This is a genomic window from Caulobacter sp. DWR1-3-2b1 (genome assembly GCF_049895765.1).
Lineage (GTDB): Bacteria > Pseudomonadota > Alphaproteobacteria > Caulobacterales > Caulobacteraceae > Caulobacter.
In genome coordinates this window covers 1-221644 of the sequence record NZ_JAFCSZ010000001.1, presented here as the reverse complement: position 1 = coordinate 221644, position 221644 = coordinate 1, and the positions used below count along the sequence as shown (strand labels likewise).

Genomic DNA, 221644 nt, shown 5'->3' with positions numbered 1-221644 from the left:
TATTGGAACGAAGAGGGCTACAAGGCTGGCGGCGTCATCCGTGAGGTCGACTACGCCGCCGCGTCGCGCGGCCTCGATCCCGCCCTCGCGGGCATCAAGATCGTCGATACCGACACCCACATCACCGAAGCGCCGGACCTGTTCACCTCGCGCGCGCCGGGCAAGTTCAAGGGCAAGGTGCCCGAGGTTCGCCGCGTGGACGGCGTCGATCGCTGGTTTGTCGGCGACCGTAACTTCGGCTCGCTGGGCGGCAATGTGATCCGCGCCGACAACAACAAGGTCCTCGGCCGCCTGGCTTTCCAAACGATCGAGGAAGGTCACCTCGGCGCCTACGAGACCAAGTCCCGCCTGCAGGCCATGGATGACATGGGCGTCTACGCCCAGATCTGCTTCCAGAACTCGGGCGTCACCCAGGCCGGATCGCTGATGTCGCTGGGCGACAACGAACTCGCCGTCACCATCATCAAGCTCTACAATGACGCCGCCATGGAGCGGCAGGAAGAGTCCAGTCAGCGGCTCTTCACCATGGCGCACCTGCCGCTGTGGGACAAGGCGGAGATGGAAGCCGAAGCGCGCCGCGTGCTGGACGGTGGCCTGAAGGGCTTCGTGCTGCCCGACACCCCCGAGCGACTGGGCCTGCCGTCGTTCCTGGACGACTATTGGACCCCGTTCCTTGAGATGTGCGAGGACTACGGCGCGCCGATCAACTTCCACCTCAATGCCGCCATCGATCCCAACACCTTGGTCTGGAAGGGTTTCGAGTTCGAGCAGTCGCTGGCCGTCGTCGCGACCATGTTCTCGATCGGCAATGCCGCGACCATGGGCAACTGGATGGTCAGCGGTCGCCTGGACCGGCACCCCAAGCTGAAGATCGGCCTGATCGAAAGCGGCATGGGCTGGGTGCCCTTCGCGCTGGAAGCCTATGAGCACCAGTTCCGGGAAATGATGCCCAACAAGTCCAACGTTCTGCAGAAGCGGCCGCATGAGTATTTCCGTGACAACTTCTGGGTGACCTACTGGTTCGAAACGGTCGGCCCGCAGAAGCTGCTGGAGACCATCGGCATCAACAAGGTGATGTTCGAGACCGACTTCCCGCACCCGACGTCGCTGTATCCCGGCGTGCAGGATCACATCCTGACTTCGCTGGCCGGTTACGACTACGAGACGCGCCGCCTGGTTCTGGAACGCAACGCGGTCGAGCTCTACAAGCTGCCCTTCTAGAGCCGTCACAGACCTCGCGCGATCAGACGCGCCGTTCGATGTTCCTGCGGGGACCCCGGGCGGCGCGTTTTTCGTCTTGGCGCGAGCGGTGTCAGTCGGTTGTCGGCAGGTCTGCGACCCGGACAATCAGTTCAGGGAATGCCAACGGTGCGATTTCGCCGTCGCGGTCGATCTGACGGATGTCAGCATACCCGTCCGGCGAGGGTTGGCGATGCACGAAGACGCGTCGGCCATAGGCGTCGACAACCCAGTAGTCAGTTACGCCGTGTCGCGCATAGAGCGAGGCCTTGAGTTTCAGGTCGCGGAGCAGCGAGCTATCTGCGACCTCGATCAGCAGAAGAACCTCAGGGCCGCGCACCTCATCTACGCGCTTTTCCAGCGAATGAAGGAAGATGTCCGGGATAGGGCTGACACCCCGCGCAAGCGACAGCGTGCCCTCAACATGGATAGCGATGTCGTCGGACAGATGGCGATGCAACAGCTTTAGCAGTACGCGTTTAGCTTCCATGTGCGGAGCGTTCTGCGGCGACATGTCGAGCAGTTCTCCGTCGATCAGCTCCACTCGCTCATCGGGATCGAGCGCGCCAAGCTCAACCATAAGAAACACTTCTTCAAGTGTGAAGCGGACCTGCTCGTTGGTTATTCGATCAACGAAACGCCCGTCGATCATCGCTAGATTGTCATTGGACGGCAGCAGGCCCGCTGCCTGCATGATGATGATTTCATCATGGGTAAAGCGGTGAAGGGACGTCGACTGCGGGAAGCGGACGGGCGCGTTCATGGTCTGAAGATATCACGAGTGATGGCGTGCGCTAAGCTCACAGAAGAAGCGGTCGGGCTGGCTTCACCGGCGCGGTGGGCTCGGGCAGACGCGACTGGCGCCCATAAGCGATGATCCAGACGCAAAGGCCTGTGACGAGGCCCAGGCCAATACAAAGGGGGTAGGCGATCGGAGCGTCCGAGAATTTGCCGTCTCGGAAGTTGAAAGCCGCCACCGCGCCCCCGGCCATCAGGCCCGTCGCTGCAGCAGTCCAAGGGTAGTGTCGGTTCGTCTGATCCAGAAGCGCCCAGGCTACAGCTGAAACGAGAACATAGGGCCATCCGAAGAACGCGCCGATGACCAGTATTGGTGCGGTGCTGAGGAGCGCATCCGCCAGGGCGGTCGGCGTCGAAGCGCTTTTGTCGAGCCAGTTGTAAGTCTGCCCCAGCACGAGCGAGGGCAGGACAAAGGCGACGACCAAGGCCAAGAAAACGCGCAAACGGGTTGTTTTTTTGGAAGCCAGACGCACCGAAATCCCCAAAAATACTCTACCTTATGATTATCAAAATCCAGAATGCGCGCAATGCGGCCCTTAAGCCGCTGCGCCCTGGGTGTAGCCCAACTGGACGTTGAGCTTCTCCAGCACCTCGATAGCCGCTTCGGCGATCACGGTGCCGGGCGGGAAGATGCTGGCCGCGCCGGCGTCGAGCAGGGCCTGGAAGTCCTGGGGCGGGATCACGCCGCCGACCACCACGACGATGTCTGAGCGATCGCGCTTGGCCAGTTCGGCCTTGAGTTCCGGCACCAGCGTCAGGTGGCCCGCCGCCAGCGACGAGGCGCCGACCACGTGAACGCCGGCCTTGATGGCCTCGTCGGCCGCCTCGGCGGGGGTCTGGAACAGGGGACCGATCTCGACCTTGAAACCGAGGTCGGAGAAGGCGCTGGCGATCACCTTCTGGCCGCGGTCGTGGCCGTCCTGGCCCATCTTGGCGACCATGATGCGGGGCGGCCCGCCGTCGGCTTCCCTGAAGGCCGCGACCATGGCCTTGGCGCGGGCGGCCTTGGGATCGGCGCCGGCTTCCTTGCCATAGACGCCCTTGATCGACTGGATCACGGCGCGGTGGCGACCGAAAACGTTCTCCATGGCAAGGCTGATCTCGCCAACCGTGGCCTTGGCCCGCGCGGCGTCGACCGCCAGGGCCAGCAGATTGCCGTCGCCGCTTGCGCCATCCTCCAGCGCCTGCAACGCCGCCGCCGTGGCGGCCGGATCGCGTTCGGCCTTCAGGCGGGCCAGTTTTTCCAGTTGCTGAGTACGGACCGACGAATTGTCCACCTTCAGCATCGGGATGACATCCTCGACGTCGGGCTTGTAGCGATTGACGCCAACCACGCTCTGCCGATTGGCGTCGATGCGGGCCTGGGTCTTGGCCGCAGCCTCCTCGATGCGCAGCTTGGGAATGCCGCGCTCGATGGCCTTGGCCATGCCGCCGGCCGCCTCGACCTCCTCGATATGAGCCAGGGCTTTGCGGGCCAGATCGTAGGTCAGGCGCTCGACATAGTAACTGCCGCCCCAGGGGTCGGCGACGCGGGTCGTGCCGCTTTCCATCTGAAGGAACAGCTGGGTGTTGCGGGCGATACGGGCCGAGAAGTCGGTCGGCAGGGCCAGGGCTTCGTCCAGCGCGTTGGTGTGCAGGCTCTGGGTCTGGCCGTTTACCGCCGCCATGGCCTCGACGCAGGTGCGCGACACATTGTTGAACACGTCCTGCGCCGCCAGCGACCAGCCGGAGGTCTGGCTGTGGGTGCGAAGGCTCAGCGAGCGGTCGTCCTTGGGATCGAACTCGCGCTTCATCAGGCGGGCCCATAGCAGGCGGGCCGCGCGCATCTTCGCGACTTCCATGAAGTAGTTCATGCCGATGGCCCAGAAGAAGCTCAGGCGCGGGGCGAAGACGTCGATGTTCATGCCGGCCGCGACGCCGGCCCGGGCGTATTCGACGCCGTCGGCCAGGGTGTAGGCCAGCTCCAGGTCGGCCGTCGCTCCGGCCTCCTGCATGTGATAGCCGCTGATCGAGATCGAGTTGAACTTCGGCATGTTGGCCGAAGTGTATGAAAAGATGTCGGAAATGATCCGCATCGAGGGCGCGGGCGGATAGATGTAGGTGTTGCGCACCATGAATTCTTTGAGGATGTCGTTCTGGATCGTGCCCGACAGCTTGTCGGGGCTCACGCCCTGTTCCTCGGCTGCCACGATATAGAGCGCCAGGATCGGCAACACGGCGCCGTTCATGGTCATCGACACGCTCATCTTGTCGAGCGGGATGCCCGAGAAGAGGGTGCGCATGTCCAGGATCGAGTCGATGGCGACGCCCGCCATGCCGACATCGCCCTTCACCCGCTCGTGGTCGGAATCGTAGCCGCGGTGAGTGGCCAGGTCGAAGGCCACCGACAGGCCCATTTGGCCAGCCGCGAGGTTGCGGCGGTAAAAGGCATTGGAGTCTTCGGCCGTCGAGAAGCCGGCGTACTGCCGCACCGTCCACGGGTTGGTGACGTACATGGTCGGGTAGGGGCCGCGCACGAACGGCGCGACGCCGGGATAGCCGTCGGTGAAGTCCAGGCCCTCGACATCGGTGGCCGTGAAGGCCGGGGCGACATCGACGCCTTCAGGCGTGCGCCAGACGGCGCCGTCCGGCGCGGGGAGGGTCTCGCTGGTCTCGAAACCGACAGTAGTGAAGTCGGGGAACTTGGTCATGGCTCAGGCTCCCTCAAAGGCGGCGGCGAAGCGGATGGGTGTCAGGGCGGGGCAGGCGCTGTCAGGTCCCGGGAGGCGCGGGTCTGGACCCTCCACGGCGAAGGCCGATGGATCGACAACCTCCACCTCAGCGGCCTTGTCGTCGGCGTTGGGGAAGACGGTGACGCCCAGGATCTTGCGGCTCTTGTCGGCGAAGGCGGCTTCCTGCGAGGCGCGGGTGGTGGCCACGGCGTCGGCGATCAGGGCGGTCTCCAGCGCCTTGACGATCCCGCCGGCGCCTTCGATGGCCTGGAAGCCGCTCCAGGCGGCGCGGGCCAGCTGGTCGGTCAGGCTGTCCAGATACCAGGACCCGCCGGCCGGATCGGCGACGCGGCCAAGATGGCTTTCTTCCATCAGGACGAGCTGGGTGTTGCGCGCCTGACGACGGGCGAAGGTGGTGGGCAGGCCAATGGCGTCGGTGAAGGCGCCCAGCACGACCACGTCGGCTCCGCCCACCGCGCCGGCGAATCCGGCCGAGGTCAGGCGCAGCAGGTTGGTCCAGGCGTCCATGCGCGTCAGCATCCGGCCCGAGGACCGCGCCTCGATGATGGCCGGAACGCTGACGCCGCAGGCCTGGGTCAGTCGCGCCCAGATCGCGCGCGCGGCGCGGACCTTGGCGACGCCCGTGAAGTATTCGGCGTCCAGGCTGACGCCCAAGGTGATGCGTCCGAACGCCTCTTCCATCGACAGACCAGAGCGGACCAGGGCCTTGGCATAGGCGAGGGCGCTGGCGGTCATCATGGCCAGCTCTTCGGTATTGGACCCGCCGGCCTCGTGGACGGCGCGGCCGGTGGCCAGGAACAGGCTGGCCTTGGCATAGGTCGTCGCCAGACGCGCGCCGACCGTGGCGGCGTTGAAGATGTGGCTCTCGATGGGGCCGGGGCTGGCGCCCGATTCCGCGAAAGCGGTCAGCGGGTCCATGTGGAAAGCCATCGGCGCGTTGGGCGCGGCCTTGGCCACGGCGCCCAGCCAGTCGGCGGCCTTGGGACCCAGATAGCCGGCGTCCAGCGCCACGGGAGCCAGATCGATCAGCACCTTGTCCAGCGCCTTGGCCATGTCGTCGGCCGAGCCGATGGCAACGCCTTCTGCGCCGGTCGGATCGACGGCCAGCAGCACCGAGGCCGCGCCGTTTTGCAGGTCGATCAGGATGTCCTTGCCCGCCCGCTCGGGATCGGCGTGCGCCATCTGCATGCGCAGGTCCCACGGCCGGTCAGCGTCGCGCGCGCGCAGGTCGCGGGCGACCATAGCGCCGTCCTTGGCGGTATAGAGAGGCTGGATGGTCAGGCCGTCGGGCGTGCGGACGGTCAGGGCCTCGTCGAAGCTTTGGCCCTTCAGGGTCTTTTCGACCAGCGCCGTCCAGCGGGCGCGAACCGTCGCGTCGTCCGGGGCGGCGAAATCGTCGGCCAGAGGCGTCATGGCCTGGGTCAAAGCGTCTCTCTCCTGCGGTGCAGCATTGGCTTTTTTGACGGTGATGCGCCCCTGTCGTAACGGCCGTCAAGCCTTGCGCCGGATGCGAACGGGCGTTTAAGCTAACGGCGTTTACATGCGCGGCGCCCAACGCCGCCTTCAGGGAGCCGACTTTCATGGCCTTGCCGCCCGTTTTGCGCGACCGTCTTCGGCTGCCAGTCATCGCCTCGCCGTTATTCATCATCAGCAATCCCGATTTGGTGATCGCCCAGTGCAAGGCCGGCATCGTCGGCTCGTTCCCGTCGCTGAACGCCCGCCCGATCTCGCAGCTGGACGAGTGGCTGCACCGCATCACCGAGGAGCTGGCCGCCCACGACCGCGCTCACCCCGAAGCGCCCTCGGCCCCGTTCGCGGTCAACCAGATCGTCCACCGGACCAACAACCGGCTCGAGGAGGACATCGAGCTGTGCGTGAAATACAAGGCGCCGCTGGTGATCACCTCGCTGGGCGCGCGCGAGGATCTGAACGCCGCGATCCACTCGTATGGCGGCGTCACCATGCATGACGTGATCAATGACAGGCACGCCCACAAGGCCATCGAGAAAGGCGCCGACGGCCTGATCCCGGTGGCGGCCGGCGCGGGCGGTCACGCCGGCACCCTGTCGCCCTTCGCCCTGATCCAGGAAATTCGCCAATGGTTCGACGGACCGGTGGCCCTGTCGGGCTCCATCGCTTCGGGCCGCTCGATCCTGGCCGCCCAGGCCATGGGCGCGGACCTGGCCTATATCGGCTCGGCCTTCATCGCGACCAAGGAAGCCAATGCCGCGCAGGGCTACAAGGACATGATCGTCGAGAGCAAGGCCGACGACATCCTCTATTCCAACCTGTTCACCGGCGTACACGGCAACTATCTGCGCCCTTCGGTGGTCAAGGCGGGAATGGACCCCGAAAACCTGCCGGTCAGCGATCCGTCGGCCATGAACTTCGGTTCGGGCGGCAACCAGGAAGCCAAGGCCTGGCGCGACATCTGGGGCTGCGGCCAGGGCATCGGGGCCATCGATTCCGTGCTGAGCGCCGGCGAACTCATCGCCAAACTCTCTGATGAGTACGAGCAGGCAAAGGCCGAACTGGCCGCCAAGACGGCGCTGACATCGGGCAATCACCTGGCTTTCGCCGCAGAGTAGCGACCCGCTGGAGCGGGGACCGGGACGGGGATCGACCACGGTCGGTCCCCGGCTCCATCAGCGGGGTGATCCTTGAGGCGAGTTCAACGCCTTTCAAAGGATCTTCCGATGTTCGACGAAACCACCCCGCGCCTGGGCCTGCCCTATGTGGTCGCCGCCCAGGCCCAGAAGCACATCTCCATCAATGAATGCCTCGCCCGGCTGGATGGTCTGGTTCAGCTCGCGGTCGAGAGCCGCGTGGTGGCAGCCCAGCCGGCCAGCCCCGTCGCGGGCGGGGTGTGGATCCTGCCGGCCGGCGCGACGGGCGCGACTTGGGCCGGTCAGGCGGCCGGGACCCTGATGCGTTCCGAGGCCGGCGCCTGGGAAGCCGTTCCTTTGACCGAGGGCGTGCTGGCCTGGGTCAAGGACGAGAACCAGATGGTCGCCTTCGACGGCGCGGTGTGGGCGCCGCTGTCGGCCAGCTTCAAGAGCCTGACCGCGTCCGCCTCGCCGGGCCTGGCCAACACCCGGTTGGAGATCCGCGAGGAGGAGACCACAGTCGCGGGGGCGACGACCTCGACGGCCATCGTCATCCCGGCGCGGGCCATCGTGCTGGCGGTCTCGACCCGGACCACGGTGGCCGTGACCGGGGCGGCTTCATACAGCTGCGGCGTGTCCGGCGACGCCGGCAAGTTCGGTTCGTCCCTGGGCGCGGCCAAGAACGCCAGCAATGTCGGGGTGATCGGTCCGACGGCCTACTATTCCGATACGCCGGTGCTGCTGACCTCGGCCGGCGGCAATTTCACCGGCGGCAAGGTGCGTGTGGCGATCCATCTGCTGCGTTTCGACGCGCCGGCGGCTGTCGCCTAGTCGACGATTGACGTGATCGACATGCGTCGCTAAACGCACCCCACCTTTGGGGAGTAGCCGCCCGCATCCATCAGCGGGCCCCGCGCCAACACACTTGGACCCATCTCTGCTTCAGGGGGCGGGGCCATGGCGCGGGGAGGGAAGCGAATGATCCGCTTCCATGGCGAGACCAATGGCGCCGACTTCCTCCCGGGCTGGGTGGGACGTCGACGCTGTTGGCGTGCGCCCGGCCCAAAAGGTTATCTAACTCTATGGAATACCTACTCGTTTCGGCCCTGGTCGTCGCCATCGCCGAGATCGGCGACAAGACCCAACTGCTGGCTATGATCCTGGCCACGCGGTTCAAGAAGCCCCTGCCGATCATCCTGGGCATATTGGTCGCCACCCTGGCCAACCATGCCTTGGCCGCAACCGCCGGCTACTGGGTCGCCGATCTGCTGAGCGGGGTGTGGTTCAAGTGGGTTATCGCCGCGTCGTTCATCGCCATGGCGGCCTGGGCCCTGATCCCCGACAAGGTCGACGACGAGGATGGCGCGAACACCGGTCGTTACGGCGTGTTCCTGACCACCACCATCGCCTTCTTCTTGGTCGAGATGGGCGACAAGACCCAGATCGCCACCGTGGCTCTGGGCGCCAAGTTCCACTCGATCTTCTGGGTCGCCCTGGGCACCACCCTGGGCATGATGATCGCCAACATTCCGGCGGTGTACCTGGGCGAGGCGGCCACCAAGGTCGTGCCGCTCAAATATGTGCGGATCGGCGCGGCGCTGATCTTCCTGGCGCTGGGCTTGTGGGCGGCGGTCGAGGCTTCAGGGCTCTTCCGCTAGATCATCCGCTCTCCCCGGCGAACGCCGGGGCCCAGATCGAACGCTGAGCATCGCGAGTGTGATCGAGGTGGATGGCGCGCCCATCCCGAACGCTCTGGATGAATCTGGGTCCGGCCTTCGCCGGGAAGATCGGAAGAGGTATGGACGGGGGAATGGACTCGGAGCCCCGCCGCCTCATGACTGACGATCAGAACCTGCGCGGCTGGGAGTTCTGGATCGACCGCGGCGGCACCTTCACCGACATCGTGGCGCGACAGCCGGACGGTTCTCTGCTCACGCACAAGCTGCTGTCGGAAAACCCCGAGCAATATGCCGACGCCGCCGTGGCCGGTGTCCGCGCCCTGTTGCCAGCCGGCGCGACCATCGACGCGGTCAAGATGGGCACTACCGTGGCCACCAACGCCCTGCTCGAGCGCAAGGGCGAGCCGACCATTTTGGCGATCACGGCGGGTCATGCCGACGCCCTGCGGATCGGCTACCAGGCCCGGCCCAGGCTGTTCGACCGCCATATCGTCAAACCCGAGGCCCTCTATGACCGCGTCGTCGAGATCGACGAGCGGATCAGCGTCGAGGGCGCGGTCCTCAAGCTGCTGGACGAAGCGTCCGCACGCCAAGGTCTGCAAGTCGCCTTCGACGCCGGCTTTATGGCCGTGGCCATCGTGCTGATGCACGGCTTTCGGTTTACCGACCACGAGGCCCGCGTCGCAGCCATCGCTCGTGAAATCGGCTTCACCCAGGTGTCGGTCAGCCATGAGGTCAGCCCGCTGATGAAGCTGGTCGGACGGGGCGACACCACGGTAGTCGACGCCTACCTCTCGCCGATCCTGCGCCGCTATGTCGATCGCGTGGCCGGCGAACTGGGCGCGGATACGCGGCTGCTGTTCATGCAGTCGAACGGCGGCCTGACTGACGCGCGGGCTTTCCGGGGCAAGGACGCCATCCTGTCGGGTCCCGCCGGCGGCGTGGTCGGCATGGCGCGCACAGCGGCCCAGGCGGGTTTCGATCGCGTGATCGGCTTCGACATGGGCGGCACCTCGACCGACGTCTGCCACTATGCCGGCGAGTACGAGCGCGCCTTCGAGACCGTAGTGGCCGGGGTGCGGATGCGCGCGCCGATGATGAACATCCACACCGTCGCGGCCGGGGGCGGCTCGATCTGTTCGTTCGACGGCGCGCGCTTGCGGGTGGGACCGGCCTCCGCCGGCGCCGTGCCGGGTCCGGCCGCCTATCGGCGTGGCGGGCCGCTGACGGTCACCGACTGCAACGTCATGCTGGGCAAGCTTAGGCCGGAGTTCTTTCCGGCGGTGTTTGGTCCGAACGCCAACCAGCCTCTTGATGCGCAGGCGGTGGCGAAGGGCTTCGACCTCCTGGCCGCCGACATTCTGGCCGCCACCGGCGAGGCCATGAGCACCGAGGCCATCGCCGAAGGCTTCCTGACCATAGCCGTTGAAAACATGGCCAAGGCCGTGCGGCAGATCTCGATCCAGCGCGGCTATGACGTGACGCGCTATGTGTTGGCCTGTTTCGGCGGCGCCGGCGGTCAACACGCCTGCTTGGTGGCCGACGCCTTGGGCATGACCACGGTGATGATCCACCCGTTTGCCGGGGTGCTGAGCGCCTATGGCATGGGCTTGGCCGACCTGCGCCTGATCCGCGAGGCGACCGTCGAGCGGCCGCTGGCGGATGCGGCAGCCGATCTCGCGGAGCAGGCGAGGGTGCTGTCCATTGAGGCCGAGGCCGCGCTGCGCGCCCAGGCCGTGCCGATGGCCTCGGTCGAGACCCTGGCCACTCTGCGCGTAAAATATGCCGGAACCGACACGCCGCTGGTCGTTCCGTTCGCTGGCGAGGTCGGTGTCCGCGCCGCGTTCGAGGACGCGCACCAGCGGCGGTTCGGCTTTACTTCGCCAGCTACGGCCCTGGTTGTCGAGACCTTGTCGGTGGAAGCCATCGGTCATTCGGACGCCGGTTTGGAACCGGATTTTGAGTCCAGCGCGTCTTGGGGTGAGCCGGAGGCGCTGGCTGCCGTCGAGGTCCGGATGGCCGGGCGGTCGAGGGCGACTCCGGTGTTCGACCGCGAGGCGCTGGCCGTCGGCGCCGAGGTCAAAGGTCCCGCCATCATCCGCGAGGCCACCGGCACCACGGTGGTCGAGCCCGGCTGGCGCGCGGCCGTCGATCCGTATCGCAACCTGATCCTCGACCGCATCGAGGCCCTGCCGACCCGCCGCGCCATTGGGACCAAGGCCGATCCGGTGATGCTGGAGGTGTTCAACAACCTGTTCATGGCCGTGGCCGAGGAGATGGGCTTCGCCCTGCAGAACACCGCCTATTCGGTCAATATCAAGGAGCGGCTGGACTTCTCCTGCGCCCTGTTCGACCGCGACGGAAACCTGATCGCCAACGCCCCGCACATGCCGGTGCACCTGGGCTCGATGGGCGACAGCGTGCGGGCCATCCGCGAGGCGCGCGACGGCGACGCCCTTGAAGGAAATGGGCGCGGCATGAAGCCCGGCGACGTCTATATGCTGAACGCCCCCTACAAGGGCGGCACCCATCTGCCGGACGTGACCGTGGTCATGCCCGTGTTCGACGCGGCCGGAGCCCTGTTGTTCTACGTCGCCGCGCGGGGGCATCAGGGCGACATCGGCGGGATCACGCCGGGCTCGATGCCGCCAAACAGCCGCACGGTCGAGGAGGAGGGGGTTCTGATCGAGAACTTCCTGCTGGTCGAGGGCGGCCGGTTTCTGGAAGCCGAAACCCGCGCCCTGCTGGCCTCTGGCAGGTGGCCGGCCCGCAATCCCGACCAGAACATCGGCGACCTCAAGGCCCAGATCGCCGCCTGCGCGCGGGGGGCCGAGAGCCTGACCGGCCTCGTCGCCGAGTTCGGTCAGGAGGTGGTCGAGGCCTATATGGCCCACGTGCAGGACAATGCCGAGGAGGCGGTGCGACGCGTGCTGGCCACCCTGAACGACGGCGCGTTTGCCTATGAACTGGACGACGGCTCGGTGGTGAAGGTGGCGATCACGGTGGACCAGCAGGCGCGCACCGCCACGGTCGATTTCGCAGGCACCAGCGACCAGGTCCCGACCAACTTCAACGCCCCGGCCTCGATCTGCCGGGCGGCGGCGCTCTATGTGTTTCGCACTCTGGTGGACGACGAGATCCCTATGAACGACGGCTGCCTGCGGCCGGTCGAGCTGGTGATCCCGGAAGGCTCGATGCTGCGGCCGCGCTATCCAGCGGCGGTGGTGGCCGGCAATGTGGAGACCAGCCAGGTGGTCGTGGACGCCCTCTACGGCGCGCTGGGCGTGATGGCCGGGGCGCAGGGGACGATGAACAACTTCACCTTCGGCGACGAGCGGCGTCAGTACTACGAGACCATCTGCGGCGGCTCGGGCGCGGGGCCTGACTTCGACGGAACCGACGCCGTCCAGACCCACATGACCAACAGCCGCCTAACCGATCCCGAAGTGCTGGAGACCCGCTATCCGGTGCTGGTCGAAGCGTTCTCGATCCGGCGCGGTTCAGGCGGGGCGGGGCTGCGTCATGGGGGTGACGGGGTGGTGCGCAGGATCGGCTTCCGCGAGCCCATGACCGCGACCTTGCTGTCCAATCGCCGCCGTGTGCCGCCGTTCGGGCTCGAAGGCGGGGCGGCTGGAGCGCTGGGAACGGCCCGGGTCGAGCGAGCCGATGGGACGGTTCAGGCCATGACCGCCACCGATCTGGTCGAGGTCGAGGTCGGCGACTCCATTGTCATCGAGACACCCGGCGGCGGCGGCTGGGGCGCGGCATGACTCGCTATTCGGTGCTGTTCGTCTGCCTTGGCAATATCTGCCGCTCGCCCCTGGCCGAAGGGGCGTTTCGGGCCGAGGCAGAGCGGCTGGGTCTCGATGTGATCGCGGACTCAGCCGGTACCGGCGGCTGGCACAAGGGCGATCCGCCGGATCGTCGGGCCATCGCCGCCGCCCGTCGGCAGGGTGTCGATATTGGCGGGCTTCGGGCTCGGCAAGTAACGGCTGAAGACTTCCGCCGCTTTACCCACATCCTGGCGCTCGACCACGACAATCTGAAGACCCTGCGGGCGTTGCGGCCATCGGATGGGACGGCGAAGCTGGGCCTGTTGCTGGATCACGCCGAGGGCTTCGAGGGGCTGGCGGTAGCGGATCCTTGCTATGGCGACGACGCGGGGTTCGACGTGACCTGGAACCAGGTAGCGGCAACGGCGAAGGGATTGGCGCTGACTCTCAAATCCAATCCATAAACCCGCTCTTCCCGGCGAAGGCCGGGACCCAGATTGATCCAGCGCCTCTGGGGATGACGCGCCTACGGCAGAACCAGATAAGCCCACGCCCCCGGGTTCGATCTGGGCCCCGGCGTTCGCCGGGGAGAGCGGGATCAAGAAGTCCTCGTCGCCCGCCGCTCCATCAGCAGCAGCGTCAGCGTCACCAGGAATCCAAACGCCAGCAGCAGTCCCGCCAACCGGTGCGCCTCGCTCCAGCGCAGTTGCTCGACCAACTGGAAGATCTCGACCGACAGCACCTGGGTCTCGCCCGGAATGCCGCCGCCCAGCATCATCACCACGCCGAACTCTCCGACCGTGTGGGCGAAAGACAGGATGGCGGCGACCGCGTAGCCGGGCAGGGCCAGCGGCAGAGCCACGCGCAGGAAGCTCTCCCACCATGACGCGCCCAAGGTGGCGGCGGCCTCCATCGGCTCGTCGCCCAGGGCGATGAAGGCGTTGCGCAGAGGCTGAACCGCGAAGGGCAGGGAATAGATCAGCGAACCGATCACCAGGCCTTCGAAGGTGAAGGCCAGGGTGCGAACGCCCAGCACCTGAAGGGGCGCCATCAGCACACTGTGCGGACCCAAGGCGATCAGCAGATAGAAGCCCAGCACCGTCGGCGGCAGGACGATTGGCAGGGCGACCACGGCGCCGACCACGGGTTTCCAGCGCGAGGTTCCCCGCGCCAGCCACCAGGCCAGGGGCGTGGCCAGGATCAGCAGCAGAATGGTCGTGATCCCCGCCAGCTTGACCGTCAGCCACAGCACCGAAAGCATGGATCAGCGAACCTCGTAGCCGTAACGCTTGATGATGGCCTTGGCTTCCCGGCCCTTCAAGAAGGCCAGGAACGCCTTTGCTGCGTCGTTGTTGGCGCCGGTCTTCAGCAGCACGGCCTGCTGGTCGATAGGGGTGTGGTAGCTCGAGGGCACGATCCAGCGCGACCCGCCCTTCTCGGCGATCACCTGAGAAAGCGCCACGAAGCCCAGTTCGGCCGCGCCGGTCTGCACATACTGGAAGGCCTGGGTGATCGACGAGCCGATGACGATCCTCGGCTTCAGGGCGTCTTGAAGCTTCATCCTGGTGAGGGTCTCGACGGCGGCCTGGCCGTAGGGCGCGGACTTGGGTTCGGCGATGGCCAGCCTCTCGAACTTACCCTTGGCCAGCACAGCGCCCTTGCCATCGACGAGGCCCAGGGTTTTGCTCCACAGCACCAGCCGTCCGGTCGCGTAGGTGAACCGCGTGCCGGCCACCGCCAAGCCCTCGGTCTCAGCCTTGGTCGGGCGCTCAGCGTCGGCCGACAGAAAGACTTCGAACGGCGCGCCATTGGCGATCTGGGTGTAGAACTGGCCGGACGAGCCAAAGCTCAAGGTCGCCTTGTGGCCGGTCCGGGCCTCGAACTTCGCGGCGATCTCCTTGGCCGGCTCGGTGAAGTTGGCGGCGACGGCGACCTTGGTCTCGGCGGCTAGGGCCGACGCTCCCGCCAGCAACGAGAGCGCGCTGGCGAAGGCCACGGCGAGGAACGGGCGGCGAGCGATCATGCGGGACCTCGTCAGGCTTGGAGTCGACAACGAACCAGCGTTATGTAGCAAGACTACATAACGCTGTCCCGCATGATCAGGAGCGACCATGTCCATCGACGGCGAACTCAGCGCCTCGCTCGTCCTGCGTCGGGGCGCCTTGGCCCGGGTCGGGCTGGAGCGCATCGCCCTGATCGAGGCAGTCGGCGAACTAGGCTCGATCACCGCCGCCGCCAAGCGGCTGGGTTTGAGCTACAAGGCTGCGTGGGACGCGGTCCAGGCCCTGAACAACCTGTTCGACGCGCCCTTGATCGCCGCCAGCGCCGGCGGCAAGTCGGGTGGGGCGGCGACCATCACTCCGCGTGGTCATGCCGTGATCGGGGCCTTCCGCGAGGTCGAGCGCGAGATCGGCGCGGCCCTGGTGCGCCTCGAAGCAGGCCTCGCCTCTGCGCCCGAGCAGGGTCTGGGCGATCTCTTCTGGAGCCTGGGTCTGCGGACCAGCGCCCGCAACGCCTTGCGCGGGACGGTCGCCCGGATTGGCGACGGCGCGGTGACTGTCGAGGTGGCGCTGTCGCTGGGCGACGGCGTCGAGATCGTCTCGGTGATCACCCGGCGCAGCGCGGACGAACTGGGCCTGGCGGTCGGCAAACCGGCCATCGCCCTGATCAAGTCCAGCTTCGTGACCGTGGCGCGCGACGCCTCGCCCGGGCGGAACCTGTTGGTCGCCATGGTAGCCGACCGCGAGGACAGCGAAACCGCCAGCGAGATCCGCCTGACCCTCAGTGCCGGCAAGACCCTGGTGGCGACCGTGCCTCGCCAGCACGCCGACGCGATGGCGCTATCGGTCGGTCAGCGGGCGGTCGCGATCATCGAACCGTCGAACGTCATCCTCGCCATCGAATAGGCGACAGACTGTCGCGCTCACCCGGTCGGACGTCTCTTCGCTTGATTGTGGGGAGTAGGTCGGTCCCAAACCCCTTGGGGATCTGGGACCGATGGTGCCACGACAGGGACTCGAACCCTGGACCTCAGCCTTACCAAGGATGCGCTCTACCACTGAGCTACCGCGGCGAAGAGGAGGGGCGTATAGCGAGCCAAATCGCGAATGCAAAGCCCAAATGCGACTTGACCCACAGACTTCGTCGCCGCACCCCTCGCGCATGCCGATCCCCGACGACAAATCCCTCCGCGAAGCCAGGCTCGCCGAGGCGCTCAGGACCAACCTGCGCAGGCGAAAGGCCGCCGCGCGCCCTTCTAGCGGGGGCGAGGATAGGGCGGTCGCCGCCGCCGAAGCCGCGCCGCAACCTTACAGCGTCGCGCGTCGCCTGGATGGCGTGGGGCACCGCGATGGTGAGCAAGTCGTCCTGACCCTGGAAATTTCCGCCACCTATCCCGCGCCCGGGTCGAACGAGGTCTGTTGCGCGGTGAGGCTGGTCGGCGACGGCGGACAGTTCGACAGCGATCATGGCAAGGCGGCGTTCGGCCTGGACGGCTTGCAGGCGCTGAAGCGGGCCATCGAGCTGGCCCAGGTGGCGCTTGATCTGGCCAGCACGACCCACGAACTGCGCTGGCCGGACGGCCGACCCTATGACCTTTCCGCGCCCATTTGAGCCACGCCCCTTGCATGCCCTCTTGCAACGGATAGAACCCGCCCCTCACATGTGACCCGCGCGACGATCCGTCCCCGTCGCGCGCTCGAGGGACGACATTGGATCGCATCGCCATCATCGGCGGCGCGCGACTGAACGGGGAAATCCCGGTCAGCGGCGCCAAGAACTCGGCCATCAAGCTGATGGCCGCCAGCCTGCTCACCGACGAGCCGCTGCGCCTGACCAATATGCCGCGCCTGGCCGACACCCGGTTCTTGGGCAAGCTGCTGATGCGCCTTGGCGTCAGCGTCACCGAGAGCGACGGCGCCGACGGCCAGCAGACCCTGCTGCATGCGCCGGAGATCACCAGCGGCTTTGCGCCCTATGAGCTGGTCAGCCAGATGCGCGCCTCGTTCAACGTGCTGGGCCCGCTGATCGCCCGCACCGGCCAGGCCAAGGTTTCCTTGCCCGGCGGCTGCACCATCGGCGCTCGTCCGGTCGACCTGCACCTTCAGGCCCTGGAGGCCCTGGGCGCCAAGATCGACCTGCACGAGGGCTATGTCTACGCCCAGGCCCCGCGCGGGCTGCAGGGCGCCGAGATCACCTTCCCGATCGTGTCGGTGGGCGCGACCGAGCACGCCATGCTGGCCGCCGTGCTGGCCCAAGGGACCACGGTGCTGCACAACGCCGCCTGCGAGCCCGAGCTGATCGACCTGCAGGAATGCCTGAACGCCATGGGCGCCAAGGTGGAAGGGGCAGGGACCTCGACTGTGACCATCACCGGCGTCGCCCGTCTGCACGGCGCGACCCATTCGGTGATCCCCGACCGGATCGAGATGGGCACCTATGCCGTCGCCGCCGCCATGGCCGGCGGCGAAGTGCGCCTGACCAAGGCGCGTCCAGGCCTGATCGACAGCCTGTTGGACAAGCTGGAAGAGGCCGGTTGCGGCGTCGAGCGCACGGCCGATGGCGTCATCATCCGCCGCAATGTCGAGCGCCTGAAGGCGGTCGACATCGAGACTGCGGCCTTTCCGGGCTTCGCCACCGACCTGCAGGCCCAGTTCATGGCCCTGATGACCGTGGCCGACGGCGAAAGCCGCATCCGCGAGACCATCTTCGAGAACCGTTTCATGCACGCGCCCGAGCTGATGCGCCTGGGCGCCGACATCTCGGTATCCGGCGGCGAGGCCCGCGTGCGCGGCGTCTCCCAGCTGGAAGGCGCCGAGGTGATGGCCACCGATCTGCGGGCGTCCGTCAGTCTGGTGATCGCCGGTCTGGTCGCGCGCGGCGAGACCACCGTGTCGCGGATTTATCACCTGGATCGCGGCTTCGAGCGGCTGGAAGAAAAACTCACCGCCTGCGGGGCTCAGGTGCGCCGCATCCAGGGCGACGGCGAGCCGGAACTCTGATCATGAGCAAGACCGTGCCCGCCCTTCGACTGCTAGCCCAGGACGCCGACGATCTGGCGGTGCTGTCGGCCGCCCTGCAGGACGCCGTCGCCAAGATCGGCGACATCCGGTGGGACGCTCAGGCCCGCACCCTGACCCTGGCCTGCAATCGCTTTCGCTGGGAAGTCGCGGGCAAGAAGGTCAAGAGCGGCGTGGAGGGCGAGCGCGTGCGCTCGGCCCTACAGCTAGGCGACGTCACGGGCGTCCAGGCGCGCAACCTCAAGCGCGACGCCAAGGGCGCCGTCGTCGAGCTGCTGTCGATCAGCTTCGAGCCCGGCGAGGCTCCGGGTGGAACGGTGCTGCTGACCTTCGCCGGCGGCGGAGATCTGCGGGTCGTCGTTGACTGCCTGGACGTCGTGCTGGCCGACGTCTCCGAGCCTTGGGCTACGCCCCGCCAGCCTGGGCACGCAGACTAGGCGCCCTGCGCGATTTGTGGGCATGCCCTTAAGGTGACTTCCAAACGAGCAGTCGCGGCGCCGAGGATTCGTCCCACGCGCTAGTGATCACGCGCGAACTCGCCTCTGGCGGTAATGGTGCTAGGTTAACGCCACGCGCCCGTTAGGGGCGCGAGCATCGTTAGGAGGCCGCCATGGCCAGGAAGTCCTATGCGACCGGGGAAACCCAGTCGGTGTTTTTCCGTGCGTGCGACATCACCAAACCCGCTCCACCCGTGCTTCGGCACGGCGGTCCCTGTTTCGACTGGGGGCGCCTCGTTCTTGTGAGCCTGTTCCTCGTACTTGGCGCGGGCGCGGCGACCTTGGCCTATGCGGGGCTGACCTAACCTATCCGACATCGAGCGGAACGGCCGGCCGCCGTTCCGCCGATTGCCAGTTCCCCCCGACGCCCCCTAAGCTCGGCTATCGCGTCCGAGGCGGGGGCCGGCGCGACCTGACGCCATATGCCCGCGGGAAGCCGACGCATGAGCGCCCCCGACAGCGACCTCTGGAACGAAGATCTGGCTCCAACCGGTGAGGTGCAACGCACCTGGCGCTGGTGGCACTTCGCCGCCCTGTGGCTGGGGATGGTCATCTGCGTACCCGCCTACATGCTGGCCTCGGGCCTGATCGAGCAGGGGATGTCGGCCGGACAAGCCGTGGCCACCGTGCTGCTGGGCAATCTTATCGTGCTCGTGCCAATGCTGCTGATCGGCCATGCCGGGGCCAAGCACGGCGTGCCCTATGCGGTGCTGGCGCGAGCCTCGTTCGGCTGGAAGGGCGCGCGCATTCCCGCCGTCGCCCGGGCAGTGGTCGCCTGCGGCTGGTACGGCATCCAGACCTGGATCGGCGGCGGCGCGCTGTTGACCCTTCTGGGCGTGATTCTGGGCCGCAGCCTCGTGGGCGCGCCGATCCCCTTGCTGGGCATTGGCGTCGGACAGCTGCTGTCGTTCCTTGCCTTCTGGGGCATCCAGCTGCTGTTCGTGACCAAGGGCCTGACCGCCGTGCGCCGGCTGGAGACCTGGACGGCCCCGATCAAACTGATCATCTGCGCCCTGATGGTTTGGTGGGCGATGGACAAGGCCGGAGGCTTGGGTCCGATCTTCCATCAGCCCTCGGCCTTTGCGGCCGGCGGCGCCAAGGCCGGCCAGTTCTGGAGCGTCTTCGTACCGGCCTTGACGGCGATGGTCGGCTTCTGGGCGACTTTGGCCCTGAACATTCCGGACTTCACGCGGTTCGCAAAGAAGCAGACCGACCAGATCCTGGGTCAGGCTCTCGGCCTGCCGATCCCGATGGGACTGCTGGCGCTGGTCAGCGTGATCACTACCTCGGCCACGGTCATCGTCTTCGGCAAGGCTGTGTGGGACCCGGTGCAACTGGCCGGCGACATCGGCGGGATCGCCGTGGTCATCGGCCTGCTGATCATCAGCCTCGACACGGTGTGCTGCAACATCGCCGCCAATCTGGTCGGGCCGGCCTATGACTTTTCGGCCCTGTGGCCCAGCAAGATCACCTATCGCATCGGCGGCTGGATTACGGCGGGGATCGGCGTGCTGATCATGCCGTGGAAGCTGCTGGAGACCACCCAGGGCTACATCTTCGTGTGGTTGGTCGGCTACGGGGCGCTGCTGGGGCCGATCGCCGGCATACTGATCGTGGACTACTGGTTTCTCCGGAAAACCGAGCTGGCGGTGGGCGATCTCTACGAGAAGGGCGGGGCCTACGCCTATCGCGGCGGCTGGAATCCGGCCGCGCTGGCGGCGCTGGCGGTGGGCGTTGCGCCAAACCTGCCGGGGTTCCTGGCCTCGGCAGCGCCGCACATGTTCGGCGGCGTGGGGGCGTTCTGGACGGGGCTCTATGCCTATGCGTGGTTCATCGGGCTGGCGCTGGCGGGCGCGGTCTATTGGGGGATGATGCGGGGCTGGGTACGGGTTAGGGCAAGCGACTAATCCTCCCCCTAGCGGGGAAGGTGTCGGCGAAGCCGACGGTGGGGGAAGTGACTGCTGGCTCATTGCAGTCTTCCCCCACCGGCCTCCGGCCGCATCCCCCTTCAGGGGGAGGATTTGCCGAAACCCCCTTGTCTCCTCGTCAAAAAACCGCATCTACACGCCCATGCGCCGCTTCGACTTCTCCGCCCCCGATTTCGCCGCCACCTTCAAGGCCTTCCTCGAGGAGGATCGGGGTTCGCCGGCTGATGTCGAGGCGTCCGTCGTCCAGGTGCTTGAGGTCGTCAAGACCGGCGGCCTCCAGGCCGTGCTGGACCTGACCCGCAAGTTCGACCGCGTTGACCTGACCGAGCAAACCGTCCGCGTCACCGCCGAAGAGATCGAGGCCGGCGCTGCGCAGACCTCCGCCGACGTGCGCGAGGCCATAGCCTTCGCCGCTGCTCGCATTCGCGCCTATCACGCTCGCCAGCGTCCGGCCGACCAGGCCTGGACCGATGAGGCCGGTGTCGAGCTCGGCTGGCGCTGGACGCCCATCGAGGCCGTGGGCGTCTATGTGCCCGGCGGCCGCGCTGCCTATCCCTCGACCGTGCTGATGAACGCGGTGCCTGCTCAGGTGGCCGGCGTGGACCGCATCGCCATGGTCACCCCGCCCGGCAAGCTGCAGCCGGCCGTGCTGGCCGCCGCCAAGGAAGCCGGCGTCACCGAGATCTGGCGCATCGGCGGGGCGCAGGCCGTGGCGGCCCTGGCCTATGGCGCCGGACCGATCCAGTCCGTCGACAAGATCGTCGGCCCGGGCAACGCCTATGTCACCGCCGCCAAGCGTCGGCTGTATGGCGTGGTCGGCATCGACGCCCTGGCTGGACCGTCCGAGATCGTCGTCGTGGCCGACAACAGGAACAATCCCGACTGGATCGCCGCCGACCTGCTCAGCCAGGCCGAGCACGACCCCGCCGCCCAGTCGATCCTGATCACCGACGATCCGGCCTTCGCCGCCGCCGTCGAGGCCGCCGTCATCGCGCGCCTGAAAACCCTGGCCACAGGCGAGGACGCCGCCGCCTCATGGCGCGACCACGGCGCGGTGATCATCGCGCCGCTGGACGAGAGCCCGGCCCTGATCGACGCCATCGCTCCGGAGCACGTCGAGTTCGCCCTGGATAATCCCGAGCGTCTGTCGGACCGCGTGCGCCACGCCGGCGCGATCTTCCTGGGTCGCCTGACGCCGGAGGCCATCGGCGACTATGTGGCCGGCTCCAACCATGTGCTGCCCACCAGCCGCGCCGCGCGCTTCCAGTCGGGGCTGTCGATCTACGACTTCCTCAAGCGCACCTCGATCGTGAAGTGCGACGCGGCTTCGTTCGCGATCCTCGGGCCGCACACGGCCGCCCTGGCCAGGGCCGAGGGACTGCCGGCGCACGCGCTTTCGGCATCCATTCGCCTCCTTGGGCGGTTGCCTTCCCAGGGCTGACGCGTAAATCTCGCGCGACACATGACCGACGCCAAAGCCACTCAGTATCTGAAGTCCATCGTCATCGACGATGGCAGCCTCGCGGCCGCCTCGCGCGACCAGGAGCAGGAGCGGCAGGTCGCCATCTTCGACCTGCTGGACTCCAACTATTTCGAGCCGGCCGAGGCGAGCGTTGGCCCCTACGATCTGAAGCTGTCGCTGATCGAGAACCGCCTGGCCTTCGACATCGGCGGTCCCGGCCCGCAAGACGAGAGATGGGAGCGTCGGCACCTGCTGTCCCTGTCGCCCTTCAAGGGGGTGATCAAGGACTACTTCATGATCTGCGACAGCTATTATTCGGCGATCCGCAATTCGACGCCGCAGCAGATCGAGGCCTTGGATATGGGCCGGCGCGGTCTGCACAACGAAGGCTCCTCGCTGCTGCGCGAGCGGCTTGAGGGCAAGGTCAAGACCGACCTGGACACCGCGCGGCGCCTGTTCACCCTGATCTGCGCGCTGCACTGGCGAGGCTAGGGACGGTGCCCGCAGATCTGCCGGACGCCGTACTCTTCACCTGCAACTACAACCGGGTGCGATCGCCGATGGCCGAGGGGCTGTTCAAGCGCTTTTACGGCGCCCGGGCCTTCGTTGATTCGTGCGGACTGCGCGGCGACCCCACTGACGAGGGTATCGATCCGTTCGTGGTCGCCGTGATGGACGAGCTGGGACTGGATGTTTCCGAGCATAAACCCAAGACCTTCGCCCAGCTGGAAGACGACAGTTTCGACGTCGTCGTTTCGCTGACGCCCGAGGCCCAGCACCGCGCCGTCGAGCTGGCGCGGGACCGGGCGACCGATATCGAGTACTGGCCGACCCACGATCCCACCCTCGTCGACGGCTCGCGCGAGGCGCGGCTGGAGGCCTATCGCGAGGTCCGCGACGGCTTGGCTGAAGCCATCAAGAGACGTTTCGGCGCGCCATCGACGTTCGGGGGGTGAATGCGCTATAGAGGCGCCTCGCCGCGCTGGCCCACGTCCCGACCACCCGGTCGGGGCGTCCTCGCGGCTATCTGTTTGCTCCAATTGAGAGGCCTGATGGCTAAGGAAGAACTTCTCGAGTTTCCCGGTACGGTCAGCGAACTGCTGCCCAACGCGACCTTTCGCGTGACGCTGGAAAATGCCCACGAGATCATCGCCCACACCGCCGGCAAGATGCGCAAGAACCGTATCCGCGTGCTGGCCGGCGACAAGGTGTTGGTCGAGATGACCCCCTACGACCTGACCAAGGGCCGTATCACCTACCGCTTCAAGTAGGGGCGATGGCTTCCGCTACGGCCGCCCAGCCGGCGCTGGTTCTGGCCAGCGCAAGCCCCCGGCGCCTGGACCTGCTGGCGCAGGTCGGCGTCACGCCCGACCGGGTCGATCCCGCCGACATTGATGAAACGCCCCTGCGCGACGAGACACCGCGGCTCCACGCCCTGCGCCTCGCACGCGAAAAGGTGCGCGCCGTCGCGGGACGAGCGCCGGGCGACTTTGTCCTGGCTGCCGACACGGTGGTCGCAGTCGGACGTCGCATCCTGCCCAAGGCCGAGACCGAGGACCAGGCGGCCAAATGCCTGGCCCTGCTGTCGGGCCGCAATCACAAGGTGCTGACCGCCGTCGCCCTCGTCGCGCCTGATGGCCGCGAGGCCTCGCGACTGGTCGAGACCCGGGTTCAGCTCAAGCAGTTGTCCGACATTGAGAAGGCCGACTATCTGGCCGGCGGCGAATGGCGCGGCAAGGCGGGCGGCTACGCCGTTCAGGGCGTGGCCGGCGGTTTCATCATCGACCTGCACGGCTCCTATACCGGCGTCGTCGGCTTGCCGCTGTACGAGACGTTGAACCTGCTGCACGGCCTGGGCTGGAAAGCACGATGAGCGCCACGTCATGAGCGAGAGACGCGCCTATCTCTATAGAGGTGTCGGCGAGACCGTCGGCGTCGTCACCTTGGATGGTCGCCCCGAGCGGCTGATCGCCACTTGGGACGGCGACGATCCGCTCGACGTCGAAGGCGTTCGCGGCGTGGCCCGCATTCGCAAGATCGAAAAGGCCTTCGCTTCGGCCTTCGTCCAGCTGCCTGGCGGCCAGGACGTCTTGCTGCCTCTGCGGCCCGACATGCCCAAGCTGGTCGAGGGTGGTCTGGTCGAGATCGAGATCCGCACCCCCTCGCGCCGCGACAAGTCGGCGGTGGCCCGCTTGATCGGAGAAGGGGAGGGGGAGCCGCGCGTGCTCGAGCCCGCCTTCACCGTCGACCAACAACTGCGCCTGCTGGTGAAATCCGGATCGCCGACCGGCGGTGAGGCTGCTCTGCAGGCCGTGGAGGCAGCCGAGGCCGAGGCGCTGGAGACGATCTTCGCCCTGCCGGGCGGCGGCGATATCAGTATAGAGCCGACCCGCGCGCTGGTGGCGGTGGATGTCGATCTGGGCGCGCGCGAAGGCCTCGACGCCAAGCGCGCCGCCCGCCAGGCCAATATGGCGGCCCTGGGCGTGGCCGCGCGCGTTCTGCGACTGAAGGGGCTGGGCGGGATCGTCGTTTTCGACCTCGTCGGGCGCGGCCATGATGGTCAGGCCCTGTCGACGGCGGCCCGTAACGCCTTCTCGGTCGACAATCCTGGCGTGGCCATCGGGGCGATCAGTCGCTTCGGGACGCTGGAGATGACGATTCCCCGGCGCGGCCGGTCGATTCTCGACCGACTGCTGGATGCGAGGGGCGAGGCCAATCCCGCCGCCGTGGCGCGCCGGGTTGCGCGCGCGCTGGAGCGCGAGGGCAGGGCGGACCCCGGCGGTCGGCTCGTCGCGCGATGCGCTCCCGCTGTCGCCGAATCTTTCACGACGCTGGATGCCGGCGTGGCCGATCGTCTGGGTCGGAGATTCGTCGTCGAAGCCGTCGCGGGCTGGCCGGTCGAACGCATCGAGGTGTCCGCAACATGAGCAGTGGCTGCCCCATTTGCGGCAAGCCGGTTGATCCGGCCTTCCGTCCCTTCTGTTCCAAGCGCTGCTCGGATGTCGATCTGCAGCGATGGCTGTCGGGTCGCTACGTGGTCCCGGCGACGGACGACGAGGACGAGAATCCATCCTCCGAAGACATCTACAGGAATGACGATTAGGGCGCTGGACAACCAAATCGGCCTCGCCTATAGACGCGGCTCCCCGCTGCAAGGCGGGCGCTGAAGCGGTTTCCGAACCGCTAGGCCAAGGGCCTGGATAGCTCAGTTGGTAGAGCAGCGGATTGAAAATCCGCGTGTCGCTGGTTCGAATCCGGCTCCAGGCACCACCACCTTTTCAATGATTTAGATCAGTTGGCCCCTCGCTTCGCGGCAGCGGCTTCGCATCGTTTCTCCCCGGTCTCGATGATCCTGAAGCTTTGAGCGTCGCCGGACCGGGCTCGGGATATCGATTTACGACGCCGGAATCCCGGCTGGGCCGATCGGTTCGATAGCGGTCAACCGGCCGCGCCGGGCGCCTGTCTTTCACCAACCGCTGTTTTGTTGTTGCGCTGCAGTGCAGCGTGAATATTCCCGCTGGCAGGGAAAAACCGCCCCAAAATCCTGATTTCTCTTTTGTGCGCCGCAGCAAGGGAGGCCCAAGCGTCGCCGGGGCGATAATTTTGTGCCCAGAAGAACCCCTTGACGGTACGAAAAGGGGTTGCCAAAGGACCCCTGCCGCAATTCTAACATTGCGGTAAGGTCAAAGCCTCTCCGGGGGCTTTGGCCATTCGCGCTTCGAAACGATCCTTCTGGAGGGCCTGGTCCTCGCGAGGGGCGTAACGGGTCGAGCGCAGCGAAGCGGGTCCGCCGGATCGACAGAGAAATCTGCCGCCTGGGGGACTATTCAGAGTTAGGGTAGAAACGCTCTCGCGCGACGACCCTCGGTCCAAACGTGCTAGACCAATCAGGAACTGGCGACAGATGCTCGACATTAAACGGAAGACCCCCCTCATCGCTCTCGTTGGCGCTCTCGCGCTGATGGCTAGCGCCCCGGCTTTCGCTCAGGACGCCGCGGCTCCCGCCCCGGCCGCCGCCGAAAGCGCCGCAGTCCCGGCTACTGACGCCGCTGCTGCTCCTGCTCCGGTCGCGGCTGAGGAGCCTGCCGCCGCCGAACCCGCCAAGGAAAGCCACTCGCTGACCCCGGTCGGCATGTTCGTGCAAGCCGGCATTGTCGTTAAGGTCGTGATGATCGGCCTGATCCTCGCCTCGATCTTCTCCTGGGTTCTGCTGATCACGAAGCTTCTCGAGTTCGGCGCGCTGAACAAGCAGTCGGACAAGTTCCTCGAAGCTTTCCGCGGTGCTCGCTCGATCGCCGACATCGCCCGCATCGGGTCGTCGGAAGAATTCGAAGGCAACCCGATGGCCGACATGGCCGCCGCGGCTGCTCAAGAAGTCGAACTGTCGCGTCAAGCTGGTCTGGCTGTCGGCGGCGAACACCGCGACTCCACCATCGCTCGCGCCACCTACGCCATCAACGCGGTGCAAGCCTCGCTGGTTAAGCGTCTGTCGGGCGGCATGGTGTTCCTGGCCTCGGTCGGCTCGGGCGGTCCGTTCATCGGTCTGTTCGGTACGGTTTACGGGATCATGACCTCGTTCATCGGCATCGCGAACACCAACACGACCAACCTGGCCGTCGTCGCTCCCGGCATCGCCGAAGCGCTGCTCGCCACCGGTATCGGTCTGTTCGCCGCTATTCCCGCGGTTATCTTCTACAACTACTTCCAGACCCGCATCTCGGCCTACGGCACGCGGTCGGAAGGCTTTGTTGCTGAACTGATGAACGCCATCTCGCGCCAACTCGACAAAGGGGCGTAACTCCGATGGCCGCCAAACTCTCAGGCGGTGGGGGCGACAGGTTTAACGTCGAACAGAACAGCGAGATCAACGTTACGCCCTTTGTGGACGTTATGCTGGTTCTCCTGATCATCTTCATGGTGGCGGCTCCGCTCGCCTCCGTGACGGTCGAAGTAAACCTGCCGCCGGCGGTTGCGAAACAGTCGGATGCCCCGCCGAAGCCGGTCTACATATCGATCCAGCAGTCGGGCAAAGTTTACATCGGTGACTTTGAAACGAGCGTTGATACGATGGGTCAAGACCTCGCGAAGAACATCGGCAGACGCGATCCGACGAAGGAGCGTATCTACATCCGGGCTGACGAGAAGACTCGCTACGGAGCTTTCATGGAGGTGATGAACACCCTCCAGGATAACGGCTTCTACAGCGTGGCGCTCATCGGCCGGGAAGATAACTAGGGGTGAATGCATGGCTGAACAACAGACGCCCGAGCATCGCCACTACGATCCGCTCACCTCGGATGGCCCCCGCCGTAAAAAGGGTCTAGGCGCTTTCGGCGTCGCGACTCTGCTTGTGGTCGGTTTGCACGCTGCTTTGTTTGCCTATCTGGCAAAGCAGAAGTTCGAGTCCGTAATGAAGGAGTATTCGGACGACGCCGTGGATGTGGAGCTCCCGCCCCCACCGCCGCCGCCGCCGCCGCCTCCTCCGCCGCCTCCGCCGACCAATGAGCCTCCGCCCCCGCCGGCGGTGGTTCAGCCCAGGCCTCCGATCGCGCCGCCGCCGGACATCACGCCCCCGCCGGCGCTGCAGATTCCTCCCGTTGCAAAACGGGTGGAACAAACGGCTCCGCCGGTGATATCGGCCGCTCCGCCAGTGGCTGCAAATCCGCCGGCTCGCGCTTCGGTTATCACGCGTCCTGACTGGGCTCGTAAGCCCGGCGGGGACGACATGGCCCGGTACTACCCGGACCGTGCGCAACGAATGGAAGTCAACGGCCGCGCGACGATCTCGTGCACCGTGACGGCCAAGGGTACTTTGGAAGGCTGCTCTGTGGTCTCCGAGAACCCTGCGGACTACGGTTTTGGCGATGCAGCCTTGAAGCTGTCGCGCCTCTTCCGGATGAAGCCAAAAACCCTCGACGGCGCTCCCGTCGATGGCGGCGCCATCACCGTTCCGATCGTCTTCCAGGTCCCGAGCTAGGACCCGGCCAGACCGGAAAAGACAGGAACGCCCCGGAGTCTCGGCTCCGGGGCGTTTTCCATTGAGCGGGCTGTTTCGACGCTTGATCCGGCCCGCGCCTCCGACTAAAGACACTCCCTCGCGATGCGCTGCCTTAGCTCAGTTGGTTAGAGCGCCGGTTTGTGGAACCGGAGGTCCTCAGTTCAAGCCTGAGAGGCAGTACCATCGTGACTGACTGAAAAAGGCCTCGGCGAAAGTCGGGGCCTTTTCGTTTGTCGTCGTCCTGTCGAGAACTGTCAGACGCGCTGATGTCAGGCCGGCTTGGCGGTCGCCATGCGAGGCCAAGCCGCTGGCGACAGACGAGCGGCGCCCCGCGACGACTCAGCCCCATTTTGTCACCCTGCGAGAACGTCTCTCATCTAGCTCCGCTTCAGGAACCAGCGAGCCCTCTTTCCGCTTGGGAGGAGAACATTCACTTCAAGAGGGACAGATACCATGGCCGCCTCTGCCAAGACCGCGACTAAAGCTGCGACCAAAACCAAGTCCGCCAAGCCGCGCCGCACGCGCCGCACCAGCCGGCGCGACCCGCTAGCCATCACGTTGCTCAAGAAGGACCACCGCGAGGTCGAAGATTGGTTCGACGAGTACGAACAACTCGAGTCCGACGCCGAGAAGCTTGCCTTGTTCAACAAGATCGCCCTGGCCCTGAAGGTCAACACCCAGATTGAAGAGGAAATCCTCTATCCGGAATCGCGCGGCGAGGTCGAAGACGACATGCTCGACGAAGCCTATGTCGAACACGACGGCGCCAAGAAGCTGATCGCCGAGATCGAGGCGATGAAGCCCAGCGAGGAGTACTATGACGCGAAGGTCAAGGTGCTGGGCGAATACATCAAGCACCACGTGAAGGAAGAAGAGCAGCCCGGCGGCATCTTCGCCCAGGCCAAGAAGGGCGACGAAGAGCTGGAAACCATGGGCGAGCGCATGGCGGCCCGCAAGGAAGAGCTGATGGCTGAATTCGGCAGCAAGCCGAACTGACCCGACAACAGACCGCCGTGACCGAACCTTCTCTGGTTCGGTCACGCGCTGGATCGTGTCGCCGCCGCGCACGTTAGGTGAAAGTCCTGTTGGAGGCGACCATGGCGACGGCGAAACTCTCCCGCTACCAACAGATGCGAGACTTCGGGCAGACGGCCGAGCCGTCCGGCAAGGGCTCGAAGGTCGCTAGGTCCAACCGCCTCCGGTTCGTTATTCAGAAACACGCCGCCACGCGGCTGCATTTCGACCTGCGGCTCGAGCACGACGGCGTTTTCAAGTCGTGGGCGGTGACGCGCGGGCCGTCCCTCGATCCGGCCGACAAGCGTCTGGCTGTCGAGGTCGAGGATCATCCCCTCGACTATGGCGACTTCGAAGGAACCATTCCCAAGGGCCAGTACGGCGGCGGCGTCGTGCAACTGTGGGATCGCGGCTTCTGGGCGCCCGAAGCCGAGACCGGCGACATCGACAAGGCCCTGGAGAAGGGCGAGCTGAAATTCGTCATGGACGGCGAACGCCTGCACGGCTCGTGGGTGCTGGTGCGCCTGCGGTCCGATGGCAAGTCCAAGCGCGAGAACTGGCTGCTCATCAAGCATCGGGACGAGGCTGCGGTGAACGGCGAGGGTGGCGCGTTAGCGGCCGAGGATCGGTCGATCGCCTCCGGACGGACCATGGTCCAGATCGAAGCGGGGGAGGGCAAGGCGCCCACCGCTTTCATGACCTCGACCAAGACTGCGGCCGGGGCGGTCTGGAACAGCCGCGAGAACGCCGGATCGACGGTGGCCGCCGCGCCCAGCGCCGCCAAGCCGGCCGCCCGGCCCGCTGCCAAGGCTCCGACGGTCGATAGCCTGCCGCATTTCGTTGAGCCCCAGCTGTGCAGGACCCTGGAAAAGCCGCCAAGCGGGGTCGGTTGGGCCCATGAGATCAAGTTCGACGGTTATCGCATGCAGTTGCGCACGGAAGGCGGTCGCGCGACCTTGCTGACCCGCAAGGGACTGGACTGGTCGGAGAAGTTTCGAGCGATCGTCAAGTCGGGCGATAAGCTCAAGGACGGGATCGTCGACGGCGAGGTCGTGGCTCTGGACCACACTGGCGCGCCGGACTTCGCGGCCCTGCAGGCGGCGATTTCCGAGGGCAAGACCGACGACCTGATCTTCTTCGTCTTCGACTGCCTGTTCGCGGGGATGGAGGACACACGTCCGCTGCCTCTGGAAGCCCGCAAGGCGCGGCTGAAGACGGCGGTCGCCAAGGCCCCGGCCAATATCCGCTATGTCGATCACTTCGTGACGTCCGGGGACGCCGTCCTGCGGTCTGCCTGCCGCATGGACCTGGAAGGCGTGATCTCCAAGAAGCTGGACGCGCCTTATGTGTCCGGGCGCAGCGATAGTTGGGCCAAGTCGAAGTGTCGGCAGGGCCATGAGGTGGTGATCGGCGGCTGGACCACGACGGGCGCCGCATTCCGCTCGCTGATTGCAGGGGTCTATCGCGACGGTCATCTGGCCCATGTGGGCCGGATCGGCACGGGCTTTGGCCGCGAGAAGGTGGCCAAGCTGTTGCCGCAGCTAGAAGCCCTGGAGACCGACAAGAGCCCCTTTTCAGGCAAGGGCGCGCCGAAGAAAGCCGCTGGCGTTCACTGGGCCCGGCCCGAGCTGGTGGCCGAGATCGAATATGCGGGCTTCACGGGCGATGGCTCGATCCGCCAAGCCGTGTTCAAGGGCTTGCGAGCCGACAAGCCGGCCAGTGAGGTTGAGGCCGAGACCCCCGAGCCCGTCGAAGAGGCCAAGCTGGCCCAGCCCGTCACGCCCATCACGACGACCGTCGCGCCACGCGGTTCAGCCGTGGTTATGGGCGTGACGATCTCCAGCGCCGCGAAGATCCTCTGGCCCGACGCCAACGACGGCAAGCCGGTCACCAAGGTCGAGCTGGCGCAGTACTACGAGGCTGTCGGCGATTGGCTGATCGAGCATATCCGGGGGCGGCCGTGCTCGCTGATCCGCATGCCAGAGGGCGTGGGCGGCGAGACCTTCTTTCAACGCCACCTGTCGCGTGGGTCGTCGTCGCTGTTCACTGAGGTCGAGGTCGGGGGCGACAAGAAGCCCTACCAGCAGATCGATCGCATCGAGGCCCTCGTCGCCGCCGCTCAGGTGGGGGCGCTGGAACTGCATCCGTGGAACTGCCAACCGTTCAAGCCGGAAGTTCCTGGGCGGCTGGTGTTCGACCTCGATCCTGCGCCCGATATCGACTTCAAAGCCGTGATCGAAGCTGCGCGGGAAGTACGGGATCGATTGCAGGATTTGGGTCTGGTCAGTTTCTGCAAGACCACCGGCGGCAAGGGCCTGCACGTGGTCACGCCGCTAAAGGCCGAGACCATCGACTGGCCGACCGCCAAGACCTTCGCCCGGGACGTTTGCAAGGCGATGGCGGCGGACGCGCCAGACCGGTTCCTGATCACCATGGCCAAGAAGGATCGCGGCGGCCGGATCTTCCTCGACTACCTGCGCAACGACCGCACCGCGACGGCGGTCGCCCCTCTTTCGCCGCGCGGCCGGCCCGGCGCGCCGGTCTCCATGCCCCTGACCTGGGGTCAGGTGAAGACGGGGCTGGATCCGGCCAAGTACACGATCCGCACGACGCCAGCCCTGGTGAAGAGGCTGAAGGCCTGGGAGGACTATTGCGACGCCGAGCGCTCGGTGCTGGCCGCGATCAAGCGGCTGGGAACGGTCTAGTAGGCCAGGCGACCGGGCCATATCCCTGCCGTCGAGCCCTGCCGATTGACCCGACCGCGGGTCTTGTCGCCCGAGCGGCTGAAGCGGATGTCGACGACCTTGTCGCCCATGACAATGCTGTCGATGTCCAGGCGATCCACGCCTATCGGCAAGCGCGGGTCGTTCAGGGTGACCTTGCCCTTCCAGCCGTCCACGGTGACGCCCAGGCAGGCCTGAAGCATCATGAACACCGACCCGGCTGCCCAGGCCTGGGGCAGGCAGGCGACGGGATAGGCCACGGGCGGTTCGCCGGCGGAGCGCGAGAAGCCGCAGAACAACTCAGGTAGGCGCATCTCGAAATGGGCGGCGGTCTCGAACAGCCCGGCCAGCATCCGCACCACGCCCTGACGCTCGCCATAACGGGCCATGCCCAACACGCAAAGCGCCGTGTCGTGCGGCCAGATCGAGCCGTTGTGATAGGACATCGGATTGAAGCGCGGCTGGCCAGAGGCAAGCGTCCGCAGCCCCCAGCCGGCGTGGAAGGCCGAGCCCAGCAAGGTCTCGGTGACCCGCTTGGCCCGTTCGGGGCTGGGCAGGCCGGAAAACAGCAGGTGGCCGGGGTTGGAGCCTTTCACGCGGCAGGGCTTTCCCGCGCCGTCGATGGCCATGGCGTAGAAGCCCTGGTCTTCCATCCAGAAGCGGTCTTCCACGGTCTGGCGCAGAGTTTCGGCGCGCTCGGCCCAGCGGTGGCCGTTGGCGGCGTCGCCTCGACGCTCGGCAAGGTCCGCCATGCCCTTGAAGGCGGCATAGGCGTAGCCCTGCACTTCGACCACCGCGATGGGACCGGTGGGGAACTTGCCATCGGCGTGGAAGACGCTGTCCTCGCTGTCCTTCCAGTTCTGGTTGGACAGGCCGCTGGCCGCGCCGCGCGCATAGTCGATCAAGCCGTCGCCGTTGCTGTCGCCGAACTGTTCGATCCAGCCGACGGCCTTGAGCAGAGTTGGCCACAGGCTCTCGATGAAGCTCATGTCGCCCGTGCGTTCGGCATAGGCGCAGGCCAGGCCGACGAACAGGGGCGTGGTGTCGACCCCGCCGTAATAGCGGCCAAAGGGAAGTTCGCCCAGGGCGGTCATCTCGCCACGCCGGGTCTCGTGCATGATCTTGCCAGGTGCGCTGTCCTGGAAGGCAGAGATCTCGACCGCCTGGTGCTTGCCCAGATAGGCCAGCACGCCACGCGCCAGTTCGGGCTGGATCCACAGCACCTGCCAGGCGGTGATGATGGCGTCCCGGCCGAACGGCGTCGAGAACCAGGGAATGCCGGCATAGGGGTAGGGACCGGTGTCCAACTCGGTGGTCAGCAGGGCCAGATCGGCGCGGGACTTGTCCAGCCACTCGTTGAACAACCTGCCCGAGCTGTGCAGGCGGGCGCCGCGCCGCGTGCGCTGGCGCATGCTTAGCCGGGCTCTCGCGGCGGCTTCGCGCCAGCGATGCCGGGTTGGCGGCTGCGACAGGGTCGGTCCGATCTCGACATAGAGCTCGAAGCGGTCGTCGGCTGATAGCATGAACAGAAAGTCGGCCCGCGAGGACGACAGACGGCCCGGCGGTTCGGAAAAGCTGATCACGCTACCGCGCTCGACCTCGTCCAGACCGGTATAGGCAAAGTGGACCGAGCGCCCCTCCGCCACCGGCGTCATCCGCTCCCCGCGCGCACCGCGCTTGGAGCCGCGCACTTCGAACATGTCGTTGAAGTCGGCCCCGAATTCGAGGCTGACCGGCAGCATGACCAGGTCGCGGCTATAGTTGGCGAAGGTCAGCCGTTCGTAGCAGCGCTGATCCCACAGGAAACGCTTGCGCTCCAGGTGGATGGTTCCGTGCGGCGCCGCAGCCGCGCCGAGCAGCGGCAGGTTCTGATTGGTGGCGTGGCAGTGGAAGAAGACGTTGTCTTGCGACATCGACGAGCTGAGATGCGAAGGCGCCTCGCCGCCCAGCGTCAGCCGGTACTTCGACAGCACCCGGGTGTCGTTGTGGAACAGCCCGTCGCCGACCCCGCCGATGTCGCCGAACGAGTCGGCCACCAGGAAAGTGTCGTGATCCTTCAGCGCAAAGAGCGGGAAGGGCGGGCGTGGCTCGCCCGTCCGTTCCTGATCTGCCATTTGAGACGGAGTATGAGTAGCGTCGTCCATTGATCGCCCTCTTGCGTCAGGCGCGTCGAGCCAGGCTGCCTAGACCCGCAACGCCTGTCTCGATCATCTGTTCGTAGAGGTTCTGATATCGCCGGGCCATGGCTGTGGCCGAGAAGCGCAGGTCGAAGCGGTCGCGAATGGCGCGGCGGCTGAGTTCCCCCAGACGACCCACGGCGGCGGCGGCTTCGGCCTCGCTGTCCACGATGAAGCCGGTAAGGCCGTCCTCGATCACCTCACGGACCGAGCCGCGGTCGTAAGCGATCACAGGTGTGCCCGCGGCCATGGCCTCGATCATCACCAGGCCAAAGGGCTCTGGCCAGTCGATGGGAAACAGCAGCGCATCAGCGCCGCCCAGGAACCTGCTCTTTTGCTGGTCGCCGATCTCGCCGATGAATTCGACCAACGGGTCGGCGAGCAGCGGCTCGACCACCTGATGGAAATAGCCGACATCGGCCTGATCGATCTTGGCGGCGATCTTCAGCTTGCGGCCGACGCTCTTGGCTATGGCGATGGCGCTCTGGGGGCCCTTCTCGGGAGAGATGCGCCCCAGGAAGGCCAGGTAGCCATCTGTGTTCGCACGATAGGTGTCGGTGTCGGAATGCAGCCCGTGCAACACTGTGCCCACCCAATTGGCCTCGGGCAGAGGGGCCCGCTGGGAGTCGGAGATCGAAACCAGGCCAAATTGCGGAAAGCGCCGATAGAGGTTGGGCAGGTCCTTCAGGTCAAGCCGGCCGTGCAGGGTGGTCAAGGTTTTGCTCGCCATGTCGGCGAACAGGCCAAACTGCAGCATGTCGGTGTGGAAGTGGATGACATCGAACTCTGCGGCGCGATCGCGGACTTCCAGCAGCATGGCCAGATGGGCGGCCAGATCGGACTTGAGCGGGGCGGGGTCCAGCCGGATCGCCTGATCGCGCACGACCACCAGTTTCGCCTTGGTCTGGGCCTCGGCGCTGGCGAACAGGGTGACGTCGTGGCCAAGCTCGACAAGGGCGTCGGTCAGATGCGCCACGACACGCTCGGTACCCCCGTAGAGGCGAGGGGGGACAGCTTCGTAAAGCGGTGGGACCTGGGCGATGCGCATGGAAGAATCCCCTGCTCGGCCTTCAGAGGAGTCCCTGGCTGGCCATCAATTGACGCACCCTGAAACCGCTACGGCATCGCCAAGGTTCCGCTGGAACCTGGCTGTCCGCCAAATTCTCTAGCCTGCCGCGCGTTTCCTCGACTTTGCCTTGGTCGGAGCGGCCTTGGCGCCCTTTTCGGGCTTGGAGGCGGCCGGGGCCTTGGCCGGCTTCTCGCCCTTGCCCTCCAGGCTGGCGCGCAGAGCCGCCATCAGGTCGATGACATTGGTGTCCTCCGGCTCGGCGGCGGCGACGGTCTTGTGGCCCTTCTGCTTGTCGGCGATCAGCGCCTTGAGGGCCTCTTCGTAGCGATCGACGAAGGCGTCGGGATCAAACGGACCTTCCTGCTGCTCGATGATCTTGCGGGCGATGGCGATCATCGAGGCGTCTGGCTTGGCGTCGCTGATGCCGCCGAACACGTCCTCGGCCTTGCGCACGTCGTCGCGGCTACGCAGTGAGTAGGCCAGTATGCCCTTGCCGCGCGGCTCCAGCGCCATCACGCGTTCGCGCGTCGACAGGACCACCCGGCCCAGGGCGATCTGGCCCGACTGTTCCAGGGCCGTGCGGATGACGCCGAAGGCCTCCTGGGCCAGCTTGCCGTCCGGGGCCAGGTAGTAGGGATTGTCCCAATAGATGCGGTCGATCTCTTCGGCGGGCACGAACCGTTCGATATCGATGGTCTTGGTGCTCTCCAGCTTCACCGACTTGATCTCGTCGTCGCTGAGGAGGATGTAGTTGCCCTTGCTGACCTCGTAACCCTTGACCAGTTCCGACCGCTCGATCGGACCGGTGTCAGGGTCGGTGGTGATCATCTTGATGCGGTTGTTGGTCTTGGGATTGATCAGGTTGAAGTGGACGTCGCCGCCGGAGTCGATGGCCGTGTAGAGCGCGACGGGGCACGTCACGAGGGACAGTTTGAGATGTCCTTGCCAGGTCGGGCGGGGAGCCATGTCGCTTCTCCAGACGGGGTGAGCCCGCGAGACTCGACTCAACGACTTGGCGGGCTGTTGGTTCTGTCAGTCGCAGGGGGCGGTTTCGCCAGTGTCGAGATCAATCCAGAAACAGTGCTCATGGCCGCTCTCGATATCGCGGACGATGACGCCGACCGTGTCGCCATCGTCGGTGACGGGATGGACGTCCTCGATATACGCGATGGCGGCCGCCTCGAAGCTGGCCTCGTTAACCAGTCGGGCATGGTGGCCATCGGCGTGGCGGCCGCGGACCCGGAAGGCTCGGACTGGGCTAGCCATCAAGCGGCCTCTCGCTGGGACGCGGGGTCAGCGCGTTTGCCGGCCGTGCGTCCACGCAGGAACGCCAGAACTGCGGCTTCCTCGGCGGCCAGCGATGGCGTGTCGGATTGGGCCCGGCTCTTGCGGGGTCGAAGCTTCAGCTCGCCCTCGAGATAGGCCGTGATGATCTCCGGGTGGACGTAGCACTGGCGGCAGACGGTGGGCGTATTGCCCAGCCGCGCCGCCACCGCCTTGATCACCTGGGCGACGGTCCTCTTGGCGGCGGTCGCGCTGGTGGCCGGACCGGCCTCGACCAGCGCCCAGGCGGTCAGGACCGCGCCGGCCCAGGTGCGGAAGTCCTTGGCGGTGATGCCGGCGCCGCTGGCCTCCTTGAGGTAGGCGTTGACGTCGGCCGAGCTGACGGTCTGCCGCTGGCCGTCCTCGTCGAGATATTGGAACAGGCGCTGGCCGGGCAGCTCCTGACAGCTCTTGACGATGCGTGCGACGCGCCGGTCCTCGACGCCCAGTCGCCAGATCTTGCCGCTCTTGCCCTTGAAGTGGAACTTCAGCTGCGCACCCTCGACCTGGACGTGAGGCGTCAGCAGGGTCGTCAGGCCATAGCTCTTGTTGTCGCGCGCATAGGCGGCATTGCCGATCCGGACCATGGTGGTTTCCAGCAGGCGGACGACCGTGGCGACCACCTTGCGCCGCCCCAAACCGCGCGTCGCCATGTCCCTGTCGACCTGCTGGCGCAGGCGGGGCAGGGTCTTGGCGAAGGCGATCATGTGATCGAACTTCTGGCTGTCGCGGGCCTCGCGGAATGTCGGGTGGTAGAGATATTGCCGACGGCCCTTGGCGTCCTGACCCAGCGCCTGGATGTGTCCGTTCGGATCAGGACAGATCCACACCTGCGTCCAGGCTGGCGGAATGACCAGCAGCTTGATCCGGGCCAGGGCCGCGGCGTCCTTCAGCGGCCACCCATCGGGATCGCGATAGGAAAAGCCCTTGCCGGCGCCGCGCCGGGAAAGGCCCGGCGAGCCGAGGGGCGAATAGATCAAACCCACGCATCCGGCGGCGTCTGAACAGTCGAGAGCTGAAGGATCCTGAATCGCCATGGCGCGCCTCCCAGGCTCAGACAACGAGCGTGGTACTTAGGGCGTTCCTCGTCTCGAGTGGAGCGCACGCCGATGACCTTGCCGGATCTCCGGGAACCTCTGCCTTGAAGCCGCGTATCGGCCTGTAGCCGATGGGGTGGCCTATTGCATAAAAAGTGGTCGATATGACGGGGGTTACAGGGCTGGGCGGATCGCTGCTGTTGGCGATCACCCTGGCGGGCGCCGCGAGCGCTCAAGTGCAGACGCCGAGCCAGACCGAGGCCGGCGAGTACCGCCTCGCCTCGTCCGCGCCCGAACAGCTTGGCGATCTCTCGCTCGAAGAACTCTCTCAACTGGAAGTGACCACGGTCTCCAAGCGGCCGGAGGCTCTGAGAGCCGCAGCGGCGTCGGTCTATGTCATTCAGCGCGCCGACATCCTGCGCACGGGCGTTCAGATCTTGCCCGAGGCGCTGCGACCGGCGCCCAACCTGTCGGTCGGTAGGGTCGATGCGCTGGACCACGCGATCAGCGCGCGCGGCATGAGCGGGTTCCAGAGCTCCAACAAACTGCTGGTGATGATCGACGGGCGCAGCGTCTACAGTCCCTTTTCCGCCGGGGTCGAGTGGAGCCAGCAGATCGTCCAACTGGCCGACCTGGACCGTATCGAAGTGGTCAGCGGTCCCGGCGGCGCGCTCTGGGGCGCCAACGCGGTCAATGGCGTCATCAACATCCTGAGCCGTTCGGCCGCCGATACGCAGGGCGTTCTGCTCAACGCGGCGGCCAGAGCGGGGTCGAGGTCATCGCGCCAGTGGTGCCTGAGGGCGCTGTGATTGGCCGGGTCGATCTGGCCACGGCGGGCGAACCGCTGGCCAATGGTGCTGGGACGGCATGGCGGTCTTGGCCTGTTGTTGACCATGGCCGTGCTGATGCTGAGCGTGTTTGGCGTCTCGCAGCGGTCGCTCGGTCGCGCCAGTCGTGAAAGCAGCGCCCGAGCCGCCGAACTGGCCGAGGCCAACGCCCAGCCTCGCGAGCAGGAAGTCCGCCGCGAACAGGCCGAGGACCGTTGCGGCAGAGCCAGAAGATGGAGGCGATAGGACAGTTTACCGGCGGCATAGCCCACGACTTCAACAATTTGCTGCAGGCCGTTCACGGTAATCTGCAGATGATCAGTCGCCACGCCGATGACGGTCGTATGCGCCGCTGGGCCGACAGCGCCGCCGAGGCGGCCGAGCGTGGCGCGCGCCTGACCGCTCAGCTCCTGGCGTTCTCCCGCGAACAGAAACTGCAGCTGCGTCCGGTCGGGGTGAGCGAGGTGGCGCCGCGGCTGCGCGACCTGCTGTCCACCACCTTGGGGCCGACCATCCATCTGTCGTTCGAGTTCGCCGACGAGAGCCTTTGGGTGATCGCCGATCCGACGCAGCTGGAACTGGCCATTCTGAACTTGGCGATCAACGCCCGCGACGGCCATGCCGGACGGCGGCTGCCTGATTGTCATCGGTGAACCTGTCAGCGTTCAGGACGATCCCGAACTGGCCGCCGGCGACTATGTGGCCCTGTCGGTGGTCGATGACGGACCAGGCATGCCCGAGACGGTCAAGACGCGGGCCTTCGATCCCTTCTTCACGACCAAAGGTGTCGGCAAGGGCACAGGCCTGGGTCTGGCCCAAGTCTATGGCATCGCCAAGCAGGCGGAGGGCGTCGCGCGGATCAAAAGTGTGCTCGGGGGAGGAACGACCGTCACCCTGCTGCTGCCAAGGGTCGAGGGCGAAGCCGTTCGGGAGCAACCCGCCGCCAGACCCGCCCCGCGCGCTGAACAGTCGGGCATAACGATTCTGGTTGTCGACGACGATCGCGGCGTCCGGGAATTCGTCTGCGAGGCCTTGCGCAACCTTGGCTACGACGTCACGGCCGCCAGCGATGGCGAGGAAGGCCTGGCCTTCCTCGAGGAACGGAAGCCGGACCTGGCGATCATCGATTTCGCCATGCCGGGCCTCAACGGCGCCGAGGTCGCGAGCCGCGCCCTGGCTCTGCATCCCGATCTGCGCATCCTGTTCGCCAGCGGTTATTCCGACCCAGACGCGCTGAACACCTCGGGCTGCGCGTCGGCCAGGGTTCTGCTCAAGCCGTTCCATGTCGATGCCCTGGCCGAGACTGTGGCGGGCGTGCTGCGAGCGAAAACACCGCAATAGGCCTTTCTGGAAACACGTCGGCGATGCAGGTTGAGAACCTCGAAGATCAGCAGATTCGGCCGGGTCTTCGGCGCCGGACGCCAGAGACCCTTCAGATGAGACATGATTCCCTTGCCCGTTGATCTGCCGCCTCCTGTCGTCGCGCCCGTGGTGGTGACGGCCGCCCGTCTGCCGCCGTTGCGGGGGGAGGCGGCGTTCTCGGTCGTGCGGATCGACGAGAAGGATCTGGCCGGAGCGGTCCGGGTTGACGAGGCGCTGAGCCAGACGCCGGGCGTGTCGCTGTTTCGACGAACCTCCAGCCTTTCGGCCAATCCGACGACCCAGGGGATCAGCCTGCGGGCCATCGCGCCTTCAGGGGCGGGGCGGACGCTGGTCCTGCTGGATGGCGCGCCGCTGAACGATCCGTTCGGCGGTTGGGTGATCTGGTCTCAGCTCGCGCCGGAAGCCTTGGCCGGAGCCGATATCGTGCGCGGCGCCGGGGCGGGTCCCTATGGCGCGGGCGCTTTGACCGGCGTGATCTCCCTGCGTGAACGCGACGCCGGCGCGCTTGCCGATCTCTCGACCGGGACGTTCGAAACGACGCGCGCCTCGGCGGCCGGGGCGGGCCGGATCGGAGGCGTTCAACTGTTCGCCAGCGGCGCCTACAGCCATGGCGACGGATATACGCCGGTGCGCGGCCCGGCCCGGGGCGCGGCGGACACGCCCGTCGATCTTGACGCTCGCAGCGCCGCCTTGCGGCTCGACGCTCCGCTGGGCGAGGCCGAATTGTCCGTGCGCCTGGGTGGCTACAGTGAAGATCGCGGGGCGGGTCTGGCCGGCGCCCGGGCCAAGGCCACGGGCTCCTCACTCAGCGCCACGCTTGCCCGGGCGCCGGTGGAAACCGGCTGGGGCTGGCGGCTGCAGGCCTGGCGGCGTGAAAGCGACCTGGCCAACAGCTCCGTCGCTGTCGCCGCCAACCGCGCGACCACCACTCCGGCCAACGACCAGTACGCGACGCCGGCGACCGGCCGGGGCGTCAACGCCGCCTTGCGCTGGAACTCGCCCCGGTTCGAAGGCGAGGTCGGCCTGGACGCGCGGTTCGCCGAAGGCGAGGTGCGCGAGCGCTTCCGCTACATGGCCGGCGCCTTCACCCGGGATCGCCGGGCTGGCGGCGAGACCTCGGTGGCGGGCGCCTATGTCGAGGGCGCCTGGACGCGGGACCAATGGCTGCTGGCCGGCGGCCTGCGCCTGGATCGCTGGACGTCCAGCAACGGCCTGCGGATCGAGCGCGACGCGGCCACCGGCGCGGTGCTGCTCGCCGACCGGCCCGTGGATCGCGACGGTCAGGTCGCCACGGCTCGCCTTGGTGCGCGCCGCGATCTGGGGCTGGGGCGGGCGCTGCGGCTGGCGGCCTATAGCGGCTTTCGCCCGCCGACCCTCAACGAGCTGCACAGGCCTTTCCGAGTGGGCAACGACATCACCGAGGCCAATGCCGCTCTGCGGCCCGAGCGGTTGCTCGGCATCGAGGCCGGGGTGTCCAGCCAGGGCGAAAGTCATCTGATCGAGGCGACGGCGTTCTGGAACCGGATCGAGGACCCCATCGCCAATGTCACCCTCGGCGCCGGACCGGCGACCTTCCCGCGCGCCGGCTTCGTGCCGGCCGGCGGCGTGCTGCGCGAGCGGCGCAACACCGGCGAGATCTCCGCCATCGGACTTGAGGCGCGCGTCACCCGCAAGCTGGGCGCGGCGGTCGATGTTCAGGCGGCTCTGTCCGTCACCGACGCCCGGGTGGATGGCGGCGGGGTCGCGCCTCAGCTGACGGGCAAGCGGCCCGCCCAGGCGCCGATCTGGAGCGCCACCACCGGCGTGCAGTGGCGTGTCTCCGACCGCCTGAAACTCGACGCCGACCTGACCTGGGAAGGCAAACGCTTCGACGACGATCTCAACAGCCGGGTCCTGGGCGCCGGCCTCCGGATCGACGCCCGCGCCGACTGGCGGCTGGCCAAGGGCGTCACGGCCTATCTGGCCGCCGACAATCTGCTGAACGAAGAGATCGAGGTCTCGCGCACCGCTGACGGCGTCGCCGGCTACGCCAATCCCCGCATGGCCCGGATCGGCCTGCGGGTGGCGTTCGACTAGCGGCTAGAGCCCTTTCTGACCTGATGGCTTCATCAGGGTTGGGCGAAAAGGGCTCTAAATCAAAAGTTTAGAGCATTTTTTCGATCCGATAACCGTTTCACACTTATCGGAAAATGCTCTAGGCAAGCGCCTCGATCACGGCGCGGGCTGTCCGCGCGGCCTGCACGCGGATGTCCGGGACAGCCGTGATCTCCCAGATCGCCCCGCGCGTCACGGGACCGACAGCGAACAGGCGTGGACGCGGCGCGCCATCGCCGCCGATCAGCCTGCCGTCGATGTCGACATCCAGGCCAAGGCCCTGCGGGTCCGGCCGCACCTGGCCATCCGAGCGCAGGGTTTCCAGCAGGCGATCGTGATGGCCACCCACCGGCCCGCCGGGGCCGGTGCAGTTGATGGCGCGGCCCACGTCCAGGGTCAGAGCCTCGTTCTCACCCCTGGGCAGCCAGCGCAACTGAAGGCCCCGGGGACCTGTCGTCAGCGTCTGGATGCGTCCAGTGAGCTGGACGAGGATTCCACTGTCGATCAAGGCCTGGATGCGAGCCGCCACCTGCGGCGCGAGGCGATGGCGGTGGACGTCCCAATAGGGCCGGGCATGGCGCAGGAAGCGGGCGCGCTGGACCCTGTTCCAGCCTCGCCAGATCGCTTGAGTGTAGGGGCGCAAGGCGTCGATGGCCTCGCGCCAGCCCTGGCGGCGCGCTTCGGACTTCATCCAGACCAGCAGGGCCGTTGGCGAGGCGTCGGCAGGCGGTGTCCAAGCGTCAAGCGGCGATGTCGGCGCGTGGGGCAAGGGGGCGAGCCCACGGCGCGACAGGGCGATCATCGGTCGGCCGGGCGCCGACCGGGCCAGGCTCAGCGCCACGTCGACCATGGTCAGGCCCGAGCCAATCAGCAGTGTCGGCAGCTCGGCGGCGCCGACGGTCTTGGGCGGAAGGCGCCAGGGATCGGCGTGATAGAGGGTCCCGCCGGTGACCTCGGGGCCTATGCCAGCGGGCGTGGCGGGCGGAGGATTGCCGAGGGCCAGGACGACCGCATCGACGGGCTCGGAACTCCCGCTGGCGTAATCCAACCGCCAGCCATCCCGGTGCGGGACCAGTCCGGCCGCTTCGTCAGCGACCAGCGAAAGGCGCGTCTGGCCGTCGGCGGTGGCCAGCAGGTCCTGCAGATAAAGGCCATACTCTCCCCGGCTTGCGAAAGCGTCGGCGCCTGGTCGGCGCTCGGCGAGCCAGCGGGCGAAATGGCCGGGCTCGTCCGGCCAGGCGCTCATATTGCCGGCCCGGACATTGAGCAGATGATCGGGGTTGGCCGTGCAATAGGCCGCGCCTTGGGCGAAGTTGGCGCTCTTCTCGATCAGCCGCACGCGGACCGTTCCCGCCCGGACCAGATGCAGGGCCGTCATCAGGCCGCTGAAGCCGCCACCGATGACCGCGACGAGGGGAAGAGGAGGCATGATAAATTCTATCTAAATGGTAGAGTATTAGCCCCTTGTCTAGGATTCCGGGTCGCGATGCAAGCGATCGAAAGCCGCGCCGCGTCCTTCAACGCCCGACCGGATCGTTCGATCACATGTGGAAGCGGACCGACATGGCCCGCCCTCGGGGTCAGCTGGGGTCGTCTTCGACCATGGCCCGGACCAGATCGACGACACGCCGGCGCAGGCGCCGATCATCAAGTCTGGGGAAAAGGGCGGCCAGTTCCAGGCCTTCCGGCGTGGAGACGAATTCGGTCATGCGCTGGGCGAAGCCATCGTCGTTGCCGTCGCCGGTCTCGTCGAGACCCTCGAAGAAATAGGACACCGGAGCCTGCAGAAGGCGGGCCGCGTCATAGAGCTTGGACGCGCTGATGCGGTTGGAACCACGCTCGTACTTCTGGATCTGCTGGAAGGTGATACCCAGGGCGTCCGCCACTTGCGTCTGGCTGAGACCCATGAGCTTGCGCCGTATTCTCAGGCGGGCGCCGACATACAGGTCGACGGGGTGAGCCAGGTCGGCGGCGGGCTTATCGTTCATGCCAATCCATTCCCTCCAGCGGCGCGAACTAAAGCCTCCCGAGGGGGAGCGGCGCACTGGAGAGCGCAAGATAACCTTAGCTGACCGCCATAGTCACGTCCGCGCAACGCCCCTGCGTCAATGCGCGCGATGGTGGAGCATGCCGATCAGGTTGTGCGAAACTTCTGACCTTCAAGGGCTTGACCTTTGGCGCCTCGGGAGGTGTTTGCGCCGCATGGAAACTGTGTCAGGCGCGCGTATCGCGGTGGCCGGCGCCGGCGTCTTCGGCTTGGCGACGGCCCTGGCCCTGACGCGCGCCGGATTGCCCGTGACGGTCTTCGACCCGGCCGCGCCGGGCGACAACGCCTCCGGCGTCGCGGCGGGAATGCTGGCGCCGGCCAGCGAGGCCGTGTTCGATGAGGCCTCGGCGCCGCATCTGGCCCTTTTACGTCGGGCTCGAGACCTGTGGCCGGCCTTTGTCGAAGAGCTGGATGTCGAGATCCTGCAGGACGGTGTCCGTATCGAGGGAGAGGCCGGCTGGCTCTGCGGGATCGGAGCGCGGCGACAGGCTTTGGGCCTGCCGGACGATCGCGAGGCCGACGGATCCCTGATCCTTGCCGAGGACTGGCGGCTGGACGCGCTTAAGGCGCTGGCGACGTTCCGAACGGCGGCCAGCAGGCTGGGGACCCGTTTCGAGGCCGTCTCCATCACCAGTTTCGAGAACGGCGCCCTGACACTGTCGGACGGACGGGTGGAGCGCTTCGACGCCTTGGTGCTGGCCACGGGCGCCGCCGCGCGCGATGGCGCCTTGGCGCCGGAGACCGCAGTCCTGGCGCCGATCAAGGGGCAGATCCTTCGCCTGGATCGCGGTCCAGCCACGGGCTTGGTTGTGCGCGGTGCGGGCGTCTATCTGTGTCCCGGCGCGCCCATGGTGGTGGGGGCCACGATGGAGTTTGGCCAAGACGATCGGTCTCCCGAACCCGCCAAGACCGCTCCGCTGCTGCGGGCGGCGGAGGCGCTGCGGCCCGATCTGGAGACGGCGACCGCGACAATCCAGGTCGGCGTGCGCGCCTCGACCGCCGATGGCCTGCCGCTGGTCGGCTGGAGCGTGCGGCCCGGTGTCATGCTGGCGGTTGGCGCGCGACGCAACGGCTGGCTGCTGGCTCCGCTTGTAGCGGGTCTGGTCGCGGCGTATCTGACGAACAAGGACCCGGGTCCGGACGCGGCGCGCCTCAATGCTCGCCGTTTCGACAAAGAGCCCGAGGCGTAGGCGAGCAGGGGAAGAGATGACCGGATTCTGGCTGACCGAAGAGCAGGAAGCGATCCGCGAGGGCGTGGCCAAGCTGTGCGCCGGTTTCGACGACGACTACTGGCGCCGCACGGATGAGACCGGCAACTTCCCTGAGGAATTCGTCGCCGCCATCGCGCAGGGCGGCTGGCTGGGCGTGGCCATGCCGGAGAGCGTCGGCGGGGCGGGCCTGGGCCTGACCGAAGCGGCGGTGATGATGCAGGCGGTGGCCCAGTCGGGCGCGGGCTTTTCTGGCGCCTCGGCCATCCACCTGAACATCTTCGGCCCCATGCCGATCGTGAAGTTCGGCACCGACGAACAGCGCGCCCGGCACCTGCCTCGCCTGATCTCGGGCGAGGACAAGATGTGCTTTGCGGTCACCGAGCCCAATTCCGGCCTGGACACATCCAGCCTCGAAACACGGGCCGAGAAGGTCGATGGCGGCTATCGGCTCAATGGCCGGAAGATCTGGACCACCGGCGCCCAGCGCGCCAACAAGATCCTGATCATCGCCCGCACCACGCCCAAGGACCAGTGCGCCAAGCCGACCCAGGGCCTGTCGCTGTTCTATACCGACAGCGAGAAGATCGAGGCCAAGCCGATCCCGAAGATGGGTCGCAAGGCAGTCGAATGTAACATGCTCTTCATCGAGGACCTGTTCGTGCCCCAGGACGACCTGGTGGGCGAGGAGGGCAAGGGCTTTGCCTATCTGCTGCACGGCCTGAACCCCGAGCGGGTGCTGTTCGCCGTCGAGGCCATTGGCCTGGGGCGCGCGGCCCTCGCCAAGGCCACGACCTACGCCAAGGAACGCGTCGTGTTTGGTCGGCCGATCGGTCAGAATCAGGGCGTCGCCCATCCCTTGGCCCGGTCGTGGGCCGAGCTTGAGTCGGCCAATCTGTTGGCCTTCAAGGCGGCGGCGCTCTACGACCTGGGCAAGGATTGCGGGGCCGAGGCCAACGCCTCCAAATATCTGGGCGCCGAGGCGGGCTTCACCGCCTGCGAGAACGCGGTCTTGGCCCATGGCGGCATGGGCTACGCCAAGGAATATGACGTCGAGCGCTATTTCCGGGAGGCAATGATCGCCCGCATCGCGCCGATCAGCCGCGAGATGATCCTCAACTTCATCGCCGAGCGCGTGCTGGGTCTGCCGAAGAGCTACTGACCGCAGGAAAAATGGCCGGGTCCCGCGAGGAGGCCCGGCCAGCGCTTCAAGTCGAACGGGAAGCCGACAGGGTCGGACTACAGGCTGAAGCGGATGGGGATGCGCACGGTCGCGCCATCGACGGCCTGGCCGTCCTCGGTTTGCGGGCTCATACGGAAGAACCGCGACAGCTTGAGGGCCGCATCGCCGAAGCCTTCTCCGACGGGCGTCTCCGACACGATCATGCAGTTGCGCACCGAGCCGTTGGCGGCCACCGCGCAGTTGAGCGTCGCGCTGCCCGAGACCTCGCGGCGGGCTGCGCCATCCGGATAGTAGCGCGCAAGGTCCCCTGCCGAGGGTTTTCGCAGCCAGTTGACGCCCGTAATCACCTTGGGCCTGGCCGGGACCGGCGGGGCCACGACGGGCGGATCGGACGTCAGGGTCTGCGGACCCGCGAGGCCGGGCTGCGTGACGATGTCTTGCGGCGCGATGGGAAGAGTGACGGGCGGGGTGAAGGGCGTAATTGGCGGCGAGTGCAAGCGAATCGGGTTCGAGGGCAGCCGCTGGGTCGAGGGCGGGGGCGGAGGAGGAGGCTCGATCCAGGGGGGCTCTAGCCTGATGATCTGCTCGTCACCGGCCATCGGCAGGGGCGTCACGTACTTCTGATAGGCAAGAAAGGCGATCAGCCCGATGTGGACCGCAGCGGACGCGCCGAGCGCCACGACCAGAACTCGTGAGGGTTTGCGCGGACCTCGATCCAGGCCTGGAATGCCGGAGCCTTGGGGATTGAGCGCGATGGCCATGATGATCTCCCTTTCGAACATTACGCTTGTAAAGTTTAGATCATCACGGGTGGTTGACGCTGTAAATGACAATCGTAATCTATCATCGATAATTTGTACGGCTGTGATTTTCTATATGCGGAGGGGTGCGGCATGTTGCGGCAGACGCCCGCCAAACCGGCGTGGTTAAGAGGCGATTAACCATGATCGTTCAGGCATGAGCCTATGGCCGTCCAATCCATCCGCAGTGTCGTAGAATCGGCGATCCAACGCGCTTCCAGCGCGACCGGGGTCGATTTCACGTTCCTGATGGGCACTGCCAAGCGCGAGAGCGGCTATAACCCCGCCGCCAAGGCGCGGACGTCGTCGGCCTCGGGCCTGTTCCAGTTCGTCGATCAGACCTGGCTGGGCACGCTTAAGAAGCATGGCGCGAAATACGGCTATGCCCGCTATGCCGACCTGATCTCGCAAGGCTCGGACGGTCGCTTCAGGGTAGCCGGAGACGAGGCCCGCAAGGCCGTGCTGGCCCTTAAGATGGACCCACACGCAGCATCCCTGATGGCCGGCGAGCTGGCCTCGGATCACGCCTCCTATCTGCGCGGCCGGGTGGGGCGCACCCCGACCGCGGGCGAGCTCTACGCTGCTCACTTTCTGGGTCCGCAAGGCTCGGCGCGTCTGATCGAGGCCGCCAACAAGACCCCCGGCGCCAGCGCGGCCTCGCTGTTTCCGGAAGCTGCCCAGGCCAATCGCTCGATCTTCTATCGGGACGGGCGCGCGGCCACGGTCGGCGAGGTCTATGCCAATCTGACCAAGACCGGCGGCGGCGGCAGCGCGGTCGATCCCTCCAGGGACACGGGCGCCGACCAGGGCTTTGTGCAATATGCCAGCAGCCGGCGGCTGGAACGTCTGCACCAGCAAGAGGCGGTGGTCGAGCTGATCCTGCGAGGCTCCCAGGACGCAGACACCACCTTCGGCAGCCTGGGCTCAGGCGCCGGCTCGGGCCAGCGCCTGGCTAGTTCTATGTTCTCCAGCGAGATGCTGCGCGTTCTGGCCGAGGCCAAGGATAGCAAGATCAACCGCTAGGACCGGTCAGGACCGCGATGCGGTCTTCGGACCATCCCAATTGCCTGAACACCGCCGCCGTATCCGCACCGAGCTTTGGCGCGGGGCCACGCGGGCCATCCTGCGCGCCCGGGAAGCGGGCCGGAGCCGCAGGGGCTCGGAAGGTTCCGCCTGCGCCATCGGGCGTGTCTACGAAGCATCCGGCGGCCTCGGCCTGGGGATCTGCCACCAGCTCACGCGGCGTCTGGTACGGCGCCCAGGTCACGTCACCGGCGTCGAGGGCGACGGCGGCTTCTTCGTAATCCATGGCCCCGAAAGCTGCGTCGAGCAGATCGACCAGCTGGCCCGTGTTCTCACGCCGCGACCGGGACGAGACGAAACGCGAATCCTCGATGAGGTCGGGCCTTCCGGCCGCTGTGGCGATCTGGGCCCAGTCAGGCGATCCCTGGCGCGACAACAGGCAGATCCAGCGCCCGTCGCGAGTCTTGAAAAAGTTGGCCAGTGGCTGGATCGCTTCGCGTCGGCCACGTGTGGAGGCCAGTTTTCCGAACCGCAGCTGGATCGCCATGTCCGAGCCGATGGCATAGACGCCGGTCCGCATCAGCGAGGTCTCGACCAGGCGGCCGACGCCGGTGCTCTGGCGCTCGAACACCGCCGCCAGGATCGCCGAAACCGTGGCCAGCGAGGTCACGTGGTCGCCCATGCCCGTGCGGATCGGGAAGGGCTCTGACCCCTTCGGCGCGGTGATCGAGCCCACGCCAGCCCGCGACCAGAAGGCGGCGACGTCCATGCCGGCCTTGTCGGCGTCGGGGCCTTCGAGGCCATAGCCGGTGACGCTGCAATAGATCAGACGCGGATTGGCCGCCCTCAGCATCACATGGTCCAGGCCCGCCCGCGTCAGGGCGCCGGGACGGACATTGGTCAGGAAGACGTCGGCGGTGGCGACCAGGGCCCTCATCGCCTCGCGCCCTGCGTCGGAGCGGATGTCCAGCACCACGGCCCGCTTGCCCCGGTTATCGAGCTCGAAGATCGGATTGGCGTCCTGCTGGGAGCCGATGCTGTCGAAGAAACCCCGCATCGGATCGCCCTGCGGCGACTCGACCTTGATCACGTCGGCGCCCCAGTCGGCCATGATCCCGGCCGCGCCGGGCGCGGCGATATAGGTGGCCAGTTCGACGACCCGGAGTCCTTCCAGCATCGCATCCTCCCGCGTTTCTTCTCGTTGCGGCGAGTGTGCGGGACGGAAGGTGCGGTTGGAAGGCTTACCCGGCGGCAGCCAAAGCGAAAGGGCGCGCTAGGCGGCTGCCCTGGCGGCTACGGACAGACGTTGCAAAGCCGAGGCGTCGGCCACCGCACGGGCCACGCCGGCCACGGAAACCGGCTTGCGCAGGACGATGTCGGCGCCGGCCTCGGTGCAGTTGCGCGCCTCGTCGGCGTCGCCGTCAGTGACCGCGATAATGGGCAGGTATCGGTTCTTGCCGTCGAGGGCGCGCACCGCAGCGGCCGCGCCGGGACCGTCGAGCACAGGCATGCGGCCGGCGAGCATCAGCAGGTCGAAATCGGCGATCCGCGCCAGGTCGGCGGCGCGGCGACCGTTCTGGGCGTGGACCACCTGATGGCCCAACTGCTCAAGGATGGCGCGCAGCATCGCCGCGTTGAGGGCGTCGTCCTCGGCGATCAGCACGCGCAGGCTGCGCGGCGCGCCCGGCGCTTCGGCGGACTGGGCCGCCTCTTCTTCGGTTTCCGCCACGCAGTTGAGGGTTTCGTCGAAGGGCAGGGTCACGGTGAAGCAGCTGCCCACCCCCACGGCGCTGCTGGCCTCCAGAGCGCCGCCCATCAGGCGGGCCAGCTGCCGTGACAGAGACAGGCCAAGGCCGGCGCCATTGACGCCCGCGCCGGTGCGCTCCACCCGGCGGAAAGGCTCGAAAGCGTGTTCCAGTTCCTCGGCCGACAGGCCAGGACCGGTGTCGGCCACCTCGATGGCCACGACGTCGCCGCGACGTTCGATGCGAACCTCGATCCGGCCACGCACGGTATATTTGATCGCATTGCCCAGCAGGTTGGCGATGATCTGGCGGGTGCGCATGGCGTCGGCCAGCACGGCGCCAAGGACGCGGCGCTCCAGCAGCGGATCGACGTGGACCGCCAGCTCCAGGCCCTTGGCCATGGCGTGGGGGCGTTCCAGCAGGGCCAGGTCGCGCAGCAGGCGGACGGGGTCGAAGGGCAGGGCGTCGACGGCCAGGCGGCCGGACTCGGCGGTCTCGCTGTCGAGCGTGGCGTTCAGCACCGCGATCAGGTCATGGGCGGCGTCGAGGGCGGCGTTCAGCTGTTCGCGGGACGGGGCGGCGCGGCCGCCCTTTCCGGCGGCGGCGGCCAGCACGTGCGTGACGCCGGTCAGGCCGTTGCGGATCTCATGGCTGAGCGTGGCGACGATGTCGGACTTCGAACGCGCCGTGCGCTCAGCGGCGTCGAGCACGGCGAGGCGCTCCTCGATCAGGTGGTCGTGCGCTTCGACCATGGCGTGCTGGCGGCGGATCATCCGGTTGAGCACCAGGGCCAAGGCCAGGGTCAGGGCGATGGCCCCCCAGGCCATGACGCCGGCATGTCGGCTCTCCGGGCGAGAGAACAGGGCGACCAACGGACCGGCAGCGGCGACGGGCGCCGTCAGGAGCAGGGCGGGAAGCGAGGTCGCCGAGAAGAAAATGCACATCACCGCCGCCGCCGTGGCGAGCAGCAGCAGGGTTTCCCGGACGGGGCCGGCGGCGGCGGCGAAGGCCGACAGCTGGGCGACGGTGACAGCCCAGAGCATGCCGCCCAGAAGCTGGACCCGGGCGCGACGTTTAAGATCTTGCGACGCTTCGCCGCGCAACCAGCTGACGGCGCCGTAGAAGGCGCCCCAGTTGATGGCAAAAACAACGAAGCTGGCGACGATCCAGAAGGCGTTGGCGGCGAACGATCCGACCCACACGAAGATGGGCAGGCTGACCGCGAAAACCCCAAGCGCGTAAGGCAATAGGGCAGTCTGCCCGTCAAGCGCCATGGCAAGGTTCGCGCCGCGCGTCGGGGACTCAAAAGGGCGGCGCTCGGCGAACAAGGGTCGCATTCCTCGGATGTTGAGCGCCGACATTAGGCCATCACGGTTTGCGCCGAGTTACGGGGTATCGTTAATCCACAGGTTTCGGTTCAAACAATCATTAAGCCTAACAGGCCATGGTAGAGGTAACTTGCATCCCTCTGGTTCGGCGAACCTTCCATGGCCACCACCCGCGCGGCATTGACCGACAACGATATCCGGATGCTCGTCAAGGGCGCGACGGCCGACGAGCGCGCCCTGGCGGCGCACAAGCTCTGCCGCACCATCGACCGCGCCGACATGCCCGATGACGAGCGCCAGATCGCTCATGACATCCTGCGCGTAATGGCCACCGACGCCGCCGAGCTGGTGCGTCGCGCCATGGCCGTGACGCTGAGAAACTCGCCCAGCCTGCCGCCGGACGTCGCCAACCGCCTCGCGCGAGACGTCGAGAGCATCTCTCTGCCGATCATCACCTGCTCGCCGGTGTTCAGCGACAACGACCTGGCCGAGATCGTCCGCATGGGCGGCGCGGCGCGCCAGATGGCCGTGGCCAAGCGGCCCAAGCTGTCGACCCGGGTCACCACGGTTCTCGTGGAGTCGGGGACCGAAGAGGCCGTTGCGGTCATCTGCGCCAACGACAACGCCCGTTTCTCCGACGCCGCTCTGCAAAAGGCGCTGGACCGGTTCTCCAAGTCCGAGCAGGTGCTGCAGGCCGTAGCCTATCGCTCGGCCCTGCCGCTGGCCGTCAGCGAACGTCTGATCGACATGGTCGGCGACAGTCTGCGCGACTACATCCTCACCAACCACGCCCTGTCGCCAGAGCGGGTGCTGGAACTGGTGGTCGGCGCCAAGGAACGGGCGACCATCGACCTGGTCGATCAGGCCGGCCGCACGGCCGATCCCAAGGCCTTTGTCCAGCACCTGAACCGCGTGGAGCGGCTGACGCCGTCGCTGCTGCTGCGCGCCCTGGCTCACGGCCACATGACTTTCTTCGAATGGGCCGTCGCCGAGTTGGCGGGGGTTCCGCATCACCGCACCTGGCTGATGATCCACGACGCCGGCCAGTTGGGCCTGAAGGCGATCTGCGAGCGAGCCGGCCTGCCGTCGCGCCTCTATGCAGCCTTCCGGGCCGGGGTCGATGCTTTCCACGCCATGGAATTCGACGGCAAGACCCAGGATCGCGAGCGCTTTCAGGAGCACATGATCCAGCGCTTCCTGACCTCGCCGCAGTCGATCTCTCGCGATGATTCCGACTACCTGCTAGAACGGATGGACCGTCTGGCGCGCCAGAGCCACGCCGCCACCGGCTGACCCCGAATACCCTCAAAGCGAACATCTGTTCGATCCTGGCTGGGCAAGCCGTCGGAACCGCGCCAATCTTGCGCGATGTCAGAGTCTCTGCACGGTTTGATCCGCCCGGCCGCTACCATACTACTGCTTCGAGACACGCCAGCCTTCGAAGTGCTGATGGTCAAGCGCCACCATCAGATCGACTTCGCCGGCGGGGCTCTCGTGTTTCCCGGCGGCAAGAGTCATGCGGGCGACGAGGATCCGCGCTGGCGCGACCTGGCCACCGGCTGGGACGCGGTCGGAGAGGATGGCCCCGCCCTGCGTATCGCAGCCATCCGCGAAGCCTATGAGGAAGCCGGGGTCCTGTTGGCCCGTGACGTCCAAGGCGCCTTCTACCAGGGAGAGGCGGCGGTCGAGGTTCGGGCCGCAGTGGCCGAGGACCGCATGCCGTTCATCGATGTGGTGGAAGACCTGGGGCTGAAGCTGGATCTGGCCGCCCTGACCATCTTCGCCCGGTGGATCACGCCTGAGCTGATGCCGAAGCGGTTCGACACCTGGTTCTACGCCGCGCATGCGCCGGGCGCCCAGCAGGCGATCTGCGATGGCCACGAGGCCGTCGACGCTGAATGGATCGGGCCAGGCCAAGCGCTGGACATGGCCGCCGCCGGAACGCGGAAGGTGATCTTTCCCACCCGCATGAACCTGCAGCTTCTCGCCGAAAGCGCCAGCCCCGCCGACGCTATCGCTCGGTCGCTCGCTCGGCCGCTGGTCGCGGTCCAGCCTTGGGTCGAGGGACAGGGCCTGCGGATCCAGCCCGACGCCGGTTATGGCGACGTGATCGAGCCGCTCTCCGCCCTCTAGAGCCCTTTCCGACCTGATGGCTTCATCAGGGTCTGGCGAAAAGGGCTCTAAATCAGAGGGTTAGAGCATTTTTCGATCCGATAACCGTTTCACACTTATCGGAAAATGCTCTAGGTTATTTGGCGATGCCCGCGCCCGACGCGCTGACCCAGCCGGTGACATCGGTCAGCACCTTGGCTGTAGCGCTGTCATAGGCCTCGACGATGGAGCCGACGTTGTTAGTGGAAGCCTTCACGCGCGCTTCGAAGACCCGGTCGCCAACCAGAGCCCGGTCGCTGTTGCGGTTGATCACGCCGCGCACCTGCACCAGCACTTCCGGCGCGGTCTTGGCGCCATCGACATAGACCGCCTCGAACGAACGCACTTCCAGACGCAGCACTAGGTCAGCCTTGGCCACCTCGCCGCGACCGATCAGGCGGGCGCGACCTGGATCGGCCTCGAAGGCGCGGGCGACGGCTTCGTCGAACAGCACGCTGGCCGGCGACACCCATCGCGCGCTGGCGATATAGGCCGCCTCGCCATTGGTGATGGTCAACAGGCGATCGCCGCCCGACGCCCTGGTGAAGACCGTCGGTGTTTTAATAACGCCAAACAGAGCACCTGCGGGACCCTTTGCAGCCGGGACCGGCTCGACGCCGAAGCGATAAAGCCCCACCGGGTCAGCCTTGGGGAAGAGGCTGATACAGCCGGTCAGGGCCACGGCGGCCACCGCGACGGCGAGCGCCCGCGGGATAAGGCGGATCGGGTTCACGGCTTGACCTCCAGTTCCTTGGCGGGCGACTTGCCGACCAGGCCACGCGGGTTTTGTTCGACGTCGCCGACCAGCCGATCGAGGGACTCGGCCGCCGATTGCAGGGTGACGATGGCGGACGACAGCTGCGGCAAGCCCGTGGCGGCGAAGTCGCTGGTCGGACCCTCCAGCTTCGAGATCATGCTGCGGGCGTCCGTTGCGGCGCCTTTCAGTTCGGTCGCCGCGTCCGCCAGTTGGCTGAGCGAGCGCTTGGCGTCGCCATTCACGATGCTCTCGGTCGACTTGGACAGGTCCGTAATCGACTGGGCCGTAGCGTCGATGCTCTGCAGCGCCTTCTGGGCGTCGGCGATGATCGCCTTGCGCTCGCGCGCCTCGGCCGTGACGGCCTGAATGTCGTCAATGGCTGCGCTGAAGGTCTTGATGTTGTCGTCGGCCAGCACGCGGTTGACGCGGTCCAGGGCTTCGATGGTGCGGGTCAGCACCGTGCCGCCGCCTTCCAGCAGGTCGGAAAGGGCGCTGCGCTGGCTGCGGATCACCGGAACCCGGCCGTTCGGTACTGTTTCCTTCAGCAGCGTCTTGGCGGGCGTGCCGGCGGTGATCTGCACATAATTCACGCCGGTGATGCCTTGCGGCTCCAGGGTGGCGTAGCTGTCGGTCTTGATCGGCACATCCGAGGTGACGCGCGCCCGGGCGATGACGCGGTTGGGGTCGCTCTTGTCGAGAGCGATCTTGGTGACCTCGCCGACCTTGATGCCGTTGAAATGCACCTCGCCGCCTTCCGACAGGCCGCGCACCGGCCCGACGAACAGGATGTCGTACTGGTCGTATTCCTGATTGAAGCTCAGCTTGGCCAGCCAGACGACAAAGACCACCAGTCCCATGAACAGGAACAGGGTCACCGCGCCGACCAGGGCGTAGTTGGCGTTTCTTTCCATCAGCTGGTCCTCGTCAGAGTCGTCTGGGCCGAAGCCGTCTTGCCGCCCGCCGCGCGGCCGCGCGGTCCCAGGAAGTATTCCTTGATCCACGGATGGTCGGAGTGTTCGAGCTCCTGCACCGGAGCGAGCGCCACCACCTTCTTGTCGGCGATGACGGCGACGCGATCGGTGATCGCGTAGAGGCTGTCCAGGTCGTGAGTAATCATGAACACCGTAAGGTCGAGGCTATCGGACAGATCCTTGATAAGTTCGTCGAAGGCGGCCGCGCCGATCGGATCCAGACCAGCGGTCGGTTCGTCCAGGAACAGCAGCTCGGGATCGAGCGCCAGCGCCCGCGCCAGGCCGGCGCGCTTGCGCATGCCGCCGGAAAGCTCGGCCGGCTTCAGATCCGCTGCGCGCGCGGGCAGGCCGGACAGGGCGATTTTCAGATCGGCCAGTTCTTGGATCTCGCGCTTGGGCAGTTTGGTGTGCTCAAACAGCGGCGCGGCGACGTTCTCGCGCACCGTCAGGTTCGAAAACAGGGCGCCTTGCTGGAAGAGCACGCCCCAGCGACGCTCGACCGAGGTCCAACGACGGCGATTGGCGGTGCGCATGTCGTGGCCGAACAGCTTGACCGTACCTTCGTCCGGGGCCTTCAATCCGATGATGCTGTTGAGCAGAACCGACTTTCCCGAGCCCGAACCACCGACCACGCCCAGCACTTCGCCGCGCTGGACTGTCAGGTCGAGGCCATCGTGGATGACGGCGTCGCCAAAGCGGGACACCAGCCCTTCGATTAGGATGGGCCGGGCCTCGTCATCGGCCTCGGGCGAGGCCTCGAGAGTTGGGGGGGCGACGGTCATATGTCGAGCTTCATATAGAGCAGAGCAAAGATCGCATCGATCAGTATGATCGCGAAGATGGCGTGGACCACGGCGGCGGTGACGCGGCGACCCAGGGACTCCACATCGTTGCCGACCTCCATGCCCTGCCGGCAGCCGATGGCGGCGATGACTGCGGCCATCACGGGCGCCTTGGACATGCCGATCCAGAAATGGACCGCTCCCACATTATCGACAATGCGCTGCAGGAAGAAGCCGGGCGACAGGTCAAGCACCACCCAAACCACCAGCATGCCGCCTGCAAGACCCGCGAGGGTGGCGATGAAGGTCAGCAGCGGGATGGTCAGCAACAGGGCGGCGAACCGGGGCAGGACCAGGGCCTCATAGGGGTCGACCCCCATGACCTGCATGGCGTCGATCTCCTGGTTCATCTTCATCGAGCCGATCTCGGCCGCGAAACTGGAGGCCGAGCGGCCGGCCAGCAGGATGGCGGTGATCAGGATGTTGAACTCGCGCAGTATCGAGACGCCGATCAGTTCGACTGAATAGACCTGGGCGCCGAACTCGATGAGCATGTTGGCGCCCAGAAGGGCCACGACAGCGCCGATGAAGAAGGTGGTCGTCGCCACGATCGGCATGGCGTCCAGGCCCGCGCGTTCGGCCAGCGAAATGATCGGCGCCCAGCGTATGCGGCTCGGATTCACGAGGCAGCGACCGATGGCCGTCAGCAAGTGACCCAGAAAGACCAGCGTGCCGTAACCGTCGCGGCCCAGGCCGAACATGCCCCGTCCGATACGTTCGAGCAGAGCAGGAAACCCCTTCGGCCGCGGCGTAACCTCGGGTTCGACCTGAACCGCGCTGCCGACCAGCTCAAGCAGGCGAAGGGTTTCCTTGCGAGCCTTGATCACGCCTGCCGACTTGCGCCCGTCGGCCGCCCGGATGATGGCGTAGGCGCCGGCCGTGTCGCAGCGATTGACGTTGCTGAGGTCCAGACAAACGCCTTCCGACGCCGTCAGGGCTTCGGCCAGCCGGCCTGCAGCGTCGAACAGACCGCGTGCGGTCCAGTCCCCCGACAACACGACGGTGCTCTTGCCGTCCGTCTCGTCTAAGGTGAAGTCCGCGGGAACGGGCATGGATTCAATCAGGTCCTTGTCGGTCAGCTCAAGCCTAGCAAATGACCTGAATAGCCCTAACGCGTCAAAGCGCAGCTTGTTTCCACCGTAGATAGGTTTCCACGAAGGCTCGCGCCGCAGCCGAAGGGCTGCGACATGTGCGCCTTTCGCGGCAGGCTTCAATTGTGGTTAACAAATTACGTCCACGTCTGATGCCGTAACTTCCGAGTCGGAGCCAATGGCATGAGCGCGAACCCCAAATTAGACCAGCGCATGTCGTTCATGCGCTTCGACGAGCGCGACCGCGTCGCCCTGCGGGGCCTGAAGCCGCTGATCGATTCCGAAATCTCCGACGCCCTGGCCAAGTTCTATGGCCAGGTCCGCGCTTTCCCTGAAGCGCGCGGCAAGTTCCGCGACGAAGGCCACATGGCTTCTGCCGAACGCGCCCAGGCCGATCACTGGCGTCGCTTGGCCACGGCCGACTACGGACCCGACTATGTTGGCGACGTCGAACGTATCGGCCGCGCCCATGTGGACGTAGGGCTCGAGCCGCGCTGGTACATGGGCGGCTATGCGGTGGTCTCCGAGGAACTGGTCCGGGCCGTCATCGGCAAGCGCGCCAAGACCCTGTTCGCCAATGCCAAGTCCGACGCCGATCTGGCCGACAGCGTGGTGGCGCTGAACAAGGCTGTGTTCCTCGACATGGAGCTGGCGATCTCCAGCTATCTGACCCACATCGAAGAGGAGCGCGCGGCGCTGCAGGCCGAACGCGACGCGGCTGAGCAGGCCCAGGCCCAGGCGGTGAAGGCTATCGGCGAGGCGCTGTCGCGTCTGGCGGCCGGCGATCTGTCGGCGCGGGTCGACAGCGGTCTGGCGCTCGAATTCCAGTCGCTGAAGACCGATTTCGATAACGCGGCCGCCGCGCTTGGCGAGGCCATGAAGGCGGTGGAGCGCGCTACTTCGGGCATCCGCGCAGGCGCGGACGACATCGCGCGCAACGCCGACGATCTGGCCCAGCGCACAGAGCAACAGGCCGCCACCCTGGAACAGACCGCCGCGGCCGTGGATCAGCTTACTGCGACGGTCGGCAAGACCGCGCTCAGCGCCCGCGAGGTTTCTCTGCGGGTCGGCGAAGCCAGCGCAGAGGCCGAACGCTCCGGCGCCGTGGTCACCCGCGCCGCAGAGGCCATGACCAAGATCGAAGGCTCGTCCAACCAGGTCTCCCAGATCCTGGGCGTGATCGACGAGATCGCCTTCCAGACTAATCTGCTGGCGCTTAACGCCGGCGTGGAAGCCGCCCGGGCCGGCGATGCGGGTCGGGGTTTTGCCGTCGTCGCCCAGGAAGTGCGGGCCCTGGCCCAGCGCTCGGCCGACGCGGCCAAGGAGATCAAGGCCCTCATCGCCGAATCCAGTCGGCAGGTTAGCGAGGGTGTCGATCTGGTCGGCCAGACGGGCGCGGCCTTGCGCGGTATCGTCGAGAAGGTGGGGGGCATTGACGGCCTGATCAATGCGATCGCCGCCTCGGCCAATGAGCAGGCCTCGGCACTGAGCCAAGTCAATACGGCCGTCAATCAGCTGGATCAGGTCACCCAGCGCAACGCCGTCATGGTGCAGCAGTCCAGCGAGTCCACCCAGGCGCTGCGTGTCGAGGCGGCGGATCTGGCCAACCGCGTCGGCGCGTTCCGCATCGGCGGCCAAAGCCATGCCGAACTGGCCCCGGCCGAGAACCCGGTGCATGCGGCGCGCGCCCGGGTCGCGGCCTTTGCCCGCCCGGGTCGCTGATTAGGGCGCGAGCGGCGGGGCCGTCGAGGCCCTGTGGATAAGTTCGAAGGGCAGAAGCTCATCCAGCGGCTCGCCCTTCGACGCTGAGCCCTTGATCTCGCCGGAAATCAGCAGGCGCGTGGCCAGCGAGGCCATCTCGACGACCGGCTGGCGCACCGTGGTCAGTTGCGGGCGGCTGAAACGGGCGCTGGGGCTGTCGTCGAAACCCGCCACCGACACTTCGCCGGGGACCATCAGGCCAGCCTCGGCGGCTGCGGCCAGGCAGCCTAGCGCCATGTCGTCGTTGCTGGCGAAGATCGCGGTCGGCCGCTCGGGCAGACTTAGCATGGCCTTGGCCTGCTCCAGACCTGACTGGAAGGTGAAGTCGCCTTGCCGCACCCAGCTGTCGGCGACGGGCAGGTTCAGCTGCTTCATGGCGTCCAGAAAGCCGCTGCGACGCGCCTGACTGGCGCCGTAGCGCGGCTCGCCGACGATGAAGCCGATACGGCGGTGACCCAGGCTCGCTAAGTGCTGGGTCATGTCGCGGGCGGCGGCGAAGTCGTCCATGTGCACGCGCGGACCGCCGCCGTCCGGGCGTTCGGGGCCGAGGCGCACATAGGGCGTGCCGGCCTTGTCGAGCAGGCCCAGGACGGTCTCGTTGTCGGAGCTGGGCGGGGTCAGGATGACGCCGTCGGGTTTGAGGGCCGCCAGCAGGGCGGCGACTTCCTGGCGAACCCGCGGCGCGTCGTGGTCGATCAGCTCGATCAGCAGGTGATAACCGGCGTCGCGGCACTGCAAGGTCGCGCCCAGCTGGATGCGGCTGAGATAGTCGGCGCCGCGCTCGCTTTTCCAATGGTCGATCGTCAGGGCGGCGTCGACGAAGACGGCGATCACGAACGAACGCGATCCAGCCAGACTGCGGGCTGACAGGTTGGGGCTGTAGTCGAGGGCGCCAGCCGCTTCGAGCACGCGGTCGCGCATGGCGGGCCGCACATTGGGCTCTTTGTTCATGACCCGGGAAACGGTCTTGATGGAGACGCCAGCCCGCGCGGCGACGTCGTAGATCGTTACCGAGGCCATGGAACCGCCAAGTCGTGTCGGACGAGACTCAAATGCATGAGCGCAGCCTAGAGCATTTATCGTGGCGCAAGCGACGCTTGCTGCGAGAAAAATTCACGCCGGTTCAACGGCATCTGCGAATGCGGCGCGGGCGGCCTTGTGTCGGTCGACCCGGAAGGCCAGTCTCGCGCCAGACGCGGCGCAGACCGCGCGAGGGGAGAGCCCATGTCGCCGAGCGACGAAGCCCGGCCGGCCACGCCGGTCAAAGCCAGTTTCATTGCCGCCTACACCCTGGCCCAGATCGGCGCCTTCGTCAGCTTCATGCCGCTGTTCCAGGTGCTGCTGCCCCTGAAGGCCGAGGCGATCGATCCCGCGAACAAAGCGCTGCTGCTCAGCCAGGTGGCGTTCTACGGCGCTCTGGTGGCCAGCGTCGCCAACCTGCTGGCCGGGGCGATCAGCGACCGCACTACCTCACGCTTTGGCCGGCGCCGCCCCTGGATGGTGGTCGGCTCGCTGGGCGCGGCCGGGGCCTATCTGGTGATCATGACCGCCAGGACGCCGATGGCTCTTATCGGCGGCATCGTTCTCTTCCAGCTGATGTTCAACCTGATGTTTTCAGCGCTGGTGGCGGTGCTGCCCGACCGCGTGCCTGACGCCCAGAAGGGCCGCGTGGCCGCTTTCCTTAGTCTTGGCAATCCGATCGGCACCATGGCCGGGGCGGTTCTGATCGGCGGGCTGCTGGTTACCGAGTTCACCCGCTACATCGCCATCGTTCTGGTGTTGCTGATCACCCTGGCTCCGTTCGTGTTGAAACTGGACGACAAGCCGCTGGCTCGCGACGCGCGTCCGCCGTTCAAGCTGGGCGCGTTCATCGCCGGCCTCTGGGTTGACCCCCGCAAGCACCCCGACTTCGCCTTCGCCTGGCTGGGACGGTTCCTGGTGCTGGTCGCCCTGAGTCTCGTGCAGTGCTACATGCTGTACTTCCTGCAGGACGTGCTGGGCTATTCGCGACTGTTTCCCGGCCACAAGGCCGAAGAAGGGCTCGCGATCCTGACCACGGTCGCGACGGTGTCGAACGTCGCCTTCGCCCTGCTCGGCGGCATGTTGTCCGACCGTCTGAAGCGCCGGAAACTCTTTGCATCCGGCGCGGCCCTGACCATCGCCATGGCCATGCTGATCTTCTCGCTGACGCCAAGCTGGCCAGTGATGATCGCGACCTATCTGCTGCTGGGCTGCGGCGCTGGCTGCTTCTACGCCGTCGACATCGCCCTGGTGACGCAGGTGCTGCCGTCCCAGCGCGACGCCGGAAAGGATCTGGGCGTGCTGAACCTGGCCAACACCCTGCCTCAGGCCCTGGCTCCGGCGCTGGCCTTCTGGGCGCTTGGTCCCACTCACCTGGACTTCCAGGCCTTCTTCCTGGTCGCCGCCGCGCTCGCCATGGCTGGCGGTCTGGCCATCCTGCCGATACGAGGCGTGCGGTAAGCCCTTCGGAAGACCGCCGTGCCGCAGTTCATCACCGTCACCGATCCGGACGATCCGCGCGTCGCGGCCTATCGCGACATCCGCGAGCGCGATCTGGTCGGCCGGCAGGGCCTGTTCATCGCCGAGGGCGAGACGGTGCTGCGGGCCTTCGTCCGCGATGCGCCAGAGCGGGTGGTCTCGCTGCTGATCGACCCCAAGCGCTGCGACAAGCTGGACGAAGTATTTGCCGGACTGCCGGACGAAACGCCGGTCTATCTGGTCGAGCAGGTCGTGCTCGACGCCGTTGCCGGCTTCCACCTGCATCGCGGCGTCCTGGCCGTCGGACGCAAGCCCCAGCCTATGGCCGCCGATACGCTGCTGGCGTCGTTGAAGGGCAGGGCGGTGGTGCTGGTGCTGTGCGGCATCGCCAACCATGACAATATCGGCGGCATCTTCCGCAACGCCGCCGCCTTCGGCGTCGATGGCGTGATCCTCGACAGCGACTGCTGCGATCCTCTGTATCGCAAGGCCATCCGGGTCTCGGTTGGCGCGACCCTGAGCGTGCCCACCGCCTGCCTGGCGCGCGGCGAGGACGCAGCGGATCTGCTGGAGCGTCACGGCTTCGAAGCCCTGGCCCTGTCGCCGGCCGCCACCGAGATCCTGGCCCGGCTGAAGCCGCCGGAGCGCTCGGCCGTGCTGCTGGGCGCCGAGGGGCCGGGACTGTCGGCCGCGCTGATGGCCCGCGCCAGATCCATCGGCATTCCGATGGCGGGCGGTTTCGACTCCCTGAACGTCGCCACCACCAGTGGCGTCGTTCTGCACCATCTGCGGTTCGCCGACCGTTAGGAAACCGGTTTCCTGAATCCAGGACGGGTCTTAAGGTTCGCCGGGAGTTCAGTCAGTTCGCCGGAAGGTTTCGTCCATGCTCGATCGTCGCAGCGCCTTGGCCACCTTCGTCACCGGCCTGCTGGCCTCAGGCCTGGCGCGGGGGGCCAAAGCGGAGATCCAGCCCATGACCGATCCCACCGAGATCATCGAACTGTGGCCGGCGGGTCCGCCCGGGGCCGAGAAGGTCACGGCCGTCGAGGCCATTATCGAGCGCGGCGACCCCAAGGGCCTGCGCGACCGCGCCCTGACCCACACGCGCAACCCGACCCTGGTGGTGTTCCGCCCCAGGACCCCGAACGGCGCGGCCGTCATGCTGATCCCCGGCGGCGGTTATGAGCGTGTGGTGCTGGACAAGGAGGGCTATGAGACCGCCCGCTGGCTGGCCGATCGCGGCTACACCTGTTTTGTCCTGTTCTATCGCCTGCCCGGAGACGGCTGGGCGGCCGGTCCCGACGCGCCGCTGCAGGACGCCCAGCGCGGCCTGCGTCTGATCCGCTCCCGCGCCGCCGCCATGGGCTTCAGCCCCGAGCGTTTGGCCATCATGGGCTTCTCGGCCGGCGGGCACGTCGCCGCCAGCCTGACCACGCGCTTCACCGCCAAGGTCTATGAGCGCACCGACGCCGCCGATGATCTTTCGGCCCGGCCAAACCTGTCGGCCCTGGTCTATCCGGTGATCACCATGGACCCGGCGTCGATGCACGGCGGGTCGCGCAAGCAACTGCTCGGGGCCAATCCGACACCGGAGCGGATCGCGTTCTATTCGCCCGAAAAGCAGGTCGGTGCAGACTTGCCGCCGGTGTTCCTGCTGCACGCCGCCGACGACAAGTCGGTGCCGGTCGAGAATTCCCTGGCGATGTTCTCGGCGCTGAAGGCCAAGGCGATCCCGACCGAGATGCACGTCTTCGAGGAAGGCGGCCACGGCTTTGGCCTGCGCTTCGTCACCGGCAAGCCGGTCGCCGCCTGGCCAGGTCTGTTCGAGGCTTTCGCGAAGCGTCACGGGGTTTAGTTGCAGGTCTTGCCCGCCCATGCGGCCCGTTCGGCCTCGATGTGCTTTTGCCACCGGTTGCGCAACTGACCCGGCCTCTGGCCGTGGCGGTCTTCAAGGAACTCGGCGTCGACCACGCGATCGGTGCGGAAGGTGCGGAAGGCCTGGCGCAACTCGCACCAGCCAATCAGCATGCGGACGGTCTCGCGATAGCCTACCGTGACCGGCCAGATGATGCGCTGGCTGACCGCGCCCTGTTCGTCGCGATAGTCCAGGCGGATCTTGCGACCGGCATGGATCCAGGCGCGGGCCTGGGCGATGTCGAGCCCGTCAGTCGCGGCGTTCCAGGCCGGCGCCGCGCCGGTCGCGGGCTCCAGCACGAAGGGACGCAAGCGTTCGGGCACGGCCGAGGCGATCTTGCTGATCAGGTCGCGGGCTGCCTTGGCCAGAACGGGGTCGCCACGTCCGGCCACCCACTGGGCGCCCAGCACAGCGGCCTCGATCTCGTCGGGGGTCAGCATCAGCGGCGGCATGTCGAAGCCGGCCTCCAGCACGTAGCCAACCCCGGCTTCGCCCCTGATCGGCGCCCGCTGACCGATCAGGGCGGCGATGTCGCGATAGACGCTGCGCTTGGAGGTCTCAAGCTCGACGGCGATGGCGTCGGCTGTGACCGGCGAATGGCTGCGGCGCAGGATCTGGATGATCTGGAATAGGCGTTCGGCACGTCTCATGAGGACACCATGGCTGAGCTATGCTGACAGCATGTTGTCAGTAGGGTGGCGGTAGCAAGTTTCCATCGAGCGCTGTTGGACGGAGATGCGAGATGATCACCCTGTACGCCACTGGCGCGGGCTTTGGCCTGCCGGAGCTGAGCCCCTACGTCACTAAGACCGAGATCCAGCTGATGATGGCGGGGCTGCCCTATCGCAAGGAGGGCGGCCGCCGCGAGGACGCGCCCAAGGGCCAACTACCGTGGATCGAGGATGACGGCCAGACGATCAGCGACTCCACCTTCATCCGCGCCCACATCGAGCGGAAGTACGACATCGACCTAGACGCTGGCCTGTCGTCCCGCGCCCGAGCCGAGGCCTGGGCCATCGAGCGGATGGTCGAGAACCATCTGGGCTGGACGTCAGGCTATTTCCGCTTCCTCGACCCGGCCAACTTCGCCAAGGGACCGGCTCACTGGTTCGACGGCGCGCCCGAAGAGGTGCGCGAGACCCTGCGGCAGGGTCTGCTGGAAGCCGTCTCGGCCAATATCCGCGCCGTCGGCGTGGGGCGGCATAGCCAGGAGGAGATCGTCTGGCTCGGCACGCTGTCGCTGCGGGCTCTGGACGAGATCCTGGGTGAGAAGGCGTTCCTGATGGCCGACCACCCGACCGGCGTCGATGCCATCACCTTCGGCGTGCTGGCCGGAATCCTGACCTCATTCTTCGACTCGCCGCTGCGTCGCGAAGCCGAGCGTCACGACAATTTGGTGGCCTATATCGACCGGATGATGGACCGCTTCTATCCGACCCACCCCTGGCGGCTGAGCAAGGCGGCCTGAGCGCCTCGCGCCGTGGTTTGCTATCGGCAGACGCCGTCCAGCGCCGCCAGGTTCAGCGTCAGCGGGGGGACGGGAAGGCCGCGCGCCGTCATGGCGCTTTCGAAGGTGACGGGGGCTGCGGCGGGCGCGGCGGCCAGATCCGCCGCGTAGAACGGATGCCGCTGGGCTTCCTCCAGCGACACGAAGCTCACGCCCAGCGAGCTGTAAAGCGCCAGAAGGCGAGGAGCCATGCGGGCGTCGAAGGCGCCCAGGTGCATCAGCAGCACATAGGGGATGTCCCGTCCGTGCAGCGTCGCAGACAGGGCGCGCGAATGAGCAAGGCTCAGTTCGGCGGCCTTCAGGAAGCTGGTTTCTAGGTCGGCGATGGCCTTCTGGTCGCCCTTGGCCACGCAGCGGGCGTAGGGCTCGTTCCAGGCATAGTCGCCAAAGCTCATGGTCACGCTGGCGATGTGATAGCCGCGCGCCTTCAGCAGCTTTCGCACGGCGGCGCGCTTCTTGGGCGTCTCGCCCTCGCTGAGGAAGGGGAAGCGGAACCAGCGCCAGGCCGATCCGGCGGCGAGGCTCTTCAGCAACGGCTCGTTGCGGGTCAGTTCCGCCTCGAAGGTCGCGACGTCGATCTGAGCCAGGTTCAGGTGCGCCCAGCCATGATTGCCCAGCGGGTGGCCGGCCGCGCGCCAGATCTTCAGCACCTCGGCCGAGCCAGGCTCGCGCTCGGTCTGGACGCCGTTGATGAAGCCATACACCGGCGCGGTCTTGGCGTCCTTCAGGGCGGCCAGGAAATCCTTGGCGACGCTGACGCGGGTCTCGCCGGTCGGCAGAGCGCTATGGGCTGGCAGATCGTCGACCGTGATCGCCATCTTGATGTCCGACGCGTTCGCAGCGACGGGCAGGGCGGTCAGGCAGGCGGCGAGCAGGGCGCGCAGTTTCATCGGGCGAAGAGCTCCAGTGGAATGGACTGGGCCATGAAACTATAGCCGTCCATCGAGGGATGCAGACCGTCGCCGGAATCGTAGGCCGGGGCCAGACGGTTGGGGTTAGCCGGATCGCGCATGATCTTGTCCATATCGACGACCGCGTCAAAGTTGCCGGGCGCGCGGATCCAGGCGTTGATGGCCGCGCGGTCGTGCTCGTTAAGGGCGTCGGGATGGTAATAGGCGGACGTTCCGTACGGCATGATGGTCGCGCCGATAGCCTTGATGCCTCGGACCCGAGCCTTGTGGACCATCTGGGCGTAGGCGGTGGTCACCTCGGCGATGAGGGCTGCGTGCTTGTCGGGCGTGACCGGCTGGTCGCGGGTCAGCACGCCCAGATCATTGACGCCTTCCAGGATCAGCACGTGGGTCACGCCGCCCTGCATCAGCACGTCGCGATCAAAGCGGGCCGCGGCGTTTGGACCCAGGCCGTCCAGCAGGACGCGATTGCCGCCGATCCCCAGGTTCAGAACGCCCAGCTTGCGGGTCTTGGGATTGGCCTGCAGCCGAGCCGCGAAGGCGTCGGGCCAGCGCAGGTTGGTATTGGGTTTGACGCCGTAGCCGTCGGTGATCGAGTCGCCGATCAGGGCGATCGCGCCCGCGCCCTTGCCGGCCTCGACCTCCACGCCGGACAGCTGGAACCAGTGATCGGTCTTCTGGGCGCCCGGCAGATCGGCGGCCGAGACCTTGTTGCCCTTGACGAAGTAGGAGGTCGCCCGCGAGCCGGGGTGGCTGGTCTGGACGGCCGGAGCCTCGTCGATGTGGAGCGTGACGGCAAGGTCCGACAGCGGCGCGGCCTTAAGGGCGATAGGGTCGGACAGATACTCCGCGCCCGCCGGCACGGTGACCTCGGCCTTTCCCGCAAAGGTCACGGTGCGGTCGGTGGCGGGGTCTATGGCCGGCGCCTCGTTCGACAGCGGGCGAGCCACCCGGGCGGCAGTGACACGCAGGGGCGTCGTGCCGAAGGCGTTGGAGATCCGCACCCGCAGACGCTCACCGCCAGCCGTCAGGCGCACGATCTGGCGCAGGGTGGCGTCGTTCAGGGCGTCGGCGGGCAGGGCGTTGCGCTCTTCCGGGACCTGCTGAGCGCTGGCCCAGGTTCCGATCCAGCGACCTTCCGCGTGAGCGGCGACGCTCAGCGTCAAGGCAAGAGCGGCTGCCAGGCCTAAGGTGCGGCGGGTGATGCGGGTCATGGGTGCTCCCTCATGGTCGGGTCGGGCCGATAGTCGCGCTCGCGATAGTCGAACCAGTCGAAGTCAGCCGGCTTCATTGTGCCCGCCATGTCCTGGCAGGCCACGCCGACGAAGGCGCCGGTAAAGTTGGGCGCGCCGGGGTTGGTCGCTTCGTCCGACAGGATGCTGGCGTCGAAGGTCTGGGGCAGCCAAGTCCAGTCGCGGCCCTCCAGGCTCCAGGCGAAGCGCAGGCGCTCATAGTCGACCTCGACCCGTAGATGGATCGGTCCGGCCGGCAGTGGGACCGGCGCGGTGAAGGCGTCGGCCTGGGGCGAGTCCGGCAGGGCCGACATTACCCGCAGGTGACGGCCGTGGTCCTCGTCATGGGTGACGTGCAGATAGTGAAACTTGGAGCCGCCGTAGTAACAGACCAGACCCGCCGCCTGCTGGAAGTGGGCCGGCTCGAAATCCATCAGGGTGGCTGCGCTGTAGCAGAAGGTCTGCTGACGACGGGCGACCAGGGCCTGACGAAACTGGCTGCCGAGGGTCTCGCGGCCATGCAGGCGTAGCCAGCCGGGACGGGCGGTTAGATTGAACAGTTCGTCCGGATACGGCGAGCGCAACCACTGGAAGTCGATGGGCAGGCTCGGCTCATCGAAGTCAGACCGAACGGGCGTCATGGGGAACGGGTGCGGCGGCAGGTCGGGCGCCGGCGCTGTCTGGCTGGGAACGCCCTGGCCATCGACGGTGCGCAGCCAGCCGTCATCGCCCCAGACCATTGGCTGGATCGCCGTCTCGCGGCCCATCACGCAGCGGCCCCGGTTGGGCAGGGGGCGGCCGCAGAGATAGACGGCCCAGGTCTGGCCGTCGGGCGTCTCGACCAGATCAGCATGGCCGGCGCGTTGCAGCGGGGCGTCCGGACGGGTGCGGGAGCTGAGGATGTAGGTGTCGGGGTGCAGCTCGTAGGGACCAGCGAGGTTCCGAGATCGGGCCATGGTGACCGCGTGGTTCCAGCCCGTGCCACCCTCGGCGGTGATCAGATAATACCAGCCGCCCCGCTTGTAGAGATGCGGCGCCTCGGTCAGGCCCAACGGGGTGCCCTCGAAGATCACCTGCCGGTCGCCGATCAGGGATCGAGCTTCTGGCGAATATTCCTGCATCACGATGCCGGCGAAGCGATTGCGGCCGGGGCGGTGGTCCCACAGCATGTTGACCAGCCACTTGTGGCCGTCGTCGTCGTGGAACAGCGAAGGGTCGAAGCCGCTGCTGTTGAGGAACACCGGGTCGGACCACTCGCCGTCGATGGTCTCGCAGGTCACCAGGTAGTTGTGGAAATCGCGCAGGGACGCGCCCGACGCCCCGCCCACCGTGGTGCGGCCATAGCGCTTCACGTCGGTATAGATCAGGTGGAACACGCCGTCGGCATAGGTCAGGCACGGCGCCCAGACCCCGCACGAGTCCTGTGCGCCCAGCATGTTTAACTGGCTGGCCCGGTTCAGCGGCCGGGTGATCAGCCGCCAGTTCACCAGGTCTCGCGAGTGGTGGATCTGCACGCCGGGAAACCACTCGAAGGTCGAGGTGGCGATGTAATAGTCCTCGCCCACTCGCACGATGGACGGGTCGGGATTGAAGCCCGGCAGGATCGGATTGCGGATCATCGTCTAGACCGTGATGGGCGAAGCTGGGGCGGGCGTCGGAGCTGGGCGGTCGCGGACCAGGGTCCACAGCAGCACCGCGCCCAGCAGGTCGAGCACGCCGAGCGCGACAAAGAACGGGTCGTAGCCGACCGTGGCGACCAGGCCGCCGATCAGCAGGGAGAAGATCAGCACGCCCAGATTGCCCATGGTCCCGGCCATGCCGGCGACGGTGGCGACCTCGTTGCGCTTGAAGAGGTCCGACGACAGGGTGATCACCGTCACCGACAGGGTCTGGTGGGCAAAGCCGCCCAGGCACAGCAGGGCGATGGCGGCATAGGGGCTCTCGACCTTTCCTACGAAAGCCATCCCCATCATCATCAGGGCGCCGACCGTGAAGGCCCAGCGACGGGCGTTGATCAAGCTGACGCCGCGTTTCTGCAGGAAGGTCGCGATGGTCGGGCCGAACATGCAGCCGAGGTCCGCGGCGACGAATGGCAGCCAGGCGAACATGGCGATCTGCTTGAGGTCGAAGCCCCGGACGCTGGTCAGGTATAGCGGCACCCAGAAGGCAAGGGTGCCCCAGGTGGGATCGGCCAGGAAGCGGGGAAGGGCGATGCCCCAGAAATTGCGCTGCTGCAGAACCTTGAAGATCGAGGGCTTGGCGCCGTCGCTGCTCAGATGGGATTCCTGGCCGGCGGCGATGTAGTCGCGCTCGGCGTCCGACAAGTTCCTGTGCTTGTCCGGCGACTGATAGAATTTTAACCACAGCGCCACCCAGACCAGGCCCAGAACCCCGGTCAGCACGAAGGCGGCGCGCCAGTTCCAGGAGATGATGGCCCAGGCGACCAGCGGCGGGGCCAGCATTGAGCCGAACGAGGCGCCGATATTATAGACCCCGCCGGCGTGGCCGCGCTCCTTGGCCGGGAACCACTCCGAGACGGCCTTCATGCCCGCCGGATTGGCCGAGCCCTCCGCCAGGCCCAACAGGCCGCGTAGGCCCGCCAGCATCGGCCAGTTGGACGCCAAGCCGTGGGCCATGGCGATCAGCGACCAAGCCGTGGCGAAGATCGCAAAGCCCGTCTTCAGGCCGATGACGTCCAGCACATAGCCGCACAGCGGCTGCATCATCACGCCCAGCTGGAAGGCGCCGGTGATCCAGCCATATTCCTTTTCGCTGATGTCCAGGTCGGCCAGAACAGTCGGAGCCGCGACACCCAGGGTGGCGCGGGTCAGATAGTTGACGATCGCCCCCAACATAATCAGGCCGATCATCCACCAGCGCAGGGCTTTGATCGTGCGTGCGGTCATTGGACGACGGCCTCCCCGGAGCCGGACGGATTTCTTCGGAAGTTACCGGTCCCATCTCGACGCCGCGCAAGGTGGCGCGTCGGCGGAGCGCTGTCTAGGTCAGACCATAACAAAGAGAGGTCAGATCACCTCGACGGTGTCTGCGCTACGGAACAAGCGCCCTCTCCCTGTCGTTGCCTTACCAACAAGGGAGAACACCATGACCGATACCACCGAAATCGAAGCCAAGTTCTGGAAGGCCTTGCGGTCCGACATGACGGTAATGCTGGGACTGGCCGGCGTCGACGACGGCCTCGGCCAGCCGATGACCGCACAGTTCGAAGACAAGGAAGATCATGGTCCGATCTGGTTCTTCACCGCGCGCGACAGCGACCTGGCCGGAGCCCTGCATGAGAGCCATCGCGGCCTCTTCAACTTCGCCTCGAAGGGTCACGACCTCTTCGCGGCGGTTCACGGCGAACTTACGGCGCATAACGACCGCGCCATGATCGACAAGCTCTGGAATCCCTTCGTCGCCGCTTGGTTCGAGGGCGGAAAGGATGATCCGAATCTGCAGCTACTGCGTTTCGAGCCCGAACGGGCGCAGATCTGGCTCAACGGCTCCAGCCTGCTGGCGGGCATGAAGATGCTGCTCGGCGCTGACCCCAAGAAGGGATACGCCGACAAGGTCGCTGAAGTTTCCTTGAAGTAGCGAAGGTGGCCGCGTCGGTGACGGCGCGGCCACAACCTCAGCCCAGGTTGCGCTTGTACAACGCGAGGAGCTCAGCCCAGGCCTTTTCGGCGGCGGGCTCGTTATAGACTTGGCTGCCTTTGACAGTCCAACCGTGGGCGGCGCCTTCATAGACCTCGATCTTGCTCGGCCGCTTGGCGGCGTCGAGCGCGACCTTCAGCTTTTCCTTGTCGGTCGGATCCTTCTTGTCGTCGTTTTCGGCGACGCAGATCAGATATTCGGCCCGGCTGACTGGCAAGGTCAGATGCGGGCTGGTCGGGGCTTCGGTGACCAGTCCGCCGCCATGGAAGCTGGCCACCGCGCCGACGCGGCCCGGAACGGTTCCGGCCGTCCGGAAGGCCAGGGGGCCGCCCATGCAATAGCCCTGGGTTCCGACCTTTTTCTTCTTGTTGGTCTGCTTGAGGCCGTCGAGGAAGGCGATATAGGCCTTGGCGTCGCGCTCGGTGCCTTCCGGCGTGACGGTGGCCCGCATCGGCGTGATCTTGGCGCGATCTTCGGGACTGGCGAAGTTGAAGCCGCTCTCGACCACTGGCGCCTTCTTGACCCGGTAATAAAGGTTTGGAACCAGCACCACATAACCTGAGGACGCCAGCCGGCGGCCCATCTCGCGGAAGGCCGGCCGGAGGCTGATTACGTCGGGCCAGACCACCACGGCCGGCCACGAGCCCTTGCCCTCGGGGTGGTACAGAGCGGCGTCCGCCACGCCGTCAGGCGTCTTGATCTCGACGTCCTTCTCCACGACCGGCGCGCCCGCGTGGGCCGCGCCGCCGATCCCGGCGGCAATCACGGTCATCAGACCGAAGGCGCGGCGGGAGACGGTGGGATCGTGGATCAGGCCCGGGTGGATATCGTCGTCACACATGGCCAATCCTCACGGTCGATTTGAACAGGCCGGGACTGTCGCCGCGAAAGCGCGGCGAGGGAAGAGCCTGATGTCGATCGGGGAGAAGAGGAAGTGGTGGTCGCGACAGGGATTGAACCTGTGACATCCTGCGTGTGAAGCAGGCGCTCTCCCGCTGAGCTACGCGACCATACCGTTTCGGGCGGTTCGATGAACCGTTCTCGCTGCTGAACCGGACCTTCAAAGGACCGCTTCGCGGGAGGGACGGGCCTATAGCCCGGTGTTTGGCCGGGGGCAAGAGGCCAGAAGGTCGATACAGGCCTTTGGCACATCCAAAAAGCTGTGGATGACCAGATCACCGCCCAGGGTCTCTACCGGGTCTTCGGTATAGCCGAAGCTGACCATGAGGGCAGGGACGTTGGCGCGATTGGCGGCCAAGGCGTCGTTGATGCTGTCGCCGACCATCACCGCCCGACGCGGATCGCCCCCCACGGCCCTGATCGCGGTGAGGATGTGGATCGGATCGGGCTTGGCGGCGGACGACAGATCCGCGCCGATCACGGCGTCGAAGGCTGTGGATAACTCCAGCGCGTCGAGCAGGGCGACCGACAGGTTGGTCAGCTTGTTGGTGCAGACCACTAGCCTGGCGCCGGCCTGGCGTAGCTCAGCCAAAACCTCGACCACGCAGGGGAACGGCGCGCTCTCCTGGGCGATGCGCTGCAGATAGACGGCGATGAAGCGCTCGACGAGCTTGGGGGCGGTCAGGGCGTCCAGCGGATGGCCCGCAGCGGCGAAGCCGCGCTCCAGCAGGGCGCGGGCGCCGCGTCCGACCATAAGCCGCACCTCGTCGAAGGGCAGGGCCGGCAAGCCTTCCTCGATGAGGATCGTGTTCAGCGCGCCGACCAAGTCGGGCGCGGTGTCGACGAGGGTGCCGTCGAGGTCGAAGGCGATGGTGGCGCCGTTCAGGGCTTGAAGGTCATGCATTGATCTGGCCTTTCGGCTAAACGGCCGGGTAATGCAACTTTGGTTCGGCCCAAGAGAGTCGCAAGACATGACCAGCACCGCTTCGATCCGCCCAAGGGCGGCCGTGATCCTCGCCGCCGGCCAGGGCACACGGATGAAGTCGCCCACCCCCAAGGTGCTGCACAGGATCGCCGGGCGGACCCTAATGGACCACGCCATCGACGCCGCCGAGGCCCTGGGCTGCGCGCGGATCATCGTCGTGGTCGGGACCCACAGCCCCGCCGTCGGCGTCCACGCCCGCAAGCGCCTGGGTGAGGCGGCCGTGGTCATCCAGGATCCGCCGATGGGCACCGGCCACGCCGTGCTGGCGGCCAGGGAGGCTCTGGCCGATTTCGACGGCGACGTGGTGGTGACCTTTGCTGATTGCCCCCTGCTGACCGCCCCGGTGATCGCGCCGCTGTTCGACCTGCGCGCCTCGGGCGCCGACGTGGCGGTGCTGGGCTTCGAGGCCCACGACCCTGGCGCCTATGGCCGCCTGATCCTGGCGCCGGGCCATGTGCTGCTGCGCATCGTCGAGGCCAAGGACGCCGACGAAAGCACCCGTCAGGTGAAGCACTGCAATTCCGGCGTCCTGGCCGCCGACCGGGCGCTGCTGTTCGATATTCTGGGCCAGGTCGGCAACGACAACGCCAACAAGGAATACCACCTCACCGACGTAGTTGGCATCGCCCACGGGCGCGAGCTGTCGACCCGCGCGACCTTCGCCGCCGAGGCTTCGGTGCAGGGCGTCAACTCCCAGGCTGAACTGGCCTCGGCCGAGGCCGTCTGGCAAAAGCGCCGCCGCAACGCCCTGATGGTCGAGGGCGTCACCATGCCCGCGCCCGACACCGTCCATCTGGCTTGGGACACCAGGATCGCCGCCGGCGTGACTGTCGAGCAGTTCGTGGTCTTCGGCCCCGGCGTAGACATCGCGAGCGCCGCGGTGATCAAGGCGTTCAGCCATCTGGAAGGCGCGACGGTGGGCGAGGGCGCCCTGATCGGCCCCTATGCCCGCCTGCGGCCGGGGGCCGAGATCGGCGCCGACGCCCACATCGGCAACTTCGTCGAGGTCAAGAAGGTCAAGGTTGGAGCGGGCGCCAAGGCCAATCACCTGAGCTATCTGGGCGACGGCTCGATAGGCGAGAAGGCCAATATCGGGGCCGGGACGATCTTCTGTAACTATGACGGCTTCGAGAAGTTCGAGACCCATGTCGGCAAGGGCGCCTTCATCGGCTCCAACAGCGCCCTGGTCGCGCCCGTGCGGATCGGCGACGGGGCGATGACGGGTTCGGGCTCGGTGATCACCAAGGATGTGGAGGACGGCGCCCTGGCGCTTTCCCGCGCGCCACAACAGGACAAGCCAGGCTGGGCGGCGAAGTTTCGCGCCCTCAAGCAGGCCCAAAAAGACAAGAAGAAGGACAAGAAGGCATGAGCCCCGACGATCAGAAGCGCCTCTCGGGCGAAGCGGCCGCCGAGCTGGTCGAGAACGGCATGGTCGTGGGCCTGGGCACCGGTTCGACGGCCGCCTGGTTCGTGAAGGCTCTGGCCGCTCGGAAGCTGGATATCCGGGGCGTGCCGACTTCCGACGCCACCGCCAATCTGGCGCGGGAACTGGGCATCGCCCTGGCCGCGCTCGATGACGTCAAGGCCTTGGACCTCACGGTCGACGGCGCCGACGAGATCGGTCCGGGCCTGTCGTTGATCAAGGGCGGCGGCGCGGCGCTGCTGCGCGAAAAGCTGGTCTGGGAAGCCTCCAAGCGCTGCGTGGTCATCGCCGACGCCGCCAAGCACGTGAAGGTGCTGGGCAAGTTTCCGCTGCCCATCGAGGTCGTGCGTTTCGGTCACGTCCATACCGGCCAGCGCCTAGCCGACATCGCCGCCGAGTTCGAACTGCTGCCGCCGCGCCTGCGGATGGCCGACCGGGGCGTGGTCGTCACCGACGGCGGCAACCTGATCTACGACATGGCCTCGGGCCGGATCGAGGAGCCTGCGGGTCTCGCCGCGGCCTTGAAGACCGTGACAGGCGTCGTCGATCATGGCCTGTTCCTGGATCTGGCGGACGAGGCGCTGCTGGGAACCGACAATGGCGTGGTGCGCCTGGTCCCTTGAGTTCCTAGATAGAGCGCCCGACGTTCCCTAGCTTGACTGGAGCCTTCGATGGCTGACTACGACTTCGACCTGTTCGTCATCGGCGCCGGCTCCGGCGGCGTGCGGGCTGCGCGTCTGGCTTCGCTCTCGGGCGCCAAGGTCGCCGTGGCCGAGGAATATCGCGTCGGCGGCACCTGCGTTATCCGCGGCTGCGTGCCCAAGAAGTTCATGGTCTATGCCAGCGAGGTGTCCAGCCAGCTGAAGACCGCCGAGGGCTATGGCTGGACCATCGGCGAGCGGTCGTTCGACTGGAAGGCCTTCCTGCATGACAAGGACGTCGAGATCGCCCGGCTGTCGGGCATCTATGTCACCAACCTGCAGAAGGCCGGCGCGCACCTGCTGCACGGCAAGGCGCGGGTGATCGACGCCCACACCGTCGAGGTTCTGCCCAAGGAAGGCAGCCTTGATGGTTCCGGGGACGCGGGGCGCTACACGGCCCGCAAGATCCTGATCGCCACTGGCGGCCGCCCGGTGAAGCCGGACTTCCCGGGTGCGGAGCTAGGCATCACTTCTGACCAGGCCTTCCACCTGCCGACCCTGCCCAAGCGGGTGCTGGTGGTCGGGGGCGGCTACATCGCCGTGGAGTTCGCGGGCATCTTCAACGGCCTGGGCGTGGAGACCACGCTGCTTTATCGCGGGGCCAACATCCTGCGCGGCTTTGACGACGATGTGCGCTCGCACCTGGCCGACGAGCTGGAAAAGCGGGGGATCAAGGTTGTGCTGGGCTGTTCGCACAAGAGCATCGAACAGACCGATGCTGGGCTCCTCAGCACCCTCAGCAACGACCTGACCTTCGAAACTGACGCGGTGATGTTCGCTACGGGTCGCGAGCCCTATGTCGATGGCCTTGGTCTCGACAAGGTGGGCGTCAAGCTGGACGAGCGCGGCGCTATCGCCGTGGATCAGCAGTCCAGGACCAATGTCGATAGCATCTGGGCCGTCGGCGACGTCACCGACCGCATCAACCTGACGCCGGTGGCGATCCGCGAGGGCGCGGCCTTCGCCCAGACCGAGTTCTACGACAACCCGACCAGCTTCGATCACGACATGGTCGCCTCGGCCGTGTTTTCGCAGCCGCCGGTGGGAGTCGTCGGCATGACCGAGGCCGAGGCGCGGCATGCGTTCGGCAAGGTCGATATCTATCGCTCGGTCTTCCGGCCCATGAAGCTGACCTTCTATGGCGGCCAGGAGCGCTGCCTGATCAAGCTGGTGGTCAAGCAGGACGACGAGAAGGTGGTCGGTGTGCATATGGTGGGGCCGGACTCGCCCGAGATCATCCAGATGGCCGCCATCGCCGTGAAGATGGGCGTCACCAAGAAGCAGTGGGACTCGACCTGCGCGGTCCATCCGACCCTGGCTGAGGAACTGGTGACGATGAAGGAGAAGTACGCTCCCACGGATGTTGGCGCCGGATGAGGTCTGTCGCCGGCGCGGAGCGTTCCACGAAATGGCTAGGGGCTGTCGCGGTGTTCACCATCGCGCTGGTTCCGCTCGTGGGCTATCTGGCGCCGTTGGGCTTCGCACCGCTTCTTGCGCTCTGCGGACTGCTCGCCACGCCGGGGCTCGCGCGCTCCCGACCGGCGTCGCCGCCGGCCATGGCGCTGTTCGTGCTGGTGGTCTGGGCGCTGATCAGCCTGGCCTGGAGCCCCGGCGCGCCGAACCTGGTCGACCTGAAAGACAGTGACGACATGGGGTCCTTCACCGGGCTCAAGCTGCTGTTCCAGTTGGCGCTGTATGGTTCGGCGATCGCGGCCCTTCGCGGGCTTTCCGACCGGTCCGCGCGCCGCGCGGCCTGTGTGCTGGCGATCAGCGTTCTGGCCCTGGCCCTGCTGGTCGCTCTCGACGGCGTGAGCGGAGCGGCCTTCTATCAATGGCTCCGGGCCGTGACCAACGATCCGATCCGGCCCGACCTGGCGGTGGTGAAGGTATCCATCGCCACCTACGCCCTGGCGCTGCTGTTCTGGCCGACGGCGCGGATCATGAGCGGGAGGGGCTGGTCGCCGGCCGCCTTCGTCTTGTTGGGCGCCGTGATCGTCGGGGCGGTGGCGCTCAGCGCCGACGCCAGCTGGGCCGCCTTGGCGTTTGGCTTCATGGCGTTCGGCGCTGTTCGTCTGTTTGGCAAAGTCGCCGCGAGAGTGCTGGTCGCACTCGTCGCGGCTCCCTTCGTACTGGGTCCGGTCATGCTGCTTTGGGGCGTGCATTCGGGGCTGGTCGCCTGGCTGCACCAGCATGTGCCGCGCTCATGGGACGCCCGCCTGGATATCTGGGCTTTCACGGCCGACCATGTGCAGGCCCACGCCATTCGCGGCTGGGGCCTGGACGCCAGCCGGATGTTCGGCCCGGCCATCCCGCTGCACACCCACAACGCCGCCATGCAGCTGTGGCTGGAGCTTGGCGCGGTGGGCGCGGCTCTGGGCGGAATCTTCTTCAGCTGGGTCGCCTATCGGATTGTGTCGCTGACCGGCGAGTCCCAGGAGGACGGCGCCATAGCGGCCGGGGCCCTGGTCACCTATCTGACGATTGGCGGTCTCAGCTTCGGGGTCTGGCAGGAATGGTGGCTGGCCCTGGGCGCCTTGACCGTTATCGCCTGCGACATTTCACGCAAGGATTGAAGTCGTCACGGCTGAGGTCAGGATGAAATTTCCTTACACCTGTCAAAAACCGATCGTCGACCGCATGATTTTGCCTTTTCCTCTCGGCTACGGTAAAAGCCGCTCCCTTTGAAGTTATCGAGCCTGTCATGACCACGCGTTGGACCCCTGCCACTTGGAGAGCAAAACCCGCCAAGCACATCCCGTCCGATTATCCGGACGCGGGCGCTGTGGAACGGGTCGAGCAAACGCTTCGCCAGATGCCGCCGCTGGTCTTTGCGGGCGAGGCGCGCCGTCTTAAGACCCTGCTGGGCGATGTGGCCGAAGGGCGCGCCTTCCTGCTGCAGGGCGGCGACTGCGCCGAGAGCTTCAAGGAATTCCACGCCGACAACATCCGCGACACTTTCCGCCTGATCCTGCAGATGGCGGTGGTGCTGACCTTCGCCGGTGGCAAGCCGGTGGTGAAGGTGGGCCGCATCGCCGGCCAGTTCGCCAAGCCGCGGTCGGAACCGATCGAGACCATCGACGGCGTGACGCTACCCTCGTATCGGGGCGACAACATCAACGGCATGGACTTCACGGCCGAGGAGCGCATCCCTGATCCGGATCGCCTGCTGAAGGCCTATGGCCAGTCGGCCTCGACGCTGAACCTGCTGCGCGCTTTCGCCAACGGCGGCTATGCCGACCTGCACAACATCCACCGCTGGACCCTGGGCTTCGTGGGCGACAGCCCGCAGGGCGCGCGCTACCGCGAACTCAGCGACAAGATCACCGAAAGCCTGGCCTTCATGGCCGCCATCGGCGTGACCCCGCAGAGCCATCCGGGCATGCATCAGGTGGAGTTCTTCACCAGCCACGAAGCCCTGCTGCTGGGTTTCGAGGAAGCCATGACCCGCGTCGATAGCACCTCGGGCGATTGGTATGACACCAGCGCCCACCTGCTGTGGATCGGCGAGCGCACCCGGCAGCTGGACGGGGCGCACATCGAGTTCATGCGCGGCGTCAAGAACCCGATCGGCCTGAAGTGTGGCCCGACCATGGAAGGCGACGATCTGCTGCGCCTGATCGACGTGCTGAATCCGCACAATGAGCCAGGCCGCCTGACCCTCTACGGCCGCTTTGGCTCCGACAAGATCGCCGACCGCCTTCCGCGCCTGATGAAGGCGACCAAGGCCGCCGGCCGCTCGGTGGTCTGGGCCACCGACCCGATGCACGGCAACACGCTGAAGGCCTCGACGGGCTACAAGACCCGGCCGTTCGACCGCATCCTCTCGGAGGTGAAGTCGTTCGTCGAGATCGCCAACGCCGAGGGCGTCCACCCGGGCGGCGTCCACCTGGAAATGACCGGCCAGAACGTTACCGAGTGCCTGGGCGGCGCGCGGGCGGTGTCGGAAGGCGATCTCGCCGACCGCTATCACACTCACTGCGACCCGCGCCTGAACGGCGAGCAGGCCCTGGAACTGGCGTTCCTGGTCGCCGAGAAGCTGAAGTCGGCGCGGGAGGATCAGCGCAAGCTGGCCACTGCTTAACGCATCGGTCGTCTTGGTTGGCGCGCCTTCAAGCGCCCGTATAGCCTCTTCTTTCAACGGAGGAGGCGGCGCGACATGATGGATTCAATCATCTCTCGCAGAGGTCCAGGAGGGCTGGGGGCGACGCTCGTCGCCGCGCCGGCTTTCGTCCGAAATCCCAACACGCCGCAGGCCTCCAGCAGCGAACAGCTAAATATCCCGATGTCGCCCGACGCGGCTGAGGCCCCCGCGCCAGCCTCTTGACTGAAACGCGCGCGGCGCGCCACGGCGTGTCTTGACCCGCCGCGCGGCGCTCTCCAATGGTTGTTTGAATGGAGGGTGCTTATGCGTTTGCAGGCCAGGTTGAAGCGTGAGTGGGTGTTCCTCAAAGGGCTGATGCGCACGCTCAAGCGCGTGAAGTCCATCGCTCCCGACAGCGCCAACCTGATCTGCGACGACCTGGAAGCAGCGGTCGATCGCTGGTCGGCCAGCCCCGCGATCACCTTCGAGGGCAAGACGATCAGCTATGCCGAGCTGGACGCGATCGCCAACCGCTATGCCCACTGGGCCAAGGGGCAAAGCATCACGCGTGGCCAGACGGTGGCGCTGTTCATGCCCAACCGCCTGGAATATCTGGCGATCTGGTATGGCCTGTCGAAGGTCGGCGTTGCTACGGCCCTGATCAACAACCAGCTGACCGGCCCGGCTCTGGCCCATTGCCTGAACATTTCCCAGGCTCTGCACTGCATCGTCGATCCCGAGACGTCGCCCTGCTTCGAGGCGGTCAAGAGCAGCTTGGGCCGGCACGTCCAGCAGTGGGTTCTGGGGCCAGCGCACGGCGACCAGCGCGACCTGGTCAACGCCCTGAAGAGCTGCAGCCAGCTGCGCCCCGACCGTGACACCGCTCGAGGCGGCCTGACGGCCATGGACACCGCCCTCTACATCTTCACCAGCGGCACTACCGGCCTGCCCAAGGCCGCGCGCATCACTCACATGCGCGCCCAGCTCTATATGCGCGGCTTCGCCGGCTCGACCGACGCTGGGGCGACCGACCGCATCTATGTAACCCTGCCGCTTTATCACGCCACCGGCGGCCTCTGCGCCATGGGGGCGGGTCTGCTGAACGGCGGCTCGATCCTGCTGCGCAAGAAGTTCTCGGCCACGCACTTCTGGAGCGATATCCGCACCGGCAACTGCACCATGTTCGTCTATATCGGCGAGCTGTGCCGCTATCTGGCCAACCAGCCGGAGAGCGAAGACGACCGCAACCACAAGATCCGCCTGATCTTCGGCAACGGCCTGCGTCCCGATGTCTGGGACGACATGATGGACCGCTTCAAGGTGGGCGGCGTGCTGGAGTTCTATGGCGCGACCGAAGGCAATGTCTCGCTCTTCAACTTCGATGGCCGGCGCGGGGCCATCGGTCGAATTCCCCGCTATCTGCGGAAGAAGTTCAACATCAAGATCGTCAAGTTCGACGTCGAGACCGAGACGCCGATCCGCGGGGCCGACGGCTGCTGCGTCGAGGTCGCGCCTGGCGAGATCGGCGAGTGCATCGGCCATATCGCCAGCGACGCCCGCTCCAACTTCACCGGCTATGCCGACAAGGCAGCGACCGAGAAGAAGGTGCTGCACGACGTGTTCGCCAAGGGCGACGCCTGGTTCCGCACCGGCGATCTGATGCGCACCGACAGCGACGACTACATCTATTTCGTCGACCGGATCGGCGACACCTTCCGCTGGAAGGGCGAAAACGTCGCCACCAGCGAGGTCTCCGAGCGGCTGGCCGGGGTGCCGGGCGTGCTGGAGGTCAATGTCTATGGCGTTCCGATTGGCGACCTGGACGGCAAGGCCGGCATGGCCTCACTGGTCGTGGGTCCCGAGTTCGATATCGCCAGCCTGGCCGAATATGTCGACCGCGAGCTGCCCGCCTACGCACGGCCAATCTTCGTGCGCCTGCAGCCTGAGATCGAGACCACCGGCACTTTCAAGTACCGCAAGATCGATCTGGTCGCCGACGGCTTCGACCCGGCCAAGACCAAGGATCCACTCTATTTCCGCGATCCGGCCAAGGGCTATGTGAAGGTCACCAAGGCGATCCACGCCAAGGTCGTGGCGGGCGGCTTCAAGCTCTGAGAAGAACTTTACATCGCAAAGTCATGGCGGTATTTCTCGTTCCACCGAACGGTGGGGAGCTGCGCCGTGACTGAAGAGATGAAGGCCATCCGCGACGACATCGCGTTCATGCGCGCCCTCGCCGAGGAGGGACGTCAGGCGCCGATGCTGGGCGGCGGCGTGCTGGTGGCGGCGGGCGCGATCTTTGGTACGGCTTCGGTGCTGCAATGGGCGACCCTGGCGGGTCTGCCTGTAATCTCGCCTTGGGCGCCCTTGGTCATCTGGCTTGGCGCAGGGGCGATTTTCGCGATTGCAGCGCGCACCGTCATCCGTCGCTCGCAAAGAAAGACGGGAGCCCAAGCCTCCGTCAATCGCGCAACGGGCGCGGCATGGTCGGCGGTGGGCTGGACGATGTTCGCGATCTGGGTGGCCCTCATGGCCATGGGCTACCGCACCCGGAACTGGGCCGTGATCGATGTCTTCCCGATCATCATCCTGGCGCTCTATGGCGCGGCCTGGGCGATCGCCGCGGCGATGACGCGCAAGGGCTGGATGCGGTCGACCGCCTGGGGCTGTTTCGCCGCGGCGGTGGTCATGGGGCTGCTGGCCGGAACGCCGCACATGTTTCTGGCCTATGCCGCGTGCCTGGTGCTGTTTGGCGTAATTCCGGGGCTAGCCCTGATGCGACAAGAACCCTCGGACATCGTCTAGGGCTCAGCGTATGGACGATTTCGAGATCAATCACATCGACGAGGTCATTCACGGACGCGTGCGGCTGGGGATCATGGCCTATCTATCAGGCGCCGAGGTCGCGGACTTCAACGCCCTGAAGGCCAGGCTGTCGGTCACCGACGGCAATCTCTCGGTCCATCTGCGAAAGCTGGAAGACGCCGGCTATGTGGCCATCGAAAAGAGCTTTGTGGGCCGCAAGCCCCTGACCCGGATCAGTCTGACGGAAAACGGCCGCACGGCCTTTGGCCTCTATCTGGACGCCATCAGCAAGCTGGTAGAGGCGCGCTAGAGCATTTTCCGATAAGTGTGAAACGGTTATCGGATCGAAAAATGCTCTAAACTTTTGATTTAGAGCCCTTTTCGCCCGACCCTGATGAAGCCATCAGGTCGGAAAGGGCTCTAGCCAGTGGTCCGAACGCCGTTTTCGCGCGTACCTGTATCGCGATGAAGATGGAGCGCGGCGTGGCGAGAGGTGAGATGACGCGACGCGTCGGTTTGACGGCCCTGGCGGGATCCCTGGTGGGCGCCTGCTCGCCGCTGTCCCTGTTCGCGACCTTTACGCCCAAGGACGCCGCCCGGACACCTCAGCGGGGCGCGGCCTACGGGCCGGGGCCCCGCCAGAAGCTGGACGTCTATGCGCCGCCAAACGCGACCGGCGCCGAGCCTGTGGCGGTGTTCTTCTACGGCGGCTCCTGGGACTCGGGTCGGCGCGCCGACTACGCCTGGGCTGGCAGGGCGCTGGCGGCCCAGGGGTTCCTGACCCTCGTGCCGGATTATCGCATCTTTCCCGAGGTGGTTTTCCCGGACTTTCTTGAGGACTGCGCCGCGGTGGTGCGGTGGGCCGTCGACAACGCCAAGGCGCTGGGCGGTGATCCCGAGCGGATCGTGCTGATTGGCCACTCGGCCGGTGCCTACAACGCCGCCATGCTGGCGCTGGACTCGCGCTACCTGAAGACTGCGGGCGTAGATCCCAAGGTCGTGCGCGCCTTCGCCGGATTGTCGGGACCCTATGACTTCCTGCCGCTGGATGGCCCGATTACGCGGCGCACCTTCGGTAAGACCCAGGACCTGCCCGCGACCCAGCCGGCGCGCTATGCGACCGCCAATTCACCAGCCGCTTTCCTCGCGACCGGGGACGCCGACACCACGGTCTATCCACGCAACACCCGCAAGCTGGCCGCCGCCCTGCGCGGGGCCGGCGCCAGGGTCGAGGAGCGGCATTATCCGGGGCTGGTCCACGCCGACACAATGCTGGCCCTGTCCCGCCCGTTCAGGGGCAAGACCGACCTGCTCAGCCAGATGACGACTTTCTTGAAAGCCGCCGTGTAGAGGTCCATGCTGGACGTCTACTTCCTTGTTTGACGTGTTTTCTTCACGCGAACCGGCGCCCACTTCGCTCGAAAACGCTCCCTAACCGCAGGTCCCGCCGTTCAGCTTGCGCTGATAGGCTTCCGCCAGGCTCAGATAGGGCGGGATGAAGGTGTCGATCACTACCGGCTTTCCGTCCGTGGTCGCCCCGGCCAGACCCGCGCGCATCTCGAAGTGCAGGTGGATAGTGGTGGGCGTGCCGCCAAAGTCGTTGGACACCTTGCCCAGCTTCTGGCCGGCCGTGACCTTGGTTCCCTCGGCCACAGTCAGGGTCGACATCTGCATGTGCAGGTAGCGGTAGGTGTAGTGCGGCGAGGCCTTGCCAACGAGGGTGACGGTATAGGTCCCAAGGTCGGTGATCGTCCCGGCCTCGGTGGCTACGGCCCAGTGCTCGTTCTTCTTGCAGGTGGCCGGGCGGATGTCCTGGCCCTGGTGGCCAGTGCCCGAGCCGCACAGCGGGCTGGTGCGGGAGCGCGCCTCGCAGAAATTATCGCGCCAGGGCAGGGTGTAGTTCAGGCTGTCGCACTGGCTGGGCTTGCCCGCCGGACCCTTGCCGCCACCGGGGCCATAGACCTGGGAGTTGGCGAAGCCGGCTTCCTGTAGCGGCCAGCACATGGCCGGCGCCCAGGCGGTGCGGTCCAGATAGCCCGAGCCTTGTCCACTCGGCAGCTGGCCGGCGGCGCCGTGGTCGAAGGTGGCGGGCGAGGGAGCGGGCGGCTCGGCCGGCTGCACCGGATCGCTGGGACTGGGCGGCAGGGGTTCGGAGGGCTCCTGCTCTGCGCCGCCATCGACGGGCTCGTCGTCGGCCTTGGGCGGACCCGGATCGGCCGAGGGCGGCTTGGGCGGATCGCCAGGCGCGGGCGCCTTGGGATCGCAGGCGGTCAGGGCCAAGGCGGCCAGAACAGCCAGGGCCAGGGTTGCGGTCAGCTTGCTCATCGGCTCAGCCCCCCAGGCCGGCTTCGGCGCGGGCGGCGGCGCCCAGCACCACGGTCGTGGTCTTGCCCACCAGTCCCAGCACGTAATTGTCGTCGGTGCAGCGCAGGTCGCCCGCCTTCTCGCAGCGGATCTCGACCGTATAGAGCACGCCATAGCGGACGAAGCTGGCCAGCTGGCCGTCGACCGTCCGCTGGACCGTCAGGCCTTCCGGACCGATCGGCTCGATTTTCAGCGGCTTCGAGGCGGGCAGGGGAACGATGGAGGTTCGGCCGCTCAGCGAAATGCCGGCCCCGGGGGCGTCGGCGGTGATCGTGTAGTAGTCGCCGAAGCTGTAGATTCGCGCTCCGGCGGTCAGCTTGGGGTCGTTGGGCAACAGGATCGGCACGCGGGTCGCGTCCACCTCGGCCTTGTCGAGATTGGCGCCCAGGGTTTCGGAAGCGCCGCCGCTCTGGCGAAGCCCCCCCACGGCGCCCTGCCAATCGACCCGGCCGCCTCTGCGGGGCGGAACCGTCGTCACCGGCGGGACCCGGGTCAAAACCGGCGGCCGAGCGGCGCCGATGGGCGCGCCCGTTGCGGGATCCACCCGCGTCTGCGCGGCGACGCGAGAGGCGATCGTTGCGCCCAGCCCTACCGTCGCGACGACAATAGCCGCCGCGACTATCAGTTGTCCGTTACGCATGGCCCCCACCACATAACCTCGTTCTTTCAACCTTAGCGCGGATCGGCGAGGCTGTTAACCCTTTCGACTCGGGCGCAGCAATTGAACCGGCGCGGCTTCGTGGTCTATATGGCTTACTGCCTTGGCCCCATATGTGTGGCGGCCCTGTCAAAGCCCAGTTTACTCAAGGGGATACAGGTTCCGCCATGCTGCTCACGATGCTGAAGGCCAAGCTCCACCGCGCCACCGTCACCCAGGCCGATCTGGACTATGAAGGCTCGATCGCCATCGACCGCGACCTGCTGGACGCCTCGGGCATCCTGCCCAACGAGCAGGTGGATGTGCTGAACATCACCAACGGCGCGCGCTTCACCACCTATGCCATCGAGGCCCCGCGCGGTTCCAAGGTGATCGGCGTCAACGGCGCCGCCGCCCGGCTGGTGCAGAAGAACGACCTGGTCATCGTGGCTGCCTATTGCCAGTTGCCGGCCGAGGAGGCTCGAAATTATGCCCCGACCGTGGTCCTGCTGGACGAAGGCAACCTGATCAAGAAGGTCGCCTAGAGTGCGCGCCCTGGCCGGACTCATCCTCGCCGCCAGCCTGCTGGCCGGCTGCGCGCCGAAGCTGCCCGAAGGCATCGACGAGACTCGCCTGACCGAAGGGGTGGGCCGCGCCATCGGCTCGGGCTCGACCTGCGTGATGATGGCCGACGCTGCGGGCAAGGTCGTCTGGCGCGCGGGCGGCTACATCACCTGCTCGCGCAACCTGCCGACCTGCGCGGGCGGCGAGCCGGTGATCGCCGAGGTTGTGCTCAAGGACGCCGTCGGCAAGCCGGCCCGCTTCGCCAGCTGCCCGACGGGCACGGGCGGCGTCAACACCGTAGGCTGGGCCATTGGCCCGGTGCCGACCGGCGAAGGCAAGCCCGCCCGCAACCTGACCTATGTGGCGGTCATGGAAGGCGAGCGGGCCCTGCCAGGGCGCGAGATTCAGGAGCGCGTCGAGCGCGCCTTTATCCGGGCCGGCTTCTAGCGAACCTTTAGCGGGCCACCTCATAGGTGGCGTTGACGTCGATCCGAACCTTCAGCTCGCCGCCGGCGACTTGGGTGGAATCGGCCGACTCACGCTTGGCCATGGCGTACATCGGCATTGGCGGAGCGGGCGTATAGCCGCCGCCTTCGCCCAGATTGACCAGCCGCACGATCTTGTAGCCCGTGGCCCTGGAATAGAGGTCGGCCTTGGCTTGCAGCGCCTTGACCGCCGCGACCCGTGCCGCGTCCTCGGCGACCTGCGGGTTTTGCAGGCCAAAGGCGATGCCGCTCACGGTGTTGGCGCCGGCCGAGACCGTGGCGTCCACCGCTTGGCCCAGCTTCGTCAGATCGCGGACCGTTACCGTCACCTGGTTAGTCACCTGATAGCCGTTGAACTTGGGCGGCTGGTTCTGCTCGTAGACGTATTGCGGGTTCACGTTCAGGTTCGAGGTCTGGATGTCGCGATCCGCGATCCCCGCCTTGCGCAGGGCGGCCATCACCTGGTTCATCCGCGCGCCATTGGCCTTCAGGGCGCCGGCGGCCGTCATGTCGTCTGTCTGCACGCCCAGGGTGATGGTGGCCATGTCGGGCGCGACATTGGTCTCGCCATGGGCGGCCAGGCTGAAGGTGGTGGCGCGGAAGGCGGCGTCCGGCGCGCTCTGGGCCATGGCGGGCGCCGAGGCGAGGGCGAACGCGCCTCCCAAGGCGGCGGGGATCAGGGCGGCAGAGGCGATGCGGGCGGCGAACGAGGTCATGTTTGAAGTCTCCTGTCGGGTGGTGTTGGAAGCTTAACCGACCCTGTATGGTTCCCTGATGACGGACTGAACCTGAACGGGAGCTTTAAGCCGCGTTCGGCCCATGCTAATGCGCCCTTCCTCCGAACGCGCACGTTCCTGGGGGCCTGTAGCTCAATGGTTAGAGCCGACCGCTCATAACGGTCTGGTTGGGGGTTCGAGTCCCTCCAGGCCTACCAACCCTCCACGGAATACATAAATAAAACAATCTCTTGTCTCGGGGTTTGACAGTGATGGCCTAGCACCCCTTTTTTTCGTGGTCGGCGTTCTTCGATGGGGGATCGCTCTTAGGCGCCTACCCGAAGTCAGTTTGCTCCAATGGCCAGACCATTCCAGCGTCAGCTAAGGGGTGGTTATTCGACGATGGCCTCGCGTTAGCGCGGTGCCGCGTTGCCGAGCAAAAGTTCCCGTTCAGCTCGTTCCAGTGCTGGGTCCCTGCCAGCCAGCAGGTCGATCTCCGTGGGGTAGACCTCGATGTCCGGCGCCACGCCCGCGCCTTCGAGCCGTCGTCCGTCGAGCATCTCGATGTCGATGACCGGAACTTGCACCATTCCTCCATCGGGAAGCAGAAATGTGTTGGAGCCGAGCACGGATCCGTTGGTTTTTCGCCCGACAAGGGAGGCTCGATGCTCGCGTTTCAGGGCGGCGGCGGTCACTTCCGCCGCGCTGGCCGAGGCCGGCCCGATCAGCACGACCACCGGCCCGCTGTAGCGCCAGGTCGAGCGGTCGGTGGAGATCCGGCGTCGCGACCCTGCGCGGCGCTCAAAATAGACCGGCGTTGATGGCGGAATCAGAAGATTGAGAGCCAATATCGAATAGCCGCCGACATTGGACCGCAGGTCTAAAACGACGCCGGGGCCACTGGCCGTTCTCAGCGCCGCCTCGACCTGTTTCAGGACCGGCAACTGGAACGCGTCGAACCGGATGTAGAGGGCGCCGCTCGGCAGGCGGCGGGTCTCAAAAGGTCCGACGGAAGACGTCCCGCAGCGGTATTTGAAATCAACCGGCCGCCGCAGCCGCTCCAGGTCCGTGCCGGAGAGTTGTACCGACCCGGTGCCCTCAATCGCATGCATCTGGCCCAGGTCCAGTTGAATGAAGGTCGCCTTAAAATGACGCTGGCCCCGTCCACCAGTCTCCTGCAACGATTCCACGACCAAGCCTGGCGTCACGCCCGCCCGGGCCGCAGGCGATCCCGGCCAGACCTCGCCGACGACAGTTAAGGTCCCTCGTCCGCGCCGGATCTGGACGTATTGCAGGCCCCTGTTGCGATCTGTGCAGACGGCGTTCGGCGTCGGCGCAACGTTAGCGGCCATGGCGGCCTTCGCCTCTTTGGGCGGTGTGGGCGGTGTGGGGGGGCTGGCGAGGACGTGGGACGCGGGAAACCGTTGCGTCATCTGGAAGAGCACGTCGAGATAGAGCGAAAGATCGTTCGGCGTTGCCGCAGCCTTTGTACGCCCCTCTTGCCGCATCGTCGGCCAATCGAAGCCGGTGAAGCTCTGGTCATAATAATGCCGGTCGATCTGGGCGGCGAAGGCGTCGTAAATCGCGAGCCGCCGGTCTGGCCCGCTCAGGCGTACGAAGGCCTCCTGCGGCCGGTAGACGAACTGGTAATAGTACGCAAACAGGCCGCAAAACAGGACCACCACCAGGATCGCGGCACCGCCGAGGATTCGCGCGATCCAGCCGAACACGCTCACGGGTCGGCGCGTGCGCGATGCTGATGTGAACATCGACGTCCCCCGTCGCTGACATGAGATTGCAATTAGGAGAGGCTATCGTCTGCAATTACAAGTAAAGATTGCGGCGGGGACTTGATTTCAATTCACCCTTCCAGCAGGCGCACGCTCGTCAACGAAAAAACGCCAATGTCGTACGAGGCTCGGAAAGCGAAGCTCGGTGTCAGCGCGATTTTGAGGCGGAATGGCTGGCCTAGCAGGTTTGACATCCGGCATTTAAGTCGTTGTTTTCTCTACAGCAGCGAGTGGGGAGTTTGACATAGCAAGGCTTTGAAAAGTCTCGTTTCTCCCTTACCCTCCAAGCCTACCACACCTTTCCGATAGTCGAAAGTTATCCACAGGGTTTGGCGGCGATGCTGCTCTCCTTCTGGGAAGCTGTCGCCGAGCAACTGAGGGGGCCGGCTGGAGGGCAGTCGCGCTGGCCCCGTCGGCCTGAACCGCGCGCCGAACGGGCCATGGACCGGCTGAAGGGCGGCCGGCGCGGGCGGTTGTAACCTTACGCCGCCATAACCCGCTTGGCGGCCTGCGCCAGGAAGCCCGAGCGCGTGAAGCCGTGCGCCTCGGCGTACCGGTCGATCTCGCGCAGGGTGTCGTCGGGCAGGGTGATGTTGACGCGCACGATCTTGGCCTTGGTTTCGGCCATCACCAGAATGGCGACGCCATCGCGGTTGACCGGATCGGTCATCACCGCCTCCAGAGACGAGGGCTCGGGGATCGGTTCGCCGTCCTGCGCCATGCCTTCCAGGTGCAGGGCGAGGGCCTCTTCGGCCATGGCGCGGGCCTCGTCCAGGGTCGAGCCGGCCGTGACGCAGCCCGGCAGGTCGGGGAACGACACGCCATAGTCGCTGGCGGCTTCCTTGTGGATCAGGGCGATATACTGGACCATCTGGCTTGCCTGAGCTTGATCCCGGCCTGCGCCGAAATGACGTCACGTTTGATCGTGTGTAGTTATACACACAAGTGCGTTCGGCAAGGCTATCTCATATGACAAAAAAATGGTTTTCATCCCGGACAAGCGCGCAGCGTGCCGATCCGGGACCAACGCCAGAACTCAGCGCTTCCGGCGGTCCCGGATCGGCGCCCGGCTTTGCCGGGCTTGTCAGGGATGACAGCTTTTTCCCTTGCAACTCCATATGCGATAGCCCCGCCGAGAGGGGGAGGATCGCCGGTCGCCGACTCATGAGATCGTCACAGTGTGGCCGCATGGTCCTGCCCGAACCGATCCAGGAAACCGATGAAACCGCCGATCAAACGCCTGGCCGACCTCAAGCCCGCCGCCCAGCCCGAGGTCTATGCCCGCGCCACCCCGAAGGCCTCCCGCCGCAAGACCGCCAAGGTCCTGACCGAGGCGGAGAAGGCGGCGTTCCTGGCGTCGCGGCCGGACCTCGCTCCGAAGTCCTGAGCAACCTTGTCGCCGGAATGGCTACGCCAAAGGTTGAACCGGAGATTCTCGTGGCCCACTCAGAACAATATGTGCAGATCGCATCTCTGTTTTTCCCAGATCTTTGGGAAGCTCAGCAGAAAATCGAACTCACGAATGGCCGCTTCGCTCATTACACGAGCGCAGCCGTGGCGATGAGCATCATCCAAGAGCCGTTCATTTGGATGCGCAACGCCATCACGATGAACGATTTTTCGGAAGTGAAGCACGGTAAGGCGTGCATCATCCCGGCATTCAACGATGAAGGGCCGGGCAGACGGATTCTCGAGTTTCTGGAAAGTTTCTTTCCTGGTCTGGCCAAGGACTTTCTGGACGCCTTCAACTCGTGGATTCCAGATTTCGAGCAAGAGACCTTTCTCACGTCACTGTCCGAGCACGAGAAAGGTGAGGATTTCCTCGGACGCCTTTCGATGTGGCGGGCCTACGGGCAGGGAAACGGCGTTGCCCTGATCCTGAAGAACACGCCGTTCATGGCAGACACCAACGAACTCAAGGCGATGTCGGCACCCGTCACCTACGCGTCACCAGACGAATATTTATTGAAGCTGACCAAAATCGGAAATGCGATGATTGAGCGCCGCGACGAAGTGGCCGCGCTCGGACGCGATACGGTCTTTAGTTGCCTCTTCCAAATGCTGAAGGTGCATATGCTCTGCACCAAGCATCCTGGATTTGCCGAGGAAAAGGAATGGCGCGTACTTTATCAACCAACGTTCGAGAAATCCCCCGTGATCAAGGCCGCCTTCGCAGTCATTGAGGGGATACCGCAACAAATTCACAAAATCCCGCTCGCGAACGATCCGGCCAATGGACTGCATAGTGCCGATATTGAGAACATTCTGGAGCGGATTATCATCGGTCCGACGAAGCAGCCGTTGACCATGTATCGGGCGTTTGTCGAACTGTTGCGCGAGGCCAAGATCACCAATCCCGAAGGGCGCGTGGTGATCTCTGAAATCCCCCTGCGGACCTAAGCGGTAGAGTCGAGCAGAGGGTCTTCCATATCTAGGAGTCTTCTCCCTCGCCCCCAACCCCCGCCAACCGCGTCCGCAACCCCACCTTCTCCGACGTCTTGTTGAACTTCTCCGCCACCGCGCGGTTCAGGTCGATGCCCAGCTGCATGGCGATCAGGTCGGCGCAGATGATGACGTCGGCCAGTTCTTCGGCCAGTTCGGCGATGCTGGCCCGCGACCCGGCGATGCCCATCCGCTCGCGTTCCAGTTTCTTGATGATGTTGCAGGCCTCGCCCACCTCGCCGGCCAGTTCATTGCCGCGATAAGAGAGGGTGATCTGGCCGTCGGTGTCCCACTCGGCTTGCCGCGCCAGGTTGGCGGCGCGCAAGGTCGGATAAAGGGCGTCGCTCATGGTCAGGCCTCGTCGAGGATGTGGCGGACGGCGGCGCGCAGGACCTCGCCGGCCGGGGTCAGGCTTGCCTTCGCACAAACAGGGCAATTAGCATGTCACGACAATGGGGCGGGGAGCGAAATGATGCGGATCCTGGTGCGAGTTCTGGTTGGCGCCGTGGGCGTTCTGGGCCTGCTGACGGCGGCGACCTTCCTGCTGAATACGGAGTCGGGGGCGGCCAGCTTTGGCCTGCGGGCTCTGGGTCCGTTGGGACTGGCCTCGATGAGGGCCGATCTGTTCGCCTTGTTCGCGACGGTCGGCGTTCTGTCGCTGGCGGGCGCGGCGCGCGACCGCGCCGATCTGCTGCTGGCGCCGCTGATCCTCATTGGTCTGGCCCTGGCGGGGCGGACGCTCTCGCTCGTGATGACCGGTCCTTCGCCAGACCTGGTCCCGCCGATGGTCGCGGAGGCCGTGCTGATCGCGATCCTGGTTCTGGGACGCCGTGTCCTGGGGAGGCCTCAGGCCTGATCGAAAAATGCTCTAGAACCGCGACGGATAGACCCGCTGGGTCTTGCTCTCATTGTAGAACGCGCCCGGGCAATCGACGGCGTAGCTGCTGGCGTTTTCGCGCAGATAGGGACCCTTGCCGCTGCCGCCGTTCAGGGCCGAGCAGGAAACGGCGGTCTTGTAGTTGACTGAGCCGTCCGCGCTGAGTTCGGCCATGAACTGGTCGAAGGCCAGGTCCATCAGGCCGCGCGTGGCGGCCAGGCGGCGGGCGCGACCGGCGATGGCGGTGGTCATCTCGCCATTGGCCGAGACCGGGCGAGCGACGGGCGTCGGACCCGCGGCCGCGCCGGCTGCGGCGATCACCCCGCCCGCCAGCATGGCTTCCAGATTAGTGAAGCGACCGCTGGCGCTGCCGATGGCGGCGGCCGTGGCGAAGGCGGCGGCAAAGCCGGCCGGGGCGCGGCTGGGGCCGCCGATCCGCGAGGCTTCCACCGCGCCGACCAGGCCGGCATAGGGCGCATCAGCGATGGAAACGATCAGGTTCTGGTTCACGTAATAGCCAAGCGCCACGCCCTTCAGCGCGCCGCCGACCGGGGCCAGCACGGCGTCCTTCGAGGCCAGGAGCGGGCCGCCGATGGCCGCGCGCGTCATTTCGGGCGTGAAGCCCGTCCACTCGGCGCGATAGCTGGTCTCGACGGTGGTTTCCTTGACCAGCTCGCCCGTGCGCCAGCGCACCAGGCGGAAGGTCACGCGGGCCGAGGCCAGCTTGTCGGTTCCGAACCACACATTGGGGCCGCGCAGTTCGTCGAACCGCACATAGAGCATGTACTCGCCGTCCAGCCGGCTGCGGGCCAACATGTCGGCGCGATCCAGATGCTGCGTCAGGTTCTCGACCACCTGCACGCGGGTGGGGCGGGTGGTTATGATCGCGCCGCCGTCGAACCAGCGAAACTCCGGCGCGCCCTCCACTTCCTGCAGCGAGACATTGCGGAAGAACGGCTTGTGCTGCGCCGCCTTGGCTATGGCGACCGGCGGCATGGCCGGCTGGCGCAGGGCCGCGACATCGTCGGCGCTGGCGCAGGCGCTCAGCAGGGCGGCCCCGCCGGCCATTGCGAGCAGCGCCTTCAAGGGCTTGGACGTCGTAACCATCGTAGCTCTCCAAAATCGCGATGGAGAATGCCTCGACAACCTTAATGGGCCATTTCGCCGCAGCAACGCTTCGTATCAAAAAACGCCCCCGCCAGGCAGGTCCGGCGGAGGCGTCAGGGAGAAGGGGACGGGAAGGGTTCAGGCAGCGGGGCGTGCGCTGGTCGCGCAATGTCGGGCGATGAAGTCGGCGTGGCTGGGCAGGCCCTCGACCGCGCGGCCTATGATCTGGCGGATATTGGTCATGTACTCGTCCAACTGCTGGTCGCTGACGACCCGGGTCAGCGGATGGGCCGCGCCGGGCAGCACGCCTTGGCCAATCAGCACCTGGATCCAGCTAGCCTCCTTGAAGAGGTCGTCTTCCTTGCTGAACAGCCGGCCCGACTGGGCGAACAGCTCCACGCGGGCTTTCAGGCTGTCGGGGATGTCCATGGCCTTGCAGGCGCGCCAGAACGGGGTGTCCTCGCGGGTGGTGGCCTTGTAGTGCAGGACGAGGAAATCGCGGATGTACTCGTATTCCAGGGCGGTCTGGCGATTATATTCGTCGATCTCGACGGGGTTGAAGTCGCTGTTGGGGAACAGGGCGATCAGGCGGCCCAGCGCAGATTGCACCAGGTGGATGCTGGTCGATTCCAGGGGCTCCATGAAGCCGCTGGCCAGGCCCATGGCCACGACGTTCTTGTTCCAGAACCGCTTGCGCTTGCCCGTGACGAATTTCAGCTGGCGGGGTTCGGCCAGAGGGGCGCCGTCCAGATTGCGCATCAGCACGTCGGTCGCCTCGGCGGCGCTGATGTGGTCGCTGCAGAAGACGTGGCCATTGCCGGTGCGGTGCTGCAGCGGGATGCGCCATTGCCAGCCGGCCTCGCGGGCCGTGGCGCGGGTGAAGGGTGTCAGGGGCGCGGTTGAGGCGCAGGGCACGGCGATAGCACTGTCCATCGGCAGCCAGCCGCGCCAGTCGTCATAGCCGGTCTTCAGCGTTTCCTCGATCAGCAGGCCGCGAAAGCCGGAGCAGTCGATGAAGAACTCCCCGCCCACCGTGCGGCCATCCTGCAAGGTCAGGCCGGTGACGAAACCCGTCTCGGGGTGCTGGTCAACGCCGATGATCCTGCCCTCGACCCGGCGCACGCCTTGCGCCTCGCTATAGCGGCGCAGGTACTGGGCGTAGAGCGCGGCGTCGAAGTGGAAGGCGTGGACCAGACCCTCCAGATAGCCGCCGCCCGCCGTCTGCAACCGGTCGAACTTGCCGGCGCGCGCGGCCAGGGCGTTCAGCGAATAATCCCACAGGCTCTCGTCGTCGCCCTGCAGCCGGCGGCGGTTCCAGTAGTGATGGAAGGGCGCCATGCCCAGCGGACGCCCGATCGGTCCGAAGGCGTGCAGATAGGACTGGCCGACCGTGTGCCAGTCGACGAACTCGATGCCCAGCTTGATGGCGCCGTTGGTGGCGGCGAGGAAGTCGTTCTCGTCCAGGCCGAGAAAGGTGTTGAGCAGCTTGATCGCCGGGATGGTGGCCTCGCCGACCCCGACCGTGCCGATCTCGTCGGATTCGACGACCGTTATCGCCACTGTGGGACCCAGGGCGCGGGACAGCATGGCGGCACTCATCCAGCCGGCCGTTCCGCCGCCGACAATGGTCAGGGACTTCACTCCGCCGTCCGCCATCACTGTTCCGCCCGGTTCGCCCCTCGAAGGGTCTCTCATAAAAAGGCCCCCGCCAGATCGCTCTGGCGGGGGCTGTCGCAGGTTAGGGGAGATGTTCGACAGCTAGAAGCGGTAGGACAGACCAAACATGTAGGTCGTGCCGTATTCCTGATAGTCGACGGTCCGGCGCTCATCGCCGTTTTCGTAGGTCTTGAACGGCTCGTCTGTGATGTTGTTGGCCTGCAGCAACAGGGACAGGCCGGTCAGTGGGCCGTCGCGGAACTCGTAGCCGAGCTGGGCGTCGAGCACCGATTCCGCATCCACGGTCCGGTAGATCCGCGCGGCGCTGAGGCCGGCGACTTCGCCCAGGAACTTGCTGCGGTTGCGGTTGCTGATCCGGGCGTTGAAGCCGTTGTTCTCATAATAGAAGGTGGTGTTGATCACCCGCTTGGAGAGGCCCGGCATGCTGATCGGGTTGGCGCCCTCGTCCAGCTTGACCTCGCTGTCGGTGAACGAACCGCTGATGATCAGGCCGAAGTCGCGCAGCGGCTCGAAGAAGATATCGCCCGTCACCGAGGCCGAGACTTCCAGGCCGCGGATATAGCCGCCCTTGCCGTTCTCGGGACCCTTGGCCAGACCCAGGGTCGTGCCCAAGGCCGCCTGCTGCGCGGGGCTGAGCAGCGGCTTGAAGGCCGCGAAGTCCTCGACGTGCGACGAGCTGGAGTTCACGTAGTTCGACAGCTTCTTGTAATAGACCGCGCTGGAAATATAGGCCGAGCGACCGAAGTACTTTTCCAGCGACAGGTCGGCGCCGTCGGCGATGTAGGGCCGCAGCTCGGGGTTGCCGCCGTCGGTGCTGAAGTAGGAAGTGGCTGGATTGGTCGAGGTGAGGTTGCCGGAGTTCATGTTGAACGACTGGCTGGCGCGCAGTTCGTCCATCCGGGCCCGGGCCAGGGTGCGAGCCGCGCCGAAGCGCAGGAAGAACTCGTTCCCCAGATTGAAGGTCAGGTTCAGGCTGGGGAGCACATAGGTGTACTTGTCGCCGCCGTCGTTGTTGGTGGGATTGCCCACGTTGGCGGGATCAACGCGCACGCCGGTTGACGACTGGTCGGTATAGACCACCTGAAGGCCGGCGTTGCCGGTGACGGGGATCGCGCCCACAGCGCTTTCGACGCCGAACTTGGCGTAGGCGATCTGGACGTCTTCCTGCACCGACCAGTTGCGGGTCTGCACGGCCGGGTTCTGGTCGGCGATCAGGGTGTAGACGCTGGCTTTCAGGAGCGCGGCGGGATCGTAGGCCAGCATGCCCTTGATGCCGATCAGGTCCAGCTTGACCGTGCCGATCAGGGCGGACTGCGGGATGGCGACGCTGGTCGGCGCGCCGCTGGCGATGCGGCCGCCGAAGGTCAGGAAGCTTTCGTGAACCTCCTTGGACTTTTCGCGGCGGCTGATGTTGTAGCCGACTTCAACCTTGTTGATCGGGCCCCAAGCCAGCTCATGCTCGGCCGTGAAGCGCGCGGCGTTCAGTTCGTCCTTGATCGAGGGGGTGTTGTAGAAGCCCGCCTGGGTCAGGGCGCCGCCCGCCGCGCCGCCGCCCCAGCCTTGCGGGTCGGTCAGCCGGAACAGGGTGGCATTGGTGTAGTCCAGCGTCGAGCCGAAGGTCGTGCCCGCGCCCGGCGTGGTGTTGAAGGTCAGGGTGTCGGTCGGGCCGACGCCATTGGGACCCGTGCCGGAATAGGACTCGAAGATCACGTCGGTGCGCTTGGCGTCCGAGTGGCTGAGGTCGGCTTCCAGGGTCCAGCCGTTGTCAGTTTCGTAGGCGGTGTTCCAGCCGATCGACTTGAGCGTGGTGTTGCGGGTGTTGAGGTCGTTGCGCATCACGCCCTTGACCCCGGAATAGGTCCCGTTGGTGACCAGGCCACCCGTGGCGGTGTAGCCAGGCTGCAGCATGGCCGAGCTCCAGAACAGGGGCAGCTCGATGCCGCGCAGGATCTGCTTTTCCTTGAACTTGGAATAGTAGAGGTCGAGCGACGAGCTGAGCTTGTCGGTCGGCTTGTATTCCAGCACGCCGATGACGCCGGTGCGCTTGAGGTTGTTGGACTGCACATAGGGCTTGGCGCCGCCGATCACCAGGTCGCCGCTGGCCGTCGTGGGATAGCCCCAGGCGTTGAAACGCCGGCTCTGGGTCGGGGTCGAGATGTTCGAGACCGCGATAGCGACGCCCACCGTGCCGTCCATGAACTGGTCGACATAGGTGGCGCTGAGGCGGTGGCCGGTGTCTTCGGCGTCCGGATTCAGCTTCTTTTCGCTGTTCATCTCATAGCGGGCATTGGCCGACAGGACGCGCTTGCCGTACTTCAGTGGGCGGATGGTTTGCAGGTCGGCGGTGCCGGCCAGACCCTGGCCGATAAGGGCGGCGTCGGGGGTCTTGTAGACCAGCACGCCGCTGAGAATTTCCGACGGATACTGGTCGAATTCGACGCCGCGGTTGTCGCCGGTCGAGACCTGCTCGCGGCCGTTCAGCAGCACGGTGTTGTAGTCGGGACCCAGGCCCCGGATCGAGATCGACTGGGCGCGGCCGTCGAGGCGCTGCGCGGTCAGACCGGGCAGGCGGGCCAGGGATTCTGCGATGGAGTTGTCCGGCAGCTTGCCGATGTCTTCGGCCGAGATGGCTTCGACGATCGAGCTGGAGGTCTTCTTGAGCGCGATGGCGTTTTCGATACTGGCGCGAATGCCGGTGACCACGATCTCTTCGACGGCCGAATCCTGCTCGGCGGTCGTGGCGGTGGTTTGTTGGGCCTGGGCCATGCTGGCCGAGGCGAACATGAGCGCCAGGCTGGTCGCTGCGCCGCCCATCAGACGCGCACGGCTGCGCTGAGTTCTTGAGTTCATGGTCTCACCCTCCCTGTTCGGCTCTGCGCGTTTCTGACGCTGCGATCGGAGCCGTTGCCGCAAATTACTGCAAATTACAGAGATGTAATCAACCCAAAAAATCGCAAACCCAAGCGCCGCATAAGCCGAAGATGGGCTTTTGTGGCCGGAAGTGATGCAAATTTGCTGCGATACGGCGTTAGGTTAGGTCCTGCTACGCAAAGGAATGGCGTTGCTGCGATTGACAGTCGAGCAAGTCACCTGCAAATTTATGCAAATAGTTGCAGTGAACGGTACCGGATAGCGGAACCGTCGCGTGACAGGGGGGAAACGATGTCGGCTTGGGGCTTCTGGCGACGACGACTGACGGCCTTGGCGGTCGGTGGGGCGCTGACGGCGGCCTGCGCAGTCGCGACCGCGAGTCCTGCGTCGAACGCCTACCTACAACGCAAGCCTTTTGACGAGGTGATCTATTTCGTCCTGCCTGACCGCTTCGCCAATGGCGACACGGGCAATGACCATGGCGGCCTGATAGGAGGTCCGTTGGTCACGGGGTTCGATCCGACCCGCGCCGGCTTCTATCACGGCGGCGACCTGAAGGGCCTGACCCATAAGCTCGACTACATCCAGGGCCTGGGCGCGACCGCGGTGTGGCTGGCGCCGATCTTCAGCAACAAGCCGGTGCAGGGCTCGCCCGGCCGCGAGTCGGCGGCTCACCACGGCTACTGGATCACCGACTTCACCGACGTCGATCCGCATTTCGGCACGCGCGCCGAGTTCAAGGCCTTCGTCGACGCCGCCCATGCGCGGGGGATGAAGGTCTATATGGACATCATCACCAACCACACCGCCGACGTGATCCAGTATCGCCAGTGCCCGGCCAATGACTGCGGCTATCGCAGCAAGGCCGACTATCCTTATGCGACGCGCGGCGGGATCGCCGGCGCGACGATCAATAGCGGCTTCGCAGGAGACGGCGTCGGAACAGCCGAGAACTTCGCCAAGCTGACGCGGCCTGACTACGCCTACAGCCCCTACGTTCCGGCCGGCGAGGAGAGCGTAAAGAAGCCGGCCTGGCTGAACGACCTGGCCAACTATCACAATCGCGGCGACAGCACCTTTGCGGGCGAGAGCTCGCTGCACGGCGACTTTGCGGGGCTGGACGACCTGTTCACCGAGAACCCCCGCGTGGTTCAGGGTTTCATCGACATCTACGGTCAGTGGATCGACGATTTCGGTATCGACGGCTACCGGATCGACACCGCCCGCCATGTGGCGCCGGCGTTCTGGCAGGTCTTCATCCCGGCCATGCAGGCGCGCGCCAAGGCCAAGGGCATCGAGAACTTCCACATCTTCGGCGAGGTGTTCGACAGCGATGTCGCGGCCCTTGCTCGCCACACCAAGGTCGATGGCTTTCCCGCCGTGCTGGACTTTGCCTTCCAGTCGACCGTCACCGACATCGTCGCTCGCAAGGCCGGCACGGACCGGCTGGCCCGGGTGTTCGCCGTCGACGTGATCTATCAGGGCGGCGAGGCGACCGCGCTGCAGTTGCCGACCTTTCTGGGCAATCACGACATGGGCCGCTTTGGCCATTTCGTGCTGAAGGCCAATCCGGGCGTTTCCGACGCCGAGCTGCTGGAGCGCGTCACGTTGGGCCACGCCTTGATGATGTTCTCGCGCGGCGTGCCGACCATCTATTACGGCGACGAGCAGGGCTTCACCGGCGACGGCGACTATGCCGACAGTCGCGAGGACATGTTCGCCAGCAAGGTCTCCAGCTACAACGACAACCGTCTGGTCGGGAGCAACAATCGCCTGGGCGGCGCCGGGGCGACGACGGCGACCGACAGCTATCGTGTAGACAGCCCGCTCTATGGCCGCCTCGCCGGCATGGCCAGGATTCGCGCCGAACACGCCGCTCTGCGGTCTGGTCGCCAGGTCGTACGAGCACAAAACGACAAGCCCGGCCTGCTGGCCCTTTCTCGCATGGCGGACGGGAGCGAATATCTCGTCGTGTTCAATACGGGCTCCGCGCCCATCGCCGCCCAGGTCGAGGTCGAAACGGCCTCGCGCGCCTGGCGGTCGGTGCGCGGCGCCTGCGCCGGGGCGTCCAGCGCGCCCGGCAGCTATCGGGTCGAGGTCGGCCCGCTGGACTACATGATCTGCGTTTCCAAGGGGCTACAGTGACGGTCAAGGTTCTTTCACGTCCGGCTGTGGAGTCTGCAATGGACGCCGAATGGTGGCGCGGCGCGGTGATCTATCAGGTCTATCCGCGCAGCTTCGCCGACTCGAACGGCGACGGCGTCGGCGACCTGCCGGGGATTACCGCGCGGCTCGAGCACATCGCGTCCCTGGGCGTTGACGCCATCTGGCTGTCGCCGTTCTTCAAGTCGCCGATGAAGGATTTCGGCTACGACGTTTCGGACTATCTGGCCGTGGACCCCATCTTTGGCGACCTGGCCGATTTCGACCGCCTGATCGAGAAGGCTCATGGCCTGGGCCTGAAGGTCATCATCGACCAGGTGTTCTCGCATACCTCGGACGAGCATTCGTGGTTTGAGGCCAGCCGGCAGGACCGCACCAATCCGTATGCTGATTGGTATGTCTGGGCCGACGCCAGGCCGGACGGCACGCCGCCCAGCAATTGGCAGTCGGTGTTCGGCGGCCCGGCCTGGACCTGGGATGCGCGGCGCGGCCAGTACTTCATGCACAACTTCCTGGCCTCGCAGCCGCAGTTGAACGTGCACTTGCCGGCCGTGCAGGATGCTCTGCTGGCCTCAGCCAAGTTCTGGATCGACCGCGGGGTCGAAGGTTTCCGCTTCGACGCCATCAATTTCTCGATGCATGATCCGGCCCTGACCGACAATCCGCCACTGCCGCCGGGCGGCAAGCGCACCCGGCCGTTCGACTTTCAGGACAAGATCCACAACCAGAGCCATGCCGACATCCCGGCTTTCCTCAGCCGCATTCGCGCCCTGACCGATGCCCACGGCGGCCTGTTCTCGGTGGCCGAGGTCGGCGGCGATCATGCCGACCGCGAGATGAAGTTGTTCACGGCCGGTGGCGGCCGCCTCAACAGCGCTTACGGCTTCCTCTACCTCTACGCCGACCAACTGAGCGCACAGATGATCCGCCAGGGCCAGGCTATGTGGCCGGGCGACGACGGCGAGGGCTGGCCGTCCTGGACCTTCTCCAACCACGACGCGCCACGTGCGGTGTCGCGATGGGCCGAGGGACGTGACCTGAAAGCCTTTGCCGAGATGGCGCTGCTGCTGCTGATCGCCCTGCGTGGCAATGTCTTCATCTATCAGGGTGAGGAACTGGGCCTGCCCCAGGCCAATGTGCCGTTCGAGCGTCTGGTCGATCCCGAAGCCATCGCCAACTGGCCTCAGACCTTGGGTCGCGACGGCGCTCGCACGCCGATGCCGTGGGTGTCGAGCGCGCCGAACGCCGGCTTCTCGGCCGTCGAGCCGTGGCTGCCGGTCGATCCTGTCCACCTGCCGCTGGCGGTCGATGCGCAGGAGGCTGATCCGGCTTCGACCCTGCATGTAGCGCGTCGGTTGATCGCCCTGCGCCAGCGCTATCCAGCCCTGCGTACGGGCGCTGTGGCTTTCGTCGAGACCAATACCCCGCTGCTGATCTTCGAACGCGGCGAAGGCGGCGAGGCCCTGCTGTTCGCCTTCAACCTCGGCCACGAGGCCGTGGCCTGGTCGCCGCCGGAAGGCTGGGTTGCGCTGGAGAGCATCAACCTGCCGGGCGATGGCGTGATGCCGCCCTGCAGCGGACTGATGGCGCGGCGGGCGTGACCGAAGGGTCAGCCCCCGCAGGACTCGCGGATGATCAGATCCGTGGGCACCCGTTCGGAGCGGCTGGCCTTTTCACCGCTGGCGTCCAGCAGCTTGGAGACCATCAGCCGGCCAGCCTTGGCCGTGTCCTGGGCGATGGTGCTGAGGGCCGGGCTGCTGTAGCGGGCGAACGGCACGTTGTCGAAACCGACCACCGAGACGTCGCCGGGCACCGACAGGCCCGCGTGCTTCAGGGCGCGAATGGCCCCCAGGGCGATCAGGTCGGAGGCCGCCACGACACCGTCGAATGGCACGCCGCGATGGATCAGGGAGTCGATGGCCGCCTCGGCGGACTCGACCTCGAAATGGGCCGGCACGATCAAGTCTGGATCGACGCCCAGCTTCTGATGCTCCAACGCGTCCAGATAGCCGCGATGCCGCTGCATGGCCTCAGGCGCCTCGGTGTCGCCCAGGAAGACGATGCGCTTACGGCCCAGCCGCGCCAGGTGAAGCGTCGCTCGGCGACCGCCCATCGGGTTGTCGGAGCCCACCGAGCAATAGTTCTGGTCAGGCAGTTGCGCGCCCCAGACCACAAAGCGTCCCTCGGTCTCCGACAGGCGGTTGAAGGCCGCGTGCAGCGAGCTCTGTCCCAGGAAGATCACGCCCTCGGCCCGGCTGGTGGTCATGGCCACCGACAGGTCATCGAAGTTGCCGGGAGCAATGTGGCTGAGCAGGATATCGCAGCCGCGCTCGCTGGCGGCCTCGCCGACGCCGGCCAGCAGTTCCAGGAAAAAGGGGTCGGACATGCCGCTGTCACGACCCTGCGGGCGCGGCACGACGATGGCGATCGTCGCCTCGGCGCCGATCGGGCCGGCGGGCATGTAGCGGCGGAACGGATAGTCCATCTCGCGCGCCAGCTTCCAGATCGCCTGCTTGGTGCGCTTGTTAACGGCCGGGCTGTCGTTCAGCGCCCGCGAGGCGGTCGAGATCGAAACACCAGCCATCTTGGCCAGGTCTTCCAGACGGGTGACGCCCTTGCTCACGCTTGATTCTCGCCGACTGCAAATTTTGCCGCAAAAGTTTTCATAAGCCTCTTAAGGCATCGCCGACGGAGCTTTGCAAGTCCATGCGCCGCCGACTTGAACGGAGTTTCCCGATGCTGTTTCGCCTAGCCCTGGCGGCGTTCCTGCTGCTCGCCGCGCCCGCCCTGGCGGCCCCATTGGCCAGGATCGCCTCGCCCGCTGACGTGCTGTCGGTCGAGGTGAGCACCGACGGCGACGGGCGTCCCGGCTACTCGGTTTCTCGCCTCGGCAAGCCGGTGATAGCGCCCTCGCGGCTGGGCTTCATCCTTGTCGATGCACCGAAGCTGGAGCGCAATCTGGTGCTGGCCGGTGAGGCGACCAGGACCTTCGACGAGACCTGGGAGCAGCCCTGGGGCGAGCGCCGCTTCGTGCGCAATAACTACAACGAGCTGCGCGTCACCCTGGCCGAGAAGAACGGGCTGCAGCGCCGGTTCGACGTGGTGTTCCGCGTTTATGACGACGGTGTCGGCTTCCGATACGAGTTCCCCGATCAGGCAAATCTAAAGGACGTGAAGATCGGCGAGGAACTGACCGAGTTCACCCTGTCCGAGCCTGCGACAGTCTGGTGGATCCCGGCCTTCGAATGGAACCGCGAGGAATATCTCTACAACCGCACGCGGGCCGAAGAGGTCGGCGACGCCCAAACGCCGATGACCGTGCGCACCGACGATGGTCTGCACATCGCCTTCCACGAGGCGGCCTTGATCGACTATTCTGGCATGAACCTGACGCGGGTTGAGGGGCGGCGCTTCAAGGCCAATCTGACGCCGGGCTCGGGCGGGGCCAAGGTCGAGCGCACCGCGCCGTTCCCGACGCCGTGGCGGACGATGCAGATCGCCGACACCGCTGGCGGTCTGGTGACCTCCAACCTGATCCTGAACCTCAACGAGCCCAACAGGCTCGGCGACGTCTCGTGGATCAAGCCGATGAAATATGTCGGCGTCTGGTGGGAGATGCACCTGGACAAGAAGACCTGGTCATCCGGCGCCAAGCATGGCGCGACCACGGAAAACGCTATCAAGCACATCGATTTTGCGGCCAGGCATGGCCTGGGCGGCGTGCTCGTGGAGGGTTGGAATGTGGGCTGGGACGGCGACTGGTTCGCCAAGGGCGATGAGTTCAGCTTTACGCAGCCCTATCCCGACTTCGACCTGAAGAAAGTCACCGATCATGCCCGCTCCAAGGGCGTCGTGCTGATCGGCCACCATGAGACCGCAGGCAACGTCGCTCGCTATGAGAGCCAGATGGGCGCGGCCTTCGACCTCTATCAAAAGGTCGGCGTGACGGCGGTGAAAACCGGTTATGTCGCCGATGCTGGCGGAGCCCAGGTGCTGGGCCAAGACGGTAAGATCCATTTCGCCTGGCATGAAGGCCAGGACCTGGCCCGCCACCATCTGAAGGTCGTGACCGAGGCGGCCAAGCGCAAGATCGCCATCAACGCCCACGAACCGATCAAGGACACGGGTCTGCGCCGCACCTATCCCAACTGGATTTCCCGGGAAGGCGCACGGGGCATGGAGTTCAGCGCCTGGGGACAGCCGGGCAATCCGCCCGAGCATGAGACCAACCTGATCTTCACCCGTATGCTGGCCGGACCGATGGACTACACGCCGGGCATCTTCGGCATGAAGACCAAGGCCCCCGATGGCGTGGCCACGACCTGGGCCAAGCAGTTGGCGCTGTACGTCACGCTCTACAGCCCCATCCACATGGCGGCCGATCTGCTGGAGAACTACGAAGCCAATCCCAAGCCTTTCAAGTTCATCGAGGACGTGCCGACCGACTGGTCGGAAACCCTGGTGCTGAATGGCGAGATCGGCGACTTCGTCACTATCGCCCGCAAGGACCGCAAGAGCGACGACTGGTACCTGGGCGCGATCAGCGACGAGGAGGACCGGGTGCTGACCGCGCCGCTGGGCTTCCTGGAGCCGGGCCGCCGCTACAAGGCCCAGATCTATCGCGACGGCGACAAGGCCGACTGGAAGACCGCGCCGCAGGATATCGTCATCGAGGAGCGTGAGGTGACCAGCAGCGATGTCCTGACCCTGCGCCTCGCGCCGGGCGGCGGACAGGCGATCCGGTTCATGGCGGCCAGCAAGGGCAAGCCGCGCCAGTAGGTCTCTTTCTCGGCCTTCCCGGCTTGGGGTCGGGAAGGTCGAGATGTTTGCAAATTTATGAGAATATTTGCAATTTGAAGCCCCGGGTGGCGACTCCGCTCGCCACGTCTTGCCTACAGATGATGGGCTGGAGCCCGCAGTGAAGCTCCTGCAAACCCTTGAAATGCGGGAAATCGAGATTGCGCAGGCGTAAGTGGCGTGCGCAAATGCGCTCGTTGAACGTCTATGAAAAATTTGCGCATCATCGGCTCGAACCGATGGGCTGGCGGGGAAGCGAATGACAAAGGCCAAGCTGAGTATCTTCCAGATCTGGAACATGTGCTTTGGGTTCTTCGGGATCCAGATCGGCTTTGGCCTGCAGAACGCCAATACCAGCCGCATCTTCCAGACGCTTGGCGTCGACGTGAACGACCTGGCGATCCTGTGGATCGCCGCCCCGGCCACCGGCCTGCTGGTCCAGCCGATCATCGGCTATTTCAGCGACAAGACCTGGGGCAAGCTGGGGCGTCGCCGACCCTATTTCTTTTGGGGCGCGATCCTGACGACGGCCGCGCTGCTGGTCATGCCCAACTCGCCCACCCTGTGGATCGCAGCCTCGGCGCTGTGGATCATGGACGCCTCGATCAACATCACCATGGAGCCGTTCCGGGCCTTCGTCGGCGACAACCTGCCCGAGGAGCAGCGCTCGACCGGCTATGCCATGCAAAGCTTTTTCATTGGCCTGGGCGCGGTGCTGGCCTCAGCCCTGCCGTGGATCCTGACCAACTGGTTCGACGTCGCCAACACCGCCCCGGCCGGTCAGATTCCCGACTCGGTCCGCATCGCCTTCTATGCCGGCGGCGCGGGCCTGTTGCTGGCGGTGATGTGGACGGTCTTCACGACCAAAGAATACAGCCCGGATCAACTGGCCGCCTTCGAGCAGGCCGAGCGCGCGAACCGTCTGCAGGACAACGCCGATGATCTGAGGCGTTCGGATCCGTCGATCAACAGCTATGGGCTTCTGGGACTGGTCGGCCTGCTGGGTGGCGCGACCCTGGCCTTGCTGGTCTGGACCCTTCGGCTGGAGAAGGAACTCTACGTCCTGGCCGGCCTGCTGGCCGCGTTCGGCGTCGCGGGCGTCATCGGCGCTCGCCTGAAGCGGATCAGCAAGACGCAGAACGGCTTCTCCGAAGTGCTGGAGGACGCCTTCCTGATGCCGACCACCATGCGTCAGCTGGCGGTGGTGCAGTTCTTCTCGTGGTTTGGCCTGTTCGCCATGTGGATCTACACCACGCCCGCCGTATCGGCCTGGCACTTTCAGGCCGTCGACACGACCTCGAAGGCCTATAATGAGGGCGCCGACTGGGTGGGCGTGCTGTTCGCCGTCTATAACGGTGTCGCGGCCCTGGCGGCCCTGCTGATCCCGACCATGGTGCGGCTGACCAACCGCCGGATCAGCCACGCGGCCTGCCTGGCGCTGGGCGCGGCGGGCCTGCTGTCGATCCCGCTGATCAAGGATCCCGGCTTGCTGTGGATCTCGATGATCGGCGTCGGTTTCGCCTGGAGCTCGATCCTCTCGGCGCCCTATTCGATCCTGGCCGGAGCCCTGCCGGCCCGGAAGATGGGCGTCTATATGGGCATCTTCAATTTCTTCATCGTCATCCCGCAGCTGCTGGCCGCCACTGTGCTGGGCATCCTGCTGAAGACCTTCTTTGGCGGCCAGGCAATCTACGCCCTGGTGCTGGGCGCGGCCGCCTTCCTTGCCGCCGCCGTCTCGGTCTTCGCCGTCACCGATCCTGATGAGGCTAAGGCGCCCGCGCGCGCCTAGCCGCCCCTCCATTCATGAGGCTGTCCCCATGCGTACTCTGAAGATCATCGCCCTCGCCACGACCGCCGCCTGCGCGCTCGCCGGCGCCGCCTCGGCCCAAACCGCCCCCGGCGCTCCGGGAGCGCCCTCGACCTGGGCCTATGCCGCCAAGACCGGCGTCGGGGCTTCGTATGAGGCCTATGTCGATGGCGCCTACAAGGACGGCGGCCGCACGGGGACGGTGTCCAAGGTCTGGTTCTCGATCGCCGACGGCGTGCTGACCGAGACCATGTACGGCCTGATCCATGAAGCCCAGATCAAGCAAATGCGCTTCACCGTCCAGACCTCGACAGGTCTCGCCGTCGAGGGCCCCGACACCGTCGCCAAGACCGAATACCTCCACGTCGACGCCGAGGGCCGTCCGCTGTCGCCGGCCTACAAGATCACCACCACCGACAAGCAGGGCCGCTTTGTCATCGAGAAGCGGATATTCACCGACTCCGACCGCCAGAGCCTGTTTCTGCGCGTGACGGTCAAGGCGCTGAAAGGTTCGGTAACGCCGTACCTCCTGCTCGAGCCCCACATGGCCAATACCGGCGCCAATGACGCGGGCGCGGCCAGCAAGACCGCCCTGACCGCCAACGAGGCCGGCGTGTTCCTGACCCTGAAGGGCTCCAAACCCTTTGCCGCCGCCAGCGCCGGCTTCATCGGAGCCTCCGACGGCCTGGCTGACCTGAAGGCCGACGGCAAGCTAGACAAGTTCTATGCCAGCACCGGCGCGGATCGCGGCGCGATCATGCTGACGGGCCAGCTGCCCTCGACCCGTAGCCAAGTCACCGTGGACTACGCCATCGGCTTTGGCCCCTCCGCCGCCGCCAGCGCGCAGGCCGCCAACGCCTCGCTGAAGACCGGCTATGCCAAGGTGTTGGCCGGCTACAACAGCGGCTGGGAAAGCTATCTGGCCTCGCTGCACGAGCTGCCGCGCCTGCGCGAAGCGGCCATGGACGGCGGCAAGCTGGTCCAGGCCAGCGCCCTGATGCTGAAGGTGCAGGAGGACCGCACCTATGCCGGCGCCCTGATCGCATCACTGTCCAATCCGTGGGGCGACACGGTCGACGCCTCCAAGCCCTCGACCGGCTACAAGGCGGTCTGGCCGCGCGACTTCTACCAGTGCGCCATGGCTCTGGCGGCGCTGGGCGACGTCCAGACCCCGCTGGCGGCCTTCCGCTACCTGCCCACCGTGCAGGTGAGCGAGAAGACCAAGGGCAATACCGGCAAGGGCGGCTGGTTCCTGCAGAAGTCCGAGGTCGACGGCACGCCTGAATGGGTCGGCGTCCAGCTGGATCAGACGGCCATGCCGATCATGCTGGGCTGGAAGCTGTGGAAACAGGGCTGGCTCGCTGACGACGAGCTGAAAGCCTATTACGGCAAGATGATCAAGCCGGCCGCGGACTTTCTGGTCGAGGGCGGCAAGGTCGGCCTGGGCTGGAACAGCGCCACCATCGTGCCGCCCTTTACCCAGCAGGAGCGCTGGGAAGAGCAGGGCGGCTATTCGCCCTCCACGACGGCCGCGGTGATCGCCGGTCTGGTGGTGGCCGGCGAGATCGCCGAAGCTTCGGGCGACGCGACCTCCGCCGTGCGCTATCGCGCCACGGCCGACGACTATTCGGCCAAGGTCGAGAGCCGGATGGTCACCACCAAGGGCTCGCTGGGCGACGGCAGGTACTTCCTGCGCCTCAACAGCGACCAGGACCCCGACAACAAGAGCGTCGTCGAGGAGCGCAACGGCCAGAAGCCGGTGCCCGAGGACAGGATGCTGGACGCCGGCTTCCTGGAATTTGTCCGCTATGGTGTGCGTCCGGCCGACGACCCGGCCATCGTCGCCAGTCTGCCGGAGCTGGACGACGAGTCGATGGAGGACCTCTATCGCGTCCGCTACGGCTTCACCTTCCCGGGCGTGGCGGGGACCTTCCCCGGCTGGCGCCGCTACGGCGTCGATGGCTATGGCGAGGACACCAAGACCGGCGCCAACTATGGCGCCAACAATCAGATGGCGCCGGGCCAGCGCGGGCGGGTCTGGCCGATCTTCACCGGCGAACGCGGCCATTACGAGATCGCCCGCATCACCCTGCGCGGCAAGCCGGCGCCGGGCGCGCTGGAGCCGGTGCGCCAGACCTATGTCAAGGCGATGGAGCTGTTCGCCAATGACGGCCTGCTGATTCCCGAACAGGTCTGGGACGGCGTCGGGGCCGACACCGCCCACCCCTATGTGCGCGGCGAGGGCACGGACTCGGCCACGCCCCTGGCCTGGTCGCACGCTGAATACGTCAAGCTGCTGCGCTCGGTGGCCGACGGCGTGGTCTGGGACAGCTACCAGCCGGTGAAGGCGCGGTACGGGCGGTAGTTCACAGCTCCTCCTCTCTGGGGGAGGGGAAAGGTTGTGATCCCGGACAACCCCGGCGAAAGCCGGGGGCAGATCCGGGACTGCCGGAAGCGCTGAGTTCAGGCTGTCATCCGGGATCTGCGCGCTGCGCGCTTGTCCGGGATGACAGCCGTCTTCGCTCCGCGACAGCTCCCCCAGAGGGGAGCAGCTACCGTGCCAGCTCCGCCAAAACGTCGCACTTCAACGTGGTTAATGCCGGATTTACGAATCGGGGCCAATGACTGGGAAGCCTGAGTGTTGCCCGGAGTCCCTCGCCATGTCCGCGTTCCGTCGTTTGACGATCGCCTGGAAACTGATCCTGGTCGCGGGCCTGGCCATCGGCCTGCTGCTGATCGCCGCCGCCATGGCGGTGTCGTCGCACACCAGCAGCATCGTCTCGGGCCTGACAAACCAGTATGCGGGCGCGGTCGCTGACGAAGCCATCGAGCAGGTGCGGTCCGATATCAACGCCGCCGCTGCGGCGGCCGGCGCCATGCGTGGCTCCATCGCCTCAGCTCATGAAGCCGGCCTGATTGAGCGCGACAAGTTCGTGGCCCTCGTCAAGCCGAACGCCCTGGCCACCAGCAGCGTCATGGGCGCCTGGTTCATGGCCGAACCCAACGCCCTGGATGGCAAGGACGCCGAGTTCGTCAACAATCCGGCCATGGCCTCCAACAAGGACGGGCGGTTCTCGACCCACTGGGTCAATCTGAACGGCGCGCCGTCGCAGCAATCCGAGGCCAATGGCACGGACTTCGTCGAGAGCTACTACACGGGCACGGCGACCTCGCGGAAGCCAACCCTGACCGAGCCCTATCTCGACACGGTCGGCACGGCCCAGGTCGCGATGTCGTCCGTCGCCTTGCCCGTGATGTCGAACGGGACGCTGATCGGCGTCGCCGGCCTCGACATGTCGCTGGACAATCTTTCCAAGGCGCTGGGCGCCCTGCATCCGCTTGACGGCGGCCGGGTCATGCTGGTCTCGGCGACCGGCCAGTGGGTCGCTCATCCCGACGACGCCCTGCACATGAAGCCCTATGCCGACGAGGGCGCCGACGCCGTGAAGGCCGTGCTCGACGGCGGCAAGGGGGTCGAGATCAAGGGCATCGTGGCCGGCAACGTTCCGATGCTGCGCATCGTCCGCCCCATCGCCATGCCGGCCCTCAACACCATCTGGGCCCTGGTCATGGACGTGCCAGTAGCAGCCATTACCGGCCCGGCCGACAAGCTGGCCAAGATCCTGTTCGCCGGCGGCGTGCTGATCACCCTGGCCGTTCTGGCGGCGCTGTTCCTGGCCAGCCGCGCCTTGGTGCGCGCACCGCTTGCCGGCCTGACGCGTTCGGTTGATAGCCTGAGCGCCGGCCGCTACGACCAGCCTGTCGCGGGCATCGCCGGCGGCGATGAGATCGGCGCCATCGCCCGCGCCCTGGACGGTTTCCGCCATGACCTGGCCGACGGCCAGCGCCGCCGCACGGAGCAAGAAGCCGAACGCACCGTGGCCGAGGCCGAGCGCCAGCGCCACGAAGCCAAGGCTGAAGCCTTCTCCGAGGCTCAGGCCGTCGCCGTCTCGGCCTTGGGTGAAGGTATGGAGAAGCTCGCCGACGGCGACCTGATCTGGCGCATGCGCGAGGACAGCTTCGCCGCCGACGCCCGCAAGATGCCGCGCGACTTCAACGCCGCCGTCGACAGCCTGCAGACGACCATGGCCGGCATATTGACCGCCGCCCGCAGCATCCGCGCCGGCTGCTCGGAGATCAGCAACGCTTCTGACGACCTGTCGCAACGCACCGAGCGTCAGGCCGCCGGCCTGGAACAGACCGCCGCCGCGCTCGGCCAGATCACCTCGACCGTCAAGCGCAGCGCCGAGGGCGCCGACCGCGCCCGCCAGGTGACCCAGAGCGCCAAGGCCAACGCCGAGCGCAGTGGCGCGGTGGTCAAGGAGGCCGTCGAGGCCATGGGCGGCATCGAGAAGTCCTCCCACGAGATCACCAACATCATCGGCGTGATCGACGAGATCGCCTTCCAGACCAATTTACTGGCCCTGAACGCCGGCGTCGAAGCGGCGCGAGCCGGCGACGCGGGCAGGGGCTTTGCGGTCGTGGCGCAGGAAGTGCGGGCGCTCGCCCAACGCTCGGCCGACGCCGCCAAGCAGATCAAGGCCCTGATCCGCACCTCGACCGAACAGGTCGGCAAAGGCGTGAAACTGGTCGGCGAGACCGGCCAGACCCTCGACCAGATCCTGGTCCAGGTCGCCGAGATCAACGAACTGGTCGGCGAAATCGCCGCCTCGTCCAAGGAGCAGGCTGTCGGCCTGGCCGAGGTCAATCAGGCGGTGAACCAGATGGACCAGGTCACCCAGCAGAACGCCGCCATGGTCGAGCAATCCACCGCCGCCAGCCGCGCCCTGGCCAGCGAAGCCGCCGAACTGGAACGACTGGTCGGCCGCTTCCAGGTCGGGGCCGAGGTCCACCAGCTGCGTCCGCAGGCTCCCTCGCGCCCCGCGCCGCGTCCCACCGCCGCCCCGACCCGCGAAAGCTTCCGCCAGCGGTATGTGCAGGGGGGCAACGCCCTGAAGGTCGCGCCGGCTTCGCGTCCGGGGGCGTGGGAAGAGTTCTAGGCTGCACAGAGGCGCCGTAAGCGGACCTTTGGATCTCATCGCCTGAAAGCGATCCGTTGGCCCTGCGGCGCAGGTTCCGCTCACGTGCTGGAGCCGGCTTGCTTCCCGTGCGTTATCTCGATCGAGCTTCAAACTTCGGCGCCGGGACACCGTCGATCTCATGAACGCTGCTGTGTAAGCTGCAAGAAATAATGGACGGGCCCTGTGACTCAACCGAGTTCCCCTGTGTGGGATGAAGCGCACCTGCGCCTGGGCGTGACGGCCGCCGGCATCGCCCTGTGGGGATGGAATGTCGACACTGACCGCCTGACGATGGACGAAATCGGCTATGACCTCTGGGCCATTCCGCTCGACACCGAAGTCACCTTCGAAGACCTGTCTTCTCATATCCACCCCGCCGACCGCGACCGGGTAAGAGCGGCGTTCAACGCCACACGGGGCATTGTCGGCCAATATGAAACCGATTTCCGCATCCTCGTCGGCGACGAGGTTCGCTGGATCTCCGCTCGCGGACGCGGGGACGACGAGGGGATCGTCGGGGCCGTGATGTATGGCGTTTTCCTCGACGTCACGGGACGAAAGCAGGCCGAGGAGGCCAACGAACTGCTGGCCGGCGAAATGAGCCATCGGGTGAAGAACCTGATCACGGTCGCGGGCTCTCTGACGATGATGACGTCACGATCCACGGAAACCAAGGAAGAGATGGCCCATGAGCTGTCCCAACGCCTGACCGCCCTGGGACGGGCCCATGACATGGTTCGACCCGTCCCGGGGCAGACAGAGAACGCGGCGCTGCTCGGCGATCTGATTTCTGTCCTGCTGCGACCTTACGACGACCTCGGGGCCTTTAGCGGTAGGGTCCGTGTTTCGGTGCCAAGGATGGGTATTGGCGAAACGGCGGCCACGAACCTGGCCCTGGTTCTGCACGAGCTGGCGACGAACTCGGTCAAATACGGCGCGCTATCGGCTCAAGCCGGCTTGCTAGACGTGTCGTGCCTGATCGAGGGCGATGAGGCAGTGATCGCCTGGACCGAGCGCGGCGGGCCGCAAGTCGCGCCGCCGGCCGATGATGGGGGCTTTGGCGGCAAGCTGCTGAACCGCATCATCAAGAGCCATTTCCGAGGCGAGGTGAGCTACGAGTGGCCGCCCGAGGGGTTGATCGCGAAACTCAGAATTCCGAAGGCGAAGCTTGATCAGTGACGCAACCGCAGAGGGACCGCGACTTCGCGCTAGAGCATTTTCCGATAAGTGTGAAACGGTTATCGGATCGAAAAATGCTCTAAACTTCTGATTTAGAGCTCTTTTCGCCCGCTTCTGATGAAGCCATCAGGTCGGAAAGGGCTCTAGGAACGGTTCGCAAGTCGCCGCGTTCGAGAGGCATGACGAAGACGGCGGCCGAATTGCGGGAACAGGCGGAGAAAGCCAGGACCCTCATGCGCTCGGTTTCTGATCCTGTGACCATCAAGGAGCTCGCGGCGTTCGCGGCTGAGAACGATGTATTGGCCGCGTCGCTGGAGGCTCGCGACAAGGCGGATTGCCGAGGGTCGCCCAGCGCTCTCGCATTCGCTCCTGAAAGCGCTATATCCCCGCCATGGCTGAAGCTTTCAACGACAAGACCCTCGCCGCTGACTTCCTGACCAAGGATCGGGCCATCCGCTACGCCGAGGTGGCCGCCGAAATCGCCTCGGTGCTCGACGGCGAGCCCAATGTCACGGCGCGCATGGCGACCGTGGCCTCGATGCTGGCGAGTAGTTTCGACCACTATTTCTGGACCGGCTTCTATGTGGTCGATCCGGCCAAGGAGCGCGAGCTGGTGGTCGGGCCCTATCAGGGCACGCTGGGCTGCCTGCGCATCGCCTATGGTCGGGGCGTCTGCGGCGCAGCGGCGGAAACCGGTCAAACCCAACTCGTGCCCGACGTCCACGCCTTCCCCGGACATATCGCCTGCGACAGCCGCTCGGAAAGCGAGATTGTGGTTCCTGTGTTCGACAAGGCCGGCAAGCTGATCGCCGTCTTCGACGTCGATTCCGACAAGCCCGCCGCCTTCGACGAGATCGATCAGCAGGGCCTCGAGACGATCCTCAAAGCTACGTTCGGATAGCTGACTTAAGGGTTGCGGCTGTTCTCCATCATTCCCTAACCGCTTCGGTCTAGGACAGATGGACATGTTGGACGTCGAAACCCTTCACCCGAGCCGTCTGGCGCCCGCGGACACCGCGTTGTGGCGCAGCATGGCTGCTGCTGAGCCAGCGTTCGCCAACCCTCTGCTTGGCCCCGACTTCACCCAGGCCGTCGGCCGCGTGCGTGAGGATGCTCGCGTCGCGGTGATCCGTCGGGGGGGGGAGACCCTCGGCTTCCTGCCGCATCATCGCCGTCCCGGACGTCTGGCGCGGGCGATCGGCTCGCCGCTTTCAGACTATCACGGGATCGTCTCGCGTCCTGAGCCGGGGTTCAGTGCCGAAGACGTGCTGCACGCCGCCGATCTGGGCGTGTTTCGCTACACCGGCCTGATCGATCCGTTCGCCGTGTTCGGTGGCGTGGGCGAGCCGCAATCGGCCTTCGTCATCGCCCCCGAGGGCGGTGCGGACGACTATCTTGAGGCCGTTCGAGCCGCCAGCCCCAAGAAGATCAAGAACTACCGCCGGCTTGACCACAAGCTGGAGCGGGAAATGGGCCAAGTGCGTCTGGTCGCGCCTGACACCTCCCGCGCCTCGTTCGACCTGTTGATCGCCTGGAAGCGAGAACAGTTGCAACGCACAGGCCTGCATGACTTCCTGCGCCCGGCCTGGACCAGCGGCCTGTTGATCGACCTGTTCGAGCGCCAGCATGGCGACTTTCACGGCCTGCTGATCGGTCTCTATGCGGGCGATGAGCTGGTCGCTGGCCATTTCGGCGTTCGACTGGGCGGGGTCTATCACCCGTGGATCGCCTCGACCAATCCGGCTTTTGGCGCTTGGTCGCCGGGCCAGCTGTTCTTCCTGCGCGCCATTGCGGCCATGCCGGCTCTGGGCTTGACCCACTACGATCTCGGCCCGGGCCACGATCACTACAAGCGCGCCTACGCCCTGACCCAGACCTGCGCCCTCGACGGCGCCGTCACGGCGCCCGGCATGGGCGGTGTGGTGGCCAGTTCGGTGGAGGGCGCCTGGAACCTGGCTGGCGGGCGCGGCTCTGGCGTCGTTGCCCGGGTGCGCCGCCGCGTGGACGCTATCGCCAGTGTCGAGCTCACCGTCGGCGGTCGTATGCGCGGCTTTGTCGACGCGGTGACCGGCCAATCGCGCCGTCGCGCCGGCGCGCACGAGGTCGGTTGATGGTCCATGTGACGGTGATGATCCCGACCCAGAGACGGCTCGGCGGTCTTGCCGTCGCGGTCCGGTCAGTGCTGGCCCAGCGCGATGTGGATTTCGCCGCGCTGGAGATCGTCGTCGTCGACAACGACCAGGTGGCCTCGGCCCGTTCGACCGTCGAGGCTCTGGCGACCGGCGCGACTTGCCCGGTCCACTATGTTCGCGAGCCCCGCGCGGGCGTGGCCAACGCCCGCAACGCCGGCATGGCCAAGGCTTCGGGCGCGCTGATCGCCTTCCTTGATGACGATGAAGAAGCGCCCGAAGGGTGGCTTGCCGCCTTGCTAGCGGCGCAGGTCCGCTACGACGCCGATGTCGTGTTCGGCCCCGTCCGGGGCAGAGCGCCGGAGAGCCTCATCGAGCATCGCGACTATCTGGAGCGCTTCTTCTCGCGCCTGGGTCCTGCCGAGGCCGGAGTCATCGACCACTATTACGGCTGCGGCGACAGCCTGCTGCGCCGCGCCGCCTTGCCCGATCCGGTCTTGCCATTCGCGACCGAGCGCAATCAGATCGGCGGCGAGGACGACATGCTGTTTGGTCAGATGCACGCGGCCGGCGCGCGCTTTGCCTGGGCGCCCGAGGCCTGGGTCTGGGAAGACCCCGCGCCCGAGCGCCTGAACCTTGACTACGCCCTGTCGCGCGCCTTCGCCTACGGCCAGGGACCTTCGGCCCACTGCGCCGCCGCCAGCCCGCCGGACAAGGTCGGCGTGGCGCGCTGGATGGCCATCGGCGTCGCTCAAGCCGCCGTATTCGGCGCAATGGCCGGCCTGAAATGGCTGACCCGTTCGAATGACCGCGCCGACTGGCTGGACAAGGCCGCGCGCGGCCTGGGCAAGGCCCTGTGGTGGGGGCCTTTCAAGATCCAATTCTACGGGAGAACCGCGTGAGCGTGATCACCGACTGGACGCCCGAGAAGGCCAAGGCCTTCGGCGCCGAGAACCTGGCGTTCGAGCACGGGCTGCACGAGCGCCCAATGTTCGATGACGAGGGCCTGGCGCAACTGCTCGACCTCTATCCCCGCGACCAGCTGGGCGTCTTCACCATGGGCGAGGACCCCAAGGCCTGGACTACCTGGCGCAAGGGCGCCGCGGGAAACCTGACCGGCGACCAGCTGCTCGACGCCACCAAGAGCGGCCGCATCTGGCTGAACCTGCGCCACACCAACGACCATGTCCCGGAATACGCCGCCCTGGGCGACGAAATCTTCGCCGAGAAGGAAGCCCGGGTTCCGGGCCTGCGCACCTTCAAGCGGGATCTGGGCATGCTGATCAGCTCGGCCAACGCCCAGGTGTTCTATCATCTGGACGTGCCGCTGGTGTCGCTTTGGCAGCTGCGGGGGCAGAAGAAGGTCTGGGTTTATCCGGTCGCTGATCCCTATGTGGGTGAGCTGGATCTGGAGAAGATCGTGCTCAAGGAGACGGCCGAGCAGTTTGCGTTCGATCCCGAATGGGACAAGGGCGCGGCTGTCTATGATCTGACGCCGGGCAAGATGATCACCTGGAAGCAGAACGCCCCGCACCGGATCGAGAACGGGCCGATGCTGAACGTCTCGCTGTCGATCGAATTCATGACTCCGCCGGCCTTGATGCGCGCCAACGTCCTCTATGCCAACGGCGTGCTGCGCAGGCGCCTGGGCGCCAGGCCGCGTATCCAGAGCGGTTTTGGCCCCGCGGCCCTGACCAAGCTGGCCGTGGCGCGCGGGGCCAAGGCCCTGAACCTGCAGACGCCGCATGTGCGCCATTTGCCGGTGACCTTTGGCCTCGATGCAAGCAAGCCGGGCGTTCTGATCGAAAGCCGCGCCTGACGCTTGCCCCGGGCCGCGCTTCATCGCAGAAGTTGGCGATGAGTCAGGCGGTCACGATTGAACTGGGCGAGGGCGCCGAACACGACGCTCGGGCTTTGCGGAATGCGTTCGGATGTTTCACCACGGGTGTCACGGTGGTCACCACGGTCTGCGCGGACGGGCGCAAGGTGGGGCTGACGGCCAACTCCTTCACCTCGGTGTCGCTGGATCCGCCCCTGGCGCTGATCTGCGTCGATCTGAAGTCGAGCAGTCTGCCATGGCTGGACGCCGCTGGTGTTTTTGCCGTCAACGTCCTGCACGCCGACCACCAGCAACTGGCCCGCCAGTTCGTGCGGAAGGACATCGACCGGTTCGCCGGCGTCGAGACAGAGATCTGGCGCACGGGTGTGCCGATCCTGCCCGGCTGCATGGCCAATTTCGAATGCGAGACCCATCACGTCTTCGACGCCGGCGATCACCGGGTCTATGTCGGCCGCGTCGTGAAGCTGCGCTATGATCCCGACCATGAGCCGCTGGTCTATCTGCAGGGCCGGTTCCGGCGGGTTCACGTCGACGCCGAATAGGGCGGGCAGGAGGGCGACCGAGCGATGATAAGGACCTCTCCGGCTGTTATCGCCATCGCCATGGGACTGGCGGCGAGCGTCGCCGTCGCTGCGCCTCGCGCGGCGAACCTTGATTTGGTCGGCCAGTATGGCGACGCCGCCGCGCCTCTGACCCTGTTCGAGAAGGACGGCGAACTGTTCCTGGACGGGGCGGGACGTTCGTCCGCGCGCCTGGTTCCAGAGGGCGAGGGCCGCTACCGGATCGAGGGCGGCGGTGATCTGGTCGTCTCGAGGCGTGGCGTCCGGCTGGATGGCGGCTTCCTGCGTCGCCGCGACTTCGGCGCTGAGGTCGAGGCCGGCATCCGCAAGACGGTTCGCGCCGACCCCAAGGCTCTTAGATCTCGCGCTCTGGCCGCGACGCCGCCGGTCGAGACGGCCGGGCGCCGGCCCGCCGATCTCGTCGATCCGGCGACCCTAGATCCGGCGATCCGCTTCGACATCCGCTATGCCAGCCGCAACAACTTCATGGGCCTGAAGCTCTACGAACGCCCGGCCGCCTATCTGCAGCGCCCGGCCGCGCAGGCGCTGGGCCGCGCGCGCAAGGCCCTGGAAGCCAAGGGCTATGGCTTGCTGGTCCATGACGCCTATCGCCCATGGTTCGTGACCTGGATGTTCTGGGAGGCGACGCCGCCGGAGAGCCGCATCTTCGTGGCCGATCCCGCCAAGGGGTCACGGCACAATCGCGGTTGCGCGGTGGACCTGACCCTTTACGACCTGAAGACCGGCAAGGTCGTCGAGATGCCCAGTCGCTATGACGAGATGTCGCTACGGTCCTATGCCGACTTCGTGGGCGGCGCCTCGAAGCAGCGCGAGCTGCGGGCGGTCCTGCGCGACGCCATGCTCGCCGAGGGTTTCGAGGTCTATCCTGAGGAGTGGTGGCACTTCGACTACAAGGACTGGCGCAGCTACGGCATCGGCACTGCGACATTCACGCAGCTGGCGGGGCGATAAGCTCCATCAGCTTCAGGGCGTCGCTGGCCGCCGCGCCGAGCTGGGTGTTGTCGAACATGCACCAGGCCTCGGCCGCGACCGACTCAGTCTGCAGGCGGGCCGTGAGGTCGGCCAGGACAGGCTCCTCATAGGCCGAGCGGTACATCACCGGCGAGCCATGCAGGCGGTGATAGGTCAGGCCGCTCCAGCCACCGGGCCTCGCCGCTTCTGGAACCTTGGCGGGATCCGCCGCCACCCTGGCGACCTTGGATGCGGCCAGCATGGTCGACGCCTCGGGCGTGAACCAGTCCGGGTGGCGCGGCTCGATAACTGTCGCGCCCGACGTGCGTTTTCGCCAGTTCGCCAGAAAGCTCTCCACTTCGGTTGGCTCGAATTCAGGCTTGGGGGCAGCTGGATCAGCAGCGGCGCAAGCTTTTCGCCCAAGGCCGAGCATTCGTCGAGGAACCGGGACAGAGGCTCGTTGATGTCGATCAGCCTTCGCTCATGGGTGATCGTCTTGGGGATCTTCACCGCGAACCGGTAGTCCGGGGGCGTGCTGGAGGCCCAGCGAGCGTAGGTCTTGGTTTGGTGCGGCCGGTAGAGCGAGCTGTTGATCTCGACGGCGTTAAACCGCGTCGCGTAGCGTTGCAGCCCGGAGCCTTCGGGCGGGAACTTGTCGGCGAGGCGATAGAGGCTCCAGCCAGCCGTACCGATGCGAATGTTCATTCCACCTCAGCGCGCGAAGGCGCGCCGGGTTCAGCCGCGCGGTCGCCAGGCCAGGACGTCGGCGCTGTGGCCGACGCCGATCTTGGCGCAGTCGTGTTTCAGCGGGCAGGCGCCGCAGCGGGGCGCTTCGTGCGGACACAGCATCTGACCCAGGCCCCGCTTCATCAGCCAGTGCAGTTCGAACAGATCATCGGCCGTCCACGCCTCCGGCGCTAGGTCCATTAGGGCGTGATAGGCATGGGTGGCGTCGCCCGAGCCGACCAGGCCGATACGCTTGGCGACGCGCTGGACATGAGTGTCGATCACCAGCGAGCGCATCGCCAGGTCACTGAAGTTCAGGACGCAGGCGGCGACCTTGACCCCGACACCCGGCAGGCTCTGAAGTTCGTGCCGGGCCGCGTCCACGGTGAGGGTCTTCAGATGGCTCAGCGACAGCCAGCCGATCCTTGCCTCGATCATGCGCAGCGCCAGTGGCAGACGACGCGCCTTATCCTGGGCGTGAGTGACGTCGTGGATGATTTCCAGCACCCGGCCTTCGCTCGCCTGGGCCAGATCCTCCCAGCACTTGAACTCGGCCCGCAGGCGCAGGAACGCCGCCCACGACACGGCGTCGGGCGTGCTGCCGCTGATCGACGACTTCACCAGTTGGGAAATGGGGTCCATGCGCGCCACCGGCCGCTGCGGGCCAAACTCGCACAGCAGGGCGTCGCGGACGCTTTCGAGGGGCGAACGCGAGAGGCTCAGGGAAAGTTGCATGGGACCTCGATCCAGAACATAATGAGAACATTATGCCGCGCGGATCGAATTGTCCACAGGCTGTGACTAGCGCCGCGTGCGACCCCATAGCGTCGTCACCCGGCGGCGCAGGCGCTGGAAGGCCACGCGAACCGGCGTCGGGGCCCGGGCGGGGGCGGGGCGTTCGTCTTCCGGCAGCTCGACGCCGGCGAAGCGGGCGATCAGGTCGCGCAGTTCCGGCTCCTGAACACCAAGCGCGGCCTCAACCGGACTCATCCACTGCAGGACCCGCTGGCCCTTTTCCGGCCAGGTCTCGTGCTCGCCCGTGACGTGGAAAGGATACACATCGACCCTGACCAGCCGCGCCTCGCCGCTCTTCAGGCGCTTGAGATATTCGTAGTCGCCGACCGACTGCTTGACGATCACCCCGTCGAGGCCGGCTTCCTCATAGGCCTCCTGGGCGGCGGCGGCGGGATCGGTGCGATCCTTCATCGGCCAGCCCTTGGGGATGACCCAGCGCTTGGTCTCACGCGACGAGACCAGCAGGATCTGAAGCGTTGCGCCGTCGCCGCGCCATGGCAGGGCGGCGACCTGACGACGTCTGTCGTTGGCCTTGGCCGCTCCCTGCTTGACCGGTTTCTCCGTCACGTCTTCAACATCCAGATGCGTGGCCCGTCTTGTCGCGACGCCAGCCAATAATAGCGCCAATGATCCTCTGAGTCGTCGAGGTCGGAACGCGGTATTGCGTCACTGGGGTGCGCCTTGCCCGACAGACGTCACGCGAAGCCCAGTGGCGTTGTCAAATCATGGTCCGTAGTCGGATTGTTATTGGATTGAGCGCGAACCACGAATGCGTCGAGCCGTCAAACCCTAACGATCAACTTGCCCTCGGAAACGGAATCGCTCGTCGCCATCGCCGGGGTGAGGCAATATCAGGCTGGCAACCTAGAGCCAGGAGTCGGGCATGGCGTTCACGCTCACCATCAATGGGGAAACCCGCTCGGTCGAGGTCGAGGGCGACACGCCGCTGCTGTGGGTGTTGCGCGATACGCTGGGCATGGTCGGGACCAAGTTCGGTTGCGGCGCGGCCCAGTGCGGGGCCTGCACGGTGCATATCGACGGCGCGCCGGTGCGCGCCTGCATCACCCCGGTGCGGCGCGTGGGCGACAAGAAGGTCGTCACCATCGAGGGCGTCGGCAAGGATCCGGTCGGGGCCAAGGTGCAGGAGGCCTGGAAGGCCATCGACGTGCCGCAGTGCGGTTACTGCCAGGCCGGCCAGATCATGTCGGCGACGGCGCTGCTTTCCGCCAATCCCAAGCCCGACGACACGGCCATCGACGAGGCCATGAACGGCAACCTCTGCCGCTGCGCCACCTATATCCGCATCAAGGCAGCCATCAAGGCCGCCTCCGGTCAGGGAGCTTGAGTATGGACGGCGAGATGCTTCGCGACCCGAACCGTCGCCTGTTCCTGCAGACCGGCGCCGCGCTGGGCGGTGGCCTGATGATGTCGTTCAGCCTGTCCGGCGTAGGCCACGCAGGGGGTGAAGGGCAGCTCAGCGCCTATGTCCGTATCGCGCCGGATGGCGGGGTGACCATCGTCTCCAAGGTTCCCGAGGTGGGGCAGGGCATCAAGACCTCGCTGCCGATGCTGATCGCCGAGGAGCTGGACGTCGAATGGTCGGCTGTGACCGTCGAGCAGGCCATAGCCGACACCAAGGTCTTTGGCCGCCAGGTGGCCGGCGGCAGCATGGCCACGACGCTGGAATATGACGGCCTGCGCCGGGTGGGCGCCACGGGCCGCGCCCTGTTGATCGCCGCCGCCGCCGCCGGCTGGGGCGTGGCCGCCGAAACCTGCGCCACCGAGCCCGGCTTCGTGGTCCACGGCGAGACCAAGCGTCGTCTGGCCTATGGCGAGCTGGCGCAGGCCGCCGCCGCCCTCACGCCGCCCGATCCCAAGAGTCTGACCCTGAAGGATCCGAAGACCTTCCGCATTATCGGCAAGCGCCAGCAGAGCCGCGACATCGACGCCATCACGACCGGCCAGCCGCTTTATGGCATCGACGTGCGCGTGCCGGGCATGCTGTACGCCACCTTCGCCAAAGCTCCGACCTTCGGCGCCAAGGTGGCCAGTGTCGACCTGGCGACGGCCAAGGCGGTGGCGGGCGTTAAGGGCGCCTTCGTTGTCGAGGGCGGGACCAACCTGCAAAGCATCCTGCCCGGCGTCGCCGTGGTCGCCGAGAGCTGGTGGGCGGCGCGCAAGGGCCGCAATGCGCTGGAAATCCAGTGGGCCGACCATCCGACCGGAGCGCAAAGCAGCGCCGGCTTCGCCGCCAAGGCGGCCGAGCTGGCTGAGGCCCCGCCTCATCGCACTCTGCGAGCCGACGGTGATGTCGACGCGGCGTTCAAGGGCGCGGCCAAGGTCGTAACCGCCGCTTACGACTACCCCTTCATCGCACATGCCAGTCTGGAACCGCAGAACTGCACGGCCAGCTTCAAGGACGGCAAGGTCGAGATCTGGGCCCCGACCCAGAATCCCGAGAGCGGCCGCAAGCTGGTCGCCGCCGCTCTGGGGATCGCCGAAGCCGATATCGTCATCCATCTGGTGCGGGGCGGCGGCGGATTCGGCCGGCGGCTGATGAACGACTACATGGTCGAGGCTGCGGTCATCTCGAAACTGGCCGGCGCGCCGGTCAAGCTGGTCTGGACGCGCGAGGATGACACTCAGCACGACTTCTATCGTCCGGGCGGCTGGCACAACCTGACCGCTGGTCTCGACGCCAAGGGTGATCTGCTGGGCTGGCGCGACCACTTCGTGACCTTCGGGGCGGGCGAGCAGTTCGCCACCGCCGCCGGCATGAACGCCACCCAGTTTCCGTGCCGGGCGGTGGCCAATTACAAGCTCGACGTGTCGGTGATGCCGCTGGGCGCGCCGACCGGCTTTTTGCGCGCGCCAGCCAACAACGCCTTCGGCTTCGTGATCCAGAGCTTCACGGACGAACTGGCTGTGGCTTCGAAGCAGGACCCCATCGCCTTCCGCCGCAAGCTGCTGGGCGAGCCGCGTCTTCTGGGCGAGGCCGGGCAGGGCGACAGCTTCCACACCGGCCGGATGCGCGGAGTGCTGGATCTTGTCGCCGAGAAGTCCGGCTGGGGTCGCAAGACCCCCAAGGGAACGGGCCTTGGCGTGGCCTGCCACTACAGCCACCTGGGCTATGTGGCCGTGGTCATGGAGGTGTCGGTCACCAACGGCGCGCTGAAGATCCACAAGGTCTGGGCCGTCGCCGATGTCGGCTCGCAGATCGTCAATCCCAGCGGGGCCGAGCAGCAGGTGCAGGGCTCGATCCTGGACGCCATCGGCGCCGCCCTGCACCAGGTGATCACCTTCGAGAACGGCGCGACCACGCAAAGCGGTTTCGCAGACCACCCGCTGCTGCGAATGGCCGAGGCTCCGCCGGTCGAGGTGCATTTCAAGCTCAGCGACAACCGGCCCACGGGCCTGGGCGAGCCGGCCTATCCGCCGGCCCCGGCCGCGCTGTGCAACGCCATCTTCGCGGCGACGGGCAAGCGCATTCGGTCCCTGCCCATTGGCGACCAACTGGCCTGACGGGAAAGCGCCTGCTAGGAGCGTGAGCCCGCTCCTAGCCCCGCCTCCTAGCAAAGTCTCGTCATGTCTCAGGTCACCGTCGTCAGCCATCCCCTGGTTCAGCACAAGCTGACCAAGATGCGAGACAAGACCACCTCGACCAAGACGTTCCGCGCCCTGATGCGCGAGACGGCGACCCTGATCTGCTACGAGGTCACGCGCGACCTGCCGATGGATGAGGTCCAGATCGAGACCCCGGTCGCCCCGACCTCGGCCAAGGAGATCGCCGGCAAGAAGCTGGTCTTCGCCCCGATCCTGCGCGCCGGCCTGGGCATGGCCGACGGCATGCTGGACCTGGTGCCCTCGGCCCGCGTCGCCCATGTGGGCCTCTATCGCGATCCAGAGTCGCTGGAGGCGGTCGAATATTACTTCAAGGCGCCGCAGGACATCGCCGGCCGTCTGGTCATCGTGGTCGATCCGATGCTGGCCACCGGCCACTCGGCCATCGCCGCCGTCACCCGCCTGAAGGCGGCCGGAGTCACCGACCTGCGGTTCGTCTGCCTGCTGGCCGCCCAGGTCGGGATCGACAACCTGCGCGCCGCCCATCCGGACGTGCCGATCTGGACGGCCGCCATCGACGCCGAGCTGAACGATCACGGCTATATCGTGCCGGGCCTGGGCGACGCCGGCGACCGGACCTTCGGCACGCGATAGGGGGATTGTCATCCCGGCCGTAGCGCGCAGCGCGAAGAGCCGGGACCGCAACGAACTCTGAGTTTCCGGCGGTCCCCGATAGCCTCTGTGAGGCTTCCGGGATGACAACTTGCTTAAGGGAGAGCCTTCACGAAGGCCTTCACGACACTGGCGGAGTTGTCCGAGGCCAGCTGCAGGAAAGTGTGCATCTCATTGGCCCCGTCGCCGCCGCCGGCCAGGTCCGACAGGCTGCGGAAGGCGATGAACGGCGCGCCATTGGCATAGGCTACATGGGCTACGGCGGCGCTTTCCATGTCCACGACCCGCGCCTGGAAGGTGGCGCGGGCGTATTTGCGGTAGGCGGCGTTGTCGAGGAAGACGGGCGCCGAGATGCCGTTGCCGCCAACCACCACCTTGGGCGCATGCACCAGGCACTGATTGGCCACGCAGCGGGCCAGCGGGGCGGTGGTCGCGATGGCGCGAGCGGTCTCCAGCATGGCCGGATCGACCGGGAACCAGCGGCGGCGCTCGGGTGGACTATCGCCGCGAGCGATCATGATCGAGCGGGGGATCATCATGCCAAAGGCGGGGAGATTGTCGTTGCGCATCGAAGCCGAGAGCTCGAAGCCCTTTTCGGTCTCGCGGGCGAAGGCGGTTTCCAGGTTCTGGCTCCACTGGTCGGCCACGATCACGTCGCCGATATCGAGGCTCTCATCGACGCCGCCCGCAATGCCCGAGAACACGATCCGGGTGACGTTGAACCGGTCCAGAGCCAACTGGGTCGTCATGGCCGCATTGACCATGCTGACGCCGCTGAGGAACAGCACCACCGGTTTGCCCTCCAGCTCGCCCGTGGTGAAGGTCACCCCCGCGGCCGTGTAGCGCTTCTGGTCTTTCGTGGAGGCCGCCAGGACAGTCAGCTCCGGCGGGAAGGCCGAGATCACCGCGATGCGCGGGGCATCGTCGAAACGCTCGGCCGCCGCGGCGGGCAGGACGGTGAAAAGGAAGATGGCCAGGGCCGTAAGCAGACGCATGGATGAACTCTCTCGGGAACAGGCGCCCGAAGGCAGCACGGCGTTGAGAGCTTGGACATAGCCCGCCGACGGCTCCGGGCCAATCGCCGACGATCTGTTCAAGCGCGGGTCATCGGGCAGCCCGTTTCCACCAGGGCGACGTCATTTCAGGCGGCGCTCGAATGATTTCCGCTGCGTTAACCAGTGATGCAGACAGGGCTGGCAGGGTGATCAATATGACCCGAGCCCAGACACCTTCGTATTGGACCGAACAGGCCACCCGGATCGCCGCCGCCGCGGCTCTGGGGCTGACGGTGGCGTTGCTGGCCTATGCCTGTATCGAGTTGCCACGCGACCTGGGGCAGATCGCGCCAATCTGGCTGGCCAATGGGGTCGTGCTGACGGTGCTGCTCTGGACGGATCGCGCGCGCTGGCCGCTGCTGATCGCCTTCGCCGTGGCGGGAAACATAGCGGCCAGCCTGCATGCCGGCGGACGCCTGCCGGTGGCCCTGGGGCTCAGCCTTGGCAATGTCGTGGAATATCTGCTGTCGGCGGTAGCCCTGCGGCATGTGCTTGGTCGAGACATGGATGTCAGCCGGCCCCGCGATCTGGGGTGGATCGCCCTGATCTGCGGTTTCTGCGCGCCAGCGGTCTCGGGCGTCATTGCGGCCGCCGTCCTGTACGCCTCGCGGGATGCCGATATTGGCCGGACTTTCGTCAGCTGGGGCCTGTCCAACGCCCTGGGCCTGATGCTGGTGACGCCTTGCCTGATCGCTTTTCGGCAAGCGCGTTCGCTGTTGGCCGAGCGCCCGGTCACCCGGCGCGGCTGGCTGGCCCTGGCGGTGCTGGTCGTCACCATCATCGTGGTGTTCACCCGGCCGCGCTATCCGCTGTTACTCATCATCCCACCGGTCCTGATCTTCGTTGCTCTGGAGCTGGAATTCCTTGGGGCTGCGGCCGGGATTCTCATCCTGTCGGGCATGGCCGTCGGCTTCACGACGATGAACATCGGTCCGGTCGCCTTGTTGGCCCAGGACACGGCCGAGCGTGCGCTGTTCCTGCAGATCTTCCTGGTGGTCTCGATCTTCGCCGCGTTGCCGCTGGCGACGATCAACGCCCAGAGACGCCGTTTGCGCGAAGTGGCGCAGGAGCAAACCCGCTGGGCCGACATGGCCGAGAGCCTGGCGGGAGTCGGCTACTGGCGCGTCGTCCTCTCGACCCAGGCGGTGACCTGGTCCGGCCAGATGTACGCGATCCTGGGGATCGAGCCGGGAACCCAGATCTCTCCTGAGCGGTGGCTCAAGGCGATCCACCCCGAGGATCTCGAGAGGACCCGGCAGCACTATCGAGACATGGTCGAGGGATGCGCGACGAGCTCGACGTTGCTCACTCGCGTGGTGCGCGCCAGCGGTGAGGTCCGGCACGTCAGCGGCCACATGAAGGTCGAGCGCGACGCCGAGGGGCGCCCGACCGTCGTGTTCGGTGTGATCATGGACGTCACCGCCCAGAAGGAGGCCGAACGGACCATCACCGAAAGCGAAGCCCGCTTCCGTATTCTCACCGAGAACGGCAGCGACGTGCTCGCGCATTCGAGCCTGGATGGCCGGATCACCTATATTTCGCCTTCGGTCGAGCATCGCCTTGGCTTCAAGCCCGATGAAGTGATTGGACGCCGATTGACCGACTTCATCCACGATGACGACGTCGAGGCGGTCCTGACCGTGGTTCGGACCCAGTTCGAAAGCCGCGGGAGCACCTCTCCGGTGCGGGTCGAATACCGCTCGCGTCACAAGGATGGTCGGGAGATCTGGTTCGAGGCGCGCCCGACCCTGGTGCTTGATCCCGCGACAGGCAGGATCAACGGCGTCACCGACATCATCCGCGACATCTCGCGCCGCAAGATGCTGGAAATCGAACTGCGCCAGGCGCGCGCCGACGCCGAAGCCGCGGCGGCCGTCAAGAGCGAGTTCCTGGCCAATATGAGCCATGAGCTGCGCACGCCGCTGACGGCGGTCCTGGGCTTCACCAAGCTGGTCGAGGACCAGCCCGAGCTCAGCGACGCGACGCGTGGCTATGTCGAGCGGGTCTCCAACGCCGGCAAGGCGCTGCGGGCGACCGTCAACGACATCCTTGATTTCTCCAAGCTCGAGGCCGGGCAGGTCGATATCAAGCCAAGGCCGATGTCGCCGGCCGAGCTGGCGCGCGAGACCATCGAGCTCTTCGACGCCCAGGCCAGAGCCAAGGGCCTGTCGCTGAAGATGTCGGGCCTGGAGGCCGTGCCCCCGGTGGTGCTGGCCGATCCCGACCGGCTGCGCCAGATACTGCTCAACCTGATCGGCAACGCCGTGAAATTCACCGAGCAGGGCGGCGTCGAGGTCCAGGCCGCTTTCGATCCGGCAACCGAACGCCTATCGTTCTCGGTCGTCGACACCGGGCCCGGCATGCCCGCCGACCGCGTCGGTTACCTGTTCCAGCGCTTCTCCCAGGTCCATGGCTCATCGACGCGCAAGTACGGCGGCACGGGTCTTGGCCTGGCGATCTGCAAGGGCCTGGCCGAGGCCATGGATGGTGACATCGGGGTCGAGAGCCGCGAAGGCGAAGGCTCGCGGTTCTGGTTCGAGCTTCCTGCTCCCATAGTCGATCATGGCGAGGAGGGCGCGAGCGAGAGCGATGGGCAGCTGACACTCCCCGATAACTGCCGGATTCTGATCGTCGACGACAATCTCGCCAATCGTGAACTGGTGCGGGCGATCCTGGGTCCGTTCGGCGCCGAGATGACCGACGCCGCCGATGGCGACGAGGCGATCTCCAGCGCGGGCGAGGCGCCCTTCGACGTCATCCTGATGGACCTGCGGATGCCGCGCGTCGATGGCCGGGCCGCCGCCGCCCGGATCCGCCAGGGTGGCCTCAATGCCCGGACCCCGATCTTGGCCTTCTCGGCCGACGCCTCGACCCTGACAGTCGACGACCTATTCGACGGCCAGATCCCCAAGCCCTTGTCGACTCTGGGATTGATCGAGACCCTGGCGCGGACCTTAGCGACAAGCAGGGTTTGACGAACCCGGTTCGAAACGACCAATTGTCGAGAGATCCCGGCTTCGCCGGCGATCATCCCCTGATTCTGTTTCGGGCCTGATCGCGACCGATGTCCAAAGCCGCGTCCCTGATCTATGTCGCCGACGACGATCCCGACATTCTGGAGTTGATTTCCATCGTCCTGACCCGGGGCGGCTTCGAGGTGGTCGGGTTCGAGACGGCCGACGCCCTGATGGCGGCGCTGGCCGTGAGGACGCCGGCGGCCGCGTTGCTGGACGTGCGCATCCCGGGGCAAAGCGGTCTGGACGCGCTCAAGGCCATCAAGGACGACTCCGCCACCGCGCACATTCCGGTGCTGATGCTGACGGGCGATGGACGCCTGGACCGCATTGTCCAGGCCATGCAACTGGGCGCGGCGGGCTATGTGATGAAGCCCTTCGACGGCGCGCAGCTGGTCGAACGGGTTCGAAGCCTGCTGCTCTAGAGCCCTTTCCGACCTGATGGCTTCATCAGGGTCGGGCGAAAAGAACTCTAAATCAAAAGTTTAAAGCATTTTTCGATCCGATAACCGTTTCACACTTATCGGAAAATGCTCTAGCCGACGAGCTTGCGAACCCAGGTCAGGAAGTTGTTCCAGGTCTCGATGAACGTGGCGATCACGCTTTCGGCTTGGGTGATCGCCGCGGCCGGCTTGGGCGGCGGAGCCGGCACGAACCAGCTGGGCGCGGCCGGCGGCGCGCAGTTCATCCGCATGCCAACGCCCTTCAGATAGCCGCGCCTGATACCGCCTGAGCGGATGGCGGCCTGCACGGCCTTGTCGTGTTTGGCCGCGCCGGTCAGCTTGCGGATCCAGCCGCGGAACGGCAGGACGTGGGTGGTCTGGTCGCGCACCTCGGCGACTCCGGCCTTCCAGGCGCCGTCGACGACCTTCTTGCCCCTGGAGCGATTGTCCGGCGGCGGCGCCTCGTCCAGATCCGGGCCGAGCGCTGCATCCAGCCGGCCGATCTCGGCGGCGATCGGCTCACAGCGCTCCAGACCCGCGACGTCATAGGGATCGGCGACCGCGCGGGTCAGGACGGCGGGGATGTCCTTGCGCTTGAGGTTCAGATCCTCCAACGGTGCAGTGACGGCGTCGCGCAGGGTGTCGCCGCGCTGGGTCGTGCCGGGATCGGCTGCCAAAGCCGGTCCGGCGAGCAGGGCGCAAGTCAGGGCAAGGGAGATCGAGCGACGCATCACGGCGAGATCGCCCGGCTTTGCGGTTCCGCGCAAGAGGAATGCGCCGGCGCCGGGTCTCAGATTTCCTGGTTGTACTTGCCGACCCGGTCGCCCAGGCGCGGCTTCACTTCCTGGCGGAACAGGGCGCGCATGTCGTCCTGGGAGCTGATGCTTTCGACCACGACGACGATCTCCGGCTTGTTGGAGGAGGCCCGCACCAGCACCCACGAGCCGTCCTCCAGGTGCACCCGCACGCCGTTGACGGTGATCACCTCGACGATCTTGCGGCCCAGGATCGAACCGCCGGCCGCGAACAGGTCCTGGTATTCCTTCACCACGTCGGCGACGACGCCGTATTTCACCTCGTCGCCGCAGTGCGGGCTCATGGTCAGGGAGGTGAAGGCCACCGGCAGCGCCTTGCGCATGTCCGACAGCTTCTGGCCGGGGTTGCGGTCCAGCATGGCCAGGATGGCGGCGGCGGCGGTCAGGCCGCAGTCATAGCCGTAACCCAGCTCGCCGTTCATGAAGAAGTGACCGCTCTTCTCGAAGCCGGCCAGGGCGCCCAGCTCAGCGCTCTTGCGCTTGATATAGCTGTGGCCGGTCTTCCAGTAGATCACCTTGCAGCCGTGCTGCGCCAGGATCGGGTCGGTGGCGTAGAGGCCGGTGGACTTCACATCGACCACGAAGGTCGCGCCGGGGTTCAGCGGGGCGAGATCCCGGGCCAGCATCAGGCCGATCTTGTCGGCGAAGATTTCCTCGCCCTCGTCGTCGACCACGCCGCAGCGATCGCCGTCGCCGTCGAAGCCGAAGGCCAGGTCCGCTCCGTGCTCGCGGACAGCGGCGGCCATGGAGTGCAGCATCTCCACGTCTTCGGGGTTCGGGTTGTACTTCGGGAAGGTGTAGTCGAGCTCGGTGTCCATGCCGACCACTTCGGTCACGCCCATGCGCTGCAGGGCGTCGACGGCGAAGGCCCCGGCCGTGCCGTTGCCGCAGGCGGCGATGACCTTCAGGGGCCGGGTGATGCTGGCGCGCTTGGCGACGTCGGCGATGAAGCGCTCGGCCTGGCCCTCGACCCGGATCAGCTTGCCGCCGTCACGCTCGACGAACTTGCCGCCCAGCACGATGTCGCGCAGCCGGCCCATCTCGTCGGGACCGAAGGTTAGCGGACGCTGGGCTCCCATCTTCACCCCCGTCCAGCCGTTCTCATTGTGGCTGGCGGTGACCATGGCCACGCAGGGAATGTCCAGGTCGAACTGGGCGAAATAGGCGGTGGGCGACAGGGCCAGGCCGATGTCGTGGACCTCGCAGCCGGCCGATATCAAACCCAGGATCAGGGCGTTCTTGATCGACGACGAATAGGAGCGGAAGTCGTGGCCGACCACGATCTTCGCCAGGCCCAGTTCCTGGATGTAGGTGCCCAGTCCAAGACCCAGGGCCTGAATGCCCAGCAGGTTGATGTCCGGCCCAAACAGCCAGCGCGCGTCGTATTCCCGAAAGCCCGTGGCCTTGACCAACGGCTCGTTCTCATAGGCGGCGGTATTGGGAACGAGGTCAGAGCGGGGAGCGGAGAACATCGGGGCTCGCTTCAATGTTGAGAACGTCGCCTTACCGTCGCGGCAAAGGTTCCGCTAGCGCTCTGACATGACAAAGGTCGGCGAAACGTAAATTGCAGCTAGATAATCCCGGCCCGAAGCAGGTCGTGGACATGCAATACGCCGACCGGGCGTTCGCCTTCGACCACGAACAGGACCGTTATCCGCCGCTCGTTCATGATCTTCAGGGCTTCGGCGGCCAGGGCCGATGGGGCGATGGTCAGCGGCGCGCGGGTCATGACCTCGCCGGCGATGTGGCTCATCAGCCCGTCCATGTGACGGCGCAGGTCGCCGTCGGTGATCAGGCCGATCAGGGCGCCGGCCGTGTCAATGACGCCCACGGCGCCAAAGCGCTTTTCGCTCATCACCAGCAGCGCGTCGGACATCGGCGCGTCGATATGGGCCAGCGGCAGTTCCTGCTCGCCGTGCATCAGGTCGCCGACCGTGCGCAGCATTGCGCCCAGCTTGCCGCCGGGGTGAAAAACGCGGAAATCGCTGGCCGTGAAGCCGCGTCGCTCTAACAGGGCCACGGCCAAGGCGTCCCCCAGGGCCATCTGCAGGGTGGTGGAGGTGGTCGGGGCGCTGACCTCGGCGGTCGCTTCCGGCGCATCGGGCAGCAACAATAAAATGTCGGCCGCCTGGCCCAACTGGCTCTCGGTGACGGCGGTCATGGCGATCAGCGGGATCGAGAAGCGCTTGGCGTAGGCGAGGGTGTCGGACAACTCGCGGCCCGCGCCTGATTTCGACAGGGCCAGCACCACGTCATCTGGGCCGATCATGCCCAGGTCGCCATGGCTGGCCTCGGCGGGGTGAACGAACATGGCCGAGGTGCCTGTCGAGGCCAAGGTCGCGGCGATCTTACGCGCCACGTGGCCTGACTTTCCCATGCCGGTGCAGACGACCCGGCCCTTGGCGTTGAACACGGTCTCGACCGCCTTGACGAAAGACTCGCCAAGCATGCTGGACAGCTCGCGCAGTGCGTCAGCTTCGCCAATCAGCACCCGCTGCCCGACCGAGACGGCGTCGAAGGCGCTCACTGAACGGTTCCGCCGGCGGCCTTGACGGCGCGGACGGCCTCTTCGGCGCGGCGTCTGGCGCCTTCCTTCTCGCGCTCGATCTTGGCGCGCATTTCCGGCGTTTGCTGAATCGGGACGGAGCCGAACGGATCGGGCGAGCGCGCGCCATAGCCTTGCGGCCAGACCAGGGCGAGGGCGATCATCGCCAAGGCGATCAGCGCCATCAGGGGCATGAAGAAGCGGTCGGACATGGCCTTGCCTATAGCATGTGTCGCGCTGACGGGGAGGGGGCGCCAAGGGGAGGCAGCGCTTGACGTGACGCGCCGCCGGGCCTAGCCCGCCCGTGACATCTCGCAAGGAGGCCCGATGCCAACCCTCGTCCTGCTCCGCCACGGCCAGAGCCAGTGGAATCTCGAGAACCGCTTCACCGGCTGGGTGGACGTCGACCTGACCGCCGAAGGCGAGGCTCAGGCGCGCAAAGGCGGCGAACTGATCGCGTCCGCAGGCATCGATTTCGACGAGGCCTTCACCTCTGTGCAGACGCGCGCGATCCGCACCTGCAACCTGGCGCTGGACGCCGCCCAGCAGAGCTTCGTGCCGGTGACCAAGGACTGGCGCCTGAACGAACGCCACTACGGCGGCCTGACGGGTCTGAACAAGGCCGAGACCGTCGCCAAGCATGGCGAGGAGCAGGTCACCATCTGGCGTCGTTCGTATGATGTCCCGCCGCCTGAGTTGGCGGCTGGAGGCGAATACGATTTCAGCAAGGACCGCCGCTACGCCGGCAAGGACTTGCCGTCCACCGAGAGCCTGGCCACGACCCTGGTTCGCGTGCTGCCCTATTGGGAAGCCGAGATCGCGCCGAAGCTGGCTAAGGGCGAGACGATCCTGGTCGCCGCCCACGGCAATTCGCTGCGCGCCATCGTCAAGCACCTGTTCCAGGTGCCCGACGACGACATCGTTCACGTCGAGATCCCCACCGGCAACCCGCTGGTGATCGAGCTGGATGGTGATCTGAAGCCGGTTGCGGTCCGCTATCTGGACGAGGCCCGGGCTCAGAAACTGCCCGCCATTGCCTGATTGCGGCAGAAGCGCTTGGAAACTCAGCGTTAATGCGGGAGCAGGCATGGTAATGATCCATCCATCCAAGGATAGATCGCGATCACCATGACCGCTCCGGTGGCGACTGGCCACGAATACCGGCGCCTCACGCAGTATGACGTCGATGTCATCTGCGCCAAGCACGACCGCCTGTGGGCGGCTCGGCTCGGTGGCGCGCGGGCGGTATTTAACTTCTGCGACCTGTCGGGCCTTTCGGTTACGGGCCGAAATCTCTGCGACGCCGATTTTACGGGGGCGCTGCTGGTCGGTTGCGACATGCGCAAGACCAAGCTCGACAATGCCAACATGTACGGCGCCGACATGCAGGGCGCGGATCTGACCGACGCCTCGATGCGCCGCGTCGACCTGCGCGGCTCCAGCCTGCGGGGCGCCAACCTGACCGGCGCCGATCTCTTCGAGGCCGACCTGCGCGAAGGCTCGATCGCCGCGGCGGATCGGAAGGAAGGCTACAAGATCATCGAGCCGATCCAGCGCGAGGCCTATGCGACCGGCGCGGTCCTGGCCGGGGCCAACCTGGAACGCTCGCGCCTGTCAGGCATCATGGCCACCAAGGCCGATTTCAGCGACGCGATCCTGAAGGACGCCAAGCTTGTGCGGGCCAATCTGAAGCAGGCCAATTTCAACGGCGCCAACCTGGCGGGCGCCGACCTTTCCGGGGCCAATCTGGCCGGCGCCGACCTGCGCAACACTGTGCTGGTCGGGGCCAAGACCCAGTCCTGGAACGTCAGTGACACCAATATGGAGGGCGCACTGACCGACAAGCCGTCGGGCACCAGCGTCTCCGACATGCCTTATGAGCAGATGATCGCCGATCATGCCCGCTGGTGCGAGACCGGGGGAGCGGAGGGCAAGCCGTCTTCCTTCGACAAGGCCGACCTGCGCAATCTGAAATCGATCCGCGGCTTCAACCTGACGGCCTTGTCGGCCAAGAGCGCGGTGTTCTACGGCCTCGACATGGAGGGCGTGCAGCTTCAGGGCGCGCAGCTGGAGGGCGCGGACCTGCGAGCCTGCAATCTTCGCCATGCCGATTTGCGCGGCGCACGGCTTCGCGGCGCCAAGCTTTCGGGTTCGGATCTGCGCGACGCTCAACTGGGCCCCTTGCTGATCGGACGGGACCGGCTGCTGCCGTCGGACATGACCGGGGTCATCCTGACCAACGCCGATCTCGCGCGAGCCGACCTGCGACAGGCGTGCCTGAGTGGCGCGGACCTGTCGCGCGCCAATTTCACCAACGCTCTCCTCAAAGAGATCGACATCACCGGAGCCATTCGCCTGGGGGCGAGGGGTTTGGGAGGCGTTATCTAGCCGGGCGTCGCCCACTCAAGCTTCGAGCACGACATTTCCACGCGGCCTTAACTGTTCGCTCGTCGAACTGCGTTATCCTTACCGTCGGGCAATGACCCAGGGAGAGACTGAGAGACATGACCGCCGCGCAAAGCATGGCTGGTAGACGACGCCTCAGCCAGGCAGAGCTCGACATGATCGTGACATCCCACGAGAAATTCGTGACGGGCAAGCAGGGCGGCAAGCGGGCTTCCCTGAAATTCATGAATCTGTCCGGTCTGGACATGTCGTTCCGCAATCTCATCGACGCCGATTTCTCCGGCTCGGTTCTCGATGGTTGCCGCATGGTCCGCACCAAGCTGGACCGCGCTAACCTTTTCGGCTGCGATCTGCGCAAGGCCGATCTGCGCCAGGCGACAATGGTTCGCGCCGACCTGCGGGGCGCCTGTCTGCGCGGGGCCAACCTGGCCCAGGCCGACCTGACCCAGGCTGACTTCCGCGAAGGCCAGATCGCCATCCCCCATCCCCGCAAGGGCCTCGACACGCTGCGCCACGAGACGCGCCAGGGCGAGGTCGACGAGGTTAACTTCTCGGGCGCCACCCTGGACGGCTCGCAGTTCGAGGGCGTGTCGGCTTTCAAGGCCGATTTCAGCGACTGTTCGCTGCGCGGCGCCAAGCTGTCGGGCGCTAACCTCAAGGATGCAAACCTGTCGGGAGCCATTCTTGACGGCGCCGATGTCAAGGGCGCCAACCTTGAGGGCGCCAATCTGCAAGGCTCGGTGATGGCAGGGGTCGACACCTCTACCGCCCGCACCGCCGGCTCGAACATGGCCGGCGCCCTGGTCGCCGTCACGGCCCAGGCCCAGGCGAGGGCTCAAGAGCTCTATAAGCGCGCCCTGGACAATCAGCGCTGGTGCCAGACTGGCGGCAAGGAAGGCCAGTGCGCGCGGTTGGACGGCGAGGATCTGCGTCCGCTGGGCGACCGCCTCAAGGGGCTGCGGCTGACGGCCATGAGCGCCAAGGGCGCCTGCATGGTCGGGCTGGATCTGTCGGGCGCTCAGCTACAGGGCGCGAACCTGCAGAACGCCGACCTGCGCGCCACCAACCTGCGCGGGGCCGACCTGCGCGGGGCCAAGCTGACCGGCGCCAACCTGACCAAGGCCGACCTGCGCCAGGCGTTTCTCGGCCCGCTTCCGCTGGGTCCTGAGCGGCGCACCCTGACCAATCTGGCTTCGGCTCGCCTGCGCTATGTTATGGCTCAGACGGCCGATCTTTCGGAAGCCGTGTTCGACGGCGCCGATCTGCGCGGGGCCGACTTCACTGGCGCGCGGGCCGTCAAGGCCAGCTTCCGTGAATGCGACCTGAGCCAGGCGCAGGGCCTGGATCTGTCCTCGCCGGAATAGCTTCCCATACGAAAAAGGCGGCGCATCGCTGCGCCGCCAAAGTCGAGGGGAGGGATCTCAGAAGACGATGTTCAGGGCTGCCGGTCAGGCGGCCTTTTCGCTTTTGACCTTTTTACCTTCGATCAGCGGGGCGGCAGCCGACTTGATCTCGATGGTGCGCGGCTTGAGGGCTTCGGGCAGTTCGCGCTTCAGAGCGATGGAGAGCAGGCCGTCGGCCAGGGCCGCGTCGGTCACCAGCACATAGTCGGCCAGCTGGAAGCGGCGCTCGAAATTGCGCTCGGCGAGGCCGCGATGCAGATAGCGCTTGGCGTCGTCATTGGCGGCCTTGCGACCGGTGACGGTGAGAAGGTTCTCCTTCACCTCGATGGCCAGTTCTTCTGGCTTGAAGCCGGCGACGGCGATCTCGATGCGATACGCATTCTCGTCGGTGCGCTCGATATTATAGGGGGGATAGCCCGAGGCGGCTTCGTTTGACGCGGCGGCGTCGAGCAGGGAGGCCAGCCGATCGAAGCCGACGACGGACCGATAGAGGGGGGAAAGGTCGATAGTGCGCATGGTCACATCCTTCTTATCAAGCAAGGTTGCAGTGTCTGTTCGTCCCTTCGGCGCCCCGAAACCGGCGACGCCTGTGGTTCGGAAGGCCCGGAAATCCAGCGCCTTCGGATAGACAGGTAGGAAGCAGGATTTTGGCTTCAAGGGGTTGAATCGAGCGTCGGTCGCTAAACGCTTGATCGGCTCGATCCCCCGGTTAAGGTCGCCGCTCCTGACGCGGAAGAGACCTCCCAAGATGACCCACCGTCGCCATGTCCTGATGCTGGCAGCCGCCCTGTGCCTGGCAGCGCCCGCCGCCTTCGCCGCCGACGCAGCCCTCAAGGCCGCCGTCGCCGCGCCTCACCGCCCTGCCGCTGACGTGGCCCGCGACGGCGCCCGCCACCCCTATGGGAGCCTGTCGTTTTGGGGGCTGAAGCCCAAGCAGACCGTGATCGAAGTCTCGCCGGGCAACGGCTACTGGACCGAGATTCTCGCGCCCTACGCCAAGGCCACCGGCGGAACCTACATCGCCAGCGTCGCCGATCTGGCCAATCCCAAGCTGTCCGATGGCGCGCGCAAGGGGCGCGCGGACTTCGAGGTTCGCTTCGCCGACGAAGCCCGCTACGGCAAGGTGAAGTATGCCAATTTCGGAACCCTGTCCGCGCCGCTGGGCGCGCCGGGTTCGGCTGACCTCGTGCTCACGGCCCGCAACGTCCACAACTGGACCGGCCAGCCCGGCGTCGCCGACAAGGCCTTCGCCGACTTCTTCGCCGTGCTCAAGCCGGGCGGCCTGCTGGCCGTCGAGGATCACCGCGCCGATCCCCGTCCCGAGGGCAGCCCCGGCTCGGGCGGCTACCTGGCCACCGCCACGGTGGTCGCGCTGGCCAAAAAGGCCGGCTTCAAGCTGGACGCCAAATCCGAGATCAACGCCAACCCCAAGGACACCAAGGATCACCCCTTCGGCGTCTGGACCCTGCCGCCGGTCAAGCGCACCGCACCGGGTGGCCAGCCTGCCGACCCTACCTTCGATCGTACCAAGTACGATGCGATTGGCGAGAGCGACCGGATGACCTTGCGTTTCCGCAAGCCGTCGTAGTCCGGCGCCTTTTGGCCAAGGTCGCGAAATAGTCTGGCGGCGATCGCGAGGGGGGATGATGCTTCCGGATATTGCCTGGTCCAGACGGGGCTTGATCGTCGGCGCGTCGGCGGTGGGCCTCGTCGGCTGTGGATCCAAGAAAGCCGACGAGACGCCCAAGTCGGCCCCCGAGGCTGAAAACGGGACCATCGAGACAGCGGTCGGCGGCGATTGGCGCTCGTCGGCCGACCGCGCTCGTGACATGTGGCGCCATCCCATCGAGAGCCTGAAGTTCTGGGAGTTGAAACCCGGTCAAACGGTGGTCGAGTTCTGGCCCGGGGCCGGTTGGTACACCGAGATCCTGGCGCCGTTTCTGGCCGCGACCAACGGCAAGCTCTATGCCCCGACCCTGCTGGTGGATCCCAGCGACCCCGCCGCCGCCGGGGTGGTCGAGGCCTATCGGCGCAAGCTGTCTGAAAAGTCCAAGCTCTATGGCGCGGTGGAAGTCACCGCCTTTGGTCCGACCAGCGGTCCGGTCGCGCCGGCCGGTTCGGCCGATCTGGTGCTGTTCCTGCGCAACGTCCACAACTGGATGGCGGCCGGTATCGCCGAAAAGGCGTTCAAGGACGCCCTGGCCTCGCTGAAGCCCGGCGGCGTTCTGGGCGTCGAGGAGCATCGTGGCGAGCCTGGGCGTGTTCAGGACGTCCTGGCGGCCGATGGCTATGTGCAGGAAGCCTATGTGGTGCAAATGGCCCGCGAGGCCGGCTTCATCGTGGCCGGCGCCAGTGAGATCAACGCCAATCCCAAGGACACCAAGGACCATCCCTTCGGCGTCTGGACCCTGCCGCCGGCCCGCCTGTCGGCCCCGCGCGGCGAGCCGGCCGAGCCCGGCTTCGACCATGCCAAGTACGACACCATCGGCGAGAGCGACCGCATGACCCTCAAATTCGTAAAGCCCAAATGAGCCATGCAATGAACCGCTGGACCGCGATGCTGATGGCCGGCGCGCTGATCGCCGCGGCGACGCCCGCCCTGGCGGAAAAGATCGGGCCGGCCTCCAAGGCGTTCCCCTATCTCGAGAAATTCCTGAAAGTGCCGCCCGCCGAACGCTCAAAGCTGCGTCTGAGCTACGGCCTTTCGCGGGATGGGAAACCATTGTCGAACCTGAAAGCGACGCTAATCGAGCCTACGGGCGCCCGCACACCATTGCCCGTCGACGCGGCCGGCGTCTTCGAGCGCCTGCCGACCCTGGCTCAGCTCGAGAGCGGATCGAAGCTGGCGCTCGACCTGCCCGAGGACGCCAAGATCGGCAGCAGCCTCAACTTTGGCACGCAGATCAAACCGGCGTCGGAATACGAGGTCGCCGAGTTGGCGGCCACCGTCGATCAGGCTGGCGTAGTCATCGGCAAGGTGGCCGGGGCCGCAGCGCTGCTAGCGCCCAAAATGACCGGCATCGTGTTTTCGAGGGCCGAAGGCGGCGTCGCGATCTTCGCCGACGGACGCACACAACCCCTACCCGAGATGCAGGACAGCCCCTATTTCCGTCCGGACGACTTCAAGGGCGCCGTAAGGGTTAAGTTGACAAAATCCCCGACTAAGGTCGGGTTCTACGCCAAGAAGAAATAAACCAGACCGGGTCTGAACGGTGTTTACTTGCCGCTGCCGCCCGGTTTAGCTATCGCCAATCAACACGTAAAACACAGAGGGAAATCGCGCTCATGGCTACGCTGCAAGAAATCACCGACCGTATCAAAGGCGCCGTGGGCGAAGACAGCGGTCTGGGCAAGAGCCTGAAATTCGACCTCAAGGACGCCGGCGTCGTGCACATCGATGGCGGTTCGGTCAGCAACGAAGACCTGCCCGCTGACCTCGTCATGACCCTGAGCATGGACGATCTGCTGGCCATCGGCGCCGGCTCGCTGGACCCCACCATGGCGGTGATGACCGGCAAGCTGAAGCTTTCGGACATGGGTACGGCCATGGCGCTGCAGTCCAAGATGGCGGCGCTCTTCGCGAAGATGCGCTGATCCCATGACGGAACGGGCGCCTCTGGTATCGATTCCCGAGGCGCCCGTTCCGGATCATGGAACGGCTGAATGGTTTGTCGGCGCGGACGGGGCGACCCTCCGCGCCGCTTCCTTTTTCCCGGATGGCGAATCGCGTGGTTCGGTGATTGTCAGCCCGGGCCGAAGCGAACCGATCGAGAAATATTACGAGGTCGTCGAGGACTTGCTGGCCCGCGGCTTCGCGGTGCTGGTCCATGACTGGCGAGGGCAGGGGCTGTCGGCCCGCGTCTTGCCCGACCGGCTCAAGGGCCACGCCCAAGGCTTCAAACCCTTCCTGGGCGACTACACGGCGCTCCTGAACACTTTCGAAGATCGCCTGCCCAAGCCCTGGATCGCCTTGGGGCATTCGATGGGCGGCTGCCTGACGACCCTGGCCCTGGCGCACGGCGAGAGCCGTTTCTCGGCCTGCGTACTGTCGGCGCCGATGCTAGGCCTCAATACTGGCGGACGCCCCGCCCGCGCCGCGCGGGCGCTGGCCTGGGTCATGTCCCGCGCCGGCCTCTCGGGCGACTACACCTTGGACGACAAGGGCGACCCTTTCACCCACAGCTTCGCCGCCGATGCCCTGACCCACGATCAGGCCCGCTACGAACGCTATCGGGCGCAGCAGCTTGCCAACCGCGACATCGCCCTTGGCGGCACGACCTGGGGCTGGGTGGATTTCGCCTTCTCGGCCTGCGCTTGGCTGCGCCGCTCGCCGGGCGTCGAGACGATCTCGATCCCGGTGACCATCGTTGGTGCGGGCGAGGACAGCCGCGTACTGAACACCGACCTCAGATCCATCGCTCGGCGTATTCCCAGGGGCCGCTACCTGGAGGTCGAGGGCGCGTTCCACGAAATCCTGATCGAGACCGACGAGCGCCGGGCGCAGTTCTGGGCAGCGTTTGACGAGACGGTGGACGCGGTCGCGCCTACTTCGCCGACCGCCTGAGTGACACCAGCGCCTCGTCCAGCGGTCTGCGATCTCCCGAGATCACCATCTGGCCGCCGTTCTGGCCGACCGGCTCGCCGCGCCAGTTGGTGACCATGCCGCCGGCGCCTTCGATCAGGGGGATGGCGGCTTCGATGTCCCAGGACTGCAGGCCGGCCTCGACGACCATGTCCATCTTGCCCATGGCGACCATGGCGTAGGCATAGGCGTCGCAGCCCAGGCGGGCCAGCTTGGCGGCGGCGCGCACCTGCAGCCAGGCGCCGCGTTCGGCGCCGTCGAAACAGGCGTCGGGATCGGTGGTGGCGATGACGGCGTCGGTCAGGTTCGCACATTCGCGGACCTTGATGGGTCGGCTCTGGCCACGCGACATCAGGCGCGAACCGCCGGCATGGCCGACGAACAGCTCGTCCATATAGGGCTGGCCGATAGAGCCCAGGACGGGGCTGCCCTGATGGCGCAGGCCGATCAGAGTGGTCCATAGCGGCAGGCCGGCAATGAAGGCGCGGGTGCCGTCGATGGGATCGAGCACCCAGACGAATTCGGCGTCCGGGCGATCCTCGCCATATTCCTCGCCGATCACGCCGTGCTCGGGATAGTGCTCCGAGATCAGGGCGCGTATCGCCGCTTCCGCGCCGCGGTCGGCTTCCGTCACCGGATCGAAGGCGGCATGGCTGTCGCGTGGCAGGTTCTTGCCCGCGCCCTTGTCCTCGAGCCCGTGATCGGCCCGGAACAGGGGCAGGATCGCCCCCGCCGAAGCGCGGTTCAGGTCGATGATGAAGGCGTCGAGCGCCGCGAGCCGGTCAGCGGAAAGCGTCATGGGCGGGGTTTACCCCCCCCGCCACAAGTACGCTACTCTGACTTATGCGTCGGCGTGCTCGCCGCCGTTCAGCGACTTGGCCAGGTCCAGCAGACGACGACGCGGACGCTCGCCGAGCAGGTAGTACGCGCGGATCAGATCCAGCGTCTCCTTGCGGGCGAACATCTCGCCGCCCTCGGCTTCGCCCGCGGCTTCGCGGCGAACCTGGTCGGAGAGGCCGTCGTAGAAATAGCCCACCGGCACTTCCAGCGCCTCGGACAGCTGCCAGAGGCGAGCGGCCGAGATGCGATTGGCGCCGCACTCGTACTTTTGAATTTGCTGGAATCGTACGCCCACCGTGCCGGCCAGTTGCTGCTGGGTCAGACCCAGAAGACGGCGACGACGGCGCAGACGCTTGCCCAGATGCACGTCGATGTCGTTACCCATGGAAGCCAAGCCCCCCCGCTAGTATCGAGCGTCCCGAAACGGAACGGTCGTGCTTGTTGCCCGCAAGTCGCGTGCCGGGCGAAGTGGCGTTGCGCGCGGCGTGCAAGCCAGCTTACTAAGAAGGCATGTCGGATAAGCGTCGGCCCTGGGCCCAGGATCTGCTGTGGCGTCTGGAGGCGCTGGGCTTTGACCTTTTCATCGCCCTGTTTCGCCTTATGGGGGTGGACGCCGCGTCGAGTTTCGGCGGCTGGATGGGTCGCACGTTCGGCCCGATGAGCGGCGCTCACAAGGTGGCCGAGCGCAATCTGAAGCTGGCCTTTCCGGAAAAGGACGCCGCCTGGCGGGCTGAAACCTTGATCGCGCAATGGGACGGTCTGGGCCGTTCGTTCGCCGAGTTCCCGTTGATGGACAAGATCCTGCCCTCGACCGGACGGGTCGAGGTGGTGGGCAAGGAGCGCCTGGCCGCGATCGCCGAAACGAAGATCCCGGTGGTGTTCGTTTCAGGCCACCTGTCGAACTGGGAGGTGATGCCCGCCGCCATCGTCGATAGCGGCGTCACTTGCGAGATGACCTATCGCGCGGCCAACAACCCCTATGTCGACGAGCGTATCAAGCAGAGCCGGTTCCGCTATGGCGTACGGCTGTTCGCGCCCAAGGGCGGGGACGGCGCGCGCGAGTTGCTGGAAGGGATGAAGGAAGGCCGGTCGGTCGCCCTGATGAACGACCAGAAGTTCAATAACGGCGTGGCGGCCCCGTTCTTTGGCCATGACGCCCGCACCGCGCCGGGGCCGACGCGTCTGGCGATCCGTTTTGGCACGGTGCTGCAGCCGATGTCGGTGCAGCGGATCAAGGGCGCGCGCTTCCGGGCGGTGGTCCATGATCCCATCGTCGTGCCTGCCACCGGCGATCGCACGGCCGACATCGAGACGGGTGTGCGCCTGATCAACGCCTTCATGGAAGATCGCATCCGCGAGCGGCCTGCAGAATGGTTCTGGGTGCACCGCCGCTGGCCCAACGAGGTCTATGCCGCGTTGGCCACCAGGGATGCGGAAGGTCGCGAAGGCTAGATTTCCAGCGCGCCGGGACCATCGCCCTGCCGGCGATGGGGACCTGCGTAGTTGGGTTCGTCGCGACGGCGGCGGCAGGGGCCGAAATAGTCGCCCGAGCGGATGAACGGCCGCTGCTTGAAGATCACCGTGTTGATCCTGTCCAGCAGCGAGCGGGCCGTGACCGGCTTGACCACGATCTCGGTGACCCCGGAGTCGCGGGCCTCGAACACGCGATTACGCTCGGCGAAGCCGGTGAGCATGATGATCGGCAGGAAGGGATCGACGCTGTCGGGCGAGTTGCGGACCAGTTGGGTGAACTGCACACCATCCAGCGGCGACATCTTGAAGTCGACGATGGCGATGTCGACCAGACCCTCGCGAAGCGCCTGCAGGGCTTCGGCGCCGTCCATGGCCTCGCGCACGTGCTTGACGCCCACGCCCTTGAGAATGGTGCTGACGATGGCTCGCATGTGGTGGTTATCGTCCACCAGCAGAAAGCGCAGGTTCGCATATTCCGCCGACATGCGGTGACCATCTCCTCGTCGCACCGGAAAACCGAGCCGCGAATAAGCACGCGGCCAAGCTTCTGGATAGTGAGATCATGGCTAATGAATGGTTTATTTTCGCGCTACAGGCGAGGGGCGCTGGCGCCGACCATCAGGGATGGATCCAGGTTGCGGCCACGCCATTTCATGCGCCAGCACAGGTGCGGACCCGTGGCGCGGCCCTCCTTGCCCACGGCGCCGATGATCTGGCCCTGCTTGACCAGATCGCCAGCCATAACAATGGCTTTCGACAGGTGGAGATAGGCTGTGATCAGTCCCTGGCCGTGATCGATCAGGATAAGGCCGCCTTCGAAGTGCAATCCGGTCTCGGCGAAAACGACCAACCCGCCGGCCGGAGCCCGCACGGAAGTCCCCACAGGCGCCGCTAGGTCAACCCCAAAATGGGGACGCTTGGGCTCGCCGTTGAGGATACGCTGGCCACCGAACCGCGCCGAACGCCGCGCGCCTTCGACGGGCATGATGAACCCGGTCTTGAAGGCGTCGAGGTCCAGAACACTGTTAAAGCCCACCGCCTTGCGCTCACCCTCGGCGGCGATGCGGGCCAGCAGCGCCGGATCGACAGGCGCGACCTGGTCGGCGGGCAGGCCGTCGATGCGCTGAACATCGAAGGTTCCAGGCGCGATCGCAGCCTCATGGCTGGCCGAGCCGTCGGCGGTGGTGACGGTGACGCGCACCAGCGGCGGCGCGTCGCGGTCGAAGCCGACCACGAACCAGCCCTCGGTCGAGGCCAAGCCGACGACTTCGCCGTCGATATCGATGGTGGCGTGCGGCGCGGTGCGGCCAATAGCGTAGCCGCCCTGCACGAACTTGCCCGACAGCGTCAGCCCGGGCGCCGAGGCCCCTGCCGCATGAGCCATGCCGCTGAGGGCGAGGCCCGCGAGGAGGGCGCGACGGTTCAGGCGATCTTCTCTTGCCAGCGCTTCAGCGCCTCGGCGGGGGTGGCGTAGGCTTCCTGCAGCAGGGGGCTCCAGTAGCGCAGCGCGTCCAGCGCCACCTTGGCGCCCGTGACGGCGCACAGCACGAAACGGCCCGGGGCCATCACGGCGAATTCGCCGTCGCCATAGTGCAGCACGGCCAGGCCGTCGGATTTTCCAAGGTCGCGATCATAAGCGTTCATGAGGCTGTTCTACGCCAGAGCGTCGCCTCAGAACAGGTCGCCCTGATCAGGTTTTGGTGTAGTCGGCTTCGGGCGCGCGGGTTTCAGGACGGGAGGCGGCGCGGCGTGTACCACCCCTTCGCCGTCGATCACCGCGTCGCGATCACCGCTCTTGAACTTCAGATTGACCCGCTCGCCCGACGTCAAGTCGCCCACCGAGCGTGCGAAAGAGCCGTCGGCCTTGCGGACCAAGGCAAAGCCGAGCTCCAGCGGCCGTTCGGGATTGAGGGACTGACGCAACTTGTCGAAACCGGCCAGTTGATCCTCGGCGCGCGTCAGGCGGCGCTGGCCGGCCAACCGCAAACGCGTCCACAGGAGCGGCAGACGGGCGTGCGCTTCGGCGCGGTCCGGCGCGCGCGTTCCGCAGGCATTCAGTCGCTGACCAAGATCCGCCAAGCGGTCACGGCCTCGATCCGACATTCGACCACCACCGGCTTGCAGTCGACGGCCGAACTCCTCAAGGCGATCAGCCTTGGTTCGACGCTGTCGCTCCAGCGCCTCGGGCGACAGGCGGGCAGTGACCTTCAGCAGGTCTTGGGCGTGGACGGCGGTGTTGCGGCCCAGAGCCGCGTCCAGCCGGCCTGCCGCGATGTCGAAACGTTGCTGGGCCAGGGCCAGCAGGTCGGCGGGACGGGGCAGGGCGCGGGCGGCGCTAACCAGCCGTGTCCGGCGCTCTTCCAGGACGCGCGAGCCGCAGCGGTTCAGGCGACGGTCGTAGTCGGAGACTAGGGCCCGCAGTTCGCCCAGCACCGGCGTGGCGATCTCGGCGGCGGCCGTCGGGGTAGGCGCGCGGCGGTCGGAGACGAAGTCGATCAGGGTGGTGTCGGTCTCGTGGCCGACGGCCGAGATCAGTGGGATATCGCTGGCGGCCACGGTGCGGGCCAGGGTTTCATCGTTGAAGGCCCACAGGTCCTCGACCGACCCGCCGCCCCGGGCGACGATGATGATGTCGGGTCGAGGCACCCGGCCGCTCGGCGTGATGGCGTTAAAGCCGCGAATGGCCCCGGCCACCTGGGCGGCGGCCTGGTCGCCCTGCACAACGACCGGCCAGACCAGCACGTGACACGGCCAGCGCTCGCGGATGCGGTGCAGGATGTCGCGGATCACCGCGCCGGTCGGGCTGGTGATCACCCCGACCACGGCGGGCATGGAGGGCAGGGGGCGCTTTCGGCTGGCCTCGAACAAGCCCTCGCCGTGAAGCTTGGCCTTCAACCGCTCGAGTTGCGCCAGAAGCGCGCCGACCCCGGCGGCTTCCATGCTCTCGATGACGATCTGGTAGCGCGAGCCGGCCGGATAGGTAGTGATCTTGCCGGTGACGATGACTTCCAGGCCATGCTCGGGCCGCACGCCCAGACCCCGCACCGAGCCCTTCCAGATGACGCCGTCGATGGCGGACTTGTCATCCTTGATGGTCAGATAGACGTGGCCATTGCCGTGATGGGTGACCTTTGACAGCTCGCCGCGCAGCCGCACGTGGGAATAGCTGGTTTCCAGCGTGCGCTTCAGCGCGAAGGCCAGTTCCGAGACGGAATAGGCGGGCGCGTTGGAATCAGGAGCGGCGACGTCGGTCATGGCGATCTAGATAGGACGGAACCGCCGCTGGGTTAAATGGTCGGCGTAACCCATTTCTCAGGATCGGCAACCTAGGGTGGAAGTATCCACTTGGAGTCCGTTATGATCGTCGCGATGTTTCTTGTCTTGGCTCTGCAAGACGACGGCCGCGACTATCGAAAATATTATGACGAGGATCGCGCGGTAGCTGTGAGCGCGCCTCTGTTGGGCAAATGCTTTGGATCGCGAAACAGCGCCGCCTGCGCCGCGCAAGCATTGGACGTTTGCATAGGTCCTTGGCGCCAGCAGCTGGCTATCAACATCTGCGCTCGAACGCAGCGAGACCTCGTTCGTGAGCTCAGCCTGAGCGTGGCGTTATCGGCTCGATCCCGGTCGGCCTTCATCCGCTGGGAACGCGCGCAGCGAGCGCGCGTCGTTCTTTGAGCCGGAGGGCAGTGGATTTCCCGGTGACGTGGATTACTGTTTGGTCAGGGCGATGTTGGTGCGGGCGGCTCCCAGGGAGCCTGCTCCGAAGTAGCAAAGCCCGGGAAGCAAGAGCTCCCCGGGCTTTGCCGGCATGAGAGAATTTCTTGTTTTGACTAGATGTAGCGGCGCAGCGAGCGGGCCAGTTCGGTGGGGCCGGCCTTCTTCTTGGATTGTTGCGGCTGGTAGGCGACCCGGGCGTGCTCGATGCAGTAGGGGCCGTCCGACGAGCGGCGGCCGCAGAAGGTGAAGCCGTCCGACGAGGGGTCGCCGATCGGCCACTTGCACATGTGGGCACCCAGGGTCAGCACGGTGGCCGAGCCGGGTTGCTCGTCGCGGAAGACGGGCAGGGTCGGAGGCGCGACGCCGGACGACACGACGGACTGGGCCGGCATGTGCTCGGGCGTGACGACCCGGCGCGGCGCGGACGGCATGGTCTGCGCGGCGGGACGGGCGGGACGCGGGGCCTTGAACGCCGGACGCGCCGGTTGCGAGGGAGCCGCTCGGCCCGAAAGGCCCAGACGGTGCACCTTGCCGATGACGGCGTTGCGTGTAACGCCGCCCAAGTGCTTGGCGATCTGACTGGCCGAAAGCCCGTCAAGCCAGAGCTTCTTCAAGGTGGTGACCCGATCGTCGGTCCAGCTCATACCCATCTCCCGCCATCCCACGGGTTCCGAGGCTTCCCCAAGCCTTGGACCCCATATGTGGTGTTTTGACCACCCCGCCGGCGGTCGTCCTACTACATATCGTAAAGAAAACGTTAAAACACACAATGGGCGCCAAGTGGTCTGTCCACAGAAACTAGATGTTGATTCGGTAGGGGCCGGCCTTGCGCCACGGAGACCCAAAGCGCACATGCCATTAGCGCGATAGCCGAAAGTGGCCGCCGGTTTCGGCGGCAATCGCGCTAATACTAAGGAGTTCAGCGGTTTCGAGTTCCTCGAAAACGCGGGGCGAAATCTGGGACTCGGGCTTATGAGAGACATGTCAGACAGCGTCGTTCCGCCGCAGCCGCGCGATTATCACGGCTGGAACTGGAGCGGGTTCTTCACCCTCTACCAGCGCGAGATCCGCCGCTTCTGGAAGGTGGGCACCCAGACGGTGGCCGCTCCGGTGGTCACCACCTTGCTCTACATGCTGGTGTTCGTGGTCGCCGTCGGCCCCGCGCGGGAAGCCGTGGACGGCGTCAGCTTTGGCCATTTCGTGGCCCCGGGCCTGATCATGATGGCCATCCTCAACAACGCCTTCGCCAACGCATCGTCGTCGCTGATCCAGGCCAAGATGATGGGGCTGACGCCCGATTTTCTGACGCCGCCTCTGTCGCCGCTGGAGCAGGTGCTGGCCTTCGCCCTGGGCGCCGCGACGCGCGGCGTGGTGGTTGGAGCGGTCACCGCCATCGTCATCGGCCTGCTGCCCGGCGCTGGTCTGGACGTCGTCCACCTCTGGCCGATCCTCTATTTCGGTCTCGGGGCTTCTTTGATCCTGGGTTTTGCCGGCATTCTCGCCGGCCTGTGGGCCGAGAAGTTCGACCAGCTGGCGGCGGTGACCAACTTCCTGATCATGCCCATGACCTTCCTGTCGGGGACCTTCTATCTGGTCGACAAGCTGCCAGAACCGTTCCGTTCGGCCAGCCACTACAACCCCTTCTTCTATCTGATCGACGGCTTCCGATACGGCTTCATCGGCCATGCCGACGGCTCGATCCTGGTCGGCGTCGTAACCACGGCGGTTCTGACGGTCGCGCTGTTCCTGTGGTGCTGGCATCTGTTTCGCACGGGATATCGCCTCAAGACCTGAGGGTGTGGCCCGCGCGACCCAAGCACGCAATTTCACAGCAGTTTCATTGACAGAGCGTCGTTCCACGGCGACAACCTGCGGCCTTCCGGTCCCCGTGCGAACAGCGCGGGGGCTTCTTTCCTTTTTGGGAGGCCGTCTTGAGCACTCAGACGTCGTCGTCGAACTCCTCGCAGCAACACATCATGGGCGTCTATAACCGCGCCCCGCTGGCGTTCGAGCGAGGCCGAGGCGCGCGACTGTTCTCGACGGACGGCGACGAGTATCTGGATTGCGTGGCGGGCATCGCCACTGACGGTCTGGGTCACGCCCACCCTGTCCTGGTCGAGGCGCTGAAGACCCAGGCAGAGAAGCTCTGGCACGTCTCCAACATCTATCGCATCCCCGAGCAGGAAGAACTGGCCGACAAGCTGTGCGCCCACAGCTTCGCCGACGTGGTGTTCTTTACCAACTCCGGCACCGAGGCGATCGAGTGCGCGCTGAAGACGGCCCGCAAATATCACACGGCCAATGGCCAGCCCGAGCGGGTCGAGATCTTCGGCTTCGACGGCTCGTTTCACGGGCGCTCCTATGCGGCGGTCAACGCCTCGGGCAACCCCAGCTATGTCGAGGGCTTTGGTCCGCGCCTGCCGGGCTACAGCCAGCTAACCTTCGGCGACCACGACGCCCTGAAGGCCGCGATCGCCAATCCGACCACGGCGGCGATCATCGTCGAACCCGTGCAGGGCGAAGGCGGCGCGCGCTCGATCCCGGAGCACTGCCTGGTCAGCCTGCGCTCGCTCTGCGACGAGCACGGCGTCCTGCTGATCTATGACGAAGTGCAGTGTGGCATGGGCCGGACCGGCAAGCTGTTCGCCTATGAATGGGCCGCCCAAGACGGTGGAGTGGGCGGCGAGCCGCACATCATGGCGGTGGCCAAGGCCCTGGGCGGCGGTTTCCCGGTGGGCGCGTGCCTGGCCACCACCGAGGCGGCCAAGGGCATGACCGTGGGCGTCCACGGTTCCACCTTCGGCGGCAACCCGCTGGCCATGGCCGTGGGCAAGGCGGCCTTCGATACGATCAACACGCCCGAGATCCTCGACAACGTCAAAAGCGTGGCCGGCTATTTCGTCCAGCAGCTGAGCGGCCTGAAGGATCGCTTCCCGGACGTCATCGTCGACATCCGCGGCAAGGGCTTCCTGATCGGCATCAAGCTGATCCCGAACAATCGCGAGTTCATGGTCCTGGCGCGCGACGAGAAGCTGCTGATCGCCGGCGGCGGCGACAACTGCGTGCGCCTGCTGCCGCCTTTGAACCTGACCATCGAGGAAGCCAGCGAGGCGATCGCCAAGCTGGAAAAGGCCTGTGAGGCCGCTCGCGCCAAGGCCGCCGCCTAGCCTTCAACACTGTTGACCCGCCCGCTCCGGATCCCGGAGCGGGCGACCAAGGGAATTGGCCACTCATGACCACCCCCAGGCACTTCATCGATCTCTGGAAGCTGGACGGCGCCACGCTGCGCCTGATGCTGGAGGACGCCAAGGCCCGCAAGACCGCGCGCAACGGCTGGGGGCAGGGCAAGGTCGACGCCGACGCCCCGGCTGACGGCCGGGTGCTAGCGATGATCTTCCAGAAGAACTCGACCCGCACCCGCTTCTCGTTCGACGCGGCGATCCGCCAGCTGGGCGGGTCGGGGATCATCTCGACCGGGAGCGACATGCAGCTGGGTCGCGGCGAGACCATCGAGGACACCGCCCGCGTCCTGTCGCGCATGGTCGATGCCGTGATGATCCGCGCCAACAGCCACGCCGACGTCGAGCGCTTCGCCCAGGTCTCGACCGTGCCGGTGATCAATGGCCTGACCGACAAGAGCCATCCGTGCCAGATCATGGCCGACCTGCTGACCATCGAAGAGCATCGCGGCGATGTGGGCGGCAAGACCATCGCCTGGGTGGGCGACGGCAATAACGTGTGCTCCAGCTTCATCCATGCCGCGCCGCTGCTGGGCTTCAAGCTGAAGATCGCCTGCCCGGCCATCTATCACCCCGACATGGTGGACCTGGCGCGCGCCCAGGGCCTGAAGGGCCTGGTGACCATGACCGACGATCCCAAGGAGGCCGTGCGCGGCGCCGACGTGGTCGTGGCCGACACCTGGGTCTCGATGGGCGACACCGATCACGACCAGCGCCTGGCGGCCTTCGAGCCCTATCAGGTCGATGACGCCCTGATGGACCTGTCGGCCCCCGACGGCGTCTTCCTGCACTGCCTGCCGGCCCACCGGGGTGAGGAAGTCACCGACGCCGTACTCGACGGTCCGCGCTCCCTGGCCTGGGACGAGGCCGAGAACCGCATCCACGCCCAGAAGTCGGTGCTGGCCTGGGCGTTCGGGGCGATCGGGTAGTTACACTTGCCCCCACCGGGTCGCTTCGCGACCATCCGCCCCCGGAGGGGGGATGAGATCATCTTCCCCCTCCGGGGAGGAGCACGAAGCGCGGAGGAGGCGAGTAAGGTGAGGCCCCTCGCAATTCCCATCTTCACCCCCTATCTAACCGCCCCATGACCGACGCCACCGCCAATCCCGCCCTCGATGACATCGTTTCCGCCTTCCAGATCGAAGGCCTGCCCGTGCGCGGCCGTGTCGTGCGTCTGGGCGCCGCCGTCGATGAGGTGCTGACCCGTCACGACTATCCCGAGCCGGTCGCCAACCTGCTGGGCGAGGCCTGCGCCCTGGCCGCCCTGGTCGGCTCCAGCCTGAAGTTCGAGGGCCGGCTGATCATCCAGGCTCAGGGCGACGGCCCGGTGCGCTATGTCGTGGTCGACTACGACACCACCGGCGGCCTGCGCGGTTATTGCCGGTTCGACCCGGAAGAAGTGGCCCAGATCTCGGAAGGCTTTGCGCGTCCGGGCGCCAAGACCCTGCTGGGCGGCGGCGTGTTCATCATGACCCTGGACCAAGGCGCGGACATGGACCGCTACCAGGGAGTCACCCCCATCGAGGGCGAGACCCTGGCCCTGTGCGCCGAGCAGTATTTCAAGCAGTCGGAGCAGACCCCGACCCGCGTTCGCCTGGCCGTCGGTCAGGCCGACACCGGCGAGGGTTTGAAATGGCGCGCCGGCGGCATCCTGATCCAGTCGATCGCCGGCGACGAGACGCGCGGCGAGACCCAGGAAGCCTGGACCCACGCCCAGGCCTTCTTCGAGACCACCGGCGAGGACGAGCTGATCGATCCGTCGCTGGGGACGCCCACCCTGCTGTGGCGCCTGTTCAACGAGGACGGCGTGCGCCTGATCGAGGACAAGCCGCTGCGCTCGTTCTGCCGGTGCTCGGACGACCGCATCGCGGTGGTGATCCAGTCGTTCACCGAAGCCGAAAAGGCCGAGATGATCGAGCCCGACGGCAAGATCCACGTCACCTGCGAGTACTGCTCGCGGGTCTATGCCGTGGCGCCAGACGAAGTCGGGGTTTGAAGATCCTCGCCCCGAAGGGGGAGGCGGCCGCGAGGCCGGAGGGGGAAGACCGCACCCGATTCAGCGGCCACTTCCCCCTCCGTCGCCTGCGGCGACACCTCCCCCGCTAGGGGGGATTTCTAGTTATACCGCCGCGCGGCGCCGGGCAGGTGCAGCGAAAACTCGGGTATCTCGGCGTCGAACACCTCGCCGCCTTCGGTCATCATCTGGTAGCTGCCGCGCATCGCGCCCGACGGTGTCGGCAGGGGGCAGTTGGAGACGTAGCGGAACGCCTCGCGAGGCTTCAGTTCCGGCTGCTCGCCGACCACGCCGGAGCCCTCGACCTCGTTGCAGCGGTTGAAGGCGTCGGTGATGGCCCAGCGACGGGCGACCAGATGCACGGTCTCTGCCCCGTGGTTCTCGATCTCAACCGTGTAGGACCACAGATAGAGGCCTTCATCCGGCGCGGATTCCTCCGGCAGATAGACGGGCGCCACACGCACGACGATGTCGCGCGTGCGGGCTTCATAGATGCCGCCATCGGCGCCGCGACGCTTGCGGATCCGCTGCAGCGGCGGTGAGGTTTCACGCCTGGTCGAGCGCACGGGTCACATCTCGCGTCAGATCATCAAGGCTTTCGAGACCGACCGACAGGCGCACGCCGCCTTCGACCACGCCCAGCGACGGGCGTTGCTCTTCGGGCACCGAGCGGTGGGTGGTGGTCGGCGGGTGGGTGGCCATCGACTTGGCGTCGCCCAGATTGTTGGAGATGTCGACGATCTCCAGCGCGTTCAGGAACTTGAAGGCCGCTTCTCGCGAGCCCAGGTCCAGCGCCACCACCGTGCCGCCGCCAGTCATCTGGGACTTGGCGATGTTGTGGCCCGGGTGATCGTGGCGGAACGGATAGAGCACCGACTTGGTCTTCTTGTGCTCGGCCATCACATTGGCCAGGGCGAAGGCGGTGTCGGTCTGGCGGCGCACGCGCAGGTCCAGTGTCTCCAAGCCCTTGACCAGAACCCAGGCGTTGAACGGCGACAGCGACGGGCCGGTGTGGCGCAGAGCGTCCCGGTAGAATTCCTCGTTGATCGCCTCGCTGGTCAGGATCGCTCCGCCCAGCACGCGGCCCTGGCCATCAATGTGCTTGGTGGCCGAATAGACCACGATGTCGGCGCCCAGCTTCAGCGGCTGCTGGAAGATCGGGGTGGCGAAAACGTTGTCGACGATGACCTTGGCGCCGACCGCGTGGGCCATCTCGGAGACGGCGCGGATGTCGGTGATCTCCAGCACCGGATTGGACGGCGTCTCGATCAGCACGGCCTTGGTGTTGGGACGGATCGCCGCCTCCCAGGCCTTGGGATCGGTGGCGTCCACGAAAGTCGTCTCGACGCCAAAGCGCGGCAGCCATTCGGAGATCAGCCAGCGGCACGAGCCGAACAGGGCGCGGCCGGCCACGACGTGGTCGCCGGCCCGGACCAGCCCCATCAGCGCCATGTGGATCGAGGCCATGCCGGTCGCCTGGGCGCGGCAGATTTCCGCGCCTTCCAGCAGAGCCAGGCGATCCTCGAACATCTTCACGGTCGGATTGCCGAACCGCGAATAGACAAAACCCGGGTCCTCGCCGGAGAACCGGCGGTCGGCGCCCTCGGCGCTTTCATAGGTGAAGCCCTGGGTCAGGTAGAGCGCCTCGGCGGTCTCCATATGCTGCGACCGGGCCAGACCCCCACGGATCAGCTTGGTCGCGATATCCCAGTCTTTGGGGTCTTCAGCCACGTCGGCGGGTCTCCTCGAAAGCGGGCATGAAAAGTACAGCGCCGGCCCTGGGTCAAGCCAGCAATCGCCTTGCGCGACTTGGGTTTTGCCGAAAACGCTGTCTGACGAGAAACAGGTGTGCCCGTTAAGCTTTCATATTAAGCTTGATACCGAGACCCGTCGGAGACCGCCATGACCTTGACGCTTGTGTTTCGTGTGTTCGCCGCCCTGCTTGCCATCTTCGGCGCAATGAACATCCTTCTGCTCGTCCTGTCCGAGCGCGTGCGCTCGTTCTTCCCGGTGGAGTTCCATCCCGTTAGCAATCTGACCGAGGCCACCGCGCTTTTCGGTGTCGGCGCGGGCATCTATCTACTGGCGGCGTCGGGCGCGCACAAGAAAGCGCACTAGGCTTCCCGCCGCGCAGGGAAATCCGTTGTCGCGTGACGCAAGCGCTTGCCTCGCGGCGGCGCTTTATCCAGTGTCGCCCCGATGACCGACGCCCATTCCGCAGGGATTCTACCCTGCCAAAACATCGAAGACCTCATCGCCCAAGAGGCGATCAGCTCCCAGACACCGTTCGACGTCGATCAGGTGCAGCCGGCTAGCCTGGACCTGCGCCTGGGCGCGCGCGCCTGGCGAGTCAGGGCCTCGTTCCTGCCAGGCCTGGGCCGCAAGGTGACCGAACGTCTGAAAGATGTGGCCATGCACGAGCTGGACCTGACCAAGGGCGCCGTGCTGGAGAAGGGCTGCGTCTATATCGCCGAGCTTCAGGAGAGCCTGGCCCTGCCGTTCAATATCTCGGCGCGCGGCAATCCCAAGAGCTCGACGGGCCGGGTGGACGTGTTCGTGCGCCTGCTGACCAATCACAGCCGCGCCTTCGACGACGTCGACGCCGGCTATCACGGCCCGCTCTATATGGAGATCGCGCCCCAGACCTTCTCGGTGCTGGTGCGGTCGGGCACGCGCCTGAACCAGCTACGTCTGAAGCGCGGCGAGCCGGCCAAGCTGTCGACCCGCAGTGTCGGGGTGGACCTGTCGCCGGGCATCGTGGGCTTCCGCGGTCGGCGCCATGCCGGCGTCGTCGACCTGGATCACGAGGACGGCCACGATCCGCGCGACTTCTGGGAACCGCTGGAAACCCGCCATGGCGAGCTGCTGCTGGATCCTGGCGAGTTCTACATCCTGGCCTCCAAGGACGACATCGAGATCCCTGTGCTGGAAGCGGCCGAGATGACGCCGATCGATCCGTCGGTCGGCGAGTTCCGCGTCCACTATGCCGGCTTCTTCGACCCGGGCTTCGGCACCGAGGAGGCCGCCGCCGTCGGCTCCAAGGGCGTGCTGGAAGTGCGCAGCCACGAGACTCCGTTCCTGCTGGAAGACGGTCAGACCGTCGCGCGCCTCGTGTATGAGCCCCTGACCTCGCGGCCCGTGCGGCTGTACGGGGAGGGCGGGTCGCACTACCAGCGCCAGGGCCTCAAGCTCTCCAAGCATTTCAAGGCCTGGTCCTGAGGTGACGGGCCCTGGGGCGTTAGGTCGCGCCTCGCTGAAGGTCCGGCTCAGGCCGACTCACGCTTAGCTCAGCCTCGGTTTTCACGCGGGCCACTGTGCGCTGCTGGTGAACCGGAATTTGGGCGAGGACAGCTTTCCGGCTCTATTGCGGGAGGGCGGCGATGTGGCCCGTCGCCTGCGACAGACCCAAGCCTGACCGTCGCGGCATTGCGTCACACCACATGTGGTGGGCGAGATTGAACCGGACACAAGTGATAGCTTGATAGTGTCGGAAGAGTCGGCAACGACCCAGCCCCGGCGCCCCGGTTATTCAAGGAGGCCGCGTCATGGCCCGTCTAAGTTCAGACCCGTTCGCCATCCTTCAGGGCCGCATCCGCGCTTGGGAGATCTGCGCCCGGATCCCCGGTTGCGACAAGGCGATCTGGCGACAGGATGGCGCCGGCCGGGTGATGCGCTGGGCTGATTTCGGCGACCGCTTCTCGCGCTATGGCTGGGAGATGCGCACCTGCCCCAGCGACACGGCCCTGGGCCGCGCGCTCAAGCGCCACAAGATAGAGGCGATCCACTGGCGGGGTGTTCTGGGCGACGACGCCCGCCATGTCTTCGATCTGCCCAGGGCTGCCTGAAACGATGGGCCAGCCTTACATTTAGTCTGCCTTCCCATACAAAATGAAAAGCATGCTTGACACTTTGCATGTCCAAATGACAAATGTCCTTGTCATTTGGACTGGGGTGCTTGTCATGAACGAACTTAGGGGTCGTCAAGCGACGCGACAGGGGATCGCGCAGAAGATCCTAATCGGTTGCGCCGTCGCCGGCCTTCTAACCGGAGCCGGCGGCTCAATTCTGAAAGAGGCCGGCATCGTGCTGCCGCGGATGGCGGCCTTCAGCGCGAGCGTGTTCATCGTTGCGGTGCTGTTCTGGGTGTCGATCATCTACTGGCGCAACCTCGACGAGGCCGCGCGCGAAGCCCACAAGTTTGCGTGGTTCTGGGGCGCTACCGGCGGGATGCTGGTCATGCTGCCTATCGCAGCGCTGGTCAGCGCCGAGCGCTTGGTCGCCGTGCTGGGCCAGCGCGGCCCCGCCGAATGGGTCGCCCTCGGCTTCGCGTCCCTGCTGCTCGCTCAACTCGCCGGCTATGGCTTGGTCTGGGCCGGCTGGTGGCTGCGGCAGCGCTGATCCGGGAAAAAGGAAGCCAGACATGAGCAATTCAACGACCGCCGCCGGCCGCCGCTACATCGCCCGGTTCTTCACCGCCATGCTCGCCTATGTCGGCGTTCTGTGCGGCTCCCTTTGGGCGATCAGAAACCTTGAACCAACCGGGCCGCTGCTCTGGATCCTGGCCATCGCCCCGGCGATCCCGGTAATCGCCGTCATCGCCATCATGGGTCTCTATCTGATCGAGGAGACCGATGAATTCATCCGCTCGGTCCTTATCCAGTCGATGCTGTGGGGCGTGGGGATCACCCTGTCGGCCTGCACGGCCTGGGGGTTCCTGGAGAACGCCGAGGTCGTGCCCCACATCCCGCTCTATCTGGTGTTCCCGATCTTCTGCGGCAGCTTTGGCATCGCCCAGCCCTTCGTTGGCCGGAGGTACCAGTGAAGAACCGGCTCAAGGTGCTGCGAGCCGAGCGCGACTGGAGCCAGGCCGATCTCGCCGAACGGCTGGAGGTCTCGCGCCAGACCGTCAACGCCCTGGAGACGGGCAAGTACGATCCCAGCTTGCCGCTGGCCTTCAAGATCGCGCGCCTTTTCAGCCAACCCATCGAAGCCATTTTCCAGGACGAGGCGTAACGCCGAAGCCTGCCGCACGACACTCGCCCAAGGAATTTCCCGATGATGTGCGCGCCCCGCCCCAGATTTCATTTCGCCCTGATCCTGGTCGCCATCCTCGCCGCCACCGGCGTGTTCGGCGGCAATCATGCGCACGCCGCGCCGGCATCCGACCGCATCGCCGTCACCGTGAGCGGGCAGGGACCTGATGTGGTGCTGATCCCCGGCCTGGCCTCGTCCGGGGCGGTGTGGGACGCCACCGTCAAGCAGTTGTCGGGCCGCTACCGCGTCCACGTGGTCCAGGTCGCCGGCTTTGCTGGCGCGCCGGTGGGCGGCAACGCCGAAGGGCCGGTGTTGGAGCCGCTGGTCGAAGCCGTTGATGGCTATATCAAGTCGGCAAAGCTGAAGTCGCCGGCAGTGATCGGCCATTCGATGGGCGGCCTGACCGGTCTGCTGCTGGCCCGCCGCCACCCGGAAGACCTGAGCCGTCTGATGATCGTCGACAGCCTGCCGTTCTATGCGGTGCTGTTCTCGCCGGCCGCCACGGTCGAGGCCGTCAAGCCCCAGGCGAGCGCCATGCGCGATGGTATGGCCGCCATGTCGGCCGAGACCTTCGCCGCCCAACAGGCCATGACCATGCCCCGCCTGGTCAAGTCGCCGGACGGCCTGAAGGCGGCCCTGGACTGGTCGAAGGCCTCATCGCAACCGGTCGTGGCCCGCGCGCTGTACGATGTGCTGACCACCGACATGCGTAGCGAGCTGGCCGCCGTCACCACGCCCACCACAATGCTCTACCCGTATGACCCTGTCATGGGCGCGCCACAGGCCGCCGTCGACCAGACCTATGCCGGCGCCTATGCCAAGCTGGCCGGGGTCAAGCTGGAGCGCGTCGACGGCGCCTTTCACTTCATCATGCTCGACCAGCCGGCCGCCTTCGCCGCCGCCGTCGAACGCTTCCTGAAATAGCCGCTTTCGCCGGGCCTGATTGCGCCCGGCGAAGGCTTGTCCTTAAACACCCTCGCGTTCGCTTAGAGAAACCCATGTTCCGCACCGTCTTCCAGCCTGCCCGCCGCGCGTTCGTCGGTCTGGTATCCGTCCTGGCCCTGGGCCTGGGCCTCGCCGCGCCAGCCGTGGCCGAGCCCGCCCTGTGGGCGATCAAGGACAAGGACTCGACGATCTATCTGTTCGGCACCATCCACGTGCTGAAGCCGGCCACCCAGTGGCGCTCGCCGCGCATCGACGGCGCTCTCAAGGCCAGCGACGACCTGGTAGTCGAGGTTCTGGGCGCCGATGATCCGGCGGTCATGCAGCCCCTGGTCATGCAGTACGGCCTGGACCGCACCACGCCGCTGTCGCAGAAGCTGTCGCCCGAAGACCTCAAGCGCGCCCAGGACCTGGCGCAGGCCGCGGGCCTGCCGGCCCAGGCCCTGGACGCCATGCGACCCTGGCTGGCCTCGATCTCGCTGGCCATGCTGCCGGTGATCAAGGCCGGCTACGACCCGCGCAGCGGCGTCGAGCAGGTTCTCACCGCCCAGATGAAGGCGGCCGGCAAACCGGCCTCCTCGCTTGAGACCGCCGAGCAGCAGATCCGCTTCTTCGCCGACATGCCCACACCGGTCGAGGTCGAGATGCTGAAGGCCACGCTCGACGACGCCGAGGCGGGGCCTGGCAAGATCGACAGCATGGTCGCGGCCTGGGCGGCTGGCGACATCACGGCTCTGGAAGACCAGTTCATCACCGAGATGAAGACCAAATATGCCGATGTCTACGGGGTGCTGCTCACCGACCGCAACCGCGACTGGGCCAACCAGTTGAAGACAAGGCTCGACGGGTCGGGCGTCAGCTTCGTCGCCGTTGGCGCGGGCCACCTGGTCGGTCCCGACAGCGTGCAAGCGCAGCTGGCGGCCCTGGGTATCCAGACCGAACGGGTGAACTAGGGACTGACGGGTGCGCCGGTCGGTCGCATCGGCCGGCGCAGGCGGCGGTTGAGCCAAAGGGCGAGACCCGTTACGCAAATCAGACCACGGTAAAGATCGCGCCGCAGAGACCGCCCATGTCCGCCCAAACCGCCGCCAAGAAGCACACCGCCCTTCGCATCCTGGTCACCGGCGGAGCCGGTTTCGTCGGGTCCCACCTGTGCGACCGGCTGATCGCGCGGGGCGACCACGTGATCTGCCTGGACAACCTGTTTACCGGCAGCAAGGACAACATCGCCCATCTGCAGGGCCATCCAAACTTCGAGTTCGTCAATCACGACGTGAACCACCCGATCTTCATCCCGGTGGACCAGATCTACAACCTGGCCTGCCCGGCCTCGCCGATCCATTACCAGTACGACCCGGTCATGACCGTGCGCACCAATGTCATGGGCGCGATCAACATGCTGGACCTGGCCAAGCGCACCGGCGCGCGCGTGATGCAGGCCTCGACCAGCGAGGTCTATGGCGATCCGGAGATCCACCCGCAGGTCGAAAGCTATTGGGGCCGGGTCAATCCGATCGGCCCGCGCGCCTGCTACGACGAGGGCAAGCGCTGCGCCGAGACCCTGTTCTTCGACAGCTTCCGGCAGGACAATATCGACATCAAGGTCGTGCGGATCTTTAACACCTATGGCCCGCGGATGGCGATCAATGACGGCCGGGTGGTCAGCAATTTCGTCGTCCAGGCCCTGACCAACCAGCCGATCACCATCTATGGCGAAGGCGCCCAGACCCGCAGCTTCTGCTATGTCGACGACCTGGTCGAAGGCTTCATCCGGATGATGGCGACGCCAACGGGCTTCACCGGCCCGGTCAATATCGGCAATCCCAACGAATTCACCATCCTGGAGCTGGCCCAGCAGACCATCGCCCAGATCGGTTCCTCCTCGGTCATCGAGCGCAAGCCCCTGCCACAGGACGACCCTCGCCAGCGCCAGCCCGACATCGGCTTGGCCAGGTCGGCCCTGGACTGGGAGCCCAAGACCCAGCTGAAGGAAGGCCTGGCCAAGACCATCGCCCACTTCGCCGCGCTGCTGGGCAAGGGGCTGGTCGAGGATGAAGCAAAGGCCTAGTCGCCTCCGCCTCTTGAGAACCCCGTCCAGACCCGCTAGACGACCCGAACGCCTCGCGGGCGTAGCTCAGAGGTAGAGCGTCTGCTTCCCAAGCAGAATGTCGTGGGTTCGATTCCCATCGCCCGCTCCAAGCGCTGCAGGCAGTAGCGCCTCCTGGGGAAACTCTTCGACAAGGCGCAGCGCGCCGAAGCTGGACTGGATTTCGAGGAAGCCGAGCGCCTGTTCAAGTTGGCAGCGCGGCTGGATCCCAAGAGTTTGGCGATACAGCACAACCTTGGCGGCGTTCTGTCCAGCCTCAGTCGGGATCAATTCCGACACCGTCGGGTGGATGTGCACGGCCCGTTGCAGGGTGGTGTAGGGCGCCTTGGCGTACATGATGTCGAGGATGCCGTGGATCGCCTCGTCGCCGCCGACGCCAAGGATCGCCGCGCCGAGGACCTGATTGGTCTCCGCATCGACCACCACCTTCATGAAGCCCTGGGTCTCGCCCTTTTCGATGGCGCGGCCGACGCGGGTCATCGGCCGCGTGCCGACCAGAGCCGGGCGGCCTGTGGCGCGGACCTCGGCCTCGGTCATGCCGACGCGGGCCAGCGGCGGATCGATATAGAGGGCGTAGGCAGTCAGGCGGTCGCTGACTTTTCGAGGGTCGTCATCCAGCAGGTTCGCCGCGAAGATCTCGAAGTCGCTATAGGCGGTGTGGGTGAAGGCGCCCTTGCCGTTGCAGTCGCCCATCGCCCAGACGCCGGGGACATTGGTCCGAAGTTGGTCGTCGACGATGATGTAGCCGCGCTTGTCCACCGCGACGCCTGCGGCTTCCAGGCCCAGGTCGTCGGCGTTGGGCTTGCGCCCCACGGGGCCGGCAACAGGTGCGAGCCGACGCAAAGGCCGCCGGTGAGGAGGCGGGTCCCCAACTGTACCGGGACCTTGCGGCTGGGGGTCTTGGGCAGCTGATCGCGGACCAGTTCAAGCGGGGCCAGGGCGGTGAAGATCCATGGCGTCATGGACGCGCTAAGCCAGGCCAGGGGCGCGCCGGCCAAGGGGCAGCCAGCCCAGATGCGCGGCCCAGCTGATCGCCGCCGGGGCGGTCATGGCCCGCAGGCCGGCGACAACGCCGATGAGCAGGGCGAGGAGGTAGAAAGACATGCCGGACTCCAGGTTGATCGAGCGCCACCGTGACTTGGCGCCCGGGAAGACAAAACCGCAAGCGCCGAGGGCGGTCTTGCACGTTCCGGTCGTTCCTTGGCCGGGATCGACCGTTTAACGGGCCGGTTCGTCCAGCCAGGCCGCCACCCAGACCAGCGGCGCGTTCCAGTTGATAGCCACCTCGTTCTGGGTGAAGGCGCGATAGTCGTCGGTCCAGCAGGTCTGGGGCGCGCACTTGCCTTTCATGTCCTTGGCCACCGGATCGCCCATGCTGGTCGAGTTGGGACCGCCCGACAGCACGCCAGGCGGCGGCGCGGGATAGCGGGCGTCGGCTTGCCTGGCCCAGAAGCGGTGGTGGGGATTGAGCATCGGCCGCGCGCCATGGCCGGTGACGAACGAGCGGTCTAGCGGGTTGCGGCCCAGGATCCAGTCCATGGCGTCAACAGCCCCGTCGCGATAGGCGACCTTGCCCGTGAAGTCGGCGGCCAGGCCCAGCACCATGGCCCGGTTCAGCACTGACGAGGTCGAGCCCCACGGATAGCCCTTGGCGGCATAGGGCAGGGCGTAGCCCTCGGTGAGGCCGTCGGCCAGGTAGCGGTCGGCGCTGGCGACCAGGTTGGCGCGGGCCCTGCCGATCTCGGCGGGTTTCAGGCCATTGGGCGCGAGCGCCAGGGTCACGGTTCCCAGCGCCCCGACCGAGGGCCAGCCGATGTCGCCCGTCGGCTTGCCACCGGCCGACGGTCCGGCCAGGAACAGCGGCGAGGCGCGCAGGGCTTTCTCGTATTCGGCCGCGCCGGTGGTGGCGTAGAGCTCGGCGGCCGCCCAGTAGAACTCGTCCTCCAGATTGCCGTCGCCATAGCCGCCGCTGCCGGTGAAGGCGCCCAGGGCGTAGACCTCGGGATTGCGCTTGGCGGCGGCGTAGGCGCGGCGGGCTACGTCGAGGCAGCGGGCCGAGAAGACCGGGTCGATGGTCTTCCAGATCCGCGCGGCCTGGGCGGCGGTGGCGGCCAGATTGAGGGTCGCGGCAGTGGTCGGGTGGTAGAGGTAGCGGGTTTCCTTGTCGTCGGCCGGCGCGGTCGGCAGGGCCGTCCAGTGCTCGTCGCCCATGCGCTGATGGGCCATGCCCGAGGCGTCGAGATCGGTCAGGACGAGGCGGCCGTTGGCGCCCGGCTTCTGCGGGCCGACCGGCAGGCCCAGGGTCTTGCCCTGCGGAACCTGCATGGCGAGCAGGAAGTCCATCTCCCAGCGGGCCTCGTCCAGCAGGTCGGAGACGCCGTTGGCGTTCTCGGGGATCTTGCCCTTGCCGTCGGAGAAGGCGGCAAGCGTCGAGGTCTTGCCCAGCACGGCGGCGCGCTCGTGAGCGTTCAGCAGGGTCCAGACCGAGATCCCGCCATTGACGACGTACTTGCCGTGGTCGCCGGCGTCGTACCAGCCCCGGCTGACATCGAGGGTGTAGTCGCAGCCCGCCCAGACCTGACCGCGCTCGTCGGCCTTGTTGAAGCAAGCAGCCTTGTCAGGCGCGTGCCCGGCCGGGCGCGCCAGGTCCGGGCGCTGGACGAACCGCGCCTCGATCGGGATGCTGGCGCGGTTCTGGTAGAAAAAGCCCAGGGCATCGGCCTTCAGCGCGCCGTACATCCGGCCGCCGATCGCGAAGGGGCGGCTCTGCGCCGCGCCCACGGCGAGGCGATAGTCATCGCCAGCGCTCTTGAAGTTACTGAAATCGATCTGGTGGACGTGCTCGCCCGAGGTCGTATCGCTGCCGAAGACCTTGGTCTGACCGCGTGCGACGACCGCGCCCTTGGCGTTGCTCAGGGTCCAGGGGAGGGGGCTGGTCGAGGGGTCGGCCAGTACGGCGCGCTTGGGCCCCGCAGCTTCGACGCCCAGCTGGTTGAGTCGGATCGGCGAGACAGCGTCCTGGGCGCTCGCCAGACCCGTCAAGGCCAGCGTCAGGGCGATGGCCGTCAGGGCCGGGTTGATCCTGGTCATACGCGTCTTCCTGCCTGCCGACGCGTCGTGGCGCGCGTCTTCGATGGCAAGTTAGCGGTAACGTGACAGCGTTGTCACCAACGAAGTTCGCCGGGCGGCTGTTGGTCGGATCAGACCCGCTCCACCACCATCGAGATCCCCTGACCGACGCCGATGCACATGGTCGCCAGTCCATAGCGCGCCTTGCGCCGATGCAGCTCCTCAACCGCCGTCAGGGCCAGGCGAGCGCCGCTCATGCCCAGCGGGTGGCCCAAGGCGATAGCGCCGCCATTGGGGTTCACGTGCTCGCCGTCGTCGGGCAGGCCCAGGGCGCGTAGCACCGCCAGCCCCTGGGCGGCGAAGGCCTCGTTCAGCTCGATCACGTCCATCTGGCCGATGGTCAGGCCAAGGCGCGCCAGCAGCTTCTGGGTCGAGGGGGCGGGGCCAAAGCCCATCACGCGCGGAGCGACGCCGGCGGCGGCCGAGCCGACGATGCGGGCGCGGGGCGTGAGGCCGTGGCGCTTGATCGCCTCTTCCGAAGCGACGATCAGCGCCGCCGCGCCGTCATTGACGCCCGAGGCGTTGCCGGCGGTGATCGTGCCGTCCGGACGGACGATGGGCTTGAGCGCCGCCAAGGCTTCGATGGTCGTGGCGCGCGGGTGCTCGTCCTTGGAGACCACCACCGGGTCGCCCTTGCGCTGGGCGATGCTGACCGGAACGATCTCGGCGTCGAAGCGGCCGCTGACCTGGGCGGCCGCCGCGCGGGCCTGGCTGAGCAGGGCGAAGGCGTCCTGGTCGGCGCGGCTGACGCCATGGTCGTCGGCGACGTTCTCGGCCGTCTCGGGCATGGAGTCGACGCCGTAGGCCTTGCGCATGGCCGGATTGACGAACCGCCAGCCGATGGTGGTGTCGAAGATCTCGGCGTTGCGCGAGAAGGCGCTGTCGGCCTTGCCCATCACGAACGGCGCGCGGCTCATGCTCTCGACGCCGCCGGCGATCATCAGCTGGGCCTCGCCGGACTTGATGGCGCGGGCGGCGACGCCCACAGCGTCCAGGCCCGAGCCACAGAGCCGGTTGATGGTCGAGCCCGAGGCCTCGGTCGGAAGGCCCGCCAGCAAGACGGCCATGCGGGCGACATTGCGGTTGTCCTCACCGGCCTGGTTGGCGCAGCCCAGCACCACGTCGTCGATCAGGCTCCAGTCGACGCCAGGATTGCGCGCGGCCAGGGCCTTCAGCGTTATGGCCGCCAAGTCGTCGGCCCGCACCGAAGACAGCGCCCCGGCGTAGCGGCCGATCGGGGTGCGGATCGCGTCGCAGATGAAGGCTTCGGCCATGGCGGATCTCTCAAACAGTTGTTCGCCGCACCCTAACGGCAGGACCCGCGCGATCAAGCCGCCGAATGGCTGGACACCGGTGTCAGATCGCCTAGACCTGAGTGCAACGAGAGACTTTCGGGAGAAGACGCCATGATCGGCCGGCGCGAAATGATGGGCGGAGCCGTGGTCGGCGCGGCCTTGCTGGCGGCAGGCGGCGCGCGCGCCGCTGGCGACAACACAGCCCTGAAGGCCTTGCTCGATAAGCTGGCCAAGGGCGGTCCGGCCGGCGAGCGTCTGGCGGCGTTGAGGTCTTTCTCCCCCACCGCTTTGAGCCCCGCCGCGCGCCTCGACCTCGACGCCGTGCTGATAGCTTTGACGACCGAGGAAGAGATCGTCCGCCGCTTCCCGTTCGGCGCGGGGGCCGCCCCACCCTACGTCGTGACCACTCGTTCAGGCGCCTGGCTGAAGGCCGCCGACGCGGCGAAGTCCGCTGACGCGGCCGCTGACGCCGTCAAACGGCTGGACGTCGAGACCGTCAGGATCGCCGAAGACGCCGCCAAGGGCGTGGTCTTGCCCGCCTTCGTCATCGACAAGGTCGTCGCGGGCCTGGCCCAGACCGCCAAGGCCGTCGAAGCCGCGCCCTACCTTGCCGCCGCCCTGGGTCGTCAGCACGACGCCCTGATCGCCTTGCGCCCCAAGGCCGGCAAGGGCCTCGGCGTGCATCGCTTCAAGGACGGTGAGGCCTATTACGCTTTGTTGCTGAAGGCTGCGATGGGCGCCGAGATCACCCCTGCCCGAGCCTGGGATCGCGCCAAAGCCGCCGCCAAGACCCTGACCGCTCGCGCTGACAAGCTGCTGAAGGTTCAGGGGCTGACCAAGGGAACGGTCGGCGCGCGGCTGGCCGCCCTGAGTCGCGCCGAGCGGTGGCTCTACAGCGATGACGACGCCGGCCGCGACCGTCTGACCGCCGACATGAACGCCTGGCTGGCCAAGGCTGTCTCACGCCTCCCGACCTCGTTCGCCACGGTCGCGCCGGGCAGCCGCGAGGTTCGAATGAGCCGCATGCCCCCCGCCGAGGAGGCCGCTCGCCGGCAGGGTTACCGCGAGACCCCGTCCTTCGACGGCGCAAAGCCAGGGGTCTATTACGCCGACCTCAACACTATCCGCACCCGGCCCAGCTGGACCCTGCCCAGCGTCGTTCACCATGAGAGCGTGGCGGGCCATATGGTGCAGGCTCCGCTGGAGGAACGCTCCGCCGCCCACCCGCTTCGGACCCGCATGGCCTTCCCGGGCTTTTCCGAAGGCTGGGCGATCTATGCAGAGCAGCTGGCCGACGAGGAAGGCGCTTTCGCGGGCGATCCGCTCGCCGAGCTTGGCTACATTCAGTGGATGCTGTTCCGCGTCGGCCGCCTGCTGGCCGATCTTGGTATTCACCTGAAGGGCTGGAGCGTCGAGAAGACTACGGCCTTCCTCAACGACCTGCAGGGCCCCCCGCCGGTCTTCTCGCCCGTATCTCAAGGCATCGAGCGCATCGCCATCGGCCCGGCCGCCTCGGCGGGGCAGGGCCTGGCCTGGCTGGAACTGGTCCGCCTGCGGGAGGATGCCCGCAAGCTGTTGGGTTCGGGTTTCGATATCCGCGCCTTCCACGACGCGGTGTTGCTCCCGGGGACCTTGCCGTTATCGATGTTGCGAGCGCGGGTGTTGGGGACCTAGCCCGGGGATCGGGATCGCGCCGTCCCCGGATGGGCACGGGGATTGGCGCGATAGATCCTCCCTAGCGGGGGAGGTGATCGCGAAGCGATCGGAGGGGGAAGTGTTGCTGAATCAATGCGGTCTTTCCCTCCGGCCTCCGGCCGCCTCCCCCTTCAGGGAGAGGATTTAGAGGGGCGTCCAGCAAACTTATCAGAGGCGCTGAAACCTCCCGTATTCTTGACCCACCTCGCCGCACGGAAAGGGCGCAAGGCCAGCGACCGATGCGGCGGCGGGGGGTGATCGAGCGGGGCTGGGGTCGAGGGGGATACTCGACCGGTCCGGGGATCCTGGCGTTGCAGGACCCGCCCGCCGTTGGCGTGGATGAGGATAAACGGGTGTGATTTAGCCTTTTGGCTCGCCCGCCTCGACCGCCGAGCGGTTCCGGAAACGGAGCGGCTTGGCTCCCGGTAAGGCCTCAACAGGGCCACCCGACGGGACGCTGACGGATAACGATGACGCGGAGCGGACGGCTTCGTCGAAACGGTATTCTCTATTTCTCATCCGGACGTGGTCCGGACGCTCCGCGACCCTTTCCACCAACTCGTAGCGCGAGCGCGAGGTAGGAGCCGTGCGCCTCAGTGCTTGCCGCGATCCCGGCCAAAGTTCGGCTCGGCGCTTTCCTGACCCGCGGCCACGATGCCCCGGCGGATGGCGCGGGTTCGGGTGAAGTGGGCGTGCAGGGTGTCGGCGTCGCCCCAGCGGATGGCGCGGCTCATGGCCTGCAGGTCTTCGGTGAAGCGACCCAGCATCTCCAGCACCGCGTCCTTGTTGGTCAGGAACACGTCGCGCCACATGGTCGGATCACTGGCGGCGATGCGGGTGAAGTCGCGGAAGCCCGAGGCCGAATATTTGATGACCTCGCTTTCGGTGACGTTCTCCAGATCGGCTGCGCTGCCGACGATGGTGTAGGCGATCAGGTGGGGCAGGTGGCTGACCACGGCCATGACCAGGTCATGGTGCTTTTCGTCCATCAGTTCGACCTGGGCGCCGAACGACCGCCAGAAGCTGCTGAGCTTGGCGACGGCGGCGGCATAGGCCTCATCGTCGCTCTCGGCCGGGGTCAGGATCGTCCAGCGGTTCTCGAACAGCTCGGCGAAACCGGCGTCGGGACCCGACTGCTCGGTGCCGGCGATCGGGTGTCCGGGGATGACGAAGACGTGGCCCAGCGGCAGGGCGCGCAGAGCCTCGGCGACACTGGTCTTGGTCGAGCCGACATCGGTCAGGGTGGCGCCCGGCTTCATGGCGGCGGCCAGGGCGGCCCCGACCTCGCCGGTTGACATCACCGGCGTGGCGATGACCACCAAGTCGGCGTCCTTCACGGCCTCGGCAATGTCGCCCGTGACATGGTCGGCGATGCCCAGTTCGACGACGCGGGCCCGGTGGGCGGCGTTGGCGTCGGCCACGGTGATCTGGCTGACCACGCCGTGGGCGCGGGCGGCGCGGATCACTGACCCGCCGATCAAGCCGCAGCCGATCACGGTCATGTTGGGATAGAGGATGCCGGGATGTGACATCAGCGCCCTACGAACTCGGTCAGCAACTCGACCACAGCGCGGTTGTGCTCCTCCAGTCCGATGGTGATGCGGATGGCGTCGGGCAGATTATAGTTGCCGACGGCGCGGACCAGATAGCCCTTGCTCGCCAGGAAGGCTTCGGCCTCGCGGGCGGTCTTGCCCGGAACGTCCGGGAAGTTGACGAGCACGAAGTTGGCCGCCGACGGCGTGACCTCAAAGCCAAGCCCTCCAAGCTGTTGGGCCAGGAACGGCCGCCACTGCTCAACCAGCGCCACCGAACGGGCCTGGAATTCAATGTCGGCGAGGGCGGCGACGGCGGCTTCCTGGCCGGGGATCGAGGTGTTGAACGGCGGACGGATGCGTTCGATCGGCTCGATGATCCCGGCCGGGCCATAGCCCCAGCCGACGCGCAGGGCGGCTAGGCCGTGGATCTTGGAGAAGGTGCGGGTGACGATGACGTTCTCGGCCGTGCGGGCCAGATCAAGGCCGTCCTCGAAGCGCGGATCGGTGGCGAACTCGGCATAGGCGCCGTCCAGCACCAGCACCACCGACGGCGGGATGGCCGCGTGCAGGGCGCGGATTTCCTCGCCCGTCAGCCAGGTGCCGGTCGGGTTTGCGGGGTTGGCGATGAACACCAGCCGCGTGCGCTCGTCGATGCATTTGACGACTTCGTCGGCGTCGATGCGCTTGTTGGGCTCCCTGGCCATGCGGACTTCGGCCTGGCAGGCACGGGCTCCGATGGCATAGGCGGCGAAGCCGTGCTCGCCCTGGACGATGTTGTCGCCGGGCTCGAGATAGACCTGGCACAGCAGGGCGAAGATTTCGTCGCTGCCGTCGCCGAAGGTCAGGCGTTCGGGCTCCAGCCTGTAGTGCTCGGCCACGGCGGCGCGCAGGATGTTGGCCTTGCCGTCCGGATAGATGTGCAGGCGGTCAACGGCGGCGCGATAGGCGTCCTTGGCCGCCTCGCTGCAGCCCAGGACGTTCTCATTGCTCGACAGCTTCACCGGATGGGCGATGCCCTCGATCTTCGACTTGCCGCCGACATAGGCGTGGATGTCCATCAGGCCCGGCTTGGGTATCGGGCGCGGCGCGGCGAAGCGGTCGGAGGCGGGAGCGGTCATGGGAATACTCAGTCGAGACAGGCGGTCGTCTTACACGTCGAAAGGTGTCGGCGCAGCCCCGATGACGCCGGTCAGCTTGCCGGGGGCCTGGGCCAGACGTTCGTCATTGACCTGGAAGAAGCCCGACAACGAGAACAGCTTCAGCCCGCCGGACTCGGCCAGCGGCTCGGCGGCGACGCCGCTAGGGCTCAGGGCCTCGACGATGGCGGCGGCGCTCTTGCCCGAGTCGGTCACCCAGAAGGTCTGGTCGCCGCCGGTGGGCTCGACTTCGACCTCGGCCACGGCCAGGGCGGCCTGCGGCCCCCAGCGGTTCAGACAGGGCAGGGCGGCGAAGATCTTCAGCTTGGGCTCGGCCAGCAGGCGGCCCCACCAGCTGCTGTCGGGCGTCAGGGCCAGCACGCCGACGCCCCAGGGTGTTTTAGCGGCGGACAGTACGTCCTTGGACTCGGCCAAAACCCGCATGGGTGGCGCGGTTCCGAAACGCAGGCGGGCCAGTTCGACGGTGCGGGTCGCGTCGCGACCGCCCCAGACGGCCAGGTGATAAGGACCCTGGCGCGCCAGGTTGTCGCTCATCACCTCGCGCCAGATCCGGATGACCAGGGCGTCATTGGCGGCGGTGCGCGGCGCGGCCAGCAGCTTGCGGATAATCAGGGCCTCGCGGCCGGGGCGCAGGCCAAAGCCCGTATCGCCCGACGCACGCTTGGCCGCCGCCACCGAACTGGCCAAGGCGGCCCGCTCGTCGAGCAGCTTCAGCAGTTCGCCATCAATGGCGTCCAGTCGCCATCGGACCTCGTCGAGAGACGGAGGCGCGTTGGCCGCGTCGGTACCCATGTTTATCCCCGAAATTGGAGGCCGGACCATAGTCCTTGCCGCCGCCGGCGCAATAGCCGGCGTTCACGGCAAGAAACTTGCGCGGCCCCCGCCGGAGGCGCGCCTGTCCGACGCTCAATAAACGCGCGGCGAGGGGCCCGTATCGATGGTTCCAAGGCGGGTGCGGCCTTCCTGCAGGATCAGGCTGGCTTCGATGACCGGTTCGCGGCCCAGGGCCTGAGCCGCGGCGGCGAGCATCTGTTCGGGTGTTCGGGCGGCCCGGGGATCGACGCGCTCCTTCAGGGCGACTTCCAGCTTGCCCTGAAGGCGGCCATTGGCGTCGACGGTCAGGGCGCCGGACTTGGCCGTGCCTTCGGCCTCGCCAGCGGTGATCCGGGCATTTTCCATGGTGATGGCGCCCCCGGCTGCGGTCCAGTCGCGAACGGCGTCAGCCCAGTTGTCGCCGCGCAGGATCGAGGCGCGGGTCAGACGGGCGTCCAGTGTCATGTTGGCGCTGTTCTCCTGGGCGATGCGGCCCAGCAGTCCCGTGAAATTGACGCGGGCGGCGTCGGCCTTGAACATGATGGCGGCCTGATCGTCGGGGCCGGGGCGCAGATGAAGCTGCACGGCTTCGGCCGAGCGCAGCGGGAAGGGTGCGGCTTCCGGCGCGGTCGAGAACACCAGGCCCGCGCCCTCGATGGAGATGCGCGGCGGATGCTGCTTCAAGCCCGCCAGACTGGCGCGGAGGGCTTGGCCGGCAATGGCCACGTCGCCGCCATTGGGACGGGTCAGCAGCGCGCCGCGCGGCGCGACGGCCACCCAGTGGTCGAGGCCATAGATCATCGCCTCGGCCTTCAGTTCCGGAATGCGCAGAGCCCAGCCGGACGGCTCGGCGACGCGGGCGTCTGCGAGGGTCACGTTCAGGCGGAACGGGAAACCGGAAAAGCTGCGGGCGCTCCACGACAGGTCATAGCCGCGCGACTTCAGCGACGCCGAGGCCGCGTCCATCCGCTGCTCGGCCTGGATGCGAAGCCAGAACCAGCCGGCGCACCATGCCGCCGCGAAGATCAGCGCGATGATGAAAGGCGCCAGCAGGCCCCGTCGGCGGGCTTTGCGGGGCGGCGCGGCGTCGGTATGGGTCATGAAAGCGTGCGTCCAGTCGGGATCAGAGATGAGCAGCGAGAGCGGAGACCGTTGGATATTCGGATACGGATCGCTCATGTGGCGTCCCGGGTTCCCGTTTGTAGAGCGAAGGCGCGCGGTACTCCACGGCCGACGTCGCGCCTTTTGCATCTATTCGGTCCATCACCGCGGAACCTATGAGCGTCCGGGCCTGGTTCTGGGCCTCGCGCCCGGCGGCTCGGTGCGCGGCGCGGCCTATCGGGTGGCGGCGGCGGCGTGGGAAGAGGTCTACGCCTATCTGCAGGAACGCGAGCAGCCGACCGAGACCTATTTCGAAGCCTGGGCCGATGTCAGGCTGGACGGCGAGCCGGCAAAGGCGCCGGCCCTGGTCTTCCTGTCGGACTTCAAGCACAGCCAGTGGGCCGGGTCGCTGACCCTGGAGCAGCAGGCCGATCTGATCGCGGGAGCCAAAGGCCTGTCCGGCCGCAACATCGACTATCTGTCCGACCTCGTCGGCCACCTGCGCGAGGACGGCGTGCGGGACCATGCGATGGAGAAGCTGCTGAAGCTGGTCGAGGCGCGGGAGGGAGCGGCTTAGGCGGCGCTCTACCTCGATCAAATAACGTCGTCATTCCAGGCGGAGGCCCGCGCCGACTGAAGATTGGGAGCTTCGCAGGTCTGCTATGGGTGGAGGCTGTGTAAAAACGCGTTTCGGACCTGGAGGCGCCCGTTGACCGGGTCACGAAATAGCTGATCTGGCGCTTTGTCGCGCATGGCGGCCGATCGGGACGCGAAAGTTTTCTTTCGTGAGCGGGTTCTGCCCGACGTTTTTACACAGCCTCGGTGGTGAGCGGGACACGACGCTTTGGCCAGTTTGATGTGGGTAGCCCCTACCGTCAGTGTGGTCGTGATCTCGGCATGCGTGAATAGATTGCACGTTCGGCAGCCCAGCTGCTGTCGGCAAGATTAGATTTCATTTTTACGTCGAATAGCTGAAATGAAACATCGTTGCTGCGAACGACGCCAGAACGAGCCTCCCAGCTACGGTGGAGAAGTGTATTCAAGGCTTGGTGAAACGCCCAAGCCGCTAAATTAATCCACTCCCCTTCCGACGAGATGCTTTTTTCAATCGACTTATAAACTGTCCAGTCAGAAGGCTCGGTAAGAATTGCAGGAAGCGCTATTTGTTCGTTCAAGATGAGGAGTTCTTCGGGCCAGCGCGCTCGCACGTTTTCAAAGAGCTCATTTCTGCTGTTTGGCGTGTCCATTCGCTCTCATCGCATTGAGCGAGAATGGCGGCAATCGGGTAGAGGTATACGCGCGGCGAACGTCTGAGTTGGGTCGGAGGCAGAGGCTCGAACAACCTGCGCCTTCGCCTAGATCCCCTCGTTCTCCAGCGCCTCGGTCGCGGTGTCGATGCGGGTCTGCAGTTCGCGCATGAACTCGCCGCGCTTCAGGCCGGCCGGGATCGGCGGCAGATAGTGGAAGACGATCACGCCCGGCCTGCATAGGAAACCCTTGCCCCAGTGGGAGCCGCAGTTCAGGGCCAGGGGCGTCACCGGCATGTCCATCTCGCGATAGAGGGCGGCGATGCCGGGCTTGTAGTCGCCGGGAACACCGACCGCGCCGCGCGTGCCTTCGGGGAAGATCACCACCTGGCGAACCTCCTTCATCTTCTCCAGCGTATCGCGGACCAGCTTCTTCAGGGCAGTCGAGTGGCCAGCGCGATCGACGACCACCATGCCAGCCTTCAGGCCGTGCCAGCCGAACAGCGGCACCCTCAGCAGTTCCTTTTTCATCACGAAACAGGCGTCGGGCAGCAGGCCAAACTGGCTGAAAACGTCGAACATCGACTGGTGCTTGGCGGCGACCAGAGCCGGGCCGGTCGGCAGATATTCGCGGCCCCGCACCTCGACCCTGATGTCGGCGATCCAGCGCAGGCCAAAGAACAGACCCTTGGACCAGAAGGTCAGGGCGGCGACCGCGAAGCGGCGGGGCAGGGGCAGCAGGGCGACCATCCAGGTGGCGGTGAACACCGACCAGACCCAGAAATAGAGCTGGAACAGAAACGAACGCAGATAGATCAAGATGCTTCCTTCACCGGCTCTCCAGCCTTGTCTTTCGGACCCAGCCCAAGGAAAGCCTCGCGGCCCAGGATCGCCAGGTACTTGCAGTATTCCACGACCATCCGCCGTGCGGTGATGTTCTGTTTCCACCAGCGATGGGCGTCGAGCCCCTCGGTGGCCACCGGATAGGGATAGAGCAGGGTGTCGGGCATGGTGGCGCGCAGTTCCAGCATCGAGCGCGGCATGTGATAATCGGCGGTGACCACGATCAGGCTGCGATAGCCCTTTGCCTTGGCCCACTCGGCCGTCTCCTTGGCGTTGCCGACGGTGTTGGCGGCGGCAAAGCCCAGGTCGACGCAGCAGTCATAGATCGGCTTGACCGCCTTGGTGACGCTCTGGACGTCCTCGCGGGTGGCCTCGCGATTGACGCCGGAGATCAGCAGGCGCTTGCCCTTGCCGGCTTCCAGCAGCTTGGTCGCCGCCTCCAGCCGGATATTGGAGGCGCCGGTCAGCACGACGACGCCATCGGCGATCGGCGGTTCCTTTGCGGGGATCGATTGCTCGACCCGCCCGGAAAAGGCCAGCAGGCCCACGGCCCAGATCATCACCAGGATTAGCAGCGCGGCGAGGCTCTTCACGGCATGCTCCTTAGGAGTCGCAGGGCGGCGAAGCGGGCTGTCAGGCCCGCGACCAAGGCGGCGATCAGGGGGCAGGGCAGCGGCGCCAGCAGGTCGATCCAGGCCAGGGGCAGGATCGGCGCAAGGCCTGAACCGCCTCCCAGGGTCCGGATCGCCGCGCCGATGATGGCCGCCCCGGCTCCGCCCAGCAAGCCCGCTATGGCGGCCATGCCAGCGAACCTCCACTGGAACAGACCGGCGATGAAGCTGGCTTCGGCCCCGGACAGGTGCAGCACCTCGATCACATCGGCGCGCGCCGCCAGACCGGCCCGGGTGGCGAAGGCGATCACCGAGGCGGCCGCTGCGGCGATCAGGACGAAAACGCCCAGCGCCGCCCAGCGCGCAAGACCCGCCCCGCGCTCGATATCGGAGATCCAGCGGCTGTGGTCGTCGATGACCGCATCAACCCCGGCCGCCTTCAGGGCTTGGTCCAGGGCCGTCGCTGTGGCCGGAAGCTCGGGGTCCAGGTCAAGGGTCACGAGACGCGGCGTGGGCAGGTCGTCGACCAGGGCTTCCTTGCCGATCCAGGGAACCAGAAGTTCCTCGGCCTTGTCCTTGGTCAGGGCGCGGGCCTCGATCACGCCCTTGACCCCGGCCAGGGCCTCGGCGGCGCGGGCGGCGGCGGAGTCGGGGGTCTCGTTAGGACGAGCGCGGACGACCACGGTCGCCGATCCGGTAAGCTGGTTGGTCCAACCCTCGGCGGCGCGGTTAGCGGCCAAGGCGGCTAGGGCGGTAAGGCAGGCCAGGAAGCAGAGCACGGCGACCACGAAGACCAGCGAGCCGTCGCGAGCGTCGCGGGGTGGCAGCAGCGGACCGGGCCGCCAGCGCTCGACCTGGAAGATCTCGCTCATGCGTCGCCCCCCTCGATCAGACGGCCATGTTCGAGATGCAGGGTGGGGCGACCGGCGCGGGCCACGACATCCTCGTCATGGGTGGCGATCAGCACGGTGGTGCCCAGGCGATTGAGCTCGACGAACAGGCGCAGCAGCCGCAGCGACATAGCCGGATCGACATTGCCGGTCGGCTCGTCGGCCAGCAGGACGTCGGGACGGTCGACCACGGCGCGGGCGATGGCCAGGCGCTGCTTTTCACCGCCTGACAGGGTAGCGGGCAGGGCATGCATCCGCTCGCCAAGGCCGACCCAGGTCAGCAACTCGGCGACGTCGTCACGATAGGTCGCGGGCTTGCGCTGCAGGATGCGAAGGGGGAGGGCGGCGTTATCGAACACCGACAGATGCTCCAGCAGCCGGAATTCCTGGAAAACCACCCCGATCCGGCGGCGCAGGAACGGCAGGTCGCCGGTTGGCAGAAGGCTCACATCGCGCCCGAAAAGCTCTACGCGACCCCGTGACGCACGGTGGGCCAGATAGATAAGCTTGAGCAGTGAACTCTTGCCTGCGCCCGAGGCGCCGGTCAGGAAGTGGAAGGACCCGGGAGCCAGGGAAAACCCAATGTCCCTAAGGGTTTCCGGGGCGCGGCCGTAGCGCATCGACACGCCTTCGAAGCGAACCACGGGAAGGGCGTCATCGCCCTGATCTGCCTCGATCCGCAATGAGGTGCCGCCGGGCTTTCTGGACATCAGGGACAAAATCGGCGACCCCATTTGTTAATGCGGGGAGCGTACGATTCGCGGCCATGATACTGACCTGTCCGGAGTGCGCCAGCCGCTATTTCGTCGACGACTCCAAGGTCGGCTCGGCTGGTCGTGTCGTGCGCTGCGCCTCGTGCGGCAACCGCTGGATCGCCCGTAACGAGGAGTCCACGGACCTCTTCGACGAGCCTTCCGCCGCCACCATGGCCGGTGACGCCGCGATGGCTCCGATGGACGCCGCGGCATCCGCCAGCGCCGCTTCCGAGACTGAATCCGAACCGCCGGTCAGCGCCTTGCCAGGCGAGGAATTGCCCAAGGTTTTCCGGGCCCGCGCCGACGCCGAACGCCGCCTCCGCGAAGCGACGACCACGGGCGTGGTCTGGGCCGGCATGGCCGCCGCCATGGCTTCGATGATCGTCGGAGCCCTGATCTTCCGCATCGACATGGTGCGCCTGTGGCCCACCACGGCTGGGGCATACGCCAGCGTCGGTCTGCCGGTGAATACGGTCGGCCTTGTAATCGAGAACCTGAAGGCCGAGCCTTCGCTCGAAGACGGCCACGCCGCGGTGACCATCACGGGCGTCATGCGCAACATCACCGATCACGCCGTGATCGCCCCGCCGCTGCGGGTCGAATTGCGCAACGCCAAGGACAAGCGCGTGGCCGGCCGCATCGCCGCCGCCGCCGACCCGAAGATCCCGCCCAGCGAGATCCGCCACTTCGCCATCACCATCCTCGACCCGCCACGCACGGCCCGGGACCTGGTCATCGACTTCGCGGTCGAGCCCGGCGCGGCCAAGGCGGTAAAGGCGGCTTTGAAGACCCCCGCCAAGCACGCGGCGGATCCGGAACTCTCCCTACGCGGCGCTCAAAACGCCGCCGCTGGAGAAGCGGCTGGACATGAACCCTCGGGACATGAGACCGGAACGGAAGCAACCCCTTCCTCCGACTCTCACGAACCCGCGCATCATGAATGACACCGTCCAACCCGAAGTTCTGATTTCGGAAACCGAGATCGCGCAGCGCGTTCAGGCCCTCGCCAACGCCATCGCCCCGCGCATCGACGACGATACGGTCTGCGTCTGTCTGCTGACCGGCGGTCTGTGGTTCGCCGCCGACCTGACCCGGGCGCTGTGGAAGGCGGGCCGCAATGTGCGCTTCGACGCCCTGTGGCTGGCCTCCTACCATGACGAGCGCAAGAGCACGGGCCGCTGCGAGGTGCGCGCCGACCTGCAGCGCCCCCTGATCGGCCGCCGCGCCCTGGTGGTGGACGATGTGTTCGACACCGGCCTGTCGCTCAGCGAGGCTTCGCGCCTGGTGAAGGACGCCGGCGCCAGCGAAGTCATGACGGCCGTGTTCGCCCGCAAGCCTTGGCCGACCCAGCGCAGCATGGAACCCGACTTCGTGGCCTGGGAAGCGCCTGCTCGGTATCTGGTGGGCTACGGCCTCGACGACGAGGGCAAGAGCCGCGGGCTGCCGTATATAGGCGCGATGGACTGAGACTTCTAAAATCCTCCCCCTAACGGGGGAGGTGTCGCCGCAGGCGACGGTGGGGGAAGTTCTGCTGACTCACAGCGACTACCCCCTCCGGTCTTCGGCCGCCTCCCCCTTCAGGGGGAGGGCTTCAGACCCAGCTCGGCACCAGATCCCGGCCGAGCATCTCATCGTAACTCGGCCGCGCGCGGATCACTGCGAAACGGTCGCCATGGACCAACACCTCTGGCACCAGCGGCCGGGTGTTGTATTCGCTGGCCATGGCCGCGCCGTAGGCCCCTGCCGACATGAAGGTCACCAGATCGCCTGCCGCCAGCGGCGGCAGGGGCCGGTCGCGGGTGAAGGTGTCGCCGGTTTCGCAGATCGGGCCGACCACGTCATAGGGGCTGGGCTCTCCGTCACGCTTCAGCACCGGGCGGATGTCGTGGAAGGCGTCGTACATGGCCGGACGCAGCAGGTCGTTCATGGCCGCGTCGATGACCAGGAACTTGCGCCCTTCGGGACGCTCGTGGACGTGGATCACCTCGCTGACCAGCACGCCGGCATTGGCGGCGATTACCCGGCCGGGCTCGAAAGCGAGCTTCACGGGCAGACCCTTGGTCACCTCGCCGACCATCGCCGCGAACTCGGCGGGCGAGGGCGGTTCGGGCATATTGAAATAGGGCACGCCGAGGCCGCCGCCCAGGTCGAGACGCTCGACCGACAGGCCTTCGTCCAACAGCTGCTCGACCAGGCCCCTCATCTTGGTGAAGGCCTCGCGCATGGGCGACAGGTCAGTGATCTGGCTGCCGATGTGGCAGGCCACGCCGATGGGCTCGAGATTGGCGTTGTTGCTGGCGTTGGCGTAGAGGCGAGCAGCCTCGGCGAACGAGACGCCAAACTTGTTCTCGGCCTTGCCGGTGGCGATCTTGGCGTGACCGCCGGCCGCGACATCAGGATTGACCCGAAAGGCGATCTTGGCGCGCACGCCCTGCTCGGCGGCGACGGACGCCACAAGATTCATCTCCGGCTCGGACTCGACATTGATCTCGGCGACGCCGGCCTTCAGGGCGAACTCGACCTCGCGGCGGGTTTTGCCGACGCCGGAGAAGATGATGCGATCGCCGGGGATGCCGGCGGCCAAAGCGCGGCGGACCTCGCCCTCCGAGACAGTGTCGGCCCCGGCGCCCAGCTCGCCCAGCACCTTGAGCACCGCGACATTGGAGTTGGCCTTGACTGCATAGGCGATCAGCGGATCGGCGACGCCGGCCCGTTCCAGAGCATTGCGGAACACGGTGAAGTGGCGCTCAAGCGTGGCGCGGGAATAGACATAGACCGGCGTACCGACCTCAGCTGCGATGCGCGCCAAGGGAACGCCTTCGCAGGCCAGGCCCTCGGGGCCGTACTCAAAGTGATTCACGGGACTCGAGGCTCTCTAATCATAAGCTCCCTCATCATCCGATCTTCCCGGCGAAGGCCGGGACCCAGATTCATCTAGAGCATCAGCAGGGCTTCATCTGGATCCCGGCCTTCGCCGGGATGACGGCGTGTGTGGGCTGGGTGGATGAAGTGCGGTGGTCGCCGTCAGTTGGGGGTCGCGCCGGGGAAGCCCGCCGCCGAGGGGCCGCCGAACGGGTTCGGGGCTGTGCCGGCCAGCGGAGCCGCGCGGACGGTGCGGTTGCTGGAGGCCGGGTCCATGATTTCCTGGGCGCCGCCGGCGCGCGCCGGCTGGTTGGCCGTGCCGGAAGCGGCTCGGCGCTCTGCCTCCCAGGCCGCTTTTTTCTGAGCGTCCCACATCGGCGCGGGACGCTCCAGTTCGGCCTGTTTGCCACAGGCGGCCAAACCCGCGCTGGAAAGGGCCAGGGTCGCGACGGTCAGAAGAGCGAGGGGGCGCAGGGTCATCCGAGCAGTTCCTTCCAACGCGCGATCTGGGCGCGGACCTGGGCGGGGGCTGTCCCGCCGTAGCTGATGCGGCTGGCCGCCGAGGCGGCCGGGGTGAGGACGGCATAGACTTCGGCGGTGATCTTCGGCTCGATCGCCTGGAACTGCTCCAAGGACAGGTCCGCCAGATCCACGCCCAACCTTTCGGCCGTCTTCACAGCCGAGCCTGTCACGTGGTGGGCGTCGCGGAAAGGCATGTTCAGCGTCCGCACCAGCCAATCGGCCAGATCGGTGGCGGTCGAGAACCCGGCGCCGGCGGCGGCGGCCATCTTGTCGGTGTTGGGCGTCAGATCGGCGATCATGCCGGCCATGGCCAGCAGGCTCAGCTCCAGGGCGTCGAAGGCCTCGAAAGTCGGGACCTTGTCCTCCTGCATGTCCTTGGAATAGGCCAGCGGCAGGCCCTTCATGACCACGGTCAGGGTGGTCAGCGAGCCCAGGATGCGGCCGACCTTGGCGCGGATCAGTTCCGCGGCGTCGGGGTTCTTCTTCTGCGGCATGATCGAGCTGCCGGTCGTGAAGGCGTCGGTCAGCTTGATGAAGCCGAACATCGGCGTCGTCCACAGCACGATCTCCTCGGCCAGGCGCGACAGGTGCGTGGCGGTGATCGAGGCGGCCGACAGGGCTTCCAGCGCAAAGTCGCGCGCCGAGACGCTGTCCAGTGAATTGGCGGTTGGACGGTCGAAGTCGAGCGCGGCGGCCGTGGCGTGACGGTCGATGGGAAAGGGCGATCCGGCGAGAGCCGCCGCGCCCAGCGGGCACTCGTTCATCCGGGCGCGGGCGTCTCGGAAGCGGCTGGCGTCGCGGCCGAACATTTCGACATAGGCCATCAGGTGATGACCGAAGGTCACAGGCTGGGCGGGCTGCAAGTGCGTAAAGCCCGGCATCAGGGCGTCGGCATAGGTCTCTGCCTGGGCCAGCAGGGCGCGCTGCAGGGCGTCGAGCTGGGCGGCGGAGCGGTCGCAGGCCTCACGAACCCACAGGCGAAAGTCCAGCGCCACCTGGTCATTGCGCGAGCGGGCGGTGTGCAGCCGGCCGGCCACCGGGCCGATCAGCTCGCGTAGCCGCGCCTCGATATTCATGTGGATGTCTTCGTACTCGTCGCGGAACGGGAAGGTTCCGGTCAGCAGTTCGTCCTCGACCTTGGCCAGGCCTTCGAGAATTTCCTCGCCATCGCTGCTTGCAATGACGCCCTGGCTGATCAACATCCGGGCGTGGGCGCGGGAGCCCGCCAGATCCTGCGCCCACAGGCGCTTGTCGAAGCCGATGCTGACATTGATCGCCTGCATCAGCTCCGCCGGTTTGGCCGAGAACCTGCCGCCCCACATGGCTTGACCCTTTGCGCCCTCGGAGGCGTCGGGTTTGTTGGAGGCGTTGTCGGTCATATGAGCGAAATCCAGTCGGGCGGAAACGGGGCGGGCGAGAACGGGGCAGGGGCGGCCAAGCGCGGTCCGCTGAAATGGGCGATCGGCGCCGCCATGCTCGTCGGCGTCGCGGCGGTTCTATACGTCATGGCCGCCTCTTCGTTCAAACCCTCAGGGCCGGCCAACCTCAATGAATTCAAGCGGGCCTCGCTGGCAAAGCTGGATGTACCCGCGACGCCCCGCGTGGCGCCGGGCACAACCTTCTTCGATGAAGCGGGAAAGCCGGTGACGCTTGCCGATTTCAAGGGCCAGGTCGTGGTGATGAACCTCTGGGCTACATGGTGCGCGCCCTGCAAGAAAGAGATGCCGACCCTGGCCAAGCTGGCCGCCCTTTACCAGACCCAGCCATTCAAGGTGCTGCCGGTCAGCGTCGATCGGGATTCAGACCTCAACCTCGCCAAGGCCGAGATGGCCGCTAATGCGCCACTGAAGCTCTATCGCGACCCGTCCTACAAGATGTCGTTCGAAATGGAGCCGCGCGCGGCCGGCTATCCGACCACGGTGATCTACGACAAGCAGGGCCGTGAACGCGCGCGGCTGTCGGGCGACGCCGACTGGGCCAGCCCTGAGGCGCGAGGCTTGGTCGAGAAGCTGCTGGCCGAGTGACCGGCAGTTGAAGATCGATCCCACCGTCCTCGAACCCATCGCCGACCGTGCCTGGCCGGCGCGCGAGCGTTCAACGCTTGGTGGGTGGCGGCTGAACGCCAGTGATGGCTGGTCGATGCGGAGCAATGCCTGCTGGCCGCTGGGCAAGCCGGATCGTGACGTCGAGGCAGCTATCGATGCGGTCGAGGCCTGGTTTATCGCCCGGGGGCTGCCGCTGCGCTTCAAGCTGACGGATGGCGCGACGGCGCCGGAGGACTTGGCCAGGCATCTGTCGCGGCGGGGCTATACGGACTGCAAGGAGACGCTGGTGATGGTAGGCGAAGCCCAAGGTCGCGCGGACCCCGTCGTGGCCTTGTCGACCGTGCCAAACGCCAGTTTCGAAGCAGTGTTCACGGCCTCGGCAGGTGGCAATATCGAGGATGCGCGAGAGCGGCTGGAAACCCTGGCTCGTATCCCGGCTCCGGCGCGTTTCGCCTGTCTGGATATGGATGGCCAGCCCGCAGCCTTGGGCGCGTGCGCCATCGACGGCCGGTGGGTCGGGGTGTTTGGCATGCGCACGGCGCCTGAGCACCGCCGCAAGGGTCTGGCGCGTCGCGTGCTCGGGGCTCTTCTGGCCGAGGCGAAGCCACTGGGCGCGTGCGCCTATCTGCAGGTCGAGGCCGGCAATGCGCCCGCCATCGCTCTCTATGAGAATGAAGGCTTCCGGACGGCCTACGCCTACCGCTACTGGGTTCGCTAGAAGCCTATCTCGGCCCGCAACGCCGCCACCGTGACACCAGCCGCTCGGAGTTCGCGCAGGGTCTGGGCCTTGTCGCGCTTGGCGTAGCGCTTGCCATCCGCGCCCATGAGCAGGCGGTGGTGGCGATAGGTCGGCGTGGGCAGGCCCAGCAGGGCCTGCAGCAGGCGCTGGATGTGGGCCGCCTCGAACAGGTCCTCGCCCCGGATCACATGGGTAACGTCTTGCAAGGCGTCGTCGAGCACGACCGCTAGGTGATAGGCGACACCGACGTCCTTGCGCGCCAAGACTATGTCGCCGGCGGTTTCGGGCCGGGCGGCGATCGGGCCAGCCTCGCCATCCGGACCCGCGCCCTCTTCGATGAAGGTCAGGGTCTCGAAACCGCCAAGCGCCTCTTTCGCAGCCGCCAGCGACAGCCGCCAGGCGAAGGCCTCGTCGCGCGTCAGGCGTTCGGCTTCTTCGTGGCAGGGCAGGGGGCCGCCTTCGAAGGGCGCCTGCGGTTCATGCGGCGCTCGACCGATGTCCAGCTCCTTGCGGGTGCGGAAGCAGCGATAGACCAGGCCGCGTTCGCGAAGGTCGTCGATGGCGGCGTGATAGTCGGACAGATGCTCTGATTGGCGGCGAACCGGTTGATCCCAGTTCAGGCCCAGCCAAGTCAGGTCCTCCAGAATCGCCGCCTCGTATTCCGGCCGGCTCCGGGTGGCGTCTATGTCCTCGATACGCAGGATAAACCGGCCACGGACAGCGCGCGCGGCCTCGAAGGCCGTCAGGGCAGAAAAGGCGTGGCCGCGGTGCAGGTGGCCCGTCGGCGACGGTGCGAACCGGGTGGCGAAGACCAAGGCGTCAGCCCCGGTCGAACTTCGCGAACATGCCCAGGTGTTCGAACACCGCGCGGAGAAACGCATCCTCGCCGCCCAGGAGTTCCTTCAACGGGGCGAACTGTTTGAAGCTGATCATTTCGGCCAGGCCATGGCCCGCGCACCAGGCGGCGATGGTCGCGAGTTCCAGGTCGATGTCGGCGACGCCGCCGCCCGATTGCTCGGAGATGGTGTCTCGCACCTGGCAATAGGCGCCTTCGGTCTTCATCTGGTCGGGCAGCGCGTCCTTGTCGCGCGAGCGGTCATACATCACGCGATAGAGGGCCGGATTGTCCCGCGCGAATTTTACATAGGCCACGCCCAGGCCAGTCATGCGTTCGCTGGCGTCCGTGGCGGACGCGCGGGCCTCGATCAGCACCGTGTCGAGGGCCATCCAGCCTTCGTGGGCCACCGCTTCGAGCAGTTCGCTCTTGTCTTTGAAGTGGTGGTAGGGCGCGGCGGGACTGACGCCGGCCTCGCGCGCCACCGCTCGCAGCGACAGGGCGGCAGGCCCTTCATTTTCGAGAATCCGGCGCGCGGCGTCGATCAGGGCGCGGCTCAAGTCGCCGTGGTGATAGGGGCGGGATTCGGTGGCTGCACTGGTCATCGACCCCACCCTAACCCCTCCGCTCCAAAATTTCATCCAAACGATGTAAAGATTATCTTGACGGCGTTTAGATAGGTGATATCTAAGCACCGTCCAGATTGGACAGGCCTTGACCGGCAATCGGCTTGGCTCACTTGCAAAGAGAGATTTACATCATGTTCCGTTCGCTTAGCGCCTTTGAAGCCGCCTTCGACCGCATGGCCGGCGGCTACTTCCTTGTGCTCGCCCTGGCCCTCGCCGGAGCTTTCATAGGCGTTGTTCGGTAAGATTGCTTTGTCCGCGAACGGCGGGGTTGTTCTCAAAGATCGCCCCGCCGTCGCGTTCGTCGTCCGCTCAATGATCGCCCGCGCTTGAACCAAACCGCGTCGGGGGCTAGCACAAAGAGCCGACGCGCTTGGAATTTCGAACCCGCGCCGGGAACATCCCGCCGGCGCTCGGATTTCCAGCCTATGTCGATTTCAACCCATATATTCCGCCGATGAGCGTCGCCTTCACCAAGGAAGGCGACAGCGAGGCGTTTGCCGCCGACCTGCTCGACCGGCCGATTTCCGCCAATCCGAACTTGGTCACTGTCAAGGGGCTTGCCCAGCTCGAAGCGTCGCTCGCCGAGGCGCGCGCCGCCTATAGCGCCGCCCAGGCCACCGGCGGCGTCGCCGAGGACCGCACGGCCATGGCCCGCGCCACCCGCGACCTGCGTTACTATGCGGCGCGCCGGGCCAGCGCTCAGCTCACAGAACCGACCGGACCAGCTGACGTGGTGCATTTCGGTCAGGCGGTGACCTTTGACCGTGAGGACGGCCGGCGTCAGACCTTCCGCATTGTGGGCGAAGACGAAGCCAATCCCGCCGAGGGTTCGGTTTCCTACGTCTCGCCGCTGGCCAGAGCGCTGCTGGGCAAGATCATCGGCGACACGGCCATGGTCGCCGGCGGCGAGGTCGAGATCGTCTCGATCGACTAGCGCAAGGATCGGGTTGCCCGCGGCGGATGGCGGTGGTCAGGTCGCGCTGTGACTCCAGACGCCCCTCCCACGCCCGATCAGATTCGCGCCGCGCGCGCCCACCTTGCGGCCCTGGATCCCGCGATCGCGGCCGTCGAGGCCGTTACGCCGGAATTTCCACGGCGGGTTCGCGAGCGTGGCTTTGCAGGGCTGATCAAGCTGATGGTCGAACAGCAGGTCTCGCTGGCCTCGGCCGCCGCCATCTGGGCGCGTGTCGAGATCGGACTAGGCGAGGTGTCACCCGCCGCCGTTCTGGCGCGGGAGGATGTCGACCTGCAAGGCTTTGGCCTGTCGCGACCCAAGGTCCGTTACGCTCGGGCGATCGCCGAAGCCCATGTGTCCGGCCTCTGCGACTTCGACGGTCTGCGCCACATGGGCGACGACGAGGCCGCCGTCGCCCTGATGTCGATCAAGGGCATAGGGCGCTGGACAGCCGAGACCTATCTGATGTTCTGCGAGGGGCGGCTGGACGTCTTTCCCGGTGGCGACGTCGCCTTGCAGGAGGCCATGCGCTGGGCCGACCGCACGGAAGTCCGGCCGAACGAGAAGCAGGCCTATGCGCGGGCGCAGGCCTGGAAGCCCTATCGCGCTGTCGCGGCCCATCTGCTCTGGCGGTGCTATGGCGCGGTCAAAAAGGGTGAAATTCCACCATTCTGATCGCATGCCGACAGATGTCTTGGTTCCGTCGCGGAGTTGGATCATCCTTTGTGTGCGTTCGGGAATGGATGGCGATTCCCTTTTGAATGCGTAGGAAGGAGGCCCGTCTTCAGTCCGTTCGCGTATCCGCTTCATAAGAGCCTGTGCGGCTCCCAGGGTAGGCCCTGATGCAGGTTCTTTCCCGTCCACCGTCCGGCATGCCGGCGCTGGTGCTGAACGCCGACTATCGGCCCCTCAGCTATTATCCGCTGTCCCTCTGGCCATGGCAGGAGGTGATCAAGGCGGTGTTCCTTGAACGGGTCGAGGTCGTGTCGACCTATGACCACGTCGTCCACTCGCCGTCGTTCGAGATGAAGCTGCCCAGCGTCGTATCGCTGAAGCAATATGTGCCTCAGGACCGGCCACCCGCCTTCACGCGCTTCAACCTGTTCCTGCGCGACGCCTTCTCGTGCCAGTACTGCTCGTCGCCCGACGACCTGACCTTCGACCATGTCATCCCGCGCTCTCGCGGCGGACGGACGACCTGGGAAAACATCATTACAGCCTGCGCGCCCTGCAATCTGCGCAAGGGCGGGCGCACGCCGCGCGAGGCGGGTATGCACCCGTTCCACACGGCGCGCCGGCCCAGCATGCACGAGTTGCAAGACCGGGGTCGCCGCTTCCCGCCGGGACACCTGCACGCCAGCTGGCTCGACTATCTCTACTGGGACATCGAACTGGAGGCATAAGGCGACGGAAAGCGGCGAATGGCTTCAGGTGATGCGCTTGACGCTGACCGGGTCGCTGGCGGGGAAGCTTTCTTCAAGACCCTCGTCCAGCAGCGCTTCTTGGCGGTCCTCAGCAAGGTCGACATGTCGGGCAAGCTGATCGTGCTTTTCGCCCTCGGGCACCGGCTCGACCAAGCGGCTGGTGGGGGTGTCTTCCTTCTGGAAGGCTTCCTTGACGTCGGTTTCGCTAACCCGATCCTCGGGATGACCGGGCTGGCCCAGATCCTGAGCCTGAGACCAGTCGCCGAGCACGCCGGGCGTTGACTCGTCTTGCTGCTTGGTGTCCGTCATGATCATATCCTCTGATGAGGAGAACCAACGTTTCGTGGCCACGCTTGTTCCGAGCAGCCGGCAGAACAACATTCTCGCGGTTAGGAGCCGTCTACTGTACTGTGGCGCATGACCAATAGACCAACGACTCTCGAACGCGCCTTCCAGTTGGCGCGGTCAGGCGAATATTCGACCATCTCCGATATCCGGCGTCAGCTGAAGATCGAAGGCTTTTCCGACGCCCCAAGCCAGATCAGCGGCCCGTCCATGCTCAAGCAACTTCGCAAGCTCTGCGAGGCCGCCCGTCCTGAAGAATCGGCTGAGGCCGAGCCTGCGCTGGACGCGCAATAGATGACCTTGTCTGAAGGCCAACTGACGGCGCTGAAGAACCTCGCCCGCAAACAGGCGGGGGACGATGTCGATTGGATCAATATCAGCGACGCCCGCGCCCTGACCGACTTGGGCTTTGCCCAGCGTGACCGGGTGGGCTGGAAGATTACGCCTGAAGGGCTGGAGGCTCTGGCGGCGGAGTCCTGACGGTCAAGGTGCAACCAGACCACCGCTCAGCGGTTCTTTCAGGCAGATTTCTGTCGCGAGGGAACGCCATGAGCCGCCACCAACAAGAAACCCGCCACCCCAACCAAAGCCGCCAGCGCCTCGACGGCCGACACGGCCACTGACGGCAAGATGCGGCGCGAGGACGAGCATGTCGACGCGCCGCACGCGCGTTTAGTCGATCCGCTGCCCGAAAACGAGAAGCACGACCAACTCGCCGAGAAGGTCGAGTGTTCGGAAAGCCGTCAGGAAGCCTTGCTGGACGAGGGCCTGGAAGAGAGTTTCCCGGGCAGCGACCCGGTGAGCGTCAAGCGCATCACCTGATGTTCGATCAGGCTGAAGCGCGCGGCGGGAAACGCTTGGCGGCGCGGTCGGCGAAGCGAGCGGGGCGCTCTTCCTCGCTCGCGACCACCGGCGTCATGATGGCCTTGCCGGTCCTACGAGGCTGACGACGGTCCATGGCGGCGATGGTCGAGAAGGTCAGGTCGCCGTGGTCGCGCGCCATCTTTCGCGCGCTTTCGATCAAGCTCGAGCCATAGACCGTCAGCACACCGACCGCGTCGCAGCCCCAGTCGGCCAAGCTGGCGCTGCGTCCGCCAAACATCTGGGCCACTTCGGCGGCTCCACCAAGGATCAGCGCAGCGCGGGCCAGATCCGAACGGCGCATGCGCGGGAAGGCTGCAAAAGACACTGCCGTCAGACCACCGAACGCAATGGCGTGGGCGCTCTTGTCGGTCAGGCCGAACATCGATTCCATCCCCTGAAACGGACCCAGCATCAGGGTTGCGGCCGTCAGAGCGCCGAGCACCAAAACGGCGCGGGCGGCGATCACGACATGGTTGGGCGTCAGCATGGGGAGTCTCTGGGTGAGGCCTTTCCATAGCCCGGGCCTCGCCGCCATTTTGTGAACGAACAAGATCAACCGAGGATGAATCGTTCACTCCTCAGTCGTCCTTCGGCAGGCTTTTAGCGCTTCTTTGCCCTGACTTTCGCCTTTGCCCTGGCGGCCGCATCGGCCTTCTTCTTGGCCTCGGCTTCAACCTTGGCGGCGTCTTCCTTGGCTTTCTTCCAGGCTTGATAGGCTTCGATATGGGGCTGACGGCGCAGGACTTTCGAGGCGGAATCGACGATCACCGGCGCTGTTGTTCCAACCCGCACGCGCCCTGCGCCATCGACCATTGGCAGGCCGACCACCTTGTCCCCGATCTTGACCTCGACCGGCATTGGAAAGGGCTTTTCCTTGGGCGCCTTCCAGCGAAGCACCATGTCGTCGCCCTCGCGGGTTTCCAGCAGTTCGGGCGGCGTGGCTTCGTACAGATAGACATCGAAAAACCAATTATAGTCCTTGCCGGTCACGTCATTGACCGCGCGGATGAAGTCCCTGGTGTTGGCATAACGCGGCGTGAAATTGCCAGGCTTGGGGTCTGTGCGGCCATAGACGATCAGCCGGATCGTCTCGAAGAAGGCCTCGTCGCCGATCAGCGCTCGCAGCGTGTGAAGGACGTTGGAGCTCTTGAAATAGATGTCGTTCCCAGGGCCGACCTTTGGATCGTAGACCTGATCCTCGGCCATGGTCTTGCTGGCAACGACCGGGAACTTGTTCTGCACGGCGGCGCGCTGGGTGTTCAGGCGGGCCATGTACTCCATGTCGCCGTGCAGCCATTGCGAATAGAGCGGCTGCATGTAGCTGCCCAGGCCCTCGTGCAGCCACATGTCGTCCCAGTCGGTATTGGTCAGCTGGTTGCCGAACCACTCGTGCGCCAGCTCGTGGTGCAGCAGCCAGTCATAGCCATAGACGTCTTTGGCATAGTCGTTGCCGTAGGCGTTGATGGTCTGGTGCTCCATGCCCAGGTGCGGAGTTTCGACCACGCCCATTTTCTCGTCGCGGAACGGGTAGGGGCCGATCATCGCCTCATAGAAGTCGAGCATGGGTGCAAATTCCGCGAACAGGGCCTTGGCCTCGGTCTCGCGGCCTTTCAGGCTCCAGAACCTGATCGGAAAGCTGTCGCCATATCGGCTTTTGTAGGTGTCGCTCAGTTCGACATAGGGGCCGACGTTCAGAGTGATGGCGTAGGTGTTGGGGTTCTTGGCGCGCCAGTTATAGGTCCGCCAGCCGTCCTTCTCTTCCATGCTGACGAACACGCCATTGGCCGGCGCCACCAGCGGGGCGGGGACGACGATGTGCAGATCGACCAGCTTGGGCTCGCCCATCGGCTGGTCGATGCAAGGCCAGAAAAGGTCGCAGCCGTCACCCTGGACGGCCGTGGCGATCCATGGCTCGCCGGTCTTGGTCTTCTTCCAGACGAAGCCGCCGTCCCAAGGCGCGCGCTTGGCCTCGTGGGGCACGCCGGCGTACCGGATGCGAACCTTGACCTGCTCGCCCTTGGTCAGGGGCTTTGGCAGGGTGATCGACAGGCGGCCTTCCGGATTGCTCCAGTCGCTTGCGGCGAGCGGGGCGCCATCGACGGTCAGCAGGCTGATGGGAAGGTCGCGGTCCAGATCCAGCACCAGCTTGGTCAGCGGGGCCAGGGCCTGGATGGTCAGGGTCGCGTCGCCCTCGATGGCCTTGCGGGCCGGGATGACCTTGATCCGCAGATCGACGTGTTCCAGCGACATGTCGCGCTGTTCAGCGGGGATGACGCCACCGGTGCTCAGGGTCAGGGCGGTGGTCTTCTTGGCCGGGGCCTTGGTTTGAGCAAAGACCTCGCCGGCGCTCAGGGCCAGAAGGGAGGCCGCAAAAGCGGCGGCGAGACGGACGAAACGAGGCAAACGGAGCTCCCCAAGCGGTGTTCTTGACGCCATCGGTATGCCGGGGTGGCGCGAACGCCAAGAGGCTCAGATCTTCTCGCTGATCTTGATCGCGGCGCGGCAGCCCGCCTGGATGACGGCGGTCAACAGGGGATAGGCCGGCGCCTCATGGGCGCCTTCCTCGATGGCGAGATCGCGGTGGGCCAGTTCGTCGTCCCGAAACTGCGAAAGCTCGGCGGCCAGTTCCGGATCGCGGTCCTGCAGTTCCGCGATCTGGCCAGCATAGTGTTTTTCGATAACGTTTTCGACGGCCTCGGTGCAGGCGTGGGCGGCCTTGTCGCCCAACAGGGCGGTGCCTGCGCCCAGCGCGAAGGCCGCCGCGCGCCAGATCGGCGACATCAGGGTCGGGCGAACGCCGCGTTCTGTCAGCAGTTGGTCGAAGCGGGTGAGGTGGACCTGTTCGTGGCCCTCCATCTCCTTGAGCTGGTCGGCAAGGCGTTCGCGACCCGGGCTGGCGCGCATCACCGCCGCCTGGCCGCGATAGATGTTCACGGCGGCCAGTTCGCCGGCCTGGTCGACGCGCAGGATCTCGGCAAGGCGCGCCTTGCTGGCGCCCGCTCCGGGACGACGAGGTGCGGGGGCGCTCATCGAACGGTCCCGGCCTTGCGAAGGCCGGCCATCAGGGATGCGACGGCGAGACCTAGCGAAATCAGGGCGTTCCAGCCGGCCATGGAGATGCCCAGGAAGATCCAGGCAGCCTTGTCACAGGCCGGGGGCTTGATCTTGTCGCCCTTCAACATCGCCACCAGATCGCTAGCCGCAGCTGACGCGCCGCCGCTGCAGGTGGTCGGGCCCGGCCACCACTTCCATTCGACCCCGGCGTGAAAGGCCGCCAGCCCCGCGCCATACAAGAAGATCGCGCCCAGCAGCAGGTCGAACGGTCGGCGCAGCCGCGCAGCCCAAGGGCTGTAGCGGGCGGCGATGGCGATCAGGGCTACGGTCCCGGCGACCCAGAACACCTCTCGTTGCTTCAGGCACAGGGTGCAGGGATACAGCTTGCCGAACGTCTCGAAGGCATGGGCGGTCGCCAGCATGGCGGCGCTGGCGACGAAGGCTACGACCGGCCACCAGTCCAGGGCGAGATCTACGAGCGAAGCCTTGGCCGGAAGCATGGTATCGACGGGCGCGGGACCGCGCACGAGCTCGAGAGCCGGCGTCTCCGTCGTCGCCAGGCCAGCGTTGGTCGCCTTGGGATCGATGTCGCTCGTCATACCGCGCAGGCGCCTCCGCTGCTGCCACCCAGGAAATGGCTTGCCGTGAGGCCAAGTACAAGAAGCAGGAAGAGGCCGCCGGCGAACAGGGCCAGACGACGTTCGATGACCGGCAACAGTGCGGGACCGAATTTCTTGACCACCCAGGCGACCAAGAAGAACCGCGCGCCGCGCGTGATGACCGAGGCGATGATGAACATCGGAAAGCTGAAGGCGGCCAGACCCGAGGCGATGGTCACCAGCTTGTAGGGGATCGGGGTCAGACCCTTGGCCAGGATCACCCAGACGCCATACTTGCCATACCAGCACTGGAACTCGGCCAGCCCGCCGGAATGGCCGGTCGCCGCCATCATCCAGATCCCCACGTCCTGAAGGAAAAAGCCGATCGCGTAGCCGAGGATCCCGCCCAGCACCGAGGCCAGGGTGCAGATCGCCGCATAGCGCCAGGCCAGATCAGGACGCGCTAGCACCATCGGAGCCAGCATCACATCCGGCGGAATGGGGAAGAAGGAGCTCTCGGCGAACGAGATGGCGAAAAGGCTCTTGGGGGCGTGGCGCGAGGCGGCCAGTCCCATGACCCAGTCGTACAGGCGACGCAGCATGCGAGCTCCAGGCAAGTTGATGCGTGTTGCTAGCAGGGGAAGCGGGGCTTGTCCCCGGCGATGATCGGCGGCGCGGTCTCCAGTCCGCGCCGCCTGCAGTTCTGGCTAGAACTTGACCGCCAGGGAGACGTTGTAGTTGCGGCTGGGCTGACTGTAGCCCTCGGTGACGGTCGAGTTGGCGGCAAGGCCGCGCGCGTCGCTCCACCACCAATAGGTCTGGTCGGTCAGGTTGAAGACGCCAGCGCGCAGGGTGACGGCGTCGGTGACGTTCCACCAACCCGTGACGTCAAACACCGTGAATGACGGGGGCGTGAAGCAGTAATAGGGCGAGGGCGTCGCCACACCGACCGTGGTGCAATTCAGACCCGAGCGACCGGCGTCCTTGCGTTCGGAGTGGACCGCGCTTAGCTGGCCGCCAAACACGCCCGAGGGCGCGCGATAGTCCAGACCCCCCACGAGTTTGACCGGATCGATGGAGGTCAGTGGCGTGTTGACGCCATTGGTCTGCGACGCGCCACGAGCATACGAAGCCGCCGCCCGCGCCGTGAAGCCGGCGCCCAGATCCACCGCCGTGGCCAGTTCCGCGCCGCTGATCTTCACGCCCGACAGGTTCACGAACTGATAGACGGCCGGATTGGCGGCTGTGAAGGCGCCGCCGACCTGTACCTGCTCGATGAAGTCGTCGTATTCGCCCGTGAAGCCGGTGACCTGAGCGCGGAACCACGCGTCGCGCAGGCGGAAGCCAGCCTCGAAGGTGCGGCTGGTCTCAGGCTTCAGGTCGGGGTTTGAGATCGACTTGTAGTTCGAAACCAGGTTGGCGAAGCCGGTATTGACCTGCGACGGGGCAGGGGCCTTGAAGCCGGCGGCCGCGTTGGCGAACACGGTGACCAGGTCGGTCACCTTCCAGACCACGCCCAGCTTGGGGCTGATCTTCGAGTCGCTCTGGCCAGCGGGCACATTGGCCGTGAACAGGGCGTCGGCCTTGGGATCCAGCTTGTAATAGTCGTAGCGGACCGCCGGGAAGAAGGTCACGGGGCCCAGGGCGAACTCGTCCTGAACGAACAGGCCGGCGAGCGTGTAGTCGGTGCTCGGGAAGGCGCGGGACGGGAAGACCTCGCCGACCGGCGGCACGGTTCCGCCGCGCGTGCCTTCCTGCCGGGTCCGGAAGGCGTCGCCACCCCAGACGATGGCGTGCGGGGTCCCGCCCAGGCTAGCCTGGCTGCGCAGTTCCAACGCTGCGCCGAACACTTCGTTGTTAAACGTCGCGTCGCGGGTGCGGTCGGCGGCGGTGTTGCGATCCTCGGCCGAGAACTGCCGGGTCTGGCTGTCCTGATAATAGAGGGTGGTGTGGGCCGAGCCGATGAAGCCATCGTCGCCGGTGAAGATGTGGTCGAGGCTGACGCGATCGCGGCGCACCTTGTCGAAAGCGGTCAGCCCCAGGACGCTGGTTACGGCCAAGGGCGGCTTGGCGATGGCGCTGAGCACCACCCAGTCGACCTGGCGATCCAGATGGTCAAGCGAGAGACGGAACCGGTGCTGGTCGTTGGGCGTGTAGATCAGCTTTGCGAGACCCGCGTTGGAGGTATTGTGCTCGGGATTGGCCGTGTTGCGGTCGGTGTTGGCCGAATTGTTCGTGCCGGCCGTTTCCTGACCCTCGCCGTCGCGGCGGGTATAGGCCAGCAGGGCTTCCCAGTTTCCGGTTTTGCCGGCGGCGACCAGGCTTTTGCTCCAGCTGTCGTCGGCCGAGGCGTAAGACGCCTTAGCGCGAACCGCGAGGTTCCTGCCCTTGGCGATGATGTCGGACGGATCCTTGGTGATGAAGCTGACCGCGCCGGCCAGCCCGTCGCTGCCGTAAAGGGCCGAGGAGGGGCCGCGTACGATCTCGACGGACTTCAGGATGTCTAGATCCACATAGTCGCCGCGACCGGCCGACTGGGCGCCGAAGGCGAAGCCGTCGGGCACGCGCACGCCGTCGACGGCGATCAGGACGCGGTTGCCTTCCAGGCCGCGGATGTTGAAGCCGGCATTGCCGTCACGGCCGGTCGACGACCCGGCGGCGGAAAAGCGGGCAGGGGCGCTGCGCACTGAAACGCCCGGCTCGAACCGGATCAGGTCCTTGATGTCCTTGATCAGGCCGTCCTCGATCTCGGCCGACGAGATGACGCTGACAGTAACCGGCGCGTCCTCCACCGCCTTTTCAGAGCGCGTGGCGGTGACCGTGACCTTGTCGACCTCGTTCTCGACGGTGGGCGCTGTGTCGGCCGCAAATGCCGGGCAGGCGGCGAGCAGGGCGGCGGTCGAGACGGCAGCGAGGCAGGCGAGCTTGGTCCGAGACATGGAACCCCCGTATTGATAGATGCGAATTAATCGCAAGTGAGGATCGTCGAGCTAGGCCTCCGCCTCCGTGTGGTCAAGTTAAATGATATTGATTCTCAGAGTCATTCGCAATAGACCGGCAACACTGACGCTTCGAACCGTCTCCGGAGATTCCGCATGCACCGATCCATCCGCGCGACCCTGATAGCCGGCGCGACCCTCGCCGGTCTGCTGCTTGGCGCCGCCGCCCAGGCTCATTCGCCCTATATGCTGCCCAGCGCCTTCGACGTATCCGACCGCAAGGTCGTCACCGTGCAGGGCGCTTTCACCGAGGCCTTCTTCAGTCCGGAAGTCGCGATGAAGTCCGACGCCTATGCGGTGATCGGTCCGGACGGCAAGCGCACGCCCCTGACCCCCACCTATCTGCGCGAACTGGCCCTGGTCGAGGTTCCCACCGAGGCGGCAGGAACCTATCGCGTCACCACCGGCCAGCGCATCGGTCGGACGGCTAAGGCTGCGTTGATCAAGGGCGAGTGGGTGTTTCTCGAAAACCCCGCCGCCGCGCCCGCCGGCGCCCAGGTCGTCGATATGACCAGCATGACCGTCGCCGACGTCTACGTGACCAAGGGCAAGCCCAACGCCGCCGCCGTCGCCCCGGTTGGCAAGGGCCTGGAATTCGTCGCCATCACCCATCCCAGCAGCATCTTTACCGGTGAAGACGCTGTGTTCGAAGTGCTGTTCGATAGCAAGCCGGTGGCGGGCCAGGAGATCACGCTGCACGCCGGCGACGACCGCTACGCCGACGTGAAGACGCCGCCCAAGGCCCTGAAGAGCGACGCCAAGGGCCGCTTCGCCATCAAGGTCGAGCGCTCGGGCGTCTACCAGATCCAGGCCCGCTACCGCGTCGCGCCGACGGCCGATGGCCTGGCCGGCCAAAGCCACACCTACGCCCTGACCTTCGAATCCCTGCGCTGATCCAGAGGACATCCGATCATGAAGACCCGCTCGATACTCGCCGCCGCCATCCTGGCTGCCTCCACCATCGCCACCGGGGTCCTGGCCGCCTCGCACGCCCGCGACACCTTCATCAAGGAGCAGGACCAGAACGGCGACGGCGTCGTCAGCAAGGAAGAGTTCGTCGCCACCCGCCAGATTCAGTTCGACCACACCGACGCCGACAAGAACGGCGCGATGTCGCGCGAGGAATATGTCGGCGAGTACAACGCGCGCCTCGAGAAGAACCTCGCTGCCTCGACCCAGACGCCCGAGAAGAAAGAAGAGGAGCGCGTTCGCCAGGTGCGTCAGGCCGACGTGCGGTTCGGCGTGCTCGATAGCGACAAGAGCGGCGCGATCACCCTGGCCGAGTTCGCCTATACGGGTTGGCGCATGTTCGTGACCCACGACAGCAACAATGACGGTGTCGTCTCGATCGCCGATCCGGTCAAGGAAGGCGCCAACTAGGACCACAGGGAGGGGAAGCGGCGTCGCGGCGCTTGGTTTTCCGGCGGCGGGTGGCTATCACCCCGTCCAAGGGCTCATGCCCGCCGAAATTCGAAAGCCGATCCGATGAGCGACACGCCTCCCGACCGCCTGGCCACCAATCCCGGCAGCCCCTTCTACGACGCCGAGCTTCTCGAGCGCGGCGTGGGCATCCGCTTCAAGGGCGTCGAGAAGACCAATGTCGATGAATACTGCGTCAGCGAAGGCTGGGTGCGGGTGACCGCCGGCAAGACGATGGACCGCAAGGGCAATCCGATGACCATCAAGCTGCAGGGCGAGGTCGTTCCCTACTTCCGCGACATCGCCGACGCCGGGTCCTGATCTTGGCCCTGCGTCGCCTGATCGACCTGCCTGGCTTCGCCGACCTGGAAACCCGGGCGCTGATGAAGCCGGCGTTCGCCGATCCTGAAGCGCGGCGGGAATTCCCCGAGATCGACCAACTGGCCCGCGATACCTTCGGCCTCACCGCTGACGAGGCTGCGGTCATTCCCGATCCGGACGGCTGGGACGGTATCGACGTCAAGTCGATGCGCGAACAGGCCGATCAGTTCGAACTGGAAGGCTGGGACGTCACCGACGACAAGCGCCGTCCGTTAAGGATTCTTGGCCACTTCAGCCATCCGCTGTGGCTGGCCCTGCGCGGCTTGGCCGGCAGCCTGCCGTTCTTCCCGGAGCCTGAAGAGACCGAGCACACGACCTCGTCCCTGGCCGCAGAGGCCAAGGCCTTCCAACGAGACAAGCGTTAGCGCTTCTTCCCCAGCTCGGTGGCGATGTCCTTGATGGAATTGCCGGCCGAGCGGTGCGCCGCGATCAACTGATCCTTTGTCACGCCCCAGCGCTTCATCCAGTATTCGACCTGGTGGCGCTCGCGGGGATCGAGCCGGTCTTCATCGCGAAAGTCGCGCTTGCCCTTGGGAATGCCCATGATCATCTCCTGCGTCCGTCCGCGACCTATCCTGCGCCTTGGCCGTTGTCGAGGCGACGCCCAAAGCTCACCATCGTTCCGAAGACATGAAATCATGAATCGCCCGCACCGATGAGCGATCCCGACCTTGAAGCCATGGCGGCCGACGAGCTGTCGCGCGCCATGACCCTGACTTGGCGCGACCTGTCCAAGGTGACTCCCTGGGGCGACACGTTCGAAGGGATCTCGCCGGGCGGTCGCGACGTCGAGGTCGAGCGCAATTATCTGTGGGCCACGGAGGCTGGTGGCGACATCCTTTGCGAGATCGCGGTCTATGGCGGCCAGATCCGATACGATCAGGGCGCGCGAGCCAGGAGCGTAATTTCCCGCAAGGGGTGACAACCTTCGCCGTGCAAGTGGTCTTCGGTTGCGTTAACCATAGCGCGCGCCATCATGGCGAAGCCGCAGTGTGAGGGAGGGGTTGGTGTACCAGTCAGAGTTTCCGGTCGATCAGCCCATCCCGATCTTCGATCCGACCCTGCTGATGGGTTTGATCCTGGCGGCCATCGTGATCGCCGCATTGGCCTTCGCGGCGGGCCGCCTGCTGGGCCGCAAGGACAATAGCGAGCGCTATCGCGACGTCGCCAAGACCATCCATGAGGCCATCAAGGCCAAGTGCGTCGCCGCTACCAGCGCGCCGTCTGGCGAACTGGTGTCCAAGGCCCACGAGTTGGTCGAGGAAGTCGACCGGCGCATCGGCGCGGTTATCAAGTTCGGCGGGCCCTGCGCCAAGGCGATGAAGGGTCTGACCGAGGCCCTCAAGGGCGAACCTGCCGAGGAAAAAAAGGACAAGGGCAAGGACGCGCATGCTCATGGTCATGGACATGGCGGTGGCCATGGTCACGGTCCGGGCGGCGGCGACCATGGTGGTCACGGCACGGGCGGTCATCCGGGCCATGGCGGTCATGACGTCACCTGCCAGTGCGACCGTTGCGTCGTGGCGGTGGTCGAAGCGGCCGCGCCAAACGTGACGATTCTGGGCCCGCGGATCGGCGGTCAGACGGTCGTCATTTCCAATCCAGCCAAACCCGCCGACGATCACCACGGCCAGCACGACGCGAAGGTTCTGGATCACAAGGACTTTTCCAAGCAGGTCCGGATGGCGGTCGTCGAGTTTTCTGACTTCTGGAGCCGGGGCGACTGCATCGTGGAGCTGGAACGCTGCCAGACGATGCTGACCAGCACCGCGCCTTTTCCCGACCTGAAGACGCTCAGGCTGAAAGCACAGGCGCGCCACTAGGTTTTCACCGGCGCCCATCGCGCGTGCTTGGGACGCGTGGACTGCACAACCGACGCACGAAATCGGGTGTTTCTGTCGAAGTCAGGGCTGGACGATTGAGGCGATAGGGCGCAAGGCGCACATCGATCTGGCGGGTCACGAACCGATCCACGGTCGGTTGACGTGACGACGCAAAAGGATTGGCGAAAGGTCGTCCTCCAATAGGCGACCGCGCCCGGGAGGACGAAAGGAACGGGCCATGACCGCAACGGTCTCTCCCCTGACGACGGCGATGCCTGAAGCGCCCGAAGAGGCGCTGAGTCTTGCCGACTACGTCCCATATCGACTTGTGACGGCCGCTGCGGCGGTCACCCGGCTGATCGCGCGCGCCTATGAAGACCGGTTTGGCCTGACGATCCCGCAATGGCGGCTGATGTCGGTGCTGGCCGAAGGTGGGCTGACGCCGCACGCCGCTGTCGCCCGCACCGCCATGGACAAGGTTCGCGTCAGCCGCGCCGCCCAGGATCTGGTCGAGCGAAGGCTGGTGAACCGCACCACTGTCCGGGCGGACCGCCGTTCGCATCGACTGGAGCTGACGGCCGCCGGCCGGCGCCTGTTCGCCGAGATCGCGCCCATGGCTCTGGCCTATGAGGCCGCGTTGCTGTCAGGCTTGGCGCCCAGCGAGGTAGTGACACTGAAGCGATTGCTGGGACGCCTGGAAGTCACCGCCACGCAGTTGGCAGGCGGCGAGACCCTAATCCCCTGACACTCCGAGCCTTCGTAGACCGCGCAGGGCGATCACGCGAAGCCGCCGCCTCACCACTGGAATTCGCCTGCGACGCCTGCTAGAGAGACGGCCCTTCGCAAAGAGCGAAGCATGCGGGCGTGGTGAAACTGGTAGACGCGCTGGATTCAAAATCCAGTTCCGAAAGGAGTGTCGGTTCGATTCCGACCGCCCGCACCAGACAATCTCAATTCGATGCGAACGGCGATGCGCCACCTCCAGGGGCCGCTTGGCGCTCGCCTGTTCGGCAGCAGCTGTGATGCATATTCGGTCAATTTGTGCCTGAAACCCAGGCGATATTGGTCTAAAAATTGAGCGACTGCGTGCGTTGTCCCTGTCAGTCCCGAACGGGGGCTCATGAAGGGCGATGATCGGTCATACCGGCAAGCTCATGCGCGTGCTCGTCATAGACCCCGATCCTGCGAGAGCCGCCCTGGTGGCAGAAGGTCTTGTGGGCGTTCATCCACTTGAAGTGCGACAGGCGGCGACCTTCGACGAGGCAGAAGCCGTGCGGTTCTCGCCCGACGTCGTCGTCATCGCGTCCGACAGCCCCGACCGGGACACGCTGGAGAGCCTGCGCGAGGCCAGCCACAGCAATCCGCGCCCGGTGGTGATGTTCGTAGACCGCTCTGAACCGGGTCTCGCCGAGCAGGCGGTGCGGGCCGGCGTCGCGGCCTATATCGTCGATGGTCTGGCCCCCAGTCGTGTCCGCTCGATCCTCGATGTGGCCATGAGCCGTTTTGCTCTCACGCAACAGCTGCGGGGAGATCTGGCCAAGGCCAAGGCTGATCTGGAGTCCCGCAAGGCCGTCGATCGCGCCAAGGGGCTGCTGATGAAGGAGCGAGGACTGGATGAGGACGGGGCCTATCGACTGCTCCGCAAGCTGGCCATGGACAAGGGGCGGCCCATCGGCGCCGTCGCCGCCGACCTGCTGTCCTTTGCGGGGATTCTGAAGGGAGACGCCTCGTGAGCGGACTGGTTGATCTGCGCCTGGGCTTTATCCCGCTGACCGATTGCGCGCCCCTGGTCGCCGCCAAGGCGCTGGGTTTTTTCGCGGATGAGGGGCTGGATGTCGAGCTTAGCCGCGAGGTCTCCTGGGCGACCATTCGTGACAAGGTGACCGTCGGCGCGCTGGATGGCGCGCACATGCTGGCCCCGATGGCTCTGGCCTCGACGCTGGGCGCGGGCGGTTCGGGCGATCTCGTTCCGATGATCGCGCCGCTGGCCCTCAATCTGAATGGCAGCGCGATCACTGTTTCCAACGATCTGGCCGTCGCGCTCCGCGAGATCGATCCCGAGGGCATGGCCCAGCAACCGATCACGGCGCGGCCCCTTGCGCGGCTGATCGAGCAGCGCAAGGCCCAGGGCGAGCCGCTGCTGACCTTCGCCGTGGTCTTCACCTATTCGATGCATGCCTACGAGCTGCGCTACTGGATGGCGGAGGCCGGGATTGATCCGGATCTCGACATCCGCCTGGTGGTGACGCCGCCGCCGCGCATGGTCGAGCAATTGCGCCTTGGCGGCATCGACGGCTTTTGCGTGGGCGCGCCCTGGAACGCGGTGGCTGTGCAGGAAGGGCTCGGCGAGGTCCTGATCAAGGCTTCGGAATTCTGGCCTGGCTCGCCTGACAAGGTGTTTGGCGTAAAGGCCGAGTGGGCCCGGACCTATCCTGACGAACTACGCGCTGCCCTCCGTGCCCTGATCCGGGCCTCGGCCTGGGCCGACGATCCCGCCAACCGCGAGACCCTGGTCGAACTCCTGGCGCGTCCCGAGCATATCGGCGCGCCGGCCGAGGCCATCGCCTGGGCTCTGGAGAGCGAGATCGTCTTCCATGCCGACGCCGCCGGCCTGCCCCGGCGCGAACACGCCCTGTGGTTCCTGTCGCAGATGGCGCGCTGGGGACAGGTTACGGGAGTGCGGGATTTCGGCGCCGTTGCAGACGCCGTCTATCGGCCCGACCTGTTCCACGCTGCGGCCGGGTCGCTCGGACCCATCATTGATGCGGCAATGACCTTCGCGGGTGCGGCAAGAACGGATCCGGCGGCGTTGTTCGACGGTCTGTCGTTCGATCCCGAGCGACCGTCGGACTACGCCGCCGGCTTTCGGATCGGTCGCCTGAAGCCTTGAGTCTCAGGGGCTTGCGCGCCCAAACCCGCATCTGAACGCGTGAAATACGTGCAGCAACCCTGAACATCCTGCTTTGCTGATGTGCAATAGAGCCCTGATTTCGCCGGATCGCTCTGCATAACGCAGTTTTCCAATTGCCGCTTTCCCCATCGCGATCCTTCCTGATGGGGACACGCGGGACAACGAAGTTTCGCGCAGGCCCGGAAGGGCCGCCCGACGGTGATGCAGCCGTCGAGATGGATTGGACAACGACGTCCGGAGGAGCCGCTCAGCGGCCCCCCGGGCGTTTTTTTTTGGCCTTGGGGGGATTGAGGCATGAAAAGAACGACGATCGCATTGGCCTTTGGGGCAGGAGCCGCGGCCCTGCTCTGGTCGGGAATGGCGGCGGCGCAAACCGCGCCCGAACCGCAGCCGCCGGCCTCGCCGGAGCCCGCCGCAGAGGCTCCGGCCGCCGAGCCGCTGGAAGCTGCCGAGCCGCCGCCACCGCCCGCTCCGCCGCCTACCGTCAGCGACCAGATCGGCGCCGGAAAGCTGATCCTGGAGGTTCGCGCCCGCTACGAGAGCGTCGATCAGACCCGGACAGCGACGCTGAAGGATCAGGCCTCGGCCTTCACCGTCCGCACACGGATGGGCTGGGAGACCGCCGAGTCCAAGGGCGTGAAGGGCCTGATCGAGTTCGAGGATGTCCGTCAGGCCGGACCCGAGCACTATGCCGTCAACGTGCCGGGAGCCGCTACGCCGCCTCTGAACGGCGCCGACAAGGCCCGCTATCCGGTGGTCAACGATCCGGATGTTACCGAACTGAACCGCGCCCAGCTGACCTGGACGCCCAGCGCCGCCCTGCAGGTGACCGCCGGTCGTCAGCGCATCCTGCTGGATGACCAGCGCTTCGTCGGCAATGTCGGCTGGCGCCAGGACGAGCAGACCTTCGACGGCGTACGGGCGGACTTCGCCCTGGGCCGGGTCAAGGGAACCTACGCCTATATCAATCACGTCAACCGCATCCTGGGCGAGCTGCGTGACTGGGACAGCGACAGCCACCTGCTGAACGTCACTTGGTCGCCAGCCGAGGCGCTGCGCCTGCAGGGTTTCGTCTACGCGCTGGACTTCGGCAATTCGGCGATCAATTCGTCGATCACCAAGGGTGGCAAGGCTTCGGGCAAGACGTGGGTCGGGCTCTACCAGCTGGCCTACAACGCCGCCTACGCCCGGCAGAGCGAACACAACGGCAACACGGCGCCCTTTGAGCTCGACTACTTCGGCGGCGACATCGCCGGGACCTTCGACATCTACACCGCCAGGGTCTCGTACGAGTCGCTTGAGGGGAGCGGGACGCGCGGCTTCACCACGCCTCTGGCCACTGTCCACGCCTTCAACGGCTGGACGGACGCCTTCGTCTCGGCCGGCGGCAACAAGAGCTTCCCCGACGGGATCGAAGACCTCAATTTCAGCTTCAACGTCAAGCCGCGCCTGAGGAGGACCTACTTCTTCAACAGCGACATTCTGGTCCGCTACCACGATTTCAACGACCAGAAGACCGGCGCGGACCTGGGCCACGAGTGGGGCGTGCAACTGACGGTGGCCCTGACCACCAAGCTGTCGATCCAGTTCAAATATGCCGACTTCCAGCGCGAGGCGCGCGTGCCGGCCGGCACCCTGACGCCGCCGGCCTCGCGCACGAAGGCCTGGTTCACCCTCGAATACAAATTCTGATCAAGACGGGATCCACGATCATGTCCAAGACCGACAAGACCCAGACCGTCGCCGCCGAGGCCTTGCCGTCGGTTGGTCTGACGCGCCGCAACGCCATCATGGCGACGGCCGCAATCTTCGCCGCCGTGAAGGCTGCTTTCCCGGCCGGCGCGTACGCCGCCGGCGGCGGACCTGAAACCGCCAAGGCCAAGCTGGGCTTCATCGCCCTGACCGACTCCTCACCGCTGATCATCGCCAAGGAACGCGGCCTGTTCGCCAAGCACGGCATGCCCGATGTGGAAGTCCTCAAACAGGCCTCCTGGGGCGCCACGCGCGACAATCTGGTGCTGGGATCCGAGCGCGGCGGCATCGACGGGGCGCATATCCTGTCGCCCATGCCCTATCTGATGACCACCGGGGCGATCACCGGCGGCTCGCCGACGCCGATGTACGTGCTGGCCCGGCTTAACACCAACGGTCAGGGGATCTCGGTCGGCAACGACCTGAAGGCGGTGAAGGTCGGCCTTCACAGCGGGGGCGCCAAGGCCAAGTTCGCCCAGCTGAAAGCGTCAGGCAACATCGCCAAGGTGGCCATGACCTTCCGCGGCGGCACCCATGACCTGTGGGTTCGCTACTGGCTGGCGGCCGGTGGTATCAACCCAGAGACCGACGTCTCGACCATCGTCATCCCGCCGCCGCAGATGGTGGCCAACATGAAGGCCGGCACCCAGGACGTGTTCTGCGTCGGCGAACCGTGGAACGGCCAGCTGGTCAACCAGAGGGTCGGCTACACGGCCTGTCTGACCTCAGAACTGTGGATGAACCACCCGGAAAAGGCGCTCGGCATGCGCGCCGCCTGGGTCGACAAATACCCGCGCGCCGCCCAGGCCATCACCGCTGCGGTGCAGGAAGCGGCCAGGTGGTGCGACAAGGCCTCCAACCTGCCAGCCATGTGCTCGATCGTTTCGGGCCGCCAGTACATCAACGCGCCGATGGGCGACATCCTGCCTCGCCTGCAGGGCACGGTGGACTATGGCGACGGCCGCACGCTGAAGAACTCTCCGCACCGGATGAAGTTCTGGGCCGACAACGCCAGCTTCCCCTTCAAGTCCCACGACCTGTGGTTCCTGACCGAGGACGTCCGCTGGGGCGTGCTGCCGCAGAAAACCCACACCCAAGCGCTCGTCAACAAGGTCAACCGCTCGGACATCTGGCGCGCGGCGGCCAAGACCATCGGTCAGACCGGCCCCGCCGGCGACAGCCGGGGTGTCGAGCGGTTCTTCGACGGCAAGGTGTTCGACCCGGCCAATCCCGGCGCCTACCTGGCCAGCCAGCCGATCAAGAAGCTGGTCTAGGGGTGCAGTCATGACCTTTCCCAAGCCCTCATTTTCACCAGCCGAACCCTTGGCGGGGGCCGCGCGCGAGGTCGCGGCGTCGGCGGGTTCGCCGGCGCCTGTCGACGAGGTTCACGCCTCACGTCTGTCCGAATTCGGCCGCCGGGCTGGAGCTACGGCGGCGGCGGTCATTCCGCCGGCCCTCACCCTGCTGCTGCTGATGGGCATGTGGCAGGTGGCGGCCGGCGATTCTTATACGGGCGTGCCGTCGCCGGGGCGCATCTGGACCGAGTCGAAGGACCTGATCACCGACCCATTCTTCGATAATGGCGGAGTCGACAAAGGTCTCTTCTGGCACGTCCTGACCAGCCTCAGTCGGGTCGGTGTCGGCTTTTCGCTGTCGGCGATCTGCGGGATCATGCTGGGTGTGCTGATCGGCGCCAACCGCTGGGCTCATCGCGGTCTGGATCCGATCTTCCAGGTTCTCCGCACCGTGCCGCCCCTGGCTTGGCTGCCGATCTCGCTGGCCGCCTTCCAGCAAGCCCAGCCGTCGGCCCTGTTCGTGATCTTCATCACCTCGATCTGGCCGATCATCATCAACACGGCCGTGGGCGTGCGGAATATTCCCGACGACTATCGCAACGTCGCGAGGGTGCTGCGGCTGTCGCCGGTCGAATACTTCTTCAAGATCCTGTTGCCGGCCACGACGCCCTACATCTTTACCGGCCTGCGCATCGGCGTCGGCATGAGCTGGCTGGCTATTGTCGCGTCCGAAATGCTGCTGGGCGGCGTCGGCGTCGGCTTCTTCATCTGGGACCAGTACAATTCCGGGCGGATCTCCGACATCGTCGTGGCCCTGGCCTGGGTCGGTCTGACCGGTTTCTTCCTCGACCGCATCGTCGCCTTCGTCGGGCGCATCGTCTCGCGCGGCAGCGCGCTGAGCTGAAGGATCATCACCATGGCCAAGGCCTATCTTTCCATCGAAGGCGTCGGCGTCACCTTCCAGAAGGGCTCTGCCCGCTCGGAAGTGTTGCGCGATATCAACCTGCAGGTCGATCAGGGCGAGTTCGTCACGATCATCGGCCACTCCGGATGCGGCAAGTCCACCCTGCTCAATGTGGTGGCCGGCTTGATCCCGGTGACCACCGGGGCGGTGATACTCGACCGAGAGTCGGTCGAGGCGCCGGGGCCGGAGCGAGCGGTGGTGTTTCAGAACCACTCGCTGCTGCCCTGGCTGTCGGTGCAGGAGAACGTCCGCCTGGCGGTCGACAAGGTGTTCGCGGGCAAGAAGTCAGTTGCTGAGCGCAGGGAGTGGACGCTGCACAACCTGGATCTCGTCAAGATGACCCACGCCCGCGACAAGCGGCCGTCGGAAATCTCGGGTGGCATGAAGCAGCGGGTCGGGATTGCCCGCGCCCTGTCGATGCAGCCCAAGGTGCTGCTACTGGACGAGCCGTTCGGCGCCCTGGACGCCCTGACCCGTGCGCACCTGCAGGACAGCGTCATGGAGATCCAGACAGCGCTGAAGAACACCGTGCTGATGATCACCCACGATGTCGACGAGGCGGTGCTGCTGTCGGATCGTATTGTGATGATGACCAACGGTCCGCGCGCGACCATCGGGGATATCCTTCCGGTGGACCTGGAGCGCCCGAGAGACCGGCTCGCGGTCGCTGAGAATCCCGCCTACGTCCACGGCCGCGCGGCGGTGATCGAATTCCTGTACGCCCGTCGGGCGGCATAAATGCTCAGCAAGCAGGCGCCGTTGCTGCCTATTTGATGAGCTATTGTGCGGCGCCGCATACGGCGGCGTCGCGGGTGCGAAGGCTGGGTGACTCCCCGGCGTTCGTGAGCCCCAATGAAGTCAGGCCTTCGGACAACGACGTTCGTGGCTGCCAGAGACGACCGCTCGGATGCGGTCACCCCCGGGCGCAGGCGCCCCTCTCGCAGACCGCATCCCGAGGCACAGCCATGAATCTTCGTGAGTTCGCCAAGGTTGGACACGCTCCAACCCTGTTCGCCGCCTTCCTCTATTTCGACCTCAGCTTCATGGTCTGGGTGATCCTGGGCCCGCTGGGCGTGGCCATCGCCAAGGACTTCAATCTCGACCCCGCCCAGAAGGGCCTGATGGTCGCAGTGCCAGTGCTGTCTGGCGCCCTGCTGCGCTTGGTCAATGGCGTGCTGGTCGATCGCATCGGACCCAAGAAGACCGGCATGATCGGGCAGCTGATCGTGCTGGCCGGCCTGGTTTTGACCTGGGTGGTGGGGGTCCACAGCTACAATCAGGTACTGGCCCTGGGCCTGATCCTCGGCGTCGCCGGCTCGTCCTTCGCCGTGGCCCTGCCGCTGGCTTCGCGCTGGTATCCGCAGGAGCATCAGGGCTTGGCCCTCGGCATCGCCGGCGCGGGTAATTCCGGCACGGCTCTCGCGGCCCTGTTCGCCCCGCTGCTGGCCAAGGCCTATGGCTGGCAGAACGTCATTGGCCTGGCCGCGATCCCGCTGGCTGTCGCCTTCGTCGTCTACATGCTGATGGCCAAGGACGCGCCTGACCAGCCTGAACCCAAGAAGCTGACCGAATATCTCGACGTGCTGAAGGTTCCCGACGCCTGGTGGCTGATGCTGCTGTACGGCGTCACCTTCGGCGGGTTCGTGGGCTTGGCTTCGTCGCTGACCATGTATTTCAACTCCGAATATGGCCTGGATCCGGTGATCGCCGGCTTCTTCACCGCCGCCTGCGTGTTCGCCGGTTCGTTCATTCGCCCCGTCGGCGGCTTCCTGGCCGACCGTCACGGCGGTGTGCGCACCCTGACCGTGGTCTACGCCCTGGCCGCCATCGGCATGGCGGTGGCTAGCTTCCAGCTGCCCTCGGCCTGGCTGGCCCTGGCGGTGCTGATGTTCTCGATGCTGGCCTTGGGCGCCGGCAATGGCGCGGTCTTCCAGCTGGCGCCGCAGCGCTTCCGCAAGGAGATCGGCGTCATGACCGGCCTGATCGGCATGACCGGGGGGATCGGCGGCTTCTACCTGGCCTCGACCCTGGGCATGGCCAAGAAGGCGACCGGTTCCTACCAGCTGGGCTTCTTGGGCTTTGCCGCTCTGGCTCTGGTCGCGCTGTTCGCCCTGCATGGCCTGAAGTCCCGTTGGCGCGCGGTCTGGCCGACCTTGCACGCCGACGCTCGCCCCGTGCGCGTCTGATCCTGACCTCTGAGAAATGAGCAACGCCATGAGCAAAGCCCAAACTCGGGAAAGACTGGTTGTCATTGGCAACGGCATGGCCGGTTGCCGGGCGGTCGAGGAGGTCCTCAAGCGCGACCCCGGCCGTTACGAGATCGCAATCTTCGGCGCCGAGCCCCGCGTCAACTATAACCGGATCATGCTGTCGCCGGTGCTGGCGGGCGAGAAGACGTTTGCCGACATCGTCATCAATGACGAGGCCTGGTATCGCGACAACGGCATCACTCTGCACGCCGGCCGCGCGGTCATCGGGATCGATACGGAAGGCAAGACGGTGCTGGCCGAAGGCGGTCTGGCCCTGGCCTATGACAAACTGATCCTGGCCACGGGCTCCGATCCCTTCCGTCTGCCTCTGCCAGGCTCCGACCTGAAGGGCGTGGTCACCTTCCGCGACCTGGACGACGTCGAGGCCATGGTTGCAGCCTCGGCCAAGCCCGGCGCACGCGCCGTGGTCATCGGCGGCGGCCTGCTGGGTCTGGAAGCCGCCTACGGCTTGGCCCGTCGGGGCATGGGCGCGACTGTCGTCCACCTGATGGACGTGCTGATGGAGCGCCAGCTGGACGAAAGCGCCGGCTTCCTGCTGCGCGAGGCTCTGCTGGAGCGCGGCGTCGAGACGGTGCTGGGCGCTCACTCCGAAGAGATCGTCGGCGAAGACGGCAAGGTTGCCGGGCTGAAGCTGAAGGACGGTCGCGTCCTGCCTTGCGACCTGCTGGTTATGGCCGTCGGCATCCGCCCGAACGCGACCCTGGCGCGCGACGCGGGCCTGGCAGTTAATCGCGGCGTGGTCGTCGATGACGGCATGCGCTGTTCGGACCCCGACGTGTTCGCGGTCGGCGAGTGCGTCGAACATCGCGGCCAGTGTTACGGCCTCGTCGCGCCGATCTGGGAGATGTGCCGCGCTCTGGCGCAAAGCCTGACGGACGGCGAGGGCGGTTACGAGGGCTCGGTGCTCTCGACCCGCCTGAAGGTCTCGGGCGTCGACGTGTTCTCGGCCGGCAAGTTCTCGGGCGGCGAGGGTTGCGAGGACATCGTATTCCGCGACGCCGGGCGCGGCGTCTACAAGCGGGTGGTCATCGAGGACGGCAAGGTGGCCGGCGCGGTGCTGTTCGGCGACGCCATAGACGGCAACTGGTATTTCGACCTGATGCGGGCCGGGACCACGATCGTCGACATCCGCGACACCCTGATCTTCGGCCAGGCCATCACGGAGGGTTTGTCCGGCCTGGACCCTAATGCCGCCGTTGCAGCCATGCCCGACACGCAGGAAATCTGCGGCTGCAACGGTGTCTGCAAGGGTTCCATCGTCTTGGCCATCACCACCCAGGGTCTGACGACCCTGGACGACGTGAAGGCGGTCACCAAGGCCTCGGCCTCATGCGGGTCGTGCACGCCGCTGGTCGAGCAGGTGTTGAAGCTCACCCTGGGTGACGATTTCAAGGCTCAGGTCGGACCCAAGCCGATGTGCAAGTGCACGCACCATCCGCACTCGGACGTCCGCAAGGCCATTCTCGAATACGAACTGAAGTCCATGCCGGCGGTGATGCAGGCCATGGAATGGACCACGCCCGACGGCTGCTCGTCGTGCCGTCCGGCCCTGAACTACTATCTGCTGTGCGCCTGGCCGGCCGAGTACCGCGACGACAAGCAGTCGCGCTACATCAACGAGCGGGTCCACGCCAACATCCAGAAGGACGGAACCTATTCGGTGGTGCCGCGCATTTGGGGCGGCATGACCACGCCCGACGAGCTGCGGGCCATCGCCGACGTCGCCGACAAGTTCGCCATCCCGGCGGTCAAGGTGACGGGCGGCCAGCGCATCGACTTGCTGGGCGTCAAGAAAGACGACCTCCCGGCCGTCTGGGCCGATCTGAACGCCGCCGGAATGGTCAGCGGCCACGCCTACGCCAAGGGCCTGCGCACGGTGAAGACCTGCGTCGGCAGCGACTGGTGCCGGTTCGGCACCCAGGACTCCACCGGCCTGGGCATCCGCCTGGAGAAATTTCTCTGGGGTTCGTGGGCGCCGGCCAAGGTCAAGCTGGCCGTGTCGGGTTGTCCCCGCAACTGCGCCGAGGCCACCTGCAAGGACTTCGGCGTCGTCTGCGTCGACAGCGGCTACGAGATCCACATCGGCGGCGCGGCCGGCCTGCACATCCAGGGCACAAAGGTGCTGACCCATGTCGCGTCCGAGGACGAGGCCGTCTGGGTGATCGCCGCAGCCATGCAGCTTTATCGCGAAGAAGGCTGGTATCTGGAGCGCGTCTACAAGTGGATGGCGCGGGTCGGGCTGGAGACGATCCAGGCCCAGGTCACCGATCCCGAGCAGCGCAAGGCGCTCTACGACCGCTTCACCTACTCGCAGCGCTTCGCCCGCATCGACCCGTGGGCCGAGCGCGTGGCCGGTCGCCACAACGAGGAATTCACCCCCATGAGCCGCCGGATGGAGTTCGCTCCCGCATGAACGCCCCCGTAAAAGTTCCGATCTGGATCGACGTCGGCGCGGTCACCGACGTCCCCCGTCGCGGCGCCCGCCGGGTCACCAGCCCGCGCGGCGACATCGCCATCTTCCGCACCGGCGACGGCGAGGTATTCGCCCTGATGGACGCTTGCCCGCACAAGGGCGGCCCCCTCAGCCAGGGCATAGTTCACGGCCGGGCGGTGGCCTGTCCGCTGCACAACTGGTCGATCGATCTGGCCACCGGCGAGCCGATGGGCGCTGACAAGGGCAAGGGCTGCACGCCCGTGGTGCCGCTGGAGGTCCGCGACGGCCGCCTGCTGCTGAGCCTGTCCCTGGCCGAGGCCGATGGCTGACGGCGCGGCCGCCCTTTCGGTCAAGACCGCCTGCCCCTATTGCGGCGTCGGCTGCGGCGTCGACGCGGTCGTCACCCGCGACGGGGGAGAGGGCAGGGCCGTATCGGTGGCCGGGGATCAGGCCCATCCCGCCAATCTGGGTCGGCTGTGCTCCAAAGGCACGGCGCTGGGCGCGACTGTCAGCTTGGAGGGCCGGCTGCTTGAGCCGACCATAGGCGGCCGCGTCGCCAGCTGGACCGAAGCGACGGCCCTGGTCGCCAAGCGCTTTCGCGAGACCATCGCCAAGCACGGCCCCGACAGCGTCGCCTTCTACGTCTCGGGCCAACTGCTGACCGAGGACTATTACGTCGCCAACAAGCTGATGAAGGGCTTCATCGGCTCGGGCAATATCGACACCAACAGCCGGCTCTGCATGGCTTCGGCGGTCGCGGCGCACAAGCAGGCCTTCGGCGCCGATCTGGTGCCCGGCTGCTACGAAGACCTCGACCTGGCCGATCTGGTCGTGTTCAGCGGCCACAACGCCGCCTGGACCCATCCGGTCCTGTTCCGCCGGATGGAAGCCGCCAAGGCGCGTGGCCAGAAGCATGTGGTCATCGACCCCCGCCGCACCGACACCGCCGAGGGCGCTGACCTGCACCTGCCCATTGCTCCGCAGTCGGACGTTCGCTTGTGGAATGGCCTGCTGGCCGACCTGATCCGGTGCGGCGCGGTCGATCGGGAGTATATCGCCGAGCACGTCAACGGCTTCGACGCCGTGGATGCTGCTCTGGCCGAGATCGACCAGACGCCCGCCGCCGTCGCCGCCGACTGCGGCGTGTCGCTGGCCGATCTGCTGACCTTCTTCGACCTGTTCGCGGCCAACCCAAAGACGGTCAGCCTGTTCTCGATGGGCGCCAACCAATCGGCTCAGGGCGTGGCCAAGGGCCTTTCGATCCTCAACACCCACTTGGCGACGGGCCGGATCGGCAAGCCAGGCGCCTGCCCGTTTTCGATCACCGGCCAGCCCAACGCCATGGGCGGCCGCGAGACCGGCGGCATGGCCAACACCCTGGCCGGCCACATGGACTTCGAGCCAGCCGAGCGCGACCGCGTGGCCCGCTTCTGGGGCGCGCCCGACACCACCCGCAAGCCGGGCCTGAAAGCCGTCGACATGTTCGAGGCGGTGCACGACGGGCGCATCAAGGCGATCTGGGTGATGGCCACCAATCCGGCCGTCTCGATGCCCGACGCCAGCCGCGTGCGGGAGGCCCTGGCCAGGTGCCCCTTCGTGGTGGTCTCCGATTGCATCGTCGACACCGACACGACCGTCTTCGCCGACGTGAAGCTGCCGGCCCTCGCCTGGGGCGAGAAGGACGGCACGGTCACCAATTCCGAGCGGCGGATCTCGCGCCAGCGGGCGCTGTTCGACCCGCCGGGCCAGGCCCGCCCAGACTGGCGGATCATCGCCGACGTCGCCAAGGCGATGGGCTTCGAAGGTTTCGGTTGGCCCAGTCAGGCCAGCGTGTTTCGCGAGTGGGCCCGCCTGACGGCCTATGAGAACGAGGGCCGGCTGCTGAACCTGTCGGGCCTGGCCGCTCTTGGCCCCGACGGCTACGCTGCGCTAAAGCCCGTGCAGTGGCCGGTGGCCGCTGACGGAACCGGAACGCCGCGCCTGTTTGTCGATGGCCGCTTCCAGACCCCCGACGGTCGCGCCCGGATGATCCCGACCCGGCCGCGCGGTCCGGCCGACGCGGTGGACGCGGTCTATCCGCTGTCACTGAACACCGGCCGTATCCGCGACCAGTGGCACACCATGACCCGCACGGGCCTGGCCGCCGACCTGTGCCGCCACGCGCCCGAACCCTTTGTCGAGATGCACCCCCTCGACGCCGAGGCCGCCGGCATCAAGGACGGCGCCCTGACCCGCGTGGTCACCGCACGCGGCGAAGCGGTGGCTCTTGCCAAGGTCACAGACCGTCAGCGTCCGGGCGGCGTCTTCATGCCCATGCACTGGACAGACGCCTTTGCGCCATCCGGTCGTTCCAATTCGTTGATCGCGCCCAATGTCGATCCAACCTCCGGCCAGCCCGAGTTCAAACACACCCCTGCGCGCATCCGGGCCTATCGCGAGACCTGGAAGGGCTTCTTCCTGTCGCGGGATATTCTCGGCGCGCCTACGGGCCAGGATCTGGTCTGGCGCCGCATCCCGCAGGATGCCTGCCAGCAGCACGAGTTCGCCGGCCGGGGCGATACCGACCAGCGCGACGCGGTGCGCAAGGTTCTGTCCAAGGGACTGATCGGCGAAGTCGTCGCCTATGAAGACCCTGGCCCGGGATCACGGCGCGAGGCGTGGATCCGAGACGGCCGCTTGGTCGCCGTCCTGTTCATGACAACCACCGGTCGTCTGCCGCCGCGCGAGTGGCTGGCCGACCTGTTCGCCATGCCAATGCTCGAGGCCGAAGCCCGCTCGGCCCTGCTGTTTGGCCGTCCTCCAGGCCCGCCGGTCGACAAGGGGCCGCTGATCTGCACCTGCCTAAAGGTCGGCGCCAAGGCCGTCCAGGCCGCCATCGTCGCCGGCGCTTCCGATGCCGACACCGTCGGTGCGGTCACGGGGGCGGGGACCAACTGCGGTTCCTGTCGTCCGGAAATCGCCCGGATGATCGCCGCCGCTTCTCTCGCCTCGCCCGTCAAGGAAACTGCCGATGTCGCATGACCTGAAAGTCGGTTGCGTCCTGCTGGTCGGCGCCGGTCCTGGCCCTGTAGACCTGATGACGATGCGTGCGGTCCGCGCCGTCGAGGGCACGCAAGCCCTTCTGTATGACGCCCTGATCTCGGAGGAGGCCATCGCCCTGGCCCCGCCGGGCTGTATCCGCATCCAGACCGGGAAACGCTCGGGTCGGACCAGCATGAAGCAGGAGACGATCAACCGCCTGATGCTGCGCCTGGCGCGGCGCGGCCTGCGCGTGGTGCGGCTGAAGGGCGGCGATCCGTCGGTATTTGGCCGGGTGGGCGAGGAGAGCGACTTCCTCAAAGGCCACGGCATACCTGTCGAGATCGTGCCCGGCGTCACCGCCGCCTGCGCCGCCGCCGCCCAGTTCAATTTCCCGCTGACTCACCGTGGTGAAGCGCGCCGCGTTGTCTTCGCCACGGCGCGACTGGAAGCCGGCGCCCTGACGGGTGACTGGAACGCCGCCGCCGATCCCGAGGCGACCATGGCCATCTATATGGGCGGCGAGGTCGTCGCCGAGCTGAGCCGGCGGATGATCGCGGCCGGACGATGCCCGACAACGCCGGCCCTGGCGGTCGAGCAAGCCGGCGGCCCGGATGCGCGGCTCTATCGCGGGACCTTGGAAACCCTTCCGGCCAGACTGGCCGACGCCGGGAGCGGTCCGGTCCTGATCGTCATCGGCGAGGTCGCGGCGCGGGCCGATGCGCGTCAGTGGATCGACGAGGTCGGCGTTCAGGCCGCAAGCCTACGAGCCTGACACCGCCTTCTGCGCCACGGCATCGAGAACCGACCGAATTCGCGCGGCCAGGGCCGGCGGCTCATAGGGCTTGTCGATCATCGGATATTCGCTGGCCCAGGCTGTGGCCTCCTCGCCGATATAGCCAGAGGTCAGCAACACCTTGAGATTGGGCTGCTCGCTGCTCGCTGCGCGCCCGGCGGGCCAGTTCCAGACCACTGACCCCGCCCGGCATGATGACGTCGGAGAACAACAGTTCGTAGGTCTGCGGACCCTTCAGGCGCCGCAACGCGCCGGCGGCGTTGCGGCGCCGCGGTGACCTGGTAGCCTAGGCCCTTGAGCGTATCGACGGCCAGGGCCAGCACGGCAGGATCGTCCTCGACCACCAAAATCCGCTCCGAGCCGACCGCCTCGACATTGATCGGTGCCGGGTTGTTTCGCGCGGCGGCCGACTCGACGCCGGGCGGCAGCTTGATCTCGAATGTCGCGCCGGCGCCCGGCGAACTGCGCACCGAAACATCGCCGCCTGACTGGCTGGTAAAGCCATAGACCTGGGACAGACCAAGGCCCGAGCCCTTTCCAACCTCCTTGGTGGTGAAGAACGGCTCGAAGATGCGTTCGGCCACTTCGGGCGGCATGCCTTCACCCGTATCGCGGACGACGATCAGATTGCTCAGTCGACCGGTTTCGTCCTGATGGGGACGGGTTGCGATGGTCACGGTGCCGCCGCTCTTGAACGACGCCTGGACGCATTCCCCCAACTTGACCGACGACGTTCAGTCCGCCGGAACGGTTCCCGCCCGGAAACACCCCATCGCGAGATTTTTCGGGATGCAATTCACGGGGCCGTGGCAGACGACAATGGGTTGTTCTTGTGTGGAAGCAATGGAGCAAGATCATGGCCAAAGCCCCGCCCATCCCGGCTGAGCAACGGGCCTTCAAGGGCGAGAAGCCCGATATCGAAGGGTCTTCAGGCGACCGTCGAGACGACAGGACCGGACTCCAGTCTGGCGATCCGGGTGACGCCGACGCCAGCCTCGACAGTCAGGGACGTTTTGCCAATCTAAATCAAAACACTTCCCATTCTGGAAACGTTCAGGACCGTTGGCCTCGCCCGTCACAGCGCTTGAGCGAACGAACGCTCAAGCGCCTCACTACGCGTCGCCCTTTATTGGAGCGATGACGTGCGCCGCAAGCCCTGTGCGGTGCAGCAATCGAGCAGTCGGATGCTAGAGCCCTTTCCGACCTGATGGCTTCATCAGGGTCGGGCGAAAAGGGCTCTAAATCAAAAGTTTAGAGCATTTTTCGATCCGATAACCGTTTCACACTTATCGGAAAATGCTCTAGCGCTGCGCCACGCGATATACAAAGCGGCGCATGCCTGAAATCGACGTCATCTCCTCATCAGTCTTCGGATCAACCTGGATCTGTCCGGCGCCTCCCCGCCGCGATGGGCCGCCCGAGATAAATGGGGATAGCTTTGAACACCAATATGCATACCGCCGCGCGCCGCCTGCGGCTCACTCTGCTTTCGGCGACGATCCTCGCCGCCGCCACGCCGGTGCTGGCTCAGGAGGCCGCGCCGTCGACCGAGGTCGATCTGGTCGTCGTCACCGGCAAACGCGTGTCGGAAGCCAGCGTCGCCATCGGCACCGACCAGGCAACCGCAACGGTTTCCATCACGCGCGAGGCGTTGCTCTCGGCGCCGGCCGGAGTCACCGGCCTCAAGATGCTGGAATCCCTGCCGGGCTTCAACGTCCAGGCCAATGACGCCCTGGGCATGTACGAGTTCGGTAACTCGGTCTCGGTGCGGGCCTTCAACTTCCAGCAGATCGGCTTCCTGCTCGACGACATCCCGATGGGCCGCAGCGACCAGTTCGGCGGCAGCCCAATCTATCGCTACGTCGACAACGAGAACCTGCTGCGGGTCACCGCGTCGGCCGGGGCCGGCGATGTGGCTCTGCCCAGCTATGCGTCGCTGGGACCGATCGTCGACTATTTCACCCAGGCGCCCAGCCAGGTCGCCGGCGGCTCGGCCAGCTACACGCGCGGCAGCGACGCGCTGAAGCGCGCCTTCCTGCGGCTGGAGAGCGGCAAGGTTGGGCCGTTCTCGGGCTATGTCAGCGGCTCGTGGATCGAGGGAGACCTTTGGCGCGGCCCGGGCACCATCGACCGCACTCACTATGAAGCCAAGCTGCGCTGGGACATGAGCGAGGACACCAGCCTGACCTTCCAGACCGTGCACAACGACTATTTCGACTACGACTCGCCGTCGATCACCAAGGCTCAGTACTTCGGGAACGCCAACGACCCGTTTGGCCGCAAGGGTCGAGACTTTGCCTATCTGGGCTATGTGCCAGTGCTGGCGCCGGCCGTGATCAATGGCGTGACCGGTCCAACCTACTCCAACACCAATTACAATCAGTACTACAAGTTCGCGATCAACAAGCGGAAGGACCACCTCTACGGCCTGACGTTCAAGACTGCCGTGGGAGAGTCGATCGACTTGAGCGCCACCGCCTATTACGAGGACAAGAGCGGCTACGGAGTCTCGCCTGAAGCCTATGCCACCTCGCTGGCCAGCCACAATGCCGAGCGCCTGATCGTCCCCGGTCTGACCGCACCCAGGGGCATTCAGTACGGCCTGTCGGGCGTCGACGGAACCCGCCAGGGCGTGACGGCCAAGGGCGAATGGCGGATCGGGATCAACACCGTCGAGGCCGGCGTCTGGATCGAGGACGACGATTATCACCGCACCCAGGCCCGCTATAACGTCGAGGGTGGCAATCCCGACGGCGCGCCGTTGTTCAACGAGCCGGTCCACCTGCAGCGCAACTACGTCTCGACCCGCCAGACGACGCAGTTCTTCCTGAAGGACACGCTCAGCCTGCTGGACGACGATCTGAAGCTGGAGTTCGGCTTCAAGACGCTGGACGTCGACTATCAGATCAGCGGCTACCGCAACCCCGCCGATTACATCAACCGCCGCACGCCCAGCATCAAGGCCAACTGGTCCGACAGCTTCCTGCCGCAGGTGGGCATGGTCTATTCGGTGGGCGCGCGCGATCAGGTCTTCGCGTCCTATTCGGAGAACATGGCCCTGCCGCGCGGCGCGGACGACGTGCTGTCGGCCGCCAGCCCACTGGTTCCTGCGCCCGAAGCCGAAACCTCGACCAATATCGAGCTTGGCTATCGCGCCAACCGGGCGACCTTCAACGCCTCGTTCGTGGTCTATAAGACCGAGTTCAAGAACCGCCTGCAGTCGTTCGCGGCCCCGGTCCCAGGCAGCACCACGACCGAAACCTTCTTCCAGAACGTCGGCGCGGTCAAAGCTTCGGGGGTCGAATTCAGTGGCCAGTGGAAGCCGAACCTCTTCGCCGGCAAGGTCTATTTCAACACCAATATCTCGTACAATATCTCGGAATTTCAGGATGATATCGCCAACTTCGTCCTGATCCCGACACCCGCCGCGCTGAAGATTGCCGGCAAGAAGGTGCCTGACTTCCCTGAATGGATCTTCCAGGGCGGGGTCACGGTCGAGCCGACCGATGGCCTGGTGTTCAACCTGTCGGGTCGCCTGATCGACGACCGCTTCACCAACTTCATCAATGGCGAGCACGCGGCCGGCTACATGATCTGGAACGCCTATATCGACATGGGCGAGGGCTTCGGCTTTGGCCCGTTCGAGCAGGTCAAGGCGCGGGTCAATGTCGATAATATCTTCGACACCGACTATCTCGGCACGATCGGAACGACGGTGAACACCGCCGCGACCTTCCGTCCGGGTTCGCACCGCACGATCCAGTTCACCTTGTCGGCGGACTTCTAGGACTGGGGCCGCTCGCAGCCTCCGGGCGCGCGGGCGGCCTCTACCTCCCGGGTCAGGTCGGCTAGCAGGGCGCGGCCCTTGATCCATGCGCCATGGCCAGACGCGACATTGATGTGTCCGGCGCGGCCCAGATCCACGAAACGCGCGCCCCAGCCGCGCGCAAAGGCCTCGGCGCGCCCGATTTCCACATAGGGATCGTCGCGACTGGCCACGACCAGGCTCGGAAAGGGCAGTCGCTGGCGTGGAATGGGCGAGAACCCCGTCAGCAGGCGCCCCGCTGGTCCTTCGCGATTGACGTCGGCCGGCGCGACCATCAAGGCCCCGCCGATGCCGCGCCCGCCGGTCACTTGGGCCAAATGTGCGACGAGGGCGCAACCCAGGCTATGGGCCACCAGGATCGCGCCGGGACGCTGGCGAACAGCCTCGGCCAGACTGATGGTCCAGTCGCCCAGGGTAGGGCGTTCCCAGTCGGTCTGGTCCACCCTTTCGGCGGCGGGAAAATCTCGTTCCCAATGGCTCTGCCAGTGATCGGGGTCGGAGTTATAGAGCCCGGGCACGATCAGGATCGGCGGGCCATGGGCATCGCGGCGCGAAGGCGACTCCGCGCGGAAGCCGGAAGGTTCGGAAGTGATCATCGCGCCATGCTCGGAGGGGTTGTCGTAAGGCAACCCAAACCGCTTTCGCGGTCTCCGTTCAAATCAGATCAATTCGGTAGGAATATAGAGAAGCTGAGGTCGCTTGCTCAGTCGAGAGTCGGATCGCCGCGATGCAACGGGTCGGGCAGGGGATCCCCGGCTTTCACAAACTGTAATGACACCGAGTTGATGCAGTACCGCAGCCGGGTCGGCGGCGGGCCGTCCGGAAAGACGTGACCCTGGTGGCTGTCGCAACGGGCGCAGCGGGTCTCGATACGGGTCATGCCGTATGAGGTGTCCTTGATCGCCCGGACATGGTCCTCGGCGAAGGGCGCGTAGAAACTGGGCCAGCCGGTACCGCTCTCGAACTTGGTCTGGTGCCGGAACAAGGGAAGGCCGCACAGCCGGCAGCCATAGACGCCTGGGCTCTTCTCGCCCAGCAGGCCGCCGCAGAACGGGGCCTCGGTGCCATGCTGCAGCAGGACCCGCGCTTCTTCGGACGTCAGGTCGGCCTCCAGGCGTTCGCGCTCTGCCTCGTTGGGCGGGGTCAGGTCGAAACCAGCGGTTGATTGGGTGGCGGCGTCTGTCATGACACACAATGTAAGATGGCCGAAGCCAATCCGGTAGACCAAGAACCATCAGGAAGGAACGAGCCGATGCTGACCTCCACGACTCCGTCGATCGCCGAGCGCGACACCGTGGCCACCCTTGGGGTGGTGTCTGGCGAGGCGATCATCGGCGCGCACATCTTCCGGGACATTTTCGCCGGCATCACCAACATCATCGGCGGTCGCGCGGGCGGCTACGAGAAGGCCTTGCGAGAGGCGCGCGACATCGCCCTGCAGGAAATGAATGACGAAGCTCGCCGTCTGGGCGCCGACGCGGTGGTGGGCGTCGATCTCGACTACGAGTCGCTGGGTCCCGATGGCGGCATGCTGATGGTCACCGCCGCCGGCACCGCCGTGAAGCTGCGCTAGGAGCGCCCCGATGACCATCGCCGTCGCATTCCTGCAGCCCGGCTGGGCCGATTGGGAGGCCGCGCCTGTCCTGGCGCTTTTGCGTGAGCATCTGGGCGTCCAGATCGAGATCGCCACCCCTGATGGCGAACCCCAGACCTCTATTGGTGGCCTGCTGGCCGCCGCCGACTACAGGTTCGCCGACCCTGTCCTGTCGGACGCCGACGTCTTCCTGCTGATCGGCTCAGACGCCTGGACGAGCTTTAAAGACGAGGCGTTGTTTGGCTTGCTGCGGCAAGCTCTGGCCGACGGCAAGATCGTCGGTGCGATCTGCGCAGGTACGGTCGCCGCGGCCCGCGCCCGGCTGTTCGAGGGGCGAGAGCATACCTCCAACGGCAAGGACTGGCTGGAAGAGCAGGTTCCCGACTACGGCGGCGGCGCCCGGTATGTCGATCAGGCGCGGGCGGTGACCTCGGGCAGGATCGTCAGCGCCGCCGGCATCGCGCCGGTTAGTTTCGCGGCTGGTGTCGCCCGTTTGATTGCGCCGGAGTCCGAGGAACTGATCGCTGGCTATGAAGCGATGTTCGCCAAGGAATTCACGGCCGACTGACGACCATCGGCGGGCGGGGTCTTGGCCGACACTGCCCGCCTGAAGTCGCCTACTTGGCCAGGGCGGCTGCGCCGGCGCGAGCCACGACGCCGTCCTGGGCGCCCGATCCGCCCGAGGCGCCAATGGCCCCGACAATGCGATTGTCGATAATCAGCAGCTCGCCGCCCTCGATGGCCAGGGCGCCGGTGAAGATGGCGTTCAGGGTTCCGCCCCTGACCGCGTCCTGGAAGTACAGGGTCGGACGGCGGAAGCTGGCCGACGTCTCCGCCTTGCGGCGGGCCACGTCGTTGGAGCCGTACTGCGCGCCGTCCATCTTCTCGCTCAGCACCAGGGCGCCGTTGGGCTCGACCACGGTGATGACCATGATCCAGCCATTCTTGACGGCGGCCGCCTGAGCGGCGGCGACGGCGACCTTGGCCTCCGCCAGGGTCACCGACCGGCCATAGGGCGGATAGACCGGGGGCGCGGCCGGCGGTGCGACGGTCTGGGCCATGGCGGGCGAGGCGAGGGCCAGCGCGAGCGCGGCGATATGGGCGGCGGACTTCATGTCTTCGGTCTCCTGAAGCGGTTGGGTCTGATCGTCATGGCAGAACGACCTCGTCATTGAGGGCGGTTATCTGCGGCTGGTCGGTCACGAGACGCACGCGCAGGCCAGTGGCCTTCGCCCCGCCGGGGATCTTCAGCCTCACGCTGGCGATCTTGGGCTTCAAGTCCGTAGGCGCCTTCAGCGCCGGGGTTGGCGCAAAGGCCAACACGTTGTCCGCCGCATCGACCAGTTCAAGCCTGGCCGCTATGGCGTCGAGCGCGCCGAGGCTGTGGACCTTGGCAATGACGCTGGAGCCCTTCACCGTGACGTCGCCGCGGCCCACGCCCAGATCGGCGCGGCCGGCCGGATTGTCGCCCGCCGTGGTCAGGACCATCTCGACGACGGTGGTCTGGCGCGGGGCGAGGGTCAGGGTCACCGCCCTGGTGCGCTCGAAGGCGACCGAGCGGCTGTCGCCGTCGCCATCGATGGTGTCGTCGCCATTGGCGTCGAGGCCCTGACGCAGGCTCCACTGGCCGGGCGCGACGGCCCAGCCGGTCATGTCGGCCGTCACCGGCTTGTCGGTGAGGTTATAGGCCATGACCTTGAAGCTCCTTGGCGTCGCGTCCTTGATCAGGACCGCGACGTCCTCGCCCAAGGCCCCGCCGCCGAAGCGCCAGCTGACCAGATTGCCCGGATAGAGCAGGTTGCGCTTCAGGGCGATCCCGCCCAGCCGGGAGCGTTGCAGCAGGTCGCTGGGCAGGTCCACGCGGTCCGACCACCAGTGGCCTTCGGTCAGCATGTACATATGCTGGCTGTTCCACTTGATCTCGTCGGCATAGAGCCGCTCAAGATGGCTCTTGTCGCCGGTGATCTGCCAGGCGGCGAAGCGCTCGACACTGCCGCCGGTCGCCGCCTGCTTGACGATGGCGTCGCCCCATTGGTCGCGCTTGTTCAGGGCGTCCATGACGTTCTCGCCCAGATCAGCCACCGAACGCGGACCGTTCTTCTCGACGCGCCAGGCGATCGGCTTGAGATATTTGGCGTCGCCGGTGAAGCGGTAGGCCGCCCAGAAGATCTGCATGGGGGCGCCGCCGCCCGAGCCTTGCAGCATCGTGCCGCCGCGCTCGGCGTCGCTGCGCCAGTTGATTTCGTTGGGGTACGAGCCGTCCTTAGCTTGGTGCGCCAGATAGCCGTCGGCGATGCCGATGATCATCTCGCGCGACTGGGGATCGCTGTTATAGGCGCCCATCAGGATGGCGGGGTGCAGGATCAGGTACGAATAGGGCTTGGACCACTCCCACGGACCTTCGCGGTAGATCTTCTTGCCGCCGAACCAGTTGGAATTGAAGTGCAGGTGGCCGGCCGGGTTCTTCTCGACCACGCGTTGAAGGCCGCGCACGGTCTCCATCATCCGCTCGACGGCCAGCGGGTCGCCGTAGCTGAGGTACATGGCCTCGGCGTCGCTGTTGATGCCTTCCTCATAGACGTGCAGTTCGTCAGTGGTGATGGTCGGCAGGCCGTCGGTGAACATGCCGTTCTTGTAAGCCGCGTCGGCCAGGCGGTTCAGCGAGGTTCGGACCTTGTCGGGCTCGACGCCCATCAGGGCCAGGCCCGGCCATTGCTGGGTCAGGTCGCTGTCGTCTGAGATGCCGCCGCCGAAGTCGCCGAACTCGGCCTGGCGCTCGTCAATCCACCAGTTGATGAACTTGCTGACCAGCTTAAGGTCTTGCGTCTGGCGGAAGGCCCACAGCGGTGTGCCTTCGGGAGCCTTGGGCTGCGTAAAGGCCGGCCAGCCCTGGCTGCCATAGGTGATGTCGCCCCAGTATTCGCGGCCTTGCTGGTGATCGGGATCGACGCGCAGCAGGTCGGAGATGTCGGCGTCCAGGCGGCGATACAGGCCCTGGCGCTTGGAGGTGGTGTGCTCCTCGACCAGGAAGGCCCAGTTGTCGCGTACTTGGTTGAAGCGGTCGGCGACGTGCTCCGCCTTGGCGGCGTCGCGGTCCTTGAAGACCAGGCGGATCTTCGTGCCGTCCAGCGCCTTGGGGCCGAACTCGCCGCTGGCGGCGGCGATGGTCAGGTACAGGCTGTCGGCGGTGAGGATGCGGTCGCGCAGGTCCAGCCACACGGTGCGAGCCTCGCCGGGTTTCACCGAGACGCTGACATCGATCATGTTGCGGCCCGGCCAGATCGGATCCTTGATCTGGATGTTCAGCGGCACGAGCTCGCCGTCGGCGGCGCCGATTTTCAGGGCAGGGATGTCGATGGCGATCCCGTCGAGCCCGTCGCGGGTGTTCTCCCAGCCATAGGCCCAAGCGCGGGCCAGAGGCAGGTTGGGCGGAGCGTCGCCGAAGTTCGAGGGGATCAGCAGGTGGACGATCGGCAGGCCCTTGGCCGTGGTATCCGAAGCAGGCCGCTTGCGGCTGGGCGCGCCGTCCGGCAGGGCGACAACCGTGGCGCGCTCGCCGGCGGGATGGCGGCCGGCGATATAGCTGTTCAGGTCCGTCAGGTTCAGATAGTCGGCAGCCGCGTCCGAGCGGACGGTGTAGCTCATCTTGAACGCATCCTTCGGCTCCTGGCCGGCGGTCACGTTATAGGCCCACAGCTCCTGGATCGGGGTCTCCTGCGCCGTGTTGGTGAAGCTCAGCACGCCGCCCTTCAGGGGCTCGGTGAGGCTGGTGACCGTGCGGCCCTGACCTTTCGAGCGCGCGCCGACCTTGGCAGTTGCGCCGCCTGTGGCGGGCGCCCAGGTCAAATCGCCATAGGCCGGACCCTGGATCTCGATCCAGTTGACCGGCTCGTCCGGCAGCGACAGCTTCAGGGTCTTGCCGCCGTCCACATAGGTATTCCAGTCGGGCAGCAGGAAGTAGTCGTCGCGGCCTTCCAGGCGCGAGCGGTTGTAGACGCCCGGCCAAGTGGTCTCCGGGATGCCGTCATTGGCCCGCCACATCCACTGCTTGATGTCCTTGGCGTCGGCGACCTCGACCTTGCGGATGCTGGTCGCGGGCGCAGTCAGATAGGGCGGCAGGTCCTTTTCTCGGTTCCAGCCGTAACGAAGCCGCCAGGCGGCGCGCGTCGCCGGATCGTCGAGCGTGGCGACGGGGGCGGGTGCCGTGATCGGCTCGTTCCTGGCCAGCGACGCGATGGCGGCGGCGTCGAGAGGGCGGTCATGGACACGAAGCTCGTCCAGATCGCCGCCGCGCATGAAGCTGTAGCGGGCCTGCACCTGATGGGGCGCGATCACGCGGGGAGCGACGCCGAACTGGTCAAGGCCGGCGTCATAGATCGCCTTGCGATCCTTCTTGGCCGCCAGCTTGCCATCGACGAACAGCTGCACGCCGGTCGTCTCGTCCCAGGTGAAGGCCAGATGGGTCCAGGCGTCGGCGGTGGGTGATTTGTCCAGCTTGAACGACACGCGGGTGCGGGCCAGGCCGTTGTCGGTGACGAAAGCGTCGAAGCCCGAGCCGTTCCAGTCGATCCGCAGGAAGGCCATGTCCCAGCTTGTGTGGTCGGCATAGCCCACCCGGAAGATCACGAACGGCGCCTCGCCGACCGGATAGCCCGAACGCCAGAAGAAGGAGAGCGACCCTCGCTGAGCCTGGATATTGCCGGGCGCGTTCCAGGCGACCAGGCCGTCGTCTTCGGCGCGGAACGCCTTGCCGGCCGCGCCGTTGGCGACCGACGTGACCTTGTCGATGAAGTTGGGCGTACCGTCACCCCTGGCGACGTCGGCGATCAGGCCGTTCTCGCCCGAAACATGGAAAAGCAGGGCTGGTTGCTGCGCGCAGGCCGCGCTCGCCGCGCTGGCCAGGATCAGGAAGCAGGCAGAGCCCAGAAACATCGCCTTCATAATGGCAGTTCCTCCCTTGGGCGCTGATCTTTTGGAAACCGGTGTCATGCCCTGACTCCGCTTTAGCGCTCCAGGGCCAAGGTTGCAAACAGACGAAGGCCTGCTAACCGATGTCCAACGAGACAATATGCCTGCAGGGGAAGACCGCATGTTCAGCAAGATTTTGATCGCCAATCGCGGTGAGATTGCCGTGCGTGTCATCAAGACGTGCCGTCGGTTGGGGATATCGACGGTGGTGGTCTATTCGGACGCCGACGCGGGCAGCATGGCGGTCGAGATGGCCGACGAGACGGTGCATATCGGCCCGTCGCCGGCCAACCAGAGCTATCTGGTCGCCGATAAGATCATCGCGGCCTGCAAGCAGACCGGAGCCCAGGCCGTTCACCCGGGCTTCGGCTTCCTGTCGGAGAACGCCAGCTTCGCCCAGCGCTGCGCCGACGAGGGGATCGCCTTCATCGGTCCCAATCCCGGCGCGATCCGCGTCATGGGCGACAAGATCGAGAGCAAGAGGTTCGCCCAGGCCGCCGGCGTCTCCTGCGTGCCGGGCCATATCGGCGAGATCGACGACGCCGCCCATGCCGTCCTGATCTCCGAGCAGATCGGCTATCCGGTGATGATCAAGGCCTCGGCCGGCGGCGGCGGCAAGGGCATTCGGGTCGCCTGGCATCGCCAGGATGTCGAGGAGGGCTTCCCGGCCGTCCGCGCCGAAGCCAAGGCCAGCTTCGGCGACGACCGGATCTTCATCGAGAAGTTCATCGAAAGCCCGCGCCACATCGAGATCCAGGTGCTGGGCGACAAGCACGGCAATGTCGTCCACCTGTTCGAGCGCGAATGCTCGATCCAGCGCCGTAACCAGAAGGTCATCGAGGAAGCTCCGTCCCCGCTGCTCGACGAAGCCACCCGCGCCGCCATGGGCGCCCAGGCCGTGGCGCTCTCCAAGGCTGTGAACTACGACAGCGCCGGCACGGTCGAGTTCGTGGCCGGCCAGGACAA

General features: G+C 66.3%; 217 protein-coding genes, 7 tRNA genes and 2 pseudogenes (1 of these 226 cut by a window edge). 135 read left to right on the top strand and 91 right to left on the bottom strand.

The window, feature by feature from the left end; translation table 11 throughout:
- On the top strand, positions 1–1221 hold the 3' portion of the coding sequence (locus ACP69S_RS01130; protein ID WP_425994032.1) for an amidohydrolase family protein. The gene continues 45 nt to the left of window position 1, outside the view; 1221 of the gene's 1266 nt are visible here — the last part of the coding sequence; the start codon falls outside the window, past its left edge; the stop codon is at positions 1219–1221.
- 91 nt (positions 1222–1312) lie between these two features.
- On the opposite strand, the gene ACP69S_RS01125 is transcribed toward ACP69S_RS01130, so the two are convergent.
- From ACP69S_RS01125 to ACP69S_RS01110, 4 genes are all read right to left on the bottom strand, one after another.
- Positions 1313–2002, bottom strand: a complete 690-nt coding sequence (locus ACP69S_RS01125; RefSeq protein ID WP_425994030.1) for a Uma2 family endonuclease — start codon at positions 2000–2002, stop codon at positions 1313–1315.
- Between the two features lie 37 nt (positions 2003–2039).
- Positions 2040–2510 carry a hypothetical protein gene (locus tag ACP69S_RS01120; RefSeq protein ID WP_425994028.1) on the bottom strand — a complete coding sequence of 157 codons (471 nt, stop codon included), beginning with the start codon at positions 2508–2510 and terminating at the stop codon, positions 2040–2042.
- Positions 2511–2573: 63 nt separating this feature from the next.
- Positions 2574–4727: a methylmalonyl-CoA mutase gene (gene scpA / locus ACP69S_RS01115; RefSeq protein ID WP_425994026.1), complete on the bottom strand. Its 2154-nt coding sequence runs from the start codon at positions 4725–4727 to the stop codon at positions 2574–2576.
- 3 nt (positions 4728–4730) lie between these two features.
- Positions 4731–6182 (bottom strand): methylmalonyl-CoA mutase family protein, encoded by a 1452-nt coding sequence (locus ACP69S_RS01110; RefSeq protein ID WP_425994298.1) that lies wholly within the window; start codon positions 6180–6182, stop codon positions 4731–4733.
- Positions 6183–6349: 167 nt separating this feature from the next.
- Between ACP69S_RS01110 and ACP69S_RS01105 the strand changes: the two genes are divergently transcribed.
- The 5 genes from ACP69S_RS01105 (at position 6350) to ACP69S_RS01085 (ending at position 13291) form a co-directional block, all read left to right on the top strand.
- A complete protein-coding gene (locus ACP69S_RS01105) occupies positions 6350–7357 on the top strand; it encodes an NAD(P)H-dependent flavin oxidoreductase (protein ID WP_425994024.1) in 1008 nt (335 codons plus the stop codon).
- A 108-nt stretch (positions 7358–7465) separates the two neighbouring features.
- Positions 7466–8206 (top strand): DUF2793 domain-containing protein, encoded by a 741-nt coding sequence (locus ACP69S_RS01100; RefSeq protein WP_425994022.1) that lies wholly within the window; start codon positions 7466–7468, stop codon positions 8204–8206.
- Between the two features lie 251 nt (positions 8207–8457).
- Positions 8458–9033: a TMEM165/GDT1 family protein gene (locus tag ACP69S_RS01095; protein ID WP_425994020.1), complete on the top strand. Its 576-nt coding sequence runs from the start codon at positions 8458–8460 to the stop codon at positions 9031–9033.
- A gap of 176 nt (positions 9034–9209) precedes the next feature.
- The gene (locus tag ACP69S_RS01090; RefSeq protein WP_425994018.1) at positions 9210–12824 is read left to right on the top strand and encodes a hydantoinase B/oxoprolinase family protein; all 3615 of its coding nucleotides are present in this window, start codon (positions 9210–9212) and stop codon (positions 12822–12824) included.
- Complete coding sequence (locus ACP69S_RS01085) at positions 12821–13291, top strand: low molecular weight protein-tyrosine-phosphatase (RefSeq protein WP_425994016.1); 471 nt, start codon at positions 12821–12823, stop codon at positions 13289–13291. Before ACP69S_RS01090 ends, ACP69S_RS01085 begins: the two co-directional genes overlap by 4 nt.
- A 134-nt stretch (positions 13292–13425) precedes the next feature.
- On the opposite strand, the gene modB is transcribed toward ACP69S_RS01085, so the two are convergent.
- Both modB and modA read right to left on the bottom strand, forming a co-directional pair.
- Positions 13426–14088, bottom strand: coding sequence for a molybdate ABC transporter permease subunit (modB, locus tag ACP69S_RS01080; protein WP_425994014.1), 663 nt, complete (start codon positions 14086–14088; stop codon positions 13426–13428).
- Positions 14089–14091: 3 nt separating this feature from the next.
- Complete coding sequence (gene modA / locus ACP69S_RS01075; RefSeq protein ID WP_425994012.1) at positions 14092–14850, bottom strand: molybdate ABC transporter substrate-binding protein; 759 nt, start codon at positions 14848–14850, stop codon at positions 14092–14094.
- An 88-nt stretch (positions 14851–14938) separates the two neighbouring features.
- On the opposite strand from modA, the gene ACP69S_RS01070 reads away from it, so the two are divergent.
- Positions 14939–15733 (top strand): TOBE domain-containing protein, encoded by a 795-nt coding sequence (locus tag ACP69S_RS01070; protein ID WP_425994011.1) that lies wholly within the window; start codon positions 14939–14941, stop codon positions 15731–15733.
- 92 nt (positions 15734–15825) lie between these two features.
- On the opposite strand, the gene ACP69S_RS01065 is transcribed toward ACP69S_RS01070, so the two are convergent.
- Positions 15826–15900, bottom strand: a tRNA-Thr gene (locus tag ACP69S_RS01065).
- A 47-nt stretch (positions 15901–15947) separates the two neighbouring features.
- Here ACP69S_RS01065 and ACP69S_RS01060 point away from each other — a divergent pair.
- The 19 genes from ACP69S_RS01060 (at position 15948) to ligD (ending at position 31449) form a co-directional block, all read left to right on the top strand.
- Positions 15948–16439: a hypothetical protein gene (locus ACP69S_RS01060; RefSeq protein ID WP_425994009.1), complete on the top strand. Its 492-nt coding sequence runs from the start codon at positions 15948–15950 to the stop codon at positions 16437–16439.
- A 98-nt stretch (positions 16440–16537) separates the two neighbouring features.
- Positions 16538–17827 carry a UDP-N-acetylglucosamine 1-carboxyvinyltransferase gene (gene murA, locus ACP69S_RS01055; RefSeq protein ID WP_425994007.1) on the top strand — a complete coding sequence of 430 codons (1290 nt, stop codon included), beginning with the start codon at positions 16538–16540 and terminating at the stop codon, positions 17825–17827.
- A gap of 2 nt (positions 17828–17829) precedes the next feature.
- On the top strand, positions 17830–18282 hold the full coding sequence (locus ACP69S_RS01050) for a DUF2948 family protein (protein ID WP_425994005.1): 453 nt from the start codon (positions 17830–17832) through the stop codon (positions 18280–18282).
- 173 nt (positions 18283–18455) lie between these two features.
- A complete protein-coding gene (locus tag ACP69S_RS01045) occupies positions 18456–18647 on the top strand; it encodes a hypothetical protein (RefSeq protein ID WP_425994003.1) in 192 nt (63 codons plus the stop codon).
- A 138-nt stretch (positions 18648–18785) separates the two neighbouring features.
- Positions 18786–20249 (top strand): NCS1 family nucleobase:cation symporter-1, encoded by a 1464-nt coding sequence (locus ACP69S_RS01040; RefSeq protein WP_425994002.1) that lies wholly within the window; start codon positions 18786–18788, stop codon positions 20247–20249.
- Positions 20250–20412: 163 nt separating this feature from the next.
- Positions 20413–21711 carry a histidinol dehydrogenase gene (hisD, locus tag ACP69S_RS01035; protein WP_425994000.1) on the top strand — a complete coding sequence of 433 codons (1299 nt, stop codon included), beginning with the start codon at positions 20413–20415 and terminating at the stop codon, positions 21709–21711.
- Between the two features lie 21 nt (positions 21712–21732).
- Positions 21733–22224 carry a UPF0262 family protein gene (locus ACP69S_RS01030; protein ID WP_425993998.1) on the top strand — a complete coding sequence of 164 codons (492 nt, stop codon included), beginning with the start codon at positions 21733–21735 and terminating at the stop codon, positions 22222–22224.
- A 5-nt stretch (positions 22225–22229) separates the two neighbouring features.
- Positions 22230–22688: a low molecular weight phosphatase family protein gene (locus tag ACP69S_RS01025; protein ID WP_425993997.1), complete on the top strand. Its 459-nt coding sequence runs from the start codon at positions 22230–22232 to the stop codon at positions 22686–22688.
- Positions 22689–22784: 96 nt separating this feature from the next.
- Positions 22785–23003 carry a translation initiation factor IF-1 gene (gene infA, locus ACP69S_RS01020; protein ID WP_035044427.1) on the top strand — a complete coding sequence of 73 codons (219 nt, stop codon included), beginning with the start codon at positions 22785–22787 and terminating at the stop codon, positions 23001–23003.
- A gap of 5 nt (positions 23004–23008) precedes the next feature.
- Positions 23009–23605, top strand: coding sequence for a Maf family nucleotide pyrophosphatase (locus tag ACP69S_RS01015; protein ID WP_425993995.1), 597 nt, complete (start codon positions 23009–23011; stop codon positions 23603–23605).
- Between the two features lie 10 nt (positions 23606–23615).
- Positions 23616–24659, top strand: a complete 1044-nt coding sequence (locus ACP69S_RS01010) for a ribonuclease E/G (protein WP_425993993.1) — start codon at positions 23616–23618, stop codon at positions 24657–24659.
- Complete coding sequence (locus tag ACP69S_RS01005) at positions 24656–24835, top strand: DNA gyrase inhibitor YacG (RefSeq protein WP_425993991.1); 180 nt, start codon at positions 24656–24658, stop codon at positions 24833–24835. Before ACP69S_RS01010 ends, ACP69S_RS01005 begins: the two co-directional genes overlap by 4 nt.
- 91 nt (positions 24836–24926) lie before the next feature.
- Positions 24927–25002, top strand: a tRNA-Phe gene (locus tag ACP69S_RS01000).
- A 634-nt stretch (positions 25003–25636) separates the two neighbouring features.
- Positions 25637–26530, top strand: a complete 894-nt coding sequence (locus tag ACP69S_RS00995; RefSeq protein ID WP_425993989.1) for a MotA/TolQ/ExbB proton channel family protein — start codon at positions 25637–25639, stop codon at positions 26528–26530.
- A 5-nt stretch (positions 26531–26535) separates the two neighbouring features.
- Positions 26536–26967, top strand: a complete 432-nt coding sequence (locus tag ACP69S_RS00990) for a biopolymer transporter ExbD (protein WP_425993987.1) — start codon at positions 26536–26538, stop codon at positions 26965–26967.
- Positions 26968–26977: 10 nt separating this feature from the next.
- Positions 26978–27709: an energy transducer TonB gene (locus ACP69S_RS00985; protein WP_425993985.1), complete on the top strand. Its 732-nt coding sequence runs from the start codon at positions 26978–26980 to the stop codon at positions 27707–27709.
- Between the two features lie 127 nt (positions 27710–27836).
- A tRNA-His gene (locus ACP69S_RS00980) sits at positions 27837–27913 on the top strand.
- 270 nt (positions 27914–28183) lie between these two features.
- Positions 28184–28726 carry a hemerythrin domain-containing protein gene (locus tag ACP69S_RS00975; protein ID WP_425993983.1) on the top strand — a complete coding sequence of 181 codons (543 nt, stop codon included), beginning with the start codon at positions 28184–28186 and terminating at the stop codon, positions 28724–28726.
- Positions 28727–28827: 101 nt separating this feature from the next.
- Complete coding sequence (gene ligD, locus ACP69S_RS00970) at positions 28828–31449, top strand: DNA ligase D (RefSeq protein WP_425993981.1); 2622 nt, start codon at positions 28828–28830, stop codon at positions 31447–31449.
- Here the strand turns inward: ligD and ACP69S_RS00965 are convergent.
- From ACP69S_RS00965 to ACP69S_RS00945, 5 genes are all read right to left on the bottom strand, one after another.
- Entirely contained in the window at positions 31446–33611 is a 2166-nt protein-coding gene (locus ACP69S_RS00965) for a glycogen debranching N-terminal domain-containing protein (RefSeq protein ID WP_425993979.1), read from the bottom strand. The genes ligD and ACP69S_RS00965 overlap by 4 nt on opposite strands.
- A gap of 16 nt (positions 33612–33627) precedes the next feature.
- A complete protein-coding gene (locus ACP69S_RS00960; protein WP_425993977.1) occupies positions 33628–34692 on the bottom strand; it encodes a glycosyltransferase family 4 protein in 1065 nt (354 codons plus the stop codon).
- Positions 34693–34809: 117 nt separating this feature from the next.
- Complete coding sequence (locus ACP69S_RS00955; protein ID WP_425993975.1) at positions 34810–35679, bottom strand: Ku protein; 870 nt, start codon at positions 35677–35679, stop codon at positions 34810–34812.
- A 66-nt stretch (positions 35680–35745) separates the two neighbouring features.
- Positions 35746–35979, bottom strand: coding sequence for a DUF5961 family protein (locus tag ACP69S_RS00950; RefSeq protein ID WP_425993973.1), 234 nt, complete (start codon positions 35977–35979; stop codon positions 35746–35748).
- Complete coding sequence (locus tag ACP69S_RS00945) at positions 35979–37073, bottom strand: DNA topoisomerase IB (protein WP_425993971.1); 1095 nt, start codon at positions 37071–37073, stop codon at positions 35979–35981. The genes ACP69S_RS00950 and ACP69S_RS00945 overlap by 1 nt, the downstream gene beginning before the upstream one ends.
- A gap of 164 nt (positions 37074–37237) precedes the next feature.
- On the opposite strand from ACP69S_RS00945, the gene ACP69S_RS00940 reads away from it, so the two are divergent.
- From ACP69S_RS00940 to ACP69S_RS00920, 5 genes are all read left to right on the top strand, one after another.
- Complete coding sequence (locus tag ACP69S_RS00940) at positions 37238–37882, top strand: TonB-dependent receptor plug domain-containing protein (protein WP_425993969.1); 645 nt, start codon at positions 37238–37240, stop codon at positions 37880–37882.
- A complete protein-coding gene (locus ACP69S_RS00935; protein WP_425993967.1) occupies positions 37883–38146 on the top strand; it encodes a hypothetical protein in 264 nt (87 codons plus the stop codon).
- Positions 38134–38553, top strand: a complete 420-nt coding sequence (locus ACP69S_RS00930; RefSeq protein ID WP_425993965.1) for a histidine kinase dimerization/phospho-acceptor domain-containing protein — start codon at positions 38134–38136, stop codon at positions 38551–38553. Before ACP69S_RS00935 ends, ACP69S_RS00930 begins: the two co-directional genes overlap by 13 nt.
- Positions 38519–39241, top strand: a complete 723-nt coding sequence (locus ACP69S_RS00925; protein ID WP_425993963.1) for a response regulator — start codon at positions 38519–38521, stop codon at positions 39239–39241. The genes ACP69S_RS00930 and ACP69S_RS00925 overlap by 35 nt, the downstream gene beginning before the upstream one ends.
- A gap of 102 nt (positions 39242–39343) precedes the next feature.
- Positions 39344–41359 carry a TonB-dependent receptor gene (locus ACP69S_RS00920; RefSeq protein WP_425993961.1) on the top strand — a complete coding sequence of 672 codons (2016 nt, stop codon included), beginning with the start codon at positions 39344–39346 and terminating at the stop codon, positions 41357–41359.
- Between the two features lie 118 nt (positions 41360–41477).
- On the opposite strand, the gene ACP69S_RS00915 is transcribed toward ACP69S_RS00920, so the two are convergent.
- Entirely contained in the window at positions 41478–42806 is a 1329-nt protein-coding gene (locus ACP69S_RS00915) for an FAD/NAD(P)-binding protein (protein WP_425993959.1), read from the bottom strand.
- 151 nt (positions 42807–42957) lie between these two features.
- Positions 42958–43365, bottom strand: coding sequence for a helix-turn-helix domain-containing protein (locus ACP69S_RS00910; protein ID WP_425993957.1), 408 nt, complete (start codon positions 43363–43365; stop codon positions 42958–42960).
- A 214-nt stretch (positions 43366–43579) separates the two neighbouring features.
- Here ACP69S_RS00910 and ACP69S_RS00905 point away from each other — a divergent pair, with 214 nt between their 5' ends.
- Entirely contained in the window at positions 43580–44614 is a 1035-nt protein-coding gene (locus ACP69S_RS00905) for an NAD(P)/FAD-dependent oxidoreductase (RefSeq protein WP_425993955.1), read from the top strand.
- 16 nt (positions 44615–44630) lie between these two features.
- The gene (locus ACP69S_RS00900) at positions 44631–45794 is read left to right on the top strand and encodes an acyl-CoA dehydrogenase family protein (RefSeq protein ID WP_425993953.1); all 1164 of its coding nucleotides are present in this window, start codon (positions 44631–44633) and stop codon (positions 45792–45794) included.
- A 77-nt stretch (positions 45795–45871) separates the two neighbouring features.
- Here the strand turns inward: ACP69S_RS00900 and ACP69S_RS00895 are convergent, their stop codons facing one another.
- Complete coding sequence (locus ACP69S_RS00895) at positions 45872–46576, bottom strand: energy transducer TonB family protein (protein ID WP_425993951.1); 705 nt, start codon at positions 46574–46576, stop codon at positions 45872–45874.
- 204 nt (positions 46577–46780) lie between these two features.
- Here ACP69S_RS00895 and ACP69S_RS00890 point away from each other — a divergent pair, with 204 nt between their 5' ends.
- Entirely contained in the window at positions 46781–47638 is an 858-nt protein-coding gene (locus tag ACP69S_RS00890) for a transglycosylase SLT domain-containing protein (RefSeq protein ID WP_425993949.1), read from the top strand.
- On the opposite strand, the gene ACP69S_RS00885 is transcribed toward ACP69S_RS00890, so the two are convergent.
- Together ACP69S_RS00885 and ACP69S_RS00880 are read right to left on the bottom strand one after the other, a co-directional pair.
- Positions 47628–48815, bottom strand: a complete 1188-nt coding sequence (locus ACP69S_RS00885) for a CaiB/BaiF CoA transferase family protein (RefSeq protein WP_425993947.1) — start codon at positions 48813–48815, stop codon at positions 47628–47630. The genes ACP69S_RS00890 and ACP69S_RS00885 overlap by 11 nt on opposite strands.
- Positions 48816–48911: 96 nt before the next feature.
- The gene (locus ACP69S_RS00880; protein ID WP_425993946.1) at positions 48912–50711 is read right to left on the bottom strand and encodes a hybrid sensor histidine kinase/response regulator; all 1800 of its coding nucleotides are present in this window, start codon (positions 50709–50711) and stop codon (positions 48912–48914) included.
- A gap of 159 nt (positions 50712–50870) precedes the next feature.
- Here ACP69S_RS00880 and spbR point away from each other — a divergent pair, with 159 nt between their 5' ends.
- Both spbR and ACP69S_RS00870 read left to right on the top strand, forming a co-directional pair.
- On the top strand, positions 50871–52004 hold the full coding sequence (gene spbR, locus ACP69S_RS00875) for a pole-localized protein SpbR (protein WP_425993944.1): 1134 nt from the start codon (positions 50871–50873) through the stop codon (positions 52002–52004).
- Positions 52005–52079: 75 nt separating this feature from the next.
- Positions 52080–52844: an NUDIX hydrolase gene (locus ACP69S_RS00870; protein WP_425993942.1), complete on the top strand. Its 765-nt coding sequence runs from the start codon at positions 52080–52082 to the stop codon at positions 52842–52844.
- 115 nt (positions 52845–52959) lie between these two features.
- On the opposite strand, the gene ACP69S_RS00865 is transcribed toward ACP69S_RS00870, so the two are convergent.
- Genes ACP69S_RS00865 through ACP69S_RS00850 form a run of 4 tightly spaced genes read right to left on the bottom strand, consistent with a single transcriptional unit; the run spans position 52960 to position 56484 of the window.
- Positions 52960–53595: an ABC-type transport auxiliary lipoprotein family protein gene (locus ACP69S_RS00865; protein ID WP_425993941.1), complete on the bottom strand. Its 636-nt coding sequence runs from the start codon at positions 53593–53595 to the stop codon at positions 52960–52962.
- Complete coding sequence (locus ACP69S_RS00860; RefSeq protein ID WP_425993940.1) at positions 53592–54530, bottom strand: MlaD family protein; 939 nt, start codon at positions 54528–54530, stop codon at positions 53592–53594. Before ACP69S_RS00860 ends, ACP69S_RS00865 begins: the two co-directional genes overlap by 4 nt.
- Positions 54530–55372 (bottom strand): ABC transporter ATP-binding protein, encoded by an 843-nt coding sequence (locus ACP69S_RS00855; RefSeq protein ID WP_425993939.1) that lies wholly within the window; start codon positions 55370–55372, stop codon positions 54530–54532. Before ACP69S_RS00855 ends, ACP69S_RS00860 begins: the two co-directional genes overlap by 1 nt.
- Positions 55369–56484: an ABC transporter permease gene (locus ACP69S_RS00850; RefSeq protein ID WP_425993937.1), complete on the bottom strand. Its 1116-nt coding sequence runs from the start codon at positions 56482–56484 to the stop codon at positions 55369–55371. The genes ACP69S_RS00855 and ACP69S_RS00850 overlap by 4 nt, the downstream gene beginning before the upstream one ends.
- A 222-nt stretch (positions 56485–56706) precedes the next feature.
- On the opposite strand from ACP69S_RS00850, the gene ACP69S_RS00845 reads away from it, so the two are divergent.
- Positions 56707–58245: a methyl-accepting chemotaxis protein gene (locus tag ACP69S_RS00845; protein ID WP_425993935.1), complete on the top strand. Its 1539-nt coding sequence runs from the start codon at positions 56707–56709 to the stop codon at positions 58243–58245.
- On the opposite strand, the gene ACP69S_RS00840 is transcribed toward ACP69S_RS00845, so the two are convergent.
- Positions 58246–59304 carry a LacI family DNA-binding transcriptional regulator gene (locus ACP69S_RS00840; RefSeq protein WP_425993933.1) on the bottom strand — a complete coding sequence of 353 codons (1059 nt, stop codon included), beginning with the start codon at positions 59302–59304 and terminating at the stop codon, positions 58246–58248.
- A gap of 204 nt (positions 59305–59508) precedes the next feature.
- On the opposite strand from ACP69S_RS00840, the gene ACP69S_RS00835 reads away from it, so the two are divergent.
- The 3 genes from ACP69S_RS00835 (at position 59509) to ACP69S_RS00825 (ending at position 62638) form a co-directional block, all read left to right on the top strand.
- The gene (locus ACP69S_RS00835; RefSeq protein ID WP_425993931.1) at positions 59509–60765 is read left to right on the top strand and encodes an MFS transporter; all 1257 of its coding nucleotides are present in this window, start codon (positions 59509–59511) and stop codon (positions 60763–60765) included.
- An 18-nt stretch (positions 60766–60783) separates the two neighbouring features.
- A complete protein-coding gene (locus ACP69S_RS00830; RefSeq protein WP_425993929.1) occupies positions 60784–61590 on the top strand; it encodes a TrmH family RNA methyltransferase in 807 nt (268 codons plus the stop codon).
- 76 nt (positions 61591–61666) lie between these two features.
- Positions 61667–62638, top strand: a complete 972-nt coding sequence (locus ACP69S_RS00825; RefSeq protein WP_425993927.1) for an alpha/beta hydrolase — start codon at positions 61667–61669, stop codon at positions 62636–62638.
- Here the strand turns inward: ACP69S_RS00825 and ACP69S_RS00820 are convergent.
- Complete coding sequence (locus tag ACP69S_RS00820; protein ID WP_425993925.1) at positions 62635–63348, bottom strand: helix-turn-helix transcriptional regulator; 714 nt, start codon at positions 63346–63348, stop codon at positions 62635–62637. The genes ACP69S_RS00825 and ACP69S_RS00820 overlap by 4 nt on opposite strands.
- Before the next feature lie 92 nt (positions 63349–63440).
- Here ACP69S_RS00820 and ACP69S_RS00815 point away from each other — a divergent pair, with 92 nt between their 5' ends.
- Complete coding sequence (locus ACP69S_RS00815; protein ID WP_425993923.1) at positions 63441–64166, top strand: glutathione S-transferase family protein; 726 nt, start codon at positions 63441–63443, stop codon at positions 64164–64166.
- A 20-nt stretch (positions 64167–64186) separates the two neighbouring features.
- On the opposite strand, the gene ACP69S_RS00810 is transcribed toward ACP69S_RS00815, so the two are convergent.
- Genes ACP69S_RS00810 through ACP69S_RS00795 form a run of 4 tightly spaced genes read right to left on the bottom strand, consistent with a single transcriptional unit; the run spans position 64187 to position 69254 of the window.
- Positions 64187–65095 carry a polysaccharide deacetylase family protein gene (locus tag ACP69S_RS00810; protein WP_425993921.1) on the bottom strand — a complete coding sequence of 303 codons (909 nt, stop codon included), beginning with the start codon at positions 65093–65095 and terminating at the stop codon, positions 64187–64189.
- Entirely contained in the window at positions 65092–66330 is a 1239-nt protein-coding gene (locus ACP69S_RS00805) for an SGNH/GDSL hydrolase family protein (RefSeq protein ID WP_425993919.1), read from the bottom strand. The genes ACP69S_RS00810 and ACP69S_RS00805 overlap by 4 nt, the downstream gene beginning before the upstream one ends.
- Complete coding sequence (locus ACP69S_RS00800) at positions 66327–67967, bottom strand: glycoside hydrolase family 43 protein (RefSeq protein WP_425993917.1); 1641 nt, start codon at positions 67965–67967, stop codon at positions 66327–66329. Before ACP69S_RS00800 ends, ACP69S_RS00805 begins: the two co-directional genes overlap by 4 nt.
- 3 nt (positions 67968–67970) lie before the next feature.
- On the bottom strand, positions 67971–69254 hold the full coding sequence (locus ACP69S_RS00795; RefSeq protein WP_425993916.1) for an MFS transporter: 1284 nt from the start codon (positions 69252–69254) through the stop codon (positions 67971–67973).
- A 199-nt stretch (positions 69255–69453) separates the two neighbouring features.
- Here ACP69S_RS00795 and ACP69S_RS00790 point away from each other — a divergent pair, with 199 nt between their 5' ends.
- Positions 69454–69945, top strand: coding sequence for a pyridoxamine 5'-phosphate oxidase family protein (locus tag ACP69S_RS00790; RefSeq protein ID WP_425993914.1), 492 nt, complete (start codon positions 69454–69456; stop codon positions 69943–69945).
- Positions 69946–69982: 37 nt separating this feature from the next.
- On the opposite strand, the gene ACP69S_RS00785 is transcribed toward ACP69S_RS00790, so the two are convergent.
- The 3 genes from ACP69S_RS00785 to ACP69S_RS00775 form a co-directional block, all read right to left on the bottom strand.
- Positions 69983–70846 (bottom strand): dienelactone hydrolase family protein, encoded by an 864-nt coding sequence (locus tag ACP69S_RS00785; protein ID WP_425993912.1) that lies wholly within the window; start codon positions 70844–70846, stop codon positions 69983–69985.
- A 94-nt stretch (positions 70847–70940) separates the two neighbouring features.
- Positions 70941–71015: transfer RNA gene (locus ACP69S_RS00780), tRNA-Val, on the bottom strand.
- 80 nt (positions 71016–71095) lie between these two features.
- Positions 71096–71809 carry an HAD-IA family hydrolase gene (locus ACP69S_RS00775; RefSeq protein ID WP_425993910.1) on the bottom strand — a complete coding sequence of 238 codons (714 nt, stop codon included), beginning with the start codon at positions 71807–71809 and terminating at the stop codon, positions 71096–71098.
- A gap of 67 nt (positions 71810–71876) precedes the next feature.
- Here ACP69S_RS00775 and glmU point away from each other — a divergent pair, with 67 nt between their 5' ends.
- From glmU to ACP69S_RS00730, 9 genes are all read left to right on the top strand, one after another.
- On the top strand, positions 71877–73259 hold the full coding sequence (glmU, locus tag ACP69S_RS00770; protein WP_425993908.1) for a bifunctional UDP-N-acetylglucosamine diphosphorylase/glucosamine-1-phosphate N-acetyltransferase GlmU: 1383 nt from the start codon (positions 71877–71879) through the stop codon (positions 73257–73259).
- The gene (rpiA, locus tag ACP69S_RS00765) at positions 73256–73936 is read left to right on the top strand and encodes a ribose-5-phosphate isomerase RpiA (RefSeq protein WP_425993906.1); all 681 of its coding nucleotides are present in this window, start codon (positions 73256–73258) and stop codon (positions 73934–73936) included. Before glmU ends, rpiA begins: the two co-directional genes overlap by 4 nt.
- A gap of 48 nt (positions 73937–73984) precedes the next feature.
- Complete coding sequence (gene gor / locus ACP69S_RS00760) at positions 73985–75391, top strand: glutathione-disulfide reductase (protein WP_425993904.1); 1407 nt, start codon at positions 73985–73987, stop codon at positions 75389–75391.
- A 50-nt stretch (positions 75392–75441) separates the two neighbouring features.
- Complete coding sequence (locus tag ACP69S_RS00755; protein ID WP_425993902.1) at positions 75442–76587, top strand: O-antigen ligase family protein; 1146 nt, start codon at positions 75442–75444, stop codon at positions 76585–76587.
- 128 nt (positions 76588–76715) lie between these two features.
- The gene (locus ACP69S_RS00750) at positions 76716–78095 is read left to right on the top strand and encodes a class II 3-deoxy-7-phosphoheptulonate synthase (protein WP_425993900.1); all 1380 of its coding nucleotides are present in this window, start codon (positions 76716–76718) and stop codon (positions 78093–78095) included.
- Positions 78096–78419: 324 nt separating this feature from the next.
- Positions 78420–80210, top strand: coding sequence for a long-chain-acyl-CoA synthetase (locus ACP69S_RS00745; protein WP_425993898.1), 1791 nt, complete (start codon positions 78420–78422; stop codon positions 80208–80210).
- Positions 80211–80276: 66 nt separating this feature from the next.
- The gene (locus ACP69S_RS00740; RefSeq protein WP_425993896.1) at positions 80277–80900 is read left to right on the top strand and encodes a hypothetical protein; all 624 of its coding nucleotides are present in this window, start codon (positions 80277–80279) and stop codon (positions 80898–80900) included.
- Positions 80901–80910: 10 nt separating this feature from the next.
- Entirely contained in the window at positions 80911–81210 is a 300-nt protein-coding gene (locus ACP69S_RS00735) for a winged helix-turn-helix domain-containing protein (protein WP_425993894.1), read from the top strand.
- A 188-nt stretch (positions 81211–81398) separates the two neighbouring features.
- A complete protein-coding gene (locus ACP69S_RS00730) occupies positions 81399–82250 on the top strand; it encodes an alpha/beta hydrolase (RefSeq protein WP_425993892.1) in 852 nt (283 codons plus the stop codon).
- A gap of 81 nt (positions 82251–82331) precedes the next feature.
- Here the strand turns inward: ACP69S_RS00730 and ACP69S_RS00725 are convergent, their stop codons facing one another.
- Both ACP69S_RS00725 and ACP69S_RS00720 read right to left on the bottom strand, forming a co-directional pair.
- Positions 82332–83225 carry a M23 family metallopeptidase gene (locus tag ACP69S_RS00725; RefSeq protein WP_425993890.1) on the bottom strand — a complete coding sequence of 298 codons (894 nt, stop codon included), beginning with the start codon at positions 83223–83225 and terminating at the stop codon, positions 82332–82334.
- Positions 83226–83229: 4 nt separating this feature from the next.
- On the bottom strand, positions 83230–83904 hold the full coding sequence (locus ACP69S_RS00720) for a hypothetical protein (protein WP_425993888.1): 675 nt from the start codon (positions 83902–83904) through the stop codon (positions 83230–83232).
- Positions 83905–84089: 185 nt separating this feature from the next.
- Here ACP69S_RS00720 and panD point away from each other — a divergent pair, with 185 nt between their 5' ends.
- Together panD and ACP69S_RS00710 are read left to right on the top strand one after the other, a co-directional pair.
- Positions 84090–84446: an aspartate 1-decarboxylase gene (panD, locus tag ACP69S_RS00715; protein ID WP_425993886.1), complete on the top strand. Its 357-nt coding sequence runs from the start codon at positions 84090–84092 to the stop codon at positions 84444–84446.
- A 1-nt stretch (position 84447) separates the two neighbouring features.
- Entirely contained in the window at positions 84448–84912 is a 465-nt protein-coding gene (locus ACP69S_RS00710) for a hypothetical protein (protein ID WP_425993884.1), read from the top strand.
- A gap of 7 nt (positions 84913–84919) precedes the next feature.
- Here the strand turns inward: ACP69S_RS00710 and ACP69S_RS00705 are convergent, their stop codons facing one another.
- On the bottom strand, positions 84920–85666 hold the full coding sequence (locus tag ACP69S_RS00705) for an SIMPL domain-containing protein (RefSeq protein WP_425993883.1): 747 nt from the start codon (positions 85664–85666) through the stop codon (positions 84920–84922).
- A 142-nt stretch (positions 85667–85808) separates the two neighbouring features.
- Between ACP69S_RS00705 and ACP69S_RS00700 the strand changes: the two genes are divergently transcribed.
- Positions 85809–85884: transfer RNA gene (locus ACP69S_RS00700), tRNA-Ile, on the top strand.
- Between the two features lie 195 nt (positions 85885–86079).
- On the opposite strand, the gene ACP69S_RS00695 is transcribed toward ACP69S_RS00700, so the two are convergent.
- Together ACP69S_RS00695 and ACP69S_RS00690 are read right to left on the bottom strand one after the other, a co-directional pair.
- The gene (locus ACP69S_RS00695) at positions 86080–87402 is read right to left on the bottom strand and encodes a S41 family peptidase (RefSeq protein ID WP_425993881.1); all 1323 of its coding nucleotides are present in this window, start codon (positions 87400–87402) and stop codon (positions 86080–86082) included.
- A 535-nt stretch (positions 87403–87937) separates the two neighbouring features.
- Positions 87938–88327 carry a type II toxin-antitoxin system HicB family antitoxin gene (locus ACP69S_RS00690; protein ID WP_425993879.1) on the bottom strand — a complete coding sequence of 130 codons (390 nt, stop codon included), beginning with the start codon at positions 88325–88327 and terminating at the stop codon, positions 87938–87940.
- Positions 88328–88675: 348 nt separating this feature from the next.
- Here ACP69S_RS00690 and ACP69S_RS00685 point away from each other — a divergent pair, with 348 nt between their 5' ends.
- Positions 88676–88843: a hypothetical protein gene (locus ACP69S_RS00685; protein WP_425993877.1), complete on the top strand. Its 168-nt coding sequence runs from the start codon at positions 88676–88678 to the stop codon at positions 88841–88843.
- A gap of 50 nt (positions 88844–88893) precedes the next feature.
- Positions 88894–89856 carry a DUF2971 domain-containing protein gene (locus ACP69S_RS00680; RefSeq protein ID WP_425993875.1) on the top strand — a complete coding sequence of 321 codons (963 nt, stop codon included), beginning with the start codon at positions 88894–88896 and terminating at the stop codon, positions 89854–89856.
- Positions 89857–89887: 31 nt separating this feature from the next.
- On the opposite strand, the gene ACP69S_RS00675 is transcribed toward ACP69S_RS00680, so the two are convergent.
- Entirely contained in the window at positions 89888–90247 is a 360-nt protein-coding gene (locus tag ACP69S_RS00675; RefSeq protein WP_425993873.1) for a MazG-like family protein, read from the bottom strand.
- Between the two features lie 120 nt (positions 90248–90367).
- Between ACP69S_RS00675 and ACP69S_RS00670 the strand changes: the two genes are divergently transcribed.
- Entirely contained in the window at positions 90368–90754 is a 387-nt protein-coding gene (locus ACP69S_RS00670) for a hypothetical protein (protein ID WP_425993871.1), read from the top strand.
- 12 nt (positions 90755–90766) lie between these two features.
- Here the strand turns inward: ACP69S_RS00670 and ACP69S_RS00665 are convergent, their stop codons facing one another.
- The 3 genes from ACP69S_RS00665 to ACP69S_RS00655 form a co-directional block, all read right to left on the bottom strand.
- The gene (locus ACP69S_RS00665; RefSeq protein WP_425993869.1) at positions 90767–91882 is read right to left on the bottom strand and encodes a hypothetical protein; all 1116 of its coding nucleotides are present in this window, start codon (positions 91880–91882) and stop codon (positions 90767–90769) included.
- A gap of 138 nt (positions 91883–92020) precedes the next feature.
- Complete coding sequence (locus ACP69S_RS00660; RefSeq protein ID WP_425993868.1) at positions 92021–93538, bottom strand: tryptophan halogenase family protein; 1518 nt, start codon at positions 93536–93538, stop codon at positions 92021–92023.
- A 102-nt stretch (positions 93539–93640) separates the two neighbouring features.
- Positions 93641–96409, bottom strand: a complete 2769-nt coding sequence (locus tag ACP69S_RS00655; RefSeq protein ID WP_425993866.1) for a TonB-dependent receptor — start codon at positions 96407–96409, stop codon at positions 93641–93643.
- A gap of 312 nt (positions 96410–96721) precedes the next feature.
- Here ACP69S_RS00655 and ACP69S_RS00650 point away from each other — a divergent pair, with 312 nt between their 5' ends.
- A complete protein-coding gene (locus ACP69S_RS00650) occupies positions 96722–98575 on the top strand; it encodes an alpha-amylase family glycosyl hydrolase (RefSeq protein ID WP_425993864.1) in 1854 nt (617 codons plus the stop codon).
- Positions 98551–100194 carry an alpha-amylase family glycosyl hydrolase gene (locus ACP69S_RS00645; protein WP_425994296.1) on the top strand — a complete coding sequence of 548 codons (1644 nt, stop codon included), beginning with the start codon at positions 98551–98553 and terminating at the stop codon, positions 100192–100194. Before ACP69S_RS00650 ends, ACP69S_RS00645 begins: the two co-directional genes overlap by 25 nt.
- Before the next feature lie 8 nt (positions 100195–100202).
- Here the strand turns inward: ACP69S_RS00645 and ACP69S_RS00640 are convergent, their stop codons facing one another.
- On the bottom strand, positions 100203–101240 hold the full coding sequence (locus ACP69S_RS00640; protein WP_425994293.1) for a LacI family DNA-binding transcriptional regulator: 1038 nt from the start codon (positions 101238–101240) through the stop codon (positions 100203–100205).
- A gap of 89 nt (positions 101241–101329) precedes the next feature.
- On the opposite strand from ACP69S_RS00640, the gene ACP69S_RS00635 reads away from it, so the two are divergent.
- From ACP69S_RS00635 to ACP69S_RS00585, 11 genes are all read left to right on the top strand, one after another.
- Positions 101330–103372: a glycoside hydrolase family 97 protein gene (locus ACP69S_RS00635; protein WP_425993862.1), complete on the top strand. Its 2043-nt coding sequence runs from the start codon at positions 101330–101332 to the stop codon at positions 103370–103372.
- A 277-nt stretch (positions 103373–103649) separates the two neighbouring features.
- Complete coding sequence (locus tag ACP69S_RS00630) at positions 103650–105179, top strand: MFS transporter (protein WP_425993860.1); 1530 nt, start codon at positions 103650–103652, stop codon at positions 105177–105179.
- Between the two features lie 28 nt (positions 105180–105207).
- Positions 105208–107562 (top strand): glucan 1,4-alpha-glucosidase, encoded by a 2355-nt coding sequence (locus ACP69S_RS00625; RefSeq protein WP_425993858.1) that lies wholly within the window; start codon positions 105208–105210, stop codon positions 107560–107562.
- 295 nt (positions 107563–107857) lie between these two features.
- The gene (locus ACP69S_RS00620; RefSeq protein WP_425993856.1) at positions 107858–110197 is read left to right on the top strand and encodes a methyl-accepting chemotaxis protein; all 2340 of its coding nucleotides are present in this window, start codon (positions 107858–107860) and stop codon (positions 110195–110197) included.
- Positions 110198–110422: 225 nt separating this feature from the next.
- Positions 110423–111397 carry a sensor histidine kinase gene (locus ACP69S_RS00615; RefSeq protein WP_425993854.1) on the top strand — a complete coding sequence of 325 codons (975 nt, stop codon included), beginning with the start codon at positions 110423–110425 and terminating at the stop codon, positions 111395–111397.
- A 391-nt stretch (positions 111398–111788) separates the two neighbouring features.
- Entirely contained in the window at positions 111789–112298 is a 510-nt protein-coding gene (locus ACP69S_RS00610) for a GAF domain-containing protein (RefSeq protein WP_425993852.1), read from the top strand.
- Between the two features lie 64 nt (positions 112299–112362).
- Positions 112363–113508, top strand: coding sequence for a GNAT family N-acetyltransferase (locus tag ACP69S_RS00605; RefSeq protein WP_425993850.1), 1146 nt, complete (start codon positions 112363–112365; stop codon positions 113506–113508).
- A complete protein-coding gene (locus tag ACP69S_RS00600; RefSeq protein ID WP_425993849.1) occupies positions 113508–114428 on the top strand; it encodes a glycosyltransferase family 2 protein in 921 nt (306 codons plus the stop codon). Before ACP69S_RS00605 ends, ACP69S_RS00600 begins: the two co-directional genes overlap by 1 nt.
- Entirely contained in the window at positions 114344–115345 is a 1002-nt protein-coding gene (locus tag ACP69S_RS00595) for a hypothetical protein (RefSeq protein ID WP_425994291.1), read from the top strand. The genes ACP69S_RS00600 and ACP69S_RS00595 overlap by 85 nt, the downstream gene beginning before the upstream one ends.
- Positions 115346–115383: 38 nt before the next feature.
- The gene (locus tag ACP69S_RS00590) at positions 115384–115908 is read left to right on the top strand and encodes a flavin reductase family protein (RefSeq protein WP_425993847.1); all 525 of its coding nucleotides are present in this window, start codon (positions 115384–115386) and stop codon (positions 115906–115908) included.
- A 24-nt stretch (positions 115909–115932) separates the two neighbouring features.
- A complete protein-coding gene (locus tag ACP69S_RS00585) occupies positions 115933–116898 on the top strand; it encodes a M15 family metallopeptidase (protein WP_425993845.1) in 966 nt (321 codons plus the stop codon).
- Here the strand turns inward: ACP69S_RS00585 and ACP69S_RS00580 are convergent.
- The 4 genes and pseudogenes from ACP69S_RS00580 to ACP69S_RS00565 all read right to left on the bottom strand — a co-directional run bounded on the left by ACP69S_RS00580 (position 116876) and on the right by ACP69S_RS00565 (position 118986).
- Positions 116876–117256, bottom strand: a complete 381-nt coding sequence (locus ACP69S_RS00580) for a DUF72 domain-containing protein (protein ID WP_425993843.1) — start codon at positions 117254–117256, stop codon at positions 116876–116878. The genes ACP69S_RS00585 and ACP69S_RS00580 overlap by 23 nt on opposite strands.
- Positions 117257–117333: 77 nt before the next feature.
- A pseudogene (locus ACP69S_RS00575) lies at positions 117334–117603 on the bottom strand (DUF72 domain-containing protein); the annotation flags it as partial.
- A gap of 30 nt (positions 117604–117633) precedes the next feature.
- Entirely contained in the window at positions 117634–118359 is a 726-nt protein-coding gene (locus ACP69S_RS00570; protein ID WP_425993842.1) for an endonuclease III domain-containing protein, read from the bottom strand.
- A gap of 66 nt (positions 118360–118425) precedes the next feature.
- On the bottom strand, positions 118426–118986 hold the full coding sequence (locus tag ACP69S_RS00565) for an NUDIX hydrolase (protein WP_425993840.1): 561 nt from the start codon (positions 118984–118986) through the stop codon (positions 118426–118428).
- Between the two features lie 316 nt (positions 118987–119302).
- On the opposite strand from ACP69S_RS00565, the gene ACP69S_RS00560 reads away from it, so the two are divergent.
- From ACP69S_RS00560 to upp, 3 genes are all read left to right on the top strand, one after another.
- Positions 119303–119764, top strand: a complete 462-nt coding sequence (locus tag ACP69S_RS00560) for a (2Fe-2S)-binding protein (protein ID WP_425993839.1) — start codon at positions 119303–119305, stop codon at positions 119762–119764.
- Between the two features lie 2 nt (positions 119765–119766).
- The gene (locus ACP69S_RS00555) at positions 119767–121941 is read left to right on the top strand and encodes a molybdopterin cofactor-binding domain-containing protein (protein WP_425993837.1); all 2175 of its coding nucleotides are present in this window, start codon (positions 119767–119769) and stop codon (positions 121939–121941) included.
- Between the two features lie 63 nt (positions 121942–122004).
- Positions 122005–122634 carry a uracil phosphoribosyltransferase gene (gene upp, locus ACP69S_RS00550; RefSeq protein WP_425993836.1) on the top strand — a complete coding sequence of 210 codons (630 nt, stop codon included), beginning with the start codon at positions 122005–122007 and terminating at the stop codon, positions 122632–122634.
- A 113-nt stretch (positions 122635–122747) separates the two neighbouring features.
- Here upp and ACP69S_RS00545 read toward each other — a convergent pair whose 3' ends face one another.
- The gene (locus tag ACP69S_RS00545; RefSeq protein WP_425993834.1) at positions 122748–123647 is read right to left on the bottom strand and encodes a 5'-methylthioadenosine/S-adenosylhomocysteine nucleosidase; all 900 of its coding nucleotides are present in this window, start codon (positions 123645–123647) and stop codon (positions 122748–122750) included.
- A gap of 215 nt (positions 123648–123862) precedes the next feature.
- Here ACP69S_RS00545 and ACP69S_RS00540 point away from each other — a divergent pair, with 215 nt between their 5' ends.
- Positions 123863–126682 carry a PAS domain S-box protein gene (locus ACP69S_RS00540; protein ID WP_425993832.1) on the top strand — a complete coding sequence of 940 codons (2820 nt, stop codon included), beginning with the start codon at positions 123863–123865 and terminating at the stop codon, positions 126680–126682.
- 89 nt (positions 126683–126771) lie between these two features.
- Complete coding sequence (locus ACP69S_RS00535; protein WP_425993831.1) at positions 126772–127146, top strand: response regulator transcription factor; 375 nt, start codon at positions 126772–126774, stop codon at positions 127144–127146.
- A gap of 110 nt (positions 127147–127256) precedes the next feature.
- Here ACP69S_RS00535 and ACP69S_RS00530 read toward each other — a convergent pair whose 3' ends face one another.
- From ACP69S_RS00530 to ACP69S_RS00515, 4 genes are all read right to left on the bottom strand, one after another.
- Positions 127257–127931 carry a hypothetical protein gene (locus tag ACP69S_RS00530; protein WP_425993830.1) on the bottom strand — a complete coding sequence of 225 codons (675 nt, stop codon included), beginning with the start codon at positions 127929–127931 and terminating at the stop codon, positions 127257–127259.
- A 23-nt stretch (positions 127932–127954) separates the two neighbouring features.
- Entirely contained in the window at positions 127955–129451 is a 1497-nt protein-coding gene (locus ACP69S_RS00525) for a phosphomannomutase/phosphoglucomutase (protein WP_425993829.1), read from the bottom strand.
- A gap of 98 nt (positions 129452–129549) precedes the next feature.
- Positions 129550–130506 carry a KpsF/GutQ family sugar-phosphate isomerase gene (locus ACP69S_RS00520; protein ID WP_425993828.1) on the bottom strand — a complete coding sequence of 319 codons (957 nt, stop codon included), beginning with the start codon at positions 130504–130506 and terminating at the stop codon, positions 129550–129552.
- Complete coding sequence (locus ACP69S_RS00515; protein ID WP_425993826.1) at positions 130503–130736, bottom strand: hypothetical protein; 234 nt, start codon at positions 130734–130736, stop codon at positions 130503–130505. Before ACP69S_RS00515 ends, ACP69S_RS00520 begins: the two co-directional genes overlap by 4 nt.
- A 115-nt stretch (positions 130737–130851) precedes the next feature.
- Between ACP69S_RS00515 and gpmA the strand changes: the two genes are divergently transcribed.
- The 3 genes from gpmA to ACP69S_RS00500 all read left to right on the top strand — a co-directional run bounded on the left by gpmA (position 130852) and on the right by ACP69S_RS00500 (position 134294).
- Positions 130852–131565: a 2,3-diphosphoglycerate-dependent phosphoglycerate mutase gene (gene gpmA / locus ACP69S_RS00510; RefSeq protein ID WP_425993825.1), complete on the top strand. Its 714-nt coding sequence runs from the start codon at positions 130852–130854 to the stop codon at positions 131563–131565.
- An 87-nt stretch (positions 131566–131652) separates the two neighbouring features.
- A complete protein-coding gene (locus tag ACP69S_RS00505) occupies positions 131653–132912 on the top strand; it encodes a pentapeptide repeat-containing protein (RefSeq protein WP_425993823.1) in 1260 nt (419 codons plus the stop codon).
- A 116-nt stretch (positions 132913–133028) separates the two neighbouring features.
- Positions 133029–134294 (top strand): pentapeptide repeat-containing protein, encoded by a 1266-nt coding sequence (locus ACP69S_RS00500; RefSeq protein WP_425993821.1) that lies wholly within the window; start codon positions 133029–133031, stop codon positions 134292–134294.
- 84 nt (positions 134295–134378) lie between these two features.
- Here the strand turns inward: ACP69S_RS00500 and ACP69S_RS00495 are convergent, their stop codons facing one another.
- A complete protein-coding gene (locus tag ACP69S_RS00495) occupies positions 134379–134849 on the bottom strand; it encodes an Hsp20 family protein (RefSeq protein WP_425993819.1) in 471 nt (156 codons plus the stop codon).
- Between the two features lie 232 nt (positions 134850–135081).
- Between ACP69S_RS00495 and ACP69S_RS00490 the strand changes: the two genes are divergently transcribed.
- The 5 genes from ACP69S_RS00490 to ACP69S_RS00470 all read left to right on the top strand — a co-directional run bounded on the left by ACP69S_RS00490 (position 135082) and on the right by ACP69S_RS00470 (position 138897).
- Positions 135082–135921: a class I SAM-dependent methyltransferase gene (locus ACP69S_RS00490; protein WP_425993817.1), complete on the top strand. Its 840-nt coding sequence runs from the start codon at positions 135082–135084 to the stop codon at positions 135919–135921.
- Positions 135922–135976: 55 nt separating this feature from the next.
- On the top strand, positions 135977–136864 hold the full coding sequence (locus ACP69S_RS00485; protein ID WP_425993815.1) for a class I SAM-dependent methyltransferase: 888 nt from the start codon (positions 135977–135979) through the stop codon (positions 136862–136864).
- A 32-nt stretch (positions 136865–136896) separates the two neighbouring features.
- Positions 136897–137526, top strand: a complete 630-nt coding sequence (locus ACP69S_RS00480) for a hypothetical protein (protein ID WP_425993813.1) — start codon at positions 136897–136899, stop codon at positions 137524–137526.
- 92 nt (positions 137527–137618) lie between these two features.
- The gene (locus ACP69S_RS00475) at positions 137619–137927 is read left to right on the top strand and encodes an SCP2 sterol-binding domain-containing protein (RefSeq protein WP_425993811.1); all 309 of its coding nucleotides are present in this window, start codon (positions 137619–137621) and stop codon (positions 137925–137927) included.
- Positions 137928–137931: 4 nt separating this feature from the next.
- Complete coding sequence (locus tag ACP69S_RS00470) at positions 137932–138897, top strand: alpha/beta fold hydrolase (RefSeq protein ID WP_425993809.1); 966 nt, start codon at positions 137932–137934, stop codon at positions 138895–138897.
- On the opposite strand, the gene hisN is transcribed toward ACP69S_RS00470, so the two are convergent.
- Both hisN and ACP69S_RS00460 read right to left on the bottom strand, forming a co-directional pair.
- Positions 138878–139714 (bottom strand): histidinol-phosphatase, encoded by an 837-nt coding sequence (gene hisN / locus ACP69S_RS00465; protein ID WP_425993807.1) that lies wholly within the window; start codon positions 139712–139714, stop codon positions 138878–138880. The two genes, ACP69S_RS00470 and hisN, sit on opposite strands and share 20 nt — an antisense overlap.
- A gap of 42 nt (positions 139715–139756) precedes the next feature.
- Complete coding sequence (locus tag ACP69S_RS00460) at positions 139757–140149, bottom strand: helix-turn-helix domain-containing protein (protein WP_425993805.1); 393 nt, start codon at positions 140147–140149, stop codon at positions 139757–139759.
- A 116-nt stretch (positions 140150–140265) separates the two neighbouring features.
- On the opposite strand from ACP69S_RS00460, the gene ACP69S_RS00455 reads away from it, so the two are divergent.
- Positions 140266–141207 (top strand): lysophospholipid acyltransferase family protein, encoded by a 942-nt coding sequence (locus tag ACP69S_RS00455; RefSeq protein ID WP_425993803.1) that lies wholly within the window; start codon positions 140266–140268, stop codon positions 141205–141207.
- On the opposite strand, the gene ACP69S_RS00450 is transcribed toward ACP69S_RS00455, so the two are convergent.
- From ACP69S_RS00450 to xseA, 4 genes are all read right to left on the bottom strand, one after another.
- Positions 141204–141713, bottom strand: a complete 510-nt coding sequence (locus ACP69S_RS00450) for a response regulator (RefSeq protein WP_425993801.1) — start codon at positions 141711–141713, stop codon at positions 141204–141206. The two genes, ACP69S_RS00455 and ACP69S_RS00450, sit on opposite strands and share 4 nt — an antisense overlap.
- A gap of 104 nt (positions 141714–141817) precedes the next feature.
- Entirely contained in the window at positions 141818–142612 is a 795-nt protein-coding gene (locus ACP69S_RS00445) for a M23 family metallopeptidase (protein WP_425993799.1), read from the bottom strand.
- Positions 142613–142650: 38 nt separating this feature from the next.
- Positions 142651–142872: a DUF2093 domain-containing protein gene (locus ACP69S_RS00440; protein WP_425993797.1), complete on the bottom strand. Its 222-nt coding sequence runs from the start codon at positions 142870–142872 to the stop codon at positions 142651–142653.
- Positions 142873–142899: 27 nt separating this feature from the next.
- Entirely contained in the window at positions 142900–144483 is a 1584-nt protein-coding gene (gene xseA, locus ACP69S_RS00435) for an exodeoxyribonuclease VII large subunit (protein ID WP_425993796.1), read from the bottom strand.
- A gap of 102 nt (positions 144484–144585) precedes the next feature.
- Here xseA and ACP69S_RS00430 point away from each other — a divergent pair, with 102 nt between their 5' ends.
- A complete protein-coding gene (locus ACP69S_RS00430) occupies positions 144586–144906 on the top strand; it encodes a hypothetical protein (RefSeq protein ID WP_425993795.1) in 321 nt (106 codons plus the stop codon).
- A gap of 155 nt (positions 144907–145061) precedes the next feature.
- On the opposite strand, the gene ACP69S_RS00425 is transcribed toward ACP69S_RS00430, so the two are convergent.
- Entirely contained in the window at positions 145062–145592 is a 531-nt protein-coding gene (locus ACP69S_RS00425) for a GcrA family cell cycle regulator (protein ID WP_425993793.1), read from the bottom strand.
- A 328-nt stretch (positions 145593–145920) separates the two neighbouring features.
- Between ACP69S_RS00425 and ACP69S_RS00420 the strand changes: the two genes are divergently transcribed.
- The 4 genes from ACP69S_RS00420 to ACP69S_RS00405 all read left to right on the top strand — a co-directional run bounded on the left by ACP69S_RS00420 (position 145921) and on the right by ACP69S_RS00405 (position 150183).
- Positions 145921–146742 carry an ABC transporter permease gene (locus tag ACP69S_RS00420; RefSeq protein ID WP_425993791.1) on the top strand — a complete coding sequence of 274 codons (822 nt, stop codon included), beginning with the start codon at positions 145921–145923 and terminating at the stop codon, positions 146740–146742.
- Between the two features lie 137 nt (positions 146743–146879).
- Positions 146880–148115: an aspartate aminotransferase family protein gene (locus tag ACP69S_RS00415; RefSeq protein ID WP_425993789.1), complete on the top strand. Its 1236-nt coding sequence runs from the start codon at positions 146880–146882 to the stop codon at positions 148113–148115.
- A gap of 65 nt (positions 148116–148180) precedes the next feature.
- Positions 148181–149116 (top strand): ornithine carbamoyltransferase, encoded by a 936-nt coding sequence (gene argF, locus ACP69S_RS00410; protein ID WP_425993787.1) that lies wholly within the window; start codon positions 148181–148183, stop codon positions 149114–149116.
- Positions 149117–149271: 155 nt separating this feature from the next.
- A complete protein-coding gene (locus tag ACP69S_RS00405; RefSeq protein ID WP_425993785.1) occupies positions 149272–150183 on the top strand; it encodes an Hsp33 family molecular chaperone in 912 nt (303 codons plus the stop codon).
- A 119-nt stretch (positions 150184–150302) separates the two neighbouring features.
- Here ACP69S_RS00405 and apaG read toward each other — a convergent pair whose 3' ends face one another.
- The gene (gene apaG, locus ACP69S_RS00400) at positions 150303–150767 is read right to left on the bottom strand and encodes a Co2+/Mg2+ efflux protein ApaG (RefSeq protein WP_425993784.1); all 465 of its coding nucleotides are present in this window, start codon (positions 150765–150767) and stop codon (positions 150303–150305) included.
- Positions 150748–151932, bottom strand: coding sequence for an O-succinylhomoserine sulfhydrylase (gene metZ / locus ACP69S_RS00395; RefSeq protein ID WP_425993782.1), 1185 nt, complete (start codon positions 151930–151932; stop codon positions 150748–150750). The genes apaG and metZ overlap by 20 nt, the downstream gene beginning before the upstream one ends.
- Positions 151933–152103: 171 nt before the next feature.
- Here metZ and ACP69S_RS00390 point away from each other — a divergent pair, with 171 nt between their 5' ends.
- The 10 genes from ACP69S_RS00390 (at position 152104) to ACP69S_RS00345 (ending at position 158375) form a co-directional block, all read left to right on the top strand.
- Positions 152104–152319, top strand: coding sequence for a hypothetical protein (locus ACP69S_RS00390; protein WP_425993780.1), 216 nt, complete (start codon positions 152104–152106; stop codon positions 152317–152319).
- An 81-nt stretch (positions 152320–152400) separates the two neighbouring features.
- Positions 152401–153420, top strand: coding sequence for a 2'-deoxycytidine 5'-triphosphate deaminase (locus tag ACP69S_RS00385; RefSeq protein ID WP_425993778.1), 1020 nt, complete (start codon positions 152401–152403; stop codon positions 153418–153420).
- A gap of 326 nt (positions 153421–153746) precedes the next feature.
- The gene (locus ACP69S_RS00380; protein WP_425993776.1) at positions 153747–154046 is read left to right on the top strand and encodes a hypothetical protein; all 300 of its coding nucleotides are present in this window, start codon (positions 153747–153749) and stop codon (positions 154044–154046) included.
- 115 nt (positions 154047–154161) lie between these two features.
- Positions 154162–154599, top strand: a complete 438-nt coding sequence (locus ACP69S_RS00375; protein ID WP_425993775.1) for a hypothetical protein — start codon at positions 154162–154164, stop codon at positions 154597–154599.
- A gap of 22 nt (positions 154600–154621) precedes the next feature.
- On the top strand, positions 154622–155023 hold the full coding sequence (locus tag ACP69S_RS00370) for a hypothetical protein (protein ID WP_425993773.1): 402 nt from the start codon (positions 154622–154624) through the stop codon (positions 155021–155023).
- Entirely contained in the window at positions 155020–155214 is a 195-nt protein-coding gene (locus ACP69S_RS00365) for a helix-turn-helix transcriptional regulator (protein ID WP_425993771.1), read from the top strand. Before ACP69S_RS00370 ends, ACP69S_RS00365 begins: the two co-directional genes overlap by 4 nt.
- 45 nt (positions 155215–155259) lie before the next feature.
- Positions 155260–156159: an alpha/beta fold hydrolase gene (locus tag ACP69S_RS00360; protein WP_425994289.1), complete on the top strand. Its 900-nt coding sequence runs from the start codon at positions 155260–155262 to the stop codon at positions 156157–156159.
- A gap of 74 nt (positions 156160–156233) precedes the next feature.
- A complete protein-coding gene (locus ACP69S_RS00355) occupies positions 156234–157130 on the top strand; it encodes a TraB/GumN family protein (protein ID WP_425993769.1) in 897 nt (298 codons plus the stop codon).
- 116 nt (positions 157131–157246) lie between these two features.
- Positions 157247–158245 (top strand): UDP-glucuronic acid decarboxylase family protein, encoded by a 999-nt coding sequence (locus ACP69S_RS00350; RefSeq protein WP_425993767.1) that lies wholly within the window; start codon positions 157247–157249, stop codon positions 158243–158245.
- Between the two features lie 55 nt (positions 158246–158300).
- Positions 158301–158375: transfer RNA gene (locus ACP69S_RS00345), tRNA-Gly, on the top strand.
- Positions 158376–158602: 227 nt separating this feature from the next.
- Here the strand turns inward: ACP69S_RS00345 and ACP69S_RS00340 are convergent.
- From ACP69S_RS00340 to pcaF, 4 genes and pseudogenes are all read right to left on the bottom strand, one after another.
- Positions 158603–159043, bottom strand: a pseudogene (locus ACP69S_RS00340) (FAD-dependent oxidoreductase); the annotation flags it as partial.
- Positions 159044–159253: 210 nt separating this feature from the next.
- Positions 159254–159388 carry a hypothetical protein gene (locus ACP69S_RS00335; protein ID WP_425993766.1) on the bottom strand — a complete coding sequence of 45 codons (135 nt, stop codon included), beginning with the start codon at positions 159386–159388 and terminating at the stop codon, positions 159254–159256.
- 114 nt (positions 159389–159502) lie between these two features.
- Positions 159503–161374 (bottom strand): glycoside hydrolase family 9 protein, encoded by a 1872-nt coding sequence (locus ACP69S_RS00330; RefSeq protein ID WP_425993764.1) that lies wholly within the window; start codon positions 161372–161374, stop codon positions 159503–159505.
- A 110-nt stretch (positions 161375–161484) separates the two neighbouring features.
- Positions 161485–162687, bottom strand: coding sequence for a 3-oxoadipyl-CoA thiolase (gene pcaF / locus ACP69S_RS00325; RefSeq protein ID WP_425993762.1), 1203 nt, complete (start codon positions 162685–162687; stop codon positions 161485–161487).
- 132 nt (positions 162688–162819) lie between these two features.
- Here pcaF and ACP69S_RS00320 point away from each other — a divergent pair, with 132 nt between their 5' ends.
- On the top strand, positions 162820–164382 hold the full coding sequence (locus tag ACP69S_RS00320) for a DUF885 domain-containing protein (protein WP_425993760.1): 1563 nt from the start codon (positions 162820–162822) through the stop codon (positions 164380–164382).
- 614 nt (positions 164383–164996) lie between these two features.
- Here ACP69S_RS00320 and ACP69S_RS00315 read toward each other — a convergent pair.
- The 4 genes from ACP69S_RS00315 to ACP69S_RS00300 form a co-directional block, all read right to left on the bottom strand.
- Positions 164997–165935 (bottom strand): prephenate/arogenate dehydrogenase family protein, encoded by a 939-nt coding sequence (locus tag ACP69S_RS00315; RefSeq protein WP_425993758.1) that lies wholly within the window; start codon positions 165933–165935, stop codon positions 164997–164999.
- Positions 165935–167056, bottom strand: coding sequence for a histidinol-phosphate transaminase (gene hisC / locus ACP69S_RS00310; RefSeq protein ID WP_425993756.1), 1122 nt, complete (start codon positions 167054–167056; stop codon positions 165935–165937). The genes ACP69S_RS00315 and hisC overlap by 1 nt, the downstream gene beginning before the upstream one ends.
- Positions 167057–167086: 30 nt before the next feature.
- Positions 167087–167887 (bottom strand): chorismate mutase, encoded by an 801-nt coding sequence (locus ACP69S_RS00305; protein ID WP_425993754.1) that lies wholly within the window; start codon positions 167885–167887, stop codon positions 167087–167089.
- Positions 167888–168001: 114 nt separating this feature from the next.
- On the bottom strand, positions 168002–169009 hold the full coding sequence (locus tag ACP69S_RS00300) for a DUF2125 domain-containing protein (protein ID WP_425993753.1): 1008 nt from the start codon (positions 169007–169009) through the stop codon (positions 168002–168004).
- Between the two features lie 28 nt (positions 169010–169037).
- Between ACP69S_RS00300 and ACP69S_RS00295 the strand changes: the two genes are divergently transcribed.
- Positions 169038–169586 (top strand): gamma-glutamylcyclotransferase, encoded by a 549-nt coding sequence (locus ACP69S_RS00295; RefSeq protein ID WP_425993751.1) that lies wholly within the window; start codon positions 169038–169040, stop codon positions 169584–169586.
- A gap of 298 nt (positions 169587–169884) precedes the next feature.
- Here the strand turns inward: ACP69S_RS00295 and ACP69S_RS00290 are convergent, their stop codons facing one another.
- The 5 genes from ACP69S_RS00290 to ftsE form a co-directional block, all read right to left on the bottom strand.
- Complete coding sequence (locus ACP69S_RS00290; protein ID WP_425993749.1) at positions 169885–170256, bottom strand: hypothetical protein; 372 nt, start codon at positions 170254–170256, stop codon at positions 169885–169887.
- A 108-nt stretch (positions 170257–170364) separates the two neighbouring features.
- Complete coding sequence (locus ACP69S_RS00285) at positions 170365–171075, bottom strand: lysophospholipid acyltransferase family protein (protein WP_425993747.1); 711 nt, start codon at positions 171073–171075, stop codon at positions 170365–170367.
- A complete protein-coding gene (locus ACP69S_RS00280) occupies positions 171072–171692 on the bottom strand; it encodes a YdcF family protein (RefSeq protein WP_425993746.1) in 621 nt (206 codons plus the stop codon). Before ACP69S_RS00280 ends, ACP69S_RS00285 begins: the two co-directional genes overlap by 4 nt.
- Positions 171689–172582, bottom strand: coding sequence for a cell division protein FtsX (locus tag ACP69S_RS00275; RefSeq protein WP_425993744.1), 894 nt, complete (start codon positions 172580–172582; stop codon positions 171689–171691). Before ACP69S_RS00275 ends, ACP69S_RS00280 begins: the two co-directional genes overlap by 4 nt.
- A complete protein-coding gene (ftsE, locus tag ACP69S_RS00270; protein ID WP_425994287.1) occupies positions 172579–173283 on the bottom strand; it encodes a cell division ATP-binding protein FtsE in 705 nt (234 codons plus the stop codon). The genes ACP69S_RS00275 and ftsE overlap by 4 nt, the downstream gene beginning before the upstream one ends.
- A gap of 83 nt (positions 173284–173366) precedes the next feature.
- Here ftsE and ACP69S_RS00265 point away from each other — a divergent pair, with 83 nt between their 5' ends.
- The gene (locus ACP69S_RS00265) at positions 173367–174299 is read left to right on the top strand and encodes an MJ0042-type zinc finger domain-containing protein (RefSeq protein WP_425993742.1); all 933 of its coding nucleotides are present in this window, start codon (positions 173367–173369) and stop codon (positions 174297–174299) included.
- Positions 174238–174822 carry a phosphoribosyltransferase gene (locus ACP69S_RS00260; RefSeq protein ID WP_425993740.1) on the top strand — a complete coding sequence of 195 codons (585 nt, stop codon included), beginning with the start codon at positions 174238–174240 and terminating at the stop codon, positions 174820–174822. The genes ACP69S_RS00265 and ACP69S_RS00260 overlap by 62 nt, the downstream gene beginning before the upstream one ends.
- A 124-nt stretch (positions 174823–174946) precedes the next feature.
- On the opposite strand, the gene lysA is transcribed toward ACP69S_RS00260, so the two are convergent.
- The 3 genes from lysA to argH form a co-directional block, all read right to left on the bottom strand.
- On the bottom strand, positions 174947–176215 hold the full coding sequence (lysA, locus tag ACP69S_RS00255) for a diaminopimelate decarboxylase (protein ID WP_425993738.1): 1269 nt from the start codon (positions 176213–176215) through the stop codon (positions 174947–174949).
- A gap of 164 nt (positions 176216–176379) precedes the next feature.
- The gene (locus tag ACP69S_RS00250) at positions 176380–176715 is read right to left on the bottom strand and encodes a hypothetical protein (RefSeq protein ID WP_425993736.1); all 336 of its coding nucleotides are present in this window, start codon (positions 176713–176715) and stop codon (positions 176380–176382) included.
- A complete protein-coding gene (gene argH / locus ACP69S_RS00245) occupies positions 176694–178118 on the bottom strand; it encodes an argininosuccinate lyase (protein WP_425993734.1) in 1425 nt (474 codons plus the stop codon). Before argH ends, ACP69S_RS00250 begins: the two co-directional genes overlap by 22 nt.
- On the opposite strand from argH, the gene ACP69S_RS00240 reads away from it, so the two are divergent.
- A complete protein-coding gene (locus ACP69S_RS00240; protein ID WP_425993732.1) occupies positions 178119–178763 on the top strand; it encodes a TlpA family protein disulfide reductase in 645 nt (214 codons plus the stop codon). It begins immediately after the preceding gene.
- Between the two features lie 7 nt (positions 178764–178770).
- Positions 178771–179502 carry a GNAT family N-acetyltransferase gene (locus ACP69S_RS00235; protein WP_425993731.1) on the top strand — a complete coding sequence of 244 codons (732 nt, stop codon included), beginning with the start codon at positions 178771–178773 and terminating at the stop codon, positions 179500–179502.
- Here ACP69S_RS00235 and gluQRS read toward each other — a convergent pair.
- Complete coding sequence (gluQRS, locus tag ACP69S_RS00230; protein ID WP_425993729.1) at positions 179499–180338, bottom strand: tRNA glutamyl-Q(34) synthetase GluQRS; 840 nt, start codon at positions 180336–180338, stop codon at positions 179499–179501. The genes ACP69S_RS00235 and gluQRS overlap by 4 nt on opposite strands.
- A gap of 4 nt (positions 180339–180342) precedes the next feature.
- Positions 180343–180963: a TetR/AcrR family transcriptional regulator gene (locus ACP69S_RS00225; protein WP_425993727.1), complete on the bottom strand. Its 621-nt coding sequence runs from the start codon at positions 180961–180963 to the stop codon at positions 180343–180345.
- 155 nt (positions 180964–181118) lie between these two features.
- Between ACP69S_RS00225 and ACP69S_RS00220 the strand changes: the two genes are divergently transcribed.
- From ACP69S_RS00220 to ACP69S_RS00205, 4 genes are all read left to right on the top strand, one after another.
- Positions 181119–181229 carry a hypothetical protein gene (locus ACP69S_RS00220; RefSeq protein WP_425993725.1) on the top strand — a complete coding sequence of 37 codons (111 nt, stop codon included), beginning with the start codon at positions 181119–181121 and terminating at the stop codon, positions 181227–181229.
- 212 nt (positions 181230–181441) lie between these two features.
- Complete coding sequence (greA, locus tag ACP69S_RS00215) at positions 181442–181921, top strand: transcription elongation factor GreA (RefSeq protein ID WP_425994286.1); 480 nt, start codon at positions 181442–181444, stop codon at positions 181919–181921.
- Between the two features lie 48 nt (positions 181922–181969).
- Positions 181970–182617, top strand: a complete 648-nt coding sequence (locus ACP69S_RS00210) for a DNA-3-methyladenine glycosylase family protein (RefSeq protein WP_425993723.1) — start codon at positions 181970–181972, stop codon at positions 182615–182617.
- 164 nt (positions 182618–182781) lie between these two features.
- Entirely contained in the window at positions 182782–183345 is a 564-nt protein-coding gene (locus tag ACP69S_RS00205; RefSeq protein ID WP_425994284.1) for an HNH endonuclease, read from the top strand.
- A 24-nt stretch (positions 183346–183369) separates the two neighbouring features.
- Here the strand turns inward: ACP69S_RS00205 and ACP69S_RS00200 are convergent, their stop codons facing one another.
- Positions 183370–183675, bottom strand: a complete 306-nt coding sequence (locus ACP69S_RS00200; protein WP_425993721.1) for a hypothetical protein — start codon at positions 183673–183675, stop codon at positions 183370–183372.
- Positions 183676–183783: 108 nt separating this feature from the next.
- On the opposite strand from ACP69S_RS00200, the gene ACP69S_RS00195 reads away from it, so the two are divergent.
- The 3 genes from ACP69S_RS00195 (at position 183784) to ACP69S_RS00185 (ending at position 184533) form a co-directional block, all read left to right on the top strand.
- Entirely contained in the window at positions 183784–184005 is a 222-nt protein-coding gene (locus ACP69S_RS00195; RefSeq protein WP_425993719.1) for a hypothetical protein, read from the top strand.
- On the top strand, positions 184006–184191 hold the full coding sequence (locus ACP69S_RS00190; RefSeq protein WP_425993717.1) for a hypothetical protein: 186 nt from the start codon (positions 184006–184008) through the stop codon (positions 184189–184191). It abuts the gene before it with no gap.
- A gap of 150 nt (positions 184192–184341) precedes the next feature.
- Positions 184342–184533 carry a hypothetical protein gene (locus tag ACP69S_RS00185; RefSeq protein WP_425993715.1) on the top strand — a complete coding sequence of 64 codons (192 nt, stop codon included), beginning with the start codon at positions 184342–184344 and terminating at the stop codon, positions 184531–184533.
- Between the two features lie 7 nt (positions 184534–184540).
- Here the strand turns inward: ACP69S_RS00185 and ACP69S_RS00180 are convergent, their stop codons facing one another.
- The 6 genes from ACP69S_RS00180 to ACP69S_RS00155 form a co-directional block, all read right to left on the bottom strand.
- Positions 184541–185062 (bottom strand): VanZ family protein, encoded by a 522-nt coding sequence (locus tag ACP69S_RS00180; RefSeq protein WP_425993714.1) that lies wholly within the window; start codon positions 185060–185062, stop codon positions 184541–184543.
- Positions 185063–185175: 113 nt separating this feature from the next.
- On the bottom strand, positions 185176–187011 hold the full coding sequence (locus ACP69S_RS00175) for a M1 family metallopeptidase (protein ID WP_425993712.1): 1836 nt from the start codon (positions 187009–187011) through the stop codon (positions 185176–185178).
- Between the two features lie 33 nt (positions 187012–187044).
- Complete coding sequence (locus tag ACP69S_RS00170; RefSeq protein WP_425993710.1) at positions 187045–187605, bottom strand: demethoxyubiquinone hydroxylase family protein; 561 nt, start codon at positions 187603–187605, stop codon at positions 187045–187047.
- A complete protein-coding gene (locus ACP69S_RS00165) occupies positions 187602–188228 on the bottom strand; it encodes a disulfide bond formation protein B (protein WP_425993708.1) in 627 nt (208 codons plus the stop codon). Before ACP69S_RS00165 ends, ACP69S_RS00170 begins: the two co-directional genes overlap by 4 nt.
- Positions 188225–188830, bottom strand: coding sequence for a YqaA family protein (locus ACP69S_RS00160; RefSeq protein ID WP_425993706.1), 606 nt, complete (start codon positions 188828–188830; stop codon positions 188225–188227). Before ACP69S_RS00160 ends, ACP69S_RS00165 begins: the two co-directional genes overlap by 4 nt.
- 105 nt (positions 188831–188935) lie before the next feature.
- Positions 188936–191167, bottom strand: a complete 2232-nt coding sequence (locus ACP69S_RS00155; protein WP_425993705.1) for a TonB-dependent hemoglobin/transferrin/lactoferrin family receptor — start codon at positions 191165–191167, stop codon at positions 188936–188938.
- 156 nt (positions 191168–191323) lie between these two features.
- Here ACP69S_RS00155 and ACP69S_RS00150 point away from each other — a divergent pair, with 156 nt between their 5' ends.
- From ACP69S_RS00150 to ACP69S_RS00135, 4 genes are all read left to right on the top strand, one after another.
- Positions 191324–192121, top strand: coding sequence for a DUF4198 domain-containing protein (locus ACP69S_RS00150; protein ID WP_425993703.1), 798 nt, complete (start codon positions 191324–191326; stop codon positions 192119–192121).
- Positions 192122–192139: 18 nt separating this feature from the next.
- Entirely contained in the window at positions 192140–192607 is a 468-nt protein-coding gene (locus ACP69S_RS00145) for an EF-hand domain-containing protein (RefSeq protein WP_425993701.1), read from the top strand.
- A gap of 105 nt (positions 192608–192712) precedes the next feature.
- A complete protein-coding gene (locus ACP69S_RS00140) occupies positions 192713–192967 on the top strand; it encodes a DUF3297 family protein (protein ID WP_425993699.1) in 255 nt (84 codons plus the stop codon).
- Positions 192968–192969: 2 nt separating this feature from the next.
- Complete coding sequence (locus tag ACP69S_RS00135; protein WP_425993697.1) at positions 192970–193392, top strand: hypothetical protein; 423 nt, start codon at positions 192970–192972, stop codon at positions 193390–193392.
- Here ACP69S_RS00135 and ACP69S_RS00130 read toward each other — a convergent pair.
- Positions 193389–193571, bottom strand: coding sequence for a DUF3606 domain-containing protein (locus ACP69S_RS00130; RefSeq protein WP_425993696.1), 183 nt, complete (start codon positions 193569–193571; stop codon positions 193389–193391). The two genes, ACP69S_RS00135 and ACP69S_RS00130, sit on opposite strands and share 4 nt — an antisense overlap.
- A gap of 111 nt (positions 193572–193682) precedes the next feature.
- On the opposite strand from ACP69S_RS00130, the gene ACP69S_RS00125 reads away from it, so the two are divergent.
- The 15 genes from ACP69S_RS00125 to cobA all read left to right on the top strand — a co-directional run bounded on the left by ACP69S_RS00125 (position 193683) and on the right by cobA (position 210269).
- Positions 193683–193949 (top strand): hypothetical protein, encoded by a 267-nt coding sequence (locus ACP69S_RS00125; protein ID WP_425993693.1) that lies wholly within the window; start codon positions 193683–193685, stop codon positions 193947–193949.
- Positions 193950–194034: 85 nt separating this feature from the next.
- Entirely contained in the window at positions 194035–194850 is an 816-nt protein-coding gene (locus ACP69S_RS00120; RefSeq protein WP_425993691.1) for a hypothetical protein, read from the top strand.
- 238 nt (positions 194851–195088) lie between these two features.
- Positions 195089–195595, top strand: coding sequence for a MarR family winged helix-turn-helix transcriptional regulator (locus tag ACP69S_RS00115; RefSeq protein ID WP_425993689.1), 507 nt, complete (start codon positions 195089–195091; stop codon positions 195593–195595).
- A 113-nt stretch (positions 195596–195708) separates the two neighbouring features.
- Positions 195709–195793: transfer RNA gene (locus tag ACP69S_RS00110), tRNA-Leu, on the top strand.
- A 187-nt stretch (positions 195794–195980) separates the two neighbouring features.
- On the top strand, positions 195981–196583 hold the full coding sequence (locus ACP69S_RS00105; protein WP_425993687.1) for an ANTAR domain-containing response regulator: 603 nt from the start codon (positions 195981–195983) through the stop codon (positions 196581–196583).
- Positions 196580–197740, top strand: a complete 1161-nt coding sequence (locus ACP69S_RS00100; protein ID WP_425993685.1) for a CmpA/NrtA family ABC transporter substrate-binding protein — start codon at positions 196580–196582, stop codon at positions 197738–197740. The genes ACP69S_RS00105 and ACP69S_RS00100 overlap by 4 nt, the downstream gene beginning before the upstream one ends.
- Positions 197741–198055: 315 nt before the next feature.
- Entirely contained in the window at positions 198056–199453 is a 1398-nt protein-coding gene (locus ACP69S_RS00095) for an alginate export family protein (protein WP_425993683.1), read from the top strand.
- 20 nt (positions 199454–199473) lie between these two features.
- Entirely contained in the window at positions 199474–200787 is a 1314-nt protein-coding gene (locus ACP69S_RS00090) for a CmpA/NrtA family ABC transporter substrate-binding protein (RefSeq protein ID WP_425993681.1), read from the top strand.
- Positions 200788–200797: 10 nt separating this feature from the next.
- The gene (ntrB, locus tag ACP69S_RS00085) at positions 200798–201712 is read left to right on the top strand and encodes a nitrate ABC transporter permease (RefSeq protein ID WP_425993679.1); all 915 of its coding nucleotides are present in this window, start codon (positions 200798–200800) and stop codon (positions 201710–201712) included.
- Positions 201713–201724: 12 nt separating this feature from the next.
- Positions 201725–202510 (top strand): ABC transporter ATP-binding protein, encoded by a 786-nt coding sequence (locus ACP69S_RS00080; protein WP_425993677.1) that lies wholly within the window; start codon positions 201725–201727, stop codon positions 202508–202510.
- Positions 202511–202737: 227 nt separating this feature from the next.
- Positions 202738–203958: a nitrate/nitrite transporter gene (locus ACP69S_RS00075; RefSeq protein WP_425993675.1), complete on the top strand. Its 1221-nt coding sequence runs from the start codon at positions 202738–202740 to the stop codon at positions 203956–203958.
- 28 nt (positions 203959–203986) lie between these two features.
- Entirely contained in the window at positions 203987–206455 is a 2469-nt protein-coding gene (nirB, locus tag ACP69S_RS00070; RefSeq protein WP_425993673.1) for a nitrite reductase large subunit NirB, read from the top strand.
- On the top strand, positions 206452–206805 hold the full coding sequence (gene nirD / locus ACP69S_RS00065) for a nitrite reductase small subunit NirD (protein WP_425993671.1): 354 nt from the start codon (positions 206452–206454) through the stop codon (positions 206803–206805). The genes nirB and nirD overlap by 4 nt, the downstream gene beginning before the upstream one ends.
- A complete protein-coding gene (locus ACP69S_RS00060; protein ID WP_425993669.1) occupies positions 206798–209497 on the top strand; it encodes a molybdopterin-dependent oxidoreductase in 2700 nt (899 codons plus the stop codon). The genes nirD and ACP69S_RS00060 overlap by 8 nt, the downstream gene beginning before the upstream one ends.
- Positions 209487–210269, top strand: coding sequence for a uroporphyrinogen-III C-methyltransferase (cobA, locus tag ACP69S_RS00055; RefSeq protein WP_425993667.1), 783 nt, complete (start codon positions 209487–209489; stop codon positions 210267–210269). The genes ACP69S_RS00060 and cobA overlap by 11 nt, the downstream gene beginning before the upstream one ends.
- On the opposite strand, the gene ACP69S_RS00050 is transcribed toward cobA, so the two are convergent.
- On the bottom strand, positions 210258–210410 hold the full coding sequence (locus tag ACP69S_RS00050) for a hypothetical protein (protein WP_425993665.1): 153 nt from the start codon (positions 210408–210410) through the stop codon (positions 210258–210260). The genes cobA and ACP69S_RS00050 overlap by 12 nt on opposite strands.
- Positions 210401–210967 (bottom strand): ATP-binding protein, encoded by a 567-nt coding sequence (locus tag ACP69S_RS00045; RefSeq protein WP_425993663.1) that lies wholly within the window; start codon positions 210965–210967, stop codon positions 210401–210403. The genes ACP69S_RS00050 and ACP69S_RS00045 overlap by 10 nt, the downstream gene beginning before the upstream one ends.
- Before the next feature lie 749 nt (positions 210968–211716).
- Here ACP69S_RS00045 and ACP69S_RS00040 point away from each other — a divergent pair.
- Positions 211717–214077, top strand: a complete 2361-nt coding sequence (locus ACP69S_RS00040) for a TonB-dependent receptor (protein WP_425993661.1) — start codon at positions 211717–211719, stop codon at positions 214075–214077.
- Here ACP69S_RS00040 and ACP69S_RS00035 read toward each other — a convergent pair.
- On the bottom strand, positions 214074–214712 hold the full coding sequence (locus ACP69S_RS00035; protein WP_425993659.1) for an alpha/beta hydrolase: 639 nt from the start codon (positions 214710–214712) through the stop codon (positions 214074–214076). The two genes, ACP69S_RS00040 and ACP69S_RS00035, sit on opposite strands and share 4 nt — an antisense overlap.
- A gap of 107 nt (positions 214713–214819) precedes the next feature.
- Positions 214820–215302, bottom strand: coding sequence for a peptide-methionine (R)-S-oxide reductase MsrB (msrB, locus tag ACP69S_RS00030; protein ID WP_425993657.1), 483 nt, complete (start codon positions 215300–215302; stop codon positions 214820–214822).
- A 66-nt stretch (positions 215303–215368) separates the two neighbouring features.
- On the opposite strand from msrB, the gene ACP69S_RS00025 reads away from it, so the two are divergent.
- Together ACP69S_RS00025 and ACP69S_RS00020 are read left to right on the top strand one after the other, a co-directional pair.
- The gene (locus tag ACP69S_RS00025; protein WP_425993655.1) at positions 215369–215689 is read left to right on the top strand and encodes a heavy metal-binding domain-containing protein; all 321 of its coding nucleotides are present in this window, start codon (positions 215369–215371) and stop codon (positions 215687–215689) included.
- Between the two features lie 10 nt (positions 215690–215699).
- Positions 215700–216278 (top strand): DJ-1/PfpI family protein, encoded by a 579-nt coding sequence (locus tag ACP69S_RS00020; RefSeq protein ID WP_425993653.1) that lies wholly within the window; start codon positions 215700–215702, stop codon positions 216276–216278.
- 49 nt (positions 216279–216327) lie between these two features.
- Here ACP69S_RS00020 and ACP69S_RS00015 read toward each other — a convergent pair whose 3' ends face one another.
- Complete coding sequence (locus tag ACP69S_RS00015; RefSeq protein ID WP_425993651.1) at positions 216328–216825, bottom strand: GlcG/HbpS family heme-binding protein; 498 nt, start codon at positions 216823–216825, stop codon at positions 216328–216330.
- Positions 216826–216859: 34 nt separating this feature from the next.
- On the bottom strand, positions 216860–220651 hold the full coding sequence (locus ACP69S_RS00010; RefSeq protein ID WP_425993649.1) for a LamG-like jellyroll fold domain-containing protein: 3792 nt from the start codon (positions 220649–220651) through the stop codon (positions 216860–216862).
- 148 nt (positions 220652–220799) lie between these two features.
- Here ACP69S_RS00010 and ACP69S_RS00005 point away from each other — a divergent pair.
- A partial coding sequence (locus ACP69S_RS00005) for a biotin carboxylase N-terminal domain-containing protein (RefSeq protein ID WP_425993647.1) occupies positions 220800–221644 on the top strand: 845 nt, incomplete at its 3' end.

What these genes read in the sequence shown, in the direction of transcription:
- ACP69S_RS00370 (WP_425993773.1), top strand. Translation starts at nt 154,622, where the DNA reads ATGAGCAATTCAACGACCGCCGCCGGCCGCCGCTACATCGCCCGGTTC.
- ACP69S_RS01095 (WP_425994020.1), top strand. Translation starts at nt 8,458, where the DNA reads ATGGAATACCTACTCGTTTCGGCCCTGGTCGTCGCCATCGCCGAGATC.
- ACP69S_RS00720 (WP_425993888.1), bottom strand. Translation starts at nt 83,904, where the DNA reads ATGCGTAACGGACAACTGATAGTCGCGGCGGCTATTGTCGTCGCGACG.
- nirD (WP_425993671.1), top strand. Translation starts at nt 206,452, where the DNA reads ATGAACGCCCCCGTAAAAGTTCCGATCTGGATCGACGTCGGCGCGGTC.
- ACP69S_RS00730 (WP_425993892.1), top strand. Translation starts at nt 81,399, where the DNA reads ATGACGCGACGCGTCGGTTTGACGGCCCTGGCGGGATCCCTGGTGGGC.
- ACP69S_RS00275 (WP_425993744.1), bottom strand. Translation starts at nt 172,582, where the DNA reads ATGAGCGAGATCTTCCAGGTCGAGCGCTGGCGGCCCGGTCCGCTGCTG.
- ACP69S_RS00600 (WP_425993849.1), top strand. Translation starts at nt 113,508, where the DNA reads ATGGTCCATGTGACGGTGATGATCCCGACCCAGAGACGGCTCGGCGGT.
- ACP69S_RS00295 (WP_425993751.1), top strand. Translation starts at nt 169,038, where the DNA reads ATGAGCAGCGAGAGCGGAGACCGTTGGATATTCGGATACGGATCGCTC.
- ACP69S_RS00455 (WP_425993803.1), top strand. Translation starts at nt 140,266, where the DNA reads ATGTCGGATAAGCGTCGGCCCTGGGCCCAGGATCTGCTGTGGCGTCTG.
- ACP69S_RS00505 (WP_425993823.1), top strand. Translation starts at nt 131,653, where the DNA reads ATGACCGCTCCGGTGGCGACTGGCCACGAATACCGGCGCCTCACGCAG.
- ACP69S_RS00290 (WP_425993749.1), bottom strand. Translation starts at nt 170,256, where the DNA reads ATGGACACGCCAAACAGCAGAAATGAGCTCTTTGAAAACGTGCGAGCG.
- rpiA (WP_425993906.1), top strand. Translation starts at nt 73,256, where the DNA reads ATGAGCCCCGACGATCAGAAGCGCCTCTCGGGCGAAGCGGCCGCCGAG.
- ACP69S_RS00815 (WP_425993923.1), top strand. Translation starts at nt 63,441, where the DNA reads ATGATCACCCTGTACGCCACTGGCGCGGGCTTTGGCCTGCCGGAGCTG.
- ACP69S_RS00380 (WP_425993776.1), top strand. Translation starts at nt 153,747, where the DNA reads ATGGCCCGTCTAAGTTCAGACCCGTTCGCCATCCTTCAGGGCCGCATC.
- ACP69S_RS00940 (WP_425993969.1), top strand. Translation starts at nt 37,238, where the DNA reads ATGACGGGGGTTACAGGGCTGGGCGGATCGCTGCTGTTGGCGATCACC.
- ACP69S_RS00605 (WP_425993850.1), top strand. Translation starts at nt 112,363, where the DNA reads ATGTTGGACGTCGAAACCCTTCACCCGAGCCGTCTGGCGCCCGCGGAC.
- ACP69S_RS00160 (WP_425993706.1), bottom strand. Translation starts at nt 188,830, where the DNA reads ATGCTGCGTCGCCTGTACGACTGGGTCATGGGACTGGCCGCCTCGCGC.
- ACP69S_RS00870 (WP_425993942.1), top strand. Translation starts at nt 52,080, where the DNA reads ATGTCAGAGTCTCTGCACGGTTTGATCCGCCCGGCCGCTACCATACTA.
- ACP69S_RS00660 (WP_425993868.1), bottom strand. Translation starts at nt 93,538, where the DNA reads ATGGCGGACGGCGGAGTGAAGTCCCTGACCATTGTCGGCGGCGGAACG.
- ACP69S_RS00180 (WP_425993714.1), bottom strand. Translation starts at nt 185,062, where the DNA reads ATGCTGACGCCCAACCATGTCGTGATCGCCGCCCGCGCCGTTTTGGTG.
- ACP69S_RS00985 (WP_425993985.1), top strand. Translation starts at nt 26,978, where the DNA reads ATGGCTGAACAACAGACGCCCGAGCATCGCCACTACGATCCGCTCACC.
- ACP69S_RS00820 (WP_425993925.1), bottom strand. Translation starts at nt 63,348, where the DNA reads ATGAGACGTGCCGAACGCCTATTCCAGATCATCCAGATCCTGCGCCGC.
- ACP69S_RS00375 (WP_425993775.1), top strand. Translation starts at nt 154,162, where the DNA reads ATGAACGAACTTAGGGGTCGTCAAGCGACGCGACAGGGGATCGCGCAG.
- ACP69S_RS00330 (WP_425993764.1), bottom strand. Translation starts at nt 161,374, where the DNA reads ATGACCAGGATCAACCCGGCCCTGACGGCCATCGCCCTGACGCTGGCC.
- ACP69S_RS00535 (WP_425993831.1), top strand. Translation starts at nt 126,772, where the DNA reads ATGTCCAAAGCCGCGTCCCTGATCTATGTCGCCGACGACGATCCCGAC.
- ACP69S_RS00020 (WP_425993653.1), top strand. Translation starts at nt 215,700, where the DNA reads ATGACCATCGCCGTCGCATTCCTGCAGCCCGGCTGGGCCGATTGGGAG.
- ACP69S_RS00775 (WP_425993910.1), bottom strand. Translation starts at nt 71,809, where the DNA reads ATGCATGACCTTCAAGCCCTGAACGGCGCCACCATCGCCTTCGACCTC.
- ACP69S_RS00355 (WP_425993769.1), top strand. Translation starts at nt 156,234, where the DNA reads ATGTTCCGCACCGTCTTCCAGCCTGCCCGCCGCGCGTTCGTCGGTCTG.
- ACP69S_RS00260 (WP_425993740.1), top strand. Translation starts at nt 174,238, where the DNA reads ATGAGACCGGAACGGAAGCAACCCCTTCCTCCGACTCTCACGAACCCG.
- ACP69S_RS00555 (WP_425993837.1), top strand. Translation starts at nt 119,767, where the DNA reads ATGGACGGCGAGATGCTTCGCGACCCGAACCGTCGCCTGTTCCTGCAG.
- ACP69S_RS00095 (WP_425993683.1), top strand. Translation starts at nt 198,056, where the DNA reads ATGAAAAGAACGACGATCGCATTGGCCTTTGGGGCAGGAGCCGCGGCC.
- ACP69S_RS00145 (WP_425993701.1), top strand. Translation starts at nt 192,140, where the DNA reads ATGAAGACCCGCTCGATACTCGCCGCCGCCATCCTGGCTGCCTCCACC.
- ACP69S_RS00965 (WP_425993979.1), bottom strand. Translation starts at nt 33,611, where the DNA reads ATGGACGACGCTACTCATACTCCGTCTCAAATGGCAGATCAGGAACGG.
- ACP69S_RS01100 (WP_425994022.1), top strand. Translation starts at nt 7,466, where the DNA reads ATGTTCGACGAAACCACCCCGCGCCTGGGCCTGCCCTATGTGGTCGCC.
- ACP69S_RS01030 (WP_425993998.1), top strand. Translation starts at nt 21,733, where the DNA reads ATGACCGACGCCAAAGCCACTCAGTATCTGAAGTCCATCGTCATCGAC.
- ACP69S_RS00805 (WP_425993919.1), bottom strand. Translation starts at nt 66,330, where the DNA reads ATGACCCGCATCACCCGCCGCACCTTAGGCCTGGCAGCCGCTCTTGCC.
- ACP69S_RS00015 (WP_425993651.1), bottom strand. Translation starts at nt 216,825, where the DNA reads ATGAAGTCCGCCGCCCATATCGCCGCGCTCGCGCTGGCCCTCGCCTCG.
- ACP69S_RS00920 (WP_425993961.1), top strand. Translation starts at nt 39,344, where the DNA reads ATGATTCCCTTGCCCGTTGATCTGCCGCCTCCTGTCGTCGCGCCCGTG.
- ACP69S_RS00185 (WP_425993715.1), top strand. Translation starts at nt 184,342, where the DNA reads ATGCGGCGCGAGGACGAGCATGTCGACGCGCCGCACGCGCGTTTAGTC.
- ACP69S_RS00075 (WP_425993675.1), top strand. Translation starts at nt 202,738, where the DNA reads ATGAATCTTCGTGAGTTCGCCAAGGTTGGACACGCTCCAACCCTGTTC.
- ACP69S_RS00950 (WP_425993973.1), bottom strand. Translation starts at nt 35,979, where the DNA reads ATGGCTAGCCCAGTCCGAGCCTTCCGGGTCCGCGGCCGCCACGCCGAT.
- ACP69S_RS00735 (WP_425993894.1), top strand. Translation starts at nt 80,911, where the DNA reads ATGGACGATTTCGAGATCAATCACATCGACGAGGTCATTCACGGACGC.
- ACP69S_RS00170 (WP_425993710.1), bottom strand. Translation starts at nt 187,605, where the DNA reads ATGAGCGCCCCCGCACCTCGTCGTCCCGGAGCGGGCGCCAGCAAGGCG.
- ACP69S_RS00500 (WP_425993821.1), top strand. Translation starts at nt 133,029, where the DNA reads ATGACCGCCGCGCAAAGCATGGCTGGTAGACGACGCCTCAGCCAGGCA.
- ACP69S_RS00995 (WP_425993989.1), top strand. Translation starts at nt 25,637, where the DNA reads ATGCTCGACATTAAACGGAAGACCCCCCTCATCGCTCTCGTTGGCGCT.
- ACP69S_RS00525 (WP_425993829.1), bottom strand. Translation starts at nt 129,451, where the DNA reads ATGTTCTCCGCTCCCCGCTCTGACCTCGTTCCCAATACCGCCGCCTAT.
- ACP69S_RS01070 (WP_425994011.1), top strand. Translation starts at nt 14,939, where the DNA reads ATGTCCATCGACGGCGAACTCAGCGCCTCGCTCGTCCTGCGTCGGGGC.
- ACP69S_RS00570 (WP_425993842.1), bottom strand. Translation starts at nt 118,359, where the DNA reads ATGCAACTTTCCCTGAGCCTCTCGCGTTCGCCCCTCGAAAGCGTCCGC.
- ACP69S_RS00925 (WP_425993963.1), top strand. Translation starts at nt 38,519, where the DNA reads ATGCCGGACGGCGGCTGCCTGATTGTCATCGGTGAACCTGTCAGCGTT.
- spbR (WP_425993944.1), top strand. Translation starts at nt 50,871, where the DNA reads ATGGCCACCACCCGCGCGGCATTGACCGACAACGATATCCGGATGCTC.
- ACP69S_RS00080 (WP_425993677.1), top strand. Translation starts at nt 201,725, where the DNA reads ATGGCCAAGGCCTATCTTTCCATCGAAGGCGTCGGCGTCACCTTCCAG.
- glmU (WP_425993908.1), top strand. Translation starts at nt 71,877, where the DNA reads ATGACCAGCACCGCTTCGATCCGCCCAAGGGCGGCCGTGATCCTCGCC.
- ACP69S_RS01110 (WP_425994298.1), bottom strand. Translation starts at nt 6,182, where the DNA reads ATGACGCCTCTGGCCGACGATTTCGCCGCCCCGGACGACGCGACGGTT.
- ACP69S_RS00810 (WP_425993921.1), bottom strand. Translation starts at nt 65,095, where the DNA reads ATGAAACTGCGCGCCCTGCTCGCCGCCTGCCTGACCGCCCTGCCCGTC.
- ACP69S_RS00835 (WP_425993931.1), top strand. Translation starts at nt 59,509, where the DNA reads ATGTCGCCGAGCGACGAAGCCCGGCCGGCCACGCCGGTCAAAGCCAGT.
- ACP69S_RS00945 (WP_425993971.1), bottom strand. Translation starts at nt 37,073, where the DNA reads ATGGCGATTCAGGATCCTTCAGCTCTCGACTGTTCAGACGCCGCCGGA.
- ACP69S_RS00690 (WP_425993879.1), bottom strand. Translation starts at nt 88,327, where the DNA reads ATGGTCCAGTATATCGCCCTGATCCACAAGGAAGCCGCCAGCGACTAT.
- ACP69S_RS00905 (WP_425993955.1), top strand. Translation starts at nt 43,580, where the DNA reads ATGGAAACTGTGTCAGGCGCGCGTATCGCGGTGGCCGGCGCCGGCGTC.
- ACP69S_RS00130 (WP_425993696.1), bottom strand. Translation starts at nt 193,571, where the DNA reads ATGGGCATTCCCAAGGGCAAGCGCGACTTTCGCGATGAAGACCGGCTC.
- ACP69S_RS00420 (WP_425993791.1), top strand. Translation starts at nt 145,921, where the DNA reads ATGAGAGACATGTCAGACAGCGTCGTTCCGCCGCAGCCGCGCGATTAT.
- ACP69S_RS00785 (WP_425993912.1), bottom strand. Translation starts at nt 70,846, where the DNA reads ATGTGTGACGACGATATCCACCCGGGCCTGATCCACGATCCCACCGTC.
- ligD (WP_425993981.1), top strand. Translation starts at nt 28,828, where the DNA reads ATGGCGACGGCGAAACTCTCCCGCTACCAACAGATGCGAGACTTCGGG.
- ACP69S_RS00200 (WP_425993721.1), bottom strand. Translation starts at nt 183,675, where the DNA reads ATGACGGACACCAAGCAGCAAGACGAGTCAACGCCCGGCGTGCTCGGC.
- ACP69S_RS01005 (WP_425993991.1), top strand. Translation starts at nt 24,656, where the DNA reads ATGAGCAGTGGCTGCCCCATTTGCGGCAAGCCGGTTGATCCGGCCTTC.
- ACP69S_RS00105 (WP_425993687.1), top strand. Translation starts at nt 195,981, where the DNA reads ATGATCGGTCATACCGGCAAGCTCATGCGCGTGCTCGTCATAGACCCC.
- ACP69S_RS00360 (WP_425994289.1), top strand. Translation starts at nt 155,260, where the DNA reads ATGTGCGCGCCCCGCCCCAGATTTCATTTCGCCCTGATCCTGGTCGCC.
- ACP69S_RS00010 (WP_425993649.1), bottom strand. Translation starts at nt 220,651, where the DNA reads ATGAAGGCGATGTTTCTGGGCTCTGCCTGCTTCCTGATCCTGGCCAGC.
- ACP69S_RS00975 (WP_425993983.1), top strand. Translation starts at nt 28,184, where the DNA reads ATGGCCGCCTCTGCCAAGACCGCGACTAAAGCTGCGACCAAAACCAAG.
- ACP69S_RS00450 (WP_425993801.1), bottom strand. Translation starts at nt 141,713, where the DNA reads ATGTCGGCGGAATATGCGAACCTGCGCTTTCTGCTGGTGGACGATAAC.
- ACP69S_RS00025 (WP_425993655.1), top strand. Translation starts at nt 215,369, where the DNA reads ATGCTGACCTCCACGACTCCGTCGATCGCCGAGCGCGACACCGTGGCC.
- ACP69S_RS00240 (WP_425993732.1), top strand. Translation starts at nt 178,119, where the DNA reads ATGAGCGAAATCCAGTCGGGCGGAAACGGGGCGGGCGAGAACGGGGCA.
- ACP69S_RS00335 (WP_425993766.1), bottom strand. Translation starts at nt 159,388, where the DNA reads ATGTCTTTCTACCTCCTCGCCCTGCTCATCGGCGTTGTCGCCGGCCTG.
- ACP69S_RS00855 (WP_425993939.1), bottom strand. Translation starts at nt 55,372, where the DNA reads ATGACCGTCGCCCCCCCAACTCTCGAGGCCTCGCCCGAGGCCGATGAC.
- ACP69S_RS00560 (WP_425993839.1), top strand. Translation starts at nt 119,303, where the DNA reads ATGGCGTTCACGCTCACCATCAATGGGGAAACCCGCTCGGTCGAGGTC.
- ACP69S_RS00195 (WP_425993719.1), top strand. Translation starts at nt 183,784, where the DNA reads ATGACCAATAGACCAACGACTCTCGAACGCGCCTTCCAGTTGGCGCGG.
- ACP69S_RS00585 (WP_425993845.1), top strand. Translation starts at nt 115,933, where the DNA reads ATGATAAGGACCTCTCCGGCTGTTATCGCCATCGCCATGGGACTGGCG.
- pcaF (WP_425993762.1), bottom strand. Translation starts at nt 162,687, where the DNA reads ATGGCCGAAGCCTTCATCTGCGACGCGATCCGCACCCCGATCGGCCGC.
- ACP69S_RS00675 (WP_425993873.1), bottom strand. Translation starts at nt 90,247, where the DNA reads ATGAGCGACGCCCTTTATCCGACCTTGCGCGCCGCCAACCTGGCGCGG.
- ACP69S_RS00405 (WP_425993785.1), top strand. Translation starts at nt 149,272, where the DNA reads ATGACCGACGCCACCGCCAATCCCGCCCTCGATGACATCGTTTCCGCC.
- ACP69S_RS00705 (WP_425993883.1), bottom strand. Translation starts at nt 85,666, where the DNA reads ATGACCTCGTTCGCCGCCCGCATCGCCTCTGCCGCCCTGATCCCCGCC.
- ACP69S_RS00125 (WP_425993693.1), top strand. Translation starts at nt 193,683, where the DNA reads ATGAGCGATCCCGACCTTGAAGCCATGGCGGCCGACGAGCTGTCGCGC.
- ACP69S_RS00630 (WP_425993860.1), top strand. Translation starts at nt 103,650, where the DNA reads ATGACAAAGGCCAAGCTGAGTATCTTCCAGATCTGGAACATGTGCTTT.
- ACP69S_RS00265 (WP_425993742.1), top strand. Translation starts at nt 173,367, where the DNA reads ATGATACTGACCTGTCCGGAGTGCGCCAGCCGCTATTTCGTCGACGAC.
- xseA (WP_425993796.1), bottom strand. Translation starts at nt 144,483, where the DNA reads ATGACCGACGTCGCCGCTCCTGATTCCAACGCGCCCGCCTATTCCGTC.
- msrB (WP_425993657.1), bottom strand. Translation starts at nt 215,302, where the DNA reads ATGACAGACGCCGCCACCCAATCAACCGCTGGTTTCGACCTGACCCCG.
- ACP69S_RS00845 (WP_425993935.1), top strand. Translation starts at nt 56,707, where the DNA reads ATGAGCGCGAACCCCAAATTAGACCAGCGCATGTCGTTCATGCGCTTC.
- ACP69S_RS01040 (WP_425994002.1), top strand. Translation starts at nt 18,786, where the DNA reads ATGAGCGCCCCCGACAGCGACCTCTGGAACGAAGATCTGGCTCCAACC.
- ACP69S_RS00625 (WP_425993858.1), top strand. Translation starts at nt 105,208, where the DNA reads ATGCGTACTCTGAAGATCATCGCCCTCGCCACGACCGCCGCCTGCGCG.
- ACP69S_RS00620 (WP_425993856.1), top strand. Translation starts at nt 107,858, where the DNA reads ATGTCCGCGTTCCGTCGTTTGACGATCGCCTGGAAACTGATCCTGGTC.
- ACP69S_RS00090 (WP_425993681.1), top strand. Translation starts at nt 199,474, where the DNA reads ATGTCCAAGACCGACAAGACCCAGACCGTCGCCGCCGAGGCCTTGCCG.
- ACP69S_RS00475 (WP_425993811.1), top strand. Translation starts at nt 137,619, where the DNA reads ATGGCTACGCTGCAAGAAATCACCGACCGTATCAAAGGCGCCGTGGGC.
- ACP69S_RS00060 (WP_425993669.1), top strand. Translation starts at nt 206,798, where the DNA reads ATGGCTGACGGCGCGGCCGCCCTTTCGGTCAAGACCGCCTGCCCCTAT.
- greA (WP_425994286.1), top strand. Translation starts at nt 181,442, where the DNA reads ATGAGCGTCGCCTTCACCAAGGAAGGCGACAGCGAGGCGTTTGCCGCC.
- ACP69S_RS00590 (WP_425993847.1), top strand. Translation starts at nt 115,384, where the DNA reads ATGAGTCAGGCGGTCACGATTGAACTGGGCGAGGGCGCCGAACACGAC.
- ACP69S_RS01045 (WP_425994003.1), top strand. Translation starts at nt 18,456, where the DNA reads ATGGCCAGGAAGTCCTATGCGACCGGGGAAACCCAGTCGGTGTTTTTC.
- ACP69S_RS01125 (WP_425994030.1), bottom strand. Translation starts at nt 2,002, where the DNA reads ATGAACGCGCCCGTCCGCTTCCCGCAGTCGACGTCCCTTCACCGCTTT.
- ACP69S_RS00150 (WP_425993703.1), top strand. Translation starts at nt 191,324, where the DNA reads ATGCACCGATCCATCCGCGCGACCCTGATAGCCGGCGCGACCCTCGCC.
- ACP69S_RS00425 (WP_425993793.1), bottom strand. Translation starts at nt 145,592, where the DNA reads ATGAGCTGGACCGACGATCGGGTCACCACCTTGAAGAAGCTCTGGCTT.
- ACP69S_RS00635 (WP_425993862.1), top strand. Translation starts at nt 101,330, where the DNA reads ATGCTGTTTCGCCTAGCCCTGGCGGCGTTCCTGCTGCTCGCCGCGCCC.
- ACP69S_RS00190 (WP_425993717.1), top strand. Translation starts at nt 184,006, where the DNA reads ATGACCTTGTCTGAAGGCCAACTGACGGCGCTGAAGAACCTCGCCCGC.
- ACP69S_RS00655 (WP_425993866.1), bottom strand. Translation starts at nt 96,409, where the DNA reads ATGAACTCAAGAACTCAGCGCAGCCGTGCGCGTCTGATGGGCGGCGCA.
- nirB (WP_425993673.1), top strand. Translation starts at nt 203,987, where the DNA reads ATGAGCAAAGCCCAAACTCGGGAAAGACTGGTTGTCATTGGCAACGGC.
- ACP69S_RS00545 (WP_425993834.1), bottom strand. Translation starts at nt 123,647, where the DNA reads ATGCGTCTGCTTACGGCCCTGGCCATCTTCCTTTTCACCGTCCTGCCC.
- ACP69S_RS01010 (WP_425993993.1), top strand. Translation starts at nt 23,616, where the DNA reads ATGAGCGAGAGACGCGCCTATCTCTATAGAGGTGTCGGCGAGACCGTC.
- ACP69S_RS00960 (WP_425993977.1), bottom strand. Translation starts at nt 34,692, where the DNA reads ATGCGCATCGCCCAGGTCCCACCGCTTTACGAAGCTGTCCCCCCTCGC.
- hisN (WP_425993807.1), bottom strand. Translation starts at nt 139,714, where the DNA reads ATGACGCTTTCCGCTGACCGGCTCGCGGCGCTCGACGCCTTCATCATC.
- ACP69S_RS00915 (WP_425993959.1), bottom strand. Translation starts at nt 42,806, where the DNA reads ATGCCTCCTCTTCCCCTCGTCGCGGTCATCGGTGGCGGCTTCAGCGGC.
- ACP69S_RS00035 (WP_425993659.1), bottom strand. Translation starts at nt 214,712, where the DNA reads ATGATCACTTCCGAACCTTCCGGCTTCCGCGCGGAGTCGCCTTCGCGC.
- infA (WP_035044427.1), top strand. Translation starts at nt 22,785, where the DNA reads ATGGCTAAGGAAGAACTTCTCGAGTTTCCCGGTACGGTCAGCGAACTG.
- ACP69S_RS00790 (WP_425993914.1), top strand. Translation starts at nt 69,454, where the DNA reads ATGACCGATACCACCGAAATCGAAGCCAAGTTCTGGAAGGCCTTGCGG.
- ACP69S_RS00470 (WP_425993809.1), top strand. Translation starts at nt 137,932, where the DNA reads ATGACGGAACGGGCGCCTCTGGTATCGATTCCCGAGGCGCCCGTTCCG.
- ACP69S_RS00300 (WP_425993753.1), bottom strand. Translation starts at nt 169,009, where the DNA reads ATGACCCATACCGACGCCGCGCCGCCCCGCAAAGCCCGCCGACGGGGC.
- ACP69S_RS00115 (WP_425993689.1), top strand. Translation starts at nt 195,089, where the DNA reads ATGACCGCAACGGTCTCTCCCCTGACGACGGCGATGCCTGAAGCGCCC.
- ACP69S_RS01085 (WP_425994016.1), top strand. Translation starts at nt 12,821, where the DNA reads ATGACTCGCTATTCGGTGCTGTTCGTCTGCCTTGGCAATATCTGCCGC.
- ACP69S_RS00610 (WP_425993852.1), top strand. Translation starts at nt 111,789, where the DNA reads ATGGCTGAAGCTTTCAACGACAAGACCCTCGCCGCTGACTTCCTGACC.
- ACP69S_RS00800 (WP_425993917.1), bottom strand. Translation starts at nt 67,967, where the DNA reads ATGATCCGCAATCCGATCCTGCCGGGCTTCAATCCCGACCCGTCCATC.
- ACP69S_RS00040 (WP_425993661.1), top strand. Translation starts at nt 211,717, where the DNA reads ATGGGGATAGCTTTGAACACCAATATGCATACCGCCGCGCGCCGCCTG.
- ACP69S_RS00670 (WP_425993871.1), top strand. Translation starts at nt 90,368, where the DNA reads ATGATGCGGATCCTGGTGCGAGTTCTGGTTGGCGCCGTGGGCGTTCTG.
- ACP69S_RS00225 (WP_425993727.1), bottom strand. Translation starts at nt 180,963, where the DNA reads ATGACCAGTGCAGCCACCGAATCCCGCCCCTATCACCACGGCGACTTG.
- ACP69S_RS00685 (WP_425993877.1), top strand. Translation starts at nt 88,676, where the DNA reads ATGAAACCGCCGATCAAACGCCTGGCCGACCTCAAGCCCGCCGCCCAG.
- ACP69S_RS00515 (WP_425993826.1), bottom strand. Translation starts at nt 130,736, where the DNA reads ATGTCCGACCGCTTCTTCATGCCCCTGATGGCGCTGATCGCCTTGGCG.
- ACP69S_RS00900 (WP_425993953.1), top strand. Translation starts at nt 44,631, where the DNA reads ATGACCGGATTCTGGCTGACCGAAGAGCAGGAAGCGATCCGCGAGGGC.
- ACP69S_RS00305 (WP_425993754.1), bottom strand. Translation starts at nt 167,887, where the DNA reads ATGGGTACCGACGCGGCCAACGCGCCTCCGTCTCTCGACGAGGTCCGA.
- ACP69S_RS00895 (WP_425993951.1), bottom strand. Translation starts at nt 46,576, where the DNA reads ATGGCCATCGCGCTCAATCCCCAAGGCTCCGGCATTCCAGGCCTGGAT.
- gpmA (WP_425993825.1), top strand. Translation starts at nt 130,852, where the DNA reads ATGCCAACCCTCGTCCTGCTCCGCCACGGCCAGAGCCAGTGGAATCTC.
- ACP69S_RS00840 (WP_425993933.1), bottom strand. Translation starts at nt 59,304, where the DNA reads ATGGCCTCGGTAACGATCTACGACGTCGCCGCGCGGGCTGGCGTCTCC.
- ACP69S_RS00725 (WP_425993890.1), bottom strand. Translation starts at nt 83,225, where the DNA reads ATGAGCAAGCTGACCGCAACCCTGGCCCTGGCTGTTCTGGCCGCCTTG.
- ACP69S_RS00490 (WP_425993817.1), top strand. Translation starts at nt 135,082, where the DNA reads ATGACCCACCGTCGCCATGTCCTGATGCTGGCAGCCGCCCTGTGCCTG.
- ACP69S_RS00745 (WP_425993898.1), top strand. Translation starts at nt 78,420, where the DNA reads ATGCGTTTGCAGGCCAGGTTGAAGCGTGAGTGGGTGTTCCTCAAAGGG.
- ACP69S_RS00540 (WP_425993832.1), top strand. Translation starts at nt 123,863, where the DNA reads ATGACCCGAGCCCAGACACCTTCGTATTGGACCGAACAGGCCACCCGG.
- ACP69S_RS00860 (WP_425993940.1), bottom strand. Translation starts at nt 54,530, where the DNA reads ATGGAAAGAAACGCCAACTACGCCCTGGTCGGCGCGGTGACCCTGTTC.
- ACP69S_RS00890 (WP_425993949.1), top strand. Translation starts at nt 46,781, where the DNA reads ATGGCCGTCCAATCCATCCGCAGTGTCGTAGAATCGGCGATCCAACGC.
- ACP69S_RS00165 (WP_425993708.1), bottom strand. Translation starts at nt 188,228, where the DNA reads ATGACGAGCGACATCGATCCCAAGGCGACCAACGCTGGCCTGGCGACG.
- ACP69S_RS01015 (WP_425993995.1), top strand. Translation starts at nt 23,009, where the DNA reads ATGGCTTCCGCTACGGCCGCCCAGCCGGCGCTGGTTCTGGCCAGCGCA.
- ACP69S_RS00320 (WP_425993760.1), top strand. Translation starts at nt 162,820, where the DNA reads ATGATCGGCCGGCGCGAAATGATGGGCGGAGCCGTGGTCGGCGCGGCC.
- ACP69S_RS00885 (WP_425993947.1), bottom strand. Translation starts at nt 48,815, where the DNA reads ATGCTGGAAGGACTCCGGGTCGTCGAACTGGCCACCTATATCGCCGCG.
- ACP69S_RS00665 (WP_425993869.1), bottom strand. Translation starts at nt 91,882, where the DNA reads ATGGTTACGACGTCCAAGCCCTTGAAGGCGCTGCTCGCAATGGCCGGC.
- ACP69S_RS00175 (WP_425993712.1), bottom strand. Translation starts at nt 187,011, where the DNA reads ATGGCGTCAAGAACACCGCTTGGGGAGCTCCGTTTGCCTCGTTTCGTC.
- ACP69S_RS00140 (WP_425993699.1), top strand. Translation starts at nt 192,713, where the DNA reads ATGAGCGACACGCCTCCCGACCGCCTGGCCACCAATCCCGGCAGCCCC.
- ACP69S_RS00795 (WP_425993916.1), bottom strand. Translation starts at nt 69,254, where the DNA reads ATGACCGCACGCACGATCAAAGCCCTGCGCTGGTGGATGATCGGCCTG.
- gor (WP_425993904.1), top strand. Translation starts at nt 73,985, where the DNA reads ATGGCTGACTACGACTTCGACCTGTTCGTCATCGGCGCCGGCTCCGGC.
- ACP69S_RS00650 (WP_425993864.1), top strand. Translation starts at nt 96,722, where the DNA reads ATGTCGGCTTGGGGCTTCTGGCGACGACGACTGACGGCCTTGGCGGTC.
- ACP69S_RS00495 (WP_425993819.1), bottom strand. Translation starts at nt 134,849, where the DNA reads ATGCGCACTATCGACCTTTCCCCCCTCTATCGGTCCGTCGTCGGCTTC.
- cobA (WP_425993667.1), top strand. Translation starts at nt 209,487, where the DNA reads ATGTCGCATGACCTGAAAGTCGGTTGCGTCCTGCTGGTCGGCGCCGGT.
- ACP69S_RS00390 (WP_425993780.1), top strand. Translation starts at nt 152,104, where the DNA reads ATGACCTTGACGCTTGTGTTTCGTGTGTTCGCCGCCCTGCTTGCCATC.
- ACP69S_RS00480 (WP_425993813.1), top strand. Translation starts at nt 136,897, where the DNA reads ATGGCCGGCGCGCTGATCGCCGCGGCGACGCCCGCCCTGGCGGAAAAG.
- ACP69S_RS01105 (WP_425994024.1), top strand. Translation starts at nt 6,350, where the DNA reads ATGGCCTTGCCGCCCGTTTTGCGCGACCGTCTTCGGCTGCCAGTCATC.
- ACP69S_RS00930 (WP_425993965.1), top strand. Translation starts at nt 38,134, where the DNA reads ATGGAGGCGATAGGACAGTTTACCGGCGGCATAGCCCACGACTTCAAC.
- ACP69S_RS00750 (WP_425993900.1), top strand. Translation starts at nt 76,716, where the DNA reads ATGACCACGCGTTGGACCCCTGCCACTTGGAGAGCAAAACCCGCCAAG.
- modB (WP_425994014.1), bottom strand. Translation starts at nt 14,088, where the DNA reads ATGCTTTCGGTGCTGTGGCTGACGGTCAAGCTGGCGGGGATCACGACC.
- modA (WP_425994012.1), bottom strand. Translation starts at nt 14,850, where the DNA reads ATGATCGCTCGCCGCCCGTTCCTCGCCGTGGCCTTCGCCAGCGCGCTC.
- ACP69S_RS00440 (WP_425993797.1), bottom strand. Translation starts at nt 142,872, where the DNA reads ATGAACGCTTATGATCGCGACCTTGGAAAATCCGACGGCCTGGCCGTG.
- ACP69S_RS00155 (WP_425993705.1), bottom strand. Translation starts at nt 191,167, where the DNA reads ATGTCTCGGACCAAGCTCGCCTGCCTCGCTGCCGTCTCGACCGCCGCC.
- ACP69S_RS00385 (WP_425993778.1), top strand. Translation starts at nt 152,401, where the DNA reads ATGACCGACGCCCATTCCGCAGGGATTCTACCCTGCCAAAACATCGAA.
- ACP69S_RS01050 (WP_425994005.1), top strand. Translation starts at nt 17,830, where the DNA reads ATGAGCAAGACCGTGCCCGCCCTTCGACTGCTAGCCCAGGACGCCGAC.
- ACP69S_RS00315 (WP_425993758.1), bottom strand. Translation starts at nt 165,935, where the DNA reads ATGTCACATCCCGGCATCCTCTATCCCAACATGACCGTGATCGGCTGC.
- ACP69S_RS01090 (WP_425994018.1), top strand. Translation starts at nt 9,210, where the DNA reads ATGACTGACGATCAGAACCTGCGCGGCTGGGAGTTCTGGATCGACCGC.
- ACP69S_RS00955 (WP_425993975.1), bottom strand. Translation starts at nt 35,679, where the DNA reads ATGGCTCCCCGCCCGACCTGGCAAGGACATCTCAAACTGTCCCTCGTG.
- hisD (WP_425994000.1), top strand. Translation starts at nt 20,413, where the DNA reads ATGCGCCGCTTCGACTTCTCCGCCCCCGATTTCGCCGCCACCTTCAAG.
- ACP69S_RS01060 (WP_425994009.1), top strand. Translation starts at nt 15,948, where the DNA reads ATGCGACTTGACCCACAGACTTCGTCGCCGCACCCCTCGCGCATGCCG.
- argF (WP_425993787.1), top strand. Translation starts at nt 148,181, where the DNA reads ATGACCACCCCCAGGCACTTCATCGATCTCTGGAAGCTGGACGGCGCC.
- ACP69S_RS00910 (WP_425993957.1), bottom strand. Translation starts at nt 43,365, where the DNA reads ATGAACGATAAGCCCGCCGCCGACCTGGCTCACCCCGTCGACCTGTAT.
- ACP69S_RS00485 (WP_425993815.1), top strand. Translation starts at nt 135,977, where the DNA reads ATGATGCTTCCGGATATTGCCTGGTCCAGACGGGGCTTGATCGTCGGC.
- argH (WP_425993734.1), bottom strand. Translation starts at nt 178,118, where the DNA reads ATGACCGACAACGCCTCCAACAAACCCGACGCCTCCGAGGGCGCAAAG.
- ACP69S_RS00350 (WP_425993767.1), top strand. Translation starts at nt 157,247, where the DNA reads ATGTCCGCCCAAACCGCCGCCAAGAAGCACACCGCCCTTCGCATCCTG.
- ACP69S_RS00850 (WP_425993937.1), bottom strand. Translation starts at nt 56,484, where the DNA reads ATGCCCGTTCCCGCGGACTTCACCTTAGACGAGACGGACGGCAAGAGC.
- hisC (WP_425993756.1), bottom strand. Translation starts at nt 167,056, where the DNA reads ATGACCGCTCCCGCCTCCGACCGCTTCGCCGCGCCGCGCCCGATACCC.
- ACP69S_RS00990 (WP_425993987.1), top strand. Translation starts at nt 26,536, where the DNA reads ATGGCCGCCAAACTCTCAGGCGGTGGGGGCGACAGGTTTAACGTCGAA.
- upp (WP_425993836.1), top strand. Translation starts at nt 122,005, where the DNA reads ATGTCTCAGGTCACCGTCGTCAGCCATCCCCTGGTTCAGCACAAGCTG.
- ACP69S_RS00825 (WP_425993927.1), top strand. Translation starts at nt 61,667, where the DNA reads ATGCTCGATCGTCGCAGCGCCTTGGCCACCTTCGTCACCGGCCTGCTG.
- ACP69S_RS00445 (WP_425993799.1), bottom strand. Translation starts at nt 142,612, where the DNA reads ATGGCTCATGCGGCAGGGGCCTCGGCGCCCGGGCTGACGCTGTCGGGC.
- ACP69S_RS00220 (WP_425993725.1), top strand. Translation starts at nt 181,119, where the DNA reads ATGTTCCGTTCGCTTAGCGCCTTTGAAGCCGCCTTCGACCGCATGGCC.
- panD (WP_425993886.1), top strand. Translation starts at nt 84,090, where the DNA reads ATGCTGCTCACGATGCTGAAGGCCAAGCTCCACCGCGCCACCGTCACC.
- ACP69S_RS00430 (WP_425993795.1), top strand. Translation starts at nt 144,586, where the DNA reads ATGATCGTCGCGATGTTTCTTGTCTTGGCTCTGCAAGACGACGGCCGC.
- ntrB (WP_425993679.1), top strand. Translation starts at nt 200,798, where the DNA reads ATGACCTTTCCCAAGCCCTCATTTTCACCAGCCGAACCCTTGGCGGGG.
- scpA (WP_425994026.1), bottom strand. Translation starts at nt 4,727, where the DNA reads ATGACCAAGTTCCCCGACTTCACTACTGTCGGTTTCGAGACCAGCGAG.